General features: G+C 55.2%; 134 protein-coding genes, 2 tRNA genes, 1 rRNA gene and 3 pseudogenes. 69 read left to right on the top strand and 71 right to left on the bottom strand.

Features of this window, described 5'->3' with window-relative positions; genetic code table 11:
• Nucleotides 1-83, top strand: a 5S ribosomal RNA gene (gene rrf / locus HNQ92_RS18095); the annotation flags it as partial.
• Nucleotides 84-295: 212 nt separating this feature from the next.
• Here rrf and HNQ92_RS18090 read toward each other — a convergent pair.
• From HNQ92_RS18090 to HNQ92_RS18080, 3 genes are all read right to left on the bottom strand, one after another.
• Nucleotides 296-1,588 (bottom strand): adenylosuccinate synthase, encoded by a 1,293-nt coding sequence (locus tag HNQ92_RS18090; protein ID WP_184175784.1) that lies wholly within the window; start codon nucleotides 1,586-1,588, stop codon nucleotides 296-298.
• A gap of 47 nt (nucleotides 1,589-1,635) precedes the next feature.
• Complete coding sequence (locus HNQ92_RS18085; RefSeq protein WP_184175782.1) at nucleotides 1,636-2,130, bottom strand: Fur family transcriptional regulator; 495 nt, start codon at nucleotides 2,128-2,130, stop codon at nucleotides 1,636-1,638.
• A 95-nt stretch (nucleotides 2,131-2,225) separates the two neighbouring features.
• Nucleotides 2,226-4,487 carry a RelA/SpoT family protein gene (locus HNQ92_RS18080; protein WP_184175779.1) on the bottom strand — a complete coding sequence of 754 codons (2,262 nt, stop codon included), beginning with the start codon at nucleotides 4,485-4,487 and terminating at the stop codon, nucleotides 2,226-2,228.
• Nucleotides 4,488-4,665: 178 nt separating this feature from the next.
• Here HNQ92_RS18080 and HNQ92_RS18075 point away from each other — a divergent pair.
• Together HNQ92_RS18075 and tig are read left to right on the top strand one after the other, a co-directional pair.
• Nucleotides 4,666-4,747 (top strand) — tRNA-Leu (locus HNQ92_RS18075).
• A 204-nt stretch (nucleotides 4,748-4,951) separates the two neighbouring features.
• Nucleotides 4,952-6,301, top strand: coding sequence for a trigger factor (gene tig / locus HNQ92_RS18070; protein WP_184175777.1), 1,350 nt, complete (start codon nucleotides 4,952-4,954; stop codon nucleotides 6,299-6,301).
• A gap of 103 nt (nucleotides 6,302-6,404) precedes the next feature.
• Here the strand turns inward: tig and HNQ92_RS18065 are convergent, their stop codons facing one another.
• Nucleotides 6,405-6,782 carry a helix-turn-helix domain-containing protein gene (locus HNQ92_RS18065; protein WP_184175775.1) on the bottom strand — a complete coding sequence of 126 codons (378 nt, stop codon included), beginning with the start codon at nucleotides 6,780-6,782 and terminating at the stop codon, nucleotides 6,405-6,407.
• 266 nt (nucleotides 6,783-7,048) lie between these two features.
• On the opposite strand from HNQ92_RS18065, the gene HNQ92_RS18060 reads away from it, so the two are divergent.
• The 4 genes from HNQ92_RS18060 (at nucleotide 7,049) to HNQ92_RS18045 (ending at nucleotide 11,039) form a co-directional block, all read left to right on the top strand.
• Nucleotides 7,049-7,723, top strand: coding sequence for a ClpP family protease (locus tag HNQ92_RS18060; protein ID WP_184175774.1), 675 nt, complete (start codon nucleotides 7,049-7,051; stop codon nucleotides 7,721-7,723).
• 260 nt (nucleotides 7,724-7,983) lie between these two features.
• On the top strand, nucleotides 7,984-9,225 hold the full coding sequence (gene clpX / locus HNQ92_RS18055) for an ATP-dependent Clp protease ATP-binding subunit ClpX (protein WP_184175772.1): 1,242 nt from the start codon (nucleotides 7,984-7,986) through the stop codon (nucleotides 9,223-9,225).
• Nucleotides 9,226-9,333: 108 nt separating this feature from the next.
• Nucleotides 9,334-10,122: an SDR family oxidoreductase gene (locus tag HNQ92_RS18050; RefSeq protein WP_184175770.1), complete on the top strand. Its 789-nt coding sequence runs from the start codon at nucleotides 9,334-9,336 to the stop codon at nucleotides 10,120-10,122.
• A gap of 26 nt (nucleotides 10,123-10,148) precedes the next feature.
• The gene (locus tag HNQ92_RS18045) at nucleotides 10,149-11,039 is read left to right on the top strand and encodes an ROK family protein (protein ID WP_184175768.1); all 891 of its coding nucleotides are present in this window, start codon (nucleotides 10,149-10,151) and stop codon (nucleotides 11,037-11,039) included.
• 140 nt (nucleotides 11,040-11,179) lie between these two features.
• Here HNQ92_RS18045 and ahcY read toward each other — a convergent pair whose 3' ends face one another.
• The 4 genes from ahcY to HNQ92_RS18025 all read right to left on the bottom strand — a co-directional run bounded on the left by ahcY (nucleotide 11,180) and on the right by HNQ92_RS18025 (nucleotide 14,872).
• Complete coding sequence (gene ahcY, locus HNQ92_RS18040; protein ID WP_184175766.1) at nucleotides 11,180-12,496, bottom strand: adenosylhomocysteinase; 1,317 nt, start codon at nucleotides 12,494-12,496, stop codon at nucleotides 11,180-11,182.
• Nucleotides 12,497-12,757: 261 nt separating this feature from the next.
• A complete protein-coding gene (locus HNQ92_RS18035) occupies nucleotides 12,758-12,946 on the bottom strand; it encodes a hypothetical protein (RefSeq protein ID WP_184175764.1) in 189 nt (62 codons plus the stop codon).
• Between the two features lie 59 nt (nucleotides 12,947-13,005).
• Nucleotides 13,006-13,458, bottom strand: coding sequence for a hypothetical protein (locus HNQ92_RS18030; RefSeq protein WP_184175762.1), 453 nt, complete (start codon nucleotides 13,456-13,458; stop codon nucleotides 13,006-13,008).
• Between the two features lie 712 nt (nucleotides 13,459-14,170).
• Nucleotides 14,171-14,872 (bottom strand): hypothetical protein, encoded by a 702-nt coding sequence (locus tag HNQ92_RS18025; RefSeq protein ID WP_184175760.1) that lies wholly within the window; start codon nucleotides 14,870-14,872, stop codon nucleotides 14,171-14,173.
• A 304-nt stretch (nucleotides 14,873-15,176) separates the two neighbouring features.
• Between HNQ92_RS18025 and HNQ92_RS18020 the strand changes: the two genes are divergently transcribed.
• Nucleotides 15,177-15,407, top strand: a complete 231-nt coding sequence (locus HNQ92_RS18020) for a helix-turn-helix domain-containing protein (protein WP_184175758.1) — start codon at nucleotides 15,177-15,179, stop codon at nucleotides 15,405-15,407.
• Between the two features lie 127 nt (nucleotides 15,408-15,534).
• Here the strand turns inward: HNQ92_RS18020 and HNQ92_RS18015 are convergent, their stop codons facing one another.
• The 3 genes from HNQ92_RS18015 to HNQ92_RS18005 form a co-directional block, all read right to left on the bottom strand.
• On the bottom strand, nucleotides 15,535-16,125 hold the full coding sequence (locus HNQ92_RS18015; protein ID WP_184175756.1) for a carboxymuconolactone decarboxylase family protein: 591 nt from the start codon (nucleotides 16,123-16,125) through the stop codon (nucleotides 15,535-15,537).
• An 86-nt stretch (nucleotides 16,126-16,211) separates the two neighbouring features.
• A complete protein-coding gene (locus tag HNQ92_RS18010; protein ID WP_184175754.1) occupies nucleotides 16,212-16,766 on the bottom strand; it encodes a peroxiredoxin in 555 nt (184 codons plus the stop codon).
• A gap of 218 nt (nucleotides 16,767-16,984) precedes the next feature.
• Entirely contained in the window at nucleotides 16,985-18,292 is a 1,308-nt protein-coding gene (locus HNQ92_RS18005) for a UDP-N-acetylmuramoyl-tripeptide--D-alanyl-D-alanine ligase (RefSeq protein ID WP_184175752.1), read from the bottom strand.
• Between the two features lie 163 nt (nucleotides 18,293-18,455).
• Here HNQ92_RS18005 and HNQ92_RS18000 point away from each other — a divergent pair, with 163 nt between their 5' ends.
• Nucleotides 18,456-20,705: a T9SS type A sorting domain-containing protein gene (locus HNQ92_RS18000; protein ID WP_184175750.1), complete on the top strand. Its 2,250-nt coding sequence runs from the start codon at nucleotides 18,456-18,458 to the stop codon at nucleotides 20,703-20,705.
• A 230-nt stretch (nucleotides 20,706-20,935) separates the two neighbouring features.
• On the opposite strand, the gene HNQ92_RS17995 is transcribed toward HNQ92_RS18000, so the two are convergent.
• The 3 genes from HNQ92_RS17995 to HNQ92_RS17985 form a co-directional block, all read right to left on the bottom strand.
• Nucleotides 20,936-21,760, bottom strand: a complete 825-nt coding sequence (locus HNQ92_RS17995) for an alpha/beta hydrolase (RefSeq protein WP_184175748.1) — start codon at nucleotides 21,758-21,760, stop codon at nucleotides 20,936-20,938.
• A 225-nt stretch (nucleotides 21,761-21,985) separates the two neighbouring features.
• Nucleotides 21,986-22,058: transfer RNA gene (locus tag HNQ92_RS17990), tRNA-Thr, on the bottom strand.
• Between the two features lie 52 nt (nucleotides 22,059-22,110).
• Complete coding sequence (locus HNQ92_RS17985; protein WP_184175746.1) at nucleotides 22,111-22,440, bottom strand: DMT family protein; 330 nt, start codon at nucleotides 22,438-22,440, stop codon at nucleotides 22,111-22,113.
• A gap of 229 nt (nucleotides 22,441-22,669) precedes the next feature.
• Here HNQ92_RS17985 and HNQ92_RS17980 point away from each other — a divergent pair, with 229 nt between their 5' ends.
• The gene (locus tag HNQ92_RS17980) at nucleotides 22,670-24,076 is read left to right on the top strand and encodes a purine-cytosine permease family protein (RefSeq protein WP_184175744.1); all 1,407 of its coding nucleotides are present in this window, start codon (nucleotides 22,670-22,672) and stop codon (nucleotides 24,074-24,076) included.
• Between the two features lie 37 nt (nucleotides 24,077-24,113).
• The gene (locus HNQ92_RS17975; RefSeq protein WP_184175742.1) at nucleotides 24,114-24,287 is read left to right on the top strand and encodes a hypothetical protein; all 174 of its coding nucleotides are present in this window, start codon (nucleotides 24,114-24,116) and stop codon (nucleotides 24,285-24,287) included.
• 42 nt (nucleotides 24,288-24,329) lie between these two features.
• Here the strand turns inward: HNQ92_RS17975 and HNQ92_RS17970 are convergent, their stop codons facing one another.
• Nucleotides 24,330-24,806 carry a Rid family hydrolase gene (locus HNQ92_RS17970; RefSeq protein ID WP_184175740.1) on the bottom strand — a complete coding sequence of 159 codons (477 nt, stop codon included), beginning with the start codon at nucleotides 24,804-24,806 and terminating at the stop codon, nucleotides 24,330-24,332.
• Between the two features lie 171 nt (nucleotides 24,807-24,977).
• Here HNQ92_RS17970 and HNQ92_RS17965 point away from each other — a divergent pair, with 171 nt between their 5' ends.
• The 9 genes from HNQ92_RS17965 to HNQ92_RS17925 all read left to right on the top strand — a co-directional run bounded on the left by HNQ92_RS17965 (nucleotide 24,978) and on the right by HNQ92_RS17925 (nucleotide 35,451).
• Nucleotides 24,978-26,135 (top strand): FAD-dependent oxidoreductase, encoded by a 1,158-nt coding sequence (locus HNQ92_RS17965; protein ID WP_184175738.1) that lies wholly within the window; start codon nucleotides 24,978-24,980, stop codon nucleotides 26,133-26,135.
• 119 nt (nucleotides 26,136-26,254) lie between these two features.
• Nucleotides 26,255-27,040, top strand: coding sequence for a molybdate ABC transporter substrate-binding protein (gene modA / locus HNQ92_RS17960; RefSeq protein WP_184175736.1), 786 nt, complete (start codon nucleotides 26,255-26,257; stop codon nucleotides 27,038-27,040).
• A gap of 41 nt (nucleotides 27,041-27,081) precedes the next feature.
• Nucleotides 27,082-27,756: a molybdate ABC transporter permease subunit gene (modB, locus tag HNQ92_RS17955; RefSeq protein WP_184175734.1), complete on the top strand. Its 675-nt coding sequence runs from the start codon at nucleotides 27,082-27,084 to the stop codon at nucleotides 27,754-27,756.
• Entirely contained in the window at nucleotides 27,737-28,648 is a 912-nt protein-coding gene (locus HNQ92_RS17950; RefSeq protein WP_184175724.1) for an ATP-binding cassette domain-containing protein, read from the top strand. Before modB ends, HNQ92_RS17950 begins: the two co-directional genes overlap by 20 nt.
• Nucleotides 28,649-28,773: 125 nt before the next feature.
• Nucleotides 28,774-30,213 (top strand): sulfatase family protein, encoded by a 1,440-nt coding sequence (locus tag HNQ92_RS17945; protein ID WP_184175722.1) that lies wholly within the window; start codon nucleotides 28,774-28,776, stop codon nucleotides 30,211-30,213.
• A gap of 469 nt (nucleotides 30,214-30,682) precedes the next feature.
• On the top strand, nucleotides 30,683-32,422 hold the full coding sequence (locus HNQ92_RS17940; protein ID WP_184175720.1) for a serine hydrolase domain-containing protein: 1,740 nt from the start codon (nucleotides 30,683-30,685) through the stop codon (nucleotides 32,420-32,422).
• Between the two features lie 109 nt (nucleotides 32,423-32,531).
• Nucleotides 32,532-33,569 (top strand): ligand-binding sensor domain-containing protein, encoded by a 1,038-nt coding sequence (locus HNQ92_RS17935; protein ID WP_246440376.1) that lies wholly within the window; start codon nucleotides 32,532-32,534, stop codon nucleotides 33,567-33,569.
• A gap of 361 nt (nucleotides 33,570-33,930) precedes the next feature.
• Nucleotides 33,931-34,698, top strand: coding sequence for a LytR/AlgR family response regulator transcription factor (locus HNQ92_RS17930; protein ID WP_184175718.1), 768 nt, complete (start codon nucleotides 33,931-33,933; stop codon nucleotides 34,696-34,698).
• Nucleotides 34,699-34,776: 78 nt separating this feature from the next.
• Nucleotides 34,777-35,451: an SGNH/GDSL hydrolase family protein gene (locus HNQ92_RS17925; RefSeq protein WP_184175716.1), complete on the top strand. Its 675-nt coding sequence runs from the start codon at nucleotides 34,777-34,779 to the stop codon at nucleotides 35,449-35,451.
• Nucleotides 35,452-35,460: 9 nt separating this feature from the next.
• Here the strand turns inward: HNQ92_RS17925 and HNQ92_RS17920 are convergent, their stop codons facing one another.
• Nucleotides 35,461-36,363 carry a DNA-3-methyladenine glycosylase family protein gene (locus HNQ92_RS17920; protein WP_184175714.1) on the bottom strand — a complete coding sequence of 301 codons (903 nt, stop codon included), beginning with the start codon at nucleotides 36,361-36,363 and terminating at the stop codon, nucleotides 35,461-35,463.
• A gap of 91 nt (nucleotides 36,364-36,454) precedes the next feature.
• Entirely contained in the window at nucleotides 36,455-36,868 is a 414-nt protein-coding gene (locus HNQ92_RS17915) for a type II toxin-antitoxin system VapC family toxin (RefSeq protein ID WP_184175711.1), read from the bottom strand.
• Between the two features lie 588 nt (nucleotides 36,869-37,456).
• Here HNQ92_RS17915 and HNQ92_RS17910 point away from each other — a divergent pair.
• Together HNQ92_RS17910 and HNQ92_RS17905 are read left to right on the top strand one after the other, a co-directional pair.
• Nucleotides 37,457-38,353, top strand: coding sequence for a hypothetical protein (locus HNQ92_RS17910; protein ID WP_184175709.1), 897 nt, complete (start codon nucleotides 37,457-37,459; stop codon nucleotides 38,351-38,353).
• Between the two features lie 95 nt (nucleotides 38,354-38,448).
• Entirely contained in the window at nucleotides 38,449-39,777 is a 1,329-nt protein-coding gene (locus HNQ92_RS17905; RefSeq protein ID WP_184175707.1) for a GntP family permease, read from the top strand.
• Nucleotides 39,778-39,801: 24 nt separating this feature from the next.
• Here the strand turns inward: HNQ92_RS17905 and HNQ92_RS17900 are convergent, their stop codons facing one another.
• From HNQ92_RS17900 to thrA, 15 genes are all read right to left on the bottom strand, one after another.
• Complete coding sequence (locus tag HNQ92_RS17900) at nucleotides 39,802-40,599, bottom strand: SDR family NAD(P)-dependent oxidoreductase (RefSeq protein ID WP_184175706.1); 798 nt, start codon at nucleotides 40,597-40,599, stop codon at nucleotides 39,802-39,804.
• Between the two features lie 39 nt (nucleotides 40,600-40,638).
• Entirely contained in the window at nucleotides 40,639-41,742 is a 1,104-nt protein-coding gene (locus tag HNQ92_RS17895) for a sugar phosphate isomerase/epimerase family protein (protein ID WP_184175704.1), read from the bottom strand.
• A 10-nt stretch (nucleotides 41,743-41,752) separates the two neighbouring features.
• Nucleotides 41,753-44,302, bottom strand: coding sequence for a DUF7133 domain-containing protein (locus HNQ92_RS17890; protein WP_184175702.1), 2,550 nt, complete (start codon nucleotides 44,300-44,302; stop codon nucleotides 41,753-41,755).
• Between the two features lie 274 nt (nucleotides 44,303-44,576).
• Nucleotides 44,577-46,349 (bottom strand): hypothetical protein, encoded by a 1,773-nt coding sequence (locus tag HNQ92_RS17885; RefSeq protein ID WP_221307477.1) that lies wholly within the window; start codon nucleotides 46,347-46,349, stop codon nucleotides 44,577-44,579.
• Between the two features lie 88 nt (nucleotides 46,350-46,437).
• Nucleotides 46,438-47,910: a RagB/SusD family nutrient uptake outer membrane protein gene (locus HNQ92_RS17880; protein WP_184175700.1), complete on the bottom strand. Its 1,473-nt coding sequence runs from the start codon at nucleotides 47,908-47,910 to the stop codon at nucleotides 46,438-46,440.
• A 10-nt stretch (nucleotides 47,911-47,920) separates the two neighbouring features.
• Nucleotides 47,921-51,259 (bottom strand): TonB-dependent receptor, encoded by a 3,339-nt coding sequence (locus tag HNQ92_RS17875; RefSeq protein WP_184175698.1) that lies wholly within the window; start codon nucleotides 51,257-51,259, stop codon nucleotides 47,921-47,923.
• Between the two features lie 321 nt (nucleotides 51,260-51,580).
• Nucleotides 51,581-52,594, bottom strand: a complete 1,014-nt coding sequence (locus tag HNQ92_RS17870; RefSeq protein ID WP_184175695.1) for a FecR family protein — start codon at nucleotides 52,592-52,594, stop codon at nucleotides 51,581-51,583.
• A 146-nt stretch (nucleotides 52,595-52,740) separates the two neighbouring features.
• On the bottom strand, nucleotides 52,741-53,325 hold the full coding sequence (locus tag HNQ92_RS17865) for an RNA polymerase sigma-70 factor (RefSeq protein WP_184175692.1): 585 nt from the start codon (nucleotides 53,323-53,325) through the stop codon (nucleotides 52,741-52,743).
• A 237-nt stretch (nucleotides 53,326-53,562) separates the two neighbouring features.
• Nucleotides 53,563-54,996 (bottom strand): alpha/beta hydrolase family protein, encoded by a 1,434-nt coding sequence (locus HNQ92_RS17860; protein WP_343063014.1) that lies wholly within the window; start codon nucleotides 54,994-54,996, stop codon nucleotides 53,563-53,565.
• 11 nt (nucleotides 54,997-55,007) lie between these two features.
• Nucleotides 55,008-55,676 (bottom strand): acetylxylan esterase, encoded by a 669-nt coding sequence (locus HNQ92_RS28950; RefSeq protein WP_184175689.1) that lies wholly within the window; start codon nucleotides 55,674-55,676, stop codon nucleotides 55,008-55,010.
• 130 nt (nucleotides 55,677-55,806) lie between these two features.
• A complete protein-coding gene (locus tag HNQ92_RS17850) occupies nucleotides 55,807-57,273 on the bottom strand; it encodes an alkaline phosphatase D family protein (protein WP_184175687.1) in 1,467 nt (488 codons plus the stop codon).
• 102 nt (nucleotides 57,274-57,375) lie between these two features.
• Nucleotides 57,376-58,275, bottom strand: a complete 900-nt coding sequence (locus HNQ92_RS17845) for a nucleotidyltransferase family protein (protein WP_184175684.1) — start codon at nucleotides 58,273-58,275, stop codon at nucleotides 57,376-57,378.
• Between the two features lie 196 nt (nucleotides 58,276-58,471).
• A complete protein-coding gene (locus HNQ92_RS17840) occupies nucleotides 58,472-58,798 on the bottom strand; it encodes a HesB/IscA family protein (protein ID WP_184175681.1) in 327 nt (108 codons plus the stop codon).
• Nucleotides 58,799-58,883: 85 nt separating this feature from the next.
• Nucleotides 58,884-59,822, bottom strand: a complete 939-nt coding sequence (locus HNQ92_RS17835) for a homoserine kinase (protein ID WP_184175679.1) — start codon at nucleotides 59,820-59,822, stop codon at nucleotides 58,884-58,886.
• A 39-nt stretch (nucleotides 59,823-59,861) separates the two neighbouring features.
• Complete coding sequence (gene thrA, locus HNQ92_RS17830) at nucleotides 59,862-62,318, bottom strand: bifunctional aspartate kinase/homoserine dehydrogenase I (protein ID WP_184175676.1); 2,457 nt, start codon at nucleotides 62,316-62,318, stop codon at nucleotides 59,862-59,864.
• A gap of 190 nt (nucleotides 62,319-62,508) precedes the next feature.
• Between thrA and HNQ92_RS17825 the strand changes: the two genes are divergently transcribed.
• The 9 genes from HNQ92_RS17825 to HNQ92_RS17785 all read left to right on the top strand — a co-directional run bounded on the left by HNQ92_RS17825 (nucleotide 62,509) and on the right by HNQ92_RS17785 (nucleotide 74,741).
• A complete protein-coding gene (locus HNQ92_RS17825) occupies nucleotides 62,509-63,792 on the top strand; it encodes an MFS transporter (RefSeq protein WP_184175673.1) in 1,284 nt (427 codons plus the stop codon).
• A gap of 341 nt (nucleotides 63,793-64,133) precedes the next feature.
• Nucleotides 64,134-64,733, top strand: a complete 600-nt coding sequence (locus HNQ92_RS17820) for an RNA polymerase sigma factor (protein WP_184175671.1) — start codon at nucleotides 64,134-64,136, stop codon at nucleotides 64,731-64,733.
• A 78-nt stretch (nucleotides 64,734-64,811) separates the two neighbouring features.
• On the top strand, nucleotides 64,812-65,894 hold the full coding sequence (locus HNQ92_RS17815) for a FecR family protein (protein WP_184175668.1): 1,083 nt from the start codon (nucleotides 64,812-64,814) through the stop codon (nucleotides 65,892-65,894).
• Nucleotides 65,895-66,026: 132 nt separating this feature from the next.
• Nucleotides 66,027-69,407, top strand: a complete 3,381-nt coding sequence (locus HNQ92_RS17810; protein ID WP_184175665.1) for a TonB-dependent receptor — start codon at nucleotides 66,027-66,029, stop codon at nucleotides 69,405-69,407.
• Nucleotides 69,408-69,429: 22 nt separating this feature from the next.
• Entirely contained in the window at nucleotides 69,430-71,082 is a 1,653-nt protein-coding gene (locus HNQ92_RS17805) for a RagB/SusD family nutrient uptake outer membrane protein (RefSeq protein ID WP_184175662.1), read from the top strand.
• An 86-nt stretch (nucleotides 71,083-71,168) separates the two neighbouring features.
• Complete coding sequence (locus tag HNQ92_RS17800; protein WP_184175660.1) at nucleotides 71,169-72,113, top strand: glycerophosphodiester phosphodiesterase family protein; 945 nt, start codon at nucleotides 71,169-71,171, stop codon at nucleotides 72,111-72,113.
• A 1-nt stretch (nucleotide 72,114) separates the two neighbouring features.
• A complete protein-coding gene (locus tag HNQ92_RS17795) occupies nucleotides 72,115-73,524 on the top strand; it encodes an arylsulfatase (RefSeq protein ID WP_184175658.1) in 1,410 nt (469 codons plus the stop codon).
• A gap of 92 nt (nucleotides 73,525-73,616) precedes the next feature.
• Nucleotides 73,617-74,072, top strand: a complete 456-nt coding sequence (locus tag HNQ92_RS17790) for a hypothetical protein (protein WP_184175655.1) — start codon at nucleotides 73,617-73,619, stop codon at nucleotides 74,070-74,072.
• A 213-nt stretch (nucleotides 74,073-74,285) separates the two neighbouring features.
• The gene (locus HNQ92_RS17785) at nucleotides 74,286-74,741 is read left to right on the top strand and encodes an Hsp20/alpha crystallin family protein (RefSeq protein ID WP_184175652.1); all 456 of its coding nucleotides are present in this window, start codon (nucleotides 74,286-74,288) and stop codon (nucleotides 74,739-74,741) included.
• A gap of 248 nt (nucleotides 74,742-74,989) precedes the next feature.
• Here HNQ92_RS17785 and HNQ92_RS17780 read toward each other — a convergent pair whose 3' ends face one another.
• Genes HNQ92_RS17780 through HNQ92_RS17770 form a run of 3 tightly spaced genes read right to left on the bottom strand, consistent with a single transcriptional unit; the run spans nucleotide 74,990 to nucleotide 78,481 of the window.
• The gene (locus HNQ92_RS17780) at nucleotides 74,990-76,120 is read right to left on the bottom strand and encodes a glycoside hydrolase family 26 protein (RefSeq protein WP_184175650.1); all 1,131 of its coding nucleotides are present in this window, start codon (nucleotides 76,118-76,120) and stop codon (nucleotides 74,990-74,992) included.
• Between the two features lie 37 nt (nucleotides 76,121-76,157).
• Nucleotides 76,158-76,898, bottom strand: coding sequence for a hypothetical protein (locus HNQ92_RS17775; protein ID WP_184175647.1), 741 nt, complete (start codon nucleotides 76,896-76,898; stop codon nucleotides 76,158-76,160).
• Nucleotides 76,895-78,481, bottom strand: a complete 1,587-nt coding sequence (locus HNQ92_RS17770; RefSeq protein WP_184175645.1) for an McrB family protein — start codon at nucleotides 78,479-78,481, stop codon at nucleotides 76,895-76,897. Before HNQ92_RS17770 ends, HNQ92_RS17775 begins: the two co-directional genes overlap by 4 nt.
• A gap of 168 nt (nucleotides 78,482-78,649) precedes the next feature.
• Between HNQ92_RS17770 and HNQ92_RS17765 the strand changes: the two genes are divergently transcribed.
• Nucleotides 78,650-78,889 carry a hypothetical protein gene (locus tag HNQ92_RS17765; RefSeq protein WP_184175642.1) on the top strand — a complete coding sequence of 80 codons (240 nt, stop codon included), beginning with the start codon at nucleotides 78,650-78,652 and terminating at the stop codon, nucleotides 78,887-78,889.
• 26 nt (nucleotides 78,890-78,915) lie between these two features.
• Here HNQ92_RS17765 and HNQ92_RS17760 read toward each other — a convergent pair whose 3' ends face one another.
• The gene (locus tag HNQ92_RS17760; RefSeq protein ID WP_184175639.1) at nucleotides 78,916-81,861 is read right to left on the bottom strand and encodes an FAD-binding and (Fe-S)-binding domain-containing protein; all 2,946 of its coding nucleotides are present in this window, start codon (nucleotides 81,859-81,861) and stop codon (nucleotides 78,916-78,918) included.
• Nucleotides 81,862-82,044: 183 nt separating this feature from the next.
• Here HNQ92_RS17760 and HNQ92_RS17755 point away from each other — a divergent pair, with 183 nt between their 5' ends.
• Together HNQ92_RS17755 and HNQ92_RS17750 are read left to right on the top strand one after the other, a co-directional pair.
• Nucleotides 82,045-83,523, top strand: a complete 1,479-nt coding sequence (locus HNQ92_RS17755; RefSeq protein ID WP_184175636.1) for a TlpA family protein disulfide reductase — start codon at nucleotides 82,045-82,047, stop codon at nucleotides 83,521-83,523.
• Nucleotides 83,524-83,706: 183 nt separating this feature from the next.
• Nucleotides 83,707-85,023 (top strand): porin, encoded by a 1,317-nt coding sequence (locus HNQ92_RS17750; protein ID WP_246440373.1) that lies wholly within the window; start codon nucleotides 83,707-83,709, stop codon nucleotides 85,021-85,023.
• A 94-nt stretch (nucleotides 85,024-85,117) separates the two neighbouring features.
• Here HNQ92_RS17750 and HNQ92_RS17745 read toward each other — a convergent pair whose 3' ends face one another.
• The 3 genes from HNQ92_RS17745 to HNQ92_RS17735 all read right to left on the bottom strand — a co-directional run bounded on the left by HNQ92_RS17745 (nucleotide 85,118) and on the right by HNQ92_RS17735 (nucleotide 88,266).
• Nucleotides 85,118-85,696 carry a DUF4136 domain-containing protein gene (locus HNQ92_RS17745; RefSeq protein WP_184175633.1) on the bottom strand — a complete coding sequence of 193 codons (579 nt, stop codon included), beginning with the start codon at nucleotides 85,694-85,696 and terminating at the stop codon, nucleotides 85,118-85,120.
• Nucleotides 85,697-85,978: 282 nt separating this feature from the next.
• A complete protein-coding gene (locus HNQ92_RS17740; protein ID WP_184175631.1) occupies nucleotides 85,979-86,836 on the bottom strand; it encodes a sugar phosphate isomerase/epimerase family protein in 858 nt (285 codons plus the stop codon).
• A 230-nt stretch (nucleotides 86,837-87,066) separates the two neighbouring features.
• On the bottom strand, nucleotides 87,067-88,266 hold the full coding sequence (locus HNQ92_RS17735) for an FG-GAP repeat domain-containing protein (RefSeq protein ID WP_184175628.1): 1,200 nt from the start codon (nucleotides 88,264-88,266) through the stop codon (nucleotides 87,067-87,069).
• A gap of 321 nt (nucleotides 88,267-88,587) precedes the next feature.
• On the opposite strand from HNQ92_RS17735, the pseudogene HNQ92_RS28695 reads away from it, so the two are divergent.
• Both HNQ92_RS28695 and HNQ92_RS17725 read left to right on the top strand, forming a co-directional pair.
• Nucleotides 88,588-89,025: pseudogene (locus tag HNQ92_RS28695) on the top strand (nucleotidyltransferase substrate binding protein).
• Nucleotides 89,022-89,348, top strand: coding sequence for a nucleotidyltransferase domain-containing protein (locus HNQ92_RS17725; protein ID WP_184175626.1), 327 nt, complete (start codon nucleotides 89,022-89,024; stop codon nucleotides 89,346-89,348). Before HNQ92_RS28695 ends, HNQ92_RS17725 begins: the two are co-directional and overlap by 4 nt.
• Before the next feature lie 76 nt (nucleotides 89,349-89,424).
• On the opposite strand, the gene HNQ92_RS17720 is transcribed toward HNQ92_RS17725, so the two are convergent.
• From HNQ92_RS17720 to HNQ92_RS17710, 3 genes are all read right to left on the bottom strand, one after another.
• Nucleotides 89,425-90,993 (bottom strand): carboxylesterase/lipase family protein, encoded by a 1,569-nt coding sequence (locus HNQ92_RS17720; RefSeq protein WP_184175623.1) that lies wholly within the window; start codon nucleotides 90,991-90,993, stop codon nucleotides 89,425-89,427.
• A gap of 325 nt (nucleotides 90,994-91,318) precedes the next feature.
• Nucleotides 91,319-92,554 carry a DUF6786 family protein gene (locus HNQ92_RS17715; RefSeq protein ID WP_184175620.1) on the bottom strand — a complete coding sequence of 412 codons (1,236 nt, stop codon included), beginning with the start codon at nucleotides 92,552-92,554 and terminating at the stop codon, nucleotides 91,319-91,321.
• A gap of 46 nt (nucleotides 92,555-92,600) precedes the next feature.
• Entirely contained in the window at nucleotides 92,601-93,863 is a 1,263-nt protein-coding gene (locus tag HNQ92_RS17710) for an alpha/beta fold hydrolase (RefSeq protein ID WP_184175617.1), read from the bottom strand.
• Nucleotides 93,864-94,173: 310 nt separating this feature from the next.
• Between HNQ92_RS17710 and HNQ92_RS17705 the strand changes: the two genes are divergently transcribed.
• Complete coding sequence (locus HNQ92_RS17705) at nucleotides 94,174-95,337, top strand: pyridoxal phosphate-dependent aminotransferase (protein ID WP_184175614.1); 1,164 nt, start codon at nucleotides 94,174-94,176, stop codon at nucleotides 95,335-95,337.
• Between the two features lie 49 nt (nucleotides 95,338-95,386).
• Nucleotides 95,387-96,244, top strand: a complete 858-nt coding sequence (locus tag HNQ92_RS17700; protein WP_184175612.1) for a prephenate dehydrogenase — start codon at nucleotides 95,387-95,389, stop codon at nucleotides 96,242-96,244.
• Between the two features lie 9 nt (nucleotides 96,245-96,253).
• Here the strand turns inward: HNQ92_RS17700 and HNQ92_RS17695 are convergent, their stop codons facing one another.
• The 7 genes from HNQ92_RS17695 to HNQ92_RS17665 form a co-directional block, all read right to left on the bottom strand.
• The gene (locus tag HNQ92_RS17695) at nucleotides 96,254-96,817 is read right to left on the bottom strand and encodes a DinB family protein (RefSeq protein WP_184175610.1); all 564 of its coding nucleotides are present in this window, start codon (nucleotides 96,815-96,817) and stop codon (nucleotides 96,254-96,256) included.
• Between the two features lie 5 nt (nucleotides 96,818-96,822).
• Complete coding sequence (locus tag HNQ92_RS17690; RefSeq protein ID WP_184175609.1) at nucleotides 96,823-97,239, bottom strand: DUF4345 domain-containing protein; 417 nt, start codon at nucleotides 97,237-97,239, stop codon at nucleotides 96,823-96,825.
• A gap of 78 nt (nucleotides 97,240-97,317) precedes the next feature.
• Nucleotides 97,318-99,459 (bottom strand): 3-hydroxyacyl-CoA dehydrogenase NAD-binding domain-containing protein, encoded by a 2,142-nt coding sequence (locus tag HNQ92_RS17685; RefSeq protein ID WP_184175607.1) that lies wholly within the window; start codon nucleotides 99,457-99,459, stop codon nucleotides 97,318-97,320.
• A 78-nt stretch (nucleotides 99,460-99,537) separates the two neighbouring features.
• A complete protein-coding gene (locus HNQ92_RS17680; protein ID WP_184175605.1) occupies nucleotides 99,538-100,746 on the bottom strand; it encodes an acetyl-CoA C-acetyltransferase in 1,209 nt (402 codons plus the stop codon).
• 142 nt (nucleotides 100,747-100,888) lie between these two features.
• Nucleotides 100,889-102,841: a polysaccharide biosynthesis protein gene (locus tag HNQ92_RS17675; RefSeq protein ID WP_184175603.1), complete on the bottom strand. Its 1,953-nt coding sequence runs from the start codon at nucleotides 102,839-102,841 to the stop codon at nucleotides 100,889-100,891.
• Between the two features lie 210 nt (nucleotides 102,842-103,051).
• Nucleotides 103,052-103,969, bottom strand: coding sequence for a TIGR01777 family oxidoreductase (locus HNQ92_RS17670; protein WP_184175601.1), 918 nt, complete (start codon nucleotides 103,967-103,969; stop codon nucleotides 103,052-103,054).
• Between the two features lie 132 nt (nucleotides 103,970-104,101).
• Nucleotides 104,102-105,121 carry a glycosyltransferase family 4 protein gene (locus HNQ92_RS17665; RefSeq protein ID WP_184175599.1) on the bottom strand — a complete coding sequence of 340 codons (1,020 nt, stop codon included), beginning with the start codon at nucleotides 105,119-105,121 and terminating at the stop codon, nucleotides 104,102-104,104.
• Nucleotides 105,122-105,407: 286 nt separating this feature from the next.
• Here HNQ92_RS17665 and uvrB point away from each other — a divergent pair, with 286 nt between their 5' ends.
• The 6 genes and pseudogenes from uvrB (at nucleotide 105,408) to HNQ92_RS17640 (ending at nucleotide 108,931) form a co-directional block, all read left to right on the top strand.
• A complete protein-coding gene (gene uvrB / locus HNQ92_RS17660) occupies nucleotides 105,408-107,426 on the top strand; it encodes an excinuclease ABC subunit UvrB (protein ID WP_184175597.1) in 2,019 nt (672 codons plus the stop codon).
• Nucleotides 107,427-107,540: 114 nt separating this feature from the next.
• Complete coding sequence (locus HNQ92_RS17655; RefSeq protein WP_184175595.1) at nucleotides 107,541-107,957, top strand: XisH family protein; 417 nt, start codon at nucleotides 107,541-107,543, stop codon at nucleotides 107,955-107,957.
• On the top strand, nucleotides 107,945-108,262 hold the full coding sequence (locus HNQ92_RS17650; protein ID WP_184175593.1) for a XisI protein: 318 nt from the start codon (nucleotides 107,945-107,947) through the stop codon (nucleotides 108,260-108,262). The genes HNQ92_RS17655 and HNQ92_RS17650 overlap by 13 nt, the downstream gene beginning before the upstream one ends.
• Nucleotides 108,263-108,305: 43 nt before the next feature.
• Nucleotides 108,306-108,443: pseudogene (locus tag HNQ92_RS17645) on the top strand (UvrB/UvrC motif-containing protein); the annotation flags it as partial.
• A 132-nt stretch (nucleotides 108,444-108,575) separates the two neighbouring features.
• Nucleotides 108,576-108,719, top strand: a pseudogene (locus HNQ92_RS29200) (DUF2683 family protein); the annotation flags it as partial.
• On the top strand, nucleotides 108,695-108,931 hold the full coding sequence (locus HNQ92_RS17640; RefSeq protein ID WP_184175589.1) for a Txe/YoeB family addiction module toxin: 237 nt from the start codon (nucleotides 108,695-108,697) through the stop codon (nucleotides 108,929-108,931). The pseudogene HNQ92_RS29200 and the gene HNQ92_RS17640, both read left to right, overlap by 25 nt.
• A gap of 77 nt (nucleotides 108,932-109,008) precedes the next feature.
• Here the strand turns inward: HNQ92_RS17640 and HNQ92_RS17635 are convergent, their stop codons facing one another.
• Together HNQ92_RS17635 and HNQ92_RS17630 are read right to left on the bottom strand one after the other, a co-directional pair.
• Entirely contained in the window at nucleotides 109,009-109,653 is a 645-nt protein-coding gene (locus HNQ92_RS17635) for a hypothetical protein (RefSeq protein WP_184175587.1), read from the bottom strand.
• Nucleotides 109,654-109,850: 197 nt separating this feature from the next.
• Nucleotides 109,851-110,459 (bottom strand): TetR/AcrR family transcriptional regulator, encoded by a 609-nt coding sequence (locus HNQ92_RS17630; RefSeq protein WP_184175585.1) that lies wholly within the window; start codon nucleotides 110,457-110,459, stop codon nucleotides 109,851-109,853.
• A gap of 89 nt (nucleotides 110,460-110,548) precedes the next feature.
• On the opposite strand from HNQ92_RS17630, the gene HNQ92_RS17625 reads away from it, so the two are divergent.
• Nucleotides 110,549-111,682 carry an FAD-dependent monooxygenase gene (locus HNQ92_RS17625; RefSeq protein WP_184175583.1) on the top strand — a complete coding sequence of 378 codons (1,134 nt, stop codon included), beginning with the start codon at nucleotides 110,549-110,551 and terminating at the stop codon, nucleotides 111,680-111,682.
• Nucleotides 111,683-111,799: 117 nt separating this feature from the next.
• On the opposite strand, the gene HNQ92_RS17620 is transcribed toward HNQ92_RS17625, so the two are convergent.
• The 5 genes from HNQ92_RS17620 to HNQ92_RS17600 all read right to left on the bottom strand — a co-directional run bounded on the left by HNQ92_RS17620 (nucleotide 111,800) and on the right by HNQ92_RS17600 (nucleotide 114,497).
• Nucleotides 111,800-112,081 carry a hypothetical protein gene (locus HNQ92_RS17620; RefSeq protein ID WP_184175581.1) on the bottom strand — a complete coding sequence of 94 codons (282 nt, stop codon included), beginning with the start codon at nucleotides 112,079-112,081 and terminating at the stop codon, nucleotides 111,800-111,802.
• A 254-nt stretch (nucleotides 112,082-112,335) separates the two neighbouring features.
• The gene (locus HNQ92_RS17615) at nucleotides 112,336-112,743 is read right to left on the bottom strand and encodes a VOC family protein (RefSeq protein WP_184175579.1); all 408 of its coding nucleotides are present in this window, start codon (nucleotides 112,741-112,743) and stop codon (nucleotides 112,336-112,338) included.
• Nucleotides 112,744-112,837: 94 nt separating this feature from the next.
• Nucleotides 112,838-113,116 (bottom strand): antitoxin, encoded by a 279-nt coding sequence (locus HNQ92_RS17610; RefSeq protein WP_184175577.1) that lies wholly within the window; start codon nucleotides 113,114-113,116, stop codon nucleotides 112,838-112,840.
• A 17-nt stretch (nucleotides 113,117-113,133) separates the two neighbouring features.
• Nucleotides 113,134-113,880 (bottom strand): hypothetical protein, encoded by a 747-nt coding sequence (locus tag HNQ92_RS17605; protein WP_184175575.1) that lies wholly within the window; start codon nucleotides 113,878-113,880, stop codon nucleotides 113,134-113,136.
• An 86-nt stretch (nucleotides 113,881-113,966) separates the two neighbouring features.
• Complete coding sequence (locus tag HNQ92_RS17600) at nucleotides 113,967-114,497, bottom strand: DUF1572 domain-containing protein (protein WP_184175573.1); 531 nt, start codon at nucleotides 114,495-114,497, stop codon at nucleotides 113,967-113,969.
• Nucleotides 114,498-114,572: 75 nt separating this feature from the next.
• On the opposite strand from HNQ92_RS17600, the gene HNQ92_RS17595 reads away from it, so the two are divergent.
• From HNQ92_RS17595 to HNQ92_RS17585, 3 genes are read left to right on the top strand one after another with little or no spacing between them, the layout of a single operon-like run.
• Nucleotides 114,573-115,073, top strand: a complete 501-nt coding sequence (locus HNQ92_RS17595) for a GNAT family N-acetyltransferase (protein ID WP_184175571.1) — start codon at nucleotides 114,573-114,575, stop codon at nucleotides 115,071-115,073.
• A gap of 19 nt (nucleotides 115,074-115,092) precedes the next feature.
• Nucleotides 115,093-115,506 carry an alternative ribosome rescue aminoacyl-tRNA hydrolase ArfB gene (gene arfB / locus HNQ92_RS17590; protein ID WP_184175569.1) on the top strand — a complete coding sequence of 138 codons (414 nt, stop codon included), beginning with the start codon at nucleotides 115,093-115,095 and terminating at the stop codon, nucleotides 115,504-115,506.
• 40 nt (nucleotides 115,507-115,546) lie between these two features.
• Nucleotides 115,547-116,782 (top strand): MFS transporter, encoded by a 1,236-nt coding sequence (locus HNQ92_RS17585; RefSeq protein ID WP_184175567.1) that lies wholly within the window; start codon nucleotides 115,547-115,549, stop codon nucleotides 116,780-116,782.
• A gap of 22 nt (nucleotides 116,783-116,804) precedes the next feature.
• Here the strand turns inward: HNQ92_RS17585 and HNQ92_RS17580 are convergent, their stop codons facing one another.
• Both HNQ92_RS17580 and HNQ92_RS17575 read right to left on the bottom strand, forming a co-directional pair.
• A complete protein-coding gene (locus HNQ92_RS17580; protein ID WP_184175565.1) occupies nucleotides 116,805-117,230 on the bottom strand; it encodes a DUF3592 domain-containing protein in 426 nt (141 codons plus the stop codon).
• Between the two features lie 125 nt (nucleotides 117,231-117,355).
• Nucleotides 117,356-120,298, bottom strand: coding sequence for an FAD-binding and (Fe-S)-binding domain-containing protein (locus HNQ92_RS17575; RefSeq protein WP_184175563.1), 2,943 nt, complete (start codon nucleotides 120,296-120,298; stop codon nucleotides 117,356-117,358).
• 579 nt (nucleotides 120,299-120,877) lie between these two features.
• Here HNQ92_RS17575 and HNQ92_RS17570 point away from each other — a divergent pair.
• The 6 genes from HNQ92_RS17570 (at nucleotide 120,878) to HNQ92_RS17545 (ending at nucleotide 134,573) form a co-directional block, all read left to right on the top strand.
• Nucleotides 120,878-123,994 carry a SusC/RagA family TonB-linked outer membrane protein gene (locus HNQ92_RS17570; protein WP_184175561.1) on the top strand — a complete coding sequence of 1,039 codons (3,117 nt, stop codon included), beginning with the start codon at nucleotides 120,878-120,880 and terminating at the stop codon, nucleotides 123,992-123,994.
• A gap of 50 nt (nucleotides 123,995-124,044) precedes the next feature.
• Nucleotides 124,045-125,514, top strand: a complete 1,470-nt coding sequence (locus HNQ92_RS17565; protein WP_184175559.1) for a RagB/SusD family nutrient uptake outer membrane protein — start codon at nucleotides 124,045-124,047, stop codon at nucleotides 125,512-125,514.
• A gap of 123 nt (nucleotides 125,515-125,637) precedes the next feature.
• A complete protein-coding gene (locus tag HNQ92_RS17560; RefSeq protein WP_184175557.1) occupies nucleotides 125,638-129,045 on the top strand; it encodes a CRTAC1 family protein in 3,408 nt (1,135 codons plus the stop codon).
• Nucleotides 129,046-129,053: 8 nt separating this feature from the next.
• The gene (locus HNQ92_RS17555) at nucleotides 129,054-132,422 is read left to right on the top strand and encodes a VCBS repeat-containing protein (protein ID WP_184175555.1); all 3,369 of its coding nucleotides are present in this window, start codon (nucleotides 129,054-129,056) and stop codon (nucleotides 132,420-132,422) included.
• A gap of 110 nt (nucleotides 132,423-132,532) precedes the next feature.
• Entirely contained in the window at nucleotides 132,533-133,066 is a 534-nt protein-coding gene (locus tag HNQ92_RS17550; protein ID WP_184175553.1) for a hypothetical protein, read from the top strand.
• A gap of 142 nt (nucleotides 133,067-133,208) precedes the next feature.
• Nucleotides 133,209-134,573: a vanadium-dependent haloperoxidase gene (locus HNQ92_RS17545; RefSeq protein WP_184175551.1), complete on the top strand. Its 1,365-nt coding sequence runs from the start codon at nucleotides 133,209-133,211 to the stop codon at nucleotides 134,571-134,573.
• A gap of 88 nt (nucleotides 134,574-134,661) precedes the next feature.
• Here the strand turns inward: HNQ92_RS17545 and nadB are convergent, their stop codons facing one another.
• The 7 genes from nadB to HNQ92_RS17510 form a co-directional block, all read right to left on the bottom strand.
• Entirely contained in the window at nucleotides 134,662-136,254 is a 1,593-nt protein-coding gene (nadB, locus tag HNQ92_RS17540; protein WP_184175549.1) for an L-aspartate oxidase, read from the bottom strand.
• Between the two features lie 54 nt (nucleotides 136,255-136,308).
• Nucleotides 136,309-136,770, bottom strand: coding sequence for a hypothetical protein (locus HNQ92_RS17535; RefSeq protein ID WP_184175547.1), 462 nt, complete (start codon nucleotides 136,768-136,770; stop codon nucleotides 136,309-136,311).
• A gap of 8 nt (nucleotides 136,771-136,778) precedes the next feature.
• On the bottom strand, nucleotides 136,779-137,774 hold the full coding sequence (gene nadA / locus HNQ92_RS17530; protein ID WP_184175813.1) for a quinolinate synthase NadA: 996 nt from the start codon (nucleotides 137,772-137,774) through the stop codon (nucleotides 136,779-136,781).
• A gap of 217 nt (nucleotides 137,775-137,991) precedes the next feature.
• Nucleotides 137,992-139,413 (bottom strand): inorganic phosphate transporter, encoded by a 1,422-nt coding sequence (locus HNQ92_RS17525; protein ID WP_184175545.1) that lies wholly within the window; start codon nucleotides 139,411-139,413, stop codon nucleotides 137,992-137,994.
• A gap of 147 nt (nucleotides 139,414-139,560) precedes the next feature.
• A complete protein-coding gene (gene rlmN / locus HNQ92_RS17520) occupies nucleotides 139,561-140,610 on the bottom strand; it encodes a dual-specificity RNA methyltransferase RlmN (RefSeq protein WP_184175542.1) in 1,050 nt (349 codons plus the stop codon).
• Between the two features lie 23 nt (nucleotides 140,611-140,633).
• A complete protein-coding gene (locus tag HNQ92_RS17515) occupies nucleotides 140,634-141,233 on the bottom strand; it encodes a CvpA family protein (RefSeq protein WP_184175540.1) in 600 nt (199 codons plus the stop codon).
• The gene (locus tag HNQ92_RS17510) at nucleotides 141,230-141,679 is read right to left on the bottom strand and encodes a GatB/YqeY domain-containing protein (protein WP_184175538.1); all 450 of its coding nucleotides are present in this window, start codon (nucleotides 141,677-141,679) and stop codon (nucleotides 141,230-141,232) included. Before HNQ92_RS17510 ends, HNQ92_RS17515 begins: the two co-directional genes overlap by 4 nt.
• Nucleotides 141,680-141,837: 158 nt before the next feature.
• On the opposite strand from HNQ92_RS17510, the gene HNQ92_RS17505 reads away from it, so the two are divergent.
• From HNQ92_RS17505 to HNQ92_RS17450, 12 genes are all read left to right on the top strand, one after another.
• A complete protein-coding gene (locus tag HNQ92_RS17505) occupies nucleotides 141,838-142,560 on the top strand; it encodes a pyridoxine 5'-phosphate synthase (protein ID WP_184175536.1) in 723 nt (240 codons plus the stop codon).
• 418 nt (nucleotides 142,561-142,978) lie between these two features.
• Complete coding sequence (locus HNQ92_RS17500) at nucleotides 142,979-144,541, top strand: phytoene desaturase family protein (RefSeq protein ID WP_184175534.1); 1,563 nt, start codon at nucleotides 142,979-142,981, stop codon at nucleotides 144,539-144,541.
• Between the two features lie 83 nt (nucleotides 144,542-144,624).
• Nucleotides 144,625-145,863 carry a molybdopterin-dependent oxidoreductase gene (locus HNQ92_RS17495; RefSeq protein WP_184175533.1) on the top strand — a complete coding sequence of 413 codons (1,239 nt, stop codon included), beginning with the start codon at nucleotides 144,625-144,627 and terminating at the stop codon, nucleotides 145,861-145,863.
• 60 nt (nucleotides 145,864-145,923) lie between these two features.
• On the top strand, nucleotides 145,924-146,325 hold the full coding sequence (locus HNQ92_RS17490; protein ID WP_184175531.1) for a hypothetical protein: 402 nt from the start codon (nucleotides 145,924-145,926) through the stop codon (nucleotides 146,323-146,325).
• A gap of 60 nt (nucleotides 146,326-146,385) precedes the next feature.
• Entirely contained in the window at nucleotides 146,386-147,081 is a 696-nt protein-coding gene (locus HNQ92_RS17485; protein WP_184175529.1) for a hypothetical protein, read from the top strand.
• Between the two features lie 87 nt (nucleotides 147,082-147,168).
• Nucleotides 147,169-148,428, top strand: a complete 1,260-nt coding sequence (locus tag HNQ92_RS17480) for a hypothetical protein (protein WP_246440364.1) — start codon at nucleotides 147,169-147,171, stop codon at nucleotides 148,426-148,428.
• Between the two features lie 45 nt (nucleotides 148,429-148,473).
• Complete coding sequence (locus HNQ92_RS17475; RefSeq protein ID WP_184175527.1) at nucleotides 148,474-149,883, top strand: hypothetical protein; 1,410 nt, start codon at nucleotides 148,474-148,476, stop codon at nucleotides 149,881-149,883.
• Between the two features lie 106 nt (nucleotides 149,884-149,989).
• Nucleotides 149,990-150,502, top strand: coding sequence for a GNAT family N-acetyltransferase (locus tag HNQ92_RS17470; RefSeq protein ID WP_184175525.1), 513 nt, complete (start codon nucleotides 149,990-149,992; stop codon nucleotides 150,500-150,502).
• 63 nt (nucleotides 150,503-150,565) lie between these two features.
• Nucleotides 150,566-151,411, top strand: coding sequence for an MBL fold metallo-hydrolase (locus HNQ92_RS17465; protein WP_184175524.1), 846 nt, complete (start codon nucleotides 150,566-150,568; stop codon nucleotides 151,409-151,411).
• Nucleotides 151,412-151,578: 167 nt separating this feature from the next.
• Nucleotides 151,579-153,294, top strand: coding sequence for an AMP-binding protein (locus tag HNQ92_RS17460; protein WP_184175522.1), 1,716 nt, complete (start codon nucleotides 151,579-151,581; stop codon nucleotides 153,292-153,294).
• A gap of 198 nt (nucleotides 153,295-153,492) precedes the next feature.
• Complete coding sequence (locus HNQ92_RS17455; protein ID WP_184175520.1) at nucleotides 153,493-154,224, top strand: alpha/beta fold hydrolase; 732 nt, start codon at nucleotides 153,493-153,495, stop codon at nucleotides 154,222-154,224.
• 208 nt (nucleotides 154,225-154,432) lie between these two features.
• A complete protein-coding gene (locus HNQ92_RS17450) occupies nucleotides 154,433-155,635 on the top strand; it encodes an alpha/beta hydrolase family protein (protein ID WP_184175518.1) in 1,203 nt (400 codons plus the stop codon).
• 131 nt (nucleotides 155,636-155,766) lie between these two features.
• Here HNQ92_RS17450 and HNQ92_RS17445 read toward each other — a convergent pair whose 3' ends face one another.
• The 6 genes from HNQ92_RS17445 to HNQ92_RS17420 all read right to left on the bottom strand — a co-directional run bounded on the left by HNQ92_RS17445 (nucleotide 155,767) and on the right by HNQ92_RS17420 (nucleotide 162,045).
• A complete protein-coding gene (locus HNQ92_RS17445) occupies nucleotides 155,767-156,771 on the bottom strand; it encodes a bestrophin family protein (protein WP_184175516.1) in 1,005 nt (334 codons plus the stop codon).
• Between the two features lie 135 nt (nucleotides 156,772-156,906).
• Nucleotides 156,907-157,680 carry a LytR/AlgR family response regulator transcription factor gene (locus HNQ92_RS17440; RefSeq protein WP_184175514.1) on the bottom strand — a complete coding sequence of 258 codons (774 nt, stop codon included), beginning with the start codon at nucleotides 157,678-157,680 and terminating at the stop codon, nucleotides 156,907-156,909.
• Nucleotides 157,677-158,720, bottom strand: coding sequence for a sensor histidine kinase (locus tag HNQ92_RS17435; RefSeq protein ID WP_184175512.1), 1,044 nt, complete (start codon nucleotides 158,718-158,720; stop codon nucleotides 157,677-157,679). Before HNQ92_RS17435 ends, HNQ92_RS17440 begins: the two co-directional genes overlap by 4 nt.
• 48 nt (nucleotides 158,721-158,768) lie before the next feature.
• Nucleotides 158,769-159,737 carry a GAF domain-containing protein gene (locus HNQ92_RS17430; protein WP_184175510.1) on the bottom strand — a complete coding sequence of 323 codons (969 nt, stop codon included), beginning with the start codon at nucleotides 159,735-159,737 and terminating at the stop codon, nucleotides 158,769-158,771.
• Between the two features lie 408 nt (nucleotides 159,738-160,145).
• Nucleotides 160,146-161,591, bottom strand: coding sequence for a Gfo/Idh/MocA family protein (locus HNQ92_RS17425; protein ID WP_184175508.1), 1,446 nt, complete (start codon nucleotides 161,589-161,591; stop codon nucleotides 160,146-160,148).
• Nucleotides 161,592-161,745: 154 nt separating this feature from the next.
• Nucleotides 161,746-162,045: an SCP2 sterol-binding domain-containing protein gene (locus HNQ92_RS17420; protein WP_184175507.1), complete on the bottom strand. Its 300-nt coding sequence runs from the start codon at nucleotides 162,043-162,045 to the stop codon at nucleotides 161,746-161,748.
• A gap of 143 nt (nucleotides 162,046-162,188) precedes the next feature.
• Here HNQ92_RS17420 and HNQ92_RS17415 point away from each other — a divergent pair, with 143 nt between their 5' ends.
• The 3 genes from HNQ92_RS17415 to xylA all read left to right on the top strand — a co-directional run bounded on the left by HNQ92_RS17415 (nucleotide 162,189) and on the right by xylA (nucleotide 166,475).
• Complete coding sequence (locus HNQ92_RS17415; protein WP_246440354.1) at nucleotides 162,189-162,701, top strand: hypothetical protein; 513 nt, start codon at nucleotides 162,189-162,191, stop codon at nucleotides 162,699-162,701.
• 167 nt (nucleotides 162,702-162,868) lie between these two features.
• A complete protein-coding gene (locus HNQ92_RS17410) occupies nucleotides 162,869-164,986 on the top strand; it encodes a peptidylprolyl isomerase (RefSeq protein ID WP_184175505.1) in 2,118 nt (705 codons plus the stop codon).
• A gap of 160 nt (nucleotides 164,987-165,146) precedes the next feature.
• A complete protein-coding gene (xylA, locus tag HNQ92_RS17405; protein ID WP_184175503.1) occupies nucleotides 165,147-166,475 on the top strand; it encodes a xylose isomerase in 1,329 nt (442 codons plus the stop codon).
• Nucleotides 166,476-166,586 lie beyond the last annotated feature (111 nt).

Genomic DNA, 166,586 nt, shown 5'->3' with positions numbered 1-166,586 from the left:
CTTCCCATCCCGAACAGAGAAGTTAAGCCCCGCACCGCCGATGATACTGGGTCAACCCCCGGAAAAGTAGGTAGCCGCCACGAGACCATCAAACCCAGACGAGCAGCCCCTCAAAAGGCTGCTCGCTCTGCTTAAGAACAAACCGAAAATAGGGCTTATCTTGTTTATGTAGTGACATACAGAAAAATGGGATCAGAGTCAGAGCAAAATCTATATCTATTTTTAAAGTACCCTTTAAGCAAAAAGGAACTGCCCGATATTCGGGCAGTTCCTTTTTGCTTTTGAAACAATTAAATTAAATAAGATTTGGAGCTTCCCGATGAATGAGTGCCTGGCGATCGGGGCCCGTAGAAATAAAACTAATGGGCAATTGCAGCTCCTTTTCCAGAAATTCAACGTAGGCTGCCAGCGGAGCAGGTAGTTCGTCAAAGGCGTGGATCCCATCGAGGGTATGTCCCCAGCCCGTAAAATCACGATATACAGGTTCTACTTTCTCGTCACAAAGATCGTAAGGGAGCTGATGAGTTACGGTACCATCGGGTAAGCGATAGTGCGTACAGACCCGAATGGTATCAAATATGGTCAGTACATCTACCTTCATCATGACGAGCTGCGTCACGCCATTAATCATAATGGCGTATTTTAGCGCGGGCAGATCCAACCAGCCGCAGCGGCGAGGCCGCCCGGTAGTTGCGCCAAATTCACGCCCTTCCTGGCGTATTCTTTCACCGGTTTCTTCCAATAGCTCCGTGGGAAAAGGGCCACTGCCGACGCGGGTGCAGTAGGCTTTAAAGATACCGTATACTTCGCCGATCTGATGCGGAGCGATACCCAGGCCCGTACAAGCACCAGCCGCCATAGTACTTGAGCTGGTCACAAAAGGATAGGATCCAAAGTCTATATCCAGCAAAGAGCCTTGGGCACCTTCGGCCAGTACACTCTCTCCTTTCTGAATGGCCTCATTGATCAGGTATTCACTGTTAGTGAGCTGAAACTGCTTCATGAATTCTACCGAGCTGAAAAAATGAGTTTCCAATTCAGCCAAGGTACTTTGGTAGTCAAACTGGTAAAATTCAAGAATAGCTTTGTGGGCGTCGACCAGCTTTTGGTACTTTTCCTGAAAGCGCGGTGAAACGATATCGCCCACACGAAGCCCAATCCGAGCTACTTTATCCTGGTAGGTTGGACCGATGCCCTTCAGCGTAGATCCAATTTTAGACGCGCCTTTGTGTTGCTCATAAGCGGCATCAAGCAAGCGGTGCGTAGGAATAATGAGGGATGCTTTCTTGGAGATAAAGAGATTTTTTTGCAGGTCCAGGTTGTATTTTTGTAACCCTTCAATTTCCTTTTGAAATATAATCGGGTCGAGTACTACGCCGTTACCGATGATATTTTGAATATCAGACCGAAAAATGCCCGATGGAATTTGGTGAAGAACATGCTTGATACCGTCAAATTCCAGGGTATGGCCGGCGTTGGGCCCTCCCTGGAAGCGTGCCACCACCTGATACTGGGGCGCAAGCACATCTACGATCTTACCTTTTCCTTCGTCTCCCCACTGGAGACCAAGCAATACGTCAACTTTCATGCACAAATAAGTTAGATAATTGATTTTAGTTCTAAGGGCTACTACGGCTAGTCTCTGACTGCCTCTTCCTGTAGAATGTCCGTGCGATTGTCGCAGTTTTCGCGGGTACAGCTACCGTAGAAAATAAGCGAATGGTGCAAAACGCTGAAGTGAAGCATTTCACCAACCATGTTCTGGATGTTCTGGATGCGAGGATCACAGAACTCCATTACTTTGTGGCACTCAGTACAGATGAGATGGTCGTGCTGCTTGTATCCGTATGACTTTTCGTACTGCGCCAGGTTCCTGCCGAACTGATGCTTCGTAACGAGATCACAGTCTACAAGTACGTCAAGGGTGTTGTAAACGGTGGCCCGGCTGACGCGATATTTCTTGTTTTTCATACTGATATACAGCTCATCCACGTCGAAGTGGTCTTCACGCGTGTATATCTCTTCTAGTATCGCGAAACGTTCCGGTGTTTTACGAAGTCCCTTATTTTCAAGGTAGGCCGTCAGAATTTTCTTGGCGGCGTCCAGGTTTGCTTTACTGGCTTGTGGCATAGCTTCTGAAATCAGGTGCAAATTACGTGCTTTTTGAACTTAATTCACAGGAAGTCCAACATTGAATAACAGCGTACTTTATTTCTAGGTTCAATTTACAGAACGACATTGAGGTTGGCATCAAAGCGAAGTACTTTATAAACGCCATCTACTCGTTCAAGTTTCTTGATAAGAATATCCAGGTGCTTGGTATCCTGTACGTACAGTTTAATATCTCCCTCAAAAACCCCGTCCTGGGTGTCGATGGTGAGCCCCCGCATGTTGATGTGCAGTTCGTTGGAGATAATACGGGTTACGTCATTAACCAGACCCATGCGGTCGGTACCTGTGATGCGCAGGCCCGCCAGAAAGGCCTCATCTTTCTTGGACTCCCACTTGGCTTTGATCACGCGGTTACCGTGCTTGGCCATAAGCTCGGCGGCGTTGGGGCAGGTAGTGCGGTGAATCTTGATGCCTTCGTTGATCGTAACAAAGCCAAAGACGTCGTCGCCGCCGATGGGATTACAGCAAGGGGCCAGCTTGTAGTCGATTTTATCCATATCGTCCCCGATGAGTAGCGTATCACTATCGGCGCGGTCGCCGTGGATATTCTTCAAAAAACTCACCAGCGACTTCCCGTCGGGTACCTCCTCGGGGCCAATCTTACTCTTGCGGTCTTTGCTTTCCTTGTACCGTTTGAATTTTTTGAGGTCATCCAGCGGAATGTACCCTTTCCCAATACGGTAGAAAAAATCGGTCGGGGTTTTGGCTTCAAAAAAGGCCCGTAGCTGATTGATCACCTCGTGGTTAATCTCCAGGCCCAGTATCTTAAGCTTTTTCTCGACCATCTGTCGGCCGTCGGTTTCGTAGCGGCGGTTTTCTTCCTTAAGGTAGTCTTTAATCCGGGCACGTGCCTTGGACGTGATGACAATCCGGAGCCAGTCTTCGTTGGGTTTTTGTTTATTAGAGGTAATAATCTCAACCTGGTCGCCATTGCTGAGTACGTAGCTTATGGGCACCAAAGTACCTCCCACCTTAGCCGCCATGCAGCGTATGCCTACCTGTGAGTGAATATCAAAGGCAAAGTCCAGGGCCGTAGAGCCGCGTTGAAGTACCTTGAGATCTCCTTTGGGCGTAAAGACAAACACCTCCTCGCTGAAAAGATTGCTCCGAAACTCGTCCAGAAACTCAATAGCGGCGGTTCGATCACCCAGGCCGTTTTCGAGCGTTTCGCGTACCTGGTTGATCCACAGTTCGATGTTGCCCCGCACCTTTGTGTCGTTGCCCTTGTATTTCCAGTGCGCTGCGTAGCCTTTTTCGGCAATCTCGTCCATGCGGGAAGTCCGGATCTGTACTTCTACCCATTGCCCGCTCTTGCTCATGACCGTGGAGTGCAGCGACTGGTAGCCGTTGGCGCGGGGGGTACTTAGAAAGTCTTTCAGGCGGTCCGGATTGGGCTTGTAGTGGTCCGTCACGATGGAGTAAGCCTGCCAGCAAAGTGCCTTTTCGCGCTCAAACTCCGGCGGCGAATCCACAATAATCCGGATGGCAAAAAGGTCATATATCTCTTCAAAGGGTTTATTCTGCTTCCGCATTTTGTTCCAAATCGAATAGATGGATTTGGGACGGCCTTTGATGATGTACTTAAATCCGGCGTCTTCGAGGTCTTGCCCGATGGGGTCAGTAAAGCGGGCAATGAAGCGATCACGGGTCGTTTTGGTTTCGCGCAGCTTACGCGCCACGGCCCGGTACGCATCCGGCTCGGCGTACTTGAGGTAGAGGTCTTCCAGCTCCGACTTGATGGCGTACAGGCCCAGGCGGTGCGCCAGGGGCGCGTAGATAAAGATGGTTTCGGAAGCGATCTTGAGCTGCTTGTCGCGCGGCATGCTGTCGAGCGTCCGCATGTTGTGCAGGCGGTCGGCGAGCTTCACCAGGATCACGCGTACGTCGTCCGAGAGCGTGAGCAGCATTTTGCGGAAGTTCTCGGCCTGCTGCGAGGTACCGTACTCAAACTTCCCGGATATTTTGGTGAGGCCGTCGATGATCTGAGCTACTTTTTTACCAAAGAGGCGGTCGATGTCATCGATGGTCATGTCGGTGTCTTCCACTACGTCGTGGAGCAGTGCCGACACAATGGCGGTAGTACCCAGCCCGATCTCCTCCACCACGATTTGCGCCACCGCCAGTGGGTGGTATATATAGGGCTCCCCCGAGCGCCGACGCATGTCCTGATGCGCCTCCACGGAGGTATTATACGCTTTTTTGATAAGCTTAGCGTCGTTGTCTTTCAGAAACGGCTTCGCCGTGCGTAGCAGTTTCCGGTATTTTTTCAGAATCTCTTTCCGCTCTTGTTCGAGGTCAATAGCAATAGCTTCCACGGGTCGTCTTCGTCTTTATCTAAAACTCGTATACCAAAATAACAGATTAAAGGGGTCTTTTCAATAGTAATTTCTTAAAGAGTAAATGTTGTTAAAAAATTAGGAGGTTCTGTAAAAAAATACATACCTTTGCAGTCCAAAAAATTAATTAATCCTTCCGGGGACCAATTAATACCGAGCGGGCGTGGCGGAACTGGTAGACGTGCTAGACTTAGGATCTAGTGCCGCAAGGCGTGGGGGTTCGATTCCCTCCGCCCGTACAAGCAAATGGGGTTAACGGGGCGTACTAATTCCCTACATAGTAGTTGGTAGTTATGAACAGCTCCGTAGTAAACCCTTCGAAAAGCCCTCAGGACCCCTAGTTTTGAGGGCTTTTTTGTATTCCAGCACCGAGAAGCCAGCGCTGGTTGGGGAAAGATAACGAGATTCTATATTTTACTATTATAACAACACATAACTGATCCATGGAAGTTCTGTTAGAGAAGAGCTCGCCTACCACGGCTTCGCTCAAAGTGATACTGACGAAAGAAGATTACCAGCCTAAGGTAGATAAAACCATCAAGGATTACTCAAAGAAGGTAAACCTGAAAGGATTTCGGCCCGGCAAGGTACCTGCGCAGGTCATTCAGCGGATGTACGGCAAAAGTATCCTGGTGGACGAAGTGAATCACATCCTGAGCCACGCGGTTACGGACTACATCCGGGAAAATAAAGTACAGGTAGTAGGCGATCCGATCCCGAACCGGGAAAAAGCCGCCGAAGTGGATTGGGACGGCCAGAGCGAATTTGAGTTTGTGTATGACCTGGGTATGGCTACGGACTTCGAGGTGGACTTTGCCGAGGTACCTGCCGTGCCGCATTACACCATCAATGCCGACGAAGCCGAGCTCAACACTACCATCGAAAACCTGAGCGAGCGCTTTGCGGATACCATCCACCCGGAGGTATCGGAAGAGGGCGACATGCTGTACGGCGACCTGAAGCAGGAAGCTACTGAATTCTCGACCAAAACGGCCATTCCTACCAAGCAGATTCAGGAAAGCGAACTGGCCAAATTCATAGGCATTGCCAAAGGGCAAGAAGTAACGTTCGACATCCAAAGTACCTTTGTGGACGAAGCTGCCGTGGCCCACATCAGCGGTAAGAAGAAGGAGGACGTGGGTGAGCTGGCGGGCGAATTCACGTTTACGGTGGAGGACATCACCCGTACGGCCCCCGCCGAATTGAACCAGGCCTTTTTTGATAAAGTGCTGGGCGAAGGCCAGGTCGAAAACGAGGAGCAGTTCCGCGAGAAGGTACTTGAAATCATCAAAGGCAACTACGAGCGCGAAGCCGAAGCCCTGGTGCGGCGCGATATGGAGCAGGCGTTGCTTCAGGCCATTACCATCGAGCTGCCGGCCGATTTTCTGAAAGACTGGCTCGAGCGTAGCAACGAAGGCAAATTTAGCCGGGAGCAGATCGAGGAGCAGTATGCCGATTTTGAAAAGTCGCTCAAGCTAAGCCTCATCAAGAACAAAATCGCCGAAAGCGAAGGAATTAAAGTAGAGTACCCCGAGCTGCTGGAGTATACCCGCAACATGGTACGCGGGCAGTTTGGTATGTACGGCGGAGACGATAGCATGAAGGAAACCATCGACCGCATTGCAGTAGGGTACCTGACCGACAAGGAGCGCGACAACTACTCCACAATCTTCAACCAGGTCTTTGACCAGAAGGTACTTGACGTGCTGCGCGAAAAAATTGCGACCGAAGAAAGAACCATCGAGGTAAGCGAGTTTGAGAAAGTAGCCCGTGGGCAAGAACAGGAGGCTTAAGTACCCCTCCATTACGGTACTGGGTTTTTAGCCAGCCTGACACAACACAAGCCGCCTGGGTATGGTACCTGGGCGGTGCGTGCTTTAGGGCAGGTAGCTGGGGCTAGAACCCGATCCGCTCCCGGCGCTCCTGCATCTGGCGCACAATCTCCCGGCCTACCCACTCCTGGAACTTACGATTCCACTGGTCGAGCTTGTTGCGTAGCTGGGCGTTTTCGTGGTGCAGGCGCTGGTTTTCCTGCCGCAGCCATTCTGTTTCGGGTAAAGCAGTCTCCGCAAAGCCCAGCAGCTCAGGCAGGGGTACTTCCAGCAGCCGGGCTATTTCGTCCAGGCGCGAGAGCGTAGGCTCGGTACGGCCCCGCTCCAGATCACCGTAGGCCGTGGTAGAAAGGCCCAGCAGGTCGGCCATGTTTTCCTGCGAAAGCCCCCGCGCCAGGCGCCGTTGGCGTATCCGTTCTGGTAGTTTGATGGGTATGTTCATAGCAATTAGGTGCTTAATTTCGCGTCAGGCGATAATTTATCACTTTTACCGACAAGGTAAATTCAGCAAATTCTCCATTTTTGTAGCTAACAACGCAAAGCGGATTTTTGTCCCTAGTATAGGGTACCTACGCAAGGTACTTTTTACGTGCCAGCTACGCTCTCTGGGGTACTTCTAGGCCAAGAAACTAAGTACAGAGGCTTTTCGTTGTTTTTAGCAATGCTCGTTTCGTAATTATTCTAATTTTTAAATTTACAAGTAACTACATGGACCACGGAAAAGAATTCAGAAAATACGCCGTACACCATATGGGGCTCAACGGCCTTACGGTAGATGGCTACGTCAATCACACGGTAGAGAACATGACCCGCGCGGTCATCGAAGAGCGCCCCATGAACTTCCGCGAGGTAGACGTGTTCTCGCGCCTGATGGCCGACCGAATCATTTTTATGGGAACGGCCGTGGACGACAACATCGCTAACATCGTGGTGGCGCAGCTGCTGTTCCTGGAGTCGGCGGACGCCAAGAAGGACGTACTCATGTACATCAACAGCCCCGGCGGCTCGGTATACGCAGGACTAGGTATTTACGACACCATGCAGTACGTACGGCCCGACGTAGCCACGGTATGTACCAGCCTGGCGGCCTCCATGGGAGCCGTGCTGCTGGCCGGAGGAGCGGCGGGCAAGCGTTCGGCGCTTCCGCACGCGCGGGTGATGATCCACCAGCCTTCGGGTGGGGCGCAGGGGCAGTCGTCGGATATCGAGATTACGGCCCGCGAGATTGTCAAACTTCGCGACGAGCTGTACGAGATTCTGGCCAGCCATACCGGACAAACCAAAGAGACCATCGAGAAGGACTCCGACCGCGACAAGTGGTTCCGGGCGGGCGAAGCCAAAGACTACGGGCTTATCGACGAGGTACTTACGCGCGATAAATAATCAGCCAGGTACTTTTTATTTTGAAAACCTATAGGGTACTTCCGAACCTTATAGGTTTTTTTCGTGTATGGTAAGTGCTACGTTTGGTTCCCTACTTAAAAAAGGGGAACTTTGCGTTTCTTCTTTCAGAAGAGAAAAGAGCGTAGTGCCGTTCCAACTACCCACTACCCAAACAATCAAATTGAAGCACGCAGCGGCCAGTACCTGATCATGATTTTAACCCGCTGCTTTGCTATATACTTTATTACTATTTAGACACGATGGCACAAGTGAGTTGTTCGTTCTGCGGACGCCGAAAAAATGAGGTTGAACTACTACTTTCGGGCATAGACGCCCATATCTGCAACCATTGTATTCAGCAGGGCAACCAGGTAGTGATGGAGGAGCTGAATCCCAAAGAGAAAAAAGAAAAAAAAGCCAAGCTACCTAAGCTCAATCTCATCACACCCGTAGAGATGAAGCACTTCCTGGAGCAGTACGTCATTGGGCAGGACGAAGCGAAGCGCTCGCTGGCGGTGGCCGTTTACAACCACTACAAACGCCTCACGCAGCCGGTCACGGACGACGACGTGGTGATCGAGAAATCCAACATCATTATGGTAGGCGAGACCGGCACGGGGAAGACTTTCCTGGCCCGCTCCATTGCCCGGATCTTACAGGTACCTTTCTGCATCGCTGACGCCACCACCGTCACCGAAGCAGGCTACGTGGGCGAAGACGTCGAAACCATCCTGACGCGCCTGTTACAGGCCGCCGACTACAACGTGGAGGCTGCGGAACGGGGTATTGTGTACATTGACGAGATTGACAAAATTGCCCGGAAATCGGATAACCCTTCCATTACGCGCGACGTAAGCGGCGAGGGCGTTCAGCAGGCTTTGCTCAAGCTGCTGGAAGGCTCCGTGGTGAACGTACCCCCGCAGGGCGGACGCAAGCATCCGGACCAGAAAATGATTCCGCTCAATACCGAAAATATTCTCTTCATTTGCGGAGGCGCTTTTGATGGCATTGACCGCCACATTGCCAAGCGCATCAACACGCGCCCCATCGGGTTTTCGGGGGATAACCGCATCATCGAAATTTTCGACAAAGGCAACCTGATGCGCTACGTAACCGCCCAGGACTTGAAATCGTTTGGACTGATTCCCGAACTTATCGGTCGCCTGCCGGTACTTACGCACCTCAACCCCCTCGACCGCGAAACGCTGCGCCGCATCTTGACCGAACCCCGAAATGCCCTGGTGAAGCAGTACAAGAAGCTGTTCCAGATGGAAAACATCAGCGTGGAGTTCGACGACGAGGTACTTGACTACATCGTAGACCAGGCCGATGTGTATAAACTGGGCGCGCGCGGGCTACGGGCCATCTGCGAGTCCATCATGACGGACGCCATGTTTGAGCTGCCTTCCATGAAAGAGGTAAAAGAATTTACGGTTTCGCTCGACTACGCCCGGGACAAATTTGAGAAATCATCCATGTCCCTGCTGCGCTCGGTCGCTTAAAGTCACCAGAAGTACCATAAAAATACCCCTGCCTTTTCCGAGAGGCAGGGGTATTTTTATGGTAAAGTTCGCTTATTTTGGGGGACTATTCTCTAAACGGTGCTAATTGTGGAAAACTGGTTAACAACGAAATCAATTGTAATTATCGGCGGTACCACCGGCCTGGGGCTTTCGGCAGCCCGGGCTTTTGTGCGGCAGGGGGCCAACGTAGTGGTGGTGGGGCGCAATCCCGAAAGTTGTCTGATGGCCGAAGTAGATCTGGGCCGTCAGGCGCGCGCCAAGCAGGGCGACGCTACCCAGCCCCAAACCGCCTTTGACGCCATTCAGCTCTGTGTACGGGAGTTTGGTAGCTTTGATGGCCTCTACCACGTAGCGGGCGGAAGCGGACGAAAATTTGGGGACGGGCCGTTGCACGAGCTATCGCTGGAAGGCTGGGATACTACCCTGAACCTGAACCTAACCTCCCTCATGCTCTCTAACCAGGCAGCCGTACGGGCCTTTATGGGCCTCAATAAAGGCGGGGCTATCCTGAACATGGGCTCCGTGCTGGGCTATTCACCGTCGTCGCATTACTTTACCACGCACGCCTACGCCGCCGCCAAGTCGGCTGTCATTGGCTTTACCAAGTCCATTGCTTCCTACTACGCCAAATATAACGTGCGAGTCAACGTGCTGGCTCCCGCCCTCGTAGATACTCCGATGGCACAGCGAGCCACGCAGGACGAAGCCATTCAGGAATTCATCCAGACCAAGCAGCCGCTCGACGGTGGCCGTAACGGCCTGCCTTCTGATCTCGACGGGGCCGCCGTATACTTCATGTCTGATTATTCCAAATTTACTACCGGCCAGGTACTTACCGTAGATGGCGGCTGGTCCGTCACGGAAGGTCAGTATTAATTGCATCACGTAACCTACCCACGGGCATGGCTTTTATTGGTATAGACCTTGGCGGAACCAACGTAAAAGGTATCCTCATCGACCAATCCGGGGAAATGCTGAGGCAACACTACTTGCCGACGCAGGAAGATGCGGACGGTGCCTGGCGCGACAACGTACGCGACATGGTGAAGTACCTGCAAAACTACTGGCAGAAACCCCTTACGGCCATTGGGCTGTCGGCTCCCGGGCTGCCCAACGCGCAAAATAGCTGCATTACCTTCATGCCTGGTCGCCTACCGGGGTTAGAGGGCTTCGAGTGGAGTACCTACCTGGGGCTGCCTACCTACGTTCTGAACGACGCCCACGCGGCGCTGATGGCGGAAGCTACCTTCGGACAAGCCCAACATTGCCAGCACGCCCTTCTACTCACGCTGGGTACGGGGGTAGGCGGAGGGATTCTGATCCGGAGTGAACTCTACCAGGGGCTAGGCCAAATGGCCGGTCACCTGGGCCACATCAGCGTACAGGCGCACGACGACGAGCGCAGCGTGGCCGGAATGCCCGGTAGCCTGGAATACGCCATCGGCAACTACTCCGTGGCTCGGCGCTCGCACGGGCGGTTTTCATCGACCTGGGAGCTGGTAGAAGCCTACCGCCGGGGCGATCCACTGGCCAGCTACGTGTGGCTGTCGTCGGTGAAGGCGCTGGCCGTAGCGATTGCATCGCTGAGCAATGCGCTCTCGCCCGAGCGGGTGATTCTGGCGGGTGGAATCACGCTGGCGGATGACGCGCTCTTCGAGCCCCTGCGGGCTTTTCTGGACGTATACGAATGGCGGCCGGGAGGCATACAAACCGAGGTCGTTCAGGCGCAGTTTGGCGACATGGCCGGAGCCATCGGTGCCGCGGGGTTCGCCCGCAAACAGCATGTGGGCTAGGAGCTAAGGTACCTTGAGGTGCTTTGGAAAGAGGTACTTTCCGGCATCAATAAAGGAGGGCACCTGGTATGCCCTACACAAAAGCCCCGGCCTTACGAGCCAGGGCTTTTGCAATGTATGGCCTAAAGAAAAGTCGCCTGTTAGTACCGGTAAGTCTCGGGCTTGAAGGGCCCCTGGGCCGTTACACCGATGTACTCCGCCTGATCGGCTTCCAGCGTATCCAGTCGGGCACCTACGTGAGCCAGGTGAAGAGCCGCTACTTTTTCGTCAAGTACCTTAGGCAGTACGTATACTTGGTTTTCGTACTTATCGGAGTTATTCCAAAGCTCGATTTGCGCCAGTGTTTGGTTGGAGAAGGAGCACGACATCACGAACGACGGGTGGCCCATCGCGCAGCCCAGGTTCACCAGGCGGCCTTCGGCCAGCACAATGATGTCCTTGCCGTCGATGGTGTACATATCCACCTGCGGCTTGATCTGCGACTTGGTGTGGCCGTAGTTTTTGTTCAGCCAGGCCATGTCGATTTCGTTGTCGAAGTGGCCAATGTTACACACTACCGCTTTATCGCGCATTTTGGCAAAATGCCTTTCGGTAATAATCCGGAGGTTACCGGTGGCAGTGACGAACAGGTTCGCGCGCTCCACGGCTTCATCCATCGGGATCACCTCAAAGCCGTCCATAGCGGCTTGCAGCGCACAAATAGGGTCAATTTCGGTAACAATTACCCGGCAACCGGCGCCACGCAGCGATTCGGCCGAGCCTTTTCCTACGTCGCCATAACCAGCTACGACGGCTACTTTACCGGCCAGCATGAGGTCGGTAGCACGGCGGATGGCGTCTACCAGCGACTCCCGGCAGCCGTACTTGTTGTCAAATTTTGACTTCGTTACCGAGTCATTGACGTTGATGGCGGGCAGGTGCAAAGTACCTTTCTTGAAGCGCTCGTACAGGCGGTGCACGCCGGTGGTCGTTTCTTCCGAAAGTCCTTTGATGCCGGGGATCAGCTCGGGGTACACGTCAAACACCATGTTGGTAAGGTCACCGCCGTCGTCCAGGATCATGTTCAGGGGCTGGCGCTCCTCGCCGAAGAACAGCGTTTGCTCAATACACCAGTTGAATTCCTCCTCGTTCATGCCTTTCCAGGCGTATACCGGAATCCCCGCCGCCGCAATGGCCGCCGCCGCGTGATCCTGCGTAGAGAAGATATTACACGAAGACCAGGTCACTTCGGCACCCAGGGCCGTCAGCGTCTCGATGAGTACGGCGGTCTGGATCGTCATGTGCAGACAGCCCGCTACGCGCGCACCTTTGAGGGGCTGTGAAGGCCCGTACTCTTCCCGAATGGACATCAGGCCGGGCATTTCGGCTTCGGCCAGGGTGATTTCCTTGCGGCCCCATTCGGCCAGCGTAATGTCTTTTACCTTGTAGGGTAGGTAGGTTTGCGTTGAAGTTGACATATTTTACGTTAGTTGATTTTGTCTTGTTAAAGTACAAAACTACGTAAAAGTACCAGGAAGTAGAATTTTTATAGATGACAATTGTTAATCTTAGTCTAAATTTGGATATTCTATCTATACGGGCTACAAGCGATAGAAAACGGTAGAAAAATAGGTAGCCATACTCATGGTTTGAAAGATATTTTGTCTATCCAAGTTTTAGCACTATTCTTTTTAATCTGATTAAGCGCTAGCTCACGATCTTGACGACCATAGCTAGCCCTAAAATCTGATATTCGTTCGTATCTCTCCGTCGGTGACCTCGGTGTAGAAGCGACCATTGTCGTATAGCTTGCAGCGGAAAGCGAAGGCGATGTCAAAGCTGCCATCCTCCCGCTCTTCCATCTCCACCACCCGCAGGTAGGCCGTGCTCGGATCCTGCGGCCCGGACCAGGTCTGGAAATTTGCCACGTTGGTTAATCTTGAAGCCCCCTCATACTGAGCAAAAAGGTTGATAATAAACAGGCGGTCTATTTCGTCCCGAGACTGGCTGGTTTTTTCCGTGGAAAGGATATCCAGCTCGGCCCCCTTCTGGATGTTCTCCAGGAAAAATCCCGGGTGCTGCTGGTGAAAATGGGGGTAGTAATCCTGAAGTGGACCGGAGCGGGAGGAACCTTGGGCGCCCCCCAGCCTCCCACCCCAAAAGCTACCTTCATACCAGCTATTACCTCCCCCGGGTTGTGAGGAACCAAGCCGTTGCCGGTTACAATGCTGGTGGCTCCGTAGGAAAAGTTCTCGTAGAAGGTTTGGTTGGTCGAGTAGCAGAGCGACTGGTTTCTCAGCGTGGCTTTTCCGTAGTACTCCGACAGGTTGTCGTGGCAGGAAAACGCGAGCCGGGTTTCGTAGTCGGGTAGTTCGGGCGCTGGTTCGGGGCGCTGGCAACTCATCAGAGCTGCCAGCGCCAGTAGGTTTACTGATTTCATGATTAATAATGCTGAATATGGACATTATAGTAGTTAACAACCGTAGCACATGGCGAGGTCGCTGCGCATTTGAGGAGAGCATAACCAGGGGTATCGTTCCAGCGGACTCTTAACTCTTTCCCATATTGTCTATACAGGATAGTACCTGTAGCTGTATAGCCAGGGTATCCCGGCAGAATCTCCCAATAAGTAGTGGTATTGGGCGTACTCTGAACGGGCCCGGACGCAAAATAGGAGAAGCCTGTTACGGTATAGTTTGCTTCGGCAGTCGTAAGGGAACCGGGACCAGTTATTGAGAAATAAGGTTTACCTAATTCATCTAAGTGAAACCAGCCAAAACCTGGAGATTCTTTCCAAGCGCCACTGCAGTAGGATTCAGAAGTGAGAGCAACTGTATGTACATCATGATTAACTATCTTGTTTCCAGGAAGATAAATATAGTTAGGGCCGGTAAAGTTTCCGTAAAAATTATTGTTACTGCTAGTATTGTTATTCTTCCAGAATTCCCACCTAAATTGAATCGGGATAATTGAACCATATCCCCAGGCGGTAAATAGGAGAGAATTACCTCTCATATAGCACTCGAAGGGCACAGCTACTCCCTGTGGGGCCTGGCATACATTATAATCACAGGTACAATTTTGGATAGCCTGTACTGTTCCCACAGTTAGACCTATAATAGTACCAATGACGGAGAACTTGTCAGCTAGCCCTAAAATCTGATATTCGTTCGTATCTCTCCGTCGGTAACCTCTAGATAGAAACCGTCATTGTCGTACATTTTGCAGCGAAAAGCGAAGGCGATGTCAAAACTACCATCTTCTTTCTCTTCCATTTCCAGAACCCGTAGGTATGCTGTATTTGGATCTTGTGGTCCTGACCAGGTCCGTAGATTGGCTACGCTAGTCAGCCCCGAACGGGCCTCATATTGCCCAAAAAACTCAATGGTAAATAGGCTTTTAATAGCCTGTAATGACTGTTTGGTTGTTTCCGTAGAAAGCATATTCAGCTCGGCCCCCTTCTGGATGTTCTCCAGGAAAAAAGCACGAACACTGCTCGTGAAGCTAGGGGTTTTAATCGTAAAGAAAAGAGGAGCTGGGGGTACCTTGGGAGCTCCCAACCCTCCTACTCCAAAGGCTACCTGCATTCCAGTTGGAGCCGCCCCTGGGTTATGAGGTACCGAGCCGTCGCCGGTTACAATGCTGGTGGCTCCGTAGGCAAAGTTCTCGTAGAAGGTTTCGTTGGTCGAGTAGCAAAGCCGCTGATTTTTTAGGGTAGCCTTTCCATAGTACTCCGACAGGTTATCGTGGCAGGCAAACTCAAGACGGCTTTCGTATTCGGGCAATTCGGGCGCTGGCTCAGGGCGCTGGCAGCTTAGCAGTGTCGCCAGCACGAGTAGGGTTACTGGTTTCATAGTTAATAGCTGAATTTAATAGATGTGGACCTACATGTAGGTTAAAGCGGATAAGTGAAGAAATAGGTACAATAAGCGTATGTAAGCTTTTCTAACTAATCCTACTTTTTATGTATCTTCCTTATTCTCAGAAACTATGCTACAAGATAGAAAATCTACTTGTATGCACTGAACGGAGAATCCTGTCAATTCCAGGAAGGTAAAAATTAATCAAAAAATTAAGTTTAGAATTGGAATAATTATATGAGTTGGATACATTTGGTACTTCAAGTGTTGTCTAAACCTTTGTCTACCATGCCATTATATGTATATCGGAAGCAAACTACGCAAGCTAAGAGATCAGCGAAGAATATCCACTCGTGAAATAGCCGACAAGGCAGGAATAGCTCAAAGTACCTACCTGGACTGGGAGCAGGATAAAACGTCACCAAGACTTAAAAACTTTGCAAAACTGGCAGAAGCATTTCAGCTTTCCCCAAAGGAACTGATGGACTATTTGCTGGATGGAAAGGGTGAGGAGACTTTAAGAAGCTAACGCTCCTTAGTACTTGGCTTCTTAATAGTAGTTGTGTCAACTGAAAACTAGCCATTGGATAAGATAGCAAAAGCGCACCCCTATTTCGGAGCGCGCTTGTATTCGCAAATCAAGTACTTAAAGGTACCTACAGCAACACGCTGAAGCTCTTGAAAATAGCGCCCAGCCGGACGGCGTCAAAAATACGCGCTGGCGTGCCGCCGTGGCCCAGTACCGACTGCTCGTGTGAGGTCACGCAGAGTTCGCAACCGTTCAGGGCCGAAACGACCAGGCTCAGTAGTTCAAAGAATTCTTTGCCCAGCACCGGATTCACCATGATGCTCATCTTGATGCCCGCGGGGGTACTTTCGTAGTACTCCTTCTTCACGAAGTGCCGAAAGCGGTAGAAGACGTTGTTGGCATTCAGCAGCGACACGCAGGCGGTTACTTCGGCCAGTTCCTTTTCGTCGGCTCCTTCTTGAGCAGCCAGCTCTTCCAGCGCCTGGATGAGCGAGGTACTTTTCTCGTTGATGGCCACGCCCAGCGCCAGCAGCAGCGCTTCTTTACGGGTCAGGTTTTGCGATTTAAGTACATTGCCGACGTTGATCTTCAGGTCTTTGAGGTAGCGGTGGTCCAGCTTGGCGAGCTTATTGAGCAGCGTGCTTTCAAAGTCGGCGGGTAGGTTTACTTCTTTATAGAGCGACTCCTTCGGGTTGGTTGCGGTGGCAAATGGGTACATGATGAATACGGGTAATTGGTGATAAATAAAGAAGGGCGGCTCCTAACGGCCACCCTATCTGGTTTTAACGCTTTTCCGGCTTCGGGTTAGGCCTCGATGGTAGCCTCGCCTTTGGTCCAGTTGCAGGGGCAAAGCTCGTCGGTCTGGAGGGCGTCCAGCACGCGAAGTACCTCGTTCACGTTCCGGCCCACGGAGAGGTCGTTCACGCTTACCCAACGTACAATACCCTGAGGGTCTATGATGTAGGTAACGCGGTAAGCTACTTTCTCGTTGGCTTCCAGGATACCCAGGTCTTCGGCCAGCGACTTGGACGTATCGGCCAGCATCGCGAACTGCAGGTTGCGCAGGTCGTCGTGGTTTTTGCGCCAGGCCAGGTGCACAAACTCCGAGTCGGTAGAGGCACCGATCAGCAGCGCGTCGCGGTCGGCGAAGTCCTCGGCTTTGTGGTTAAATTCGGCGATTTCGGTCGGGCAAACGAAGGTAAAGTCTTTAGGCCACCAGAACATCACCATCCACTTCCCGGCGTTCTTGTGGTCTTCAGAGGTAATGTCGTAAAACTCATTGCCTTTTTCCAGAGACACCACCGCCGTTTTCTTAAACTCGGGGAACACAGATCCTACGGAGACGATCGTATTTTTCATGATAAGTACCTGTTCGTTGATTTTGTATTTTTTGATGAATACAAAATTACAGAACAAACCTTTTTTGCCCAAATGTACGCGTGGTACTATTCGTTGAAAGGCTTGTTATTGTTTAATAGGAGCCTATTTATGGCTTGATACTAAATGAATTACCCGCAAAAGTGAGTTTGTGTTTACGCTGAAAATAATTGCATATTTTATATAAAGTCTGACAAGAGTCAGAAAAAGGGCACGGTGCTTTCCAGGCTCATGCCGCGCGAGCCTTTGATGAGTACGTGGGTATTCTGGCGCGGGTTGTCCATGATCCAGTTGTGCAGCGAAAACTTATCCGGAAAGTAGTATGCTTTGGGTAGGGGCGGTAGCGCGCTGGCCATCAGCTTGCCCGCCAGCACCACGACCTCAAATTGGCCTTGCGCCACGAGTTCGCCCAGTGCCCGGTGTTCGGCTTCGGTCTCGGGGCCGAGCTCCAGCATGTCGCCCAGGATCACCATCTTATGGGGTACTTCCAGCCGGGCGAAGTTCTCGATGGCGGCCGCCATCGACGACGGGTTGGCGTTGTAAGCATCCAGGTAGAGCGTGTTGGTCCCCTTCTGGATCACCTGCGAGCGGTTGTTGTCGGGCTGGTACTCGGAAATGGCCCGGTGGGCGTCAGACTCAGGTACCTCAAAGTAGGCCCCCACCGCCAGCGCCGCGCAGATATTGTCGAAGTTATAACCGCCCGGCAGGTGGGTACTTACGGCCTGTCCGTTGGTACCTTCATACACAATAAAAGGCGACTCCTGCACCAGCAGTGGGTTCACCGGCTCGCCCTCCATGACGGTACTGGTGCGGTAAAAAACGATCTCGGCAAAAGCCCGCCGCTGGCTCACCATTTCCATCAGCGTTTCGTTTTGGGCGTTCACAAAAACGGTCCCCTGCTTTTTGGAGAGGTAGTCGTAGAGTTCGCCTTTTCCTTTTTTTACGCCTTCCATTCCCCCAAAACCTTCCAAATGCGCTTTCCCTACGTTGGTAATCAAACCGTGCGTAGGCTGGGCAATGCTGCTCAGGAGCGCGATCTCCTGCCGGTGGTTGGCACCCATTTCTACCACGGCGATGTCGTACGCGTTGGGGTCGATGGCCAGCAGGGTAAGCGGCACGCCGATGTGGTTGTTGAGGTTGCCGCGGGTAGCGTAAGTCCGGTACTGCTTGGAAAGTACCGCCGCGATGAGCTCCTTGGTGGTGGTTTTGCCGTTGGAGCCCGTTAGCCCCACCACCGGAAAATCAAACGTACGACGATGGTAACGAGCCAGCTCCTGGAGGGTAGTGAGTACATCCTCCACGAGCAGGTAGCGCTCATCCTGAACTACCGCCGGATCATCCACGACGGCGTAGGCCGCGCCTTTTTCCAGGGCCGCGGCGGCAAAAGCATTTCCATCAAAAGAATCCCCTTTTAGGGCAAAAAACAAACCGTTGGGCTCGATCCGGCGGGTGTCGGTGGAGACGCCCGAGCAGCTTTGGTAGCGTTTGTAGAGTTCTTCGATCAGCATGAGGTAGTGAGCGGCAAAAAGAGTAAAAGCAAATAAATACAAGCTCCGGGGTACTTCGTGAGGTACCGGCTGAAGCGAAAAGATTGTTTCGTTCGTTCCAATCAAATGAACAAACAATTCGTTACTTTTTCAGGGTTCAAAAGTACGAGATTAATCCTCATTGATGGAAAAGAAATACATTTACCTGCTTGGGATCTTCTGGATAATAGGGCTAAGTACCGCTTCGGCCCAGACGGCCTGGTTTCGGCGGGATACGGCCACGGTGCTGAGGATGGCGGACAAAACGCTGCTGAACCCGTGGGCGGGGGGGCTCAACGCCGCGCAGTATTCCAAAATGCACCTCAACGACGACGGGGTAGAGGACCTGGTGATTTTTGACCGAACCAATAATAAAGTAAGTACCTTCCTGGCCGACGCCACCACCCAAACCTACCGCTACGCACCGGTGTACGAGGCGCGCTTTCCGGCCACGCAAAACTGGATGCTGCTGGTGGATTATAATCAGGACGGCCACAAAGAACTCTTTACCCACACCGCCCAGGGCGTGCGGGTGTACCGCCAGCGCCACTCGGCTAGCGGCTGGGAATGGGTACTTTTTAAGCCCCTGCTGCGCACCATCGGCTTTTCGGGCCCGCTAAACTTGCTGGTGGTCGCCACGGACATTCCGGCCTTGCTGGATATCGACGACGACGGCGATCTGGACATCGTGACCTTTGAGCAGCTGGGCAACTACGCCGAAATGCACCTTAACATCAGCATGGAAAAGTACGGGGTACCTGACAGCCTGGAGTTTATCCGGAATGGCTTGTGTTGGGGGAATTTTGTGAAAGAAGAATGCAACGACTTCAGCCTGGGTGTCGACTGCGGCTCGCTGGAAAATCCGGGTGGGTACTCGCCCGTAGGACGTACCCTCGAAACGGCCCGGATCAACCACGCCGGCAACGCGCTCCTGCTGCACGACCTGAACGGCGACGGCAAAAAGGACATGCTTTTTGGCCACGTGAGCTGCGAAAACCTGGCCGTGCTGTACAACACCGGCACCAACCGCGTGGGCAACTTCACCAGCTTCAGCCCCAACTACCCTGCCCAAAATCCGGTCAACTTCATTGTTTTCCCGGCGGGGTACCTGGAGGACGTCGATTTTGACGGCAAAAAAGACCTGCTGGCCGCCCCCAACGTATACGTCAATGAGGCCAATCTGATGGACTTCCGGTCGTCGAACTGGTACTTTCATAACGCCGGTACCGACACCAATCCTAACTTTGTTTTACAACAAAAAAACTTCTTGCAAGACCACATGCTGGAGGTAGGGGAAAATGCCTCGCCGGCGTTTTTTGACGTGGACGGCGACGGCGACCTGGACCTGGTGATCGGTACCGGCGGGGTACTTAGGGGCAATGGCTTTCGGGCCAGCCTGTGGCTGCTGCGCAACGTAGGTACCACCCGCGAGCCCCGCTATGAACTAGCCTCGGAAAACTACCTCGGCCTGGCCGATCAGCGCCAGGTGACGAATATCAAGCCCCAGTGGGCCGACTTCAACGGCGACGGCGTGGTGGATCTGGGCTTTGGAAGTACCTCCGGCCGGGACTTCAGGTACCAGTACATTCCCAACCGCGCCGCGCCGGGACAGCCCGTGCAGCTCAATCTCGCCGAGGTAGTGACGCTCCCCATCCCCACCGAAACCCAAACCGGCGATACGCCCCATTTTTACGACGTAGACGGCGACGGCGATCTGGACCTGGTGGTGGGGAAGTCGCAGGGGAATATTTACTACTACCTCAATACCGGTACGGCCAGCCAGCCGGTGTACACGCTCCAGACAGAAACGCTGGCGGGCGTGGGCTTCAACTACCCCGGTCGCTTTGCGGGCCTGGCCGTGGCGGACATCGACCTGGACGGCCGCCCCGACCTGCTCACGGCCGACCAAACGGGCATGGTGCGGGTGTTTCACTCGGGTACCTGGGGGCAGTGGAGTCGCCGCGATAGCCTGCTGGTGGAGCACCCGCTCACGCAGCAAGGCTACGCCCCGCAGCTAGGTACCTACCTCCAACCCACCGTCGCCGACTACAACGGCGACGGCAAGCCCGACCTGGCCGTAGGTACCAACGCAGGCGGTATTCATCTTTTTACCAACATCCTGTCAGCTACCATCACGGCCCCCGAGCCTACCTACGGCTGGGACGTACGCCTCTTCCCCAACCCGGCCGACCGGTACCTGCGGGTGGAGTCCGCCGTGGCGGCGCGGGTGGAGGTACTTAACGCCCGCGGGATTCCGCTCTACAGTACCCCCTTTAGCGTGCAGGCGCAGCAAGAGCTGGTACTTTCTACCGAGCACTGGGTACCTGGCCTCTACCTCATTCGCCTGAGCAGCGTCAGCGGGGTACTTGTACGAAAAATCGTGGTTGTGCGGTAGGGGGCGCAGAGGGCATAGGGGTAAGGGCAGAGGGTGAGTAGGGCAACTACCTCACGACTTGCCAAGTAAGGGCTCGTATTCCTGGCCACGAATGCCTCTATCCCCGGCCCTTTCTCCCGCGGAGAAAGGGAGCTTTGGAGGGTACTTTTTGGGCAAAGTACCCCCTGCCTCAAACCCTCTGCCATAAAGTACCCTCTGCCCAACACCCTATGCCCTCTGCCAAAAACTACCTACTTGGCCCGGTCGAAAAAGCGGCGCATGAAGAGCAACTGGTAGTGGATGGCGTTCTCCCAGTAGAGCCAGTTGTGCGCGCCGGGACGTACCACGTACTCGTGCGGGATATTCCGGTAGAGCAGCTGCTCGTGCAGGTTTTGATTTACCTTAAAGAAAAAATCCTCCGTGCCGCAGTCGATGATCAGCGCCAGGGCGTTGGCCGTCAGCAGGTGCAGCATATTGATCACCGAGTGCTTTTCCCAGCGCTCGGGGTAGTCGGTGTAGGAACCCAGGCGGGCGGCCATGTCCCAGTTTTTGGGAAAGGGCCGGATGTCCACGCCGCCGCTCATGCTGCCCGCCGCGCCAAATACCTCCTGGTGCCGCAGAGCCAGGTAGAGCGCCCCGTGGCCACCCATGCTCAGGCCCGTAATGGCCCGGCCGCGCCGGTCTTCGATGGTTTTGTAGTGCATATCCACCCAGCCCACCAGCTCCTTGGCCACGTAGGTTTCGTACTTAAAGGTGGGGTCGGTGGGGCTGTCCCAGTACCAGCTGCCGTAGTTGCCGTCGGGGCACACAATGATGAGCTGGTAGGTATCTGCCGCCGCCCGGATCGACGGTGCCTTCTTTACCCAGTCGGCGTAGTTTCCGCTGTAGCCGTGCAGCAGGTACAGCACCGGGTAGGCTTCGCCCTGCGCGTAGCTGTCGGGCGTCATCACCACCGCTTTGATGGTTTTCCGCATGGAAGGGCTGTAGGTCTCGACGGTATCGATGGTAGCGGCGCGGGCCTGTACGGAAAGCAATAAAAGGAATACTAGCGCCGAAAAGGTACTTGGACGAAGCATGGGTAGAGAAGGGATAAGGTACTTTGAATTTAATCCAGTGGCAAGTTTACAAAAAGAGGCGCTGGATTTCCTACGGAGAGAGGTACTTTTAGTAGGTCCGTTTTTTGCGCAGAGTGGAAAAGTTCGCGCTTTTAACAAAGCCACAACGGGTACTTTCAGGCCTAGAAGTACCTCGAAAAACAAAACCCTCTCAGCAACACTGAGAGGGTTTTAACAAAAAACAGGAGCCTCCTACGGGACTTGAACCTGCGACCTACGCATTACGAATGCGTCGCTCTACCAACTGAGCTAAGGAGGCGATTTGGAGCTGCAAATATAGGGAAATCGAAAATATCTGCGTCAAAAAGTACCTACCATTTTTTGAAAATAAAAAAGACCGCCAGGCAAATCAGGGCGAAGCCGACGAGGTAGTTCCAGCGGAGGGGCTCCTTCAGGTACAGGATCGCGAAGCCCACAAAAACCCCCAAACTCACCACTTCCTGGATGGTTTTGAGCTCGAAGGCGTTGAACTGGTAGGAGCCGATGCGGTTGGCCGGGACGGCGATGCAGTACTCGGCAAAAGCAATGAGCCAGCTGATCAGGATGACTTTCCAGAGCTGGGTTTCTCGGAATTTGAGGTGCCAGTACCAGGCCGTGGTCATGAACAGATTAGACAGAAACAGGAGCAGGATGGTGCGCATGGAGCCAGAGGCAAATAGGGAGTTGTTGAATACGTGAGATGAATAGAAAGGTAGCGGTTGGACACGGTACCAGGCCCAAAGTTATACAGAAGGGTGCGTTTTTTTTGATTTTGCCTCCCATGACACCACAGGAAAGTTAATCCTGAAAAGAAATAGTATTTTGGATAGGAAAAATGGAGCGCGAAACCCTTTACTATATTTTAATCCCAAAAATAACCTTCCCCTTTTCATGAAATTCTCTCAATTGACCGAGCGGCTGAACGCCGTGGAGGAGTACGAGCGCGAACGCGTACCGGACCGGAAGCTACGCAGCGGACGGAGTTTTCTGGGGATGTACGCCGGGGAGCACACGGCCGGTACCGAGTTTGTGATCGGGCCGTTGTTTGTGGCGCACGGTGTGGCGGCGGGCGACCTGGTGCTGGGCTTGCTCCTGGGCAATATCCTGGCCGTGCTGAGCTGGGCGTTTCTGTGTGCACCCATCGCCGTGAAGGAGCGCATTACGCTGTACTTCAAGCTGGAAAAAATCTGCGGACCTACCCTCACAAAAATCTATAACTTAGTCAATGCCCTGATGTTCTGCTTCTTGGCGGGGTCCATGATCGCCGTGTCGGCCACGGCGGTGGGGATTCCCTTTGAAGTACCCCTGCCTACGCTCCAGGACGTGCTGCCCAACAGCGGCCTCTGGATCGTGATCGTGCTGGTGGTGGGGCTCGTCACGACCCTCGTGGCCATGCTGGGCTACGATTTTGTGTCGTACTTTGCCAACCTGGCGGCACCCTGGCTGTTTCTGGTGTTTCTGGCGGCGGCCATTGCGGTGCTGCCCGAGTTGGGCATTACCTCCGTGGGCGATTTTTGGGGCGTAGCGCAGGAAAAAATCTGGACCGGGGTACCTTTGGCGGGGCAGTCGCAGTTTACGTTCTGGCACGTGCTGTTTTTTGCCTGGTTCTGCAACATGGCCATGCACATCGGCATGGCCGACATGTCCGTACTCCGCTACGCCCGCAGCTGGAAAGCCGGGCTCACCTCGGGCGCGGGGATGTTTCTGGGGCACTACATTGCCTGGATGGCCTCGGGGATTTTGTACGCCGTTTTCTTGCAGCAGGCTTCCAATAAGCTCGAGTTTGCGCCGGGACCAGTGGCTTTCTACGCCGCCGGGCTGGCGGGGGTAGTTTGCGTGGTCATTGCGGGCTGGACTACCGCCAACCCGACCATCTACCGCGCGGGGCTGGCGTTGCAGTCGTGGTATCCCAAGTGGAAAACCTGGAAAATCACGCTGCTGGTGGGCCTCATCACCACCACGGCGGCCATGTTTCCGGCGCTGGTGATGCGCCTGCTCGACTTCGTGGCGCTCTACGGGCTGCTGCTCATGCCCATGGGGGCCATTATTTTCTCCGACGTGTACCTGCTGCCGCGGCTGGGCCTACGGCAGGAGTATGCGCTGAAGAAGGGCCTACGTACCAACCTGGCCGCGGCCCTCACCTGGGTACTTACGCTGGCGCTGTGCCTGTCCATGAACTGGCTGGCGGGCGTCGAGATCTTTTTCCTGGGGCTGCCCGGCTGGTTTATTGCGGTGGGGCTGTACGTGGGCCTGAGCAAGGCTTTCCAGACCAAGTCCGTTGCCGAGCCGGTTGCTTAAGCCAAGGTACTTTTTATTCATTCAGATCTCCATCATCATGACGCTATTCAAAACACTCTTTTACCTGCTGGCGGCGCTGGGGCTTTTGCTCACGATCGTACCCGCCGTGCTGGTTTTTACGGGTACCATCTCTAACGCCGAGCACAAAAACCTCATGGCCGTGGGCATGGTACTTTGGTTTGTGGGCATCACCCGCATTATGAAGCGCTAAGGGTACTTTTCAAATCGTGCAAGTACCCTTACGGAGGTACTTTCAGGGATAGACCGCCACCAGTTCTATTTCAATAAACTTATCGGCACTCACCAGCCCCGCCACCCCGATCGTCGACCGGATCGGTTTGGTGGGGTTTTCTTTGGTGCCAAAAAACTGGCTGTAGGCTTCGTTCCAGCCCTTGTAGTCGTACTGGCCGGTGTACTTGTCGGGTGCCACGTACACGCGCAGCATCAGTACTTCCCTAAAAGTCAGGCCTTTTTCTTTCAGCGTTTTTTGTAAGGTACCTAGGATATTCAGAGCCTGGGTTTTGGTGTCGCCGAAGCGGGCGGCGGTACCGGCCTGCGCGCTGCTGTCGGCTACGCCCGCCGTGATGCCGCTCGTCCAGAGCATTTTTTTCCCTTCGGGAATGACCGCCCCCGACGAAATGATGGAGCTGGGCGAGCCGTAAAATTCCACACTTTGCGCGCGGGCCGCCAGGCCAAGTACCAGCAGAAGCAGCGTACAGGTAGTTTTCATATCATCTTGGGTTTATTGAATTATGGTTAGTAAAAATTGCAAATAAACTATTTTTTGTAAAATTTAATTCTGTATTTGTAAAAATGTAAAGTATAAAATTTGCAAACAAGTACCTCTTGCCTAATTTTAGTCTGTAAAAATCTCTACGGCCTCCTTTTTCTCCTCTTGGTTATGAATCGCAGACTTTTCTTTCAAAAAGCCGGACTGGGTACTTTGGCCCTTTCGTCGGGGGTAGTGGCCGCCTGCTCGCCGCAGACGTCACCCCAATTTACCGACAAACATTTTCATATCAACCGCGGGTACCACCAGATCCCGAAGCTCCGCCTCTCGATGGACCGCATCGTGAAAGAAACCGTGGGACTGCGCCCCTTTCGGGCGTCGGGGCCGCGGCTCGAAACCGAGCAGTTGGGCCACAAAACCATCGTGCACAACTACGGCCACGGCGGGAGTGGCTGGTCGCTTTCGTGGGGAACGGGCCACCTGGCCCGCCAAATGGTACTGGCTACCAACGAAAAAAAAGTAGCCTTGCTGGGCTGCGGTACGGTGGGCATCGCCACCGCCCGGCTGCTCCAGGAGAGCGGCTGCGAGGTGACGATCTACACCAAGGACGTGCCGCCCAACGTTACCTCCAACCTGGCCACAGGTACCTGGTCGCCGGCCTCGCGGGTGTGCGATCCGGCGGTGGCCCGGCCGGAGTTTCGGTCGGTGTGGGAGGAGGCCACGCGGTTTTCGTTTCGGCGCTTTCAGTTTTTACTGGGCCTGAACGACATCGCCTGCTGGGGCGAAGAGTACAGCGTGTACGACGAAGTACCCCAGCGCGCCGGTACCTCGGCGGCGGGCGGGGAGGTATACGATATTCCGGGCCTACTGCCCGAGCGGGTGCAGCTCAGCAAAAAGGAGCACCCCTTCAAGGCCGAGTATGTAACCCGCCGCTCCAACCTGATGTTCAACATACCGAGCTACCTGCATGACCAGCTAAGCGATTTTATGCTGTACGGGGGCAAAGTAAAAATTCAGGAAATCAAAAAGCTGGAAGACATCGACGCCCTGCCCGAGAAGGTAATCGTCAACTGCATGGGGCTGGGGGCCAAAAGGGTGTTCAACGACGAAGAACTCACGCCGGTATCGGGGCAGCTTTCCTGCCTCATTCCGCAGAGCAACGTCACCTACAAGCTCTCCACGCGCGGGGCCAACTTCATTTCACGCAAGGACGGCATCTACCTGGGCGGCAATGGCATCGTGGGCAACTGGGACACCACGCCCAGCCGCGAGCAAACCGAAAAAGTAGTGACGACCCTGCAAAAGCTCATGGCCGACATGCGGGGGTAGTTTGGGCCAAGTACCCTCGCAGGTGAGGTGCGGCATTGGGCTGTGCGCTTTATTGTCCCGTAGCATCTTCTTTACTACCTTTACCCGGCTGCCAGGGTACCTGGGTGGAAAAGAAAGCGATGAACACAATCAAAAACAGGGTAGTACTTTTTGTAGTACTTGGCGCGCTGTGGTTTGGGGCAAGCTGCTCGCGGCCCAACGAAAACATCGTGGTGGCTACCGCCGCCAACGTGCAGTTTGTGATGCAGGAGCTCAAAGCGGAATTTGAGCGGCAGTCGGACCGGAAGCTGGAGCTCGTCGTGAGCTCGTCGGGTAAGCTCACGACCCAAATCCGTGAAGGCGCGCCGTTCGACGTATTCGTGTCGGCCGATACCAAGTACCCCGCCGAAATCCACCGAAACGGCGGCAGCGAGCAGCCGCCGCGCGTCTACGCCCAGGGTACTTTGGTACTCTGGACCATGGACACCACCCGCAGTGGCCCGGACCTCGCGCGGCTCACTTCCGACGCCATCCGGAAAATCGCCATTGCCAATCCGCGCACGGCGCCCTACGGCGAAGCCGCCTTGGAGGTACTTCAGCAGGCGGGAATCTACGAGCAGGTCAAAGGAAAGCTGGTCTTTGGCGAGAGCATCGCCCAGACGTCTCACTACATCACCACCCGGTCCGCCGACGTAGGTTTTACGGCCCTGTCGATGGTACTTTCACCCGAAATGAAGGGCAAAGGGCGCTGGATCAAACTGGATTCGACCACCTACCGGCCCATCGAGCAGGCAGCCATTCTGCTGCGCCACAGCGCTGCTTCGCCCAAGCGCGAAGCTAGCGAGGCTTTTTATAATTTTCTTTTTTCCGAATCCGCCAAGGTCATTTTCCGCAAGTACGGCTACTCAGTCGATGATTTACCCTAGGTAGTTATTTTTCAAGAAAAGTACCCTAAAAGTACCCCTGCATGGACCCTCAACCCCTCTGGCTCACCTTCCGACTGGCCGCGCTCACCACCCTGATCCTGCTCGTGCTGGCGCTGCCGCTGGCCTACTGGCTGGCCTATACGCGGTTTCGGGGGCGGGTACTGGTGGAGGCCGTGATCGGGATGCCGCTGGTGCTGCCGCCCTCGGTGCTGGGGTTTTACCTGCTGCTGGCCTTCAGCCCGTCCTACGCCTTTGGGGCCTGGATTGAAGCCACGCTGGGGCTGCGGCTGGTGTTTTCGTTTCCGGGGCTGGTGGTGGCTTCGGTGATTTATAGCCTGCCGTTTATGGTGTACCCGCTTCAGGCGGGCTTGCAGTCGCTGCCGGCCTCGCTGCGGGAGGCGTCTTACACGCTGGGCAAAAGTACCTCCGAAACCTTTTTTAAGGTACTTTTGCCCAATTGCAAATCGGCCATCCTGACGGCCCTCGTCCTTACCTTTGCGCACACGGTGGGAGAGTTTGGGGTCGTTTTGATGATCGGTGGTAACATTCCCGGTGTTACCAAAGTGGCTTCGGTGGCTATTTATAACGAAGTGGAGGCCCTCAACTACTCCGTGGCCAACCAGTACGCGCTGGTGCTTTTTGTGGTGACCTTCGTCATTTTGCTATTGGTGTATACTTTCAATAACCGCCTGCTGCGTGTCCGATACCCTGCTTGACATAACCCTGCGGCATAGCCTGTCTACGGCCACCGGGCAAGTACCCCTGAAGGTGGATTTCCGGGTGCGGGCCGGGCAGATCGTGGCCCTGACGGGACCGTCCGGCGCGGGCAAAACGACCCTGCTGCGGCTCCTGGCCGGGCTCGTGCGGCCGCAGGTGGGAATCATAAAAGTAGGAAACGAAACCTGGCTGGACACCGAAAAAAAAATCCAGGTACCTCCGCAGCAGCGGCGCGTCGGCTTTGTGTTTCAGGATTACGCCCTGTTTCCGCACCTGACGGTACGCCAAAACCTGACCTTTGCGCTGGAAAAAGGCCAAAACCCGGCGGTGGTAGACGAGCTCCTAAGCCAGACCGAGCTAGGCCAACTGGCCCACCGCAAACCAGCGCAGCTCTCGGGCGGGCAGCAGCAGCGGGTGGCCCTGGCGCGGGCCCTGGTGCGGCAGCTGGCTGAGCCATCGGTAGCCGGGCCCAGGGTACTTTTGCTGGACGAGCCCCTCTCGGCCCTCGACCGCGACATGCGTTTGCGCCTTCAGGAGCTGCTGCTCCAGTGGCACCGCCGCTACCAGCTGACGATCATCCTCGTCACGCACGACCTGGCGGAGCTATTCCGCCTGGCTGACCACGTGCTGGTACTCGAAGAAGGCAAGCTGGTGCGGGAGGGAAGCCCGGCGGCGGTCTACGCCCAGGCGGCCGAGGCAGAAGGCCCCGGACTGTACGGAGAGGTACTTGCGTGCCGGGTAGAAGCCGACCACGCGCTGGTGCAGGCGCTGATGCAAGGTGCCATCCACAACCTGCGGCTACCGCGGCACCTGGCCGAGTCTATGACGCCGGGGCGCGCTTTTTGGCTACGCTACTCGGTGGAGGCCCCCATCGTGGAGTGGATCAAGTAGGTAGTTTTGGGAAGTACTTTTTTGTAAAAATCGCTTTTCGACGTAGCAAAATGACCTTTTGCTGCGTATCTCAAGGTACCCCTGACGTATAGAGGAGTAAGAGAATGAATCTTTTAATAATAAGCATGAAAAACGCATTACTGTTTCTGATAGGTTGGCTGGCAGGTACCTGGGCGCTGGGGCAAAGTACCCCGCCGCCCAACGTCGTCATTTTTATTGCCGACGACGTGAGCTGGAACGACCTGGGCTGCTACGGCAACGGGGCCGTCAAGACGCCCCACATCGACCGTCTGGCCGCTGAGGGCGTGCGCTTTACGAATGTTTTCCTAACGGCCAGTTCGTGCAGTCCCAGCCGGGCCAGTATCTTGTCGGGCCGCTACCCACACAACACCGGCGCCGCCGAGCTGCACACGCCGCTACCCGCCGAGGTGGCTACCTTCCCCAGGTACCTGCGCCAGGCGGGGTACCACTGCGTGTCGTCGGGGAAATGGCACCTGGGCCCCAACGCCGAGCCGGATTTTGACCTGGTGCAGCAAAAAAACATCGGCGACGGTGGCGAGGCCTTATGGCTGGATGCGCTCCAGAACCGCCCGCGTGACAAGCCCTTTTTTACGTGGCTGGCGGCGCTGGACGCCCACCGCGAGTGGGGCGAGAACGAGTACAGCGGTACCAATCCTGCTTCGGGCGTAGTGCCCCCGCCTTACCTGCTCAACAAGCCCGCCACGCGCGAAGACCTAGCCAGGTACTACGACGAAATTAGCCGCTTCGACGCTTACGTGGGCAAAGTAGTAGAAGAGCTGGAAAAACAGGGCGTGCTGGATAATACGCTGCTGCTGGTCATGGCCGACAACGGGCGGCCCTTCCCCCGCACCAAAACCCGCCTCTACGACGAAGGCATCAAAACGCCCTTCGTACTGCGCTGGCCCGCCGGGACGTCGGCCAAAAACGTGGTTTCGGAAAGCCTCATCAGCGTCATCGACCTGGCACCTACCATCCTGGAGCTGGCGGGCGTTACGCCCGCGGCGCACTTCCAGGGCCGTAGCTTTACCAAGGTGCTTCAGCAGCCCCAAAGTACCTTCCGGCAGTACGTTTTTGCCGAGCACAATTGGCACGACTACGAGGCCTACGAGCGGATGGTACGTACCAAAGATTGGCTCTACATCACCAACGCCCGGCCGCAATTCCCCCTGTCGTCGGCGGCGGATGTACACCACTCGGCCAGCTTCCAGGAGCTGGTGCGGGCCTACGAGGAGGGTACTTTGGAGGTACTTCAGAAAGAGCAATTCATGAGTCCCCGGCCCGTGGAGGAGCTCTATGACTGCCGCGCCGACCCCCTGCAGCTCACCAACCTGATCAAGGACCCCAAGTACACCCAGGAGCTGCAAAAGCTGCGACTGGTCCTGAAACAGTGGAGCAACGACACCGACGACACCCTGCCCCAGAACCTCACGCCCAGCCGATTCGATTGGTTTACGGGTGAAAAACTCAACGTGCCGACCCAATACGGCGAAATGCCAGGCACCACCCGCCGGGCTACCCGGAATACGGATAAGGGACCTTTTTGAGAAAAAGAGTTAATCTTCAGCGACCGCTGGTTGCGGAAAAAGGGTAGTTCGACTGTAATCTAGTGATCTTAGCAAATTCCTTGATGAGCGCTACTCAACGCCCGATAAAGTTCAACGTATTATCAAGCATATGTATTAAGCTGTAATTTGGATGCCAAGACCCACAAAGACAAACAGACGACCGTCTGTTTGTGGACACCGACGACTAGTGCAATACTTTCGTCGCAAAAATCGAGCGTTTTTGTAAGACACTTGTATAGGCAAATTTTTGTATAGTATATCCAACTTCTCAGGGACGAAAATCCATAGCAGTCCATAAAATCGGACTGCCGAAGCGGCAACTTTTACATTTCGTTAACCTTCTTTTACCGGTCATTAACGGACGACCGAATAGAAGCGTTTAGCTTTGCGGTCCACCTTAGTGGCGACCCACCTTAGTGACTGAAATCCATTCTGACCAAACCATCCCATGAAAAACCAACGCCTCTTTCTGATTCTTTCCTTTCTATTCATTGTATTTCACGTCCACGCGGATGATCTGGACGATTTTATCCGGAGCCAAATGCAGAAGCGGGGTATTCCCGGTTTGTCCCTCGCGATCATTCAGGACGGAAAAATCCTGAAGGCTCAGTCATACGGATTTATTGATAAGGATGGAAAGGTGCCCGTCACGACGAACACTCTGTTTCAGGCAGGCTCGGTGAGCAAATCGGTTGCGGCTATGGGCGCTCTGTATCTTGTTGAACAGAATAAACTTTTGCTGGATGAGCATGTGAACGTAAAACTTAAAAGTTGGAAAGTGCCTGATAATGAATTTACAAATGACAAAAAGGTTACACTGCGCGGGATACTCAGTCATACCACCGGTCTTACCGTGCACGGATTCCCGGGGTACACGGTGGGCGCGAAGATCCCTTCGGTAGTTCAGATTCTGGATGGGACAGCCCCAGCCAATACACCACCGGTTCGCGTAGACTTCGTTCCGGGCTCCCGCTGGAGGTATTCAGGTGGCGGTTATACCGTCATGCAGCAACTGATGGTGGATGTGACGGGCGCTGCTTTTCCGGAATTCATGAAAAATAAGGTGCTTTCGCCACTTGGTATGAACAATAGTACCTACCAACAACCTTTACCTCCGGAACTGGCAAAATTGACGGCAACTGGTCACTACAACAATCGAAGTTTAGTGGAAGGTCGCTGGCACATTTATCCTGAGATGGCCGCCGCGGGATTGTGGACTACGCCGTCCGATCTGGCTCGATTCGCTATTGGCATTCAGAATGCTTATGCTGGAAAATCAGGGAGTGTATTATCCCAGTCCATGACCCGACAAATGTTGACAGATCAGAAAAACAGGGATGGACTTGGTGTTTTTTTGCAGGGTGACAGTACGACGCTCCGCTTCGGTCACAATGGGCGCGACGAGGGCTTTGATGCGTTATTGACCGCGAGTGTGGACAAAGGACAAGGCATTGTGATCATGATCAATGCGAATGATAACTCGCATATGATGGGCAGGATTGTTGATTTTATCGCGGACTACTACCACTGGGATGGATTTCCCGTAAAGACTAAACCGGCCGCAGTAGATGTGGATCCCAAAACTCTAACGGCTTTCGAAGGTCGATATGAACTATTTAATAATCGAATTATTACTTTTGAGGCTGATAATCAGCGGATTTTTACCTTGGAAGATGGGTTTATTGACGAAGAATTTGTGCCCGTCGCTCATAATAAGTTTACATCGACTGACCGGAATGTTTCTGTGATCTTCAATCCCGACGCCAATGGAAATGTGACCGGCTTCACGCTTGAAGACAATGATCAAGGCTATCAGCGGAAAGTACCACGTATCGGGCCGCTCGCCGATGCCCAGAAAACCAATGCCGATCCTGATCCGTCACGTACACCCAAAATCATGGCGGCTTTGCAGGCTATGGTAAAAGGGGGTAAACTATTAGAAGAAGCATCAGGCCTCACGTTGGGAGCCAAACGCGATTTTGCAGGAGGAATGCGCGAGCCGGAAACGTTGAAATCCTTAACTTTTATTCATTCCGAAAACGTGGCAGGCCGGGGAATTCAACGCCATGATAGCGAGGTAAGCGAAATAGTAACGTACCAATTGAAGTCCAATCAGCCGGACACCTATATACTCGTCCATCTGACCTCCGACGGCTTGGTTACGGATTGTGATCTCGTTGAAAAATAATAGCTATTTGAGGCGAATTAGCGGATCACACTGTTTCAGATGCTATTGAACTCGATGAAGATCGCAGCAAAAAATAAGGTGAATTGAAATTTTTAAGTAATTAAAAGAAATGATGAAGTACATACACGTATATGCTTTATTCTTGATGGTTGTTTTTCACCCCTCCTATGGGCAAAACCAAACAAACGTAACACAAGATAATTTCAGTAAAGCACACAATGGCTACTCCGAGTCTCAACTTAAAGAGGCGGCTACCTCCAAGGTGCCTATGGGTCAGGTTCGGAATATAAAGCAAGCCAGAAACGGAGACATTTTGATTGCTGGCACAGGAGGTGGTGTTTTTCGCTATGATGGAAAATCGTTTACTAATCTCACATATGGTAAAATAGATCCGCTCATTTACTGGGATGTGCTGGAAGATCGAAAAGGAAATCTTTGGTTCGCTTCCAGAGATTCTGGTGTTTATTATTACAATGGCAAAACCTTCCAACATTTCACAACCAGGGAGGGACTTGCCAGTAATCAGGTTATGTTTATTTATGAAGATAAAGCCGGCGTTATTTGGTTCGGCACTGGAGGTGGCGTAAGCCGTTACGATGGGGAATCTTTTCGAAATTTTACAACTAAAGAAGGACTTCCTAATGATGATATTACTACTATCATGGAAGACAAAACTGGGAAATTATGGTTTGGTACAAGGGGTGATGCCTTCTTCTATGATGGAAAAACATTTACCGTTTTCAGAAATAAAGACGGTAAAGCCTTTCACAACGTTTTTTCGATAATCGAAGATAGAAAAGGCAATATTTGGCTTGGAGCCGATGGTCTTTGGCGCTATGACGGCAGTACCTTTACTAAGGTGTCGCAGAGGGGTGTTTATGCTATAATCGAAGATAAGAAAGGAAACATCTGGACTACTGGTTGTGTGAGCCCTCCTTATGGGGAGGTTTGGGCACTTTCCCGTTATGATGCAAAGTCGCTGTACGATGAAATGCCAACTGTAACCGAAATCATGTCAGGACCACCAGCTTTTTTGGCACTTTTAGAAGCTAACGATGGAAGTATTTGGTTTGGATCTGTAGGTGCAGTGTATCGGTATGACGGAAAGACCATCACGGACTTTAAAAGTAAAGAGGGTAAGCGATAAGGTGTATAGCGGTTTCTCAAAACGTCCGTTTTGCTGGGCTCAGCCTGACGACCAAAGGGCTGAACCAGACCTTCAAGAAACCATTTCAAATTGTCGTCTCATAAATCAATACGGCAGCCGCGCTGGCTCACTTTCAGAAATTAGCTGAGTAAATGAGATAGACCCACTTCTGCTACCTAAGATTTTGCTTCAAGGGGATGATATGCTGATAGGTCGACAATAACCTTTATTTATAGGAAGTAGGTGTAATTTAACGGGTAGTTTGGCGGGAGAAAAGCTACTTCTGAATAGCTTTTAAAGCGCAATCGTAAGGGGAGATTTGGTAGAAAGTAGTCTTTGAAAAGATAAAGTACCCTCTGCTATGCGCATCTTAATCCTGGAAGACGAACCGCTGATTGCCCGCTCGCTGGTCAAAGAAGTCCGCCACATCGAGCCCGAGGCCGTGCTGGAAGGGCCGCTCGAGAGCATCAGCCAGGCGTTGCAATGGTTTGCCGAGCACCCCCAGCCCGACCTCATCCTGGCCGACATCCAGCTGTCCGACGGCGTTAGCTTCGATATTTTTCGGCAGGTACCTACCGACTGCCCCCTTATTTTCACCACCGCCTACGACGCCTACGCCATCCGGGCTTTTAAGCTCAACAGCGTGGACTACCTGCTCAAGCCCATCGGCGAAGAGGAGCTGCGCTGCGCTTTTGAGAAGTTCCACCGCTTGCGCGAAAGTACCCCGCTGCACTACCCAGCTCAGCTCAGTACCTTGCTGGAGCAGCTCGAGAAGCGCCCGGCCCGGGTCTACAAGCGTCGTTTTCTGGCGCACCACCACCGCACCATCGTGGCCGTACCCACTGAGCGCGTGGCTTTGTTTGTGCGCGACGAAGTGATCTGGCTGGTCACGACCGAAGGCGAGCGGCTCATTACCGACTACCCCTCGCTGGACGAGCTAGACGACCTGCTCGACCCCGCCGACTTCTTTCGGGCCAGTCGGCAGCACACGGTGCGCAAAGAGGCGCTGGAAGGCTACCGTACGCACTATTCGGGGCGGCTGGAGCTGCTCGTGCCCGCCGCCGCTGGCGAGGCCATCACGGTCAGTAAAGAAAAAGCGCCTTTTTTTCGGCGCTGGTTTGAAGAATAATCGGGCCAGGTGATTAGTTTGGGTACTTTGCGTACTTTTCTGAGCCAATACAGTACTTCATTTTTTTTTCGTAAACCCATGCGTTCTTTTTTTCAATTCCTTCGCATTACCTTCCTTTCGCTGCCGTTTCTGGCCATGCAGCAGGACAAGCCCCTGCGCGTTATTTTCTTCGGTGACTCCATTACCCAGGCGGGCGTCAACCCGACGGGCTACATTACGCAGCTGCGCGACATGCTCAAGGCCAAGGGCCTGGGCAGCCGCTACGAGCTCCTGGGCGCGGGCATTGGCGGCAATAAAGTGTACGATCTGTACCTGCGCATGGAGGAAGACGTACTGGCCAAGCAGCCCGACGTAGTGTACATCTACGTGGGGATCAACGACGTGTGGCACAAGCGTACCCACGGCACCGGCACCGACCCGGATAAGTACGTGAAATTCTACGAAGCCATCATCAAAAAACTCCAGGCTCAGAACGCCAAAGTGATCTTGTGTACGCCCTCGGTGATTGGCGAAAAAACCGACTACTCCAACGAGCAGGACGGCGACCTGAACCGCTACGCGCAGTTTATCCGGGAGCTGGCCGCCAAGCACAACCTACCCCTGGTGGACCTGCGCAAGGATTTCCAAAAGTACCTGGAGCAAAATAACGCCAATAACGACGAAAAGGGCATCCTTACCACCGACCGCGTGCACCTGACCGAAGCGGGTAACAAGTTTGTGGCCGAGCGCATGATGGAGGCGCTGCCGAAGTAGATAGGTACTTTAGGGGTACTTCAGCACCGGGCTAGCCAGCGTGCGCCAGAGGTAAAACGTCAGGTACCCTTCCCAGCCCCGAAAGGGCTCAAAGACCGCGTCCAGCTCCGGGCGGCTGGGGCGGCGCGGCAGTCCTTTCACGGCCCGCAGGGCGTTGTAGAGGCCCACGTCGCCGTAGGGGATGCAGGTAGGTACCTTGAGCGATTTCATGAGGGCGTAGTTGGCAGTCCACTGGCCGATGCCCTTGTGCGCCACCAGCGCCCCGAGCATGGCTTCGGTCGTCGGCAGCGCTTGCAGGATTTCTTTGGACAAAGTACCTTCGGTAAAAGCCCGTGCCACCCCAATGAGGTACTCGGCCTTGCGGGTCGAGAATTGCAGCGCGCGCAGCGCTTCGGGCGTTAGGGCCGCCAGCTGAGCGGGTGTCGGGAAAAGGTAGAAGGTTTCGTCCTGGTACCGGATCGGCTCCCCGTAGGCTTCGACGAGGCGGCGCTTGAGCCGGTAGGCAAACGTAAGGTTGATCTGCTGCCCGATGATACTCCAGCACAGCGCCTCGAAGAGGTCAGGGATGCCCACCAGCCGCAGCCCGTGGTACTGCTCGGCCATAAAGGCCAGCTCAGGGTCGGCGCGGAGGTACTTGTAAAAAGGCGCCAGGTCGGTGGTGAGGTCGAAGAGCTCGGTGACCTGGCGGAGCAGCTCTGCCTCGTCGGTCAAAGTACCTTGCAGTACCCGCAGTTGCAGGTACCCCGTCTGCTCCGTCACTTCCACCAGCACGGCTTCTCCTGCCACCCGAAAAGGCTTCAAAAGTACCTCGGGCGCTACGCGGTGCATGATGTCGTCGTAGTTGCGGTCCAGAAACCAGAGGCACTCCTGAAAGCTGAACAGCGGTGGAGTGGGTAGTTGAAGCGTAGTCATGAAAAGGGGTACTTGGGGGTGTAGACCTATGAATAGCGGCAGGAAGCAAAGTGTCTTTAGGTCAGCATTACAAACCAATGCCCAGTGGCTATCATCTAGGGTAGCTTAAAAATTCTTTAGGCGTAGCAATTTGGACGGAGGTATTCGTAAAATCGCTTTTGTTTCGGGTAATAATGAATTCAATGTCATTTACTTCGGCTGCGGAAGCTTGAACGGCATCTTCAAAATCTTTCATTTCGGCGGCCAAAGCTTGCAAAATAATGTCTTTATCAATTCCAATCACCTCAACAAGGCTGACCAAACCTTCCAAAAAGTCAACGGCTACCTGGTGCCCTTTTTCTTTTTTCGCGATGTAGTAAATATCAGTAACAGTAGATGCCGTAATGTGCCCAACTAGTAACTGTTGATCTATCAGAGCAAACAATTCAAAAGCATCTTCAAAGTGAGGCGCACGTTCCAGGGCAATGTCAAGTATGATATTAGTATCGAAAAGAACCCTTTTCATTTGTATTTTTCCATAAGGTAATCATACTTGGTGCTATCGGTAGGGGTACTTTTCAAAAAACCGGCCCACTTGGTTATGAAGTCAATGGCTTTTAACTTTTGCTCTTTTTCTAGAGATTTGGGCAAAATGAGTATTTCTACTTCTTGGTCATAAAGAGCTGGATTAAGCGGAAGCTGAATGGAGCCGCTTTCGGAAATCTTCGTTTTATACCGGTAAATCTTCATTTTCCTTTTTTCTCAAAAATACCATTTTTTTCTATTTTTTCCTGGCAAAAGCTTGACAACTTGAACCAGCAAGGGCAGGTTGCTGAAGGGCGTTATGGACCCCAATCGTATGCCGTGTCCCAAATTTCTTCTCCTAGAAAAGCATACCAAGGTACCTGAGCTTGCACCGGGCTTGCAGCTATTGGGTAAAAAAGGATCAAGGTACTTTGGCTAGAAGAAATGGGTATATTATAGGGTACCTGCTGCTTTTGGGTACTGAAGCACCAAAAATAGCAACCTGAACCCAACGCCCCGGCCTTGTAAACGTATACAATCTTCGTTAGAAATCATTTCTGAAAATGTGTATTTTAAAAATGCCAAGGTCATGAAGACATTCGCCAGGTACTTTCTTCTGGGCGGCCTGCTATTCCTGCTGGGTTGTACACCTAACGGTCCAGATTCGGAGGCTGGGTTTGGGATTAAGATCAATGATTCGATGGTTATCACAACCAGTGACGTTGAGTTCTATGATTTTTCCAGCCACTTGGTTTATCTCAAAAACGACCGGACGGTACTCAAAGAAGCCGATCAGGGTCAGTTTGCGGTCTATGCCCGCGGCCGGGAAATCTATGCCGGGACGATTCTGTCGGGGTATTCTTCTTACTTACCCAAAGGGCCGGTGATTTATACCAAGCCTACTTTTTACAACGAGTACCTGCTGTCGATTGATTTTATTAATCCCAATGATTTTATTGGTCCCAATGTGCCAGGTACTTCCGACCCCCGAAGCGACCCCCGGATCATGGACGCCTTGCGGCAAGCGGGGCAGTACCGCCAGGGCCTGGCCTGTGAGGTAGTTTCGGTGCAAGTGGCGGGTTCGGGAAAAGTGACCCTGGAGCTACGACTGACCAACCGCGACGAGGAAGATCTCTACCATTTGGACCCGGATAAAATGGGTACGGCGCTGTTTCACTATTTTACCAACGGGCTATCGTTCCGAGGTACTCATCAAAAGCCCTACACGCACCACCTGGCCGTCGAAAAGCCGGAGCCCTGGAATGGCTGGAAGCGGGAATGGCTGTCGGTACTTAAAAGTAAGGAAAGCAGGTTGATCACGCTTACGTACGATGCTTTTGACGCGGTGCCCGCCGGAAAATACAACGCCGACTTTACCTTTCCGGGGCTTACCTATCAGGTGGCGAAAAAGGATGTTTGGCAGGGCAAGAGCAGCCGCATTTGGCTGGGAAAAACCCGAGCTCAAAAAGACGTCGAAGTACCCTAGCGATCCTGTTTTTAATCCTGCCCCTGTGCATTTTTTGAAGTGAAATTTTATTTTTTAAACTACCCAAACCTAGTACCTCAGCTACCAAACCCAACATGCTAACCCTCCTGACTATTCTGTTTGCCCTGGCGGTCATCCTGATTGCCATTGTCAAGTTTGAAATCCACCCTTTTCTGGCCCTGTTTGTGGGGGCCATCCTGTACGGATTGCTTTCGGGCATGTCCACCGACCTGATCCTGAAGTCGATCTCGGACGGTTTCGGGGGGATACTGGGAAGTATTGGGCTGCTCATTTTGCTGGGGGTGATCCTGGGTACTTTCCTGGAAAAAACCGGCGGCGCGCTCGTCATTGCCGAAAAGGTACTTTCCTGGATCGGGAAAAAGTCGGTGACGGTAGCCATGATGATTTGCGGCTACATCCTCTCGATCCCGGTGTTTGGCGACAGTACCTTCATCATGATGAATCCCATCAGCAAGTCGCTGTCGCTGAAAGGCAAGGTACCTTACGCCGCCACCACCATCGCCGTGGCCCTGGGCGCTACGGCCAGTCACTCGCTGGTGCCGCCCACGCCGGGGCCCATTGCCACGGCTGGCATCCTGGAGGCCGACCTGGGGATGATCATTTTCTGGGGGCTTATCGTGAGTTTTATCACGCTGATCCCCAGCTATTTTTTTGTGAAAAAATTTGTGGCAAACATCCCCCTGCAACCCAAGATGGCCACTGTGGAAGTAGAAAAAGACCAGCGCCAGTATCCCTCCGCTTTTTCCGCCTTCTTGCCCATTCTGGTACCTTTGCTGCTGATTATCCTGGCTTCCATTGCCAAGTACCCCACGCAGCCCCTGGGCGACGGCCGGTTCATTACGGTGATTCTCTTCATCGGTAGCCCGGTGATTGCGCTCCTGATTGGTGCTTTTTTGTCCTTTACGCTTCCGGCCAAGCTGGACCGCAAGCTGCTGTCGGCCACCGGCTGGTTGGGCGAAGCCATCCAAATCGCCGCGCCCGTCATTTTGATCACCGGGGCGGGGGGCGTATTTGGAAAAATGCTCCAAAATTCCGGGATTGGCGACCTGGTGAGCTCCAGCATGAGCAACGCCAATTGGGGAATTTTTCTGCCCTTCCTGATTGCCTTTTCGCTGAAAACCGCCCAGGGCTCTTCCACCGTAGCCATGATCACCACGGCCTCCATCATTGCGCCCCTGCTGGGCGTACTGGGGCTGGACTCCGAAACCATGCGGGTCTTTGCGGTACTGGCTACCGGCGCGGGGGCCATTGCTATTTCGCACGCCAACGACAGCTTCTTTTGGGCCGTCACGCAGCTGTCGGGCCTCACCATCAAGCAGGGCAACCAGTCGCACAGCCTCGGTACGCTGATCATGTCCCTGACGGCCATCGTGACGATCTACCTGATCACGCTTTTCGTGTAAAAAACGCGGCAAAGTACCTACTGGCTAGCGGGCCGTCCAGCCGCCGTCGACGGTGAGCATGGAGCCCACCATGTAGGTGCCGGCGTCGCTGGCCAGGAAAAGAGCCGCGCCCTGGATTTCTTTGAGGTGTCCCCACCGGCCCAGCGCGGTGGCTCCTACCACAAATTTCAGCCCCTCTTCGGTGTCGGCAATGGGGAGGTTCATCTCGGTCAGGAAAGGCCCCGGACAAATGGCGTTGACGGTGATGTTAAAGGGAGCCAGCTCCAGCGCCAGCGCGCGGGTCATCTGCACCACGGCGCCCTTGCTGGACGCGTAGGGCGTGCGGTTGGCGAGGCCCACCAGGCCCAGGGTACTGGCCAGGTTGATGATGCTCCCCTTGTTGGCCTGCTTCATGTAGGGCGTTACGGCCCGGCTACACAGCCAGGTACCATTGACGTTCACATCCATCACTTTCTTGAAATCGTCGGGACTGAGCTCGTCGATGGCCCCCCGGATGTTGATCCCGGCGCTGTTGATAAGGATGTCAATCCGGCCGAAGGTATCCATCGCGATTTGGGCCATGGTTTCGGTTTGTTGCTGATCACATACGTCGGCGGCAAAGGCGACGGTCCTTACACCGTACTCCGCGGCCAGTTCCTGCGCGGCCAGGGTACCTTCGGCCCCGTTGCGGTTGACGAGCATGAGGTTGGCCCCGGCCGAGGCCAGTCCGGCGGCCATAGCCAGTCCGAGGCCTTTGGAGCCTCCGGTAATAATGGCCGTGCGGCCGGTTAGGTCAAAAAGCTTGATGCCGGGCAGCGCCGCCAGGGAAGAAGGAATACTCATGGTTGGTTGTTCTTCTATAAAAGTAGGATTGGAAAAAGGCTAGGTACCCAAACGCAGGGTACTTTTGCTAAAGGCCAGGCAAGATAGAATATTTTGTTCTTCAAAGGCCAGGCGTTGCTCAGAATCGAGGCCGCTGACGGAGGGTAGTTTTTGGGGAAAGCTCCGCTCGCGCACCATCCTGAGGGTACTAGCCAGGTGGGAGGCCGGGAGGGTACCTAGGGTAGCCCAGTAGGCTTCGCCCAGGCAGGGTACTTCAAGCGGGTCGCGGGTGATCATTTCCAAATTAAAAGTGATGTTTGGATTGTACTTTTGGCAAAGGGCAACGCCTTCTTTCAAATTCACGATGCCTTGCCCCAGAGGTACTTCGGAAAGTAAAAAACCCTGCGGGTACTCCTGCACCCCCATGTCTTTGACGTGGGTCGAAAAGGCGTAGGGAGCCAGGCGTCGGATGACTTCCGCCGGATCTTCGAGCAACGAAACGTTATTGCCGAAGTCGAGCGTGACGCCCACCCACTCGTTACTGAGCTCTTTGATGAGCTCCACGAGCTCCTCGGCCCGCCAGTCTTTGTGGTTTTCGACGGCCAGCTTCATCTTGTGTTTTTGTACAATGGGAGCGGCCAGCCGCAGCGACTGCCGGGCGTTTTGCCGGAAGGCCTGGAAGTCGGCCTCGGAGCGGAAGTTTTCGTAGCGCCGCCCGCTGAGGCAGACGGTCCGGAGTACGGTAGCTCCGGCTTCTTTGGCCGCCAGTACCTCTTTTTCAAAAGTACCCTGGTCGCTGGCCGACTTGGGTAGCCCAATGCTGCCTTCCAGGTACAGGCCGAGCTTTTCGCGGACGTCCCGCACTTTTTTAGAAAAATCCGTGGCCCAGTTACTCACGCCCACCTGCACTCCCCCGGCCCCGATTTTTTGGCAATGCTCCATCAGCTGGAGGGCATTCTGGAAACCGGGGTACCTGGTACTTTCGACTTTAGGATTCCAGCGGAGTGCGTAGGAATGCACCACAATGCCCATAGGGGTACCTGGCGCTAGGGATGCAAACGCCGCCTGAGACAAGGCAAGGGCCGCCGCGCCCAGCCCCGCCGTGCGTAGAAAAGCTCGTCGGTCGGGCTGAGGGGCGTCGGGAGGTACTTGGTTTGGGTTCATAGGTAGGTCGTTAGGGTTTGGTAGGCAGGGGTAAGGTTTCCATGTGCTTATTGAGTTCCGGAGCGTTCCATGGGTAAACGCGCCCCTGGGTGGTGTGGCGGGTAGTAGCCACCGTGCGGCCGCTGACGGCAGGTGCCTGGTTGCCCCATTCATTGCGGATGTAGGTCAGGATGGCGGCAATCCCGGCGTCGTCGAGGGTAGAGTGGGCGGGCATCACGGGCAAGATCTCCGGAGCGTCGTATTGCTTACCGGCTACTTCCAGGGGCCCCTCCAGGCCGTGCAGCACGATCAGCGAAAGACGGCGGTCGTCGCCAAGGACCCATTCGGAGCGCGAGAGCGGTGGCCCCAGGCGGCTGACGCCCGCGCCGTCGGAGCCGTGGCAGCCCACGCAGGTGACCAGGTACTTTTGGCGACCCAGCGCAAACTGCCGGAGAGCCTCCTGGCTCAGCGTAGCCACCGCCACGGAGCTGGTGTCGGGCGAGTAGCCCGGCCAGGAAAATAGCCGCTTGAGCCTTTCCAGCCGACCGCCGTCGAGGGGTAGATTGTTTTTTTTGAAGAGCAACGGTTCGCTTTCCAAGCTTATCTTGCCCATCGCCGTGCTGTTACCCGCCTGGATGGCCATGCCCGTGAGCACCACTTTTTCTTTCCAGTCGGTGGTGGGTTCGGGTGTAGTGAGCAGCGCTAGCAACGCCCGAAGCTCCTGGCTATCGCCCTTTTTCATGATGGCCGCGGTGAGCATTTCCAGAAAAATCTCCTTGGCCGGATCAGCGGTTTCCCAGGCTTTGGCGGTCCATATGGTTTGCAATAAAGAAAACTCCCGGTGTTCCAGGCTACTTAGCACGGCGTCACGGATGAGGGGTAGTTCGCCGTGGTCCGTCACTAGTTTAATCAAAATCGTAGTTGCTGCCTCCGGGCTCAGCACCTGGGCACTCAGGGCCAGCTGTAGTGCCTGCCTGGCAGACGCCCGCTGGGCCAGCGTCAGCATTTTTTCTTCCAGTCGTATTCGCGTGGCGGGGTCGTGACGAGCCGGGTTTTCCAGGAGCCGCAGGGCGGTCGTTTGGAGCAAAACCGAGCGGTCCGTCAGGAGGCCGAAGAGCAGCTCGGGCTCCAGCCATCCCAGGCCTTCGAGCGTCCAGAGCGCGTGAAACCGCCCCAGCTCGGAGGAGCCGCTCTGAACTACCTTCCGCAAAGTACCCCCCACAGCCGGGTCGTTGCGCTCCACGAGGAGGCGCTGGGCCGTGTTCCGGTGCCAGCCGTCGGCGTGAGCCAGCCGCTCCACCAGCGCTGGGGTACTTGCCTGCGAAAGCCGCGGCGCTCTGGTAGGTACCCAGCCCTCCGGTACAATGCGCCAGATCCGGCCGCGCTGGATAGGCAACACCAGCTGCCTCTGGAGGGTCTGCTCGCGCAGGTAGGGCGTCACGTAGGAGCCGTGCTGAATCAGCCCCCGGTACATGTCGGCCACGTAGAGGGCCCCGTCCGGCCCTACGGCCGTGTGGACGGGCCGAAAACGCTCGTCGGTTGAGGCCATAAACTCCCGGCCGGGATTGGGGTCGTAGGCTTGCAGCTCAATACCCACTTCTTTCACCACGTTGCGTTTGATGAGGTTACCAGCAGGCTCGCAGACGAAGACGTTGCCCCGGTAGGCTTGGGGGAAAAGGGTACTTTGAAAAACCAGCGGCGAGCAGGCGGCCGTGAACTCCAGGAGCTTGCCTTCGGCATCTAAAGTACCCGGAATGTACCCCCGGTTGACGGCGGGATTGGGCCGGATGGGGAAAACCTTGCGGTCGATGGTCAACCCGTGGTCGATGCCCGTGGAGGGGAGGTGGTGTTTGTTGCGGAAAAGGTAGTTGGGCGGCACCAGGTCGGCGTGCAGCTGCGACCAGTTATAGTTATAGAAAAGCCGTCCTTGCTCGTCGTGGCTGATGCCCCACTGGCCGCGCGCTTCGGTGCTGTCGCGCACCCATTGCCCGTTTTGTAGCCGGTAGCGGAGCCTGGACTTGGCGCTGTAGTACCAGTTGTCCACGTTTCTGAGCAGTCCGTTGTCGGTATGTTCGGGGCTACCGATGCGGGCGTAGGTAGCATCGAGCAGTACTTTGCGGTCGGCCATTAGGTCGCCGTCAAGGTCCTGGGTAAGCCACAGCGCGTGGTTTTCGGCTACGAGTGCACCTCCTTTGACCAGCCCGAGCGCTCGGGGCAGGATGAGGCTATCGAGGTAAAGGGTACTTTTGTCCATGGTGCCGTCGGCATCCAGGTCTTCCAGGATCGAGATCCGGCCCAGGGGCTGTTCTTCGCCGTTGCCGTCGATGTCGGGCATGAAGCCGCGCATCTCCACCACCCACAGGCGCCCATCCTCGTCGAAGGTAATGACCACCGGATCTTGCACCAGAGGCTCGGCCGCCACCAGCTGCACTTGAAAGCCCGGCTCCACCCGGAACGTCTTCGCTTCTTCCGCGGGCGATTTGGGCGGGGAAGGTCCTTCCTGAAGCCCATTCTGGACCTCAGAATAACTGGGCAGGATAAGTATGACAAGCAGGTAAAAAAAGAGCCGTGGGATGCGCATGAAAGTACCCTTTGCTAGTAAGAGGTGCCGGAAACAGAACAAAGGGCAGCCTTTCTAAGTAAGCTCCTAATTTGCAATATATTCCAATTATAAGCAAGAATGTTTATACAAACACCGCATAAAGATGAAGTAGGGCTATTGACAAAAGAGGGAAATAGCGTCAAGCTTGATTAAGCTAAGGGTAAATTTAGGTTTTCCCAGCGGCTAAAGTACCTCGGGGTACCTACGCACATAGGTACCCCGAAAAGCGGTTAGGCCATAAGCGTAGGAATAATCAGAGGTTTTTAGGCTGAATCATGGGTTTTGTGGGGACGCGTACGTGCAATCCCTTCCAGCGGGCCTCCAGGTCTTCACCTTGTTTTGAAACGGCCGGGGCCTCCGATTTGGCTTTTTCTCCCGCGCCTTTCAGGCTGAAGGTGAAACCTAAGGCCGCTTCTTCAAGGGTCGTCAAATCAAGCTCCGTTTCCTGGCCAGCGTAAAGAACATAGTCAATCCAAGCTGCTTTCTCGTCGCCGCCTTTTTCCCAATGACCTTTTAACGGGCCAAAAACCGCATGGTATAGCTGCAGATCAAATTGCAATCCGTTCAACGTTAAAGTCAGGGCGGCGTTTTCGGACGAAGGTACCTTGAGCTGGTCGGCCGCTATGTTTCCAAATTCAAACCGCAGGCGCAGGTCTTTGGCTTTGAATTTTCCATTTTGTAGTTTGTCAATGCTAATGTGCTTGTCTCCCCCGTTGGTCAGAAAAGTAATGGCGGCCAGGATGTTATTTTCTTTCTGTTCGCTGTAAAAGCTGGCGGCACTAAAATCATAAAGATCGTGCAGCAAGCGAACTTGCAGGTAGTGCGGTTGGGCAGGCGTACCCCAGTAAGCCAGAAATGGTCGACGTTGGTTCCACAGGCTCGAACGGTTCGCTGAGGACAGAGCGTATTGATCCGTAAGGTAGGTAGTACCGATGATTTTTGGATCATCAATAGACAAGACATCCTGCTGGGTACGCGGGTACTTGGGGGCCAAAAAATAGGGCATCAAGTGCTCCGGGATCTGGTGTTTAATCTTCACGTCGTTGCGCGGCGTGGCACCCGGAAGATCAATCCGGCCGTTGGAGGCCTGCTTGAAAATACCGTTTACCGTAGGCATGAGCAACGAACTATACGCCCGGCTGTGTGGCCCGGCCCACTGCCCCGAGGGCTTGTGATAATGTTTGGCTATAACTTCCCAAGCCGTTGTATACAACGATTCGATTTTCTGCTTGGAGTCTTTCTCCACAATATGCCTTTTCATTCGGTCCAGCTCATCCAGGGCTACCACCGTATAGGTGGGGCTATTGTACTCGGTAAACCCACGTTTTAGCGTATACTCATAAAAGTGATCCAGCCGGTTTTTGGCGTAGACTTTCATGGCGGGCAGGTCAAACAGATGAGACGTCATGTACGTCACGTAAGTACCCATAATCGCGATATTGGTGTACCCCGGCTGCACATCTCGCTTCTGGATGGATCGGGCCGCGTAGATCAAAGACGTTCGGATTATGGCTTTTAAGTCCTCCGGAAGCTTCTCCTGATGGCCCATGTAAATATCCAACAGGCTAACGCCGTTGAAATCGGCCCAATTCCAATCGGCGGGCGATTTTTTGGTAGCCAGCGGTTCTTCCAGGTAGTAAGGCCAGATACCGGCCGTTTTGTTTGTACTGATGGTATCTTGCAGGGAAATGGTCTTTCGGATAATGTCAAAAGCCCGTTGTTCGTATTGCTTCTCGCCCAGGTCAAGCAAGGCCACGGCGTAGCCAAACGAAGCCCTTACTTCGTGAAAAACCCCACTTTCGGCGTCGGTATGGTAGTTCCAGCCGGTCAGCGTTTTGGTCAGCATTTTTTCCTTGGGGTCGTACCGGTCGTGGAGCTTATCCAGCGACTCTCGCAGCAGCTGCTTCTCGGCGGCCGTTAGCTGAATGGCTTCATACTGGATATAATCGTCTTTATACGGATTGGATCGTAAAGTACCTGAGGTCCCCAGTACCAGTAGAGCGAGCGCTACTATTTTATTCAACATAGAACGTAAGGTTTATTTAGGAATAAAAAATCAAAAAAGGGTTTTGGTCAAATCAGACATAGTCATTGACCAAAACCCTCACCAGCTTTCAGTAGCCCGGATTTTGCCAAAGCACCGATTCATCCCCATAGCGGGAAATTTCCTCAAAGGGGATCGCGAAAAGGGTATTGGTAGGCTTCATGGAATAGATTCCACCCCCTTCCAGAGGCAAGGCTAAAAATTGATTCATGGTTTCCTCGGCTATCTTCCATCTTACCAAATCCAACCATCTAAGCCCTTCAAAAGCAAATTCAGACCGCCGTTCTTTTCTCAGCGCCTCGCGGAAGGACACCTGGGTTGGGAGCTCAGTAGCCGTCTTGGCAGGAAGTCCGGCCCGTTTTCTGACTTCGTTCAGGATAGTAAAAGCCTCTCCACCGGCCACATAGCCCTCTTCGTTTAGCACTTCGGCGTACATCATCTTGACATCCGTGTAGCGCAGAATAGGTAGGTTATTGGCCCAGTCACTTTGCGTTTTGGGTACGTAGGTATACGGATGGTACTTGATAACAAACATGGATACGGTATCCTTTACCCCGGTAATGCTGGTCCAGCCTTTGAGAATAGACAGATCTCTCCGCAAGTCCCCTTTTTCGTAGCTGTTGTAATGGCTGGGTGCCACCCGCATAGCCGTTGAGTAACCCGAGAAAGGCATGAGGGCTTTGTCATTAAATCCTTCTGGCAATAGGCCGGTTGTAAAGGTCTGACCTTCCCCGTTTAATCCTCCGGTAAACTGTACTTCCCAGACCCGCTCTTTGCCGTTATCGAAGCCATCGTTGAAAACGTTGCGGTAGTTGCTTTCCAGGGCGTATTTATCCGAGCTAATAATATCGGCCAGCAAGGGCTTGGCCAGGGCAAACTGCGCTTTAAACAGATGGAGCCGGGCCAGCATCCCTTCGGCGGCGTACTTGGTGACTCTACCTTTGTTGGCGCCAGTCCACTCGGCGGGAAGCAGCGCAATGGCTTTTTTGTAGTCCTCTACGGCAAAGGCAAAGGTCTCGTCCTGCGTGGCGCGTTTTACCTTTTTGGTTTCGGCGATAGAGAGCGGTTTATCCAGCAAAGGTACCCCGCCAAAGATCCATCCGAGCGTCCAGTAAGAATAAGCCCGGAACAGGTAGGCTTCTCCCTTGATGTAGTCGTGCATCGTGGGGTCGGTAAATTCTCCTTGGTCTATTTTATCGAGAATCAGATTACTAAGGCTGATAAGTCTATAATGCGAATTCCAGGATTGGTTCACCCACGGATGCGTGGCATTGTCTATAAACTGGTCCATTCCCTCCAGATATAGTTGGCCCGTGCTGATCTCGTCCGTTCGGGCGATGATTTTCCGGAACCAGGATTCGTTAGAGGAGTACAGGCCCTGTTGAGTTGAGTATACACCCGCAATGGCTTGTTGAAAATCATTTTGCGTTTTGTACGCCCCCGCCACACTGTATTCAGACTCCGGCGTAAGCTCCAAAAATTTGTCGCAGGCTGACAGGCAAACGCTCACTATCAGCAAGGTAGAGTATAGGATCTTTTTCATGTCTGACTTTTTAGAACGTTACGTTAATACCAACGGTGTATTTCTTGGCTAGCGGATAGGTACTGTAATCAACGCCCGCCTGGGTGGTAGCATTTCCAAAGCTGTTGGTCTCGGGCGTTACGCCGGGGTAGTTGTCAAAGGTCTTGAGGTTGTCTACCGAAACATACAGCCGGGCCCCCTTGTAAAAACTTCTACCACCAATGCTCTTCGGCAATGTGTAGTTGAGCGCGATGTTTCTGATCCTCAGGAACGTGGCGTCATAGATGCGAAAGTCGCTGTTGTTGTCTGACTTCATTCCTTTGGTATAAGGCGTTTCGCCATCCCAGGACATATCCACGCCGAGATAGTCAGGAATAGGGTTTTCGCCCGGACCGTACTTGGCTTCATAATCGGGCTTCCAGGCGTGAACCCAGCGGGCAAAATTGTTCACGTTGGTATTGCCGTTGTCCAGCTGTCGCTGGCCCAGAAACAGGACGTCGCCACCTACCTGGCCCTGTATGAGCACGCTAAGCTCAAAGTTTCGCCACTTAGCACGGTTGGTAAAACCATAAATCATATCGGGCAGGTTGTTGCCGTAAGGTACTAGGTCGCTGGCATTGATCCGTCCGTCTCCGTTCTGATCCACATACTTCACATTGCCCATTTCCTGCCCGGGAAAGGTGGGCACAATTGCTTTTCCGGCATCGTCAAAGTCGGCTCGGGTCAGGATTCCGTTGGTCCGGTATGCGTAGAATTGGGACACCGGCCCACCTACCCGCGTAATAAACTGAGCGTCCCAGTTGGTACTGGTAAATTGGGTAATCGACCCCATGTCCAGCACTTTGTTTTTATTCGTGGACAGGTTCAAGGACGAAGTCCAGCGTAGCGCACCGGTAGTATTGGTGGTCGTCAGATCAATTTCCCAGCCTCGGTTTTGAATGGAGCCGATGTTGGTTCTGAAGCTGGAAAATCCGGTTGTATTGGGAATGGGCAGATTAAACAACAGATTGTTAGTACGGTTGATGTAGTAGTCGAAGTTGAACTGGATGCGGTTGTTAAAAACCGAAATATCCAAGCCAAAATCCCGCGTGGTGGTCGATTCCCATTTCAGGTCTGGGTTCTCAATGTTGGAAGGTACCAGGCCCGGCACCACGGCATCACCCCAGCTGGTATTGCTGATGCCCAGCTTGGACATGTAGTCGTAGTTACCGATCCGGTCATTACCCGAAGTTCCCCAAGCGGCCCGTATTTTCAATAAGGACAGCCAGTTTGCGTGTTGCAAAAAGGCTTCTTCGTTGATTTTCCAGCCAGCAGAAACGGCCGGAAAAACACCCCATTTGTGGTTTGATCCAAAACGGGAGGAGCCGTCGCGGCGGAGGGTGGCGTTGATCAGGTACTTTTCGCGAAAATTATACCCTGCCCGTCCGAAAAAGGATGAAATACGCGAACTGTTCTTATCGGTGGAGGCCCGGGTGGGCGTCGTGGCTACGTTAAGCGTCTCGATGATTTCGTTGGGCCATCCGTTAGCGACCGCCTGAATCCGGAAAAAGGATCTGTCCTCCGCACTTTGGCCCGCTAGTAAACTCAAATTATGATCCCCGAAGTTCTTTTCGTAGGACAACGTATTCTGAATGGACCAATCTCGGAGGGTTTGGGAGCTACTGTTTCCCAGCGTCACAAAGCCGTTGTTGTAGGTGATATTTCCCGGCTGGAAAAATTCGTACAGGTCCTGGTTGTAATTGTAACCAAACTGGGAGCGGAAGGTTAAGCTCGGTAGAAGTGCGTACTCTCCCCATACGACCGAAGTGAATTTATTTTTATTAGTCCGGTCAGTGGTGTATTTAAGCCTTTCTACCGGGTTGGGATATACCTGGCCAATCCCCACGGGATAGCCCCAGTCGCGGGTAGCCTCGTTGAGCCCCACCAGCGGCGATTGGGCCATGGCGTGGTGAATTACCGTTTCTTTTCCCTGCGTTTCGCGATCGTCCTGCGTGGAGAAAGAAGGCGAAAGATTCATTCCCAGCTTCAGACGGCTGCTGACATTCAGGGTACCGTTGAACCTAAAATTCATCCGGCGGTAGTAGGTGTTCTGAATAACCCCATCCTGGTCAAAATACCCGCCTGACATGTACACGCTACCCAGTTCATTCTTGCCAGATACCGACACCTGATAGCTCTGGATGGGCGCCACCGCGAAAATCGCCCGCTGCCAGTCCGTTCCCTGAATGTTGGGATCGAGCCATCGGTCGGGTACCTGCAAGTTGGCGGGCCGGGCCGACATGGGATCTTTCATGGAGCCTCCCTGACGGAGCCAGGTTTCGTTTCGGTCCCAGATGTTGTAGGCCAGCCACTCTTTTGTGTTCATCATACCCACCAGCTTTTCCGGGTCCTGTACCCCGTAAAAAGCGTCAAAAGAAACGGTAGGTTTGCCGACGCCTTGTTTGGTTTCAATGAGTACGACGCCATTGGCACCCCGTGCCCCGTAAATGGCGGTGGCTGAAGCGTCTTTCAAGATCTGGATGGAAGCTACGTCGGAGGGGTTGATGTCATTCATGTCATCGCGGGGTACCCCGTCGATCACATACAGGGGGCTGCTGTTGCCATTGATGGTGTTTACGCCCCGGATCCGAATCTGTAGCTCCTGGCCAGGAATCCCGGAGGTACTTTGGGCCCGAACGCCGGCTAGCTGCCCGGCAAACGCTTCACTAAGTGTGGAAATAGGTCGCCCTTCAATGGCTTCTGTCCCGATTTTTGAAATAGAGCTGGTCAAGTTTTCTTTCTTTACGGTTCCGTAGCCCACCACAATCACCTCCGACAGCGCCTTCGTGTCGGTTTGTAAGCCAACCTCTAGAAACGATTGGTTTCCTACCGTGATTTCTCGGGGTAGGTACCCCACAAAAGAAAAGACCAAAGTGGCGTCGGCCGAAGGTACCTCCATCGAAAATTTGCCTTCCTGGTCCGTAACGGTTCCTTTCTGGGTACCTTTCAGGATAATACTCACGCCCGGCAATGGCTCATTGGTGTCGTCTCTTACCACGCCATTTACGGCAATAACCAAGCGGGATCGGAGTATAAGCTCCGGCCTGAGCTGGAGAGTTTCCGGACTAGGGTCAGCTGAACGATTCCTGTTATACGTTTCTTCCTTTCCGGCCTCCGCTTTTTTCTTCAACAAAATGTGCTTCCCCTCAATTTGCCAGGAAACATCGGTATTGTCAAAAAGTACCTGTAAAATAGCTTCCAGGGTACCGCTATGCGCCAGGCTAACTTTTCTACGGGTGTCTATCTGGCTTGAACTATAGAAGAAGCTCTTTTTGCTTTGACGCTCAATCTCATAAAGTACCTGCTTCAAGGTAGTTTCCTTGAAATTCAAAGAAACCTTTGGTTCCCTGGCTGATGCATTCCCCTGCACCTGCATTGTACCCAACAGTAAGAAGATCAAGGCTAGCATAAGGATCGTATTCTGTTTAAGCTTGCGTGCATATTGGAACAGGCAAAGGACTGATAATAAAGTATTTTTCATACTTTTGTTATGGTTTAGTGAAACAACAAATTTGCTTAGACCCGGATGCTATCTGTTAATCTTTGGCGAGATGGGGGTAGCATCCGAATTTTTTAGGAGGATACGCGCTGGGGGTACCTCGAACTTTTAGATTCTTCTCTGTTCAATAGGCAGGCTTCGTTTTAGTTTGTATTACTCACACAGTTTTCCTTTTATAGTTACGGTTTTGCCGCTGATCGACGTCTTGGCTCCGGTGACGTTTTCGAATAATCGAAGTACCTCCGGTAAGGTTTCTTGTTCTACGTTCAGGTGAAACCGACAGTTTTTCGATGCCTCCTCGATTACAATGCTTACGTTGTACCATTTTTCCAGCTCGTCGGCAATAACCTGGATGGGCTCATCTTCAAAGATTAAGTGCGCCTTCTGCCAGTAGTAGTTTTGATCAGACGGGGCTACGGGGGTCTTGATTTTGACCGCCTCCTGGTTATAAATCGCCCTTTCGTTGGGTTTGAGCACGGTTTCTGGCTGGTCAGGTGCCTCCAGGTCCCTAACTACGACCTTTCCCCTTACCAGCGTAGTTTCGTGCGTTTGGCTCTTCTTATCCGATTTTACGTTAAAGGCAGTTCCAAGTACCTTGATTTCCAGGCGCGAAGTGTGTACATAGAAAGGCCGCTCTTCATGGTGCGCTATGTCAAAGAAGGCTTCGCCTTCCAGCTTTACCCGACGGTCTTTATGGCTTGCCCAGCGAGAAGGGTAAGTAAGGGTTGAGCTGGAATTGAGAATCACCCGGGAGCCATCCGGTAAAAGTACCGTTCGGCGCTGTCCGGCTTCGGTGGTTATGACGTGCTGGTCGGTCCGACTAACCTGATAGTACCCTAAGCCGACCATCAGCAGAATTCCCACCCACACCGCCGCCATTTGCCAGGCGCGTTTTCGATGCCGTAGAGGAAGCAAAGAAACGCTCTTGGGCGGAGTGGTTTTTTCGACGCTCCCCAGGAGCTGGTATAAAATCCGGCGGGAAGTTTCGGCGGGCAGCGGAAAGTCAACCTCTTGCATCCTTTGGGCTTCGTAGTCGGTTGCCTCTTCCAGCATACGCTGCCCCTGCGAGGTTGACAAATAGTCAAACAGCTCCTTTATTTCAACTTCCGTACTTTTATTCGAAAGGTACCTGGCCAGAAGTACCCGCATGTAAAGCTCGTCTCTCATGGATCCTTGTTTGTATTATAAATACAATTTAATCTACGAATAGACATGCTCGCGCTACCAAGAAATTTTCAAGATTTCTGCAAGTGCCTGACAGTAAGTTTTCTAAAACTAAGCTGGGACCAAAAAAATAGAAGTGAGCCAGATTTTTAACTCAGTAAAATGAGCAAGAGCAGCGGTACATCGCTGTGCAAAGGAAGGTACTTACGAATGAAACGGTTGGCCTTGAGCATATGATCTTTCACGGTTCCTTTGGAAATAGCCAACTGGCTGGCTATTTCATCAAAATTCATTTCCTCAAAGCGGTACATGCGGAAAATCTTTTGGCGCTGAGTAGGTAGTTGGGAGATGATTTGTTCCACCTGTACTTCCAGGTCAGCGGCAAAGATGGCATCTTCGGTCTCATTATGCTCCGTAGCCAAAGAACGGCAAATTTCCCGTTGGAGAGTCTGCTCCCGGTTGGCTCTTTGGAGCAGGGTAAGTATATGGTTTTTGCAAATTTTGATCAGGTACCCTTTCAAAGAAAGGTCTGGATTGAGCGTGTGTCGGTTTTCCCATACTTTAAGAAAAACGTCATGAACGGCCTCTTCGGCCAGCACCGACGACTTCAGGAATTTTAAAGAAAAGTGAAAAAGATAGCGGTGATAGGCCTCATAGAAACTGGTGAAAGACCGCAAATCTCCTTTCCTGATGCCTTCTGCCAAATCGTTGTCATCCAGAATGACCTTTTTCATCGTATTAATAATCGTGAGATTAGTCGCCACAGTCAGGCACAAAGTATAAAAATAGGGAAATAAAATTCAACTTTTCAACTATTTAACTTCAACCGCCTGAAAGAACCTCGCAGCCCTATGGCGAGCAGTAGCAGGTACCTAGTGCACTACGAAAAAGAATACCCTGGCCACAGTAGGTTTATAATAGGTATACCGGAATAGCCTGCGTGTCGGGCCATAACCAACCAGGGAAGGTACTTATTTCAGCCAATCGCCAATAGTAGGGCCATATTCTTCGGGCTTTACGGAAGTTCGTAGGAATGAACGTTGCCCGGATTGTTTGCTCAGGGTACTTTTAAAAATGGAGCCACTAACCTCCTGACCAAGCTCCTGATCCGTGGCGTCTACCGGGTTGACCAGTAGCAGTTTGGATTGGCGAAACCCCGCCACCAAATCCGGCAAATCATAGGCCTGCATAGCACCCGCCACGGCCGACATGGCAAATTTCGCTTTATAGAGCCTTTCTTCCGTAATGGACTGGTACGAGGCCAGTGGGCGCAATAAAACGATCCCGTCAAACGGATTGTCAAACGTGGCGGCATGAAGCAGGTCTGAGGTGAAGGTACCAGCGGCCACCACCGCCAGCGGCCTGGGAGCGGTAAATGATTTCTTGATAAAGCTGGCCAACATACTAATTTCTTCGGCCCGTACGGCTACGAGGCTTTTATGGGTTAAAATCCCGGCATACCATAGATTCAGGGGAATGCCTTCGATCACGGAGTCGCCGCCCTGCATGTAGCCGTGGCCCAGCTCTCCCGTGCCGCTGAGGTCCGGCACAATCACCTCATGCCCAGCGCTCACGAGTTGATGCGCCAATTCTCCTTGTTTTAGGGCCAGCGCTTTTCCCCGGTCATCCAGTAACAGAATGGCTTTTCCCGAGGTATTTACCGGTTTTAGCCACAAGACGGGCAGGTGGTAGTCACCGGGACCTTTCAGGAGGTACTTTTCGATGGTATAGGTTTCCATCTGCGTCTTTCCCGAAAAAAGGACGCTCGGGCTGGCGGTAGGATGCTTATAGCCCGAATACGATATCGCTTTAGCCCGGATGTTTTTCGGGTCGGTAGATTGCTGCGCTCTTTTTTGCACCATATCCGCCGCGTATTTTTTATTCATGCTGAACAGCGACTCTCCTTTTCTGTCTTTTTGGACGTCGCCGCCCGGCGTAACGAACAAGTCTTCTTCGGAGAAAATGGTCACAGTTTGGTCTTCCGAACTACCGGGATTATTCAGGTACTTTTGAAAAAAAGCGTAGGTGGCTTCCCGGTTCTTAGGCGTAGAGGCATGAGCGGCGTCATCTTCGACCTTGGCGAGTTGCTCCGTTTTACCCAGCGCCTGGAAAGCCTTTTGGGCTTCCTGGTACGTATCTCTGACGCCCTGTATGCTGAACATGTCCCGGGTGGTACTTACAATCAGTGTAGGTTTCGGAGCCCGTACTTCAATCAAATCGGCCAGGTCGAGCCCTTTGGCCAAAAAGTGCATCAGATTTTGTTCGGCATCCTGAGGGCCGGCCGATTGCAGCAGTTTGTCAAACGAAGTAATGTAGCATTCCGGCGCTGCGGCCAGCACGCGGTCGTCCAGAGCGGCTATGTAGGCCGTTTGGGTACCTCCGCCCGACCGGCCCGTAACCCCGATCCGCGTACCATCTACTTCCGGTCGGCTGAGCAGGTAGTCGATGGCCCGAATACCATCCCAGACGAAGTAGTTGGCGGGGGCAAGCCTGCAATAAAGGAGGGCACCCCGGCGTAGGAATGCTCCTTGGTAGGTGCCGACTTATCCGCTACGTCTCGGTAATCACGGCGCTCTCCCTGCCCAATGGGATCAAAAGCCAGCACGATAAAGCCTTTTTCCACGTAGTTCAGGATCGTATGCTGGTACACATCGGCCCGGAACCCCACGGGACTATGACCACTGCAATACAGGATAGCGGGTACTTTGCCGGATCGGTTTTTGGGCAGAAACAACGCTGCGGTTACGAAATAGCCGGGCCGCGACTCAAAGTACAGTTTTTCAACCGTACATTTTTCGCGATCCAAGGTACCTGTGACCACGGGGTTGAGGGGTGTTTTGGCAGGAAAAGGCCCCATGGCTTCGGCAAGTTGAGCCTTCACCCAGGCTTGCCTTCGTTGCCAATCCGCCTTCGTTTGGAGCTTTTCAACCGCGCCCCGGCGCTCTTCCAGCTGCTCCGAAGCATGGCTGTAGAGGTGTTTATACAGCGAAACCGAAGGGGTACCTGCGTGGTATTTCCAGTAATCAAAAACCAACAGGTTGTCCTGGGCGGAAAGAGTACTGGCCGCGCCACAAAGTAGGAGCATCAGTACACAGCGGAAGCTCTTGCTCCCGGTTGTAAATGGGGCGGTCAGTCTGATTTTTTTAGCAGGCATAGCTTGTTTATACAATCAATACTTTTGAATGGGTGAATGGCCCTTTGTTAACGGGTAGGGCTTACTCTGCGACACGGCTTTCTTCGTGTACCGGCTTTCCATCCACGTCATAGTGGGTAAACGTAATCCGGGGTTTTGGGCCTTCGCGCGCTACTTGGATACCCAGGAAGCCACCTTTTACGCGCAGAAAGCGGTGCTCCTCCCGTACTTCATCCGGATTCCATCCCTGGGCGTGCGCATCGCTTACGGGGCCGGAACCAAACTCCAGCAAACCGGTGGGTTTATCTACCGATACGTACTGCCAGTGCCGGTCCCCGTTGACGACAAACATGTTTTTTTGCCGAGATAGGTAGTTTCGAAGCCAGGTACCTTCCGACTGAAAGGCTTTATTGGCGTGGTTGTCGGTTTTTTTGTCCCGGTCCGGCCCAACGACCGGCGTGGGCGAGAAAAGAATTTTGAAGGTTGCGTCAGAAGCTTCTACCGAGCGGGTAAACCATTGTTTCTGGGCGGAGCCCCAAATGGTTTTGTCGGGGCTATCGGGTAGGGTATTCGGCGAGCGAAATTCCCGGCCTTCCACCAGCCATAGTTGTAGGTCTTGGCCCCAACGAAAAGTACGATAGGGGGTACCTTGAAGGGGCGCGTTTTCCCGCCATATTTTCAAGCCATCCTGAAAGGTTAATTCGCCATAGGCCGCAGACGAGGGGTACGCGTCGTCCCGCAAAAGATCATGGTCGTCTTTGAGCAGGTAGGCGGGGGTACTTTTATAAAAGTCCACCAAAGACGGCCAGGAGTCCATGGCATGCCACTGGTGTCGGGCTTTTTCCGGGGTGGTGGCCAGGGGGCCGGGCTTGTCGTAGTAAACGTAGTCGCCAGTATGCACAAAAAAGTCAGGGTTCAGGCGGCGCATGCTATCGTAGGTTTTGAACCCCCGCTGGTCGTCATCGTAGCTCCAGAAGTACTGGCAGGTAGAGGTCACCAGTTGCACGGCTTTTTCGGTATGGGCTTCGGGGGCCGTTTGAAAGGTACCCGTATTGACAAAAATAAGGCCATCTTCGGTCGGTTTCGCTTCCCATTTGATCTGGTAGGTCGTGGCGGGCTGAAGGGTACTGAAGGGGATTTGAACCGTGAAATCATGCTCGGGTAGGGCCGGGAACCAATCTGACCGCAGGGTACTTTCGCGCGCGGTGAGGGTAGCTCTTACCCAACCAGCCACGCCCTTCACCGCTCCGTCCATGTACTGCACGGGCTGATGCTCGTCGAAATCAATCGGATGTCGAAAAACGGTTTCTACTCTTTTATGGGTGATCGGATTGGGCTTCTCCTGTGCGCAGAGCCTGGTCCAGAGCACGGCGCTATGGCTGGTTACTTCGGCTACTTTACAGCCCGTTGTGAAATAAATAGCGGCCGGTACTCCCTTCGACTTACGGCCCTGGGGCCAAAAAAAACGGGTACGTAGGTCTAAAAGCGAAAAGGAAACCAGGCTGAGGCCTGACTTTTTGAAAAAGCTCCTTCGGCTATCTTTATTCATGTGCCTTGGCTTAGAGGACCCTTAGGTACTTTTCCGAAGTCCCATCAGAGGGTACTTCGGAAAAGTACCTAAGTCAAAGCCTTAGCCTGGCACTTTCTACTTTTAGTCCCAGAGGCGGTCGGGGTACTCGCCCGCCTCGTGCAAGACCTGTAGCGCCGCCTGCACGGTCGGCTTATCCTCGGGATAGGTTACGCCAAACCAGTCGGACTCGCTGCCAAATACCCGGCAACGGCCCAGGTCTTTGAAAATCATGTGCGTCACCACCAGCGGAATGAAAAACTCCGCCTTGGGAGTAGTAAGGTTAGCGCGGGCGTAGCTTTCAAACAAACTTTGGGTAATGGGAAACACCGAAGGCTTGAAACCCCAGAAGTTCATGGAAACGGGCGTTTTGGCCGGAAGCTCGGTCAAGATTTCGTCTTCTTCAAAATAAATATTTCCCAAATCCTCAAAGATCTTGGTCCGCTCTACCACCGACGACAGATTGCCCGAGTCATTGACGATACACACCCCGCGCGACACGGTGCCGTTGGCCGAGAGGGTACGCCGTAGTTCGTAGGCAATCATGGCGTGCTGGGTGTCGTCGGTATTCTGCTCCAGAAAGCGCGCCATCGTGGCGAAGGATTCGCGTCCGTAAAAATCGTCGGCATTGATGACCGCGAAGGGCGTGTGGGTGTGTTCTTGGGCGCAAAGCATGGCGTGGCCGGTACCCCAGGGCTTGGCGCGGTCCACTACGCCCAGGTCTTCGGGTACGTAGGACTGGATGCCCTGAATGGCAAAATCGTACTCGATTTTGCCTTGTAGTTTGGGCGCAAAGGTAGCTTCTACTTCGTCTTTGATGTCTTCCCGCACAATGAACACGACCTTACCAAAACCACCCCGGATGGCGTCGAAAAGGGAATAATCTATGATGGTTTCGCCCTGCGGGCCAAATTGATCGAGCTGCTTGATGCCCCCGTAGCGGCTACCCATGCCGGCGGCTAAGATTAAGAGTGTAGGCTTCATGAATGTTGCGTTTGGATATGCTATTACAAGTTAGAGCTTATTAAATAAAAAGCCGAATTCAGGCTTTCATAACCACAAAACAAGGGCAAATTTGGGAAGGAAGAACTACCTTTTAGAAAGTTTTGGGCTAGGCTTAAATAAAAAAGCGCCGCGTGGAAGCTCGCGACGCTTTAAATCAAACTTAATCAAGAAAAATCTATACGGCAAAACTTTCGCCACAACCGCAGGTGCGGGATGCATTCGGGTTGACGAACTGAAAGCCCTTTCCGTTGAGCCCGTCGCTAAAATCAAGTACCGTACCGGCCAGGTACAGGATACTCTTTTTATCAACGACGATTTTAATTCCTTTATCTTCAAAAATCATGTCCGTAGGCATACTTTCCGAGTCAAACTCGAGGTTGTACATCAGCCCCGAACAGCCACCGCCCAGTACTCCCACGCGGATGTGGTTCTCGTGGGTACGGCCTTCCTTGGCGCGGAGTTGAATGATTTTGTCTTTGGCTTTGTCCGTTACAGTTACCATTCTCAGTACGACTAGTCGTTTATCAGTTTCAATAATAATAACTTTTTCCCGGCGGGGAAAGTTCAGGCGGGAGCCTTTCTCCGAATCATTTTTTCTCGAGTACCTTCGGTCCTTCCTGGTTGATGCCCGATACGTGAACTACCCCCGTGATACCCGCCTGGGCAAAGGTTTCCTGCATGGCCTGGCCCACGCGCTCGGCGTCGGCGCGGCTGCGGCTGAGGGCAAACATCGACGGCCCGGCTCCCGAAATGCTGCATCCCAGCGCCCCGCTTTCCAGGGCCGCCTGTTTTACTTCGTTGAATTCGGGGATCAGGATGGCCCGCACGGGCTCAATGATGACATCCACCATGGAGCGGCTAATGAGGCCGAAGTCTTCTTTCATGAGCCCGGTGATGAGCCCGGCCACGTTGCCCATTTGGGAAATGGCGTTTTTGAGCGAAACCTCGTTGCGCAGAATGTAGCGGGCATCTTTGGTGTTCACCTCGATGTCGGGGCTCACCAGCGTGCAGTGCAGGCTTGCGGGTACGGGTACCCGGAACACGTCCAGCGGCTGGTAGCTCCGGATCACCACGAAGCCGCCCAGCAGCGCCGGGCCTACGTTGTCGGCGTGGGCTGAGCCGCAGGCAATGCGCTCACCCTCAATGGCAAAGGGCAGGAGCTCTTCGCGGCTGAGGGGCTGGCCCAGCAGCTCGTTGATGGCAAATACACCCGCTACGGCGCTGGCTGCGCTGGAGCCCATGCCACTGCCCAGCGGCATGTTTTTGTGCAGTACTACCTCGCAGCCCAGGTCGGAGCGGCCGAGCTTTTCCAGCAGGCGAAGCATCACGACGGTCACGGCGTTGCGGTCGGCCTGGCGGGGCAGCCGCCCGCCGTCGCCCGTAATGTCGGTAATGACAATGCCGGGCTCGTCGCGGCGGCGGAGCTCTACGACGTCGCCGGGTTCATCCACGGCAAAGCCAAATATATCAAACCCGCAGGCTACGTTGGCTACGGTAGCGGGGGCAAAGGCTTTTATATACTCCATGATGGTTGGTCAATTCTGCTTTTTACACGAGGAGGTACTTTACCCCAAATAGCTACTGATGCTCATAATATCGGCAAATACGCCCGAGGCCGTTACTTCGGCCCCGGCGCCGGGGCCTTTGACCACCAGCGGCCGGTCCTTGTAACGCTCCGTAGTGAAGGACACGATGTTGTCGCTCCCCGACAGCGTGTAGAACGGATGCTGCGGGCCGACGGTACGTAGCTCCACGGTGGCGCGGTCGTTTTCGAGCGTGGCGATGTAGCGAAGTACCTCGCCTTGGGCCTGGGCGTCGGTCAGGAGTTTTTCGAAATAGTCGTTAGACGCTTCCAGCTCGGCAAAGAAGGCTTCGATACTGGGGGCCTGCTGGCAGTTGTCGGGCAAGAGTTGGGCAATGGCGATGTCTTCCGGCTCCAAAGGTACCCCTACTTCGCGGGCCAGGATCAGAATCTTGCGGGCCACGTCGGTACCGCTGAGGTCGTCGCGCGGGTCGGGCTCGGTGTAGCCCTTGGCCTTGGCCTCGCGTACCACGTCCACGAAGCGTACGCCCGGACCGAAGGTGTTGAAGATGTAAGACAAAGTACCCGACAGGATTGCCTCGATTTTCAGGAACTTATCCCCACTGGCCATCAGGCCCTGGATGGTATTGATGATGGGCAGCCCGGCTCCCACGTTGGTTTCGTACAGGAACTTGACGCCCCGGTGCAGGGCCATGCGCTGCAGCTGAAGGTACTCGGCATAACGGCCCGAGTTGGCTACCTTGTTGGGCGTCACAACCGAAATATTGGCGTCGAGCAGATCGCCGTAGTAGTATACAATGTCTTTGTCGGACGTACAGTCCACAAACACGCTGTTGGGTAGGTTGAGCTCGATGATGCGCTGCACAAAAGCCGGAAGGCTGGTTTTTACGCCCAGCTCGTCGAGCTCGTCGCGCCAGCGCGTGGGATCAATGCCGTCGGGCTCGAGCAACATTTTTTTGGTATTGGTGAGTCCGGCCACGTTCAGTTTCAGAAATTTTTCGTCACGCAGGTAGGTCGTTTGGTTCCGGATTTGTTCCAGCAAAGTACCCCCAATGAGCCCCACGCCCACAATGAAAAGGTTGAGCGAACGGGTTTCGGATTGGAAAAATACCCCGTGAATGGCGTTGAGGGCTTTGGATAAATCGTTTTTGGAAAGTACCACCGAAATATTCAACTCCGAAGAGCCCTGGGCCGTGGCAATGACGTTGATCCCGTTTTTGCCCAATACCGAAAACAGTTTTCCCGACACCCCGGTACTTTTCTTCATGCCTTCGCCCACGATGGCGATGATGGAGAGGTTTTTCTCGATGCTGATGCTGTCAATATCCCCCACGGCGATTTCCGCCTCGAAGGCTTTCTGAAGTACCTCCCGGGCGCGGTCGGCGTTGCGCGGGTCGATGGTGAAGCAGATGGAGTGCTCCGAGGAGGCCTGCGAAATAAGGATCACGCTGATGCGGTGGTCGGACAGAGCCGTGAAAAGCCGGGCCGAAATCCCGGCCACGCCAATCATGCCACTTCCCTGAATATTCACCAGGGCCACGTCGTCGATGGACGAAATACCCGTAATGGCGTACTCTTTGCCGTTGGCCGAGCGGTGTACCAAGGTACCTTCGAAGGCCGTATTGAAGGTATTAAGTACCTTGATGAGAATGTTCTTGGCAAAAGCGGGCTGCAGGCTGGGTGGATAAATGACCTTGGCCCCGAAGTGCGAGAGCTCCATGGCCTCGGCGTAGGAGATGGACGGGATCGTGAAGGCGTTAGGTACCTTGCGCGGGTCGGCGGTCATCATGCCATCCACGTCGGTCCAGATCTCGATGACCTCGGCGTCCAGCGCCGCGCCGAAGATGGAAGCCGTGTAGTCTGAGCCGCCGCGGCCCAGCGTAGTGGTGATGCCGTCGGCGGTGGAAGCCACAAAACCCGTGACACAGGGCAGCGCCGAGGTCTTGGCAAAGTATTCCAGGATCTGCCGGTTGGTAATTTCAAAATCGACCTCCGCCAGGCCAAAATGGTCGTTGGTGCGGATCAGGGAGCGGGCGTCGCAGTATTCGGTGGCGATGCCCCGGTGCTTGAGGGCTTCGGTGATGATGGTGGTGGAGAGCCGTTCGCCGAAGCTCATGATGAGGTCCAGGGTGCGAGGCGTGAGCTCGCGGATCAGCGAAACACCCCGCAGCAGGTCTTCGAGCTCGTTGAAGAGGCCCTTGACGGCGGCGAAAGTAGTACTCTGATTTTTGACGTTCAGGAGGCCGCGGATGGTGGCAAAGTGGCGTTCTTCCACGGCTTTCAGAAGCTCCAGGTACTCGGCTTGCCCCGCCGAAGCCATCCGGCCAATTTCGATCAGGCGGTTGGTAACGCCCCCCATGGCGGAAAAAATAACCGCCATGCGTTCGCCTTGGGCCAGGTTGTTTTCCAGGATGGATATGACTTGCTTAATGGTATCAACCGTACCGACCGACGTGCCGCCAAATTTAAGAACTTTCATTAACTACCGAATTCGAAATAAAGAGAATGACAAAAGGATGATTGCTAGGCAATTCTATCAGGCTGCAAATATAGCAATTCGCCTGCCGGTCGGATGATTTTCCCCCAAAAAGTACGTAAGCTGCGAAAATGTTGCTTATTTTTCTTGATCCATTGCTTGCTACTACCCAACCCTTCGACCCTGCCCGCCTATGCTGTATCGTTACCGTGTGCTGACGTTCCTGTTTTCGTTGTCCATGATCACCTACCTCGATCGCGTGTGTATCTCGGTGGTGGGCAAACGCATGAAAGACGACCTCGACCTCACCAACGAGCAGTTTGGCTGGATTCTGGGCGCTTTTTCGCTGGCCTACGCGCTTTTTGAAGTACCTACCGGTGCCCTCGGCGACCGCGTCGGCCCTCGCCGGGTACTGCTCCGGGTGGTACTTTGGTGGTCGCTCTTTACGGCCCTGACGGGCGTAGCCTCCGGCCTGATCGCGCTCATTGTCATACGCTTCCTGTTCGGGATGGGCGAGGCGGGCGCTTACCCCAACAGCTCCATCGTGATAGCCCGCTGGTTTCCGGCGGTCGAAACGGGCCGGGCGCAGGCGTTTATCTGGGCCGCCGGGCGCCTGGGCGGTGCCGTGGCACCCCTGGTGATGGTACCTTTGGCCGCTTCGCTGGGCTGGCGGGCGTCGTTCTACACCATGGGGCTGGTGGGGGTCGTGTGGGCCGTGGTGTGGTACTATTGGTTTCGGGATTTCCCCAACGAGAAAAAGGGCGTGTCCGAGAAAGAGCTCCGATACATTGAGCAGTACCGCCGCTTTCGTCCGCAGGCGCACAGCCTGGCCTGGGGCGCGCTGCTGCGCAGCCGCAACCTCTGGGCACTCGTAATCATGTTTCATTTCTACATGTACGGAGCTTACTTCTTCTACAGCTGGATGCCCATCTACCTTCAGGAAGGGCGGCACTTCTCCGAAGCCGACATGCAGCTTTTTACCACGCTGCCTTTTCTGTCGGGGGCGGTGGGCTGCTTCGCAGGCGGCTTCCTGAGCGACTGGCTCGTGAAGCGTTTCGGCCTGCGCGTGGGCCGCGCCAGTGTGGGGCTGGTGGGCATGGGCTTGTCGAGTGCCGTTATGTGGACCTCAGCCCTGACCACCGACAACGTGACGGCGGCCTACCTGCTGTCGTTGGGGATGCTTTTCAAGGACCTGACGCTGCCCGTATCGTTTGCCGTCTGCGTGGATATTGGCAAGAGCCGCGCGGGTACCGTAGCCGGTACCATGAACATGATCGGGCAGCTGGGTGGTTTTTTCCTGGCGGTATTTTTTGGCAGAATCGTGGACGTCACCGGCGACTACACCTATCCGCTCTACATCATAGGTACCTTGCTGGCCTTTAGCAGCTTGCTTTGGCTGGTCATTGACCCCACCAAGGAACTGACCTGGACCGGTACCCCGCCCACTAGTGTGGATACGGGTATTCTGGATGGATAGCGACCGCGGGTAAGTAGAGGCCGGGGCAAGGGTACTTATTAAAGGAATCAACCCTCACGAAGTGTCTGCAATAGACAGCCAAAGTCCCTCAGCAACGGCCCGGAGGCTAGGTTATGTGGAGGTACTTGAAGTACCTATGAATGGCTTAAATTTATTGATTATTAGGAAGTTACTTTCGATGCAGTGCCGAATTGGTTCTTCGGGTTTGAAAAGTTAAGTTTGCTCTCGACTCAACCTTAACAATGTCTTAAAGTGGAAAGCTAGACGGTCTCTGAGGGTTTGCGTAACTATGCACTCAATCTAAATCGACTACGGATGTGAAACCGATTGATAGCCCATGCATGGACAGGGACGATCAGGACTGGAAGGCTTTTTTGGCTGATGACGAAACGGCCTTACGAAAACTCATGGAGCGTTTTTACGGACCGCTACTAAATTATGGCAGCAAATACAGCAAAAGCAAAGAAGTAATTAAAGACTGCATTCAGGAGCTTTTTATTGATCTTTGGTTCCAACGTCATCAGGTAGCACAACCCCATTCGGTCAAAGCTTATTTGCTCATTTCGCTACGCCGACGACTGGCACGAAAGCTGTCAAAAGCGTCGGTTCTTCGCCTAAGTGACCAGCCCGTAGACGACGAAAAGTTATTTTATTTTGAATCATCCCCCGAGCTCCTCTTCATTGAAAGGGAGAGTATTGTCCGCCAGGCCCAGCGGGTAGCGGAGTACCTCAACGAACTACCCCGCCGGCAGCGCGAGATTGTTTACCTTAAATACTACCAAAACCTCACGCGCGAGGAAATCGCGGAGGTCATGGGGATCTCCCACCAATCGGTTTCTAATCTGCTCCAGAAGGCGCTGTATAGCCTTCGCCAAGTCGTTCCCCACGACTTAAGCTTTATACTTCTAGGGCTATCGGTCGCTGATCAACTCTTTTCCTGATTTCTTTCCATTATTTTTCTCAAAAAGAGGGTATGTGCCTACGCGCGGCTGCATCTCTGATTAAAAGCGCGCCGTTTCATGTTCAACTATGCTTTCTATACCGCAGAAGAATTTCTGAAAGACGAATGGTTTCGTGAGTGGGTTCTAAGTCCTAGCCCCCAGTCAGAGGACTTTTGGAACGAATGGCTGCGGTTGAACCCGGAAAAACAAGCTACGGTTGATCAGGCTCGGGCCTGGCTCAGGGTACTGGAAATGCCCCATCAGCAGGTCTCCAAAGCGGAAATGGATGAGGCCATTGATGAAACCTGGAGCCTTATCCAGCAACGACAAGCCCCAGCGGGCCGGGTGATGTCACTTCGGGCCTGGAGCCGCGTGGCTGCGGCCGCTATGGTGGTACTTGGCTTAAGCTGGGCGTGGTTTCTGTACGAGAATCGCAGCCCTTCACAGCCTTCAACGTCTCAGGCCGCTACTCAGCCCCAGGGTCTGATAACCATCACCAATAACGAGCCAAAAGCCAGGCTGGTGCAGCTGCCAGATGGGAGCCGGATTACCCTTGAGCCACTGGCGAGCGTGAATTATCCAAAAGAATTCGGGGAAGCCGAACGAAGAATTTACCTGAAGGGAAATGCGTTTTTTGAGGTGGCACATAATCCCGCCAAGCCATTTTGGGTACTTACCGAAAAATTAGTAACCCGGGTACTGGGCACGAGCTTCTGGATTGAAGCGGATGCAGGGAGGCCGGAGAGCCGGGTGATTGTCAAAACCGGCAAAGTGTCGGTATTCCGAACGGCCGATCTGCGCCAGCAAGCCTCGAACAAAGAAGGCGTTGTCTTAACGCCAAATCAGCAGGTGAGGCTGTTGACCGAAGGCCAGCGGTTGGCTAAGTCGCTTGTGGAAGAGCCCGTCGTTGTTCAGCCGATGGACGACTCCCCGGAGTTTAATTACGTAGAAGCCCCTGCCTCTCAGATTTTCCGGGATTTAAGCCAAGCCTACGGCATTGAGCTAGTGTACGACGAACAAGTATTGAAGCACTGCCAGATCACGGCCACCCTGGGTAGTGAAACGTTCGCCGAAAAACTGGACTTACTCTGCCGTAGTATTCACTCCTCCTACGAAATTATTGAAACACAAGTAGTTATTTATAGCAAGGGATGTAAGTAGTATGTCGTAGAAAAGAGCCGGTAGTGGATGCAACACGACCGGCTCCGAAAGTACCCGCCCCAAGTTTGGATACCTCATTTTGATGAGGGCGGGATTGTTGTGCCAGTTTACACTAACCAAACCACCAAAAGTATGAAAAAAGGAATACTTATTCACTCTCAAATCTGCCAAATGATGCGTGTCAGCTTCATTCAATTGCTGTTGCTAACAGCCGTGGCCGGTATGGCCTACGCCCGGGATGCGGCTGCCCAGGATTTGCTTCACCGCAAAGTATCTCTGGAAGTAAACGAGCAGGAAGTCAAAGCTGTATTGCGGCAGCTTGAGAAGCAGGTAGAGGTGCGGTTTATGTATAGCCCGCAGGTAGTTCCTGCCAGTCGTAAAGTATCTTTGAAAGTAAGCAACCAACCGCTCGCTGACGTACTGACGAGCCTTCTGAGGCCGCTCGATGTGGTTTATGAAGTGAGGGGAAAGCAAATCCTGTTGGATAAAGTACCCACCCCTGACCAAACGGCCGTGCCCAGCGCGGCTAAGGCCTATGAGTCCGCCGCCCGTACCATAACGGGTACGGTGACGGATGCCGAAAATAGGCAGGCGATCCCGGGAGTGACGGTGGTGGTGAAAGGTACCACCAAGGGTACCACCACCGATGGCAACGGGGAATATACCCTACGGATCGATGATAACGATCAGGTACTGGTATTCAGCTTTGTGGGGTATCAATCGCAGGAAATAGCGCTCGACAGTCGGTCAAACCTGAGTATTGTCCTCACGCCCGAAGTGAAAGCCCTCAGTGAAGTAGTGGTGGTAGGCTACGGTACTCAGCGCAAAACCTCAACAACGGCGGCCGTGTCTACGGTAAAAGGGGATGAATTAAAAGCGGCCCCGGTAGCTAATATCAATAACAGTATAGCCGGGCGCGTGTCCGGAGTTTTGGCGTTTCAGGCCAGCGGCGAGCCCGGTCGCGATGCCTCAACCATCCGGGTGAGGGGGCTAGGTACTACGGGGTCGCAAAACGGAGCGCTCACCATTGTGGATGGTATCCCACGGCCTTTTTCCCAACTGAACCCCAACGAAATAGAGAGTATTACGGTACTTAAAGATGCTGCCGCCGTAGCTCCTTACGGGTTGGCGGGAGCTAATGGGGTTATCCTGGTGACGACCAAACGGGGAAAGGCGGGAAAAATATCCCTGAGCTACAGCGGCTGGACCGGCATCCAGCGGCCCACCAGGTATCCCGACTACCTGAATGCCTACGAATTTGCGTCTCTCCTGAACACCGCCAACCAAAACGCAGGGTTATCGCCGACCTATACCGAAGAACAATTGCAGAAGTACCGCGACGGCTCCGATCCGGATCACTATCCCGATCATGATTGGGTCCGGGAAGTCATAAACTTCAACGCGCCCATGACCAACCATGATCTGACGCTAACGGGTGGCTCGGAAAAAATCCGGTACTTTAGCTCTATCAGGTACCTCTACCAAGAAGGTGCCGTGCGTACCATTAACTTTTCGCGCGTCAATTTGTCCACGAATGTCGATGTGAATGCCACTCCAACTACGACCGTCTCTTTGGATGTAAAGGGCGCCTTGGAGACCACCAAGAACCCCGGATCTACTACCGGGACGGGTATATTCACGTCCGTAACCAAAAACCCGCCCCTGCTGACCAATCAGCTGTCGTTTCAGAACGGCCTGCCCGGCAATGAGCTTTTACCCGCCATTTACGAGAGTGGCTATAACAATACGAATAGCAACATGCTGTTTACTCAACTGGCCGTTGAGCAGCAATTACCCTTTGTGCCGGGACTGGCCCTTAAAGCCGTAGCGGCCTATGACCTGAATTATTCTTTCAACAAAGCGTGGCAAGTGCCCTTTACCTACTACGCCCTCAACGCTCAGGATCAGTTTGTGCCCACCAAGGGGGGCGTAGGAGCGCCGCAGCTGTCACAAGCCTTCAGCCAGAGCCCCCGAACAACCCTCCAGGGCTATCTCACTTACACCAATACCTTTGGTAAACACGCCATCAATATGTTAGGGGTACTTGAGCAGCGTAACGGGCAGTCCAACCAATTCTCCGCCTCCCGGCTCAACTATTCCGTTTATTTGGATGAGCTTTCGGTAGGGAGTACTAATAAAGTCAACTACGACAACGCCGGCTCATCCAGTGCCAGCAAGCAGGTGGGTTTTGTCGGCCGGGCCAGCTATAACTTCGCCGAGAAGTACCTCGTCGAGCTGGCGGGGCGTTACGATGGCCATTACTACTTCGCGCCGGGCAAACGATTTGCCTTCTTTCCGGCTGCGTCCATCGGCTGGCGGCTTTCGGAAGAAGCGTTTTTCAAAGATCGGGTACGTTGGGTAAACAACTTAAAGGTTCGGACTTCGTACGGAAAGTCGGGCAACCTGGCCGGTAGTGCTTTTCAATACTTAAGTACCTACGGACTGGCCAACAGCTACGTATTTGGCGGAACCCAATTTTACCAAACGCAGGGCGTTTTTGAGCGCAACGAAGCCAACCCGGCCATCACCTGGGAAACGGCCAATAAATTTGACGTTGGGTTTGAAGCTTCCCTGTGGAATGGACGGCTGAACCTGGAGGCCGATTATTTCAATGAGATGCGCTCCAATATGCTGGTTTCGCCCAGCCAGACGGTGCCGGTCGAATACGGCATCGGTATATCACAGGTGAACGCCGGCGAAATGATCAACCGGGGGGTGGACCTATCGCTCAATACCCGCCAAACGCTTGGCAAGGAGCTTCGGCTAGACGCCACCTTTAATTTTACCTACGCGGCCAACAAGCTGGTACAGACGTTTGAAAATGCCTCCACTTTCAACAACCCCAACCGCCGCCGGACCGACCGCGCCTACAACTCCCGTTTTGGCTACCGGGCTATCGGGTACTTTCAGTCGGAGGAAGAGATTAAAGCAGCTGCTACCCAGTTTGGTGCCCTGAAACCCGGTGATATTAAGTACGAGGATATCAACAACGACGGCAAAATCGACAGCCAAGACGAAGTTTTCATCGGCAAGCCGCTGGAGCCACAGATGATTCTGGGGCTGACCACCAACCTGTCCTGGCGGGGTTTTGATCTGAACCTACTCTGGCAGGGAGCGGCCTCAAGTACCATCTTGCTGGAAAATGAAGCCCAACTGCCGTTTTTTAACGGGGCCAAGGTATTTCGGGAGCAGCTGGACTACTGGACGCCCGAAAACCCCAACGCGGGTTACCCACGCATAACGCCTTCGCCCACCACCAACAATAGCCAGGTGTCGTCTTTCTGGGTGCGAGACGGAAGCTACCTGCGGCTGAAAACGCTCGATTTTGGGTACAGCCTGCCTTCGTCGATTCTCGGCCGACTGAAAGCCCAGACGGTACGCATCTATGTATCAGGTCAGAACCTGCTTACCTTTTCCAAAGTACCCTTTCTAGATCCGGAACTAGCCAGCAACCGGGCGCGGTACTACTTCCAGCAAAAGGTGTATACAGCCGGCTTGACCATTGGTTTCTAACATTTGCCCAAACTGACTAATCATGAAAAAAATAGTTATCTCCCTGGTAGCACTTTTGAGCTGTTTATCGTGCAGCGATGCCCTGGTGAACGTAGCCCCGACGGATCAACTGACGGATGAAACCGTATGGAGTACGCCCCAAAATGCCGACTTGTTTCTAAACGACATCTACCACGCCCTAAATGCGGGGCCCTGGTCGTCGATATGGACCAATGTACCCACCGAAGTAAGCAATGATCCGCTGGATAATTATTCAGACAATGCCGTCAATGCCAACATTGCTGGGGTACTTTCATACACGCATTTTGCCAACAATACCTACGGTCCCAACGCCCAGATCTTTGGCCCCCACTGGAGTCGGATGTACGCCAATATCCGGAAGTGTAATCTGTTTCTCGAAAAAATCGCGGCTTCCTCTTTTGAAGAGGCTACCAAGAAAAACATGCTGGCCCAGGCGCGTTTTCTGCGGGCCTACTACTATACGTCCCTCGTTAATTGGTACGGCGGGGTACCTTTGATTACCAAAGTACTAAACCGCAATTCGGGCGAAGACATCAACTACCCCCGAAGTACCTACGAAGAATGCGTCGCTTTTATCCAGGAGGAATGCGCTAAAGCCGCGGCCGATTTGCCGACGGCCGTGACGGGCACCAACGTAGGACGCGCCACCAAAGGAGCCGCCCTGGCCCTGAAAGGAGAACTGGAACTCTACGCCGGGAAATGGAGAGATGCCGCGACGACCAACCAACAGATCATGCAATTGGGTACCTATGCACTTTTTGCCGACTATGGCGCGCTGTTTTATTCGGCCAATGAGAACAACCAAGAGGTCATTTTTGACATTCAATACGCGCCTAATATCAAAGGACACGCCCGCGATACGTATTGGGGCGTTACGATGCTCAGCAACGGCCTGGGCTGGGGTAGTGTGAACCCGACGCAGAATCTTGTAGACGAATACGAATTTCTGGACGGCAAAACCGCCGCCGAAGGCTCTACGCTGTACGACCCCAAAAAGCCGTACGAAAACCGAGAAAAACGTTTTTACGCCTCAATCCTGTACGACGGTACCCCCTGGATTGGCGGGCAGGTGATTTATACCCGTTTAGGTATTGCCAACAACAACAATGTCTTCGACGCATCCGGGGCGGGAGGAAGAAACCGCACGGGGTACTTTCTCAAGAAGCTCCTGGACCCGGCCGTCATGCCCAGCCGTGACAACCTCAACAACCTGACGGGCGGCTCCAATTCGATCATCTTCCGCTACGCCGAGGTACTTCTGAATTACGCCGAAGCCAAAAATGAGCTGTCCGGTCCCGATGCGTCGGTGTACGAGGCCATCCATAAAATCCGGACCCGGGCCGGGTTGCCCAATCTTCCCGCGGGCCTTAGCCAGGAGCAGATGCGTCAGCGTATCCGCCGGGAACGCCGGGTTGAGCTGGCTTTTGAAGGAAAAAGGCTGCTAGACCTGTGGCGATGGCGGGTGGCGCCGCAGGTATTCAGCCAGCCCCTGCGGGGCATGAAAATTACGACGGTAAACGGAGCCCTGACCTACGAAGTCGTCAACGTAGGTGGAGGTACCATCAAGTTTGACCCAGGGAAGAATTACCTGATGCCGATCCCGCAGGCGGTGATTGACCAAAACCCGAAAATCGTGCAAAATCCGGGCTACTAAGGGACAACGATCGCGCGGGCAAGCACCCCTTTCATGGGCTTGCCCGCGCACTACCCTTTTTCAAATCCTGTAATCTAGCTGATTCTATGAAGTATGTACTTTCCATTATTGGACTAGCCCTGGCCGTTGGTTTGGGTAGTTTTTGCGGGTTCAACGCCGCTCCCGACCTCCATACCATTCAGGTCAAGAACACGGCAGATCTAAAGCGTTTTTTTGCCTATACGCCCGATCGTATTCCGTTTGTCAGCGCCCATCGGGGTGGGGCCCGGAAAGGATTTCCTGAGAACTGCCTACCGACGTTCGAGAATACTCTCCGTCAGGTTCATGCTATTTTGGAGGTAGATCCACACTATACCAAAGACAGCGCCATAGTGCTTATGCACGACCCCACCCTCAACCGCACCAGCACTGGCCAGGGGAAAGTGTCGGACTATACGCTGGACGAACTTAAAAAACTGAGGCTGAAAGATACCGAAGGCAATGTAACGCCTTACCACATGCCTACCCTCGACGAAGCCTTGGAGTGGGCCAGGGGAAAAACCATTTTGGTATTGGACATGAAGGATGTACCAATAGAAGCGCGCGTCCGGAAAATCGAAGAGCACGGGGCCGAAAGCCATGCCGTGGTGATGGCCTACAGCCACGAAGATGCCAAAAAGTGCTACCAGTTGAATCAGAATATCTTGATGGAGGTGATGCTGGGGACCATGGAGAAGGTAAAGGAGTTTGACCAAACGGGCGTGCCCTGGAAAAACGTGGTGGTCTTTGTGAGCCATACCCTGGGCAAAGATCCGGAGCTCTTCCGGGCCATACACCAGCGAGGAGCGATGTGTATCGTGGGAAGTTCGCGTAACTACGATATCCAATATAGTAAAGGGGAAATCAAAGCGGCGGAACTGACGCAAGGCTACCGAGGCATTATCCAGACCGGAGCAGATATCATTGAAGCCGACCTGGCCATTGAAGCCGGACACGCGCTTAAACCCTTGCTGAAGGTACCTTCTTCTTCCAAGAAAAACTATTTCAACTAGCATGAAACGTCTGAAAGTCATATCCCTACTAGGCCTGAGCATGGCTCTTCTGCTAAGTTTTTCGGGGAAACTAATGGAGCCGGTAGCAGCCAAGAAGCCGAACATCATCTTTATTCTGGCCGATGATTTGGGTTATGGCGATGTGGGTTTTAACGGGCAGACCAAAATAAAAACGCCCCACCTGGATCGCCTGGCCGCCGAAGGGATGTCTTTTCGGCAACACTACGCGGGTAGTTCTGTGTGCGGGCCGTCACGGGCTGCGCTGCTGACGGGCATCCACACGGCCCACGCTACCGTGCGGGAGCTATCAGAGTGGAGCCTCAACGGCAAGCCCGCTGACCTGCTTCTGGAAGATATCACGGTAGCCGAAGAATTGAAGCGGGCAGGCTACAAAACGGGCATTATCGGCAAGTGGGGCTTGGACGAAGGGGGCACCACGGGAAATGCCTTGGCTCAGGGCTTCGACTACTTTTATGGCTTCAGAACCCACCGCGAAGCCCACCATTACTACCCAGCCTACCTCTGGAAAAATAACGATAAAGTACTGCTTCCAGGCAATGATTGCGCCCATAAAGTAGGTACTTATTCCAATGATTCCTTTACCAGCGAAGCCTTGGGCTTTATCCAGGCGCACAAAGCGGCGCCCTTTTTTTTGTACTTGCCTTTTACCCTACCGCACAACGAGCTAACCGTACCCGATGACTCCAAGCAGCCCTACCTGAACCTGGGCTGGCCCGAGCGCCCCATGACGGTAGCGCACTACCACCACGACCCGGACGGGAATCTGGCCTATGCGGGCATGGTTTCCCGCCTGGACCGGTACGTCGGGCAGATCATGACCGAATTAAAAAAGCAAGGAATAGACGAAAACACGCTGGTTATTTTGTCCAGTGACAACGGTCCGGGCTTCGACAACGGATTTTTCGATAGCAACGGGCCGTACCGGGGCGGTAAGCTGCAGCTGTACGAAGGGGGCATTAGGGTACCTTTCGTGGCCCGCTGGCCCGGCCACATCAAGGCCGGAGCCTTGTCCGATCACGCCAGCGCTTTTTGGGACTTCCTGCCTACGGCCTGTGAGCTGGCCGGAGTGAAACCAACTACCCCCATTGATGGGATCTCGTACTTGCCAACGCTGCTCGGCAAGCCGAAAGCGCAGCGCGAGCACGAGTACTTTTACTGGGAAGTGAACGAGCGCGAAGGCCCCATCCAGGCGGTGCTCATGGGGCCGTGGAAAGGAATCAAACGCTACGAAAAGCCTTTTGAACTCTACAACCTGCGGGATGACGAGGGAGAAACCACGGATCTGTCCGCCAAGCATCCGGCTATTGTGGCAAAAATCGAATCATTCATGACCCGTACGCGCACCGAGCACCCTGAATTTCCGCTGACCAAACGCAAAGCTTTGTATTAAACGAACAGACTTCTACAATTTTTTTTCAAGTGAATGTAGTCTAATGGATTTGCTTATAAGTAGTTATAGGGAGCAAAGTACTTTAGGGTTGTATGGCTACCTATCGACGTTTTTTGCCGGGTTTTCGGGCCTGCTGCCTCACCGTTGGGACCTTGTACGTATTCCTGGCGGGTAGTTTGTTTGCGCAGGGGCTCATGGAAAGCATGGGTACTTTTAAGGTACCCGAAGCTACCCTGGCTTCGCCCCATTACTACGACGCCATCGCCTGGGTTTATACGCACATGATCGTGCTGGGGCTGCTCATTGGTTGCGTGGGCTACTATGCCGAGAGCCTGCGGCAGAAGCGGGCCTTTTCGAGGCTACTGTTTGTGGTGCATGGGTACTATACCTACCTGGACTTCCGCACGTCCGACTCGGCGCTGGGCAATGGGCTCTACCAGGGGCCGGGCTCGGTATTTCCCGCCCTGATTAGCCTCGTCTTCACGTTGGTTTTTCTGTACCTGAGCTTTCCACAGAGGCACGCTTCCAGCCCTGAAAGTACCTTGTAAGGTACCCCGGAAGCTGTGGGTCTAATTCTGCCAAAAATACCACCTTCAAAAATGTCAATTTGTCATTGAGTGGGCCTGATCATCGTGGATTGGAGCCTTTCAAGGGCTATTTTGTCTTATTTTCTACCGCTTGGCAAAAAAATTGTTTAGGAAAAAATTAGGGTTAAAAACCCGTAAGAAACAGTTATAAACCACATTAAAAAAGAGGTAATTATGACACTTGTTAAAAGAAACCCCAAGCTATCGGTCAGCCCTTTTGACAACCTCGTTGACCGCCTCATCTCGAACGACTTGTTTGAATGGTCCAGCCGTAACTTCTCTACCACCAACACCACCCTGCCGGCCGTTAATATCCGGGAGGATGACGAGCAGTTTGCCGTGGAGATGGCCGCACCCGGACTGAAAAAAGAAGATTTTAAGATTGAACTAAACCACCAGGTACTTTCGATCTCCTCGGAGCGCAAGGAGAGCCGCGAAGAAGAAGACCAAAACGCCAACTACACGCGGCGCGAATTTAGCTACCAAAGCTTTGTGCGCTCGTTCTCGTTGCCCGAGGTAGTGGATACCGAAAAAATAGACGCCCGCTACGCCGACGGCGTGCTGCACGTAGTACTGCCCAAGCGCGAGGAGGCCAAGCCCAAACCCGCGCGGGTGATCGAAATTGCCTAAGTACCTGGGCACAGGTCGTTGTTTGAAAAAAGCAGGGGGTACCTGTAATCAGGTACTTCCTGCTCCTTCCTTTTAATCAATAAAAAATAGCCGTGCGTATGGAAAAGCTAGCGTTGGGAATGTCGATTCTGATGACTGCCTACCTGGTACTTTTAGTTATCATCCTGCGGAAAAAGAGCTACTGAAAAGTACCTGTGCTATATATCGGTAATGACAAAGTACCCCGGCTCATGCCTCCACGGGTACTTTTACCGTTTCTTGCCGTAGATATTTTTCAGGTCTTTTTCAAACAACGTATAGCGGTCGTCGTAGAACTTCATAAAGTTGGGTACGCTGAGGTGGCCGGGGAAGGGCGCGTAGTAGTGCGTGGGGCTACGGATGTCGTTGCGCCACACCAGTACGTAGGCCAGCCGCAGTCGGTGGGTCCGCATGGCTTTCAGTAAAGTACCCGTCCACCAGGTACTGTCGGGGATCGACTCCAAACCGGTTTCGGTAAAAGCGGCGAGTTTGCCCGCCTTCCGGGCGTAGTCCGACACTACCCTGAGCTTCAGAGCGGCGGTGTCGACGGCGTAGCGGTCGCGGCCCAGGTCGGCGTAGTTGTCCATGCCTACCATATCCACCCATTCGTCGCCGGGGTACCTTTCCAGAAATTCCGCCTGCGTATGAAAATTATTGTCGGGTGAGAAAGCATACAGGAAGTTGTGTACCTGGAGGCTGTCGCGCAGGTACGACACGGTGAAGCGCCAGAGGGCGATGAACTCCTCGCGGGTACAATGCGGCTTGCCCCACCAAAACCACCCGCCGTCGAACTCGTGGTAGGGCCGGAAAATAACCGGCACCAGCTGCCCGTCGGCCCCCCGCACGCTGTGGGCCCAGTCGCCGATGGTGCGCAGGATTTCCTTGTAGGTTTCGTGCGCCTGGCCGCCAGGAATGAGGTACCTGACGGCCGGGAGCGATACGGAGTCTTTCCAGTAAAAGCCCCCGCCCGACACCGGATTAGGAAAGTGCCAGGCTACGGTCGTGACGCCGCCGCGGTTGTAGGTGTCTACTACGTTTTGGCGCAGGGCCTCCCGGTCTTGCCGGATGGCCTCCGGCGAGCGCCCTGAAAAGCCGCTGAAATCGACGCCGATCACGGCCGGATGCGAGCCCGTCACGGACTTCACGTCGGAGCGGTCGGGCTCGCCCGCCCAGCCGTGGCCGTACTCCGTGGCGTGCTGGTGGCCAAAGAGCGTGTGCCGTTTGGAAAGCTTGCGCAGGTTTTTGTAGAGAGCTCGGGTTTCTGGCGTGGCCTGCGCGTCGATGGGTTTTCGTTTTTGTGCCCAGGTTGCGTGGGGTACTAGCAGCGTCAGCACCAGCAGCCCGAGAAGGTACTTTTTCATGAAGAGGATAGATTGATGGAAAACCCAGAGAGGTACTTTAAAAAGCCACGGCCAACCCCGCCCCCACGTTCACAACGCCCACGAAGCGTTTTTCGGTGCGAAGCATTTCGATGGCCGGGAAGGCACCAATTTTAGCGTAGGTAGGTACGTCTTTGAGCTCCGCGCGGGCGGCGATCCAGTCGGCGCTGAGCTGAAAATAGAGCCGACGTGCCAGCGGAACACGCAAACTACCCCCGGCTCCAAACCCAAAAGCGCTGGTCTGGCCCGAGGATACGCGGGCGTCTACCGGATTGGTACCGGTTGAGGAAGTACCTGCCACCGTCAGGCTGGGCGATTTGGCGAAGATCATGCCGCCCACCACGTGTCCTTCGAGCTGCCAGCGCGCAAAGTCAATGTACCCAATGGGCCCCAGCATCACGGAGCCCAGCTGCCAGGTGGCCGCGTCGGTTTGCCAGGAGTAAGTGTCTTTATTAGGGAGCAAAGCGCTATATTGTTCAATGACCGGGTCGGGGTTGGTGTTGTTAATATTGAGGCTTCCCGAAGCCCGAAACCCCAGCCGGGGCCAGAAGCGGCGCTCGTAGGTAAGCTGGCCAAAGTAGCCCGAACCCGCCAGGCCCGCTTCCGGGTCATTAAAATTCTCGCTGGCAAACTTCCCCACGGGTAGGCTGTAGCCGCCCGTGAGCGAGAGGGTTTGTAAGGTACCTTGAGCCCGGCTGGTAGCCGCCACGCAGCAAAGAACTAGTAAGGATACGAGCAGGCGGTTTACGGTAGCAGTCATGGCGAATTTTTGGGTTTGTGGTATACGGAGACAAACGCTTCTTTAGGAACGTTAGCGTAGTCTTTTTTGGTTAAAAAAGGATTGATTTCGTAAACATACGACTCCTCGTGGCGCGGCAGCTCCTCGCCAAACAGCTCCCGGTCGGGCAGCGAAAGCCTGCGTACCAGCTGATGATCAAAGGGCTTGCCCCAGCGGTCGTTGTCGCCCAGTACGAGCCGAATCTTCTCCCAGTCGTCGTAGAAGTATTCCCGCAGCAGCGGAATGAGCTTCTGCTGAAAGGTATCGCAGAGCTCCGGGTAGGTTTGCACCGGAAGCAGGTAGGCGTGGCCCAGGGCGTGGTCGCGGTCGTAGAGGGCTTCGATGCGCCGGTTGAGCGTTTGCAGGAGCAGCCGCAGGTCGATGCCGTCGATGTGGCGTCCGGCCAGCAGCTCGGGCTCGGGAGGTACCTCCCGAAAGTCGAAGCGGCGGCGTAGCGCGGTGTCGAGCAGGGCAATGGAGCGGTCAGCGGTATTCAAGGTACCTAGCACATACAGGTTGGAAGGTACCCCAAACACCTGACGCGAGTAGGGCAGCTGGACGGTTTGCTCCCGTTCGCCACCGAGCCGTTTGTCGGGTTCCAGCAGCGTGATGAGCTCCCCCAGCACAGCCGACACGTTGGCGCGGTTGATTTCGTCAATGACCAGCAGCACCGGCTCGGCGTCGGCCAGGCGCTGGCGTCGGTTTGCGGGTGTGTCGCTCAGGCAGCCTTCGTAGGTACCATAGCCCGCCTTGCGCAGGGCCGTCAGGCAGGCTTCGTAAAAAACACCCTTCCGGATTTGGTAGCTCAGCTGGCCGCCCACTACGTCGGGCCGCAGGCCTTCCATCAATTCTTCGTAGCTGAACGACGGGTGGAACGTCACGAAGTAGTGGCTGGGTACCTGCTGCATGAGCTGCTGCGTGTAGTAGGTTTTGCCCGTGCCGGGCGGACCGTACAGCAGGTAGTTGAGCGGAATGGCCGGGCGCGGGAAGGGTACCTGGGCGGTAGCCGGGTAGGGTACTTGCGGCTCGCTGACCTCGCCTGCCTGCCAGGTGGGCTGGGCCGAGGCCGCCAGAATTTCGCCCAGAAAAGCTTCGTTGACGGCCGCCCGGTAGGCGGCGGAGTTGTGCTTTTTGAAGTGCGGACTCTTGCGCGACTTTTCGGTAAATTCCAGCAAGCAATTTTCCCAGTCCTGCTTGGCGGCTAGGTCTACTTTGTCCAGATCGGCCTCTTGCCAGGGAATGGGTTGCCAGGTGTAATCAGAATCACGAAGTACCTCTTTGAAGTCGGGACCCTTTAAAGTATCCACAAAGGACTTATGAAACGCAAACCATAACTCAGGGGTATCTTTGTGTTTTTGAATTCGAAGCCCCAGGTAAGCGTTGATATTGACCGAAATGCCGGGAGCATTCTTGAGAACAACCACCGACAGCCGGGGGTCCGAATCGGCCAGGTTGGTTAAATCGACGATTTCTTTCAGGAAACGAAAAAACAAAAGTACCGCTTCGGGATGATTAATTTCCCTTAGTTTTTCGATCAGCTGCTGTTGTTGCGCTTGCGTGCTCATGCCGGTTCCGTGGAATTAAAAAGCCAATATACACATAAAAGTCCTTGGCTCCGGGTACCGGCCAAAGGGGATAAATTTCCACAGCCGCCGTTTAGAAGGCGTCGTAAACGGAATAATGGGTAGTGGTACAGAATTAGTGCCTTGCTTTCAAAAAATCAGATATCTGCTATGAACAGAAAAGAAATAGATCAAGAAGCCAAAGCGACCAAAAGTACCCGCAACGTCTGGATGTGGATTGTGGGTATCGGAATTATCCTGATGATTATCGCCTTTGTAGGAGGCGTTTTTAACCACGGCGGCGATGTAACGCCCAACAGCAATACGCCCGGGGCCGTGTCATCCGACACCGTAGCCGGTGACTACGGCGCGGGTGCCGATACCTCCTCGTCCGATTTCAGGAATCCTTAAATCGACTCTTTGTTAAGGTATTAACTTCAAGGTACTAAGGCTTCCCAAAGTACCTCAACCGGATGCTTCGCGAGGCGTCCGGTTCCGTCTTTTATTTGGTGCCGACAGCTCGTACCAGGCGCGGCAATGATCACTTCTTCGGGTTGTTGCCGGACCGTCGGAAACAGCACCAGCTCCCCAATTTGCATCGAAACTTCGTAGTGCTCGACTTCGTAACCAAAACTACCCGCCATGCCGCAGCAGCCCGACGGGATCAGCTGTACGTCGTAATTTTCGGGTAGCGACAACATTTTTTTGGCCGGCACCAACGACGACAGCGCCTTCTGGTGGCAGTGTCCGTGTAGTTTGACGAGGCGTTTTTCTTTGGTAAACACGCCTTTTTTGATGCGTCCCGCGTCCCGCTCCCGTGCTATGAACTCTTCAAAAAGTAGCGCCTGGGTGCCCAGGCGGCGGGCATCAGCCCGGAGGGAGTCAGGTACCAGGTCGGGGTACTCGTCGCGGAAGGTCAGAATGGCCGAGGGCTCAATCCCGATCAGCGGGGTACTTTCCGTCACTATATCTTTCAAAAGTTCTACATTTCGAATGGCAATGGCGCGGGCCTCTTTCACAAAACCCTTGGAAAGGTACGTTCGCCCCGACTCCAGGTGCTCCGGCACTACCACCTCATACCCTAGTTTTTGCAGTAGTAAAATGGCTTTTTTACCAATCTCGACGTCGTTGTAGTTGGTAAATTCATCACAGAATAAGTATACCTTACTCTGCGTAGCGCCCACGGGGGTACTTTGCTTTTTGTACCAGCTCCGCAGGGTACTGGCGTGCAGCCGCGGCATGGTGCGGTCGGGGTGGAAGCCCACTAGTTTGTTGGCTACTTGGCGCAAGGCCGAAGTACCAAATACGGCGTTGTAGGCCCAGGGAGCCAGCGACGCCAGCTTCATTTGCCGCGTAAAGCCCGCTATGAGTTTGGCGCGCGCGGGCGCGCCGTGCCGGTCGTACTGCTGCTGGGTAAATTCCGCCTTCATTTTACCCACATCCACGCTGGAAGGGCACTCGGCTTTGCAGCCCTTGCACGAAAGACACAGGTCAAGAACCTCCTTGACGGCCTCAGCCTGGGTAGGTACCGTGCCGCCGGGGGTATAGTACTGCCGCAGCACGTTAGCGCGGGCGCGGGTGGTGTCGCGCTCGCTGCGGGTAGCCATGTAGCTGGGGCACATGGTGCCGCCGGTGAGCTGGGTTTTGCGGCAGTCGCCGGAGCCGCTGCATTTCTCAGCCAGGCGCAGCATACTTTCGTCGGCCGTGAAATCAAAGGTAGTATGCAGGGTAGGGGCGGGCTGGTCGGGCTCGTAACGCAGCGACTCGTTCATGGGCGGGGTATCCACGATCTTGTTGGCGTTGAAGATACCGTTCGGGTCCCAGAGGCGCTTCACCTGCCGGAAGAGCTCGTAGACCTCCTGTCCCATCATGAAGGGAATAAATTCCCCGCGCAGGCGGCCGTCGCCGTGCTCGCCCGAGAGCGCTCCGTTGTATTTCTTCACCAGCGCGGCGGTTTCGGCCAGTACCTGCCGGAAAAGGTACTTGCCCTCGCTGGTTTTGAGATTAATCATGGGCTCCACGTGCAGCTCACCGGCTCCGGCGTGGGCGTAGTACGAGGCGTGCAGCTGGTGCCGGGCCAGGAGCTGCTCTACGTCGGCAATGTAGGCGGGTAGATCTTCCACGGCCACGGCGCAGTCTTCGATGAGGTTTACGGGCTGGGTGTCGCCGGGTAGGTTACGGATCAGCCCCAGTCCCGCCTTCCGGATGTCCCAGGCTTTGGTAGCGTCGGCACCGAAGAGCAGCGGGTAGGCGTAGCCCAGGCCTTCGGCGCGCAGGTCGGCCACGAGGGCGGCGGCCTGTACTTCTACTTCGGCTTCGGTAGTACCCCAAAACTCCACCAGGAGCAGCGCGGCGGGGTCACCTTCCAGAAAAAATCTATTTTTGGAATACTCGTGGTGATCTTTGGTAAAATCCATGATATACTTGTCCACGAGCTCCGAAGCCTTGGGGCTGTGCCGCATGGCTACGCGGTTCACGTGTAGCGACTCGGCCAGCGAGCGGGCGTGGACACAAACTACCCCCACGGCGGCGGGAGGTACTTCGACCAGCCCGAGCTTGGCCTCGGTTACGAAGCACAAAGTACCCTCCGAACCCGCAATGAGGCTGCACAGATTGACGCGCTCGCGCGTGGCGAAGTCGTCTAGCAGGGCGTCGAGGGCGTAGCCGGAGTTGCGGCGGGTCACGGTGGGCTTGGCAAATTGCTTCCGGATGAGCGCCTGATCGACGGGGTTGGAAAGTACCCCCCACATCCCGGCGTAGATGGCTTTTTCGCGGGTACTTGGGGTACCTGGGTCCGCTATTTTTTGGTGGAAAGCAGGCATGTCCAGCGAGGAAAAGGTTGTTTCGGTGCCGTCGGCGAGCAGCGCTTTTACTTCCAGCAGGTGGTCGCGGGTGGTACCCCAGCTGATGGAGTGCAAGCCGCAGGAGTTATTCCCAATCATGCCGCCAATCATGGCGCGGCTGGCGGTGGAGGTTTCGGGGCCGAAGAGCAAGCTGTACGGCGCGAGCGCCTTGTTCAAATCGTCGCGGATTACGCCCGGCTGCACCCGCACCCACTTTTCTTCGGGGTTTATTTCCAAAATTTGCCCAAAGTACTTCGAAATATCTACCACAATACCCTTGCCTACTACCTGCCCGGCCAGCGAGGTACCTGCCGCCCGCGGAATGAGCGTCAGTTTCTGCTGCGTGGCAAACTCGATCAGCCGCCGCAGATCCGCCACGCTGCGCGGCAGCGCCACCGCCAGGGGTACTTCCTGGTACACGGAGGCGTCGGTGGCGTAGACGTGCCGCTGGGCGGTATGCAGGGTGGAGTCGTCGTAGTAGAGCTCCCCCTCAAAGGTAGCGCGTAGGGTATTGAACTGGACAAACAAAGCACGTTTCATGGAAGCGGGGTTCAGAATCAGGACCCAAAAATAGGGGGACGGGCCCGTCTTTTGGTGCGAATTGGGTAAAAAATGGACGAAGCTCAAGTACTTTCCGCCAAGGAAAGCGTTATTAACGGATTGGCAAAGTTTTTATAGAGCTAATTAACTCATTCCATTGACCTCAACTTAGCTGCTATTTGTATGAAAATCTATCTGATGGCTTTGCTGGGCCTGCTCACGTCAGGCCTCGCCTCCGCCCAAAATTCCGCCCGAATTACGGTGGCGGCCGCCGACTCGGTCAAGTACGTGGTTTCACTGATGGCCGAGCGCGTGCAGTTTCACGAAACGCTGGGCGTGGGCCTGTCCGAAACGCAGTTTGACAACGTGGGGGTTTTTGACCTCAGCGCCGAACCCAAAGGAACCGCCACCATTCAAACCAGTAAGCCAATCCTGGTCAAAATGCTGATCATGCCCAATGCCCAAAGTACCTCCGAGCGGGGACGAAACCAGCTGCTATACCTGGTGCCCGGCGACGACCTTACCGCCCAGATCGGTCCAAACCAAACCGTGAATTTTATTGGCAAGAGCGCTCCTTACCAGCAATTCCTTCAGAATTATTTTCTCGAAAACCATTACCAGTACCTACCGGCTTTTGGCTTCCGTCCCAACCAGGTCAAAAACGAAGATGTGTTGCGGCAAAGCGATAGCCTGAAGCAGGTGCGGCTCACGCAGTACCAGGCCTTCAAAGCGCAAAATAGCCCCGACGCTACCTTTGATGCCTTTGTGCAGGCTACCACCATGACGGAGCCCTACTTGATCAAGGCCATCCTGGCCGACCGCGAAATGCGCCGCAACCGGGCCGTCAAGATGGATGCCAAGCAGCGCACCGCCCTGGAAGATTTTACCTTGCAGGATTTCAAGGTACTTCCCGACGAAGCGCTGATTAGCCAGGCCTACCGCAACGAGCTCCGCAACTGGCTGCTCATCCCGATTAGCCGTAAGTACCAGCTCGACTCCGCCAGCCAAAACGCCCTCACCGCCGAGGCCGTGCGCGAAGCCTATCGGCAAAGCAAGGAAAAGCTGCAGGGCTTCCCCGCGCAGCAGCAGTACCTCCAGACCTACTGGCTCAACTACGCCGCCACGGCCCTCACGGCCACGGAAGTAGCCAACGAGCTCCTGGCCGACTACCGCAAAACCTACCCGCAGTCGGCGCACGGCAAGTACTTTGCGCAGGTACTTGATGCCAAAGGAAAACTCAAAAGTGGCTCCAAAGTACCTAACGTAACGCTGCTGGGCGTAGACAGCACCCAGGTACCTTTGGCCAGCTTCGAGGGCAATCCGGTGCTGCTGGTGTTTGCTTTTAACCTGAAGCAGCACGAGCCCGCCCTGAAGGCCCTGGAAGAGAGCTTTCACGAGAGCGTGAGCTTCGTGTACATCAGTGTAGCGCCGGGTATTCCGTTTTCGCTCTGGAAAGAGTACACCGAAGCCCGGCCGGGTGTGATGCACCTGTGGGCGTCGGAAGAGGCCACCGAAGAGTTGAAGAAAAAGTACGCCATCGATACGCGCCACCCCTTTGTGGTGGTAGATGCCTCGGGCAAAATCGTGGACCGCTGGGTAGCGCCGGAATTTCCCGACAACAAGCATCTACAGGCCCAATTGAACAAGCTGGCCGGGAAGTAGCGAGGGTACTTCGCTTTATTTGTCAATAAAAAGTAGTCATATTTGTACTGGCCCAGGTACTTTACGTGTTTGGCGGCCGGGCTCTTTGAACAGGTACTTGGTACGTTTTCAAAGAGCCCGGCCGCAAAGTGCTAAAGCACTCACGCAGGCGCATCTGACACTACTTTTATTTGACTGGTTTTAATGATTTTCTTTTTTAAGAAGCGCGCTGAGCGCCTGGTGACGATCGGCTTTGTATTTCTTCTGTGCTTCGCTCAGCCGAGTAAAGCGCAGCTGATCATGGACAATCTCACCGACACGACCCTTTTCCAATCGGGGCTCTTCTCGTTTTATGAGAAATTCAACCGGCTGCGGTTCAGCGGCTACATCCAGCCGCAGTTTCAGGTAGCTCAGTCCAAAGGCGCGCCTAGCTTCATTGGGGGCGATTTTCCGGCGGCCGTGAACAATCGCTTCTCGCTGCGCCGGGGGCGTTTACGGCTCGATTATTCCCATTTTAATAAAGAAGGCCTGCCCTCCGTCTTTTTTGTTTTTCAGTTTGACGGCACCGAGCGCGGCTTTTTTACGCGCGATTTTTGGGGGCGGGTTTACGATCCCAAATGGCACCTCTTCAACCTGACGGCGGGTATTTTTCCGCGGCCCTTTGGTTTTGAGATTAACCTCGGCTCCAACGACCGGGAGTCGCCGGAGCGGGGGCGAATGTCGCAGCTGCTCATGCGCACCGAGCGCGACATCGGCGCGATGGTTTCCTTCCAGCCGCAGCGCAAAGACCACCCACTTTCCAAGATCAAGGCCGACCTGGGCGTATTCAACGGCCAGGGCCTCAATGCTTCCTCGGACATAGACAGCCACAAGGACGTCATCGGGCGCGTGTCGATCAAGCAGGCTAAACTTTCTCCCTTTCTAATCTCAGGAGGGGCGTCCATTTTGTACGGAGGCATGGAGCAATTTACCAACGAGGTTTACCGCATGGAAAAGGGTACTTTTCGTTTGGATGACAATCCCGCCAACGTAGGTAAAATTGCCCCCCGCCACTACTACGGAGCCGATCTGCAAATACAAATCCCGACCCGCGTGGGGAATACGGAGCTGCGGGCCGAGTACATCACCGGTACCCAAACCTCCACCCGCACTTCCTCCGAGTCGCCCTACGGAATTCCTAGCTTCAACGGCGGCACGCTGGCACCGCTTTTCGTGCGGCCTTTTAACGGCGCTTACTTTTATTTTTTACAGCCCATTTTTACCGAGAGGCACCAGCTGGGCGTCAAGTACGACTGGTACGATCCCAACACGGCGGTGGCGGGCCAGTCGCTGGGCGAAGGCTTCACGGGGGCCGACGTGACCTTCCGGACGCTCGGCATGGGCTATAACTATTACATCAATGACAACTTACGGCTCATGCTGTGGTACGATAGGGTAAAAAACGAAGAGACCCGGCTACCCGGCTACACCCAAGACCTGGATGACGACGTATTCACCTGCCGGTTGCAGTTTCGGTTTTAGCAGGCTTTTTCAAGGTACCTGATTACACAACAAGCCCGCCGCAGAGTATTCCGCGGCGGGCTTGTGGTTATTCGTTGTTTTTTATCCTGAAAAACTACCGACTGGTGTAAGTATCGGCGGTAGCCTGGGGAAAGCTGCGCAGGATGTCCATGATGGTATTGCGCATCATTTCGTCGCGGTCGTCGCGCTTGTTAGGCGCTTTTACTTTCCCCGATGCCCAGCCTTGCCACACCATGCGGTTCGATTCGGACTGATAGATATTCAGAATGAAGCGACTCTCCTGGTAGTTGTAGGTAGAGATGTTGTTGTTCATGGGGCCGTACCACCACCAGTAGGGCGAGAAGTTGTTGTTGGAACGTACCTGCTGACGGTCTTTGACGTCGGTCATGTACCGTACCACAATCTCAGGATTGTCGCTATCCAACTTGTACCCTTTTTGCTGCATAACCTGCGTTACCGCATCGGTCAGGCGGCGGCGGTTGAGCTCACTACCCAGCAGGGGGTCCTGCTGCATGTTTCTTTCCGCCTCTACCTTAAAGGTTTTGAATTGTTTCAGATTGACCGAAGTATCGTAATCATATTGCACCTGCAAAGCCTGGCTACACGATACCAGCATCCCCCCGGCCAAAAGCACTACCAGCAGGTAGCTTGCTATTTTTCCAATTGCTTTCATCTTATGGGTGATTTTTTAAGTGATTAAACGAAGTAAGAACTCCTTCCGCACATTCCGCTAAACAGGTACCCTGCTATCGAATCATGTTGGTGTGAATTCTTCTATATAAACTCAAAAAACCATACCATTAGTATGTCAGCATACCAGGTATGAAATATTGTCAGCTTGTCTCGTTCAACCAATCTTAAAACTACCCCGCCGCGCCACGCTCCGAGGTAGTTTGGCCCGTGCCTGGACTGGGCGCGGGGGTACATCTACCTGCAAAGTACCGGGCGGGGTACTTTATATTCCATGTAGCTGGGCCTTAGCTTGTAAGAAGCGTAGGCCTTCCACCGCGATGGCCTGGGGCGAGGGCTCCACTTGCCGCCAGATGGACGCCGCCTTGGCAATCACTTTTACGTCTGGCGTAAAGGATTCGATCACCACTTCTCCGGTATAATTAACCTGCTTCAGGGCCAAAAATATTCGGTCCCAGTTGATCTGGTCGCCGCCGGGGGTACCTCGGTCGCTGCCCGACGCATGCACGTGCCCCAGCCGGTTTCCGGCCCTCAGAATAGCCGCCGCCGGGTCTTTCTCTTCCAGGTTCATGTGAAAGGTATCCAGGTGGACCTTCAGCGCCGGGCTACCTACCTCCTCGATGAGCCGGAGGGCTTGCTCGCAGGTGTTGATAAAATCCGTTTCGTAGCGGTTAAGGGGCTCAAGGGCCAGCGTTACGTCCAGGGCTTCGGCTTTAGCCGCCAGTACCTTGAGGTGGGTCGCTACGGTTTCCCATTGTTGCTGGTACTCGTCGGGAGGTACCAGGTCGGCGCGCCCCACGGCGGAGTACAGCGGACCGATCAGGACGGTATTTCCCAGCCGGGGCATGAGCTCCAGCAGGGCCAGAAGGTACCTGAGGGCCGCTTGCTGCTCGGGCTCCGTACCCCGCAGATCCCGGCCGGGACCGAGCACGGCGCAGAGCGAGCGGCAGGTAAGCCCGTGTTCGTCCAGGGCGCGTTTCACCCCCACGGGGTCAATGTCGGTCGCTTCTTCCAGGGCGATCTCTACGCCGTCGTAGCCCCATTGTTTAAACAACGGAAACAACGAGGTACTTTCCGTAGTAAAGCGCGGCGAAAAGAGGTAGGTATTGATCCCGAATTGCATGAGAAGCGTGTTTGAGTTATTAATTTAATAGCGAAACGAAGGATTTTTGAGCGAAACGAGGTACTTTTTCGGCGCGTAGCTGGAAGCTACGGGTTGAAAAAGTACCAAAGTTGCAGCCGAAAAGCCAACGTTGCAGCTTAAAGAAACTAATTCAAACACCTTCTTAGGTACTTTGGCTAAAAAAGACACAGGTACTTTCAAACGAACAGCGGAGGTACTGGCGGAGGTACCTAGTTGCCTTTGATTTGCTCGAAGTAATGGACGCCTTTCTTGTTGGCTACCACGATGTCTGCCCGGCCGTCGCCGTTCATGTCTTCTACTACCACGTGCAGGCCCACGCCCGAGTCGTTGTCTATCTCGTGAGGGATCCAGGTCGGGGCTTGGCCGGGTTGGGCGGGCGGACGAAACTCGAACCAGTAGAGTACGGCGGGCTCGTGCGCGCCGGGGTCGCCGCCGTTGTGGGCAAAGTACCTTTTACCGGTCACGAGGTCCTGGTGGCCGTCGCCGTTGATGTAGGTGAGCGCCAGGCCGTGGGTTTGGGAGAAAGCCTTCGTAATTTCGTGTTGGGTCCAGGTGGAGTTGCCCTGGGCGTCTTTGCCCTGCTCCTGCCACCAGATGCCGTAGTTGTGCGCCGAGGAGCTCAGGATGTCCAGCAGGCCGTCGCCGTTGACGTCCAGCAGGTACATCTGCGCGCAGTCGGGGCTGAGCTTGGCCGGATGAAACGTCCAGTTGGAGTCCTGCGGGTTGGCGGGCGATTCCCACCAGCCGTCTTTGATGAGTACATCGGCGCGGCCGTCGCCGTTGAGGTCGCCTACGCCCAGGCCGTGGGTATACATGTGGGTACCTAGGTTCGGGTCGGAGCTGATCACGTGTTTTTTCCAGGCGGTTTCGCCTTTTTTGCGGGGCGGGCTCAGCCAAATCACCTCTTTCTTCTCGGGGTCGTTGCCAATGAGGTCAGGGCGGCCGTCGCCGTCCAGATCATGAAAGCGGGGCGACTCGTTTCCGATCGACGCGTGAATCTCGTGGGCTTTCCAGTGGCCGGGCTTGTTTTGGGGATTTTCGTACCAGACGGCCGGCTTAGAGGGCGTGTCGATTCGGATAAAATCAATCCAGCCGTCCTGGTTGACGTCCATCGCAAAGTTCAGGAACGAATTGCTGTACCCCCCGTTGACCACGAAGGTCTCGCCTTTTGCTATTTCATGGCGGGTCCAGTTGGGAGCCTCAAACCAGTAGGCTCCGGCCAGGATGTCCATTTGGCCGTCTTTATTCACATCCCCCACGGCCACGCCCTCGGAGATGAACTCCCGTGTCAGGACGTGTTTTTTAAAAGCAATTTCCGGCGCTTTTTTCTGGGCCTGGCACGCCAACGCACCCACCAGCAGGATCGGCAGGCTTCCGTATATTTTCAGGTACTTTGTAATTTTTTTCATGCGTAAAAGGTCGAACGGTGAAGTAGGTATAGGTTAGTAAGGTAAGCGATGTGCCGAAATTTACTTCACAGCGAGCAAATATGTCATTAATTCATAAAATTCTTTTTCCGGAATGGTGTGCCGACGGCGGTTGAGTAAAAAGACGAAGGTACCTTCCGGAAGCAACTCGTCAATCCGGATTTTTAAGAAAGGAGTACCTCTTCATGGGCAGCTAGTCAGGTAGATGTGTATATTTGTGAAGGAAAGGAGGAATAAGGCCAGGTTCTTTCTGCCCTTGATTATTCATACCTCCTACACTCTTCTACTAACTTAAAAGTGGGCATGGAAAATAAAGACATACGCTGGCAGCAGCGTTTTTCAAACTTTACTAAAGCTCTGGCTAAACTAGCTGAGGTGGTGAAGGAGCGGGGGGATGATCTGTCGGAATTGGAAACGGAGGGAATGATCCAGCGGTTTGAATATACCTTCGAGCTGGCCTGAAAAACCTGGCAGGATCTTCTAAGATACAAAGGATACCTTGATGTAGCCGGACCGAGCCCGGTTTTAGAGCGGGCTTTTCGTGATGGATACTTTACCGATAGCGAGGGCTGGAAAAGGATGAAGAAGTCCAGAGAATTGACGTCTCATACCTACGACTCGGATACGGCTGAGGCTATCGCGGCTAGTATTCGGGATGAATACTTTGGGCTTTTGACGGCGCTTGCCCAGCGCCTCGAAGCAGAACGTTCCGGATTCCAACCATCTCTTTTTGACGAATGATGTACGGACTAGCCCCAGCAGACCTGGAAGCCATTACGGCGGTTCTTCGTCTCTTTCCCGAAGTAGAAGAGGCCTTGTTGTTTGGTTCAAGGGCTATGGGCAACTACGGTCCCGGCTCGGAGATTGATCTGGCTATAAAAGGGGCAGCATTGACCTTCGATCAGTATCTGACCCTGCTGGTGAAACTGGAAGAACTGGATGGGCTGCATACGATTGACGCAGTACATTATGAAACGATTAAAAACGCAGACTTACGGGACCGCATTCGCCGGGTAGGGGTTCGGATCTATTCCCAGCCAGAAAAAATCAAACCGCATTTGTGACCTGCTTTTTCTACGCCCCAGACTTGCTTTTTTTGACTCCCAAGTACCCAACGTACCGTTAAGCCAAGCAGGTACTTTACCTACTCAGAAGGCCATACAGAAAATCCAGACTGGCGGCGTCGGGCAGCGGTTGCGCCCGCACCCGGTCGCCCAGTACCATCATTTCCTGGTCTTTTTTCGTATAAACCGGCCAGGTAGGCAGGCCTTTTCCGTTGGGATCGCCGGTTTTGACAAAATTCGCCCAATAGGCCGCCATCTGGCGGGCCAGCTCGGCGTCGGTGGCGTCCAGCGGTCGGAGCTGGCGGTCGATGAACCGCAGGTTGTCGTAGGCGTAGGGTACTTCGCCCGTATGAAAAGCGCCGTAGTGGGCGTACGCGCCGGTGGCAGGTACTTTGCGGGTAAAGCGATACACGTACACCGGCTGGCCCTGCTTGCTGGCAACCTGGGCCCAGGTGTAGTTCTGGACGCCAAACGTCTGGTCTCGGGAAAGCCGCATCTGGGAGGTAGCTGCTTCGGCATCGGAGCCTGCCGGGTAGTACTTCAGGAAATGCGGAGCGTCGGTACCGTACTGTTGCTCGATCTGCTGGCGGTAGGCTTCGGCGCTTTTGGCGGGGCCGGAAGCCATTCCCTCGTCTTCGTTCCAGCCGGTCAGCAGGGTTATGTTATTTTGAGCACCTGCCGCAAAAAGGGTGGCGACGGGTTTGGGGAGTACGTAGCCATCCATAATAGGGCCGCGCGTGCCCTGCGCTTTCTGTAAAATCTCGGCGGCCGGTTTGGCGCGCAGCTCCGCCAGCGAGGCGGCTCCTACGGCTTGCATGGCTTTCAGGCCGATTTCCTCGGCCTGGGCCAGCGTGAGCTGCGGGCGGGCAAAGCTGGCTCCGCTTTGGGCAATGGCCTTATTGAAAAGCCCCTTACCCAGCGGCGATGCCACCAGACAGTTGACGCTCATGGAGCCCGCCGACTGCCCGGCGATGGTCACCTGAGCCGGGTCGCCGCCCAGCCGGGCGATGTTTTGCTGCACCCACTGCAAGGCCGCTAGCTGATCCAGCAGGCCGTAGTTGCCGGAGGCCTTCGCGGGGGATTCTTGACTCAGCTCCGGGTGCGCCAAAAAACCAAACGGCCCCACGCGGTAGTTGATGCTCACAAACACGATGCCCCGGCGGGCCATCGCTTCGCCGTCGTAGATGGGTACGCCGCTGCCGCCGCTGTTGAAGCCTCCCCCGTAGACCCACACCAGTACGGGCCGAAGTGGCTGGTTTTTTGCGGTCGGTTGGGTCCATACGTTCAGGTACAGGCAGTCTTCGCTGATGGGTTCTTTGGGAATCAGGTACTCGGCGCTCCAGGGGCCGAAGGGCTCAGGTACCCTCTGCATGGGGCTGGGCCCAAAGCGGTCGCACCGCCGCACGCCCGACCACGGTACTACGGGCTGCGGGGCCCGCCAGCGCAGATCGCCCACGGGTGGGGCGGCAAAGGGAATACCCTTGTAGCTCAGGATATCCCCGGCCTGGTTGAGGCTACCGGAAATCAACCCCCCGCTTACTGGCACGGCTTCGGGCGGTACCACGGGTCCAAAGGCCAGCAGCGTAGTCAGTGCGCCCAGCGTTATACTTCCAATCCAAGCGGCTTTCCAAGCGGCTCTTTTCATAGGGTACTTTGTTAGGGGAGGAAGGTTCCCTCCGGTTGCTTTCGTGATTTTTTTGGAAAATCAAGTACCTGAGCGTCATAAGCTACTTAAGTACTGTCTTAGAGCCGCAAAGGCATCATTTCCAGCTACTAAAGAGCGAAAAGTACCTGTACTTACTTTTGGCGGGCAAATTTTCTTTTACGGGCCACGAAGCACGCGGGTACCCCAGCGAAAACGCAGGGTACTTTTGCCGTGGCACATCGCCTCGAAGGTACTTCAGCAGGCACCAACTCGTGCGCCAAGTACCCCCAACGAAGCACCACTTCTCCTCAGCTTCACCAAGTACCTATTGAAATACCTTTTGAATCGTTTCCAGCTCCACGCCCAGTACCTGCCGGGCAATGGACGAAAGTACCTGGGCGTCGCCCTCGAAGTGGAACGTGCGATGGCGGTGGGTGAGGCTTTCGCCCTTTTTGAGGGGCTTCGCCGCCGAGCTCGACTCCAGTTCGTAGAAGGGGCCCATCTGGCCGCCGTCTTCCAGCGGGCCGTCGTTGTAGCTGTTGAGAGCATCGCCACGGAAAGGATCTTTATGCTGCTCCCAGGTGGACTTGAGGTAGTCGCCCTGCGGGTCGAGGTCGTACTGAATCAGGGTCAGGATGCGCTTTTCGGCGTCGTAGCTACCCGCCACCGGCCGGGCCGACTGCGGTGCCAGGCCAATCTTGCTGCGGTACTTGCCGTCGGCTTTCAGGAACACCGCCGTTTCGCCCACCACCAGGCGGTCGGCGGGTACTTCGCCAAAGTAGTTGGCCGTCAGGCCCAGTTCGGCGTTTTTATTTTTGGTAAAGGGTGCCACGATGGTCGTGGCGGGCGAGGGCTGAAACATCCCCAAAATCCACACGCCCAGCAGGCCGGTTTCTTTTTGCCAGTCGGCCCCGTGGTTGGTCAGTGTATTTTCCGACTCGTACGCCACCGCCTGCACCCCGTCCAGGCTGGGCAGGCCGAGCAGCTGGGCCATGTGCGGCTGGCTGAGCAGCGTCACTTTGCGCGTAATACCCAGCTCGAAGCGGGTGCCCGAGTGATTTTGCAGGCTGGCTTTTTTCCGAAACGTAGCCGACGAAGTACCTGCTTCTACGGTCTCGAAAGCCTCGGTATCGATTAGCGCGGGCGTTTGCCAGTTTTCGAAGTCAAAGGGTTTGCCGGGCGCAAAGTACACCGAAAACTGACCACCCTCGGGCGAGAGCCAAAACCGATCTTCACCACCAAAGGCATTGATGTGGGGCTGGTGCTGGCCGCTCCGGATGAGCTCGTAGTTGATCCAGCCGTAGCTGGTACCCGAGTCGCCGCGGGCGGTGCTGGTCATGACGCGCCCCTGGTAGTCGGCGATGACGATCGCCTGCGCCTGGGGGTTGTCGGGGGCTTGTAGCAGGAGGATCTCCTGGTGATCTTTTAAAAAAGCGCGGTCGTGGCCAAAGGTACCTTCCATAGTCGTTGAATCGGATTGCTGCGTCGATTGAGTGGATTCTTTAGTTTGCTGGCAGGCCAGCAGGAGCGTAAGAAAAATAATAGAAATAGATGGTTTCATGAGCAAGAGCTTCGGTTGGAAATAGGCTAGGGTACTTTGGGGTAAATCAATGCACAATAAACGCACTCGAACCCAGGATATTCCGCTGGTCGTGCAGCGAAAAGAAGCCGTACTTGAAGCCCTCTTTGGGCAGCGGGCACGTGGCCGTTTGGGTTTTGTGATCCAGCGAAGCCCTCTTTACGGACCAAATACGCTTCTCGTTGGTAGAAGTACTATCGTTGGAATAATAAAAATCGACGCGCGACAGCGCCACCGGCGACTGGTACTTCAGCCGCAGTGTGGAGTCTTGGGTGGCCACGGCCAGTACCTTGGGCAGCGGCGCGCCTTCATGAAATACCTCCTCAAAGAAGTACCGGATCTCGTGCGGCTCCCAACCGGCCTCGTGGCTGTGTTTCATGTCGGGCTTAAGGCACAACTGCCGCCGCTCGGCGGGTACGAGGCCGTAGGTTTTGTGGTAAGGTACTACGTTATAAAAGCGATCCTTGTTGCCATTCACAAACAAAAACCGCGGCTGGGCCAAGGGCAGGTACACCGAGGGGTCGAAGTACGCCAGCCACTGCTGCCGGGCCGCGGGCGAAAGCTTCGCCAGCGACTCCCCAAACACATCCGACTCGTCGTAGAAGCCGCAACCGTACACCGGCGCGGCGGCCCGGAAGCGATTATCGAGGCTGGCCACGAGGCAGGTCAGGTACCCGCCCCAGCTGATGCCCGTCACGGCCGTGCGGCGCACATCTACCTCCGGACGGGCCAGCAGCCACGAATGCGCCAGAATGGCGCTCGCCACGGCCTGGTAGCTCCAGACGTTCTTCGGATTCGCCTCCTCCATTTTCTGAAACTTCGCGCCGTGGTCCTGGTCGGGTCCGGCCTGGGCCAGGCGGGTACCTGTGCCGTCCTTCCCGGCCAGGTCCATCGCGATGGCCGCGTAACCCTCGGCGGCCCATTTTTCTACCCACTCCCGAAAGGCCTTCCCGCCGCCCCCGTGGATCAGCACCACCGCGGGGTATTGGCGTTTGCTGGCGGGGCGGCCCAGCAGCAGGTCGGGGTTGGAGTAGTAGGCAAATACCTGCGTGGGGTGCCCCTCGAAGTCGACGCTCCGGTACAGCAGCGCGTGTACCGGACCACTTTGGTCGAGCCACTGGGTTTCAGGTACTTTACTCAGGGCTTTCAGGTCCCATAGTTGCTGCCCGGCCGGAATCGCCGCGGCGTCGATCACCGGCACGGCTTTCCGCTGGGCGTAGGTACCCGTCGCGAGGGTCATCACTAGCAGCAACACCAGCTGGGGCCTTATGCTTACACGTACTTTTTTCACTAAGATGAACAGTTAATACTAAAAAAAGGAGGGCGTGCCCCTCCGGGTCGGGCTATTCACTCCAAGTCCTCACTTCGTTCCGGGCTTTTCGTTACTATCCCTCACGCAAATTCGGATAAGGTGTTTGTTTTATTTTTGCACCTTCCCTTCCATAAGTACCCCGCGGGCCGTTTCTCTTGGTTTTGCTCGCGTTATTTTTTTAGAAACTACCCCGCCGGGAGCCGCAAGGTTCCGGCTTCGGGCTAAACGCGCGCCCGTATTCCCCACATTTCTAAATAAATACTAACTTGCGGCTTTTTAGGTCTAAGTTATGATTATTGAACCCGCGCAACGGACGCGCCAAACCTCCGAGTACTACTTCTCCGTCAAGCTAGCCGAGGTCCGCAAACTGCTGGCCGCAGGCCACGACGTCATCAACCTGGGCATCGGGAATCCCGACATGATGCCCTCGGAAAGTACCCTCACCATCTTGGCTGAGGCCGCCCACAAGCCCCAGGCCCACGGCTACCAGCCGTACGTGGGTACGGTGCGGCTCCGCCAGGCCATTGCCGACTACTACGCCCGTACCTACGGTGTGGCCCTGGAGGCTACGTCGGAGATTTTGCCGCTGATCGGCTCCAAAGAAGGCATTACGCACCTTTCGCTCACTTTCCTGGACCCCGGCGACGAAGTGCTGGTACCTGAGCTGGGCTACCCGGCCTACCGCGCCGTGAGCCAGATGGTGGGCGCGACCGTGCAAGAGTACCCCCTGCGCGAAGACTACGGCTGGCAGCCCGACTGGGAAGCCGCCGCGGCGCTCGTGACGCCGCGCACGAAGATACTCTGGCTCAACTACCCCCACATGCCTACGGGCGCCCCGGCCACGCCGGAGCTCTTCGAGGCCGCCGTGGCCTTTGCCCACCGGCACCGGCTGCTGCTCTGCCATGACAACCCGTACAGCCTGGTACTTAATAAAAAAGCGCCCCTCAGCCTGCTGTCCGTGCCGGGAGCGCGGGAGGTCGCCGTGGAGCTGAACTCCATGAGCAAGTCGCACAATATGGCGGGCTGGCGCATTGGCTGGCTGGCGGGAGCCAAGCCCTACCTCGACGCCGTGCTGAAGATCAAAAGCAACGTAGACTCGGGGATGTTCTGGGCGCTGCAAGAGGCCGCCGCCGAGGCTCTGAGCAACTCGGAGCTCTGGCACGCCGAGCGCAACGCCGTGTATGCGAGTAGACTGGAAGCCGCCGAGGCGTTTCTGGCCGCCCTGGGTTGTAGCTGGGACACGCAGCAGGAGGGGATGTTTTTGTGGGGAAAACTACCCGAAAGCCTGGCCTTGGCCGAGGCGGTTGTGGATGAGCTGCTGTACCAAAAACACGTGTTCATCGCGCCGGGCTTCATCTTCGGACCCAAGGGCCAGCGCTACATCCGGCTGTCGCTCTGCACGCCCGAGGAGCGGCTTTGGGAGGCCGTAGCGCGCGTAAAGGGCGAAGCGTAAAGTACCTTTCAATCATGGATTATCTTAATACGTTGTGGTTCATCGAAGCATGAAAGTTAGCATCATTGGGGTGGGTTTGCTAGGCGGCTCGTTTGCGCTGGCGTTGCGCGAAAAGTACCCCCACCTGGAGTTTGTGGGCGTCGATAAGTCGCCGGTTAACCAGAAGATCGCCCTGGCGATGGGCATTGTGGACGAGATCCTGCCGCTGGAGGAAGCCCTGCAAGTGGCCGAGCTTAACGTACTGGCTACGCCCGTCGACATCATCATGCAGCTTCTGCCCCAGATGCTGGACCAACTCCCCGCGGGCCGCACCGTCATGGACCTGGGCTCGACCAAGGGGCTCATCTGCGAAATCGCCGATGCACACCCGCGCCGTGGGCAGTTTGTGGCCGTACACCCCATGGCCGGTACCGAGCACTCGGGGCCGGGGGCGGCTTTCAAAGAATTGCTCCCCACCAAAAACGTCATTATCTGCGACTCCGAGAAGAGCCACCCCGACTCGCTGGCGCTGGTGGAGGCTTTCCTGCACGACATCGGCATGAAGGTCCACTACATGACCCCCACCGAGCACGACCTGCACCTGGCGTACGTCTCGCACCTGAGCCACATCAGCTCCTTTGCGCTGGGTCTGACGGTACTTGAAAAAGAAAAAGACGAAAAGGCGATCTTCGACATGGCCAGCACGGGTTTTTCTTCCACGGTGCGGCTCGCCAAAAGCTCCCCGCAGATGTGGGCGCCCATTTTTGACCAAAACAAAAAGAACGTTTCCCGCGCCCTGGGCGACTACATCAAGCTCCTCAAAAAATTCAAAGAAGCCATCGACAGCGAAGACCTCGACACCAGCCTCGACTTCATGCAAAAGGCCAACGACATTGGCCGTATCCTGGCCGGGATCGAAAAAAAATAAAAAGGTACTTCAAGGTACCTGAACGACCGGCCTGAGGTGCCGAAGCGCCTGCTGTAGGTGCCGCTCGTTGTGGGCCATGAGGAATTGCAGCACGTCGCCCAGCTTCAGCCGTACCCAACGAAAAATAGAAACCGGAATCCGGACGGCGTTCAGATCGGCGGTGCGGGCGCGGGCAAGGTACCTGAGTAGTACTTCCTGCTGCCGGATAAACTCCGCCACCACGGCCGAAGCATCCAGGGCCCGTTCGGGCGTATAGTCTTTAAAAGCCTTGTATTTGCGGGTACCCGTTTGCGGGTCCATCATGCGGGTAAAGTACCTGCCCAGCCAGGTACCTTTAAAAGTACCCCCGGGAGAGGTACTTTGGGCTAATCCCTTTTCGAGCTGCGGAAGGTAGTAGTGGCCGTAGCTGTTGAGGTGGTCCAGGCACTGAGCAATGCTCCAGCCGCCGTCGGACGCGGGCCGCAGCAGGGTACTTTCGGGGAGGTTCTGGAATACCCGCACGGCTTCCTGCAGGTGTCGCTCTACCTGCTCTTCGAGCGAGTCTAGCAACGTTTGTTGGTTGATGCCTGCCATGACGCTTACGCTTTCTGGAATGAAAGTACCTTTTTGTTCAAAAACAAAAGCGACACGGCAATGCCGCAAAACAGCGACTCGATGACCAGCCACTGCGTGCCAAAAGTACCTAGCGGCCCTTCTACCTGGCTGGTAATGAGGCGCGACAAGGCGTAAAATCCCCACAGCATACTTAGGAAAGCCAGCCCCTTGGGTACGTCGGTGCGCAGCAGGTAGATCAGGCTGATGCTCAGCGTCAGGCCCACCCCGCCGTACACCCCCCGGATGGAGCTATAGGCGTCGGCGTTGAGGAGTTGCACCTGCACCAGATCCATGACGGACTGGGGATCAAAAAAGGCCATCGCACTGACCGACAACAAACTTACTGCCGACAGCAGCATAAAACCCTGGGAGGCTACGGAAATCATTCGGTTCTTTTTCATGGAGATTCTTAGGTTTTAAAGTACCCCACAAAGGTGGCCGAAGCTGCCCAAACGAATGTTGGTAAATACCAAGATTTCCTACTGTCCTGCGGCCTGCTTCCGCAGCCCCTCGGTGGGCCGGAAGCGCTCGCCGTGGCGGTCGGCCAGGGCGTTGGCCTGCTGCACAAAGGCGGAAGTACCTAGGTACTCCACAAACGACAGTGCCCCGCCCGTGTAGGCCGGAAACCCCCAGCCCAGGATGGAGCCCAGGTCGGCGTCGAGGGGCGTACGGATGACGCCCTCCTCGTAGCAGCGCACGGCCTCCAGCGCCTGGCGATAGAGCAGGCGCTGCTTCACTTCGTCCAGCGACGGTTGCGAGGCTGCCACCGGAAAAAGCTCGGCCAGGCCGGGCCAAAGGTACTTTTTGCCCTCGGCGGGGTACTCATAAAAACCGGCTCCATTTTTTCGGCCCAGTCGATTAAGCTCCACCAATTGCTTGCTGAGCTGGTAGCTGGTGTCGGCTTCGGTACTAGCGCCGTCCTGAAGGGCCTGTTGCGCGATTTTATACACCAAATCCAGCGCCACCTCGTCGGTCACGGCCAGCGGACCGACGGGCATTCCGGCTAGTTTCCCGGCGTTTTCGATCAGGGTAGGTGCTACGCCCTCCCGTAGGAGCTCCATACCTTCTGAGGCGTAGGTCATGAAGCTGCGCGAGGTATAAAAGCCGCGCGCGTCGTTGACGACGATGGGCGTTTTTCGGATCTTACGTACGTAATCAACGGCCACCGCCAGGGCGTAGTCGGAGGTACTTTTGCCCACGATAATCTCCACCAGGTTCATTTTATCGACGGGCGAAAAGAAATGGATACCGATGAAATTTTCGGGCTGGGCCGAAGCCTCGGCCAGGCCCGTGATGGGTAGGGTGGAGGTATTGGAACCAAAAACGCCACCCGCGGCCAGCATCGGCTCGGCTTCCTGGGTTACCTGGGCTTTGAGGGCCCGGTTTTCAAAAACGGCTTCGATGATTAGATCGCAGCCTTGCAGGTCGGTGGTTTGGGTGGTGGGGTGAATGAGCGCCAGGATCTTTTCGGCCTTTTCGGGCGATAAAGTACCTTTGGCCATTTGTTTTTCGAGCAATTTCCGGGAGTAGGCCTTGCCCTGCTCGGCGGCTTGGGTACTTACATCTTTCAAAACGACCTCGATGCCCGCCTGGGCCGAAACGTAGGCAATGCCCGCGCCCATTAGTCCTGCGCCCAGAATACCCAGCTTACGCACGTCGGTTTTCTCGACGGATGCCGGGCGACTGGCTCCTTTGTTGGCTTTGTTAAGGCCCAGAAACATCGTACGGATTAGGTTACCGGCTTCTTTGGACCGCGCCACCTGCACAAAGTACCTCCCCTCGATGGCCAGTCCGCGGTCAATAGGCACCTGCAAGCCTTCGTACACGCACGACAGAATGGCCCGCGGGGCGGGGTAGTTGCCCCGGGTTTTTTCCATTACCTGAGCCGTACCTACCGAAAATACCTGTCTGCCCGCGCCACTTTGTACGTCGCCGCCGGGTACCTGGAAGCGGTCTTTGGCCACGATCCGCCCGGATTTTTTATCCCGCTGATCCCAGGGCCGCAGGGGCTGCGGATGCGCTTTGATCCAGTCGTGGGCCTTTTGCAGAAGCTCCTCGGGTGTAGCGGCCAGCGCATCTACCAGGCCCAGTGCCAGCGCCTCGGAGGTACCTACGTCGCGGCCTTCCAGCATCAGCGGCAGGGCCGCCTGTAAGCCGATCATCCGGGGTAGGCGCTGGGTACCGCCACCGCCGGGCAGCAGGCCGAGCTTCACTTCGGGCAGGCCGATTCTGGTTTTGGGGTGATCCAGGGCAATGCGGTGGTGACACGCCAGGCAGATCTCGTAGCCGCCGCCCAGCGCGGTGCCGTTGATGGCCGCCACGATGGGCTTGCCGCAGGTTTCCATCTGGCGGAAAATACGGTTGAGGCCGGCCGAGACTTCCAGCATTTCGGCGGGGTCCTGGTCCTGGTTGCGCAGAATCATTTTCAGGTCGGCCCCCACCACAAACTCCGGCTTGGCCGAGGTGATGATAATGCCGTTCACGGCTTCATCGTCGTAAGCCCGTTGCAGCGCTTCCACAAACACCGGAATGGAGTCGTCGTTGAGGACGTTCATGGGGGAGGTGGTCAGGTTCCAGCGCAGGATCGCCACGCCTTCTTGCAGGGTATAGTCAATAGCCATTTTTAGCTTTCTTTTTTCGTAAAAACAAAAGGTACTTTAGGGGTACTTGGGGTACCGCGAATGGGCGCGGCCAAGTACCTAGTTGACCCGCTCAATAATGGTCGCAATGCCCATGCCGCCGCCAATGCAGAGCGTCACCAGGCCCAGGGTTTTGTCGCGGCGTTCGAGCTCGTCGAGGAGCGTGGCGGTAAGGATGGCCCCCGTAGCACCCAGCGGGTGGCCCATCGCAATGCCCCCGCCGTTGACGTTGACCACCGCCGGATCTACCCCCAGCGCGTCCATGAAGTACATGGGCACGGCCGCAAACGCTTCGTTTACTTCCCATAAATCGATATCACGGATGCTCAGGCCCGCTCGGCGAAGTACCTTTTGGGCGGCGGGCACGGGGCCGGTGAGCATGATGGTGGGCTCTGAACCTACTACCGCCGTGGCTCTGATCCGGGCGCGGGGCTTCAGGCTCAGCCGCTCGCCCGCCGCGCGGGTACCCATGAGGAGTCCGGCGGCGCCGTCGGCGATCTGCGACGAGTTACCGGCGTGGTGTACGTGCTCGATGCGGCTGAGCTCGGGGTACTTCATGAGCGCCAGGGCGTCGAGGCCCTGCTGGCCCAGCGCCTCAAAAGCGGGCTTGAGCTTGCCGAGGGATTCGGCGGTGGTGCCGGGGCGCACGCCTTCGTCGTGCCCGAGCAGCAAAGTACCTAAGGCATCATAGACGGATACCAGCGACTTCGCGAAGCGATTTTCTCGCTGGGCGATTTCGGCCCGGCGGTACGACTCGGCGGCCAGGGCGTCGAGCTCGGCGCGGGAGTACCCGTACCTGGTCGCGATCAGGTCGGCGGAGATACCCTGCGGCACAATGTTGTGTGCGGCCACCATAGCCGGGTCCATGAAGAGCGCGCCGCCGTCGGAGCCCATCGCCACGCGCGACATCGACTCCACGCCCCCGGCAATGACCAGGTCCGTCTGGCCCGCCCGCAGGTAGGCCGCGGCCATGTTGATGGCCTCCAGGCCCGACGAGCAGAAGCGGTTTAGCTGCACACCCGCCACCGACTCGGCGTAGCCCGCGGCCAGCACCGCCGTGCGGGCTATGTCGGCTCCCTGCTCGCCCAGGGGCGTTACGCAGCCCATGAGTACGTCGTCGAGGTAGGTGGTGTCGAGCTGGTTTCGATCGCGGAGCTGTTCGAGTACCGTGGTGAGCAGCCGCAGCGGGGGTACTTCGTGCAGGGCGCCGTCGGCTTTGCCCCGGCCCCGGGGCGTCCGAACGGCGTCGTAAATAAGGGCTTCGGTCATGTTGGGTTAAATAGGAGTAGGTTAAAAGTATGCAAGCATACTAATACACAAAGAAAGGGAGTATTCCCCACAATCACAAGAGCGGCCAAAGAGGTACCTGACTACCCGGCGGTGGGTAGGGGTAGGAGGGAGGGCAGCAAGATCAATTTAGCGAATTCTTGACGTTTTCTTCTGCATGATCCAGCTTTTCAAACTCCGAATTGTTGCTGATGTACTCCGGGATAATGGCTTTGAGGAGCGCTACCATCTGGTCGGAATCGCCCTTGAGGAGGGATTTACGCAGATCGTTCATGACAAGGCTGAGCTCGCTGAAAGGAACGGACTTGAGGCGCGCGATGAGGATCTTGGGGTGGTGGGTACCTAGGTTTTGCTCGCTGTCGTTCAGGAGCTCTTCGTACAGCTTCTCGCCGGGGCGCAGGCCCGAGTACTCGATCTGGATGTCGCGGCCCGCCGTGAAGCCCGAGAGCTGGATCATGCGCCGGGCCAGGTCCTCGATCCGGATCGGCTCACCCATGTCGAACACAAACACCTCCCCGCCCTGGCCCATGGCACCGGCTTCCAGCACCAGCTGGCAGGCTTCGGGGATGGTCATGAAGTAGCGGATCACGTCCGGGTGGGTGACGGTGAGCGGGCCGCCGGCCTGGATCTGTTTTTTGAACAAAGGTACCACCGAGCCGTTGGAACCCAGTACGTTGCCAAAGCGCGTAATGATGAAACGGGTACCTCCGCTCAGCCGTTCGTTCAGGCTCTGCACGTATACTTCGGCGAGCCGCTTGGTGGCACCCATGACGTTGGTGGGGTTTACGGCCTTGTCGGTGGAGACGAGCACAAATTTCTCTACGTCGTAGGTAGCCGACAGGTCCGCCAGGAGTTTGGTGCCGAACACGTTGGCCTTGATGGCTTCGTAGGGGAACCGTTCCATCAGCGGTACGTGCTTGTAGGCCGCCGCGTGGAAAACCAGCTGGGGTTGCTGCTCGCTGAAGATCCGCTGCATCCGAACCTCGTCGGTGATGTTGGCGACCAGCGGTAGTAGCTCGAACGTGATGGTATGGTTTTGCCGAATCTCGAATTCCAGGTCGTAAAGGCCCGACTCGGACTGATCCAGCATGAGCAGCCGGGTAGGGTTGTACCGAATCAGCTGCCGGACGATCTCGCTGCCGATGGAACCCGCCGCGCCCGTGACCAGGACCGTTTTGCCGCTGATCTGCTGGCCAATGGACTCGTTGTTGAGCTGGATGGGGTCGCGCTCCAGGAGGTCTTCGATGCGGATTTTCCGGATTTGTCCGCTGCTCAGGGTACCATTGAGCCACTCGTTGGCCGAAGGTACCACTTTCACCACGATGTTTCTTTGCAAGAAATATTCAAGAATAAATTTCTTCCGGCTTGGAGCGATATGCTGAATCGCCAGCACTACCTCGGGGTACGCCGCTTCGTCCTGAAAAAATTTCTCAAAGGCTTCTTCCAGGCTATACACCCGCACGCCCTCCACCGACTTGTGCGTGAGGGTAGGGTTGTCGTCGATGAAGCAAAGGATTTGGTGCGTTTTCTGGGGTTCGTGCAGCAGCGCGTTTTTGGTAAGAATACCCAGTGAGCCCGCCCCAAAGATCACAACGTCCTGGTACGAATGCTGACGGTTCATGTTGGCAATATCCAGGTAGATGGACTTGACGAAAAAACGACTGGCGATCATCAAAAACAAACAGATGAAGTAGTCGATGAGCAGCACCGAAACCGGAAGGTAGAGAAGGGTATTGTCCCATACAACGGCCGCCAGCGTGGAAATAAAACCGGCCGCCAGGCTACCGGCCGTGACGGTCTGGAAAATCAGGAGCATGTCTTCCAGGCTGGTGTGCCGCACGATGCCGTGGTAAGAACGAAAGCTTAAAAAAGATACCCAGCGCGTAGCCACTATAAATAGCAGGTACCAGCGATATACGCCCCAGTGTATGTCGGTGACATCGAAATTAAAGCGAAGGATGCAAGCCGTTAGAAAAGAAAAAGTGACTATGGCTAAGTCGATGGAAAGAATGAGTCGGCGAGATACAAAGCGGTGGTGGTAACTATCCAGCACGCTTTTAAAGAATCTTTCAATCATATGTGTCGGTTAACCTGGTTGCTGGTTCTGCATCACAATCACGGCGGGGATGAGAGTACAACGAAGTTATGGCTTGGTTGAATACTTAGTGTGTCGTGTAAGCCGAAATCAAAGATAGTAAAGATGTAGTAACTATCTTTTACCCCTTACGTCAGATTTTTAAAAAGGACGGCTCCATAGCTGTTTATTTACTATTCGGTTTATTTCGTATCACGATTCTAATAATAAATTCTCCAGGGCGGGTTGCAGGGCCGGGTACTGGTAGGCAAAGTAAGGCTGACTACCCAGGCGGGTACTTTGCACAAAACTACTACCTAGTACGGCCTGGGCCATTTCGCCAAAGGCGGCCTTCAAAGCAAAAGCGGGTACTTTGGGAGCCCACTGCGGCTTTCCAAGTACCTTGCAGATGGTGCGCGTCAGCTCGGCGTTGGTGGCGGGCTGGGGAGCCACGCCGTTGTAAGTACCCTCCCAGCTTTCTTTTTCAAGCGCTTCGAGGTACATCCGGCAGAGGTCGTCAACGTGAATCCACGACATCCATTGCTTACCCGAACCCAGCGGTGCGCCCAACCCCCAACGGGCCGGGGCGGCTATGCGGGGTAGCGCGCCGCCTTTGGCGCTCAGTACCACGCCGGTCCGGATTTTGACGGTACGTATTCCCAGCGCCTGCACGCGGTCGGCGGCGGCCTCCCACTGTACGGTCACGTCGGCCAGGAAGTCGCGGCCCGGCGGTGACTGTTCCGTTTGCCGGAGGTCGCCGGTGTCGGCACCGTAGTAGCCGATGGCCGAAGAAGAAACAAAAGCTTGGGGGAACTGCCGGGTCTCGGCCATTTTGTGGGCTACCAGCGCGATGGTGTCCGTGCGGCTGCGTATAATTTCTTTTTTGCGCTCGTCGGTCCAGCGCTGGTCGGCCACGCCCGCGCCCGCCAGGTGAATGAGGTAATCCAGGTTTTCCAGGGCGCCTTCTTCCAGGTACCCTTTTTCTACCTCCCACCGATACACGCGCACGTTGGGGTAGGTTTTTTGGCTACGACTCAGGTAAGCTACGTCGTAGCCTTTCTCCAATAATAACTCCGTAAGCCGTCGCCCAATAACTCCTGTTCCTCCCGTAATCAGTACCTTTTTGGCCATAGCGCAAGCGGTGTGCATGTGTAGACTCATTAACTACCAAAGCGTCCAAAAGGTTATCCGGGCAAATCGCACCTTGTAAGGTACCTCGGCTGAAGTGCATCCAGGTACCTGCTCGTGAGAAAAGCAAGTACCTTAGCCAGGTACCTGGTCTAAAACTGCTTCGTAAGCCTTCAGGTACCCGTCGACCATCTTGTCTACGCTAAACTGGGATGACGCCCAGGTGCGGCAGGCCTGCCGGTCCAACGTCGCGATGCGTTCCACGGCCTCAGCCGCTTCGTGGGTAGTTTCTACCAGAAAGCCCGTTTTTTCGTGTTGGATCAGCTCCGGCATGGAGCCCCGGCGGAAAGCGATGACGGGCGTTCCGCAAAACATGGCTTCGGCCACGCTCAGTCCGAAGGGCTCTTCAAAGCTAATGGGGTGTAGCAGCGCGTAGGCGTTGCGCAGCAGCTTGTCCCGCTGGGCGGGGCCGGCATTGCCCACGTAAAGTACCTGGTCGTCGTCGAGGTAGGGCTGTACTTTTTCCTCAAAGTACCTTTGATCCTGCACCAGGCCTGAAATGATGAGCGGGCGCTTGGCCGCTTTGGCGATCTGGATGGCTTCGTAGGTACCTTTCTCGGGGTGGATGCGCCCAAAAAACAGCAGGTAGTCCTGCGGCTGGGCCTGAAAGGTAAACTCCGCGGGATTGATGCCGTTGTAGACCGTGGTCAGGTACCTGAGCTCCGGGTGGCGGTCAGAGTTACTGATGGAAACGTAGGAGGTACTTTCGTTGTATTTTTTGTAAACGGGCACAATCCGGGGCGACGAAAACCCGTGGATCGTCGTGATCATCGGCGTGCGGATGAGCCGCGAGTAGGTCAGCGGCAGGAAGTCGAAGTGATTATGGATGAGGTCGAACTGGCTGGCCTGCTCCATCAGGTGGCTGATGTGCAGGCACTCTTCTACCTTGGGGTCCAGGGAGGAGTCTTCGGCATAGCCGCACGGGCTGCTGTACTTCAGGGTACCTTGGGTGAGCGAGTCGGCCGTGGCAAAGAGCGTCACCTCCAGGCCGCGCGCCACGAGGCCTTCGGCAACGTTGGAGGCTACCTGCTCCCAGGGACCGTACTGGCGCGGCGGCGTGCGCCAGGCAATGGGGGCTAGTATCGCAATTTTCATACGTAAATAACTAAATGTGGTTGGGTAGGTACCTTCACAAAAAAGCAAAGCCAACGCGCCGCGCCAACCTTGCCGGAGAGGTACCTGTAGGTACTTGTGATAGGGTGGTTTCAAGGTACTTTCAACCCGAAGGAAGGTACTTTGGCACCAGGGTTTTTCTGGTACTAAAATCGTTCCCGAAGAACTTCTTTTCGTATCTTGCTAAATGATACCAACGGCCCTTGGGTACCCGAACTATTTGGGCTGGGCGGATTGTTATCCAAGGTATTCTTCTGCTGAAAGCGCAATGAACTTCGAACTTATCTCCGACTACCAGCCTACCGGCGATCAGCCCCAGGCCATTGAAAAATTAGTAAAAGGCCTCCACGAAGGCGAGCCCGCCCAAACGCTCCTGGGCGTGACGGGCTCCGGCAAGACCTTCACCGTAGCCAACGTGGTGGCGCAGGTCAACCGCCCCACGCTGGTGCTGAGTCACAACAAAACCCTGGCCGCGCAGCTCTACGGCGAGTTTAAGCAGTTTTTTCCCAACAACGCCGTTGAGTACTTCATCAGCTACTACGATTACTACCAGCCCGAGGCGTTTATTGCCACCACCAATACCTACATTGAAAAAGACCTGGCCATCAACGAGGAGATCGACAAGTTGCGGCTGGCCACAGTGTCGTCGCTCATGAGTGGGCGGCGTGATGTGCTGGTGGTGGCGTCGGTGTCGTGCATCTACGGAGCGGGTAATCCGCAGGAGTACAAAAAGAGCATTTTGCGGGTAGGCGTGGGTGAGATTACCAGCCGCAACCAGTTTTTGTTCCGACTGGTGGAGATTCTGTACAGCCGTACCGAGGCCGAATTTAGCCGGGGTACTTTCCGGGTTAAAGGCGATACAGTGGACATCTACCCCGGCTACGCCGACTTTGCCTACCGCGTTATTTTCTTTGGGGACGAAATTGAGGAGATCCAGCGGATCAACCCCACGAACGGCAAAAAAATATCCAGCGAACGCATGATCGCTATCTTCCCAGCCAACCTCTTCGTGACGGGCCGGGACGTGCTGATGCGCTCCATCGAGGAGATCCAGCGTGACCTGGTGGCACAGATCAGGTACTTTGCGTCGGAAGGACGGCTGCTGGAAGCGGAGCGGATCAAGGAACGCACCGAGTTTGACCTCGAAATGATGCGGGAACTTGGTTACTGCTCGGGCATTGAGAACTACTCAAGGTACTTTGACCGCCGCCTGCCGGGCCAGCGGCCCTTCTGCCTGCTCGACTATTTTCCCGAAGACTACCTGCTGGTGGTGGACGAAAGCCACGCCACCATGCCGCAGATCCGGGCCATGTGGGGCGGCGACCGCTCGCGCAAGGAAGCTCTGGTGGACTACGGCTTCCGGCTGCCTTCGGCCATGGACAACCGCCCGCTGACCTTTCAGGAGTTTGAAGACCTGAGCCCGCAGGCGATCTACGTGAGCGCTACCCCCGCCGACTACGAGCTGCGGCGCACCGACGGCGTGGTGGTGGAGCAGATCATCCGGCCTACGGGCCTGCTGGACCCCGAGATTGACGTACGGCCCAGCCTGAACCAAATCGACGACCTGCTCGATGAAATTGACATTCGGGTGAAGCGCGGCGAGCGGGTACTGGTGACGACGCTCACCAAGCGCATGGCCGAGGAGCTCAGCAAGTACCTCGACCGCGTGGGCGTCAAAGGCCGCTACATTCACTCGGAGGTGAAAACGCTGGACCGCGTGGAGATCCTGCGGGAGCTGCGGCTGGGGGTATTTGACGTGCTGGTGGGCGTGAACCTACTCCGCGAGGGCCTCGACCTACCCGAAGTATCGCTGGTGGCGATCATGGACGCCGACAAGGAAGGCTTCCTGCGCGACATCCGCTCGCTGATCCAGACCATTGGCCGTGCCGCCCGGAACGACAAGGGCAAGGTACTTATGTACGCCGACCGCATCACGGGCTCCATGCAAAAGGCCATCGACGAAACCAACCGCCGCCGGAGCATTCAGTTGGCCTACAACGAGGCCCACGGCATTACGCCACGCACCATTTTGAAGTCGAAGCAGGCCATCATGGAGCAAACAACCGTGGCCGATTCCAAAGCCCGGAAAATGTACGTGGAGCCGGACGAGGTACGCGTAGCCGCCGACCCGGTGGTACAGTACATGGGCAAAAGCGATTTACAAAAGCTCATTGCCGAAACCCAGCGCAAAATGGAAGCCGCCGCCAAGGACCTGGACTTCCTGCAAGCCGCCCGCTACCGCGACGAGCTGCTGCAGCTCAAAGAGCGGGTGAAGGAGGTGGGGTAGGTTTTGCTGGCGCGTGTTGGGAGTGGGAAATTCTTTGGTTATGTTTCGTTTTTGTTAAAATCACTACCTAATTATCATTTATTTCGAGTCCGACTCGGCCTGAACAATTACCCTATGCCCGCCAAAGATTTCGTCCATGATTTTGTTAAGAATGCGCTGATCAAGGATGGTTGGGAAATTATGCACGACCCGTATTTTCTACCCTTAGGCAAAGAGCGCAGCTACGTGGATTTGGCGGCTGAGAAAATTTTGATTGCTGAGAAGGACGCTCATAAAATTGCGGTGGAGATCAAATCGTTTGGTGGGAAGTCTGACCTGGTGGCTTTTCGCGAAGCTTTGGGTGAGTACCTCTTTTACAAGGCAGTTTTGAAAGATTACGAAGCAGATCGGCAATTGTTTTTGGCGGTGGGCAAGCAAATTTTTGAAGACTTTTTTGAAGAAACGGCCATCCGCAAGATATGGCAGTTGTACCAAGTACAAATCATTGTTTTTGACGAAAAAACGGAAGAAATACTGAAATGGATAATCTAGCAATCGTATCGGACTACATGAAGGAGGTAGCCGCCTACGCCCCCGAGGAGCAAGGCCAACTTATTCACGACCCGCAAAAACAGCATTTCCTGATTTACAGCATACACTGGGACGAAGACCGACGGCAGTATGGCTGCTACCTGCACATTGAAGTAAAAAAGGATGGCAAGGTATGGATACAGCACGATGGTACCGACCTTGCTGTAGCCGATGAACTGGTGAAACGCGGAATTCCCCGAGATCAGATTGTACTAGGCTTCCGGTCGCCTTTTTACCGAAAGATGAGTGATTTTGCGGTAGCTTGAGTTTAACCCAAAAAAATCTACATCTCGGCCGACCAGTTGGTACAAAACATGGCTGCAAAAGCTCATCGCCGAAACCCAGCGCAAAATGGAAGCCGCCGCCAAGGACCTGGACTTCCTGCAAGCCGCCCGCTACCGCGATGAGCTGCTGCGGCTCAAAGAGCGCGTGAAGGAGGTGGGGTAGTGCATAAGTGGGAAGAATTCGATATTCTTGGGAAGAAGTAGCTAGTACCTGCCTTATTAGTTGTTTAATAATCAGCGTATGGACGGACGCATCAGGAACATGCGGTGGCCCGTTTAGGAAAGCTTTGAGGTACCTTTTGAGGAAGCACAGTCTGAGTCAGCCTACGACCCTGAGTTTGTGGAGATGGTGAAAAAAAGCCACCAAGAGGCTAAGGAGGAAAAAACGGTCACCCTCGAAGAAGGGACTAGTGTATGGGAGCTGCTAAGTACGAAATAAAGCTAACCCCTACGTACATCCAACATTTAAAGTACTGGCACGCTTCGGGTCAGAAAGGGGTACTTACCCGCATAGAAAAGATTCTGGAATCGATTCACGAGCATCCAGAGTCAGGAATTGGCAAGCCCGAAAGGTTGAAACACGGCCTGACGGGAAGTTTTTCGAGAAGAACTAATCAGGAGCACCGAATCATATACGGAATAGAAGAATAAGTAGTTACGATTTTTTCTCTCAAAGGGCATTAATGATTCTCAGTTCGCCTTATAGAAATCATGAAGTTGGTTCGGGTTTATAAACGCGAGCCAACCGTTTCTTGTTTTCTGGGAAAAATAAAGCCCGCTACTACGTTGAACGTGCGTAGGTTCTCCTTCGTGGTGTATTGTAGCATGGGTGTAAGGTGAAAAGGGCCGGCCAGGAGCGAAAGCTGAAAGCCATAAAGGTAGGTTTGATTCACTTTATCCATGTATTGATTGGTAAACGAGGACCAGGCCACTAGCCCTCCCAGCACCCCCGGAATGAGCGACGTAGTTCGGGAAAGCCTCATTTTACGAAAGAATCCGCAGTCAAAAACAATACTTTCTACTTTGGCTTTTTGTCCCGCTTGGAACCAAGAACGCTGAAACGATAGCCCGAACGCGGCACTGATGGGCGTTTTATGAACCCCTTGTTTCAATATCATAAAGCTCATGTGAGGCTTGAGCGAGAAGGCTGTCATCTTCAAGTCCCGATTATTTTCTTTGCCCGCCGCCAGGGAAAGGGTGTAAGTACCGTCAAAGGTATAGCCCAACACTCCTCCACCGATCGTAGAACCCTGAGATGATCCGTACTGTCCGGCCAGATGCAAGCCGCTGCGGGTGCTGTCAAGAAGGTAGTTTTGTCCGTAGGCATTAAACGCACACACGAACAAGAGAAGAACAATAATGGTGTGTTTCATGGAATCAATTCAGCATCTAATTTTCATGCAAAGAAGCATTGCCGTCTGCTCATTTGCAAGAAGGGATCTGCTGAAAAAGCAAGAGAATATATATACCAACTCTTGAAAAGTAGGTGCGTTATAAACGCCACTCTGCGGGAATTCGCGTTGCAAACGCGAACTAGCAAGTTAACCAGCAAGTACTATTCTGAGTGAAACTAGTAAGCGGCCTTAACCCACTGTAAAACCTCTTTTTTTGTTTCGGAATTAAAATAGGGAAGGAGTAGTGCCAAGGTGAGTGCCAGGTAGTGATCCACCTTTTCGTTCCCTTTTTCTTCTTTTGCCAGGTAGACATACTTCACCCAATTGTCCGATAAAATGAAGAATTGCTCGAATAAGATCGGGAACAGGTCATTATCCAAATCTTCGGAGAAAGTACCTTCTTCTTTGAGCCGCAGGAAAAGGTGCAAGAAGAGCTGCTTACGACTTTCAAACAACGCCTGATAAGCCGCATGGACGGTAGGGTACTTGGCCAGAATGGAGGATGTATCCAGAAAAAAGAACGTATAGTTTTTCATGATTTCAAAGCTCCGGCGCATGGCTTCGATGAGGGCGGCGGGGAAAGTGTCTTTGCTGGGTGCGAGGGCCGCGATTTCCTGCTCCATCGTAGAGAAAATGGCCAGGATCAAGCTCTCCTTGGTTTTAAAATAATACCTTAAGTGACCATCGCTGATGGAAAGCTCCTGGGCTATATCGCGCAGCGTACTTCGCTCAATCCCCTTCTGATTAAACACCTTAGCTGCTTGCTCTACTATTTTTTCTTTCATTTTTAGCTCTTTGGAGCTAAGATATGAAAATCTTCGCATACCTTTGCGTTAGCTCAACGGAGCTAATTTGAAAATCATAAAGCAAACCCATGAAAAAGATAGTCATTGTTGGGGGTGGAATTGGCGGATTAACCCTGGCCATAGCCCTCAAAAAAGCAGGATTTACCTGTGAGGTATATGAGCGTAGCCCGGAATTCAGGGAGGTCGGGGCGGCCGTTAGCCTGTGGCCCAACGCGCTGCGGGTTTTTCGGGAGCTGGGTATCCTGGAGGCTGTGCTGGAAAAATGCGGAGAGATTAAGGAGGCGTACATCAAAACGGCCGCGGGTAAGGTACTTACGCGCAGCAGGCCCGCCTATGACCTTCCCGCCGTGTGTATTCATCGGGCCGATTTGCTGTCCGTTTTGTTACAGCAAGTACCTGCCGACTGGCTTCATCCCGGCCATGAGCTGCACGAGTTTGCCTGGAACGAGAATGGGACCGTAACGGCTACGTTTTCCAACGGAAAAGAGGTACTTGGTGACTTGCTGGTTGGGGCCGACGGAATCAATTCGCGCGTTCGGCAGAAAATAATAGGCGACGGAAAACCCATTTACAGAGGCTACACCATTTGGCGGGGCATTGCGGAAGTACCCCTGGATCAGGGCTATGCGAGCGAGACGCTGGGCCGGGGAAACCGAGTAGGAATAGTACCCATCCGAGAGGGGCAGTTTGGCTGGTGGGCTACGGCCAATGAGCCATTTGGGCAAGTGGATGAACCTGAGGGAACGCTCGTGAAGCTAAAAAGGATTTTTGGTCAATGGCACGATCCCATTCCGAGGTTATTTGACCATAGCCCGCACATCATCAAGACCAATCTGGGCGACCGTATTCCGGTGAGGGGATGGAGTAAGGGAAACGTCGTGCTGATTGGCGATGCGGCTCATCCCACCACGCCCAATCTGGGGCAAGGTGCTTGCATGGCGATCGAAGGCGTTTTGTTGCTGTCCCATTGCCTGGTAGAATACGGCATTTCGGAAAAAGCCCTCAAGGTATACGAGGAGAAGCATTATCCGAGAGCGCAGGAAATTGTTAAAAACAGCCTATTGCTGGGGCAGATAGGCCAGTGGCAGCACCCCGTACTGGCCGGGATCAGAAATTTGTTTTTCACTATTCAGCCGGAAGCGGCTAGTCTTAAAGTACTCGACAGGTACTTTGGCTACGACGTAACCAAAGTACCTGTCTGATTTTTTTGATTTAAGGGCTTGCGGGCGTTATAAACGCCACTCTACCGGGGATTCGCGTTGCAAACGCGAACCAGCACTTTGCAAACGCGGATCAGCAAGCCAAACGCGAACTAACCCTTAAGGACAGGTAGCAGCCAGTAACTCTTCCATGGACTGCTTGGTAGCCCCGGTATAGTAGGTAGGGCAGCTCTGGAATATATCTCTTAGGGCGCTTTTGTATGCTTCGCATTTGGTTTTATTCTCCGGATCAGCAATATATGCATTGAGGGCCGCGCTGGCACGTTCGCCGCTGGCCTCACAGTTGGCAGGGCTGACGTCCTTTTTTCCGGAGCAGCTTAGGAGTAGTCCGAAAAAGACGTAAGTACTTATTTTCAGTAACGTTTTAGGTTTGTTTTCCATTTTTTCTTTCTGTTTTTTGGGTAAAACTAGACAGGGAAAAAATAGAGAAGTGAGGACATTTAGTAAATGCACCGCCTGAGTGAGCCGTTGGAAGCCAGGGGGATGCGCGTTATAAACGCGCTGTACGGGAATTCGCGTTGCAAACGCGAACCAGCCTGCCAAACGCGAACTAGCCTGGCTTTAAAAACAAAGTACCTCAGCATTCACCAAGGTACCTTGTAAGTACTATTTCTACGTCCAGCGAAGGCGCGCGGCTACTCGGTCGGGATGGCGCTTTCGTCCATGAAGGCGATTTCCCACTGGTGGCCGTCGAGGTCGGCAAAGCTTCGGAGGTACATCCAGCCGTGATCCTGCGGGTCGGCGTAGCGCAGCCCCCCGGCGGCTTCGGCTTTGTTCACAAGCTCATCGACCTCCTCGCGGCTGGCGACGTCCAGGGCAATGAGTACCTCGGTGGTTTTGGTGGCATCGGCAATTTCCTTTTTGGTAAAATCCTGGAAGCGCTCCTCGGTCAGGAGCATGGCGAAGATATTTTCGCCCAGGATCATGCAGGTAGCGTGCTCGTCGGTAAACTGAGGGTTGAAGGTAAAGCCTAGCTGGGTAAAAAAGTCGATGGACCGTTGCAGGTTTTTGACGGGCAGGTTCACAAAAATTTTGGTAGCCATAGCGTATGGGTTTTAGGTTTCTGATGATTTACGTAGGCAAATCTAGGCGTAAAACCCGGCTCCGGCACTGTGTATTTACGACAATATGAAGGGTCTATTCCGACAGGGTACTTTGGTAGATTATTTTGCTTAGCTTGAATGTTAAGGATTCACGTGATTGTTCCTGTGGTTGTTCTCTTTCGACCATAAAATCTGGAGTAAAGTCGTCGACGCTATCAAATAAGGCCTGCCAAGGATTATGAAAGGGAATACTATAAAGTGCGTTGCCAACTTTTTTAAGATAAACCTTATTGTCGTCAATTTTAAGACTAGGCGGGATCTTAATGGACTGAATTCCCGAAATATCCTGAATATCGATTGCTTCAAAGGTCATACCTACTGATAATTACTTTACAAATTATAATAGCCTTTTGCCAGGTACCCTTCCAGTACATCCTGGCCGTGTAAAGTACCCTGTGTGGCTATGGGCACGAAGCGGGCGAAGAGCTCCTCGCGGTACCAGCCGCGCTGGCGGGTGCGCTTCACGATGTCCTTGTGGTCGGTGCGCTGGTAGGCAAACTGCCGAATGGCCTCCGGGCCATTCCAGATACTCATCGTAGCCTGCTGGGTGATGGGGTTTTCGCCCACGCCCAGCGCCAAAAGTACCCCCGACGAGCGCCGCAGCGCCGCCTGCGCCCGCGGTACGTGCCGCCAGAAGTCGAGCAGCTTGGGCAGGTGGATGGTAGCGCGCGTCAGAACCACCAGAGGGGTACTTTCCTGGGAGAGATTTTCGGTTAATGGAAAAGGCTGGAGGCCGTTCCAGGTACCGTGCGCCTGCACCGGCCGCATCCAGACCGTGTAGTGCTCGCGGCTGCGGGCGGCGTAGGTACCAAAGCGCTCCGAAGCAAAAAAAGCCGCCGCCGCCGAGGTACTTTCCCAGGAGGCCAGAAAAGCGTACTGCCGGAAGTCGGGTACTTTGTCGAAGCCGTGGCGGCCGCAGCCCAGCATCCGGCAGAAGTGGGTACCTTCGGTCCGGCTCAGTACCTGACGGCCCATCTGGGCAAAGGCCCACCAAGCGTAACGGCCCGGAAAACGGAAGATCGTGAAGGTAGTAATGGGGCCGGAGGTACTAGAGGATACGGCGGCTGGAACGTTCATGGGTACTTGACAAAAAGAGATGGTGAGATAAGTACCAAAATGAGAGCCCTTTTGTTATCGAAAGTACCGGGCCGCTGGGGGGTACTTTAGTTTTTTTGATCTCCGAATTTTTCTTCGTTGTAGCCACGAGACGCGTTTCGGGCGATGGTCAGCGTTTGCCAGGCCCCGGCCTGCACCATCTTGGCGATGTGGACGATCTGCCCGACGTGGTAGGGGTAGTGAGCCAGCTGCCGGTTGATGGCCTCCAGCACCGTATGGGCCTCGTTACGGATGTAGACGGTCCGTGCCAGGTCGCTGGGCTGGAGGGCATCCAACGTACCCAGCAGGTAGTTCCAGCCTTCTTCCCATTGGGCCAGCAGCGCGGCGCGCGTTATCAAAGTACCTTCAAACTCGGCGTCGCGGTCGCGCCAGGGCTTTTCGCCGTCGGTGGTGAGGAAGTCGGTCCAGCGCGAGCGCATATTGCCCCACAGGTGTTGCACGATGACGGCGATGCTGTTGGTCTCCTCGTTATAAGCCCAGTGCAGGGCTTCGTCAGGTACCTGCGCCATGGCTTTTTCGCCCAGACTTTTGTAGTACAGAAACTGCTGGCGGGTACTTTGCAGGTAGTTGGCTTCCATGGGAGTTAATTGGGTAACGGTTATTTTCAAAAATAGACAGAAAATCGGTTCATTTGTAGTGCATTTTATGAGTACATGAATTCCTCTTCCCAAGACCCTTATACTATCCGACGCGCCACGGTCCAGGACGCCGCCGCGCTGGCCCGGCATCGCTGCGACATGTGGCTCGCCATGCGGGATCTGAAACCCGAAAGCTACGAGGCCATGTACCGGCAGTGTGTGGGGTACTTTCAGGAGGCGGTACCCCGCGGCGAGTACCACGGCTGGCTGGCGTGTACCGACGTGGGCGAGGTAGTGGCCGGGGGCGGATTGCTGCTGCGGCGCATCGCGCCTTTCCCGGATGCGAACGGAAACCTGTGCCCTTCGGAGCAGCAGGCGCACATCCTGAACGTTTTTACCGAGCCCGCCCACCGGGGCTGCGGCCTGGCGCGCCGCCTGATGGAGACGATCCTGGCCTGGTGCAAAGCCGAGCACATCGGCTCAGTGACGCTCAATGCCTCGTCGGAAGGCAAGCCGCTTTACCAAAAATTACACTTTGCGGAGGTACCTAACTTTATGAAATGGACCAACGCCTGACTTTTATATACAAACGACCGTGATCAATCCCGAAACGTTACACCCGGAGCTCGTGTTCCAAACCGCCCGCAGCGGCGGCAAGGGCGGACAGAACGTCAATAAAGTAGAAACCAAAGTGGAGCTGCGGCTGGACATAGCGCAGTCGGCCGTGCTGACAGAGGAGCAAAAGGGTGTTTTATTGGAAAAACTAGCCAACAAACTCACCAATGAAGGCGTGCTGGTACTTTACCACCAAACCGAGCGCACCCAGCTGGGCAATAAAGAGAAGGTACTTCAAAAGTTCGATCGACTGATCCGGCAGGCGTTCGTGGTACCCAAGAAGCGAAAGCCCACGCGCCCCACGGCGGCTTCGGTGGAGGAGCGGCGGGAGGGCAAAAAGCGGAAAGCAACGGTGAAATCCCTGCGCCGAAAGCCACCCCAGGCCGACGAATAAATTTTTTAAAGTACCCTCAACGACCCTCGCCCCTTCTTCTATGATCCCTACTTCTACTGCCGTTTCGTTGCGCCCGTTGTTTAGCCTGCCCGTGGTGGTGGCTGCACTGGGGTACTTTGTGGATGTTTACGACTTGCTGCTTTTCAACATCGTGCGGGTACCTAGTCTGCGCGACCTGGGCCTGTCGGAAGAAGAAGTTTCGCAGATCGGGGCCCGCATTTACAACTGGCAGCAGGCGGGTCTGTTGCTGGGCGGCTTCGGCTGGGGCGTCTGGGGCGACAAGATGGGGCGGCGCTCGGTACTTTTTGGTTCTATATTTACGTATTCCATCGCCAATGTGTTTTGCGGCTTCGTGCACGACCCGGACCTGTACGCGCTGCTTCGCTTCGTGGCGGGCCTGGGCCTGGCCGGTGAGCTGGGCGCGGGCATTACGCTGATTTCCGAGATTTTGCCCAAAGAACTCCGCGGCTACGGCGCTTCGGTGGTGGCGAGCGTGGGGTTGTTTGGCGCCATCGTGGCCTTTTTTACTGTCACCTTATTCGACTGGCGCATTGCCTACTTCACCGGCGGGGGGCTGGGCCTGGTGCTGCTGGCGATGCGCGTCAACGTGCTGGAATCGGCGCTGTTTCACCGCAGTACCGAGCAAGACGTGAAGCGCGGCCAGTGGTGGACGATCTTCGTCAAACGGTCGCGGCTGGTGAGGTACCTGCGCTGCATGGGCATTGCGCTGCCTACCTACCTCATCATTGGTATCTACGCTACCTTCGGCAACGAGTTTGCGCGGGCGCTGGGTATTCCGGGCGACGTCCAGGCGGGTACTTGCGTGCTTTACACCTACATCGGCATCGTCACCGGCGACTTCTTCAGCGGCATTCTGAGCCAATGGCTGCGCTCGCGTCGCCGGGCCATCGGCCTCATGATGGCCATGACCTTGGTGGGCTGTTTGGTTCTTTTTTACGGCGGCATCCGGTCGGCCGGGCAGTTGTACGCCTGCTACGTGTGGCTGGGCTTTTCCATTGGGTACATTGCCATGTTCCTGACCACCACCGCCGAGCAGTTCGGTACCAACCTGCGGGCCACCGTCACGACCTCCGTCGCCAACAACGTGCGCGCCACCGTGCTGCTCACGCTCCCGCTGTACCAGTTTTTGAAGCCCAGCTGGGGGGTACTTCAGGCGGGTGCCTTCGTCGGGGCCATCTGCTTCGTGCTGGCGGCGCTTTCGCTCTGGCGGATGGAGGAAACCTTTGGCAAAAACCTCGACTACGTGGAGGAATGAAGGGGGTACTTGCAAAGTACCTTTACACCAAAAACAGCACGAGGGCAATCATGAGCAACAACCCTCCCAAAAACATACTGCCAAAAGCGGTAAGCAGAGGTAGGTCGTCGGCGCTGTCGGACAGGATACGTCCCGGCGTTTGGGCGTTGTAGCGTACCCGGTGCCGGTCGCCTACTTTCAGGGTATTTTTTTCAAAAAGCTGATTGACCTTCGCCACCAGGATCTCGCCCGTGGTGCGGTACCGGAAGGTGGGTCGGTCCATACGGTGCGTGCCGTTTTCGGTACGTATTTCCACGTTTTCCAGGCCTACTACCTCGGCCTCCGTTTTTTTGGAGTTGGTGAGCCACTTCGACTGCCGCGCGTACTCGTACCAGCCAAAACCGAAGAGAAGTACCCCGCCCAAAAATACCATCAGCGCGTTGCCGTACATTGTCCAAAACTGTTCCATCGTGATTGCGTTTTTTTTGGACAAAGTTCGGCGGTCGGCCCCGTCGGTTCAATCCGCGCTTTCCTGGATTTTGTATCCGGGAATACCTGTATTTGGGGTACTTGCGCCGGGAAAGGCAAAGTACCCTATTGCACCAAAGCCTCCCAAAGTACCTCCGCCGGGTGCAGGGCTTTACGGCCCGTACCGTCGTGGATCTGGTGGCGGCAGCTGGTACCCGGCGCCGCAATGATGACCTCCTCGGGCTGTTGGCGCACGGCGGGGAAAAGTACCAGTTCACCGATTTGCATCGAAATATCGTAGTGCTCGGCTTCGTAGCCAAAACTACCCGCCATGCCGCAGCAGCCCGACGGGATCAGCTGCACCGTGTAGTTTTGGGGCAGGGAAAGCATTTTCTTAGTAGGTACCATACTGGAAATGGCCTTCTGCTGGCAGTGGCCGTGGAGCTTGATGAGACGCTTTTCGGTGGTAAAGGCCGCGGGCGTAATGCGCTTGGATTCGATCTCACGCGCCACGAACTCATCGAATTGCAGGGCGTTCTGCGCCAGTTTTTTGGCGTCTTCTATCAGGCTTTCATCCACCAGGTCGGGGTACTCGTCGCGGAACGTCAGGATGGCCGAGGGTTCGATGCCTACCAGCGGCGCGTCGTGCGAGATAACATCTCGCAGCATCCGAATATTCTGCTCCGCTATTTTCTTGGCGTCTTTCAGCAAACCCTTCGACAGCTGCGGACGGCCGCTGGGCGCGTGCTCCGGAATGATGACTTCGTAGCCCAGCTTTTGCAGCGTCAGAATGGCTTTTTTTCCAATCTCGACGTCGTTGTAATTAGTAAATTCATCACAAAACAGGTACACTTTGCCGTGGGTGGCACCCGCAGGGGTAGGTTGCTTTTTGAACCAACTCCGCAGGGTACGGGCGTGCAGCAGCGGCATGGTACGCTCCGGGTGGAAGCCCACTAGTTTATTGGCGATTTTGCGCAAGGCAACCTTTTCGAACACAAAATTATACGCCCAGGGTACGTAGCTGGCCAGGCCGGTCATCCGGGAGAAATTCCCCACCAGCCAGGAGCGAAGCGGTACGCCGTGTATGTCGTGGTACTGCTGGAGGAACTCCATTTTGAGCTTAGCCACGTCCACGTTGGAGGGGCACTCGCCCTTGCAGCCCTTGCAGGCCAGGCAGAGATCGTACACTTCTTTGATCTCCTCGTGGTCGAAGCGGTTTTCTTTGGGTGAGCGCGTGAGCATTTCGCGCAGGATGTTGGCGCGAGCGCGGGTGGTATCCTTTTCGTTGCGGGTGGCCATGTAGCTGGGGCACATGGTACCGCCGCTGAGCTGCGTTTTGCGGCAGTCACCCGAGCCGTTGCACTGCTCGGCGTGCTGGAGTACGTCCTGGTCGGGGTAGCGGAAGTAGGTCTTAAAAGTAGGCGTTGGGTGGTCGGCCTCGTAGCGCAGGAAGGTATCCATCGGGGGCGTGTCCACGATCTTGCCCGGATTGAAAATAGCCTGCGGGTCCCAGGTACTTTTTACTTCCTTGAGGAGCTGGTAGTTGTGTTCGCCCACCATTTTAGGAATAAACTCCCCGCGCAGGCGGCCATCGCCGTGCTCGCCCGAGAGGGAGCCGTCGTACTTTTTCACCAGGGCGGCAATCTCCTCCGCAATGAGCCGAAACTGCCGGTGGCCTTCTTTGGTCTTAAGATTAATGATGGGGCGCAGGTGCAGTTCGCCGGAGCCCGCGTGCGCGTAGTGCACCGCCGACATGCCGTGGCGCGTCAGGATCTCGTTGAACTCCCGGATGTAGTCGGGCTGGTCGTGTACATCCACGGCCGTATCTTCAATCACCGCCACGGCTTTTTCGTCGCCGGGGAGGTTGGCCAGCAGGCCCAGACCCGCTTTCCGGAGCGTCCAGATCTTCTTGGTATCCTCACCAAAAAGCAGCGGAAAGTGAAAACCCAGGCCCTGCGCGCGCAGGTCGGCTTCCAGTCGGGCGGCCAGCGCTTCTACCTCCGGGGTACTTTCGCGCGAAAGGTCCACCACCAGGATGGCCGGGTACTCACCGGCCTCCGTATTTTTGACAAAAAAGGCGTTTTTACGCTGCTCCGCATTGGTGGCGGCGCATTCCAGCACGTAGCTGTCGATGAGCTCCACGGCCTGGGGATGGTACTTGAGGGCCACGAGCGTAGCGCGTAGGGCTTCGTCGATGGTATCGAAGTGCGCACACACCAATCCCTGCGTTTTGGGGGGGAGCGGCACCAGGTTGAGTTTTATTTCGGTTAAAAAGCACAAAGTACCCTCCGAGCCCGCGATGAGCCGGCACAAGTTGAGCGGCGGCCCGCCGGGCGTAAAGGGGGCGCAGTCGAGCAGCATATCCAGGGCGTAGCCGGTATTGCGCCGCTCAATGGTACGCTTGGGAAAGTTCTTCCGGATTTCGGTCTGGTTGGTGGGCTCCGACAGGATTTCGCGCAGCTTTTGGTAAATTGTACCCTCCAGTCCTGCGGTTTTCTGGTCCAGTTCGCCCTCCTGTAGGGGTCCAAATACGGCCTCGCTGCCGTCGGAGAGAATCGCCTTGACTTCCAGCAGGTGCTCGCGGGTACTTCCGTACACCACCGAGTTGGAGCCGCAGGAGTTATTGCCCACCATCCCGCCGATCATGGCGCGGTTGGCGGTGGAGGTTTCGGGGCCAAAGTACAGGCCGTAGGGTTTCAGGGCCAGGTTGAGCTCGTCGCGCACCACGCCCGGCTGCACGCGCACCCACTTTTCTTCCGGGTTTATCTCCAGGATTTTGGTAAAGCTCTTGGACAGGTCCACCACGATGCCGCTGCCTACGACCTGCCCGGCCAGGGAGGTACCTGCCGTGCGCGGGATGAGCGCCACGCGGTGCGTGCGGGCAAAGGCAATGAGGCGTTTGAGGTCTTCGTGGGTACTGGGCATCACCACGGCCAGGGGCATTTCGCGGTAGGCTGAGGCGTCCGTCGCGTAGAGCGTACGCATGGTGTCGTCCCGAAAAAGCGGACCGTCGAGTTGCTGGGCTAGTACTTGAAAATCGAGAACCGGAGCGGCAGAAGCAGAAGTCATAAAGGGTAGCAGGTACTATTCAGTCCCCAAAGGTACATACTAAGGCCGCACGCCCCCTAAGAAATGCGGGAGAATTTATGGACGTAGCGTGCTTGGCGCTCAAAGAGGTATTTCAGGAGACCCAGGGTACCTAAGCAGAGGAGTTAAATGTAATTTTTACCGGAAATAGTCAAACAACAGCTAACTGGCTAAAATCGAGGCCATGAAGGGTAAACCATAAATAAGTACAGTTTTTTCTTTACTTTCTTACCCTAATATGCTTTATATTTGCAAGAACTAGTTCTATTTTAGCAAAAAATAGGAATTTTGTTAGTAGATTGTCTAAACAATTGGATTAAGACAGACGTTTTTGCCATACGATCACTTCAAACCCCGAAACCAATGCATGTACACTTTACCTTACTACCTGCTATATACCCGAATTTACCCCCCAAGTACCCCTAAGCTCCGTATCTATTTTTTCAGAATAGACTCCTTATCCCTGCTGGGTCCTTATGGATGAGCAACGCGCACTTCTTCAGGCAATTTCAATGATTCCGTTTTACATAATTCTAAGTTAACCTACAATCAATCAATCGTATGAATAGTCATTTTTACAACAAGTATCGCGGAAGCCGGGACTTGGAGGCGGGAGACCCAGTAAGCCGGGCCGTAACGCCAAGCAACACAAAGCGCTACCTACTTACGCTCTTCCTTTTTTTGCTCGGCCTGGGAACTACCTTTGCGCAGGAGGTGGCCGTAGCCGGTAAAGTAGTGGACGCCACGGGCGGGGGGATTCCGGGCGTATCGATCACGATCAAAGGAACTACCCGCGGAACCAATACCGACATTGACGGAAATTTTCAGCTTAACGCGCCGGGCGACGGCACGCTTGTATTTAGTTTCATTGGCTTCGAGCCCAAGGAAGTACCCATCGGCAACCAGTCGACCATTACCGTGACGCTCGCCGAAGACGTAAAGGCCCTGGAAGAAGTAGTAGTAGTAGGTTACGGTACGGCCCGGCGCAAGGACCTGACGGGTTCCGTAACGCAGGTAACCGCGCGGGACTTCAACGCCGGGATTAACCCAAACCCGCTGCAGGCCATTCAGGGCAAAGTGGCGGGGCTGGTAATTACGCAGCCCTCCGGCGACCCTACCCAAAACCCCACCGTGCGGCTACGGGGCTACACTTCCCTGGCGGGCGGTAGCGACCCACTCTACGTCGTAGACGGCGTCATTGGGGTACCTATCAACACCATTGCTCCTTCGGACATTGAGTCGATGGACGTACTCAAAGACGCCTCGGCGGCGGCCATCTACGGCTCCCGGGCAGCCAACGGGGTGATCATCGTCACTACCCGGCGCGGTAAGTCAGGCCGTACAAGCGTGACCTTCAACAACTACGTGGGACTGGAAACGATCTCCAACCGGCTGGACCTGCTGGACGGCCCCGGCTACATTGCGCAGGTGAGCCGCATCAAGGGCGATGCTTCGCTGTCAGACACCCAGCGCTTCCCGCGTGACGCCCAGGGCAACGGCTACAATACCGACTGGGTCGATGAGATTACCCGCACGGGCGTTACCAACAACCATAACTTCGGGATTTCGGGCGGCTCGCCTACCTTCTCCTACTTCGGCTCGGTAGACTACATCAACCGGCAGGGGATTGTAAAAAACACCGGCTTTGACCGGTTGACGGGCCGGATCAACCTGGACCAAAAAGCACTGGACAACCGGCTGAGCGTGCAGTATAACCTTTCCTTTACCAATTCGGAGCGAAAGTACACCGACGGCGGCATCATTGCCCGGGCCATTACGTTTCTGCCCACGCTGCCCGTACGCAACCCCAGCACCGGCGACTACTACGAGATTCCGGGTAGTTTCGATTTGTTCAACCCCGTAGCGATGCTCGAAAACCAGACGAACAACGGCGTCAACCGGGTTTTCATCGGAGGGGTGAATCTTAAATACGAAGTGATCGACGGCCTGACCCTGGGAGCCAACGGAGCCTTCCGGAACGAGAATACCGTCAACAACCGCTACCAGGACGGCCGCGTGAAGGCCTACCAGGTAACCAACGGCCGGGCGGGACGGAACCTGTTCCAAACGAACGATAAACTGCTGGAATTGACGGCCAACTACCTCAAAGGCTTCGGAAATCAAAACAGCAACATCGCGATCCTGGGTGGGTACTCTTACCAGAATGTCATGAACGATGGCTTTGGTGCCTACAATACCCAGTTTATTACCAACTCCTTTGGCTACGACAACCTGGGCCAGGGCGCGGGCTCGCTGCTCACGCCGCGGTCGGACTACACCACTTCCTACCGCAACGCCATTACGCTGGCCTCGTTCTTTGGCCGCGCTACGCTGAACCTCAACGAACGCTATAACCTGACGGCTACCCTGCGCTACGACGGGAGCTCCAAGTTTGGGGCCAACAACAAGTGGGCGCTCTTCCCGTCCATCGCCGGGGGCTGGACCATCTCGGAGGAATCTTTCTTCCCCAAAACGGACGTACTTAACTACCTGAAACTGCGCGTAGGCTGGGGCCAAACGGGTAACTCCGAAGGAATTGCTCCCTACCAGTCCATTCAGCTGTATGGCCAGCGGGGTACGTACTACGACGGCAGCATCGGCGACTTCCTGCCTGGCTACGGCATTACCCAAAACGCCAACCCCAACCTGAAGTGGGAGGTACTTTCGCAAGCCAACATCGGGCTCGACTTCCAACTGATCAACGGGCGCTTCTCGGGTACCGTGGAGTACTACGACAAAACCACCCGCGACATGCTGTATCCCTACTCGGTACCCGCCGACGGGGTTAGGTACTTTACTAACTCCATCATCGCCAACGTGGGTAGGATGCGCAACAACGGCGTGGAGCTGTCGTTTGGCGGAGGCATTGTGGTGACGGATAACTTCAGCTGGGAGAGCCGCATTGTGGGAGCTTACAACAAGAACGAAATCGTATCGTTGAAGAACGACGAGTTTGATGCGGGCCGTATCCGGTTCAATCCTTTCGGCGGCCGCGGTCTTTCCGACGTGTTCGCTTCAATTCTGGAAGCGGGCCGTCCGTTGGGGGTATTTAACAATGTACCCCAATTTGTGGAGTTTGTACAGGTTACTGATCAGGACGGCAACATCAATTCGGTGCCGGGTTTTGTGGCCATGCAGGGCGATGTCCCCGTCACGAATGTAGGCGATGCACGGGTTGGTTTTAATGGTAATCCGCAACCCTTCCTAACGGGCTCCTGGATCAACTCCTTCCGTTACCGCAACCTGGACGTGAACTTCCAGGTACGGGGGGTATTTGGTAACAAAATCCTCAACAACCTGCGCTCTAACCTGATGCTGCCCGGCTCCATCCTGGAAACCAACATGCTGGCCGATATAAATGAATTGCCGGTTAATTATAGTACCAACGTGCTGTCGGACTACTGGCTCGAGAGCGGTACGTTCATGCGGCTCGACAACTGGCAGGTTGGCTACAATGTACCCATCAACAACAAGCACATCAGCAACGCCCGCTTCTACCTGGGAGGTAATAACCTGTTTATTATCACCAAGTACAAAGGCATTGACCCCGAGCTGGAAGTAAAAGGGGATCTGCAGGACGGTGGCCGCAGCCAAACGCCCAATAGCCTGGGGATGGACGCCGGGGGAATTTATCCCAAAACGCGGTCGATCCAGCTGGGCGTAAACCTGACGTTCTAAGTAGGTCCTGGCATTCTATTCAAATACGAATCACAAACTGTTGATTACCTATGAAATTCAAACTAAAATATATCTTGTACGGTGGCGTGTTTATGCTGGGAGGACAGTCCTGCGTCGACCTCACCGAAACGACCTACGACGTAATCCCGACGGACCAGTTTGGTTCCACGCCCGCGCAGCAGGCGGCCCTGATCGGACCTCTGTACAATAGCCTGGGCGACTATTTCGACCGCTACGCCGCCCTGAATACCGTGACCGACGAGCAGGTAATACCTACCCGGGGCGGTGACTGGAAAGATGGCGACAACTGGAAGCGCCTGCACCAGCATACCTGGGACCCCCTGATTGATAACAGTATTTTCAATGGCCTCTGGACTTGGTGCTACAACAGCATCACTTCCATCAACCAGCAGCTAGGTGGCATCAGCGATCCGGGTACGCAGGCCGAGCTACGCGCGCTGCGGGCGTTCTACCACTACATAGCCATGGACAACTTCGGTGATGTGATCATTGCGGACCAGGTGGGTGGAAGTGGCTCCACGCAGAAAAGCCGGTCAGAAGTGTTCAACTGGATCGAAAGTGAGCTTAAGGCGGTCTATCCCCAGCTGAGCGATCAAGCAGGAGGCGTGTACTACGGGCGCTTCAACAAGTACGTGGTGGATATGATCCTGGCCAAAATGTACCTCAACGCCCAGGTGTACACGGGTACGGCCCGCTGGAACGATGCCGCCACGCACTGCAGCACCATCATTGAGTCGGGTAGGTACACGCTGGCCAGCAATTTTTTCAGCAACTTCACCACCAACAACCAGGGTTCGCCCGAGATCATTCTGGCCACGCCCTTCGACAAGTCGAAACGCGGCGGAATGAACATGCAAATGCGTACGCTGCACTACCTCAACCAGCTTACCTACAACCTACCCGAAGCCCCCTGGAACGGCTACGCCACGCTGTCGGAATTTTACAACTCTTTTTCCGAAGGTGACAACCGGAAGGGCATGTGGATTGTGGGCCAGCAGTACGCGGCCGACGGCACGCCCCTGGTCGACGACGGGGTACCTTTTGTGTTTACGCCCGAAATCCCGGCCTTCGAAATGCCTTCTGGCCCCACGGGCCGCTTGGCCGGAGCCCGCAGCCAGAAGTACGAGATCCAGCGCAACAACGTCGGCAACGACATGGACAACGACTTCGTTATTTTCCGGCTGGCTGACGTGTACCTGATGCGTGCCGAAGCCCGGCTCCGGGCGGGCAACGCGGCGGCGGCGCTCACCGATGTGAACCTGGTACGGGAGCGTGCTTCGGCGGCTCCACTGACCTCCCTGACGCTGGCCACCATGCTGGCTGAGCGCGGCCGGGAGCTGGCCTGGGAGTACCACCGCCGCCAGGACCTGATCCGGTTTGGGGAGTTCAACAAGGCCTGGCAGTTTAAGGCAGCCTCGCCCGCTACGCGCAATGTATTCCCGATCCCGCAGGACCAGCTCAACCTTAACCCGAACCTTAAGCAAAATCCGGGTTATTAATGTAAAGGGTTTCTTATCTTTGGCATAAACCGTACTTAGGAAGCAGGCTTCACGGAGCCTGCTTCCTAAGTACGGTTTATGATTTACTTTATCAATTGACAGGCAGGCTTTGCCAAGTACCCTATGACACTACCCCAAGCTCTTTTCAAGGGGCTTACTTCCTCTATTTTATTCCTTTTACTGCTGGGTGGCGGGCTTGGGTGCCAGTCGGAAAGTACCCCCTCGGACACCCTGTTTGAAGAGGTACCTTCTTCCGAAAGTGGCATCCGCTTTGCCAACGAGATTACCAACGACGAGCAGTTTAATATCTTCAGCTACCGCAATTTCTACAACGGCGGGGGCGTAGCCATGGGTGATGTTAACAACGACGGCCTGCCCGACCTGTACCTGATCGCCAACATGGGGCCCAACAAGCTGTACCTGAATCAGGGCGATTTTCGCTTTGAAGACGTCACCGACCGGGCCGGGGTGGCCGGTAAAGGCTCCTGGAGCACGGGCGCTACCTTTGCCGACCTCAACGGCGACGGCCTGCTGGACCTATACGTGTGCAACGCCGGGGCGGGTGATGAGCAGGTAAGAGCCAACGAACTTTTTATCAACCAGGGCGATGGTACTTTCGTGGAGGCCGCCGCCGCCTACGGCCTCGATGACCGCGGGTACTCTACCCACGCGGCCTTCTTCGACTACGACAAGGACGGCGACCTGGACATGTACCTGCTCAACAACAGCTTTACGCCCGTGGGGCGGCTGGGCTACGCCAACCTGCGCCACCAGCGCGACCAGCAAGGCGGCGATAAGCTTTTCCGCAACGACGGGGTACCTGCCGGGGCGGGCGCGGCGCGGCGGGGAGGCTTTACGGACGTGAGCGAAGCGGCGGGGATCTACGGCAGCCTCATTGGCTTCGGGCTGGGCATTACCATCGGCGATGTGAACGACGACAACTGGCCGGATATTTACATCTCCAACGATTTCTACGAGCACGACTACCTCTACCTCAACCAGCGCGATGGGACCTTTAAAGAGTCCGTCCGCTCGGCCATGCAGCACAACAGCCTGTCGTCGATGGGGGCCGACATCGCCGACCTCAACAACGACGGGAAGCTCGATATTTACGTTACGGACATGCTGCCCGGCAACGACCGCCGCCTGAAGCTTACCTCCACCTTCGAGGGGCACGACGTCGAGAAGCTGAAGGTAGCCCGTGACTTCCACTACCAAAACATGCAGAACTCCCTGCAACTGAACCAAACCGGCGCCGACGGTACCGTGTGGTTTAGTGAAGTGGCGCGCCTGACGGGTACCCACGCCACCGACTGGAGCTGGGGCGCCCTTATTTTTGACATGGATGCCGACGGGCAAAAGGATATTTTCGTTGCCAACGGCATTTACAAAGACCTTACCAACCAGGACTTCGTGCAGTTCCTGGCCGACCCGGCCAACATCGCTGAGATCAGCCGGACCAAGAAATTCGACTACCAGGTTTTTCTGGACAAGATCCCCTCCGAGCCCATTCCCAACTACGCGTTCCAGAACCAGGGAAACCTGGGCTTTGTGAACCGGGCGGCGGACTGGGGCCTGGGGAAGCCGTCCTTTTCCAACGGGGCGGCCTACGGTGACCTGGACAACGACGGCGACCTGGATCTGGTGGTCAATAACGTCAACGGGGAGGTGGCCATCTACCGCAACCGGGCCAACCAGCGGACCGATTTCCACTACGTTAAGTTTGAGCTGGAAGGCGGCCAGCACAACCGCCACGCCATTGGGGCCAAGGTGTACGTACACCAGCGTCACCAGACCCAGCTCCTGCAGCAGATGCCCAACCGGGGCTTTCAGTCGTCGGTGGACCACCGACTGGTCTTTGGTTTGGGTACTCAACCGGCCCTCGACTCCGTCACCGTCATTTGGCCCAACGACACCCGGCAGGTACTTCGGGGCCTAGCGCCCGATTCTCTGTACCGGCTCCGGCAGAGCGAGGCTACCCTGCCCTGGAAGCCCGAACCCGGCGAGCGCGAGGTACTTTTTAAGGAAATAACCGCCACGAGTGGGATTGATTTTGTGCATAAAGAGCTGGATTTTGTGGACTACAACCGCGACCCGCTCATCAAGCACCTGTACTCCCGGCTGGGCCCCGCCCTGGCCGTGGGCGACGTGAACGGCGACGGCCTCGACGACGTGTACCTGGGCGGCGCGGCCCAGCAGGGCGGGCGGCTGTACCTCCAAACCAAGCAAGGTACCTTTGTGGACAAAACGCCCGCTTTGTTTTTGGCAGATACAAACTTTGAAGCCACCGACGCCGTTTTCTTCGATGCCGACGGCGATGGCGACCTGGACCTGCTGGTGGTGTCGGGCAGTAACGAATTTACGGACCAGAGCGAGGAGCTCCTCGACCGCCTGTACCTCAACGACGGCCGCGGGAATTTTACCGCAAGTACCTCCCTGCCCAACCTGAAAACCAACGCCTCCTGCGTGGCCGTGGCCGATTTCGACGGCGACGGCGACCAGGACGTGTTCATTGGCTCGCGCCTGAAGGCTGGGCAGTATGGCTACAACCCGCCCAGCTACCTGTATATCAACGACGGTACGGGTACTTTTAAAAATTACACCAAAAGGTACCTGACCGACGGCGACCTCCTGGGCATGGTGACTGACGCCACCTGGGCCGACCTGGACGGCGACAAGTACCCCGAGCTGATCGTGGTGGGTGACTGGATGCCCGTCCGGATTTTCAAAAACCGCAAAGGCCAGCTCACCGCCGACCCGGCCTTCCAGATCCGGGATGCGGCTGGGCAGCCCTACCGCACTGAAGGCTGGTGGAACACCGTGGCCGTGGCCGACCTGGACAACGACGGCGATCTGGACATCGTGGCCGGAAACCTGGGCCTGAACGCCCGCCTGAAGGCCAGCCAGCGCCAACCCGCCGAGATGTACGTCAAGGATTTTGACCAGAGCGGCCTGGTGAAACAAATTATCAACTGCCCCGACGAGACGGGTACTTTATACCCGATGGTACTGAAAACGGACCTACAGCGGGCCATGCCTTCCCTGAAAAAGAAGTTTGTCAAGTTTGAGGACTACGCCGGTAAAACCGTCCAGGATGTCTTTACGCCCATGCAACTACAGGGGGCGGTGGTGAAGAAAGTATACACGGCGGAGTCGGCGGTGCTGCGAAATGACGGCCAGGGTACCTTCACCTTCGTGCCCCTTCCTTTGCAGGCGCAGTTTGCCCCCATTTACGGCATTATCCCCACCGACTACGATCAGGATGGAGCCACCGATTTGCTGCTGGCGGGTAACTACTTCGACGTGCTGCCCGAGATCGGGCGCTACGATGCGCTGCGCGGCCTGGTACTTCGCAACGGTCGGCAGGGTACTTTTGAGGTACTTTCACCCGCCCGCTCGGGTTTCTGGGCGCAGGGGCAGGTGCGGGCCATGCAGCAGCTGGCGCAGGGGCAAATCATCGTGAACCGTAACAACACAGGGGTGCAGGTTTTTCGACCCGTGGGTGCGAAAAGCAGCCATCCCCTTCCGTGAGTTTTTTTATGAAAAATAAGTACCTAAGTACCCTATTCGTTTTAGTTCTTTTGATTCAGGCTTGCCGTACGGATTCGGCCCAAGACCAGGAGGTACCTTTGTTCACCGAGCTGGACTCGACCCAAACGGGCGTAGGATTTGTGAATACAGTAAAACCTACGGCCAACCTCAACCTCATGGACTACCTCTACTTCTACAACGGCGGCGGCGTATCGGTGGGGGATCTTAACAACGACGGCCTGCCGGACGTGTACTTTGTCTCGAACCAGGGCAAAAACAAGCTGTATGTAAATAAAGGGAACTTCCAATTCGAGGACATTTCGGCCCGGGCCGGCGTGGAAGGCTTCGCCGACTGGCAAACGGGCGTGACCATGGCCGACGTCAACGGCGACGGCCTGCTGGACATCTACGTGTGTGCCGTGGGAAATTACCGGGGGCTGGAGGGTGCCAACGAGCTTTATATCAACAACGGCGACCTGACCTTTACCGAAAAAGCCGCTGACTACGGCCTGGACTTCACGGGTTTTTCTACGCAGGCGGTTTTTTTCGATTATGACAAAGATGGCGACCTGGACTGCTACCTGCTCAACCATGCCATTCATACTTCCCGCAGCTACGACCGCGTAAGTACCCGCCACCTGCGCCACAACGAGTCGGGCGACTACCTGTACCAGAGCCAGCTCAGCGACCAGGGAAATCCGTCGAAGGCGGTGAAGTTTAAAGACGTGAGCGAAAAAGCGGGTATCTACGGGCCCGCGATGGGTTACGGCCTGGGCGTGGCCGTGGCCGACCTCAACAACGACGGCTGGGACGACCTCTATGTCTCCAACGACTTCCACGAAGACGACTACTGCTACCTCAACAACGGCGACGGTACTTTTTCGGAAAAAGGGAAATCCCTGTTTCGGTACATGAGCCGCTTCTCGATGGGCAACGACGTGGCCGACGTCAACAACGACGGCTACCCGGACATCGTGACGCTGGACATGTACCCCGAAGACGAGCAGGTGGAGAAAACCTCGCTCGGTGAAGACCCCATCGACATTTACCAGTACAAGCTTTCGTTTGGGTACATGCCGCAGTTTAGTCGCAACTGTTTGCAAATCAATATGTCCGGCCAGAAATTCATGGACGTAGCTGCCCTGGCGGGCGTAGCCGCTACCGACTGGAGCTGGTCGCCGCTGCTGGCCGACTACGACAACGACGGCGTGAAGGATCTCTTCGTGAGCAACGGCATTGCCCACCGGCCCAACAACCTCGACTACGTCAAGTTTGCCGCCGACGACTCCCTGCGCTACGCCATGGAAACCTCCTCCACGCTGGACGAAAAAGCGCTGGGCCTGATGCCGGAAGGCCGGGTGCATAACTTCATGTACCGGGGGAGTACCCAGCTGCGGTTTGAGGATAAATCGCTGAGCTGGGGCTTTGCGCGCCCGACGCTCTCGCACGGAGCGGCCTACGCCGACCTGGACGGCGACGGCGACCTGGACCTGATCACCAACAACCTCAACGAACCTGCCAGCCTGTACCAAAACCAGGCCCGAAGCTCGGGCTCGAACCACTACCTGCGCGTAGCGCTTACCAAGTACCCCCAAAATACCTTCGCGCTGGGGGCGAAGGTGGTGCTGCTGCACCAGGGTACTTTGCAGGTGCAGCAGCTCATGCTCACACGCGGCTTTGGGTCGTCGAGTGAGCCGGTGCTGCACTTTGGTCTGGGCGAGGCTACCTCCGTGGATAGTTTGCTGGTGGTCTGGCCGAACCAGCAGGCGCAGTGGCTCACCAACGTACGGGCCGACCAGAAGCTGACCATTGCCTACCAGCCCGCGGCGAAGGTAGAGCCCGCCTGGCTGGTGCGCGCGCCGGACGCGCGGTTGTTTGAAGACGCTACCGAGCAATGGAAGGTACCTTACCGCCACCAGGAAAATACCTACTACGACAACTACCGCGAGTCGCTCATGCCCTTCTTGCTCTCGACCGAAGGGCCCAAACTCGCCGTGGCGGATGTCAATGGCGACGGCCTGGACGATTTTTACGTGGGCGGAGCCAAGTGGCAAGCGGGGTCGCTCTTTTTGCAGCAACCTTCGGGCCGCTTCGTACCCAGCCTTCAGCCGGATTTCGGGCGCGACTCTACCCACGAAGACGTGGACGCCGTCTTTTTTGACGCCAATGGCGACGGCCATCCCGACCTGTACGTGGTGTCGGGCGGCAATGAATTTTACGACCAAATGCCCGCGCTCCTTGACCGCCTGTACCTCAACGACGGCCAGGGCCACTTCCGGCGCGAGGCGAGTGCGTTGCCCGCCATGTACGAGAACAAATCGTGCGTGCGGCCGGTGGATATTGACCAGGACGGCGACCTGGATCTTTTCGTGGGTGGTAGGGTGGTGGGGTACCAGTACGGTGCCGCGCCGCGCTCGTACCTGCTCATCAACGACGGCAAGGGCCATTTTACTGACCAAACTACCCAGCGCGCGCCGGGCCTGGAGCGCGTGGGGCTCGTCACTGACGCCCTCTGGGCGGATATGGACGGCGACAAAGCCCCCGACCTGGTGGTGGTGGGCGACTGGATGCCCGTGCGGGTATTTTTGAACAAAAAAGGAAAACTCGAAGCCTCAAGTACCTTCACCACGCCCACCGGCTTGTGGCAGTGCGTGGCCGCCGCCGACTTTGACCAGGACGGCGACCTGGACCTGGTGGTGGGCAACCTGGGCGAAAACACGAAGTTCCGGCGTAAGCCCGACTCGCAGCTGCGGATGTGGGTGAAGGACCTGGACCAAAACGGCAGCCTGGATCACCTGCTGGCCTACAGCGTGGGCGAAGCCTGGTACCCGGTGGCTTTCAAGGATGAGCTGGGCAAGCAGGTACCTTCCATCATCAACAAGCGCTTTACCGACTACAAAACCTACGCGGGCAAAACGATGGAAGAACTCTTCAAAAAGGAAGAGCTTCGCGACGCCACCCTGCTGCAAGCCGAAACCTTTGCCTCGGTGTACCTGGAAAACAAGGGAGGTTCTTTTGAGGTACACGCGCTGCCGGTAGAAGCCCAAACCTCCAAAGTGTTTAGCTGGGCCGTGACCGATCTCAACGGCGACGGCCTGCCCGACCTCCTCGGTGGTGGCAACTACCACGGCGTGAGCATGTACCAGGGCCGCTACGACGCCAGCTACGGGCTTGTGTTACTCAATGGCGGCAAGGCGGGGCGTTTCCGGGCGCTCTCGCCGGTGGATACGGGGTTTCTGCTGGAAGGCGAGATCCGCGACCTGCGGCTCATCCAGGTAAAAGGCGAGCCCTACTGGCTGGTAGCCCGCAACAAAGCCCCGCTGCTGGTACTGAAGCCCAGGGGTACTTCCACTCCCGCGCGTGTCACCGGCCGGTAACGTAGTGCGCCTGAGGTACTTTGCGGGAAAGATTCTGCTGGGGGTAGTTGTAAACTTTTTCTTAAAAAAGTACCTTTGCTAGGTACTTCGTAACCCAAGTTGGTATAATTGTGAAGCCCTTGTTCGCCCTCGGCCTATTGTTACTGCTGCTGCTCCACCTGCTGGGGCAGTCGGTGGCGATATTGGGCCTGGAGGAAAAGTACCCGGTAGCGACGGCCAACGACAGCGGCGACGAATACCTGCTGCTCAAAGTACCCCTTTCGCTGCCCTACGTAGCGGCCTGGCAAAACGACGATCCGGCGGGGCTGGTGCAGTACGAGGGGAATTTCTACAACATCGTAGAGCAGCGCTACCAAAACGATTCCCTGTACACGGTACTTCGCTCCAACCTCACCGCACGGGACCAGTTTATGGCCCTGGCGGAGCAAATCCAGCAGCAACTGCATCAGGATACCGAAAGTACCCCCGCAAGCCAAACGCTGAAAGTATTCGCGGGTTTTTGCAAAAACTACCTTTCGACCCGGCGCGTGCTGACTTTCTTTTGGTGGGAGTGCCTGCCCGAAAGAACAAAGTACCCCCGCGTAGCCACAACGCTCCTCGCTTCGGACCACTGCCCGGCTACGCCGCCGCCCAGGTACCTTTAAGATCATCGGTTTCTTCTAAAAAAACAACCCGGAGGCAAGGGCAAGTACCCTCCCTCTTCGGACGGATCGATGGCGTGTAGGTACCTTTGCCTACGGCCCAACGAGCCAAGTACCCTGTGATGATTTTAAAGCAATGAACCTCATGAAAAGATATTTCCTCCTGGGCCTGTCGCTGGTGGCGATGACGGCCCTCAACGGCTGCCAGCAAACGGCTCCTCCCGACGTATACAACCAGCAAGCCTCTGACCCCATGTTGCTGCACGAAACCGCCACCCACCTGACGGACGTCATCATTCACGATATTTTCAAACCACCCGTGGCGAGCCGTATTTACAGCTACTCCTTCCTGGCGGCCTACGAAGCCCTGGCCCCGGCCTACCCCGAGTACCAGTCGCTGGGTGGGCAGCTCAACCAGTTTGAGGCTACGCCCCCACCCGTGACCGGGCAGGAGTACTGCTTCCCGCTGGCGAGTGTGAAGGCGTTCACGGTGGTAGGGCGCGCGCTGACGTTCTCCTCCGACTTGTGGGACAACTACGAGAAGGATTTCTTCAAAAAGTACCAGGCCATGGGCATGCCCGACGACGTCTACGAACGCTCCATTGCCTACGGCGAGCAGGTGGCCAAGCACGTACTCGACTACTCGGCCAAGGACAACTACAAGCAGATCCGCGGCTACCGCTACACCGTCACCAACGAGCCCGGTACCTGGGTACCTACGCCGCCCGCCTACGCCGACGCCTGCGAGCCCATGTGGAACACGGTCCGTTCGTTCACGATGGATTCCGTCAACCAGTTTCGGTGCCCGTCGCCGGCTAAATATGATTTAGCCAAAAATAGTGCGTTCATGAAGCTCACCATGGAGGTGTACGACATTGGCAAAAACCTAACCGAAGAGCAGCGGACCACCGCCTACTTCTGGGACGACAACGCCTTCGTGACCAACGTGGTGGGGCACGTGATGTTTGCCAATAAAAAAATGACCCCCGCCGGGCACTGGCTGGCCATCACGCGCATTGCTACAACGGACAAAAAGCTGGACCTGATGCAGACCACGGAGACCTATACGCTGGGGGCGCTGTCGCTTTTTGAGGCTTTTGTTTCCTGCTGGAGCGAGAAGTACCGGAGCGTCCGAATCCGGCCCGAGACGGTGATCAACAACGGCTGGGACCCCAACTGGCGGCCCTACCTCGAAACGCCACCCTTCCCGGAGTACGTCAGCGGGCACAGCTCGATCTCGGCCTCCTGCGGCACCATACTAACGCACCTACTCGGCGACAACGTGGCCTTCACCGACACCACCGAAAAGAAGTACGGCCACGGAGTGAAATCCTTCAAGTCGTTTAAAGAAGCTTACTGGGACGCTTCCTACAGTCGGCTGTACGGCGGCATCCACTTCCGCGACGGCGTGGAGGAAGGTACCCGTCTGGGTGAAAAAATAGGGGAGTGGGTATGGCAAAATGTAAAAACCCGCAAGCGCAAAGAGGAGGTAGTGGCGGCTACCCACTAAGCATTCATCAACTCCCGGAAGAGGTACCTTCCGGGAGTTTTTTTACCAAAGTACCCCTATGGTCGCCTTTAAAGGTACTTTGAATCTCTTAGGCCAGGGTACTTTGGCGCAGGTTGTCGAGGTTGTAGTGCAAGCCTACGTTTTCGCGGCGGGCCATGGCCATTTTCAGCACCAGGTACGACACCGTAATCATGTTGCGCAGCTCACAGATCGGCACCGATACCTTCGACTCCCGGTAGAGTTGTTCGTGCTCTTCGTGCAGCAATTGCAGGCGGTCGTAGGCGCGTTTCATCCGGCGGTAGGTACGCACAATCCCCACGTAGTTGGACATGATGCTGTTCAGCTCGCGGGTCATTTCGGTCACGAGTACGTTTTCTTCGGGGTGCGTCGTACCGGAGTCGTCCCATTCCGGAATGTGGTCGGGTACCTGGGCGGTGGAGAAGCTTTCCAGGGCGCTGAGGTAGGCGCGGTGGCCAAACACCACGGCTTCCAGCAGGGAGTTGGAGGCCAGGCGATTGGCCCCGTGGAGGCCGGTGCAGGCGCACTCACCGGCGGCGTGCAGGTGTTTGATGTTGGTTTCGCCCCACTCGTCTACTTTGATACCCCCGCAGAGGTAGTGCTGGGCGGGCACCACCGGAATCATGTCTTTCCGAACGTCGATCCCGATGTTTAGGCAGTACTCGGTGATGTTGGGAAAATGTTCCAGAAACTTGGTGTAGTCGAGGTGGCGGACGTCGAGGTACACGTGCTCTACCCCGTTTTTCTTCATCTCGGAGTCGATGGCGCGCGCCACGATGTCGCGCGGGGCCAGCGAGAGGCGGTCGTCGTAGTACTCCATGAAGGTACTTCCGTCGGCGTGTTTCAGGATGCCGCCAAAACCCCGCACCGCTTCCGAAATCAGAAACGAAGGTTTTTTGCCCGGCTGGTGTAGGCTCGTGGGATGAAACTGCACAAACTCCATGTTGTCACAGATCCCCTTGGCGCGGTAGGCCATCGCGATGCCGTCGCCGGTAGCGATGGTGGGGTTGGTGGTACTTTGGTAAATATTCCCGATGCCGCCCGTAGCCAGCAGGGTACTTTTGGCCAGAAATTTCTCCACCCCCGAAGTTTCGCGGTTCAGGACGTAGGCACCGTAGCACTGGATGTCCTCGCGGTAGCGGTAGACGGTCTCGCCCAGGTGGTGCTGCGTGATGAGCTCCACGGCGTAGTAGTGCGTAAAGAGCTGGATGGACGGGTGGCTTTTGATTTCGTCCAGCAGAGCCCGCTCAATTTCCGCGCCCGTGATGTCTTTAAAATGCAGGATGCGGTGGTCGGAGTGGCCACCTTCTTTGGCCAGGTCGTAGTCGCCCTCGGGTACTTTGTCGAAGCGGGTCCCGTAGTCGATGAGCTCCTGAATGCGCTCCGGCGCTTCCTTCACCACAATTTCCACGATCTGCCGCTTGTTGATGCCATCCCCGGCGTCCATGGTGTCGTCGATGTGTTTCTCGAAGGAATCCGACTCGGCCCACACGGCCGCGATGCCGCCCTGGGCGTACTTGGTGTTGGTTTCGTCGGCCTGTACTTTGGTAATAATACCAATGGAAACCGGCTCGTTTCGGGCTTCGAAGTGGCGGGCTAGCTTGGCGGCGTAGCTGAGTCCGGCGATGCCGGAACCGATCACAAGGAAATCAAACTGGGGCATAGGGCAAGGGATGTCAGGCGGTGTCTTTTGATAAAAGGTACTTTATAAGGCGAATTAAGGCGCTTGGCGGCGGTACTTCAACGCTACTTTCGTGACCCGCGGCGGGTCATAGAGGGTACTTCGCGTTTCCATTTCAAAAACATCTTCGTATACGTTGCGCGGATAAATATTCCAGCCGCCGGTTTTGGTAACGGAATCCCGCAGGGCAATGACATTCTGCACCGGGTAAGCTTCCCACTGAAACCGCTGGGTACTTTCGGCACCCTTGAAGTGCCCTTCAAACGAGCCATCGGGCCCAAACTGCACCCAGTCCAGGTACACATCAAACCGCACGCCGCTGATGTGGGGCAGGTGCTTGCCTTTTTGCAGCACAGGTACTTCGTCCATCGCGATTTCTTCCAGGTACCACCGGGGTACGGCCGTCAGCCGTTGCTGGGCTTCGTGCACGTCGGTAGCCGACTGGCGGCAGCCCGGCAGCAGGGTTAGGAATCCCACAAACCAAGGAAGGTACCTCATGCCATTTTTTAAATCCCTTTACTCAGCTCCAGCATTCGGGCCACGGAGGCGTACGCTTTCAGCCGGGTATTTTCTGGTACTATGATCTCCGGCTGCTCGTAGAGCAGCGCGTTGTAGAGCTTTTCGAGCGTATTCATTTTCATGTAAGGGCACTCCGAGCAGGCGCAGGTGTTGTTGTCGGTAGCGGGGGCCGGAATGAGCTTCTTGTGCGGCACCGACTCCTTCATTTTGTGCAAAATACCCGCTTCCGTAGCTACAATAAACTTGTCGTGCGGGTATTCCTGCACAAACTTCAGCAGGCCCGTGGTGGAGCTCACGAAGTCGGCCTGTAGCAGGATATCCTCCTTGCATTCGGGGTGGGCTATGAGCAGCGCGTCGGGGTTTTCTTCGCGAAGCTTTTGTAGTTTTTCCCGCGAAATATCAATGTGCACAATGCAGGCGCCGTCCCAAAGTACCAGGTCGCGGCCCGTTTTGTGGGCCACGTAGCGGCCCAGGTTGGCGTCGGGCGCAAAGATGATTTTCTGATCTTTGGGTAAACTATTGACGATCTGCAGCGCGTTGGACGAGGTACACACAATGTCCGTCAGGGCCTTGATCTCCGCCGAGCAGTTGATGTAGCTGATCACGAGGTGGTCGGGGTACTGCGCCTTGAAAGCCGCAAATTTATCCGCCGGGGCGGAGTCGGCCAGCGAGCAGCCCGCGTTCAGGTCCGGGATGACCACCTTTTTGTTGGGGCTAAGTACCTTGGCGGTTTCGCCCATGAAGTGTACCCCGCAAAACACGATCATGTCGGCCGGCGTAGCGGCGGCCTGCTGCGAAAGCCCCAGGCTGTCGCCGATGTAGTCGGCTATGTCCTGAATGGCGCCGTCGACGTAATAATGCGCCAGAATGACGGCGTTTTTTTCTTTTTTCAGGCGGTTGATTTCCGCTATTAAATCCAAGTCGTCGGCTACGGCTTCGGTAACGTAGCCATAACGTGCCACCTGCTCCTGAATGCTACTCATGCTCATGGTGAAAGGGATGCTTACTAATAAAGTACTTTAAAGCGATACAAACTTACTAAAAAAGTACGGGCTGATTTCCGTTTTAAAAGTTCGGGTGCTTGCTCTATAAGCAATAACGTTCCAGAACCCAGATAGTTTCCTGGGGGCCAGGTACCCAAAAAAGCCCGGCGAACCGCCGGGCCTTGGAAAGTACCAGATAGAAAGTACCGGGAGGTACTTAGAGAATCCAGCGCAGGAATGCGTAGAGGGTACCCGACAAAAACATCGTCACGGGCAGCGTCAGGATCCAGGCAATCACGATGTTACGAACGGTACCCGCCTGGAGGTTTTTGATGCCTTTGTTGGCTACCATGGTACCGGCAATACCCGACGACAGCACGTGGGTGGTACTAACCGGCAAACCCAGCCACGACGACGCCCCGATGGTACTGGCCGCCACGAGCTCGGCCGAAGCACCCTGGGCGTAGGTGAGGTGCTGCTTCCCGATTTTTTCGCCAATGGTAATCACAATGCGTTTCCAGCCCACCATGGTACCCAGCCCCAGCGAGAGCGAGATCATGAGGATCACCCAATCGGGGGCGTAGTCGGTAAAGCGCCGCACGCCCTCCTTCTCATTAACCTGCTTCTTAAGGTCCACGATTTCGGCCGAGCTGAGGTTTACGTTTTCACTATCAAGTACCTCCTTGACGTTACGGCTGATGAGCAGCAGCGATCTACGGGCGTTGAGGCGTTCGCCTTCGGGCAGGGCGTTGCCTACCAGCTGGGTACTTAGCTGGGTACTTAGCGACGAAATTTCCCGCTTAACCTCGCGAATGTTCGCGCGGTTTTTGCCCGAAAGCAGCATGGTATCAATGCGGCTGACGCTCCGCTCGATCCGGGTGATGTTGGCCTGGATTTCCCGGGGGTCTTTGTCGGCATCGAGGGCAAAGTAGGTCGGCGTGATCCCGATCAGGATTAGCATCACCAGGCCCACGCCCTTCTGGCCGTCGTTGGAGCCGTGAAAGAAGCTCACCATGGTGCAGGTGGCGATCAGGATGCCGCGAATCCAGGTGGGAGGCGGCTGGTTTTTCTTAGGCTCGCTGAACACAATATTGCGCAGGGGTTTGTCAAGTACCCTCCGCAGGATAAACATCAGAATAATAGCCAGCGAAAAACCAAACAGCGGCGAGGCCAGCAGCGAAATAAAAATCTCTTCGGCCTTGGTCCAGTTGACGCCCGAGCCGCGGGTATTTTCGGGCATGAAGGTAAAGGCCAACCCCACGCCCAGGATGGAGCCAATGAGCGTGTGGGAGCTGGAGCTGGGCAAGCCAAAGTACCAGGTACCCAGGTTCCAGATGATGGCGCTGAAGAGCAGCGCCATGACCATGGCCACGCTGTGGTATACGTTTTGGTCAATCAGGAGCTCCACGGGCAGCAGGTTCACAATACCCATCGCTACGGCAATGCCGCCGAAAAACACCCCCAGGAAGTTGCAGAGCCCCGACCACACGACGGCCACGTTGGGTTTCAGCGAATTGGTATAGATTACCGTCGCCACAGCATTGGCGGTATCGTGAAATCCGTTGACAAACTCAAAAGCACAGGCGGCGAAGAGACTAAACGCCAGAAGAAGAAAAATGTCGGTTTCTAAGCCAAACATGAGGAGAGGAGAAAGGTGATACGTAAGAAGCTCTTTAACCCAAAAAAGGCGGCGCAAAACTACTCAATCTTTACCGCTTGTATGTTAAGAAATTGTTAAGGCGCGTGAAAGTACCCGCCCCAAGGTACTTCTTCCCGGGGCTGATTATCACGTTTTTAGTGCTTCCGACTTATTGGCCAGCTGCCCACAGGCGGCGTCGATGTCCTTGCCCCGGCTCCGCCGGATGCTCACCGTTACGCCCCGGTCTTCCAGAAAAGCCGCGAATTGATCCAGCTTATCGGCACCGGTATTGCGGAAATCGGCCTCGGCAATGGGGTTGTACTCGATGATGTTGACGCGGGCCGGTACACGCTTCGTAAATTCCCACAGCTCTTTGGCGTCTTGCAAGGAATCGTTGAAGTTGTTGAAAACGATGTACTCAAACGTAATCCGGTTGCCCGTTTTTTTATAAAAGTAGTTGAGCGCTTCGGCCAGGTTGTCCAGGGAATTACTCTCGTTGATGGGCATGATCTGGTTGCGCTTGGTGTCGTTGGCGGCGTGCAGCGACAGCGCCAGCCGGAAGCGTACCTGGTCATCACCCAGCTTTTTGATCATCTTGGCAATACCCGCCGTGGATACGGTGATCCGCTTCGGCGACATCCCCAGGCCCTGCGGGGAAGTGATGTGCTCGATGGATTGCATCATGTTGGCGTAGTTGAGCAGCGGCTCGCCCATGCCCATGTACACGATGTTGGTCAGCGGAGCGCCAAAACTACCCTCGGCCTGCCGCGCTATCTCCACCACCTGGTCGTAGATTTCGCCCGCTTCGAGGTTGCGTTTGCGATCCATGTAGCCCGTAGCGCAAAACTTACAGGTGAGTGAGCAACCTACCTGGCTGCTCACGCAGGCCGTCATGCGGTCGGTGGCGGGTATAAGTACCCCCTCGACCAAGTGGCTGTCGTGCAGCTGAAAGGCCGACTTGATGGTGCCGTCGTGGCTTTGCTGCTGCCGGGCAGTCGTGAGCGAGTAGATGGCAAAGTGCTGGTCGAGGAGTTCTCGCGTTTTCAGCGACAGGTTGGTCATTTCAGCAAAGGAGCGGGCGGATTTCTTCCAGAGCCACTCGTGGATTTGCTTGGCCCGAAAGCCCTGCTCGCCCTGCTCGGTAAGCCAGGTTTTGATTTGTTCCGTCGTTAGTTTGCGAATGTCGCGCTTTTCCATAGGGTATCGTCAGTAGGTACTTTTTAGGCTGGTGGGAAGGAATCATGCTGTTGCGGTACGATACCCACCGGATTCGGGGTTTGATTTTGGTGCCATCCCAGGTACTCCTGTTTCCAGTCCCGGATCAGCTGGCTACCAGCGGGCATCCAGTTGACGGCCGCCGTAATGACCGTGGGTGCCACGGGCACGATCAGCGGAAACAGGTAGGTACCTTCGGTTCGATGCGCGGGGATTTTCACTCCGATGGTACTTAACAACCAAAAGAATACGCTCGTTCCGAACACCCACGTAAATATACCAACCACCGCGCCGGCCAGGCTGTCGAAAGTACCCAGGATGGTGTACCGAAGGGATCGACGGATGGAATAGCCAAATTGATTTAAAAGAAAAATGGTAGGAAAAAAGATAACCGAAAAGCCAATGTAGGGAAGTATCCGCCGCGCCAGGGTAGCGCTCAGGTGCGGGGCCAGGATCTCCATGCCCAGGCCCAGAAACTTAAAGCCGACGATCATGGCTACCACAAAGCCTACTACCCCGATGATCTCGATCAGTAAACCTTTGCGGTAGCCATTGACGGCCCCCCACAGCAGCGGAATCAGGATGAGGACATCCAGTAGCTTCATGCCAGCAGCTTCTTCACCAGCGTGGAAATAGTACGCCCTTCGGCCTGGCCGGCAAGCTCTTTGGTGGCTACCCCCATCACCTTGCCCATGTCCGAAGGGCCGGTGGCACCTACCCGCGCGATGATCTCCCGCAGGCGTTCCTCTACGTCTTCGTCGGTGAGTTGCTTGGGCAAAAACTGCTCGATCACCGCGAGCTCCGCTTCTTCCTTGGCCCACAGGTCTTCGCGGCCCTGGGTTTGGTATATTTCGGCGGCCTCGCGGCGCTGCTTGGCGGCTTTAGTCAGGAGCTTGAGCTCTTCGTCGGGCGAAAGCTCGTCCGACGCACCTCCTTTGGTGGCTTCCAGTAAGATCAACGATTTGAGCGCGCGCAGCGCGCGGAGCGCGTCCTGGTCTTTGGCCCGCATGGCATCTTTGATGCCGGCTTCTACTTTACTTTTGAGTGACATACGAAGGTACGTAGTTTGGATGGGTACATTGGCTCCGGACGATATTGGCCCCGCCATGAGCGGTATTCGGTCCGGAGCGCTTAACTTTACCACAAAGTTACGAAGAATGTCATCGACGCTTTTTAATTTTATAAATACTCACCAAAAGTACCTGCTCCATGACTCGCCTTAGCGTCAATATCAATAAAATAGCGACCCTGCGCAACGCGCGCGGCGGCAATAATCCCAACGTAGTGAAGGTAGCCCTCGACTGCGAGCGCTTCGGCGCGCAGGGGATTACGGTGCACCCCCGGCCCGACGAGCGGCACATTCGCTACCAGGATGTCTACGATCTAAAGGAGGTCGTGACGACGGAGTTCAACATAGAAGGCAATCCCACCGAACGCAAATTTGTAGAGCTGGTACTAGCCACCTGCCCCGCGCAGGTAACCCTTGTGCCCGACGCGCTGGGGGCCGTTACGTCCAACGCGGGCTGGGATACGCTTACGCACCACGCCCGGCTAGCCGACCTAGTGGCGGAATTCAAAGGGGCAGGAATCCGGGTGTCGGTATTTGTGGACGCCGACGAGCGCATGGTGGAAGGGGCCAAAGCCTGCGGGGCCGACCGCGTGGAGCTCTACACGGAGCCCTACGCGCACTACTACTTTGAGGATCAATACACGGCCGTGGCTCCCTTTGTACGCGCGGCCGAGCGGGCGCAGCAGGTAGGGCTAGGCCTCAACGCGGGGCATGACCTGAGTTTGGAAAATTTGCGGTTTTTGAAAAAAAGTATTCCCTGGCTGGATGAAGTATCCATTGGTCATGCGCTTGTTTGTGATGCGCTGTACTTTGGGCTGGAAAATACGATTCAGATGTACCGGCGGGAGCTACAAGAAGAGTGAGATGTAGTAAGTCTGTAGCTCTGTATAGACTTAAGGGGGGTGAAAACAAAAACATCTGACCGAAAAACTCAGTCAGATGTTTCTACACTATACACACACTATGCACAATATTACGTATATCGAAGATACAATGCAACACTTCGTTTTTTTTAAGGCGTATTTTTCCCGAAGAGTTACAAAAGTGCAGGTCCAGCCTGGGCTTCTTTTTTTGTAGTAGTAAGTGGCTGATACATGGTTATTTGTGATCATAAAAAGATTTTGATGTTACCACGGAGCACTATCTAATTATAAATATTCAAAGACCGGGTATTTCTCCATCATTCGTGCGGTTAGGCTATCTTTTCCAGGTACTTAGTGAAATAAAAACGAGCACTTTTATTTTTCTTTAATTTTTTTCGCTCTAACTGTCTTTTAACCGATGAAACCGGACTACGAGGTAATCATAGTGGGGGCTGGGCACAACGGCCTGGTGGCGGCCTGCTATCTGGCGGCGGCCGGCAAGAAGGTACTTGTGCTAGAGCGAAATAGCTACCTGGGCGGTGCCACTACCTCCAGCCGTATTTTCCCCGACTACGACGCCTCGCTCTCGCGCTACTCCTACCTGGTGAGCCTTTTTCCGGCCCAGATCCTGCGTGATCTGAAGGTACCTCTAGAGCTGCGTCGCCGCTCGGTGGCTTCCTATACGCCCTACGACCGCTCCGGCCAGCCCGACGGCCTGCTGCTCAGCAACGCACACCCCGGTCGCAACGCGCAGGAGCTGACGCGCCTCTACCCCCAGGCCTACCAGCACTACCAGACTTTTCAGCGGCAGCTGGGGCGTTTTGCCGAGCTGGTGTGGCCGTCGTTGCTGGAGCCGCTGCGCCCGCAGGGGTACTTTCAGGATGTATTTAAGGCCCAAACCGACCGGGCCATTTGGGAGGGACTGGTTGAAAAACCGCTGGGAGAATTCATCGAAACCCACCTTCAGCACGACCTGCTGCGTGGCTTGGTCCTGACCGACGCGAAGATTGGGGCCAACACCCACGCGCACGATGCGTCCCTGCTACAAAACCGGACGTTTATCTACCACGTGATCGGCAACGGCACGGGCGAGTGGCGGGTACCCGTGGGCGGCATGGGGCGTCTGGCCGGGAGTCTACACGCGTTGGCGCTTCAATGCGGAGTTACGTTTCAGACTCAGGCCGAGGTACTTCATATATATCCGCATTCGGAGTACCCGGAGGTACATTATGCGCAAGACGGTCAGGAACGTACCGTACGGGCCCGCCATGTGCTGGTGAATGCGGCCCTGGCGGAACTGCGGCGCTTGCTGGGGCAAGTACCTGAGCCCAACCTCCCAGGCCAGGAAGGCACGGCCTTCAAGCTCAACCTGCTGCTGCACAAACTACCCCGGCTGCGGGCGGGCGTAGATCCCCGGGAAGCGTTTGCGGGTACTTTCCACGTCAACCAGTCGTACACCCAGATGCAGGCGGCGTTTGCGGCGGGCGAAAAGGGTAAACTACCCTCCGAGCCGCCCTTTGAGCTCTACTGCCACACCCTCACTGACGGCAGCATCCTGAGCCCCGCCCTGCGGCAGCAGGGGTACCATACCATTACGCTGTTTGGACTGGACGCGCCCTACTCGCTTTTTGTAGGAAACCCGGAAAAGACCAAGCAGCAGCTGGTCGAAAGGTACCTCTCAACGCTGAATCAGTGGCTGGACGAGCCCCTCGAAGACTGCCTGGCCCGCCAGCGCGACGGCTCGCTTTGCCTGGAAGCCAAGAGTGCGCTGGATTTGGAGCAAGCGCTGCGCATGCCGCGCGGCAACATCTTTCATGCACCGCTGAGCTGGTTTTTTGCCGAAACCCCCGACGAAGCCGGACAGCGCGGCGTCGAAACCGAGTACCCCCGGCTGCTGCTGTGTGGCTCGGGTGCGAAACGCGGCGGCGCGGTGAGTGGCATACCCGGTTACCATGCCGCGCAGAAGGTACTTGGGAACTAAGCCAAACGCCCGAGCGTATTTTTTAAAGAGTACATAAAGTAGTAAATTTGATCTTCAGCAGTACCTCAAACCCGCATTGACCCGTGCCTACCGATTCGTTATTTGACCGCCGTGGTTTTTTGAAAAAAAGTACCCTCACCGCCCTGGCTGCCGCGCTGGGGACGGACATTGCCTTTGCCGACAAGATGCCTCGGGGGTACTTGCCCTTAATTCTAGGCGAAGAAGATGCCCTCAAAGGCAAGCACAAAGAGATGGTCGTGCTGAGCGACCGCCCCTGGAACGTCGAAGCGCCCATCCATCTGCTGGATGACAAGGTGACGCCCGTCGAAAGCATGTTTATCCGAAACAACGGCCTGGTGCCCGAAAAAATCGACGTCTCAAAATGGACGCTGACCATCAACGGAGAGTCGGTGAACAAACCCAAAACCTACTCGCTGGCCGAGCTGAAGAAGAAATTCAAACACCATACCTACCAGCTCACGCTGGAGTGCGGCGGCAACAGCCGGTCGGGGTTCGTACCTACGGCTTCGGGCAACCAGTGGGGCGACGGGGCCGTGCATTGCGCCCAGTGGACGGGCGTGCGGCTGAAGGACATCCTGGCCGACGTGGGCCTAAAAAACAACGCCGTGTACATAGGCTACTACGGCAAAGACCTGCACCCCAGCCGCGACCCGAGCAAAGCCGCTATTTCGCGCGGGGTACCTATGGCCAAGGCGCTCGAAGACGAAACCCTGGTGGCCTGGGCCCTGAACGGCAAGGACATTCCGGAGTTTCACGGGTACCCGCTGCGGCTAGTGGTGGGCGGCTGGCCGGCCTCGGTGTCGGGCAAGTGGCTGCATACCATCTCGGTGCGCGACCGCGTGCACGACGGCGCTAAAATGGACGGCCACAGCTACCGCGTTCCGCGGCAACCCGTAGAGCCGGGCGCGCAACTACCCGAAACCGACGAATATTACAAGATCATCGAATCCATGCCGGTGAAGTCGCTCATTACGTTTCCGAGGTCGGGGGCGGTGATCGAAACCGGGCGCAAACTACCCCTGCGGGGCCACGCCTGGGCGGGCGACCGCGCCGTGAAGGAAGTGAGCGTTTCGCTCGACTACGGCGCTACCTGGCAGGCCTGTACGCTGGAAGCGCCCGTCAACCGCCTGGCCTGGCAGCACTGGAACGCGGAGCTGGCCTTCCCGGCCCAAGGGTACTACGAAGTATGGGTACGCGCCACCGACGAGGCCGGCGTAGCCCAGCCCATGGTGACCCCGGCCTGGAATCCGGGCGGGTACCTCAACAACGCCTGCCACCGCATTGCGGTGAAGGTGGCGTAGCGGGTAGGTACCTTAGAAGGAGATTATTTAAACTAATAGGATAAGAAAAAAAAGTCACAAATGGGACGCTGGATTGTTGTCGTGGGGCTCGTAGCGGGTATAATGATGGGGAAAACCAACTACCTGGTAGCTCCGGAAAGTACCCCGGAGGCCCCGCTGGTTTGGAAAGATACCCTGCAAAAAGACCCCGAGACGGGGCTTGTCGTGGATAAAAACCTGGTGCTCGTGAAGGCGCAGTGCACGAGCTGCCACTCGCCCATGCTCATCACGCAGAACCGCTTCACCCGCGACGGCTGGCGGCAAAAAATTCGCTGGATGCAGGCCAACCACAACCTCTGGGACCTGGGTGATACCGAGCCCCTCGTGCTCGACTACCTCGAAACACACTACGCCCCCACGCAAGGGTACTCGCGCCGGGCTCCTTTGAAAAACGTTGAATGGTACCCGCTGAAGCTGGACTGATCTCTGCCTACATGTATATAAAAGCAAGTACCTTTATTTTATTTCTCCTTCGTAGCTTCCATGAGTACCTTACCTCCGACCTTTTATCAAACCTTTTTTCAGTACGATACCCTATTTCGGGTGGAGGAAGTACCAGTACCCTACCAGCCGGAAGCGGTACTGGTTCCCGAAGTACCCAGCCCCATAAAAACCTCCGAGCCAACGCCCCAAGTACCCACTGCCCCAGAAGCCGTAGCCCTCGTGGATACAGCCACTGTGGATACAGCCGCTGTGGATACAGACATCGTGGGAAAAGCACCGCAGGTACTTCCCGTACCGGTACCTGCTACGGAAGTACCCGCGCCGCTGCCTAGCCCCGAGGTACCTAGCCCGGCCTTCCCGGCCTTGCAGCACCGGGTATTGGTGCTCGTCGACGAACCCCAGCAGCCCGAGCTACTGGCGTCGGAGCACGCGTTATTGACCAACATCCTCAAGGCCGTAGGGCATTCCTCCGCCGAGGCCGACATCCTTAATTTTAGCTACCTACCTACCGCCGACGCCCGCCGGGTACTTTCGGGTAAGCTCACCAACCACTTCATCACCTTTGGCGTGCCGCTCATCAAGCTCCAGCTGGACCTGCTCCTGCCGCCCTATACGCCCAAGCAGGTCGAGGGGATCTGGTTTTTGCTGGCCGATCCGCTGGCGGTGATCGAGGCTGATAAAGCGCTGAAAAAACGCCTGTGGCTGGCCTTGCAGAAAATGTTCGCCCTGAGCTAAGTACGCGCAAATATTTACCAGCCATCACAATATATTTTTACCTTTCGCTGTTTTGGAAGATAATTGCGGGGTAAAACCAATCTGGCCATGACAACATTCAAGGAGCGCTTCTTACAGTTTTTTAATGCACCTCGCCCCGGCGAGCTCGACTACTACGAGGAAGAAGCAACGGGAAGTCCGGCTGAGGAGCCAGGCAATGCTTCAAACCCCGCTTACTCATCGTATACAACCCCAGCGGTACCCGGTACGGCGGTACCCGGCCCCTCCGTACCGCCTACTCCCAACCGTCCGCCTGCGTTGGCCGCCAGCCCCCCTCTCCCCGTCGAAGTACCCCTCCGTACAGGTACCTACGCGGCTGATACGAGCCCGTCGGCTTTGCCGGTGCGTTTTACGCCCGACCCGGTTCGGGATGAAGTACCTCCCGCGGCGGCGCTGACCATCCCGTACTGGCTCGAAGACGAAGATACCCTGCGCGACGAAGGGGTCCTTTTTGGGCTGTCGGAGTCGGAGCCTACGGAGAAGACCGAGATTATCAAAAGCTACTTTGCGCACCTGGCCGCTGACCCGGAGCGGGAGGTGGAGCAGCAAAATGAGCGCGTGCAGGAGCTCAATTTATTCATTGGACAAAAAGAAAACCGGATTGAAGAGCTGCAACACAAGCTCAAAAACGCGGAAGATCTGCGCCACGCAGGCGAGCACCAACTCCCCCGTACGCTGGTAGGGCTCACCCTCTCGGTAGCCATGTGCGTGGGCAACTACTACCTGATCGAAGAAACCCTCCGGCCTTCTTTCGCGGCCAGCCCGTTGGTGGCGTTGGGCGTTTTTCTGGCGGGGATGTTTAGCCTGTTTGGTCGTATTTCCCTTTTTCACGATACCGACTCGAACGTAAACGGACGGCGGCTGCTGGAAGAAATAGGGATGCCCTTTGCGGCGGCGTTGTTTGTGGTGGCCCAAGCCTGGCAGCAACAGGCCTGGTGGCAAGCGGCGTCTTTGTTCTTTTTTGTGTTCTTCCTGTTTTTGTTTGCCGGGAAGCTCCTGCTGAGCAACATCACCGTATTGCGCAACGACCTGCGCGTATGGCTAAGCACCCGGCGCGAGGAGCGTAACACGCGCGAAAACGCCGGTACCTGGGAGGAAGAGGTACTTCGCCTGCGCGAAGAAATCGACGGCCTGCGGGTGCAGAAATGGCAGGTACTTCGCCAGCAAGGCGAGGCCGAAACCGAGCGCGAGCAGCTCTACGCCCGCCGGGATATGTTGATCAAGTTATTTGAGAGTGAATTTTACCTGGCCCGTCAGATGAAGGGTCGGCTGTCGGAACGCCAGCTGCGCGAGATCCGGGGGCAGTAGTACCGCAGGAATGAAAAGCGAGTCTCACAACTAGACCAGGCAAGCATGGAAAACAATCGGAAAGATATAGAAGAGTCAACGCCCCACCAACAACCCGACTACCAACACGGCTACAGCAGTGGGATGGAAGGCACCGACCGCCAGGTGTACGAAGCCTACCTGGCCAGCAAGGTAAGCCACGAGTGGGTTACGGATCAGTTGAACGAAAAGCGGGCCGACCTGGAACGCTTGGACAGCCGCAAACATGTTGCCCAGGCGCGTCGTAAAGAAGCATTTGACAAGCTGCAGGAGCAGCTCCAGGGGATTCAGCATACTACACGGCGGGTGAAAGAGCTTGAGCGAAGCGTAGGCCTGACGGAAGAGGAAGATCAGCTCCTGCGCGAGAAGCGCGAAAAAGCCTCGGGGCACTACTCGCTGCTGGCCGGGATCATCTTTTTGGCGGCCGGGCTCGCCTTCATTGCGGGCGACCTGATCATCTCCCACGAAATTGTGGCCTACGCCCTGAATATTCGCAATTCTACCGAAGCCTGGGCTTTTGCCGTGGGGTTGGCGATGGTATCCATCCTGCTGAAGCCCGCCTACGACCGGCTGATCGAAGGACCCTACCAGACCGACGATTCCCCCAAAGCCAAACAGCGCTACGGACGCTTTAAGGTGGCATTGGCTTTGTTTTCGATGGCTACCCTGCTGGTACTGGGCTGGTTTCGGTACGAGGCCTACCGCACCGATAAGCTGAAGGAGGCCATTAACAAATCGGTAAAAAACATCCAGCTCAACGCCGTCGATCCGCTGACGGGCGCGCCCATCAGTAGCCCGGAGCTTACCAACAAAATTGAGCAGGCCCTGCGCGACTCGGACAACCTGAGCCTCGACTTGGTGAATAGTCCCTGGGCGCTGCTGTCCTTCGTGCTGAGCGGTTTGCTCTTTGCCATTGCGGGGGCAGTATCATTGGGGATGGCCCTGCCCATCTTGCAGAGCTTCTGGCTCCGCTGGCTCCAGATCGACCCGCGCCGGTGGCGCCTGAAGCGTCGTCGGAAGCGACTCATGAAAGAGCTCACCGCCGAAGAAAGGGTACTTGCGCAGCAGTCTATCCAGAAAAACATTATGGAGAACGACCTGGAGGTACTTCCCTCGCTGGATGAACTCAAAGAAGAAGAAAAGGTACTTCGCCGGGCCATCGTAGACCTGGAAGAAGAGCGCAAGCTGGCCCTGACCGACAGCCGGATACACTCCTACGGCGACGGCTACGCGCGGGGTGAAGTAGCCCGGAACATCATGAGCGAAGAAGAATACGAGCAGTGGCGCAATAGCCACCTGACGGTATCGAACCTGGCGCTTCGGGCGAAGTCTACGGGCAGTGACCGCGCCGTGCCGCGTACCCGCAGCTCCAATATGCGCCCGCACCAGGCCATCAGGAAGGCCATCACGGATCGCTTCGACGAAGATAGCCACTGAGTGAAGTAGTTTAGTAAGATTCAGATAGTCCCCGTGCGGTTGGTGAAGGTGAATACTCTCCGGCAGCACGGGTTTTTTATATCAATCCAAGTACCTTTCTTTAAGTATGCTAGAAACCCCTCGTTTGAAAATTATCCCCTGCGACGATACCCTGTTTGATGCGATCCGGATGGGTGATGGCATTCTGGGCCAGGTGCTGGGGGCCAATGTACCCCGTAAATGGACCCAGTTTCGGGATGCCTTCGCGCCCGCCTACCTTCGTTGGAAAGCGCACCCACCGCTCCGCGACTGGTGGACCTACCTGATCATTTACGAGCCCGATAACCTGCTCATTGGCTCCTGCGGCTACAAAGGCGAGCCCGACGACCAGGGCTGCGTGGAAATAGGCTACGAAATACGCGCTTCGCACCGCCAAAAGGGCCTGGCTACCGAGGCTGCCCAGGCTCTGGTGCAAAACGCCCTGACGTACCCGGAAGTAAAAAAAATACTGGCGCACACCATGCCGGAAGAAAACCCCTCCGCGCGCCTGCTCCAGAAGCTGGGCTTTGTCCGGATCGGTGAGGTGGATCATCCCGATGAAGGCGTGGTGTGGCGCTGGGAGCTGACCCGAAATGAATAGATTTTGGACCCATGGTACTTTGTTAATCAAAAAGTACCTACATCCAATCTGCTTTTCGCCGCTATGCAACTGATCCCAGCCTTTCAAAAAGACGACGCCTTCCTGTCTGAAGTCCGAGCCACGGCCTCGGAAAAGAGCGGCTTCCGGATCTGGTGGTTAGGGCAAAGTGGCTTTTTGATCCAGTGGCAGGGGAAGCATCTCCTCTTCGATCCGTACCTGTCTGATTCGCTCTCGCGCAAGTACCAGGGTACTGACAAGCCGCACGTACGCATGAGCGAGCGCGTCGTGGACCCGGCGCGGCTGGATTTTATTGACGTCGTCACGAGCAGCCACAACCATACCGACCACCTCGACGCCGATACCCTCAAACCCATTTTACGGGCTAATCCGACGCTGAACCTGGTGATTCCCGAGGCCAACCGGGCCTTTGTGGCCGAGCGCCTGGGTTGCCCGGATGATTTTCCGATTGGCCTGAATGACCAGCAGGACCGTATACTACAGGGCTTTCGCTTGTATGGCGTCCCGGCGGCCCATAACGAACTGGAGCGCGACGCCCTGGGGCAGTGCAAGTACCTGGGGTACCTTGTGGCGTTTGGCCCCTACCGGGTATACCACAGTGGCGATACGCTCTGGTTTGACGGCCTGGCGGAGCTCCTGGCCCCTTACCAGGTAGACGTGGCCTTTCTGCCCATCAACGGCAATAAGCCCGAGCGCCGCGTAGCCGGAAACCTAAGTGCCGAGGAGGCCGCCCGCCTGGGCAAGCAGATCGGGGCTGGGCTGGTGATCCCGCACCATTACCATTTGTTTACGTTCAATACCGAGGAGCCGGAGGTATTTGTTCGGGAAGCCGAGCGCTACGGCACGCCTTTTTGTGTGCTTCGGCTGGGGGAAAAAGCGGTGATCGCCTAGCGGTTGGTTCAGTCGCTTTATTAGCCGGGAGCTACCGCGGAAGAATCGCTGAGGTAAGATTTATAAGTAAAAAAATGGGATAAAACCAATATGTTTTTAACTTTAACGAGTACTTTGTCGTTTCAATAAATAAAGGAATCCAGTGAATCAATAAACAGGCTCTACCCATGTCTAATACAACCACTAAAACCTACCCTTGGCTGAAATATTATCCCGAGGGCGTTCCTCACGAAATAAATCCCGATCGGTACCCTTCGCTCCTGGAAATGATGGAAGAAGGGTTTCAGGCTTTTGCGTCGCACCCGGCCTACGCCAACATGGGCAAAGAAATGACTTTTGGCGAGCTGGATCGGCTGTCGCGGGCCTTTGCTGCCTACTTACAAAGCCTGGGCCTCCAGAAGGGAGACCGCATCGCCATCCAGATGCCCAATTTGCTACAGTACCCCATAGCCATGTTTGGGGCGTTGCGGGCGGGCCTGGTGGTGGTTAATACCAACCCGTTGTACACGCCACGCGAGATGCAGCACCAGTTCAAGGACTCGGGGGCCAAAGCCATCGTGATCCTGGCTAACTTCGCCCACCATCTCGAAAAAATCATCGCCAAAACGGACCTCCAGCACGTGATCGTAACGCAGATCGGAGATTTGCTGGGTACGCCCAAAAAATGGGTCGTCAACGCCGTGGTGAAGTACGTCAAGAAGATGGTACCGGCCTACTCGTTGCCCGGCGCTATTTCGTTTGGGAAGGCTTTGAGCGAGGGTAGTTCGGCTAGCTACCAGCGCCCGCAGCTGGCCAGCACCGACCTGGCCTTTATTCAGTATACGGGTGGTACTACGGGAGTTTCTAAAGGAGCTATGCTCACCCACCGCAACCTGATTGCGAACGTGGAGGCCAACAACGAGTGGCTCAAGCCCATGACGGGCGAGCTGGCAAACGGCAAAAAGCCCGTCATTGTGGCGGCGCTGCCCCTGTACCACGTGTACGCGCTCACGGTCAACGCGCTGTCGGCCCTCAAAAGCGGTGGGATGAACCTGCTGATCACCAACCCGCGCGACATGAATGCCTTCATCAACGATCTGAAAAAGTACCAGGTTACTATTTTTACGGGCCTCAATACGCTTTACAACGGACTATTAAACAACCCCCGCTTTGGCGAAGTCGATTTCAGCCAGCTGAAGGTAACCTCGGCGGGCGGGATGGCCCTGCAAACGGCCGTAGCGGAACGCTGGAAAAAAGCGACCGGCTGCCTACCCGCCGAAGGCTACGGTTTGTCAGAAACGTCACCGGTACTTTCGTCCAATCCGCTCAAGGGCGAGAACCGCATCGGTACCATTGGGGTACCTTGGCCCAGCACCGAAATGCGCATCCTGCGCGAAGACAACACCTGGGCCGACGTGGGCGAGGCGGGTGAAATCTGCGCCCAGGGGCCGCAGGTAATGCCTGGCTACTATAACCGTCCCGACGAAACGGCGAAGGTGATGTTTGAGGATGAAAGCGGGCAATGGTTCAAAACGGGCGATATTGGCGTGCAGGATCAGGACGGATTCTTCAAGATCGTGGATCGTAAAAAGGATATGATTCTGGTGTCGGGTTTCAACGTGTACCCCAACGAAGTGGAAGAAGTGATGGCCCAGCACCCCGGTATTATGGAGGTAGCCTGCGTAGGGGTACCTTGCGACAAATCCACCGAGGCCGTGAAGATATTTGTCGTCAAAAAAGACGAAGCACTGACGGTGGAGGATGTGAAGAAGTACTGCCGCGAGCACTTGACGGCCTACAAATGTCCCAAACACGTGGAATTCCGGGAAGAACTACCCAAGACCAACGTGGGGAAAATCCTTCGGCGGGCCCTGCGGGACGAAGAGGTTGCCAAAGCCAAATAAGCGCAACTTAAAAAAGATTCAGGTACTCATTTCAAAGTCCCGGCTGGCAAGAAAAGTCGGGACTTTTTGCTTCCTAATGGTGCGAAATTTGTATTTTACCCGCCCTAAGGCTATTTTTCTTATGGCTTGGGGGTACCTGACCAAGTACCCCCAAGCCGACAACTCAATGAACATTATTTCCATAAACCTTGAAAAACTATGACGCTTCATCGAAAAACGCTCGTTCTGTTGCACGGCCACGGAGTCGACGATACCATCTGGGAAGAACTGGATGTGCTACTGAATGAGTACTATACGGTTGTTAGGCCCAACCTTTCCCTTTATACTTCCTGCAAAAGCGTAGAAGACTACGCCGAGGAGGTACATCGCCTGATTACCAACGCCAACATCACCAAGTGTACTCTCATTGGACATTCCATGGGAGGGTACATCGCGCTGGCTTTTGCCGAAAAGTACCCCGACATGCTCGAAGGCTTTGGGTTGTTTCACTCTACCGCCTACGCCGATGACGACGCCAAAAAAGAGCAGCGCAACAAAATGGCCGACTTGCTGGGGAAGCAGGGCGCGGAAGCCTTTTTGCGCCACACCGGGCCCAGTATGTTTGGGGAGCGCTTCAAAGAGCTGGCCCCCGAGCGCGTTGCCAGCCACGTGGAGCGCTTCGGCAAACTACCCCCCGAAGCGCTGGCAGCGGGAATAGAAGCCATGCGCGACCGCCCAGACCGCACGCAGGTACTTAGCCAGCTGCCCTTTCCGATCCTGTTTATCATAGGAATGAGGGACCAACTGGTCCCTTTTGAAAAAAGCATCGAACTGGCCGAATTCCCCGCCAAGGGCTATCCGTTCATCCTGGCCGAGGCCGGGCACATGGGCATGATAGAGCGCCCCGACGCCTCCTCGCGCATCATCCGCTGGTACCTGGACAAGTTCTGATAGCCAGTGGGTTATAGTATATCAAAGTCTGTTGAAGTACTGCTGCTTCAACAGACTTTTTTTTGCCAGGTACCCTAGCTGTAAAGTACCTCCGGCGATCGGCTGAGCGGCCAGTACTTTTTCGGACCAATGAAGCGGGCCGCTAAACGAAAAAGGGCAGGAATGCGTTATTAAAAGCGCGTCTAAACTTTTTCATCAAATCCTATTCATGATATACCAATTTCGCTCCCTTCTCCGCCGACGAGCCGGGTTCCTTGGCCTGTGGGCGCTACTCTTTTTGGGGGCTTGCGACCGCAGCGGTGGCCCCTCCGAGCCGCAAAATCAAGTACTGGTGGCGAGCAGCCAGCTTACCGAGCTCACCCAGCAGCAGCTTGGCCAGCAAGTATCGGCGTTGAGCCCTCTGCTGGTGGCTTTTATGCGAAACGGCGTAAAGGTACACCGCCTTACCTACAAAACGAAAAACACTAACGGCGAGGAAATCACCGCCTCGGGCGCCATCATACTACCCGTTACTACGCAACCCGTAGCCATGGTGAGCGTGCAGCACGGTACCCTGCGCAACGAAGCCGACGCGCCGTCCTATTTCAAGCAAGGTACCGAAGCCTACCTGGCGGGAGCGGTGTTTGGGGGGCTGGGGTACATCATCGTGTACCCCGACTACATCGGCTACGGGGAGTCCAAGGCCCTGCCGCATCCGTATGAGCACCGCGCCAGCCTGGCCTCGGCTTCTCTGGATATGCTGCGGGCCGCGAAAGAATTTTTACGGAACCAAACGGAGGTGAAATGGGACGAGCGGCTGTACCTGACGGGCTATTCGGAAGGCGGCTTCGCCACGCTTAGCCTACAGAAGGAGATCGAAGAAAACCATGCTTCGGAGTTTAACCTGCGGGCCTCAAGCTGCGGGTCAGGGGCGTACGACAAGACGGCCTTCATGAAGCACCTCATCAACAACGAAACCGTGGGCGTGCCCGGCTATAACTCGCTCTACTTGTGGGTAACGCTCACCTACAACCGCATCTATGGCCTCAACCGGCCTGCTTCGGCTTATTTCAAGGAGCCCTACGCTACGCAGATTCAGCAGCAGGGAATCGACGCCAACATCAACGTATCGCTGAACACCATTTTTACCGATGCCTTCAAGCAGGGCATCAACGATGGCACCGACAAGGCTTTCCTGGACGCCGTGGCCGACAACAACGTGTACGACTGGCAGCCCCGTACCCCAACCCGCCTCTACCACGGCGATGCCGACCGCCTGGTGTTGTTCTTCAATTCACAGAATGCGTTCAACGCCATGAAAGCCCGCGGAGCCACCAACGTAACCCTTTTTCCGCTGGCGGGCCGCACCCACGACACGGCCATCAACGACTTCCTGCTGGGTACTTTTGAGTTTTTTACAAGTACCCCCTAACGGGCGCTATCGTTCATAAAGCCGAGCCGCTCCTGCTAAGTACCTAGGTACCCGGCGGGAGCGGCTCGCTGGTGTATTATGGTGGACGTAATAAATATAGGTACTTTACGCAGGGGATTAGCTCCGTAGCACTACATCAATATATTGTTGACGGCTTCCACGGGAGCGGGTATTTGCTCTTCGTCCAGCATGTCGCGCAGGTCAATCTCGATCACCCGGCAGATGGCGGTCATGGGTACGTCGTTGATGGCGTTTTCGAAGGGGTTTTCGCTGGTGTCGCCCACCACCTCCATGGTATTGAATACCCAGGCAATTACGGCGTAGAAAGGGACCAGCAGCCACAGCAGTTCGCCGTTTAGCTTGGCAAACTCGGTGAGTAAACCAAAGGGAAGTACCAGGATAAACAACCAAACGAAGACCTTGCTGTAGTAGGCGTACTGCCGGGGAAAAGGGAAGGTCTTGATGCCTTCGCAGGAGCCCTGCTGGGTGTAGATGTCGTGCGTGAGGGCCATCATGCGCACGTGGCCCAGCTCCGAAAGTACGCCCCGGTCGAGGAGCTCGGCCAGCCGGGCAATCTGCGCCCGCAGAATCTGCGTAGCCGGGTTCTTTTTTTGCAGGTACTTGCTGATCTCCTGTTCCGGCAAATATGGGGCCATCACGTCGTGCAGGGTGGAGTCGGACGCGGGCGCGTTTTTGGATCGAACTACCTCGTGGGCCGTGGTGTTGGTGTCACCCCAGACGCTTTTCTTCCGTAGCTGTACGCGTATCGCGTTGATGTACGCAATGTGCCGGTAGAGCAATTCCTGGTGAAGTTGCTGCGCTTCCTGGCGCGAGAGCAGCTCGCTGGGTCGGATGAAGGTCGTGACGTAGGCCCCCCACGAGCGGCTGGCGTGTACCATGCTGCCCCAGATCCGGCGCGCGTCCCACAACCGGCTGTACGACGAATTATTCTTAAATCCCACGTAGAAGGCTACCGCCGTACCGATGAGGCCAATCGGGACGAAGGAAACGCCCAGGGGTACTTGCAGAAAGTAGTACAACCCGCAAATCAGGCTCGAATAGGCAATGTAAAACAGAATGGTTGGCCAGGAAAACTTTAATATGACCTTGTAGCTAATGGTACGCGCCGTATACATGGATCAGAAAAGGATGGAGTAGGTGATGACTTCGGTGGAACAATGTTATCCATTAAAGCGCATTCCTTTTCTGATAGATGCATTGAAACAGAAAATAGGAGGCATGAGGCTGGAAAAATCGGCCGTAAATTTTATTTAGAGCGTTTCTTCAAACCATTTCTTAAAAACCGACACCCGCTCTTTGCTGATCAGAATCAGGTTGGGCGAAGTGGGCGTCACCCGCACCAGCAGGCGGCCGTTGAAGTACAGCTCGAGCTCCCGGATACTACTACGGGCAATGATAAACTGGCGGTTGGCCCGGAAAAAATTACGGGAGTCGAGCAGGCTTTCGAGCTCTTCCAGGGATTTATCAATGGGGTAGCTGCGGTCGTCGTGCAGGGTACCTACCACCACGCCGTTGCGGATGGTGAGCCAGGCTATTTGCTCGTCGTTCAGCGGAATGAGCTTGTCGCGGTAGGGCACCAAAAAACTCCGCCGCGCGGCTTTTTTTTCGGTGATCTGAGTTTGGATCAACTCCTCCAGGTACTTGGTGCGGACTTTCATACTTTCGTCGTTGAGTTGGTAGAATTTATCCAGGCTAAAGCGCAGCGACTCCTTCTTGATGGGCTTGAGCAGGTAGTCGATGCTATTGAGCTTGAAGGCCCGCAGGGCGTACTCGTCGTGGGCGGTGGTAAACACCACCGGACAAGTGACGGAAATTTGCTCGAAGATCTCGAAACAGGTACCGTCACCGAGCTGTACATCCAGGAAAATCAGGTCCGGCGCAGGACCGGTACAGAACCAATTGACGGCGGCTTCTACGCTCTCCAGAATATCCAGGATGCAAACGCGGGCATCGAGCTGCTCCAGCAACTTTTTCAGGTACTCGCCCGCCGGGCGCTCGTCTTCAATAATCAGAATGTGCGTCATGGCGCTTCTATCAAAGGTACTTTGACGATAAATTGTTGTTCATCGGTAAAAAGGGACGTTTCCCGGCCCGTTTGGAGCCGGTAACGGTTGCCCAGGTTTTTGAGCCCGATGCCGGTACTGCCCGGGTTGGCTTTTTTATTGACCGAGTTAATGACCACCAGCTGTTTTTCCTCTTCGTCTACCCGCACTGTAATGCGCAGGATTTGGTTGGACGTAATGACGTTGTGCTTGATGGCATTTTCGAGCAGGATTTGCAGGGAAAGCGGAATGATAAACCATTTTTTGCGCGTCACGGTATTCTGAAAACAAAAGACTAGCTTCTCGCCAAAGCGGGCCTTGTGCAGGGCCAGGTACGACTGCGCCACTTCGAGCTCGTCGGGCAGCAACACCAGATGTTGGTTCTGAATCTTGAGGTTGTAGCGGAGAATATCCGACAAGTTGTGCACAATGCGGTGGGCCTCGTCGGGGTTAGTGGCAATGGAAACATTCAGAATATTCAGCGCATTGAACAAAAAGTGCGGATTCAACTGGTTTCGAAGGGCTTCCAGCTGGCCTTTGACCCGCTCGCGCTTTAGCTGCTCATTTTCGAGGCTGATCCGGTGGTTTTTCTGGGCTACCTGCATAAAGTACCCAAAGGCCAGGACCGTCAGCAGGATAACGCTATTTTTAATATAGTACAGAACCCGAATGTCTGTAATGGCTAGGTCAGCGTCCGGAAACAAGCGGTACCCTACCAGGAATAGTTCCGTGAGGGTAAAAAACAGGAAAACTAAGAGACTATTTTTAACCCACTTTTTTTGCTGACTAAACCAACGATACGGGGCATTCAGTGAGCTGATGAGCAGGGTAGCAAAAGCTAAGGCAAAGAGAAAGTTGGAAGTAAAGTGAAAAACAAGGTCCCAGACGCCCACCTGCCCGAAGGGCTGCATGTGGCTAGGGACCAAAAAGAAGAGCAGTAAGCGGGGTAACAGCACAAAAAAACTGGTGGCCAGGCAAAAGTACCAGGCCACGGAGGTTCCCTTGTATAAATTAGTGGTCATAAGCTTACCCCTCCTGACAATACGAATGAATACGCGGCAAGGTACACATTAAGCTACCCCCAGGCCCGGTTTAATGTAGGGAAGTAGGTTAATGCTGGGCTTGACCGGTAAATGTAGGCGTTTATGCTCGTAGTGGAAAGCCAGGAGCTCGGTAATTGCTTCCAGGAGCCGGAGTTCGGGTAGGGTCCAGGTGCGGGTGTCCATGGTATCTTCCAGCGCCAAAAAACCGTCCCAGCTTCCTTTTGAATAAATAGGTACCGCCACCATCGACTGCGTATCCCGGCCCAAGAGCCACCGCTGCTCGTGCTGGGGCATGGTAGAAGTAAGGCCCAAAATGGATTTGCCCTGTCCGAAGGCTTTATGCCAGCGGGGAAAAACCGGTACTAACGTTTTCTTGAGCATTTTTTGTTGGTTGGTGCTGCTTACGCCGGGGGCATACACCTCGTGGGTTTGTAGTACTCCCCCGTCGCTGTCTTGGAGCAAGGTATGCTTTCGACACAGGTAGGCCCGGCTCACGCCAAGTACCTCTACCAGTACCCCCAACACATTTTTGATAGCCTGCCCGGACCGCGTCGTGAGTTCGTCGGTGCAGCGCTCAAGTACCTTTTCATAGAGGGTGCGGTCGCTTTGGTAGTGCTGGTTAATACTCACCTGGGCCTGGGTATCCCACTTCCTGACGGCTTCTTGCAAAGCCACGGCCCATTGTACCTGTTGAGGGTCCACCACATGGTACTTGGCCGTGCCGGAGAGGGGGAAGGTACCCTGTTTATAATCGTTCATGATGACGCAGGGCAGGCTATGGCCAAGTACCCCCACGAGGTCGGTTACGGGGCCGTCGGGCAGGGTACTGTTGGCAATGAGCACGTCAAACCGCGACTGGTAGCAGGCCAGAAGCGCCTGCTGCTTGGAAGCTACGTGCACAAAATGGTACGGGTAGCCCGCTGCCCCGAGCGATTGCTCCACGGTACGTTGCCATTTTTCATGAAGAGATACAGTGAGTAGACGTAAGGGTTCCATGGTGAAGTAGTTCTGGTAACTTGGTGATAAGTATATCCGCCTATCCCTCTTGAAGGAGGGATAAAAGCAACTAAAAAGCCCTGAAAATTCTGATTGTAACGTTTTCTCTAAATTCGAATAAAGGCAGTCCCCTCTGATCCGGTTCTGTGCGTGTAACTGTGTATACAAATCAAGCAAACAAAATTGTAGCCTGCTGTTGATAGTATGTCAACTACCCGAATATGTGTCCGAAAGTAAGGTATTCGGTAGGGAAAGAAAGAAGAACGAGGCGGACCTGGTAGAGCGGATAAAGTACCCCCTCTGCTGATTCGCCTCGTTCATGCTTCACTAATCCCAATAAAGTACTTAGTACGAGTAAGCAGCTGAGCGCTGGGCCCTCGTAAAGAAATAGTAGTAAATAAAGGTACTTTACCAGCCCGTCCGGTACTCGCGCTTCACAAACTGGTTGGCGGGCGCAAAGTTGGTGATCTTCATGGTAGGGCCGTCCCAGAGTAGTTTTTGGCGGCCCGGAAACTGATAACCCCGGCCGTTGGCCTGGGGCTCCCGGTAGAGGTAAGAGCGCACGGCCAGGTTGCCCATGAGCACAGTCTCGGTGAGCGGGCCCGATTGGTCAAAGGAAGAGCTGGTATAAGTACCAAAGCCCTTTTTGCAAGCCTTCACCCACTGCTGCTGGTGGCCCTCGGTACCCCCTTCTACCAGCGCACGGGCAGGCTTGGGCAGCGAGGTACCCTTGAAAGTGGCCTCGGGCCAGAGCCGGGGGTTAGCCCCGAAAAGCTCCGCACTCAGGATGCCCTTGGTACCTATAAAAAGAATGCCGCCGTCTTTGCTGCCAAATACCTGCTGGTAGTTGCAGCCATCCGGCAGCGCCGGGCGAATGCCCCCGTCGTACCAGTTCAGGCGGATCTCTTTCCCGGAGGTACCTTGGGCCGGAAAACGGAGGTGGATGGAAGAAGAAGGCGGACAGACGTCATCGAAAAACGCTTCCTGGAAAAAATCGGCGTAAACGGAGCCTACGCTACACTCCACGGAGGTAGGGTACCCCAGCCGCAACGCCCGAAAAGGTACATCCATAAAGTGGCAGCCCATGTCGCCGAGCGCTCCGGTACCGAAGTCCCAGTAGCCGCGCCACCGGAACGGCATGTAGGCCTCGTGGTAGGGGCGCTGCGGGGCGGTACCCAGCCAGAGGTTCCAGTCTACCTCGGGCGGGATGGGTTGCGACTCGCCCCGGTCTTTCGGCGACTTCACGCCCTGCGGCCACACGGGGCGGTCGGTCCATACCTCCACGGTATGTACTTCGCCGATGAGCCCCGCCTGCACCATGGCCTCGGTTTGGCGGGTGCCGTCACCGCTGCTGCCCTGGTTGCCCATTTGGGTCACGACCCGGTACTTTTGGGCCGCTTCGGTGAGTTTTCGGGCTTCCCAAATATCTTTAGTGAGGGGTTTTTCGCAGTACACATGCTTTCCCAGCTCCATGGCCGCGATGGCCACGGGGTAGTGCATGTGATCTGGGGTAGTGATGATCACCGCGTCCATGTTTTTGGCCTCCTTTTCCAGCATTACCCTAAAGTCCCGGTAGTAAGGCGCTTTTTCAAACTGAGTGCGGTATTTCTTGGCCTGGCGGTCGTCTACATCGCAGAGCGCCACGATGTTGTCGGTACCGCCGTTATAAGCCAGCCGGATGTTGACGTCGGCCTTGCCGCCGCAGCCTACAGCCGCGATGTTGAGCTTGTCAGAAGGGGCCAGGTACCCTTTGCCCAGCACATGGCGGGGCACAATGGTAAAAGCCGCCACGGCCAGGGTACTTCCTTGCAAAAAGGCACGGCGGTTCAGGGAGGTTTTTTTTTCGTGGGTCATCGCTAAGCAGAGAGTGATCGGGTAAACTACCTCACTTTTAATTATACTACAAAGACGAGCGGTTACTAAAAAATACTCTGTTTTTTCGTCCTAAATCAATAAAAAAAGCGGTTTCTGTTAGAAAACCGCTCTGTAAGTTGCCTGTCTTTGGCTACTAGCTGCCAAACGTTTGGGCTATTTTCATGGCTATGCCCATATCTCCATCAATTTTTAGTTTGCCCATCATAAAGGCGGTCATGGGGTTGAGGTCGCCGTCGAGCATTTTCAGGGCATTCTTCGTCGATATTTTTAGGGTACAGTCCGCGTCGTGGTCTTCGTTGCTGACCACATGGGGTACTTGCTTGGTATCCACAAAAATAAATCCTTCGTCGGTATCGAACTTGACGGTCGCATCCAGGCCGCTGTCTTGGCCCACCAGGGTGCTGATACGCTCGGTTAAGGTTTGTAAGCTCATGAGGTTTGGTTTTTAGTTGAGATAAAATAAATACTGGGAACCCGACGTAAAAGTATCGGGCCGGGAAGAAAAAACAAATGCTTTTGGTGTTTTCGACGAAATCCGCAATTTTTGCCCCCCATTTTGAGTACCCAAAACCACCTATGCAAAACGAAACGAATCCACCGGCAGGCCGGGCCCCGGTGGGGCGCCCCCTTTTCCTGACCGTACTGTGCGTGCTTACTTTTATCAGCTGTGTGTCGGGGCTCTGGACCCAGTCGGAGCGGCTCTGGAGCCCAGGGGTAGTGGCCGACCAAACCAGGGAGCTATTTGAGCAGCTACGCGAAAACATGGAGGAGCGCGCGGCGGGCGAAAATGCGGAGCTCATGGATACGCTCTTCGACTCCGTGTTCCGCGGTGTGAATTCGAATAACATCCAAATGAGTGCTATCCTGATGCTTATCTACGAATCACTCACGCTTTACGGAGCCTACCTGATGTGGAATCTGCAGAAGACAGGCTTTTACTGCTACCTGGCCGGGGTAGTAGTAATTCTGCTGGCACCACTGTTCCTGATTGGGGGTTGGTTTGGGGTGGTAACAAGCCTGGGCGGTGGCTTTTTTAGCCTGATTTTTACCGGACTTTATGCTTTAAACCTCAAGCATCTGTACAGCTGAGCCCGGCCCCAGGGCGTCCGGCTCGGCAGCGGGCCAAGGCTGGCAGGCGTAAGGCCAACGGGGATTCGGCCAGGTACCCCTTCGATTTGCGGCAGAACTAGCTGAGATCGTTTGGATAGTAGCGAGAAAAGATTTTATTTTGCGGGTCAAATTTTGAAATAGCACTAATGGCATTAATTAACAAAATCAGAGAGAAGTCGGGAATAGCCGTTACGGTGATTGCCATCAGCTTAATCCTTTTTATCGTTGGGGGTGATCTGTTGGGGCCCAATTCCATGTTTGGAGGCAACAATAACCAGACGGTGGGAGAAATAGCCGGTAAAGAAATCGACATCAAGGATTTTCAGAGTCGGCTGGATGTCATGCGCCAAAACTACGAAGCCCAAACGGGTCGTAGCGCCGGAGAGCAGGAAATCGTGGCCCTTCGGGAGCAAGCCTGGAACCAGCTGGTGATCGATATTGCCTACAAAGAAGAGTACGAAAAGCTAGGCCTGCAGGTAACGGACGACGAGCTCGTGGACATGGTGCAAGGAAACCACATTAGCCCGGCCATTCAGCAGGCTTTTGGTAATCCTACAACGGGTGCCTTCGATAAAAGTGCCGTAGTAAACTACCTCAAGAATTTAAAAACATTACCCCTGCCGCAGCAGCAATCCTGGGCGGCTTTTGAAACGAGCCTCCGGGAAGACCGGCTGCGCCAGAAATACGAAAACATTTTGCGCCAGTCGACCTACGTGACCAAAGCGGAGTCGGAGAAAGAATACGTAGCCCAAAACACCAAGGCGTCGCTTCGGTACCTGTACGTACCCTTCTACTCCATCGCGGACACCACCGTGAAAGTGACGGACTCGCAGCTGGAGGCCTACCTCAACAAGCACCGCGATGAGTACAAAGGTGCCGATACCCGTACCATCCAGTACGTGTCCTTTTCGGTAGTGCCCGCCAAAGACGACAGCATAGCCCTCTACAACGAAATCAAAACCCTGGCGCGCGGACTGGCCTCGGCTCCCAACGACTCGGCCTACGCCCGGATGAACTCGGATATTCCGCTGCCCATGGATATGTCGTACGCCAACATGTCCGATCAGCTAAAAGAGGCCGTGACTACCTTTGTGCCGGGTGGCGTGTACGGTCCCTATCGCGAAGGCGATACCTACTTTATCTATAAATACAACGGTACCAAAAAAGATTCGCTCTATACCGCCCGGGCCAGCCACATCCTGATCCGGCCCGAAAACCCCTCCGACTCGGCCAAAGCCGCCGCCCGCCAGCGGGCCGAAGGCATCCTGAACCAGATCCGGGGCGGTGCCAGCTTTGAGGCTCTGGCCGCTACCAACAGCGCCGATCCGGGCTCGGCCCAGCGCGGTGGTGACCTGGGGTACTTCCAAAACAACGGCGGGATGGTGAAGCCCTTTGAAGATGCCGTATTCTCGATGAATGGTACCGGCCTGGTGAACAGGCTGGTAGAAAGTCAGTTTGGCTTTCACCTCATCAAGGTAACGGACGCCAAAACCAATACGCTGTACCGGGTGGCTACCATTGCGAAAACCATTGCCCCCAGCCAGGCCACTCGCGATGACGCCTACCGCAAGGCCGACGAATTTGCTAACTCTGTAAAGACCAAGGCGCAGTTTGACGAAGCCGTGAAAAAAGACAACGCCCTGGTTGTTTCTACGGCGAACCGCATTCCCGAGACGGCCACCAACATCAACGCCATCCAGAACGCCCGCGAAGTAGTACGGTGGGCCTTTAATGACAAAACGGATCTTAACGATGTGTCGCAGGTGTTTGAAACCGACGAACAGTACATCGTGGCGGTGCTGACCGGCAAAACCGACAAGGACAAAGCCAAGGTAGACGACTTCCGGGATGAGCTCACGGCCAAAGTACGCAGCCAACTCAAGGCAGAGCAAATCACGGCTAAGCTCAAAGGGGCCTCCGGTGACCTGGAAGCCATTGCCAAGAAGTACGGCGCCGGTGCACTGGTAGAAACCGCCGAGGATATTTCGCTGGCGACGGGCTTTCTGTCCAGCGCGGGCTTCGACCCCATTGCCCTTGGAAAAGCCTTTGGCTTGAAGCAAGGCCAGAAAACGGGCGTATTCACGGGTGAGAACGGAGTCTTTATCGTAGAGCTAACGGGCCGTACCGACGCTCCCCAAATTGCCGACTACACGCCTTACAAAACCCAACTCGTACAGGCGCTCGAAAGCCGCACCAGCTTCCTGCTCAACGAAGCCATTCGCGACGACGCCAAGATCGAAGACCGCCGCGCAAAATTCTTTTAGTAGAAATACTTAATAACGATACTTTTAAAAAGGTCGGGACGAAATAGTCCCGGCCTTTTTTTTAGAAAAATTTGGACGGGTACAGTAAAAATTGTCAATTTTACACTTATTAAATCAAACGCATTTTTTTACTCATTCATTTACCAATTTTAAAGACAACATGAGCATACTACTAGGAGACAGGGAGTACTTCAAAGGCATCGGGAAAATACCCTACGAAGGGCCCGAAACGGACAATCCGCTGGCGTTTCGCTGGTACGACGAGAACCGCGTCGTGGGCGGCAAAAGCATGAAAGAGCACCTCCGCTTTGCCATTGCCTACTGGCATACTTTCTGCGGAAGCGGGCTGGACCCTTTCGGTGGGCCCACGCTATTTTATCCCTGGGACGAGAATAGCGACGCCGTAGCGCGCGCCAAGGACAAGGCCGACGCCGCCTTTGAATTTATTACCAAAATCGGAGCGCCTTACTACTGCTTTCACGATGTCGATGTGGTAGACTATGCCGACGACGTCCGGACCAACGAAAAGCGCCTCCAAACCCTGACCGAGTACCTGGCAGAAAAGCAAAAAAGCTCGGGTGTGAAACTTCTTTGGGGTACGGCCAACCTCTTCAGCCACCACCGCTACATGAACGGGGCCTCTACCAACCCGGACTTCCAGGTGGTGACGCACGCCGGGGCGCAAATCAAAATGGCGCTGGACGCGACCATCGCGCTGGGTGGCGAAAACTACGTGTTCTGGGGCGGGCGCGAAGGGTACATGACCCTGCTCAATACCGACATGAAGCGCGAACAGGAGCACTTTGCCCAAATGCTCAAAATGGCCGTGGCCTACGCCCGCAAGAACGGGTTTAAAGGAAAATTCTTCATCGAGCCCAAGCCCTGCGAGCCTACCAAGCACCAGTACGACTACGACGCCGCCACGGTGATCGGCTTCCTGCGGCAGCACGACCTGCTGGACGATTTCTCGCTCAACCTGGAAGTGAACCACGCTACGCTGGCCGGGCATACCTTCCAGCACGAGCTCCAGGTAGCTGCCGACGCGGGTCTGCTGGGCTCCATCGACGCCAACCGCGGCGACTACCAAAACGGCTGGGATACGGACCAGTTCCCGAACGACCTCCAGGAATGGACGCAGGCCATGCTCATCATCTTGCAGGCGAATGGCCTGGCTGGCGGTGGGATCAACTTCGACGCCAAGCGCCGCCGCAACTCCACCGACGTAGCGGATGTATTCCACGCGCACATCGGCGGCATGGATACCGTAGCCCGCGCACTACTGATCGCTGACAAGATCCGGCAAAACGGCGAGTACGACCGCATCCGGCAGGAGCGCTACCACAGCTTCGACGGCGGCAAAGGCGCGGAGTTTGAAGCAGGTACCTTGCAGCTCGAAGACCTCTTTGGCCTCGCGGCCGACGGCGGCGAGCCCGCCATGATCTCCGGCAAACAAGAGTACCTCGAAAACCTGATCAATCGCTTTATCTGATACTTTGAGCGAGGTACTTTGAGCGAGGTACTTTGAGCGAGGTACTTTGAGCGAGGTACTTTGAGCGAGGTACTTTGAGCGAGGTACTTTGAGCGAGGTACTTTGAGCGAG

Source organism: Rhabdobacter roseus (assembly GCF_014202275.1).
Lineage (GTDB): Bacteria > Bacteroidota > Bacteroidia > Cytophagales > Spirosomataceae > Rhabdobacter > Rhabdobacter roseus.
This window is presented reverse-complemented; position numbering and strand designations above follow the sequence as displayed.

What these genes read in the sequence shown, in the direction of transcription:
- HNQ92_RS18090 (WP_184175784.1), bottom strand. Translation starts at nt 1,588, where the DNA reads ATGAAAGTTGACGTATTGCTTGGTCTCCAGTGGGGAGACGAAGGAAAA.
- HNQ92_RS18085 (WP_184175782.1), bottom strand. Translation starts at nt 2,130, where the DNA reads ATGCCACAAGCCAGTAAAGCAAACCTGGACGCCGCCAAGAAAATTCTG.
- tig (WP_184175777.1), top strand. Translation starts at nt 4,952, where the DNA reads ATGGAAGTTCTGTTAGAGAAGAGCTCGCCTACCACGGCTTCGCTCAAA.
- HNQ92_RS18065 (WP_184175775.1), bottom strand. Translation starts at nt 6,782, where the DNA reads ATGAACATACCCATCAAACTACCAGAACGGATACGCCAACGGCGCCTG.
- HNQ92_RS18060 (WP_184175774.1), top strand. Translation starts at nt 7,049, where the DNA reads ATGGACCACGGAAAAGAATTCAGAAAATACGCCGTACACCATATGGGG.
- clpX (WP_184175772.1), top strand. Translation starts at nt 7,984, where the DNA reads ATGGCACAAGTGAGTTGTTCGTTCTGCGGACGCCGAAAAAATGAGGTT.
- HNQ92_RS18045 (WP_184175768.1), top strand. Translation starts at nt 10,149, where the DNA reads ATGGCTTTTATTGGTATAGACCTTGGCGGAACCAACGTAAAAGGTATC.
- ahcY (WP_184175766.1), bottom strand. Translation starts at nt 12,496, where the DNA reads ATGTCAACTTCAACGCAAACCTACCTACCCTACAAGGTAAAAGACATT.
- HNQ92_RS18030 (WP_184175762.1), bottom strand. Translation starts at nt 13,458, where the DNA reads ATGAAATCAGTAAACCTACTGGCGCTGGCAGCTCTGATGAGTTGCCAG.
- HNQ92_RS18025 (WP_184175760.1), bottom strand. Translation starts at nt 14,872, where the DNA reads ATGAAACCAGTAACCCTACTCGTGCTGGCGACACTGCTAAGCTGCCAG.
- HNQ92_RS18020 (WP_184175758.1), top strand. Translation starts at nt 15,177, where the DNA reads ATGTATATCGGAAGCAAACTACGCAAGCTAAGAGATCAGCGAAGAATA.
- HNQ92_RS18015 (WP_184175756.1), bottom strand. Translation starts at nt 16,125, where the DNA reads ATGTACCCATTTGCCACCGCAACCAACCCGAAGGAGTCGCTCTATAAA.
- HNQ92_RS18010 (WP_184175754.1), bottom strand. Translation starts at nt 16,766, where the DNA reads ATGAAAAATACGATCGTCTCCGTAGGATCTGTGTTCCCCGAGTTTAAG.
- HNQ92_RS18005 (WP_184175752.1), bottom strand. Translation starts at nt 18,292, where the DNA reads ATGCTGATCGAAGAACTCTACAAACGCTACCAAAGCTGCTCGGGCGTC.
- HNQ92_RS18000 (WP_184175750.1), top strand. Translation starts at nt 18,456, where the DNA reads ATGGAAAAGAAATACATTTACCTGCTTGGGATCTTCTGGATAATAGGG.
- HNQ92_RS17995 (WP_184175748.1), bottom strand. Translation starts at nt 21,760, where the DNA reads ATGCTTCGTCCAAGTACCTTTTCGGCGCTAGTATTCCTTTTATTGCTT.
- HNQ92_RS17985 (WP_184175746.1), bottom strand. Translation starts at nt 22,440, where the DNA reads ATGCGCACCATCCTGCTCCTGTTTCTGTCTAATCTGTTCATGACCACG.
- HNQ92_RS17980 (WP_184175744.1), top strand. Translation starts at nt 22,670, where the DNA reads ATGAAATTCTCTCAATTGACCGAGCGGCTGAACGCCGTGGAGGAGTAC.
- HNQ92_RS17975 (WP_184175742.1), top strand. Translation starts at nt 24,114, where the DNA reads ATGACGCTATTCAAAACACTCTTTTACCTGCTGGCGGCGCTGGGGCTT.
- HNQ92_RS17970 (WP_184175740.1), bottom strand. Translation starts at nt 24,806, where the DNA reads ATGAAAACTACCTGTACGCTGCTTCTGCTGGTACTTGGCCTGGCGGCC.
- HNQ92_RS17965 (WP_184175738.1), top strand. Translation starts at nt 24,978, where the DNA reads ATGAATCGCAGACTTTTCTTTCAAAAAGCCGGACTGGGTACTTTGGCC.
- modA (WP_184175736.1), top strand. Translation starts at nt 26,255, where the DNA reads ATGAACACAATCAAAAACAGGGTAGTACTTTTTGTAGTACTTGGCGCG.
- modB (WP_184175734.1), top strand. Translation starts at nt 27,082, where the DNA reads ATGGACCCTCAACCCCTCTGGCTCACCTTCCGACTGGCCGCGCTCACC.
- HNQ92_RS17945 (WP_184175722.1), top strand. Translation starts at nt 28,774, where the DNA reads ATGAAAAACGCATTACTGTTTCTGATAGGTTGGCTGGCAGGTACCTGG.
- HNQ92_RS17940 (WP_184175720.1), top strand. Translation starts at nt 30,683, where the DNA reads ATGAAAAACCAACGCCTCTTTCTGATTCTTTCCTTTCTATTCATTGTA.
- HNQ92_RS17935 (WP_246440376.1), top strand. Translation starts at nt 32,532, where the DNA reads ATGATGAAGTACATACACGTATATGCTTTATTCTTGATGGTTGTTTTT.
- HNQ92_RS17930 (WP_184175718.1), top strand. Translation starts at nt 33,931, where the DNA reads ATGCGCATCTTAATCCTGGAAGACGAACCGCTGATTGCCCGCTCGCTG.
- HNQ92_RS17925 (WP_184175716.1), top strand. Translation starts at nt 34,777, where the DNA reads ATGCGTTCTTTTTTTCAATTCCTTCGCATTACCTTCCTTTCGCTGCCG.
- HNQ92_RS17920 (WP_184175714.1), bottom strand. Translation starts at nt 36,363, where the DNA reads ATGACTACGCTTCAACTACCCACTCCACCGCTGTTCAGCTTTCAGGAG.
- HNQ92_RS17915 (WP_184175711.1), bottom strand. Translation starts at nt 36,868, where the DNA reads ATGAAAAGGGTTCTTTTCGATACTAATATCATACTTGACATTGCCCTG.
- HNQ92_RS17910 (WP_184175709.1), top strand. Translation starts at nt 37,457, where the DNA reads ATGAAGACATTCGCCAGGTACTTTCTTCTGGGCGGCCTGCTATTCCTG.
- HNQ92_RS17905 (WP_184175707.1), top strand. Translation starts at nt 38,449, where the DNA reads ATGCTAACCCTCCTGACTATTCTGTTTGCCCTGGCGGTCATCCTGATT.
- HNQ92_RS17900 (WP_184175706.1), bottom strand. Translation starts at nt 40,599, where the DNA reads ATGAGTATTCCTTCTTCCCTGGCGGCGCTGCCCGGCATCAAGCTTTTT.
- HNQ92_RS17895 (WP_184175704.1), bottom strand. Translation starts at nt 41,742, where the DNA reads ATGAACCCAAACCAAGTACCTCCCGACGCCCCTCAGCCCGACCGACGA.
- HNQ92_RS17890 (WP_184175702.1), bottom strand. Translation starts at nt 44,302, where the DNA reads ATGCGCATCCCACGGCTCTTTTTTTACCTGCTTGTCATACTTATCCTG.
- HNQ92_RS17885 (WP_221307477.1), bottom strand. Translation starts at nt 46,349, where the DNA reads ATGTTGAATAAAATAGTAGCGCTCGCTCTACTGGTACTGGGGACCTCA.
- HNQ92_RS17880 (WP_184175700.1), bottom strand. Translation starts at nt 47,910, where the DNA reads ATGAAAAAGATCCTATACTCTACCTTGCTGATAGTGAGCGTTTGCCTG.
- HNQ92_RS17870 (WP_184175695.1), bottom strand. Translation starts at nt 52,594, where the DNA reads ATGAGAGACGAGCTTTACATGCGGGTACTTCTGGCCAGGTACCTTTCG.
- HNQ92_RS17865 (WP_184175692.1), bottom strand. Translation starts at nt 53,325, where the DNA reads ATGAAAAAGGTCATTCTGGATGACAACGATTTGGCAGAAGGCATCAGG.
- HNQ92_RS28950 (WP_184175689.1), bottom strand. Translation starts at nt 55,676, where the DNA reads ATGCTCCTACTTTGTGGCGCGGCCAGTACTCTTTCCGCCCAGGACAAC.
- HNQ92_RS17850 (WP_184175687.1), bottom strand. Translation starts at nt 57,273, where the DNA reads ATGAATAAAGATAGCCGAAGGAGCTTTTTCAAAAAGTCAGGCCTCAGC.
- HNQ92_RS17845 (WP_184175684.1), bottom strand. Translation starts at nt 58,275, where the DNA reads ATGAAGCCTACACTCTTAATCTTAGCCGCCGGCATGGGTAGCCGCTAC.
- HNQ92_RS17840 (WP_184175681.1), bottom strand. Translation starts at nt 58,798, where the DNA reads ATGGTAACTGTAACGGACAAAGCCAAAGACAAAATCATTCAACTCCGC.
- HNQ92_RS17835 (WP_184175679.1), bottom strand. Translation starts at nt 59,822, where the DNA reads ATGGAGTATATAAAAGCCTTTGCCCCCGCTACCGTAGCCAACGTAGCC.
- thrA (WP_184175676.1), bottom strand. Translation starts at nt 62,318, where the DNA reads ATGAAAGTTCTTAAATTTGGCGGCACGTCGGTCGGTACGGTTGATACC.
- HNQ92_RS17825 (WP_184175673.1), top strand. Translation starts at nt 62,509, where the DNA reads ATGCTGTATCGTTACCGTGTGCTGACGTTCCTGTTTTCGTTGTCCATG.
- HNQ92_RS17820 (WP_184175671.1), top strand. Translation starts at nt 64,134, where the DNA reads ATGGACAGGGACGATCAGGACTGGAAGGCTTTTTTGGCTGATGACGAA.
- HNQ92_RS17815 (WP_184175668.1), top strand. Translation starts at nt 64,812, where the DNA reads ATGTTCAACTATGCTTTCTATACCGCAGAAGAATTTCTGAAAGACGAA.
- HNQ92_RS17810 (WP_184175665.1), top strand. Translation starts at nt 66,027, where the DNA reads ATGAAAAAAGGAATACTTATTCACTCTCAAATCTGCCAAATGATGCGT.
- HNQ92_RS17805 (WP_184175662.1), top strand. Translation starts at nt 69,430, where the DNA reads ATGAAAAAAATAGTTATCTCCCTGGTAGCACTTTTGAGCTGTTTATCG.
- HNQ92_RS17800 (WP_184175660.1), top strand. Translation starts at nt 71,169, where the DNA reads ATGAAGTATGTACTTTCCATTATTGGACTAGCCCTGGCCGTTGGTTTG.
- HNQ92_RS17795 (WP_184175658.1), top strand. Translation starts at nt 72,115, where the DNA reads ATGAAACGTCTGAAAGTCATATCCCTACTAGGCCTGAGCATGGCTCTT.
- HNQ92_RS17790 (WP_184175655.1), top strand. Translation starts at nt 73,617, where the DNA reads ATGGCTACCTATCGACGTTTTTTGCCGGGTTTTCGGGCCTGCTGCCTC.
- HNQ92_RS17785 (WP_184175652.1), top strand. Translation starts at nt 74,286, where the DNA reads ATGACACTTGTTAAAAGAAACCCCAAGCTATCGGTCAGCCCTTTTGAC.
- HNQ92_RS17780 (WP_184175650.1), bottom strand. Translation starts at nt 76,120, where the DNA reads ATGAAAAAGTACCTTCTCGGGCTGCTGGTGCTGACGCTGCTAGTACCC.
- HNQ92_RS17775 (WP_184175647.1), bottom strand. Translation starts at nt 76,898, where the DNA reads ATGACTGCTACCGTAAACCGCCTGCTCGTATCCTTACTAGTTCTTTGC.
- HNQ92_RS17770 (WP_184175645.1), bottom strand. Translation starts at nt 78,481, where the DNA reads ATGAGCACGCAAGCGCAACAACAGCAGCTGATCGAAAAACTAAGGGAA.
- HNQ92_RS17765 (WP_184175642.1), top strand. Translation starts at nt 78,650, where the DNA reads ATGAACAGAAAAGAAATAGATCAAGAAGCCAAAGCGACCAAAAGTACC.
- HNQ92_RS17760 (WP_184175639.1), bottom strand. Translation starts at nt 81,861, where the DNA reads ATGAAACGTGCTTTGTTTGTCCAGTTCAATACCCTACGCGCTACCTTT.
- HNQ92_RS17755 (WP_184175636.1), top strand. Translation starts at nt 82,045, where the DNA reads ATGAAAATCTATCTGATGGCTTTGCTGGGCCTGCTCACGTCAGGCCTC.
- HNQ92_RS17750 (WP_246440373.1), top strand. Translation starts at nt 83,707, where the DNA reads ATGATTTTCTTTTTTAAGAAGCGCGCTGAGCGCCTGGTGACGATCGGC.
- HNQ92_RS17745 (WP_184175633.1), bottom strand. Translation starts at nt 85,696, where the DNA reads ATGAAAGCAATTGGAAAAATAGCAAGCTACCTGCTGGTAGTGCTTTTG.
- HNQ92_RS17740 (WP_184175631.1), bottom strand. Translation starts at nt 86,836, where the DNA reads ATGCAATTCGGGATCAATACCTACCTCTTTTCGCCGCGCTTTACTACG.
- HNQ92_RS17735 (WP_184175628.1), bottom strand. Translation starts at nt 88,266, where the DNA reads ATGAAAAAAATTACAAAGTACCTGAAAATATACGGAAGCCTGCCGATC.
- HNQ92_RS17725 (WP_184175626.1), top strand. Translation starts at nt 89,022, where the DNA reads ATGATGTACGGACTAGCCCCAGCAGACCTGGAAGCCATTACGGCGGTT.
- HNQ92_RS17720 (WP_184175623.1), bottom strand. Translation starts at nt 90,993, where the DNA reads ATGAAAAGAGCCGCTTGGAAAGCCGCTTGGATTGGAAGTATAACGCTG.
- HNQ92_RS17715 (WP_184175620.1), bottom strand. Translation starts at nt 92,554, where the DNA reads ATGAAACCATCTATTTCTATTATTTTTCTTACGCTCCTGCTGGCCTGC.
- HNQ92_RS17705 (WP_184175614.1), top strand. Translation starts at nt 94,174, where the DNA reads ATGATTATTGAACCCGCGCAACGGACGCGCCAAACCTCCGAGTACTAC.
- HNQ92_RS17700 (WP_184175612.1), top strand. Translation starts at nt 95,387, where the DNA reads ATGAAAGTTAGCATCATTGGGGTGGGTTTGCTAGGCGGCTCGTTTGCG.
- HNQ92_RS17695 (WP_184175610.1), bottom strand. Translation starts at nt 96,817, where the DNA reads ATGGCAGGCATCAACCAACAAACGTTGCTAGACTCGCTCGAAGAGCAG.
- HNQ92_RS17690 (WP_184175609.1), bottom strand. Translation starts at nt 97,239, where the DNA reads ATGAAAAAGAACCGAATGATTTCCGTAGCCTCCCAGGGTTTTATGCTG.
- HNQ92_RS17685 (WP_184175607.1), bottom strand. Translation starts at nt 99,459, where the DNA reads ATGGCTATTGACTATACCCTGCAAGAAGGCGTGGCGATCCTGCGCTGG.
- HNQ92_RS17680 (WP_184175605.1), bottom strand. Translation starts at nt 100,746, where the DNA reads ATGACCGAAGCCCTTATTTACGACGCCGTTCGGACGCCCCGGGGCCGG.
- HNQ92_RS17675 (WP_184175603.1), bottom strand. Translation starts at nt 102,841, where the DNA reads ATGATTGAAAGATTCTTTAAAAGCGTGCTGGATAGTTACCACCACCGC.
- HNQ92_RS17670 (WP_184175601.1), bottom strand. Translation starts at nt 103,969, where the DNA reads ATGGCCAAAAAGGTACTGATTACGGGAGGAACAGGAGTTATTGGGCGA.
- HNQ92_RS17665 (WP_184175599.1), bottom strand. Translation starts at nt 105,121, where the DNA reads ATGAAAATTGCGATACTAGCCCCCATTGCCTGGCGCACGCCGCCGCGC.
- uvrB (WP_184175597.1), top strand. Translation starts at nt 105,408, where the DNA reads ATGAACTTCGAACTTATCTCCGACTACCAGCCTACCGGCGATCAGCCC.
- HNQ92_RS17655 (WP_184175595.1), top strand. Translation starts at nt 107,541, where the DNA reads ATGCCCGCCAAAGATTTCGTCCATGATTTTGTTAAGAATGCGCTGATC.
- HNQ92_RS17650 (WP_184175593.1), top strand. Translation starts at nt 107,945, where the DNA reads ATGGATAATCTAGCAATCGTATCGGACTACATGAAGGAGGTAGCCGCC.
- HNQ92_RS17640 (WP_184175589.1), top strand. Translation starts at nt 108,695, where the DNA reads ATGGGAGCTGCTAAGTACGAAATAAAGCTAACCCCTACGTACATCCAA.
- HNQ92_RS17635 (WP_184175587.1), bottom strand. Translation starts at nt 109,653, where the DNA reads ATGAAACACACCATTATTGTTCTTCTCTTGTTCGTGTGTGCGTTTAAT.
- HNQ92_RS17630 (WP_184175585.1), bottom strand. Translation starts at nt 110,459, where the DNA reads ATGAAAGAAAAAATAGTAGAGCAAGCAGCTAAGGTGTTTAATCAGAAG.
- HNQ92_RS17625 (WP_184175583.1), top strand. Translation starts at nt 110,549, where the DNA reads ATGAAAAAGATAGTCATTGTTGGGGGTGGAATTGGCGGATTAACCCTG.
- HNQ92_RS17620 (WP_184175581.1), bottom strand. Translation starts at nt 112,081, where the DNA reads ATGGAAAACAAACCTAAAACGTTACTGAAAATAAGTACTTACGTCTTT.
- HNQ92_RS17615 (WP_184175579.1), bottom strand. Translation starts at nt 112,743, where the DNA reads ATGGCTACCAAAATTTTTGTGAACCTGCCCGTCAAAAACCTGCAACGG.
- HNQ92_RS17610 (WP_184175577.1), bottom strand. Translation starts at nt 113,116, where the DNA reads ATGACCTTTGAAGCAATCGATATTCAGGATATTTCGGGAATTCAGTCC.
- HNQ92_RS17605 (WP_184175575.1), bottom strand. Translation starts at nt 113,880, where the DNA reads ATGAACGTTCCAGCCGCCGTATCCTCTAGTACCTCCGGCCCCATTACT.
- HNQ92_RS17600 (WP_184175573.1), bottom strand. Translation starts at nt 114,497, where the DNA reads ATGGAAGCCAACTACCTGCAAAGTACCCGCCAGCAGTTTCTGTACTAC.
- HNQ92_RS17595 (WP_184175571.1), top strand. Translation starts at nt 114,573, where the DNA reads ATGAATTCCTCTTCCCAAGACCCTTATACTATCCGACGCGCCACGGTC.
- HNQ92_RS17585 (WP_184175567.1), top strand. Translation starts at nt 115,547, where the DNA reads ATGATCCCTACTTCTACTGCCGTTTCGTTGCGCCCGTTGTTTAGCCTG.
- HNQ92_RS17580 (WP_184175565.1), bottom strand. Translation starts at nt 117,230, where the DNA reads ATGGAACAGTTTTGGACAATGTACGGCAACGCGCTGATGGTATTTTTG.
- HNQ92_RS17575 (WP_184175563.1), bottom strand. Translation starts at nt 120,298, where the DNA reads ATGACTTCTGCTTCTGCCGCTCCGGTTCTCGATTTTCAAGTACTAGCC.
- HNQ92_RS17570 (WP_184175561.1), top strand. Translation starts at nt 120,878, where the DNA reads ATGAATAGTCATTTTTACAACAAGTATCGCGGAAGCCGGGACTTGGAG.
- HNQ92_RS17565 (WP_184175559.1), top strand. Translation starts at nt 124,045, where the DNA reads ATGAAATTCAAACTAAAATATATCTTGTACGGTGGCGTGTTTATGCTG.
- HNQ92_RS17560 (WP_184175557.1), top strand. Translation starts at nt 125,638, where the DNA reads ATGACACTACCCCAAGCTCTTTTCAAGGGGCTTACTTCCTCTATTTTA.
- HNQ92_RS17555 (WP_184175555.1), top strand. Translation starts at nt 129,054, where the DNA reads ATGAAAAATAAGTACCTAAGTACCCTATTCGTTTTAGTTCTTTTGATT.
- HNQ92_RS17545 (WP_184175551.1), top strand. Translation starts at nt 133,209, where the DNA reads ATGAAAAGATATTTCCTCCTGGGCCTGTCGCTGGTGGCGATGACGGCC.
- nadB (WP_184175549.1), bottom strand. Translation starts at nt 136,254, where the DNA reads ATGCCCCAGTTTGATTTCCTTGTGATCGGTTCCGGCATCGCCGGACTC.
- HNQ92_RS17535 (WP_184175547.1), bottom strand. Translation starts at nt 136,770, where the DNA reads ATGAGGTACCTTCCTTGGTTTGTGGGATTCCTAACCCTGCTGCCGGGC.
- nadA (WP_184175813.1), bottom strand. Translation starts at nt 137,774, where the DNA reads ATGAGTAGCATTCAGGAGCAGGTGGCACGTTATGGCTACGTTACCGAA.
- HNQ92_RS17525 (WP_184175545.1), bottom strand. Translation starts at nt 139,413, where the DNA reads ATGTTTGGCTTAGAAACCGACATTTTTCTTCTTCTGGCGTTTAGTCTC.
- rlmN (WP_184175542.1), bottom strand. Translation starts at nt 140,610, where the DNA reads ATGGAAAAGCGCGACATTCGCAAACTAACGACGGAACAAATCAAAACC.
- HNQ92_RS17515 (WP_184175540.1), bottom strand. Translation starts at nt 141,233, where the DNA reads ATGAAGCTACTGGATGTCCTCATCCTGATTCCGCTGCTGTGGGGGGCC.
- HNQ92_RS17510 (WP_184175538.1), bottom strand. Translation starts at nt 141,679, where the DNA reads ATGTCACTCAAAAGTAAAGTAGAAGCCGGCATCAAAGATGCCATGCGG.
- HNQ92_RS17505 (WP_184175536.1), top strand. Translation starts at nt 141,838, where the DNA reads ATGACTCGCCTTAGCGTCAATATCAATAAAATAGCGACCCTGCGCAAC.
- HNQ92_RS17500 (WP_184175534.1), top strand. Translation starts at nt 142,979, where the DNA reads ATGAAACCGGACTACGAGGTAATCATAGTGGGGGCTGGGCACAACGGC.
- HNQ92_RS17490 (WP_184175531.1), top strand. Translation starts at nt 145,924, where the DNA reads ATGGGACGCTGGATTGTTGTCGTGGGGCTCGTAGCGGGTATAATGATG.
- HNQ92_RS17485 (WP_184175529.1), top strand. Translation starts at nt 146,386, where the DNA reads ATGAGTACCTTACCTCCGACCTTTTATCAAACCTTTTTTCAGTACGAT.
- HNQ92_RS17480 (WP_246440364.1), top strand. Translation starts at nt 147,169, where the DNA reads ATGACAACATTCAAGGAGCGCTTCTTACAGTTTTTTAATGCACCTCGC.
- HNQ92_RS17475 (WP_184175527.1), top strand. Translation starts at nt 148,474, where the DNA reads ATGGAAAACAATCGGAAAGATATAGAAGAGTCAACGCCCCACCAACAA.
- HNQ92_RS17470 (WP_184175525.1), top strand. Translation starts at nt 149,990, where the DNA reads ATGCTAGAAACCCCTCGTTTGAAAATTATCCCCTGCGACGATACCCTG.
- HNQ92_RS17465 (WP_184175524.1), top strand. Translation starts at nt 150,566, where the DNA reads ATGCAACTGATCCCAGCCTTTCAAAAAGACGACGCCTTCCTGTCTGAA.
- HNQ92_RS17460 (WP_184175522.1), top strand. Translation starts at nt 151,579, where the DNA reads ATGTCTAATACAACCACTAAAACCTACCCTTGGCTGAAATATTATCCC.
- HNQ92_RS17455 (WP_184175520.1), top strand. Translation starts at nt 153,493, where the DNA reads ATGACGCTTCATCGAAAAACGCTCGTTCTGTTGCACGGCCACGGAGTC.
- HNQ92_RS17450 (WP_184175518.1), top strand. Translation starts at nt 154,433, where the DNA reads ATGATATACCAATTTCGCTCCCTTCTCCGCCGACGAGCCGGGTTCCTT.
- HNQ92_RS17445 (WP_184175516.1), bottom strand. Translation starts at nt 156,771, where the DNA reads ATGTATACGGCGCGTACCATTAGCTACAAGGTCATATTAAAGTTTTCC.
- HNQ92_RS17440 (WP_184175514.1), bottom strand. Translation starts at nt 157,680, where the DNA reads ATGACGCACATTCTGATTATTGAAGACGAGCGCCCGGCGGGCGAGTAC.
- HNQ92_RS17435 (WP_184175512.1), bottom strand. Translation starts at nt 158,720, where the DNA reads ATGACCACTAATTTATACAAGGGAACCTCCGTGGCCTGGTACTTTTGC.
- HNQ92_RS17430 (WP_184175510.1), bottom strand. Translation starts at nt 159,737, where the DNA reads ATGGAACCCTTACGTCTACTCACTGTATCTCTTCATGAAAAATGGCAA.
- HNQ92_RS17425 (WP_184175508.1), bottom strand. Translation starts at nt 161,591, where the DNA reads ATGACCCACGAAAAAAAAACCTCCCTGAACCGCCGTGCCTTTTTGCAA.
- HNQ92_RS17420 (WP_184175507.1), bottom strand. Translation starts at nt 162,045, where the DNA reads ATGAGCTTACAAACCTTAACCGAGCGTATCAGCACCCTGGTGGGCCAA.
- HNQ92_RS17415 (WP_246440354.1), top strand. Translation starts at nt 162,189, where the DNA reads ATGCAAAACGAAACGAATCCACCGGCAGGCCGGGCCCCGGTGGGGCGC.
- HNQ92_RS17410 (WP_184175505.1), top strand. Translation starts at nt 162,869, where the DNA reads ATGGCATTAATTAACAAAATCAGAGAGAAGTCGGGAATAGCCGTTACG.
- xylA (WP_184175503.1), top strand. Translation starts at nt 165,147, where the DNA reads ATGAGCATACTACTAGGAGACAGGGAGTACTTCAAAGGCATCGGGAAA.